Origin of the sequence: Pseudomonas sp. LG1E9 (genome assembly GCF_003290225.1) — a bacterium.
Lineage (GTDB): Bacteria > Pseudomonadota > Gammaproteobacteria > Pseudomonadales > Pseudomonadaceae > Aquipseudomonas > Aquipseudomonas cyclaminis.
The window spans coordinates 4,283,875-4,514,560 of the sequence record NZ_CP029983.1 but is presented as its reverse complement, the minus strand read 5'-3'; the positions used below and the strand labels follow the sequence as shown (position 1 = coordinate 4,514,560).

Sequence of the window (230,686 nt, the reverse complement as noted above, 5' to 3'; positions counted from 1 at the left end):
CCTGGCCGAGGCACTGGAGCACACGCCGCAAGCGCCTTTACGTGACGTGCAGGTGCTGCCCGCCCGCGAAGTGCAGACACTGCTGCTGGACTTCAACGCCACTGCCACCGACTACCCTGAAACCCTCACCGTCCAGGCGCTGTTCGAAGCCCACGCGCGGCACATTCCCCACGCGGTGGCGGTGCAGGCCGGTGAGCTGCAACTGACTTATCGCGAACTCAACGAGCGCGCCAACCGCCTGGCCTTCCACCTGCGCGAGCGTGGCGTGCAGCCAGATTCGCGCGTGGCGCTGTGCGTCGAGCGCGGCCTGGACCTGGTAGTGGGGTTGCTCGCGATCCTCAAGGCTGGCGGCGCCTATGTGCCGCTGGACCCCGGCTACCCACGCGAACGTCTGGCCTACATGCTTCAGGACAGCCAACCGGTGGCGCTGCTGGTGCACGCGGCCACTCGCGACTTGCCCGGTGAAGTCGCCATCCCGGTGATCGATTTTGACCACTGCGCCTGGAGCCACGCGCCGGACGGCAACCCCTCGGTGCCAGGGCTGAGCGTCGCGAACCTGGCCTACGTGATGTACACCTCCGGCTCCACCGGCACGCCCAAGGGCGTGATGATCGAACATCGTGGCCTGGGCAACCTGATGCACTGGGGCTCGCAGTTGTGCCCCAATGCCGAGGGCGGCGCGCTGTTGCAACGGGCGCCGTTCAGCTTTGACGGCTCGGTCTGGGAGTTGTTCTGGCCGCTGGCCAATGGCATGCGCCTGGTTCTGGCGCGGCCCGATGGTCATCGCGAGCCGGCTTACCTGGCGCAGGTGATTCGCGAGCAACAGATCACCGTGATCAAATTCGTACCGGCAATGTTGCAGCAGTTCCTTGAACTGGAAGAGTCCGCGCTGTGCACCAGCCTCACCGATGTGCTGTGCGGCGGCGGCGAACTCACCGAAGCCCTGGCCCGTGGCGTGCAGGCGCGTTTGCCCAAGGTGCGCCTGCATAACGTCTACGGCCCCACCGAAGCCACGGTGGACAGCAGCGCCTGGACCCTGGAACCCGGCGCACCGGTCCCGGCGCTGCAATTGCCCATCGGCCGGGCGATCAACAATACGCGCCTGTATGTGCTGGACGAACACGACGCGCCGGTGCCCATGGGCCTCAGCGGCCAGTTGCATATCGGCGGCGTCGGCGTGGCCCGTGGGTATCTGGGGTTGGAGCAGATGACGGCCGAACGCTTTATCGACAGCCCGTTTGTGCCGGGGGATCGGCTGTACCGCACCGGCGACCTGGTGCGCTACCAGCCGGACGGCAACCTGGAATTCCTTGGGCGTAACGACTTTCAGGTCAAGCTGCGCGGCGTGCGTCTGGAACTGGGCGAAATCGAATCGTGCCTGCTGGCGCATCCAGCGTTGCGTGAGGTGGCGGTGCTGATTCGCGATGAGCGACTGGTCGCTTACTTCACCCTGCGCGGACCGGCGCCGAGCCTGGAAGACTTGCGCGTTCATGTACTGCAGCAGTTACCGGAATACATGGTACCGGCGGCCTTCGTGGCGCTTGAAGAACTCCCCCTCAACCCCGCCGGCAAACTCGACCGCAAGGCGTTGCCAGAACCGGGTTTGGAAGCGGTGCTCAGCCGCGCCTATGAAGCGCCCCAGGGCGAAGTGGAAACCCTGATGGCCGGCATCTGGGCGCAGGTGCTCAAGCTGGAACGGGTAGGGCGCCACGACCACTTCTTCGAACTGGGCGGGCACTCGCTGCTGGCGGTGAACCTGGTCGCGCGCCTGCGCAAGGCCGGGCTGGAGGTGGATGCGCGCAGCCTGTTCAGTCAGCCGACGCTGGCGCAACTGGCCGCCAGGACCGTGGCGCAGGTGCAGCGGGTGGAGATGGCGCAGACGGCGATTCCGCAGCTTGATCGGCGGCGGCGGATATGAAAGGCAATCAATGTGGGTTTGCAAACTCCCGCAATGATCGCCCGCTTCTCATCCACTCCTGATTTATTCGCTACGGGGTTGTAAATCATCCTTTTAGTACCTTTTTCGACGATAAAGCACGAGCGAGCCAGGCGTTAAGGACTGGTATGGACGACTGATAAGAATATATAGGCCGTTTGTCGGATATTTTTGTTGGTTTCCTCGGTAAAGCTCTGAATCTTTAAACCCCCTTCGGGGGTAGGAAAGATTTTTAGTGCGAATCTGTGGTTCGTAAGTTGTTAATTCTATAAGTGTTCACATCTTCCCATCCTTGGTTGGTTGGAGGCCGACGTTGCTCGCAAGTATTTAACTTCTGAAATTAGTGAGTGAAACTTCCTAAATGCAGTAGTTAATTTTCCTACGCGGAATTTTTTATCTTTTGGGCTTTTCTCCATGCGTGTACTAGATTGTTTTTGTCACTTTTCGGGAAGTGGTTGAGAACAACTTGTGTGAAAGGAGAGATGAAGTGATGGCAAAATTTTTGAGGAGTCTACGTCGCATTGGTATATGTGTGATTGTCGATGCTGGTTTCCCGGATGGATAGAATGGTCCCGTTTCCCTGAGGTGTGTAATGAATCGCTACTCATTCGTTAAGCCTGTGTTGCTGGCGTCACTATTCGTCAAAGAACAATTAAAAGAGCCCGTTGCGCTGTTTTGGTCGGTGTTGTCTCCGGTGGTTACTTACTATTTAATAACTTATTCGAGAGGGGCGAATAACGACGCGCCCAATGACTATTTGTCCAGTGCCTCGTGGTTCTATTCCTTCGTCGCTTCAAGTGTTGCCTTGTTTGGATTGGCGTTTTATATCGTTGGTCGCAGGGAAAGTGGGTTTTTGAGGTCTTTTGTCTATACGGATGATAATAAAGTTATTTTTCTTTTTGGGCATTATTTAGCCTATTCTATAATATCGCTTGTATATTGTTGTGTTTTTTATTTGCTGACCCGCAGCTATAATGGTGCGGTCGAGATAGAGGAGCTTCTTGGCATCCTTGGACGGTTCTATATTTGTTTTTTATTGTTTTCGATACCGGCTCTCTTATTGACTCTTGTCCCCTTGGGTTTTCAAAATTCAAGCACTGTTTTTTCCATTGCGTCGCTTACAATGTTAGCGCTTGGGATCGTCAGCATTGGGACGTCCAGCCCTGTTCTCGAAAGAGTAAGCTTTATTAATCCTATGTGGTGGGCAAACCATATTATGTTGGTAGGTGTCGCTGAGTGCTGGTTCATAGCGTTGCTTATTGGTGTTTCGTTTTTTGTTACGCTTTGGATTGTGTTTCGGTTTTTAACTATTAACCCTGTATGGAGTCGTTATTGATGAAGCGGCTTGTTGTGAATTCGCTTGAGGTCAGGTGTGCGCGGAAAACTTTGTTTGAAGATGCCACGCTGACCGTTGAGGCTGGGTCAATATGCGGGTTGTTAGGTGCTAACGGGTCTGGTAAGACAACGTTCTTTGATGTGGTGTGTGGGTTGAAAAAAATCGAAGCGGGTGAAATCGTTCGGTCTTTTTCGAAGTTACTTTACTTGTCACAAGTGATTAGTACGCCACCTGTGTTTCGTATGTTTGATGTTTTCAGGATGGCAATGCTTTTTTGCTCTGACAGTAAGCTTGATAAACAACATGCGCTGGAGAAAATTGAGAAGTGGAGTCCTGGGATAGCAGATCGGTATTGCGAAATATGGACAAAAAAATCATCTCTGTGCAGTTATGGGGAAAAACGCTGGTTTTTTACGTTGTCTCTTCTTAGCGCCAACGCTGATCTGGTTATCTTGGATGAGCCTACCGCGGGTGTTGATCCTGAGTTTCGTCATCATATTTGGAAGTGTCTGGAGGGCGCCGCCGAGGAAGGAGTCGCCGTACTGGTCTCGTCGCATAATGTCGATGAGATCGTTGCTCACTGCGATGATTTCTACATGGTCAGTCAGCGGCGGTTCAATCGTTTCACTGATGCCCAAGGTTTTATGCGGGCGTACGGCGCTAATAGTCTGGACGAGGCTTTTATTTATGCAGCGAGTCTACGTCTGTAGCAGGCAACTGCGGATACAGAATCAGCTGCAAATACCCCTTGGAATAACGCTTACCCCCAAGCGGCAACTGCCCGGCCTCGCGCATTTCGCTGGTGCTGTCGACCCGCATCAGCACGCCCACCGAGCCGTGCTGGCGCGCCTCGGCGAGCCAGGCCTGTACTTGATCCAGATCGACTTTACGTTGGCCTGCATCGGCGAACTGCAAGCCGTAGCGCAGTTCGCCTTCGGTGCCATACAGCGCCACATCGGTGCGTTGCAGGCGCCAGGCCAGGGCGCTGGCGCTGCCCAGTTCATTGCTCAGCAGGGCGTGGGTGTGTTGCAACGCGTCCAGATGTTCCAGCACGAACTGGTCGGGCATTTCGTTATCGGCGATCTGCGCCGGCATGCTCGCGGGCAGCAGGATCACCAGCACGCCGATGCCCACGGCCGGCAGCGCCCATAGCGTGAGCGGGCGCACGGCTTGCAGCAGGTTGGTGAGGATCCACACCAGTAACACGATGAAGGCCAGGGACAGGCTGAACATCTCGGCGAGGCTGTTGCCGTACAGCGGCCGGGCGATTTGCAGGTAGAGCAGGCCGAGCATGGCCGCCATGCCGATCACCAGGTTGAGCAGACCATTGAGCCTGAGCGCGCGTGGGTGGCCGTTGCGCAGCAGGTCGCTCAAGGTGTGTCCCATCAGCAATGCCAGGGGCAACAGGCACGGCATGATGTAGGTCGGCAGCTTGCCGTTGCTCAGGCTGAAAAAGCCCAGGGGCAGCAGCAGCCACAAGGCCAGGAAACCGATAGCCGGCTGGCGTATTTGCTGCCAGGCCTGGCGCAGGGTGTTGGGAAGCAGGCCGGCCCAGGGCAGGCACGACACGGCGATGATCGGCAGGAAGAACCACCAGGGCCGCACGTGTTGCGCGTTGTCGGCGCTGAAGCGGCGAATGTGTTCGTTCCAGAAAAAGAAGCGCCAGAAGTCCGGTTCCTGGCTATGGATCGCCAGGACCCAAGGCAGGCACACCAGCACCGCCACACTTACGGCCAAGGGGCCATAACGCAACAGCTCGCCAAGGCGCCGTTGCCAGAGCATATAGGGCACGGCAATCAATACGGGCAGCGCCCACGCCAGGAAACCCTTGGTCATGAAGCCCATGGCACAGGCAAATCCCAACACCGCCCAGGCCGTCAGGCGTCCACGCAGGTTGCTGCAGTCGAGGGCAAACCACAGCGCAACCAGGCTCAGGTTGACCCAGAGGGTGAATTGCGGATCCAGATTGGAATATCCCGCTTGCCCCGCCACCAAGCCAAAACTCAGGTAAAGCAGGGCACAGGCGACGCTTTTACGCGGGTCGTTCCACAGGCGGCGAGCGATCAGGTAGGCCAGCATCACGCTCAAGCCGCTGGCCAGGGCTGAGGCGATGCGTACGCCGAACAGGTTCTGGCCGAACACGGCTTGGCCCAACGCGATCAGCCAATAACCTGCGGCGGGTTTTTCGAAATAGCGCACGCCCATGAAGTGCGGCGCCACCCAGTTACCGGACTGCAGCATTTCCTGGCTGATCTGGGCGTAGCGGGTCTCATCCGGGATCCACATGCCGTGCAGGCCCAGGGGCAACAGATAGAACGCGGCGAAGGCGAGCAACAACAGATACAGGGGATTCAAACGGGTCATGAAAACGTCGCTCCTTGACGTTTAAAGCCAGGGTTCTTAAGTAATGAGGTCATCGTGCAAACAGTCACAGCGGTCACTAAGTAACGGGAGAGAGTCATGGGGGGCTTAATTAAAAGGCGCAACTAAACATGCCAGAACAGGGCTGTCTTTTTGCTGAACATAGGCAATCACATCAGAGATGTTTGAGTGCAGCCGACCAGTCCGGATTGTTCATGATGCCCAGGGTCTTGAATTTACCGTTCGGCAACACTTGTACGAACAGGGCGCTGCCATACTCGGGGAATGCTGCGCGGGGGAAGCCCTGGGATTTTTCGAAGTCGGCGATGCAGCCGCTGTGCGTCACGAATACCAGGTTGCGCCCCGGCTGCTTGTGGCTGAGCAATTCCTCACCCATGGCTGCGCCGCAGACGGCTTGCTGTCCGGAGGTCAGCTCGTTTTTACCGAACATGAAGCGCAAGGTCTGGGCGGTACGAATGGCCGGGCTGGCGAGCACGTCGCTGCCGTCCATGCCCAACCATTTAAAGGCGCTGCCGAGTTTTTCCGCCTGTTGGCTGCCGTTGATTGTCAGGCCTTCGACCGGCCCCAGGCACGGGTTGGTCGAGCGGTCGCAGCGCTCTTCATGACGCACCAGCACGATCACGTCGCCGTCGCGCCACAGCGGCATGACCTGGGAGGTCAGCAGGCGGTTGCCCACGCCGAGATCCCGTGGCGAAGCCGGCCAGAGCAGGCTGCAAGCGAGCAGCGCAGTGATCACGGCAATGCCAAGCCACAGACGTTGCAGGCGCTTGAAAAAAGCCCGGGGCGAGCGCGGTTTGGTCAGGGTAATGTCTACCACTTCATTCACCTTGGACACTGTTGGCAATGTTGTATTAATTAGGCGCAACTTGTTGGCGAATAGCCGCAGTGAAGCAGGAGGCTGTCACAGGGCTGCTGTCTTTTCGCTGAACATGCGGCGGTTAAAAGTTGTCAGGCGTGGCCACTGATCAAGTGGCCGACGCGTGGCGCATAACCGGCAATTTAGAGGGCTGCGAGTGGGCAACCGGTGAAATCCATGTGAAAAATTTGCGTGGCCCAATGGCGCAGCCGTTATTCTCGATGGCCGCCCATCAATCGAGTGCTCCCATGTTGCAGGTGCAAGGTGTCTTCAAAAGCTACACGACTCCTCAAGGCCCATTGGCGGTGCTGGCCGGTGTGGATTTGCACCTGGCCCCACGCAGCAGCCTGGCGTTGATGGGCGAGTCGGGCAGCGGCAAGAGCACCTTGTTGCATCTGGTGGCGGGGCTTGATCGGCTGGATCGCGGCAGTATCCAGGTGGGTGAGCAGCGTCTCGACCAGATGAGCGAGCCGCAACTGGCCCACTGGCGGCGCACTGAAATCGGCCTGGTGTTCCAGCAGTTCAACCTCATCGGCAGTTTGCGCGTTGACGACAACCTGGCGTTCCAGGCCCGCCTGGCGGGGCGCTTTGATCCGCGCTGGCAGGCGCAGTTGGTCGAACGCCTGGGCCTGGGCGACTTGCTCAAGCGCTATCCGGAACAGCTCTCGGGCGGCCAGCAACAGCGGGTCGCGGTAGGTCGGGCCTTGGCGTCACGGCCGGGTTTGCTGTTGGCTGACGAACCCACCGGCAACCTCGACGAAGCCACCAGCGACGAGGTGCTGCAACTGCTGCTGGACCTGTTGCGTGACAGCCCCACCAGCCTGTTGATGGTCACGCACAGCCCACGCATCGCAGCGCGGCTGGACCAGCAGGTGGTGTTGCATCACGGCCGCGTCCTGCCGGCGGATGCGCGCTGACATGGCGGTGTTTTATTGGACACTGCGCGCGTTGCTCAGCCATTGGCGGCGCCATCCGGTGCAGTTCTTCAGCGTGCTTACCGGCTTGTGGCTGGCCACCGCACTCCTGACCGGCGTGCAGGCCCTCAATACTCAGGCGCGCGACAGTTATGCCCGCGCCAGCCAGTTGATCGGCGGCGAACCCCAGGCCAGCCTCAGTGCGCCGGACGCGGCCAGTTTTCCGCAAGCGCTGTTCGCCCAATTGCGCCGCGCCGGTTGGCCGGTGTCGCCGGTGGTGCAGGGGCGTTTGCAGCTCAAGGGGCATGAGGACATGCGCCTGCAATTGATGGGCATTGATCCGCTGTCGTTGCCCGGCAGCGGTGCGGTAGCGGGGCAGCGCTTGAGCCAGGCGCAGATGCTTGCCTTCTTTGAACCGCCGGGGCGGACCTGGATCGCGCCGCAAACCTTGCAGGCCCTGGGGCTGCTCGAAGGGCAGCAACCCCTGGCGCAGAACGGGCAACGCCTGCCGCCCCTGCAAGCGCAGCCGGACATGGCGCCCGGCCTGTTACTCACCGATATCGGCTTTGCTCAACCCCTGCTGGAAATGCCTGGGCAACTCTCGCGACTGCTGTTGGACAAGGCCTTCGCCGCCGGGCATCCCACGCCACCCGCCGGGCTGCAACTCAGGCAGGGCGAGGACAACAACCTGGCGCGCCTTACCGAAAGCTTTCACTTGAACCTGGATGCGCTGGGCTTCCTGTCCTTTGTGGTGGGGCTGTTTATCGTGCACGCGGCCATCGGCCTGGCCCTGGAGCAACGACGCGCACTGTTGCGCACCTTGCGTGCCTGCGGGGTCAGTGCGCATTTGTTGATCCTCGGGCTTGCGGTGGAGTTGGGCGCGTTGTCGCTGCTGGGCGGTGTGCTGGGCGTTGCCAGCGGCTACCTGCTGGCCAGCCTGCTGCTGCCGGATGTGGCTGTCAGCCTGAGGGGGTTATATGGCGCCGAAGTACCGGGACAGTTAAGCCTGAGCCCGTGGTGGTGGTTGGCGGGGCTCGGCTTGAGCCTGTTGGGCGCCTTGCTTGCCGGCGCCAGCAGCGTGTGGCGGGCGGCGCGCCTGCCGTTGCTGGCGCTGGCCAACGCCCAGGCCTGGCACGAAGCCCATGGCCGTTGGTTACGGCGCCAGGGCTGGGTCGCAGCAACCGCGTTGCTGATCGCGCTGTTGGCGCTTTGGCTGGGCGACAGCCTGGCGTCTGGTTTTATATTGATGGCGGCGTTACTGCTCGGCGCCGCCCTGGGCTTGCCGGTGCTGCTCAACGGGCTGCTCAAGGCCGTGCTGGGGCGCAGCCGTTCGGTACTGGGCCAATGGTTTCTCGCCGATTGTCGCCAACAATTGCCGGCCTTGAGCCTGGCGTTGATGGCGTTGCTGCTGGCCCTGGCCGCGAACATCGGCGCGGGCTCCATGACGTCAGGCTTTCGCCACACCTTCAATCATTGGCTGGAGCAACGCCTGACGGCCGAGCTGTACCTCAACCCACAAACCCCGGCCCAGGCGGATCAGCTCAGCACCTGGCTGGCGCACCAATCGCTGGTACAGAGGGTGTTGCCGACCTGGCAGGTCGCGGTGCAAGTGCAGGGTTGGCCGGCGGATGTGTTCGGGGTGGTCGATGATCCGACCTATCGTCAGCATTGGCCGTTGTTGGAGGCTGTCGCTGAGCCCTGGGACCAACTGCTGGGTGACGACACGTTGATGCTCAGCGAGCAGTTGGCGCGCAGGTTGTCAGTCAGGCTCGGGGATTCGATCAATATCCCCACGCCGCAAGGTGCATGGTCGCCCAAGGTGGTGGGGATCTACGCCGATTACGGTAATCCCAAGGGGCATATCCTGGTCAATTCCGCGCACCTGCTGGCGCACTGGCCGACCCTCTCGCCGGCGCGTTTCAACCTGCGCGTCGCGCCGCCCGATGTGGCGCCACTGGTGCGCGAAGTGCAGCGCGAATTTGCCCTGGACGACAGCCGTATCGTCGATCAACAGCAACTCAAGGGCTGGTCAAGCCAGGTGTTCGAACGCACCTTCGCCGCGACCGCCGCCCTCAACAGCCTGACCCTGGGCGTGGCCGGCGTGGCGCTGTTCATCAGCCTGCTGACCCAGAGCCAGAGCCGCCTCGGCCAACTCGCTCCGCTGTGGGCGCTGGGCGTGACACGGCGACAATTGATGCTGCTGAACCTGGGCCAGACCTGGCTGCTGGCGGTGCTCACCCTGATGCTGGCGTTGCCGCTGGGGGTGCTGCTGGCGTGGTGCCTGGACGCGGTGATCAACGTGCAGGCCTTTGGCTGGCGGCTACCGTTGCAGGTGTTCCCGTGGCAGCTCGCACAATTACTCGGGCTGGCGATGCTGGCCACATTGTTAGCATCGGCCTGGCCGCTGTGGCAGTTGTACCGCAGCCGCCCGGCGGATTTGCTTCGGACCTTTGCCCATGAAGATTAAGGCGTTGATCTGCGCGTTATGGCTGCTGGCGGCCTGTGACAAAGTCCCCGCACCCCAGGAGAGCTTCGCAGGCCTGGGCAGCGATGCAGCGGACTTTGCCCAAGTGGTGCCCGGCAAGGCGTTCAGCTTTCCCGAGGACCACGGCCCCCATGACGGCTTTCGCATCGAGTGGTGGTACGTTACCGCCAACCTCAAGGATGCCGAGGGCAATGTGTTCGGCGTGCAATGGACGCTGTTTCGCAACGCGTTGAAAGCCGGGCCGACCCAGGCCGGCTGGCAGGATTCGACGGTGTGGCTCGGCCATGCCGCCGTCACCTCTGCCAACCGCCATTACGCCGCCGAACGTCTAGCCCGTGGCGGCGTTGGCCAGGCCGGTGCCCAGGCCGCGCCGTTCACTGCGTGGATCGACGATTGGAACTTTGCCAGCCGTCCTGGCACAGTCGGTGCATTGGCGGATATGCAACTCAAGGCCAGCGATGCGCACTTCGCCTACGACCTGCGCCTCACCGCCAGTCGGCCGCTGGTGTTGCAAGGCGACAACGGCTACAGCCGCAAATCCGACCAGGGCCAGGCGTCGTATTACTACAGTCAGCCGTTCTTCACTGCCGAAGGCAGTGTGCGCATTGACGGCAACACCTATCAAGTCACCGGCCCGGCCTGGCTCGACCGCGAATGGAGCAGCCAACCCCTGAGCGCCAACCAGACCGGTTGGGACTGGTTCTCCCTGCACCTGGACCGGGGCGCGCAACTGATGCTGTTTCGCGTACGCCAGAAGGACGGCGGCGGTTATCTCACCGGCACCTGGATCGACGCCCAGGGACGTACCGAGACGTTGCACAACGCCGATATCCAACTCGCCCCGCTGGAAAGCACGGCCATTGATGGGCGCAATATTCCTACGCGCTGGTCGCTGAAAATTCCTCGCAAACAGCTGGATATCACCACCGAAGCCGTCAACCCGAATGCCTGGATGAACCTGGGGATTCCGTATTGGGAAGGGCCGGTGCGGTTTGAGGGCGGGGTGGGGTATCTGGAGATGACGGGGTATTAAGGCGGATTCGAGGTCACACATTGGATCTCCATGCTTCAGATAGAGCTCAGGCTGCCCGTCCTTCACTCCGGCGCCAACGCCAGTTGCAACGGCAAGCGCGCCATGCTCGTGCTCTTCAACGAGCCCAGGTACAACCAGTCGCCATACTCCCGCGCGGTGGTAATCGGTGAGTAGTTGCCTGCGCTGCCATCCTGCAAATTGGCGATCACCTTGCCGCAGGTATCCAACCCCAGCACAAAGGCTTTGCGCTCGATGGGCTTGGGCACGACCATCAGTGCACGCACCATCACTTTGCGCAGCAGCGGGTAGCCGGCAAAGCTGTCCAGCAATGGATTGCGCGGTGAATAGAGCGCCACCCAGAAGCGGTCCTGGCCGTTGAAACTCAGGTTGTCCGGCAGGCCTGGCAGGTTGTCGATAAACAGGTCGTGGCTGCCGGCGCGTTCGCCTTTGAGCCAGTAGCGGCTGATGCGATAGGCGCCGGTTTCATTCACCAGTACGTAGCGTTCGTCCGGGCCCAGGGCGACGCCGTTGGCAAATTGCAGTTGGTCGAGCAACACCTCGGTGCGGCCATTGCTGAAGTCGTAACGCAGCAGCCGACCATCACCGCCATGCTCGATCACGGCTTCGCCATCCTGGCCATACCCCCAGCGGCTCGATGCGTCGCTGAAATAGGCATAGCGGCCACTGGCGTCCACGATGACGTCATCGGTAAAACCGAAGGGCACGCCATCGGCGCCGGTGCTCAGGGAGGTGAGTTGGCGGTTGGCATCCAGTGCGAGCAGACCCTTCACGCCATCGGCAATGATCAAGCGCCCATCCGGGTGCAGCGCCAGCCCCAGCGGGCGTCCGCCCGTATTGGCGAGTACCTCAAGGTTGCGGCTGTCGGGGGAGGTGCGGATGATGCGCCCATCCTGCAGGCCGCTGATGAGAAAACCCTGGGCATCCAACAGCAACGCCTCCGGCCCGGCGATGTCCTGGGCGCCGATTTTCTGCACGCCCTTGAGGCGTTGGTTCTCGGCGAAAGGGCCTTCTTTCATCGATGGCGCGTTGGGCGGCGCCCAGTTCACCGGTTGTACCTTGGTCGGCATCAGCAGCAAAAAGGCGACCACCGCCAGCAGCAACACAAACAGCAGATGGCGCAGTTTTTTTGGACGGGTACTCATGACGATTCCTGATTGTCGTTGGGGCTCATAGCGTTTTTGGGTGGTGACTGAGCTTAGCCCGGCTTCAGGATCGCGCTAGTTCACTGCCCGTTTCACATCAGTGGATCCCAGCGTTGTGACCAGTCACCTTCGGCCTTGACCACATCGCGCAGTAACGCCAATGCCTGCTGCAACACCGCCGAATCCCGCGCCCTTGAATACACCAGGAAGGTCGGGAAGCTGAACTCCGGCGCCTTGGACACACGCTGCATCACACCGCTGTCCAAGTAGCTTTGCACTACCCGCGTGCGGAAATAGCCAGCGCCGCCATTTTCGAGGATGTACTGCAAGGCCAACGGCCCCAGGTTGAAGCTCACCGCAGCCCGGGCCTTGTCGGGCAGGGCGGCGTCGTGTTGCTGGCGAAAGCCCGGCCCCCAGTCGATGTAGACGTACGGCGCCGGCTTGCTGACCAATTGCACCAGGATCAGTTTTTCTTCCAGTACCTGTTCCACCTGCAACCCCGGCCAGTATTGCGGCTGGAACACCAGCGCCGCGTCGAGCACGCCCAGTTCCAGCTGGCGCAACAGGTAGTCGCCTTCACGCACTTCGGTGCGCAGCGCGTGGCCGGGAATGTGTTCGCGCAGCGCCTTGGCCCACCCGAGCATCAACGGGTTGCACAGGCTGACCTCACCGCCGATGTGCAGCACATTGCGATAGCCATCGGGCAACGGCAGGTCACGCCGCGCGGCTTCCCAGGTTTGCAGCAACTGGTTGGCATACACCACGAAGGCCTCGCCGTCGGCGGTCAGGCGTGCGCCGGCGCGGTTGCGGATAAACAGCGTACTGCCCAGTTGGCTTTCCAGGCTTTTGACCCGTGCGGTGATGGCGGTCTGGGTGACGTGAAGTTTCTCAGCGGCCGCCGCCAGGCTGCCGCAACGGGTGATTTCGAGAAAGGTGCGTGCCAGTTCGATGTCCATGAAGACCCCTGGGGATGAATGGGGGCATTGTAGAACTGATCACGCAGAAGCGGGGATTGGCAGGCGACTCCATCGGCGCGCTACTCCCAACCGTCTGGGTCGAGACAGCGAGTTGACCGTGGCGGCTGTCTGCCATACGCCAGGAAGTCGCCCACCCAGCGGTTGATGCAGCCGCCGGCGTCCGGTCTTGCGGGATCCTTGAGGCGCAGTTGTTCGACCTGGGATGCAGCTGTCGTGCTGTGTTCAGCGTTGAGCAGCACCATGCGTGCGACACGCTCTGGATACAGCGCACTGTAACGGCTGCCCAACCGCGTGCCATCGGCGTTACCCAGATAGAGCAGTTGTGCGTCCCCCAGTTGGGCACGTACGAACTCCATGTCCCGTGCGGCGTGTTCTACGCCGTTCTGTTGGCTGAGGTCACGAGGGCTGAGCTCGATGACGTCATAACGGTTGACCAGCTTGCGATACGCTTGTGTGGCATAGGATTCCCAGCGGGTGGCCAGGTGAATCACGAAGGTGCTCTGGTTGTTGGGCGCGGTATCGCCGGCCTGGGTGAACACCACTCCCTCGCGGCTCAACGGCTCGCGGGCGCCGACGCGGGTCAGGTGCAGGCGCAGGGTGCCTTGCCGAGGCGCGGCGTAGTTGCGCGGTACGGTCACGACGCCGCACTGGGTGCGTGACACCACGTTGGGGTCCAGCCGTTCGAGGGCGGGGAGGGGGCAGTCCAGCAGCCAATCGATGGCGGTGGGTTGGATCAGTGATGCGGTATGGCCAATGTTTACCATCAAGCACAGACAGCCACACGCGAGGTGTTTTGCAATCGTCATCAAGAGGTCCTGGGCAGCCGTGTGATAACGGCTTTTTTACCAAGGACCTTGGTTCGAGGAATGTAGGGCAAGAACGTGGATTGCGTAGGAAACTGGAGTTTTGTTTATCGGATATCGGTTTTCCAACCGCCACCCAGTGCCTTGTACAACGCAATGCTGGCCTGCAGGCGCGCCAGGCGCAGTTGCACGTTCAGGTCCTGGGCAGCGTACAGCGTGCGTTGGGTTTCGAGCACCGTGAGCAAGTCCTCGGCGCCGGCCTGATAGCGGCTTTCGGCGATCTGGAAGGCAGCCTGGGCCTGCTGCAATTCATCCGTTTGCCAATGACGCTGCTGGTCCAGCCGCGTGATGCTGCTGAGGGTTTTTTCCACATCGGCAAAACCGTTGATGATCGCACCGCGGTAGGCGTACAGCAGCTCATCCTGGCGTGCTCGGGCCTTGTCGCGCTCGGCGCTTAAACGGCCGTTGTTGAAGATCGGCCCCACCAGGCCGGCCGTCAGCGTGTAGTAGGGGCTGCGCAGGATGTCCACGGCCTTGTAGGCGTCGGAGCCCAGTGTGGCGCCGAGGGTCAGGGCTGGCAGCATGGCCGCTCGGGCCACGGTGACATTCGCCTGCGCGGCTGCCAGCTCGGCCTCGGCCTTGGCAATATCGGGTCGGCGGCTGAGCAACTGGCTGGGCATGCCGGCGTCGATGGTTGGCCACGTCATGGCCTGGAAGGGCTCTGCACCCAGGTCCAGGTTTTGCACCGGCTGGCCGAGAAGCGCCGCGAGGGTGATCTGGGCGTCTTCGGCCAGTTGCTGAATCAAGGGCAATTGGCGCCGCTGGCTGGCGACCAGGCTTTTCTGTTGGGCCAGTTCCAGCGCCGTGGCGGAGCCGGCGTCGTAGCGGGTCTGCACCAGGTCGAGCACGTTGCGGGCATTGGCCAGGTTCAGCTCGGCGATCTGCTGGCGCTGGCGCGCGGCCAGGGTTTGCGCGTAGCGGTTGGCCACGTTGCTGAGCAAGGTCAGTTCCACGGTGGCCTGGTCGAATTCGCTGGCCCGCAGCCCTTGCAGCGCGCTGTCGCGGGCGGCAGCACGTCCACCCCAGAAGTCCACTTCGTAACTGGCCGCCAGGCTGGCGCCGAAATTGTCCACCGCGTCATCGCTCGGCGAAGCGTCCAGGTCCGGCCCGCCCTGGCCGTGCAGCAATTTCTGATGGCTGGTGGTGAGGTCGAACTTCACCTCGGGCAACAGCGGCGCCCCGGCGATCACCGCGCTGGCCTGGGCCTGGCGCACGCGGGCCATGGAGGCGGCCACGTCGACGCTGTCACGCCGGGCCTGCTCGACCAGCCGGTTCAACTGCGGGCTGCCGAATAGCGTCCACCAGCGCTGGTTGGTGGCCTGGGCCGCGTCGCGCTCGGCGAATTGCCAGGCGGCCGGTGGCGCAATGCCGCTGTCCACCGAGGGCGGATCGCCGGCGCAGGCATTGAGCAGCAGGCACAGGCTGAGCAGGGACAGCTGCGAGGGGATGGATCGTTTATTCACTGGTCAATGCCTTAACCGGATCGAGCCGGGCAGCTTTACGGGCCGGCATAAAGCCGAATACGACGCCGGTGACCAGCGCGCAACCAAATGCGCCCAGCACCGCCACCAGGGAAAATTGCACCGCCACCTTGGCCAGCACCAATACGCCGCCCACCAGCAGCGCCAGGGCAATGCCGCACAGGCCGCCGACCACCGAAAGCATCACCGCCTCGGTCAGGAACTGGCGCAGGATGTCGCGTTGGCGTGCACCGGTGGCCATGCGGATGCCGATTTCACGGGTGCGCTCGCGCACGGTCATCAGCATGATGTTCATCACGCCGATGCCGCCCACCAGCAAGGAAATCGCCGCAATCGAGCCAAGCATCAGCGACAGGGTGTTCTGGGTCCGGGCCTCGGCCTGGATCATTGCGGCGTTGTTGGTCAACTCGTAGTCGTGTGTGCCGTTGTGCAGCTTCTGCATCAGTTGGTCGATGGCCACTTCGGCGTCGTGGACCCTTCCCGCGTCGGCGGCGGCGATCACCACGTATTCGGGGTCGTAGCTGCCAAACAAACGCACGCTGGCGGCGGTGTAGGGGATGGCGATGCGGTCGTCACTGTCCTTGTCGCCGGAGGCGGCGCCTTTTTCCGCCAGCACGCCGATCACCTGGAACGGTACGTTCTCGATCAAGATGTATTGCCCGATCGGATTGACCTGGCCCTTGAACAGCTTTTCGCGGATACGGTGGCCGATCACGGCGACCGTGGCCCCGCTGCGCTCGTCGGCGGTGGTGAAATAACTGCCCTCGACCACCGGCCAGTTGAAAATGTCCGGAAAATTGGTGTCGTTGCCGCCCACATACGCCATGTAATCGACGTTGCCATAGCGCACACCCGCCTTGCTGCCATTGACCGGCATGATGCGCTTGACCTGCGGCAGCGCGGCCAGTGCCTGGACGTCATTGAGGGTGACCACGCCCAGTGGCGCGCGTGGGTTGGGCGACGCGCCGCTCAGATAGAGAATGTTGGAACCGAACGCGCCCATCTGCGCCATGACCTGGCGCTTGCTGCCTTCGCCGACGGCGAGCATCACCACCACGGATGCCACGCCGATGATGATCCCCAGCAAGGTCAGTGCGGTGCGGAAACGGTTTATCCACATCACGCGCCAGGCGGCTTGCACAGCGTCCAGCACTTCGGCTCTCCACGCGCCGTTATGCTCGGCGCCGTCGATCAGGCGTTGACGCAGGTCCACGGCTTGCAGGGCGCCGTTGGCGGCGGGCGGGGCGGTAGCATTGTCGTCGGCCGAGTCGCTGATGATCAGGCCATCACGGATCTCGATGATGCGGTTGGCCCGTGCTGCGACTTCGCGGTCGTGGGTGATCAGGATCACCACGTGGCCCTGGCTGGCCAGCTCGTCCAGCAGGGTCATCACCTCGGCGCCGCTATGGCTGTCGAGGGCGCCAGTAGGTTCGTCGGCGAGAATGATGTGGCCGCCGTTCATCAGCGCGCGGGCGATGGACACCCGCTGCTGCTGGCCGCCGGACAGTTGATGGGGACGGTTGCCGGTACGCTCGGCCAGGCCCAGGCGGGTCAGCAGCGCGTTGGCTCGGGCGTGGCGCTCGGCCGCGCTGATACCGGCGTAGATCGCCGGCATCTCGACGTTCTCCTGGGCCGAACCCGAGGGGATCAAGTGATAGCCCTGAAACACAAAACCAAAGGCTTCGCGGCGCAGCCAGGCCAGTTCGTCACTGTCCAGGTGAGCGACGTTTTCCCCGGCGAACAGGTAGTCCCCCACCGTGGGGCGATCGAGGCAGCCGAGGATGTTCATCAGCGTGGACTTGCCGGAGCCGGAAGCGCCGACGATGGCGACGAATTCCCCGGCATGGATCGACAGGTCGATGCCGCGCAACACGTCCACCTGCGGGCTGTCGCCACCGCCGTAGGACTTGCGGATGTTCTTGAGTTCGATCAGGGGCGTGGTCACCTCAACCCCCACTGCCAGCAGCCGGGCCGATCAACAGGTGGTCGCCTTCGCTCAGGCCGCCGAGCACCTGGACCCGCAGACGATCACTGATGCCCAGTTGCACCTCGCGTTCCTCGATGCGGCCGTTCTCCATCACCACGCGGGCGATCTGCTTATCGGCGTTGCTGGTGCCCAGCAGGGCGGCAACCGGCGCGGTGAGGGCGTCCTTGACCTGTCCTGCGACAAAAAACACCTGGGTGGTCATTTCGGCCATCAAGGCGTTGTCGCCGTTGTCCACATCCAGCAGTACGGTGTACAGCACCACGCGGCCGGTGCCGCTTTTGCTGGAGCTGTTGGGGCTGCCGCTGCCCTGGGTTTCATTGAGCGGTTTGGGCGGGATCGGCAGGATCTGCCGCACGGTGCTGGCCCAGCGGCGGTTGCCGCCGCTCAGTGTGGTGAAGTAAGCCGTCATGCCGGGTTTGACGTGGCCGATGTCGGCCTCCGAGACTTCGGCCCACACGGTCATCGGCGACAACTTGGCGATGCGCAGGATCAACGGCGTCTGCTGCTGGGCATTGAGGGTCTGGCCGACCCGTGCGTCGACGGCGACCACGGTGCCGGTCATCGGCGCGTAGATGCGTGTATAGCCCAGCTCCGCCTCATCACTGCGCAGGCTGGCCTGGGCCTGGAGGATCTGCGCCTGGAACATATCGACACGGGCCTGGGTGGCGCTCAGTTCGGCCTTGGCGGTTTGCACATCTTCCTCGCGGGTGGCGTTGCCCGCGACCAGGCGCTGCTGGCGCTGGTACTTCTGGCGCGCCAGTTCGTGCAGGGCCTTCTGTTCCTGCAACTGCGCCTTGAGGTTTTCGATGGCGTAGCGGCTGGCATCGAGCTTGGCTTTTTGCGTCGAGGGATCGATCTCTACCAGCAATTGGCCTTCCTGCACCTGATCGCCGGCTTCAACGTGGATCTTGCGGATTTGCCCGGACGCCTGGGCGCCCACGTCCACGTAACGACGCGGCTGCAAGGTGCCCAGGGCCGTCACGCTGTTTTCGATATTGCCGCGGGTCACGGTGACGGTGGTCAGGGTGTCACGGCCGGGCGGCAGGACCTGCCAGGCGGCGACGGCGATGACGGGAATCAGGCACGCCACAACTAGCAGGGCGCGTCGGGCAGGTCGAGGGCGTTTCATGCTTAGGTTCCAGCCAGGAAAGTTCGGAGCGCAGTTGCGCAGAGCTGACAGTTAAACGAGAGAAACACGTGGGGATTTAGGCTGTTACACACCGTGAAACACGTCTGCCGGGTAAAAAAAACGACCGATGGCGCAAGACTTGTTTAAAAGTAGATGAGAATTACTATAAATTGCACGCACCCAAACTGCCATTACGCAGTGGGTTGTCATTTTTCAGGTACTCAAGGAACGGATATCGCCCTTCTGCGGCGGTCGGGAGTCATGTTGGAAAACTACTATCGCGAGCTGGTGTGTTTCCTCAACGCCAAGCTGGGCAACCGTCAGGTGGCCGAAGATGTGGTGCATGACGCTTACGTTCGGGTACTGGAACGATCTAGCGCCGTCCCCATCGACCAGCCCCGCGCGTTTTTGTACCGCACCGCGCTGAACCTGGTGATCGACGGCCATCGGCGCAATGTGCTGCGCCAGTACGAACCGCTGGAAATACTCGACAGCGAAGAACGCTTTTCCCCCGGTTCCCCCCACGCCAGCCACGACCAGGACCAGCGCCTGGAGCTGCTTGAGCGTGCCCTGGCCGAGTTGCCGAAAGCCTGTCGCGACAGCTTCCTGCTGCGCAAGCTCGACGGCATGACCCACCTGCAGATTGCCGAGCGCCTGGGTATTTCCCGCGCCCTTGTGGAAAAACATATCGTCAACGCCATGAAGCACTGCCGGGTGCGGATGCGCGAGTGGGAAGCACACTGATCGCTGATCAGTTAAATTTTATTTCACTGTCCTCGTTTCCTATCAACACATGACCTGTTGTACAGGTCTTGAAGGTATTCCTGCCCCATCGCCAAGGGGCTTATCCAGAGGACACTGGAATGACACAGGCAATTGCTTCGCCCGCGGTTCACGACCTTATCGGTATCGGTTTTGGCCCATCGAACCTGGCGCTGGCCATCGCCCTGCAGGAACGAGAGAAAACCCAGGGCAAACTGGACGCGCTGTTTCTCGACAAACAGGCCGACTACCGCTGGCACGGCAATACCCTGGTAACCCAGAGCGAACTGCAGATTTCGTTCCTCAAGGACCTGGTGACCCTGCGCAACCCCACCAGCCCTTACTCCTTCGTCAATTACCTGAAGGCCCACGACCGCCTGGTCGACTTCATCAACCTGGGTACCTTTTACCCGTGCCGCATGGAGTACAACGACTACCTGCGCTGGGTCGCGGCGCAGTTCCAGGGCCAGGGCCGTTATGGCGAGGAAGTGCTCGCGATCGAACCGATCCTGCATCAGCAGCAGGTTGAAGCACTGCGCGTGATTTCCCGCGACGCCCACGGCGAGCAGCATGTGCGCACCACGCGCTCGGTCGTGGTCAGCGCCGGTGGTACGCCACGGGTGCCGGAGGCGTTCAAGGGGCTCAGGGACGACCATCGCGTATTCCATCACTCCCAGTACCTGGCACGCATGGCGCAACAACCCTGTGTGGACAGCAAGGCGATGCGCATCGCGATCATCGGCGGTGGCCAGAGCGCGGCCGAAGCCTTTATCGACCTCAATGACAGCTACCCGTCGGTGCAGGTCGACATGATCCTGCGCGGTTCGGCGCTCAAGCCCGCCGATGACAGCCCGTTCGTCAACGAGGTGTTCTCGCCGGCCTTTACCGACCTGGTGTTCCAACAAGTGGGGGCCGAGCGCGAGCGTCTTGTCGCCGAGTACCAGAACACCAATTACTCGGTGGTGGACCTGGACCTGATCGAGCGTATCTACGGAATTCTCTACCGCCAGAAAGTCTCCGGCATCGCGCGTCACGCCTTCCGCACCATGACCGTGGTGGAAAAAGCGCTGGCCGGTCCGCTGGGTATCGAATTGACCCTGCGCAACTCTGCCACCGGTGACATCACCGTCAATCATTACGACGCCGTGGTGCTGGCCACCGGCTACGAGCGCCAGATGCACCGCGAACTGCTGGCACCTCTGGAAGCGTATATGGGCGATTTCGAAGTGGCCCGCGACTACCGCATCGTCACCGACGAGCGCTGCAAGGCTGGTATCTATATCCAGGGCTTCAGCCAGGCCAGCCATGGTTTGAGCGACACCTTGCTGTCGATTCTGCCGATTCGTGCCGATGAAATTGCCGCATCGTTGTACGAAAACGACCGCAGCCGAGGCAAGGGGCGTTCGGTGAAGGACCTGCTGCTGGCCACTGCCAGCTGACAGGCTGCACTTGTGACCCGGAGGGTTGCCTGATACTGTACAAAAAACCAGTATCGGTAGCCCTCCATGCAGTTGATCGAAAAACTCAGCATCCTCGCCGACGCCGCCAAGTACGACGCTTCGTGCGCCAGCAGTGGCGCGCCCAAGCGCAGTTCGGAGGGCAAGGCGGGGCTGGGCTCCACTGATGGCATGGGCATCTGCCACAGCTATACGCCCGACGGCCGCTGCGTGTCGCTGCTCAAGGTGCTGCTCACCAACTTCTGTCTCTACGACTGCCAATACTGCGTCAATCGCCGCTCCAGCGACGTGCCCCGCGCGCGTTTCAGCCCGGAGGAGGTGGTCACCCTGACCCTGGACTTCTACAAGCGCAATTGCGTCAGCGGGCTGTTCCTCAGCTCCGGCATCATCCGTTCGTCCGACTACACCATGGAGCAACTGGTGCGGGTGGCGAAACTGCTGCGTGAAGAGCATGACTTTCGCGGCTATATCCACCTCAAGACCATCCCCGACGCCGACCCGGCGCTTATCGCCGAGGCCGGGCGCTATGCCGACCGGCTGAGCGTGAACATCGAACTGCCCACCGAGGCCAGCCTGAACACCCTGGCGCCGGAAAAACAGATCGTCACGATCAAGCAGGCCATGCAGACCATCTACACCGGCGAGCAGACGGTGCTCAACGAACCCCGCGCCCCGCGTTTCGCCCCGGCCGGGCAGAGCACGCAGATGATCGTCGGCGCCGACGACACCGATGACAGCACCATCCTTCACGGCGCCGAGGCGCTGTATGGCAACTTCAAGCTGCGCCGTGTGTATTACTCGGCGTTCAGCCCCATCCCCAACAGCCCGAAAAGCGTGCCCCTCGCCGCGCCGCCCTTGATGCGCGAGCACCGTTTGTACCAGGCGGATTTCCTGCTGCGCAGCTACGGCTTCAGTGCCAATGAATTATTTGAAGGCCCCGGCCATCTGGCGCTGGATATCGACCCCAAGCTGGCCTGGGCCCTGGAGCATCGCGAGGTGTTTCCCCTCGACCTCAATCGCGCCGAACCGACCCTGATCGCACGCATCCCCGGCATCGGCCTGCGCACCACGCAACGCCTGGTGGACCTGCGCCGTGAACGCAAGATCCGCTTCGAAGACCTGGCGCGCATGCGCTGTGTGCTGGCCAAGGCCAAGCCGTTTTTCATCACCAGCGACTACCACCCGCAGCAAGCCGACAGCACCAGCGTGCTGCTGCGCGAACAACTGCGTGACCGCCCGCAACCGCAACAGATGGGGTTGTGGGGATGATCAGCCTGGAATGCGACAACCTGTTCAGCACCTGGCGCGAGCAAGCCCGCTGGCTGCTCAGCCATCAGGTCGACCCCAGCCAGGTGAGCTGGGGCGAGGCCGAAGTGGCGGACCTGTTCGCCACTGACGAAGCTATCCCTGAAGGTCTCGGCCCTTACCAGGCGCGCATTCCCAAGGCGCTGATCGAGCTGCTGGAGTCGGCGGCCTGCTATCACGGAGACCAGCGCTGGAGCCTGCTGTATGAAGTGCTATGGCGCGTCAGCCATGGCGACCGCACGGCGATGCTGGCGGGGGACAAGCTGGGCAGCGAATTGCAGCGGCGTATCAAGCAGGTCAGCCGTGAAGCCCACCACCTGCATGCGTTTGTGCGGTTCATTGCGTTGCCTGCAGAGGCGGGCCCCGAGTTGCCGGAATATGTGGCCTGGCATGAGCCGGCCCACGACATTTTGAAATCGGCCAGCCAGCACTTTGTCGGGCGTATGGGGCGACATCGGTGGATGATCGCCACCCCGCTGGATGGGGTGTATTACGACGGTGAACAGCTGATTCATCAGCGCGAGTGCCCCGAGGCATGGCAGCAGTTGGCGCAGAATGTCGAAGACCCGCACAGCGCTATGTGGCTGACCTACTACAGCCACATTTTCAATCCGGCGCGGTTGAACCCCAAGGTGATGGAAGGGCACTTGCCGAGTCGGTTCTGGAAGAACTTGCCCGAGGGCAAGTTGATACCGGGGTTGATCAGCGAGGCGCGTACGGGCAAACAGAAGGATGGGCAGGCGAAGTTGGTTGGCACTAAGCCGGGAAAACGGATTTCGAGCAGGCACGGTTGAAAGTGGGGAATGGGTATCTACACAATTTCCAGTGGATGCTGAATCTATGGCAAATGGGCTGTTGTGGTGAGCGGGACAAGCCCGCTCACCACAGAGTTATGTATCAGCCTTTAAAGAGTTGTGTAGATACCCATGGCCATCGGGGGAAGCCCCCTCCCACATGGGACCTCGGGTATTTGGGGGAGTGGGGTCAGGTCAGTTCGGTCGCGGTGTTTTTAACCACCGCCAACTCCGGGTGCGCCACCAACTTATCGATGTGCAACTCATCATTGTTCAACCAGGTCTCCGTCAGCACCCGGTAATGCTCCATGTCCCGGCAACGCATGCGCAGGCTGTAGTCAAACGGCCCGCTGATCAATTGGCATTCGAACACCTGGGGACAGGCCTTGACGCAGGCTTCGAAGGCCTTTTGCGCCGAGCGCCCGCTTTGGTTGGACAAGGCCACCAGCACCAGCAACGACAGCCCTGGCGAGACCATCTGCACATCGATGATCGCCCCATACCCACGGATCACCCCGCGGCGCTCCAGCTTGCGCACTCGCTCCAGGCAGGGTCTGGGGGTGAGGTGCACCAGTGACGAGAGCTTTTCGTAGGTGATGCGCCCCTGATGGCGCAGCACTTCGATGATTGCTTCGTCGATGCGGTCCAGCGCGGGGGAGGTATGGGGTCCGTTGGCCTTGGTATCCATGGGTTTCACTTCAAACGATTGGAAAGAAATTGCTGCAAGCGCTCGCTCTTGGGGTGATCGAGGATCTCGGCGCCGCCGTGTTCCTCGACCCGGCCCTGGTGCAGGAACAGCACTTGGTTGGACACCTGGCGGGCAAAGCCCATCTCGTGGGTGACCATCAGCATGGTACGACCTTCCTCGGCCAACGTCTGTATGACTTTGAGGACTTCTCCTACGAGCTCAGGGTCGAGTGCGGACGTTGGCTCATCGAACAGAATGATTTCCGGCTCCATCGCCAACGCCCGCGCAATCGCCACGCGCTGTTGCTGGCCACCGGACAGGAACGCCGGGTATTGATCCGCGACGCGGCCGGGCAGACCGACCTTGTCCAGGTACATCCGTGCGCGCTTTTCTGCTTCAGCCGCACTGACGCCCAACACCCGGCGGGGCGCCATGGTGATGTTTTCCAGCACGGTCATGTGGCTCCACAGGTTGAAGTGCTGGAACACCATGGCCAGGCGCGTGCGCAGGTTTTGCAATTGCGCTTGATGCGGCGCACGGGTGCCGGCGCGGCCTTGCTGCATTTCGATGCTGATGCCGTCCAGGGTGATCACCCCGGCGTCGGGCTGTTCCAGAAAGTTGATGCAACGCAGCATCGTACTTTTGCCGGAACCACTGGCGCCAATCAGGCTGATTACATCGCCTTGGCGGGCGTTGAGCGAAACCCCTTTGAGCACTTCGTGCTCGCCGTAGCGTTTATGAATGCCTTCAACTTGCAGCTTGATCGCAGCGGTTGCGGTGTTGGCAGTGGGTTCGTCAACAGGATAAGTGGCCAGGGCCTGCGCGGACTGATTCATGGGTTAGCCTCGGGTAGGAACAAGAAAACGCATCCAGCGACGTTCGGCCAGTCGAAACAGGCCCACCAGTGCAAAGGACAGCAACATGTACAGCAGGGCGGCGATGCCGAAGGCCTGGAACGTCAGGAACGTCTCGGCATTGGCGTCGCGGGCCACTTTGAGGATATCGGCGACGGTGGCGGTGAACGCCAGCGACGTGGCGTGCAGCATCAGGATCATTTCATTGCTGTAGGCCGGCAACGCACGGCGCAACGCGGCAGGCACCACCACAAACAGGTTCAAGCGCCAGCCGTGCAGGCCATAGGCGCGGGCGGCTTCGATCTCGCCGTGGGGGATATTGCGGATGGCTCCGGCAAAAATTTCCACGGTGTAGGCGCAGGTGTTCAGCACAAATGCCAGCAAGGTGCAGTTCAGCGCGTTGCGGAAAAACTGATTGAGCAGTGCGTTGTCCTGTACCACGTCCAGGCTGTACAGCCCGGTGTAGCAAATCAGCAGTTGGATATACAGCGGCGTGCCGCGAAACAGGTAGGTGTAGACCTCCACCGGCCAGCGCAGCCAGAAGTGCTCCGAGACCCGAGCCAAAGCCAGGGGAATCGACAGAACGAAACCCACCACCACCGAAATGATGAACAGCCAAAGCGTCATGGCCACGCCGGACAAGCCCGCGCCATCACTGAACAAGTAGGCCAGGCCGTATTGCTGGAACAGTTCGATCATCGCGCCATCCCCTTGATGCCGAGGTTGTAGCGCCGTTCGAGGCGCTTGAAGATGCGGTTGGAGAGGGTGGTGATCACCAGGTAGACCAGGCCGGCGAGGATCAGGAAGTACAGCGGCTCATTGGTGGTCTTGCCAGCGTTTTGCGCGGCCTTGACCAGGTCCGACAGGCCGATGATCGACACCAGCGCCGTGGACTTGAGCAGCACCAGCCAGTTATTGCCCAGGCCCGGCAGTGCGAAGCGCATCAACTGCGGGAAGAGCACCAGGTGAAACCGCTGCCAGCGGCTCAGGCCATAGGCAGTAGCGGCTTCCAGTTGGCCGACCGGCACACTGAGGATCGCGCCACGGAAGTTTTCGGTGAAATACGCGCCGTAGATAAACCCAAGGGTAATTACCCCGGCGGTAAACGGGTCGATTTCAAAATAGGCCCAGCCAAAGCTTTCGGTCAGGTCGTTGAGCCACAGTTGCAGGCTGTAGAAAATCAGCAGGATCAGCACCAGGTCCGGCACGCTGCGGATCAGCGTGGTGTACAGCGTGGCCGGCACCCGCAGCCAGTTGGCGCGGGACAGCTTGGCACCGGCGGCGAGCAGACCGAGGGTGAGGCTCAGGGCCAGCGCGAGGAACGCCAGTTTGAGCGTCATCCAGGCACCCTGGGCCAGCATGGGGCCGTAGCCTTGCAGGTTGAGGAGGTCGTTCATGGGGAGAAATCTCTAAAGGCGCAGATATTCCCCTGCGGGCCCGGCTTGTGGGGGAGGGGGCAAGCCCCCTCCCACATGAGTCCTCTACCACAGGGGGCTCGGCGTTGGCTTACTCGTGGTAGATGTCTTGATCGCCGAAGTATTTTTTCTGGATCTGCGCGTAGGTGCCATCGGCCTGGACGGCGGCGATGCCCTTGTTGATCAGCGCGCGCAATTCCTGGTCGTTCTTGCGCAGGCCCATGGCAATGTCCAGCGGCAAGGTCGGGTCCTTGAAGGCCGGGCCGGTCTTGAAGTCGGCGCCTTCGGGCTTGGACAGGAAGTTGAGCTGGGCTTCGAGTTTGTCGGTCAGGGTGGCGTCGAGGCGACCGTTTTGCAGGTCGGCGTAGTTCTGTTCCTGGGACTGGTAGGCCTTGACCTGTGCCCCGAGCCTGGCCAGGTGCGCACGGGCATAGGCTTCCTGCAACGAGCCTTGCAACACGCCGACCTGCTTGCCTTTCAACGATTCGGGTGTGTCGCCGAAGTCGGCGCTTTTACGGGTGATCACCGACGTGGGGCTGAGGAACAGCCGGTCGCTGAAATCGATGACTTTCTCACGGGCCGGGGTCACGGCCATGGACGACATGATGGCGTCGAACTTGCGTGCGCGCAGGGCCGGGATCATGCCGTCGAATTCGTTGTGCACCCACGTGCATTTCACGTCGAGCTTGGCGCAGATGGCGTTGCCCAATTCGATATCAAAACCTTGCAGGCTGCCGTCAGCGGCCACAGATTCGAAGGGCGGGTATTCGGGGAACACGCCGAAGCGGATTTCTTTCCAATCCTGGGCGTGGGCGGCGGTGGCGCACAGTGGCAACAGCAACGCAGCGAACAGTGATCGCAATGGAGTCATGGTGTAGTCCCTATATTTTGTAATTGATGTCAGGGCAGTAAAAAAGAGGTGCAGCTGCATTCATTCGGTGACTCTCTGGTCGGGCTCAGAATGCTTCATGGTGGTGCGTTTTTTGTGTCGTTTACCCGGTGCGCAAAGCGCAAATTGCGCTGTAAAAAAGCGCAATGCAGCGGAATCGGCTGTCGGACCCGCTGAATCGGCTTTTCAACGCTGTAAATAGGGCCTGCCCTAGGCGCAAAGCGGCAGGCCAGAGCGGTCTCAGGCGCGCTTTTTGTGCTGTGCGCGTGGCTGTTGGGCCAGGCGCGCAAAGAGGTCTTTCGGGTCGGCGAGGTCCGGCACCAATTCCAATTCGCTGCCCACATCCAGCGCCTTGGCCACGTCCAGCACATAGCGCAGGGCCGAGTAGTCTTCGATGGCAAAGCCCACCGAGTCGAACAGCGTGATCTGGCGCGCGTTCTCGCGGCCCGGTTGCTGGCCGTTGATCACCTGCCAGAGTTCGGTCACCGGCGAATCTTCCGGCATGTGCTGGATCTCACCTTCGATACGGCTTTGCGGCTCGTACTCGACGATCACCCGGGCGCGCTCGACGATACGGCGGTCCAGTTCGGTCTTGCCTGGGCAGTCGCCGCCCACGGCATTGAGGTGCATGCCCGGCTCGATCATCTCGTCCGTGAGGATGGTCGCGTAGGCCTTGTCGGCGGTCACGGTGGTGACGATGTCCGCACCTTTGACCGCTTCGGCCACGCTGCCGGCCAGAATCACCTTGATCGCCGGGAAGGCCTTGAGGTTGGCTGCCAGCTTGGCAGTGGCCTTGGCGTCGATATCGAACAGACGGATTTCGTTGATGCCGAGCATGGCGTGAAAGGCCAGGGCCTGGAATTCACTTTGCGAGCCGTTGCCGATCAGCGCCATGCTGCGGCTGTTGTCGCGCGCCAGGTAGCGTGCGACCAGCGCCGAGGTGGCGGCAGTGCGGATGGCGGTGGTCAGGGTCATTTCTGCCAGCAGCACCGGCTTGCCGGTGTCCACATCGCCCAACGCTCCGAACGCCATGACGGTGAGCATCCCCGCCAGGGTGTTCTTCGGGTGGCCGTTGACGTATTTGAAGGCGTACAGCGACGCGTCGGACACCGGCATCAGCTCGATCACACCGTCCGGCGAGTGGTTGGCCAGGCGTGCGCATTTTTCGAAATCCTGCCAGCGCAGGTAGTCGGCGCGGATGTATTCGGCCATCTCGGTGATGCAGGTTTGCAGGCCTTTTTGCGAGACCAGGTAGCTGAGGTCGTTGACGTCGATATAGCGGGTCATGGCAAGACTCCTTATTGAAATGAGGGGTGGGCAGGCAGGTGCACTTCCGCCAGCATGCAGCGGGCGCTGCCGCCGCCGATGCGTTCGATGTTGTCGATGTTCACCACCACCGGTCGGGTATGGCGTTCCACATGCTGGCGCTGGGCCGGTTGCAACGCGCCCCAGGCACTGGCGGACATCACCAGCAGCGGCTGGCCATCGCGGTCGTGGACTTCGAGCATGTTGCCGGCGAAGGCTTCCAGCTGGTCAAAATCAAGGGCAAGGATGTCCTTGCCGGTGTCGTGCAGGGAGCGCTCCAGGGTCAGGCGTTCGCCTTCGTCGGGCAGGGCTTGCAGGCACACCACCGAGAGGTCGCGGCCCACGCTCATCATCACGTTGCTGTGGTAGATCGGCGCGTGGTGGCGGTCCACCGCGTGGAATACGCAGAGCTGGTAGTCGAGGCGCGCGGCGAATTCGCGCAGCGCATCGTGGTGGGTACGCCCGGAATGGCATGCATAACTGATGCGGTGCTGGCGGTCGAGCACCATGCTGCCGGTGCCTTCAAGGAAGATGTTGTGTTGTTCGAGGTGGCTGAGGTCGATGGTGTTCTTGACCGCAAAACGTTGTTCCAGTACTTGCAGCACGCCCTTGTTGCGCTCCAATCGACGGTTCTGGCCTTCCATCGGGTACAGCACCAGACTGCCGTCGGCATGGCTGCTCCACCAGTTGTTGGGAAAGATCGAGTCGGGGGTATGGGGCGCCGGGGTGTCCTGCACCACCAGTACTTCCACGCCGTGCTGGCGCAGGGTATCGACATAGCCGTCGAACTCTTCCAGCGCTTTCTGCTGTGCGCTGAGTGGGTCCAGGGGCTGGCGTTGGAAGCGGTTGTTGATCGCGGTGTCCGGGTTGAAGGCAAAGCGCGCCGGGCGAATCATCAGGACGGTGTTGGTGGTTTGCATGGGGGCACGAATCCATGGGGTTGGGCAGTGGGGCTATTTTGTGCGCTGTGGCAGAGGAATCCCGGCTGAAACCAAGGAGCGCCTCAGCCGGGAAAGCTGAAAAGTGGGGTATGGCAGCCGAACCGGCTGTAGGGGTGAAATGCGCTTGAAGTGTGGGAGGGGGCTTGCCCCCGATGGCGGTGGCTCAGCCAGAAAATCCATATCTGAAGGATTGCTTTCGGGGGCAAGTCGAATCGTCGCACCGCCCCTCCCACATTGGTATTGTGGTGTCTGTTCCAGCGTCGTCAGCCAGGAGGAATCATGTCCACCGTCGTTCGTCTCGCCCAAGCCACCGATGCCGAAGGCATCAGCCAAGTCATCCTGGCGGCCCTGCGCAGCAGCAATGCGCAGGATTACCCCGCGGATGTGATTGCCCGTGTGGCGAGCAACTTCACGCCGGACGCAGTGCTGGCGTTGCTCAAGCGCCGTATCGTGCTGGTGGCGATCCAGGATCAGAGCGTGGTCGCCACGGCGGCGCTTGACGCCAATGTGGTGCGCTCAGTGTTCGTCAACCCGAGCTTGCAGGGGCAGGGCATCGGCCGGTTGCTGATGATGGAAATCGAGCTGCGCGCCCGTGAAACCGGGGTGACGGTGTTGAGTGTGCCGTCTTCGCTGACCGCCGAGCCGTTCTACACCAAGCTGGGGTTTCACACAGTGCGCGACGTTTACCATGGCAACGAGCGCACGCTGGTGATGGAAAAGACGCTGTCATCACGCTATCCCATCGGGCCGTATCGCGACCGCTCGCACCGTGCGCAAGTGATTGAGTTATGGCAGGAGGCGTTTGGCTATGACACCGCGCATAACCTGCCGAGCCTGGCGATCGATAAAAAGCTGGCCGTCAATGACGGGTTGTTCTTTGTGGCGACGGATAAAAAAGCGGTGATCGGGACCATCCTTGCCGGTTACGACGGCCATCGCGGCTGGCTGTATTCGGTTGCGGTGCACGCGGACTATCGGCGTCATGGCCTGGGCGCGTCGCTGGTGCGGCATGCGGAGCAGGCGTTGACGGTGCTGGGCTGCATGAAGATCAACCTGCAGATCACCAGTGGCAACGAGGCGGTGGCGGGGTTTTACGAGGCGCTGGGGTATGGGGTGGAGCCGAGGATCAGCATGGGCAAGAAGATTGCTGGGAATATCCCTCAATCTTGAAAATACTGGAGATCAAAATGTGGGAGGGGGCTTGCCCCTCCCACACTTTTTTGCGGTGTTGCTGGGTCAGACCTTGACGATCCAACCCGCTGGCGCTTCAACGTCGCCGGTCTGCACGCCGGTCAGCTCTTTGTAGAGCTTCTGGGTGATCGGGCCGACTTCGGTTTCGCTGTGGAACACATGCAGGTTGCCGTTGTACTGGATGCCGCCGATCGGCGAGATCACCGCCGCAGTACCGCAGGCGCCGGCTTCCTTGAAGTCGGCCAGTTTGTCGATGAACACTTCGCCTTCAACCACTTCCAGGCCCAGGCGGGTCTGGGCCAGTTCGATCAGCGACAGGCGGGTGATGCCTGGCAGCACCGAAGGCGACTTCGGCGTGATGAACTTGTTGTCGTGGGTGATCCCGAAAAAGTTGGCCGAGCCGACTTCTTCGATCTTCGAGTGGGTCATCGGGTCCAGGTAGATCGCGTCGGCGAAGCCGGATTTTTTCGCTTCCGAGCCCGGCATCAGGCTGGCTGCGTAGTTGCCGCCGACTTTCGCAGCACCGGTGCCCTGTGGGGCGGCGCGGTCGAACGTGGAGATCTGGAAGTTGTGTGGCACCAGGCCGCCCTTGAAGTAGGCGCCGACCGGGATGCAGAACACCGAGAAGATGAACTCCGGCGCGGTCCGCACGCCGATGTTGTCACCGGTGCCGATCACGAACGGGCGCAGGTACAGCGCGCCGCCGCTGCCGTACGGCGGGATGAACCGCTCGTTGGCCTTGACCACTTGTTTGCAGGCATCGATGAACACGTCGGTCGGCACATGCGGCATCAGCAGACGGGCGCAACTGCGCTGCATGCGTGCGGCGTTCTGGTCCGGGCGGAACAGGTTGATCGAGCCGTCCTTGCAGCGGTAGGCCTTGAGGCCTTCAAAGCACTGCTGGCCATAGTGCAGGGCGGTGGAGCCCTCGCTGATGTGCAGCACGTTGTCGTCGGTCAGGGTGCCGGCTTGCCACTCGCCATCCTTGAAGGTCTGGAGGTAGCGTTTGTCGGTCTTGATGTAGTCAAAACCCAGCTTGTCCCAATTGATGCTTTCGTTACCCATGACACCCTCTATCTTTGGTCAAGTCGGTTTTTTTCTGAATGGGCGCAACAATACTTCATTCTTGGCTTGTGTGGGAGCCACGGGGTGGATGCCTTCAGGCTCTGTGTTGGCTGATCCACCGCTATCGGGGGCTTGCCCCCGATGGCCTCGCCACGGTTTTACAGATGCAACGCGTGACCCAATGCCCTCAATGCAGCTTCCTGCACCGCTTCGCCCAAGGTCGGATGGGCATGGATGGTGCCCGCCACATCCTCCAGGCGTGAACCCATTTCCAGGCTCAGGCCAAACGCGGTGGACAGTTCCGATACACCCACGCCCACGGCTTGCCAGCCGACGATCAGATGATTGTCACGCCGCGCCACCACCCGCACGAAGCCGGCTTTCGACTCCAGGGTCATGGCCCGGCCATTGGCCGCAAACGGGAAACTCGACACGATGCAGTCCAGGCCCGCCGCCTTGGCGTCGTCCGGGGTCTTGCCGACCACCACCAGTTCCGGGTCGGTAAAGCACACCGCCGGGATCGCTGCCGGGTTGAATTCGCGGGGTTGACCGCTGATCAGTTCGGCAACCATTTCGCCCTGGGCCATGGCGCGGTGGGCCAGCATCGGCTCGCCGCTCAGGTCGCCGATGGCGTACACATTGCGCATGCTGGTCTGGCAACGGCTGTCGATCTGGATCGCCGCGCCGTTCATCGCCAGGTTCAGCGCTTCAAGGTTCCAGCCCTGGGTGTTGGGTTTGCGCCCCACTGCTACCAGGACCTGATCAGTCTCCAGGGTCAATGTATCGCCGTTGGGGTCACGCACCTGCAGGCAGTTGTCGGCGAACCCGGTGACGCTGTGCTTGAGGTACAGCTTGACCCCCAGTTGCTTGAGGGATTCGCTGACCGGCTGCGTCAGTTCGGCGTCGTAGGCCGGCAGGATGCGATCCTGGGCCTCGACCACACTGACCTCGGCGCCCAGCTTGCGATAGGCAATCCCCAGCTCCAGGCCGATGTACCCGCCGCCCACCACAATCAGGCGCTTGGGCACACGGGTTGGCGCCAGGGCTTCGGTGGACGAAATGATCGGCCCGCCGATCGGCAGCATCGGCAAGTTGACGCTGGTCGAACCGGTGGCCAGCAGCAAGTGTTCGCAGTGGATGCGCTGATCGCCGACGTCGACGGTCTTGCCGTCCACCACCTTGGCCCAGCCGTGGATCACCTGCACTTTGTGTTTTTTCAGCAGTGCCGCGACGCCGGTGGTCAGGCGGTCGACGATGCCGTCTTTCCATTCCACGCTTTTGCGGATGTTGAGGGTCGGTACGTCCACATCGATGCCCAGGAGCGAGCCCTGGCTGTGATGCACGGTTTGCTGGAACTGCTCGGCCACGTGGATCAAGGCCTTGGACGGAATGCAGCCGATATTCAGGCAGGTGCCGCCCAGCGCCTGGCCTTCCACCAGGATGGTCGGGATGCCCAACTGGCCGGCGCGAATCGCTGCCACATACCCGCCAGGCCCGCCGCCGATGATCAGCAAAGTGGTATTCAAGGTCATGACTTACTCCAGGAACAGGCTGGCGGGTTGTTCGAGCAGGCCGCGAATGGCCTGGATGAATTGCGCCGCGTCCATGCCGTCGACCACGCGGTGATCGAACGAGCTGGAGAGGTTCATCATCTTGCGCACCACGATCTGGCCCTTGATCACCATGGGCCGTTCGACGATGCGGTTGACCCCAACGATGGCCACTTCCGGCAAATTCAGCACCGGCGTGCTGACGATGCCGCCGAGGGCACCCAGGCTGGTCAAGGTGATGGTCGAACCCGACAGCTCATCGCGACTGGCCTTGCCATTGCGTGCGGCCGTGGCCAGGCGCGCGATTTCCTCCGCGTTGCCCCACAGGCTGCGGGCTTCGGCGTGACGCACCACTGGCACCATCAAGCCCACGTCGCTTTGGGTGGCGACGCCCACATGCACCGCACCAAGGCGGGTGATGATCTGGGCTTCGTCGTCATAACGCGCATTGATCTGCGGGAAATCGCGCAACGCCACGACCATGGCCCGCACGATAAACGGCAGCAGGGTCAGCTTGCCGCGTGTGGCGCCGTGTTTCTCATTGAGGTGCACACGCAACTCGTCCAGTGCGGTGACGTCGATCTCTTCGACGTAGCTGAAATGCGCGGCGCGGCGGGTGGCGTCCTGCATGCGCTGGGCGATCTTGCGGCGCATGCCGATCACCGGGATCTGCTCTTCGGTAGTGCGTTCGGCGTAGGGGTTGGCGGCTGTCGAGGACGGTGTCGCGCCTTGCTGAAGGTAAGCGTCGAGGTCTTCATGCAAGACCCGGCCAGCGGGCCCGGAACCTTGCACCAGACGCAACTGGATACCGGCATCCAACGCATGCTTGCGCACGGCAGGGGAGGCCAGCGGGCGTTCATGGGTTTCGCGGGCCACCGGCGCCGCTGCGGGCTGGGTCGCGGGTTTGGCCTCAACCACCGGCGCGGGCCGGGCTTCGACCACAGGCGCAGCCTTCACCGGCTCAGCCGCGACCGGCGCGTCCTTGGTGTTACCGGCGCCTTCGACTTCGATGCTGATCAGGATACTGCCCACGGCCATGACTTCACCCGGCTCGCCGCCGAGGGAAAGCACTTTGCCGTGCACCGGCGAGGGAATGTCCACCATCGCCTTGTCGGTCATGACATCCGCCAGCACCTGGTCTTCGACGACCATGTCGCCGACCTTCACATGCCATACCGACAATTCAACTTCTGCGATGCCTTCGCCAATGTCCGGCATCTTGATAACGTGCGTGCCCATTCAGACCTCCATGACCCGTTTCAACGCCGCGCCCACTCGGGTCGGCCCTGGGAAATACGCCCATTCCTGCGCGTGCGGGTAGGGAGTGTCCCAACCGGTGACGCGTTCAATCGGCGCTTCCAGGTGGTGGAAGCAATGCTCTTGCACCAGCGCTACCAACTCGGCGCCAAAACCGCAGGTGCGGGTGGCTTCGTGCACCACCACGCAACGGCCGGTTTTTTTCACCGACTTGACGATGGTTTCCAGGTCCAGCGGCCACAGGCTGCGCAGGTCGATGACTTCGGCGTCGATGCCGGTTTCTTCAGCGGCAACCTGCGACACATACACCGTGGTGCCATAGGTCAGCACGGTAACGGCCGAGCCCGGACGCACGATGGCTGCCACGTCCAGCGGCACGGTGTAGTAACCGTCGGGAACCTGTGCTTGCGGGTGCTTCGACCACGGCGTGACAGGACGGTCGTGATGGCCATCGAACGGGCCGTTGTACAGGCGCTTGGGCTCAAGGAAGATCACCGGGTCATCGTTCTCGATGGAGGCAATCAGCAGGCCTTTGGCGTCGTAGGGGTTGGACGGCATCACCGTGCGCAGGCCGCAAACTTGCGTGAACACCGCTTCGATACTCTGGCTGTGGGTCTGGCCGCCGTAGATGCCACCCCCGCAGGGCATGCGCATGGTCAGGGGGGCGGTGAACTGGCCCGCCGAGCGATACCGCAGGCGCGCGGCTTCGGAGATGATCTGGTCGGTGGCGGGGTACACATAGTCGGCAAACTGGATTTCAGCGACCGGGCGCAGACCATAGGCACCCATGCCCACGGCCACGCCGATAATGCCGCTTTCCGAGATCGGCGCGTCGAATACCCGCGAGCTTCCGTACTTACCCTGCAACCCTTCGGTGCAACGGAACACGCCGCCGAAGTAACCGACGTCCTGGCCGAACACCACCACGTTGTCGTCACGCTCAAGCATCACATCCATGGCCGAGCGCAGGGCCTGGATCATGGTCATGGTGGTCGTGGTCATGGCGGTTTCCAATTCGATGCTGTTGTTGTGATCGTTCATGTCAGATCCCCAACTCTTGACGCTGGCGCTTCAAGTGCTCCGGCATCTCTTTATAGACGTCTTCGAACATGGTCGCGGCGCTCGGAATCTGGCCGCCGGCAAGGGTGCCGTACTGTTCGGCTTCTTTCTGCGCCTTGACCACTTCGGACTCAAGCTCGGCACTGACCGCCGCGTGCTCTTCTTCGGACCACTGGCCAATCTTGATCAGGTGCTGCTTGAGACGGGCAATCGGATCGCCCAACGGAAAGTGGCTCCAATCGTCGGCTGGGCGGTATTTGGACGGATCATCCGAGGTGGAGTGCGGACCGGCGCGGTAGGTGACCCACTCGATCAGGCTCGGCCCCAGGTTGCGCCGCGCACGTTCGGCGGCCCAGGCCGAGGCGGCGTACACCGCGATAAAGTCGTTGCCGTCCACGCGCAGGGAGGCGATGCCGCAGCCTACGCCGCGTCCGGCGAAGGTGGTGGCTTCACCGCCGGCAATGGCCTGGAAGGTGGAGATGGCCCATTGGTTGTTTACGACGTTAAGGATGACCGGCGCACGGTACACGTGGGCGAAGGTGAGGGCGGTATGGAAGTCCGATTCAGCGGTGGCGCCATCGCCGATCCAGGCGGACGCGATCTTGGTATCGCCCTTGATCGCCGAGGCCATGCCCCAGCCCACACCCTGTACGAACTGGGTGGCAAGGTTGCCGGAAATGGTGAAGAAGCCCGCATCCTTGACCGAATACATGATCGGCAACTGGCGGCCCTTGAGCGGATCGCGCTCGTTGGACAGCAACTGGCAGATCAGGTCCACCAGTGGCACTTCGCGGGCCATCAGGATGCTTTGCTGGCGGTAGGTAGGGAAGCACATGTCGTCGATGTTCAAGGCCAGGGCCTGGGCACTGCCGATGGCTTCCTCGCCAAGGCTCTGCATGTAGAACGACATTTTTTTCTGACGCTGGGCGACCACCATGCGGTTGTCGAAGATGCGCGTCTTGAGCATGGCGCGCATGCCTTTGCGCATGATTTCCACACTGACACCTTCGGCCCATGGCCCCAGGGCCTGGCCCTGGTCGTCGAGCACGCGGATCAGGCCCTTGGCCAGGTCGGCGGTGTCGGCGGGTTCTACGTCGATGGCGGGTTTGCGCACCAGGCCTGCGTCGGTCAGGCGCAGGTAGGTGAAGTCGGTCTTGCAGCCTGGTCGGCCCGAGGGTTCAGGGACGTGCAGGCGCAGTGGTTCATACTGCTGGGTCATGGCTTCTACGCTCGATCTTGTGAATTTCTTGTAGTGGGCGCGCTAGCTGACAGTCAGTCTTCGGGTAGAAGAAATCTTGTCCTACAACAATCATAGGCGGGGCGTAGAAGAATATTTATCTGTGTTTCGTTGCGCTCAGGATCATTTGCGGATAAAAAAACTGCATAAACATAATAAACAGGTGATTTTGTCTCATGCGCAAACTGGACCGTACCGACATCGGCATTCTCAATGCCCTGCAGGAGAATGCCCGCATCACCAACGCCGACCTGGCCCGCTCGGTCAACCTGTCGCCCACACCGTGTTTCAACCGGGTCAAAGCGATGGAAGAGTTGGGGTTGATTCGTGAGCAGGTCACGCTGCTCGACGCCGACCTGCTGGGGCTGCACGTCAACGTGTTTATCCACGTCAGCCTGGAAAAGCAGAATGAACTGGCGTTGCAGCAGTTCGAAGGCGCGATCTCGGACCGCCCCGAAGTGATGGAGTGCTACCTGATGGCCGGCGACCCGGACTATCTGATCCGGGTGCTGGTGCCGACGATTCAGTCGCTGGAGCGCTTCATGATGGACTTTTTGACCAAAGTGCCGGGGGTGGCGAATATCCGGTCGAGTTTTGCGTTGAAGCAGGTGCGCTACAAAACCGCGCTGCCCTTGCCCGCCAATGGCATCAGCCTGGGCGGGTAGGGCTATGACGCGCTAGTGGCGTCGGCTGTTTCGGTCGCCGTCCATTTTTCGTAGCAATAGGATTTCTGGTCGGCATAACCCGATGCTGTTTCGCCTGGGGTGCTGATTTCACGCTCCAACAACCAGTGGCATTGGAGCTCGGCCCGGGTAATGCCCACATAGGCAAGACGCAAGGCCTCGTCGGCCTGGGCTCTGTCATAGGCCATGGACTTGCCGTCCCCCAGGCCCGCCAGGTTGTACAGCTGATTGCGCTTGGATTTGGTCGGCTTGTAAAAGGTATCGCCGATGACGAATACGGTTTGCGCCTGCAGCCCCTTGGACTTGTGAAACGTCATCAACTTGACGTTTCGATCGTGTTTTCTGGCATCACGCAATAACCCACCCAGGGCCCGCCGGTAAGCGGTCACCACCGTGCCAACCCGGAATACCATCAGAATGCTGTGCCCGTCTTCGTAGGCCTTCTGGACAAGTTCCAGAATCGTTTCGTCGGGCTGACTGATCTTGGTCTTGGCCTTCACGTAATGCAGGTAGACCGGCGACACGCGGTCAATCACCTTGGCATTCGCGGCGACACCGTGCTTGGCTTTGTCATTGGACGTTGAGCGCACCACCTGTTCTGCCGCATCAATGATTGCCTGATGGGAGCGGTAGTTGTTCTGCATGTACAGCGTTTGTCGTGTGTGGCTGAGAAAGTGCTGGTGAAAGTCCATCAGGTACTGGGGCGAGCTGCCACGCCAGCCGTAAATGCTCTGCCAATCGTCACCGACCGCCATCAGCGAATTGCCGATACCGGCCTGGCCCTGGTTGCGGCGCCGAATCTCCTTACAGCACTGGCGAATCCAGGAAATGTTCAACCCGGAGACATCCTGGAACTCGTCGATCATCAGGTGACGCATACCGTCCAGCTCGGCGGTGGGGATTTGTTTGATGGCCTCGGGGTTGCGTTCACCAAAGAGGGCGAATGCTTGATTGAACGTGATCAGCGGCTTGGGGGACATGCCTTGAAGGTGCGTATGGAAGGCTCGCCAAAAACCCTTGAGTGCCAGGTAGAACGATTCACGTGCGTCGCCTGGAACGAAGGTCATCTTGCCGATCGCATTGTCGACATCCAGCCCCAGGTTTTCGATGTAATTGCCTTCCGAGAAAAATACCTGGATCAGGTTGGTTTCCTTCAGCGTGGTACCAGGCAAGTCGTATTCGAATTGCGGGGCGCTGATGACCATGTGCTCGGCGTTGTCCATCAGTGTCTTCGCTGCTGTCACATGATTGAGCAGTACGAAGTTTTTCTTGTAACAGTCACTGATGATTGCCTGCCTGGCCCAGCTCTCACGCTTGAGGTTGACGCGGGCGCCTTCGCGAAAGGGGATATCGTCCTGGGTTACACCGGTATCCGGCCAGCCGAGAATCAGTGCTGCGTCATATTCCTCCAGATAGCCGTTGACGATGTAGGGCTGGCCTTCCAGGGTAATGATCTGGCGCTCGCCCAAGCCTGCAATCGGCCACAGTCCGAGATCCGTCCAGGCCTTTTCGATGGCGTCACACACGGCCAGGTCCCGCTCGGAAGTGGCCTTGAGCGTGTGGGCGCGGTTTTTGCGCATTTTGTCCGTCATCGGCATCGGCGGTGCAAACGCTACCGATTTATACAGGGCCAGGATGTGCTTTTTGAACTCGGCGTCGTGCTTGTAAAGGTCATTGAACACCTTGTAGAGCACGGCCAACTGTTCGGTGTTGAGGGTGGACGAAAACGGGTTGTCGAGCTCCTCGTCATCGTCTTTCATGTCGGGGCCTAAAAAGTCAAAATAACCAAGGGGGCCGCCGGTAAAGGCCTTCATGAAACCGAATACTTTGCTGTGGAACGTGCGCACCAGGCTTTTGATTTGGTCTTCGCTGAGCGGGATGCCCCAATGTCCAAAAATCTTGACGATTTTTTTCATCAGGTCTTTTTTCGATTCAGTCGTGAACGTGGTGACTTGAAGATGATTGAGGGGGATACCCAGATGAACGTGTTTGAGCACGACCCGCAACGCCAGCGTCGTCGACTTGCCGGAACCAGCGCCGGCAATTACCGAAGTACAGGTGTTTTCGGCGAAGATCATTGCCCATTGTTCCGCGCTCGGTTGCTCGTGTTCGGGTAAATACATGGCCACTTCGGCGCGCATTTTTTGCTTGATGGCCTCGGTGACCGGCAGTAGTTCGTCATCGAACAGGCAGTGATCTTCGCCCGGCAAGGGGGCGACGCTGCGCAGGTCGTTGAACTCAAGCACGGCGCGCCCCGCCGCGTAGCCATCGTCATAACCGCTGAGCTTTCCTTCTTCGATACCGCGCTTTCTACCTTGCTTGATTCCCACGGACTTCCCCTTGAGAAACGAAGGGGCATTGATCGCGCCCAGCGCATCGAGTGACAGGGACAAGAGAGAGGCCAGCAGGCGTGGGATTACAGAAAGGTGTTGATTCAGGCTGGACGCGGACTCTTCGCCAGGTTCAGGGGAGGGCGGTTGGTTGCTCATAGTGTCCTTGCCAAAAAAATCCTGACGTCGAAGAGCGTCTTCGACGAAAACCGGGTAGTAACAGGCCGCAAAAGCGCACAGGGCCTGGGTGGAAAATATCTATTTCCGAATACTACACGGTGCTGGCTTTTTGGCTAAGCCGCGATTGGCCGCCACTGTTTCGGCGCCCGTATCGATGCAGGCTCGACAAGGGCAGGGTTTTACAGTTGATTGAGCGGGATTTTCAAATACACAACGCCGTTGTTTTCCGCCGGCGGCATATTCCCCGCCCGCACATTCACCTGGATCGCTGGCAGCAGTAACGTCGGCATGCCCAACCCGGCATCGCGCTGGGTGCGCATTGCCACAAATGCCGCCTCATCCACCCCGTCATGCACATGGATATTTCCCGCGCGCTGCTCGGCCACGGTGGTCAGGCACTTGGCCTCGCGTCCTTCAGGCGGGTAGTCATGGCATACGTACAGCTGGGTGTGCGGCGGGAAGGCCAGCAACTTGCGCATCGACGCATACAACTGCCGCGCATCGCCGCCGGGGAAGTCGCAGCGGGCGGTGCCCACATCGGGCATGAACAGCGTGTCGCCTACCAGGATCAATTGATCCTCGATCAGGTAAGCCATATCCGCCGGGGTGTGGCCGGGCACGTGCAGGGCCTGGGCCTTCAAGCCGCCAATATGGAAAACCTCATCCGGCGCAAACAGGTGATCGAACTGCGAGCCATCGACGCGAAATTCCGGTTCCAGGTTGAACAGATTCTTGAACACGTCCTGCACCTTGCTGATCGACTGGCCGATGGCGATCTTGCCGCCCAGCGTGCGGCGCAGGTACGGCGCAGCCGACAGGTGGTCGGCGTGGGCGTGGGTTTCCAGCAGCCACTGCACTTGCAGGCGGTGTTCGCCCACGAAGGCGATGACTTTGTCGGCCTGGCGTGTGTCCGTGCGCCCGGAGGCCGGGTCGTAGTTGAGCACCGAGTCGACGATGGCACAGGGGCCGCCGTCCGCTGCATAGACGACGTAGGTGTAGGTCGACGACGCCTCGTCCAGAAAGGATTGAATCAACGCTGACATGGCGACGGTCCTTGAGGGTGGATTGCGGCTTACATTCAAGATGTTTTCCACATAGGCTTGCGAGCTTAAGGGAAAAAAACGGTCAGAGGCAAAGCTTCGACCCATCATTGGGCGTGACGCCATACGGCAACGACCCTTGTGTGCATTGACAAAAAAAGGCAACAGACCATGACCGAACAACACTGGGGCCCAACCATCAGTGGCGATATCGTTGTCATCGGCGGCGGCTCGGCAGGCATTGGCCTGCTGGCCAGCCTGCTCAAGCGCGACCCCGACCTGAACATCACCCTTATCGAACCCAGCGACCACCATTGCTACCAGCCGGCCTGGACCCTGGTGGGCGGCGGCGCCTATGACCTGGAGAAGACCCGTCGCCCGCTGGCCGACGTGCTGCCCAATGGCGTCACCTGGATACAGGCCGCGGTCAGCGAAGTCCTGCCGGACGAGCAGACGTTGGTGCTCGACAGCGGCCAGCGTGTGAGTTGGCAGACTCTCATCGTCTGTCCCGGCCTGCGCCTGGCCTGGGAGAGCATCGAGGGCCTGCAGGACACCCTCGGCCAGCACGGTGTCACGTCCAACTACAGCTACGAACACGCCGCCTATACCTGGCAGTTGGTGCAGCAACTCAAGGGCGGCAAGGCGATCTTCACCCAGCCGGCCATGCCGATCAAATGCGCCGGCGCGCCGCAGAAGGCCATGTACTTGTCGTGCGATCACTGGCTCAGGCAGGGCCATCTCAAGCACATCGAGGTGGAATTCAACCTGGCCGGCGCGGCGTTGTTCGGGGTGGCAACTTTTGTACCGCCGTTGATGAAATACGTAGAGAAATACGACGCCCGCCTGGCGTTCAATTCCAACCTGGTGAAGGTCGATGGCCCGGCGCGCAAGGCCTGGTTTGCCGTGAAGGACACTGAGGGCAATACGACGGTTGAAGAGAAATCCTTCGACCTGCTGCACGTCGTGCCGCCGCAAGTCGCGCCGGACTTCATCCGCCAAAGCCCGCTGGCCGATGCCGCCGGCTGGTGTGAAGTGCACCCCAACACTCTGCAACACCTGCACTACCCGCACATCTTCGGCCTGGGCGATGTATGCGGCACCCCCAACGCCAAGACCGCCGCTGCCGTGCGCAAGCAGATCGTGGTGGTTGCCGAAAACCTGCTGGCCCTGCGCAAACAGGCGCCGATGCCGCTCAAGTACGATGGCTACGGCTCGTGCCCGCTGACGGTGGAGAAGGGCAAGGTGGTGCTCGCCGAGTTCGGCTACGGCGGCACGTTGCTGCCGACCTTCGGCCTCGACCCGACCAAGGCGCGTCGGTCGATGTGGTTCCTCAAGGCCACGCTGCTGCCGTGGTTCTACTGGAACGGCATGCTCAAGGGCCGTGAATGGCTGACCCGTCTGAGCAAGGTGGACTGAATGCTGCTGGCCAGTGTGTTGGGTGTGTTGATGGGCCTGGTCATGGGCCTGACCGGCGCGGGTGGTGGCATCCTCGGGGTGCCGGCGCTGGTGCTGGGCTTGGGTTTGACCATGACTCAGGCCGCGCCGGTGTCGTTGCTTGCGGTGGGCGCGGCGGCGGCCGTCGGTGCGATTGATGGTTTGCGCCACGGCCTGGTGCGTTACCGCGCCGCGCTGCTGATCGCCTTGCTCGGCGCGCTGTTTTCACCCTTGGGGGTGTTTCTCGCGCACCAGATGACGGAGCCGGTGCTGATGGCGCTGTTCAGTGGGTTGATGGTGCTGGTGGCCTGGCGCATGTTGCAGCGCGAAAAGGTCGAGGCCGGGCCGAGTGACCATGGCGCCGCTTCTTGGGGACAGAAGAACTGCATGCTCAATCAGCAGACCGGGCGCCTGGCCTGGACCGCCAAATGCAGCGCCACCCTGGCCGCGCTGGGTGCCGTGACCGGTGCGGTGTCCGGTTTGCTCGGCGTGGGCGGCGGCTTTCTGATCGTGCCGGCGTTCAAGCAACTCACCGACGTGCAGATGCGCGGCATCGTCGCCACGTCGTTGATGGTCATCAGCCTGATCTCGCTGATCGGCGTGGCCGGCGCGTTGCATGCCGGGGTGCGCATCGAGCCGGTGGGCTGGGTGTTTATCGGTGCCAGCATCGTCGGCATGCTGGTCGGCCGGCGCTTGTGTTCGGTGATTCCTGCGCGCACCTTGCAGGTGGGGTTTGCCAGCCTGTGTGTGGTGGTTGCAGCGGGAATGCTTTTCAACGCTTTACGCTGAACTTGAAATGCAATCCCACATTCAGATCTCCACAGAGTAGATAGGTTTACCCCGCTTTTGATCTGCTTTTGATCTGGCTCTTACATCCTTGACCACCACCACCGAAGCCCCCAACCACCCCCCAAGATGGCAAGATGAACCCCACTCAGGTTTACTACTCTGAGTACTGGTTTCACCCGCCGACCCCGTCGGCCCATCTAGGTCATCGAATGGACAAATACACCCCCCACACCTGGGAACCCCACGAGCGCCCGAGCCTGCCCGGTTCGCCGTCGACGCCGTGGCACCCCACGCACAAGCGCTGGCTGTATGCGCTGGTCGGTGTGCTGGTCGCCATCACCGGTGGCCTGGGTAACGCCCTGGTCATCGCCAACCTGCAATACCTGCAAGGCGCGCTCGGTGCGACCACGGCGGAAATGGCCTGGCTGCCCGCCGCCTATGTGATGACCAACGTGTGCATGAACCTGCTGCTGGTGAAGTTCCGCCAGCAGTTCGGCCTGCGGGTGTTCACCGAAGTGTTCCTGGTGTTGTACGCGCTGGTGACCTTTGGCCATTTGTTCGTCAATGACCTCAGCTCGGCCATCGCGGTACGCGCAGCCCACGGGATGGTGGGCGCGGCGCTGAGTTCGTTGGGTTTGTACTACATGATCCAGGCGTTCCCGGCCAAGTGGCGGCTCAAAGCCCTGGTGCTGGGCCTGGGTACGGCGCAGTTGGCGTTGCCGCTGGCGCGGTTGTTCTCCGAAGACTTGCTGCAAATCGCCGAATGGCGCGGCTTGTACCTGTTTGAATTGGGCATGGCGCTGATCTGCCTGGGCTGTGTATTCCTGCTCAAGTTGCCGCCCGGCGACCGTTTCAAAACTTTCGAAAAACTCGACTTCCTGACCTTTGGCATCCTCGCCACCGGCGTGGCCTTGCTCTGTGCGGTGCTGTCGCTGGGGCGTATCGACTGGTGGCTGGAAGCGCCGTGGATCGGCGTCGCCTCGGCCTGTTCCCTGGTGTTGATCATGGCCGGCCTGGCCATCGAGCATAACCGCGCCAACCCGATGCTGATGACCCGCTGGCTGGGCAGCGGCACCATGATCCGGCTGGCCTTGGCGGTGATCCTGATTCGCATGGTGCTGTCCGAGCAGTCCACCGGTGCGGTGGGCTTTATGCAGATGCTCAATATGAGTTACCAGCAGATGCACACCCTGTATGTCGTGATGCTGGCCGGCGCGATCAGCGGGCTGGTGGTCAGCGCGTTGACCATCAACCCGGCGCACCTGCTGATGCCGCTGGTGATTTCCCTGGCGCTGATGGCCGTGGGCTCGGTGATGGACAGTTTCTCCAGCAACCTGACCCGGCCCCAGAACCTGTATGTCAGCCAGTTCCTGCTGGGCTTTGGCGGCACGTTTTTCCTGGGGCCGACCATGGTGCTGGGCACCAAGAACGTACTGACCAACCCACGCAACCTGGTGAGTTTTTCGGTGATGTTCGGTATTTGCCAGAACCTCGGCGGCCTGATTGGCGCGGCGCTGCTGGGCACGTTCCAAATCGTGCGCGAGAAGTTCCACTCCAGCATGATTGTCGAACACCTGACCTTGCTTGACCCGCGTGTGGCCGCGCGGGTGCAGAGCGGTGGTTCGGCCTACGGTGGCATTGTCGCCGACCCGGAACTGCGCAACCTCATGGGCATTCGCAGCCTGGCCACGGCGGCGACGCGCGAAGCGAATGTCATGGCCTACAACGATGTCTTCATGCTGATCGCGATCATCGCGATCCTGACCATGCTCTGGATCTTTATCCGCAGTCTGTGGCTGATGAGTACCACTCAAGCAGCCCCTCCCGTTCAACCCAGCGGCGCACCTTCATGACCGAACCATCAACGACCACCACCACCGCCATCGCCTCCACCCCGGAAGGCAGCACGCCGCCCGGCGCCGTACCCACCGAGCTGCGGCCACTGCGGGTGCGCATCCTGTCGTCCCTGGGGTTTGCCGCGATTGCCATCGTCGGCGTGTTGATCGTGCTCTACGCCTGGCAATTGCCGCCGTTCAGCAGCGCGGTGGAAACCACTGAAAACGCCCTGGTACGCGGCCAGGTGACGATCATCGGCCCGCAACTCAGCGGCTATGTGTTCGAAGTGCCGGTGCAGGACTTCCAGTACGTCAAGGCTGGCGACCTGTTGGTGCGCCTGGATGATCGTATCTACAAACAGCGCCTGGACCAGGCCCTGGCGCAACTGGCGGTGCAGAAAGCCGCGCTGGCCAATGTGGTGCAGCAGCGCAACAGTGCCGAAGCGACCATCAAGTTGCGCCAGGCTGCGCTGGTGGATAGCCAGGCCCAGGCGCGTAAAAGCACGGCGGATCTGCGACGCAACGAGGAGCTGATCAGCGACGGTTCGGTGTCCCGGCGCGAGCTGGACGTGACCCGTGCGGCCAATGCACAGACGGTTGCCGCCGTCGCCCAAGCCCAGGCCAGCCTGGAAATCGCGCGCCAGGATTTGCAGACGGTGATCGTCAATCGCGGTTCTTTGGAGGCGGCGGTGGCGAGTGCCGATGCGGCGGTCGAACTGGCGCGGATCGACCTCTCCAACACACGCATTACGGCGCCCCGCGACGGCCAGTTGGGCCAGATTGGCGTACGTCTGGGGGCCTACGTCAACTCCGGCGCGCAACTGATGGCCCTGGTGCCGAAACAGCTGTGGGTGATCGCCAATATGAAAGAAACCCAGATGGACAACGTGCAGGTCGGCCAACCGGTGACCTTCACCGTGGATGCGCTGAACCACCGCAGGTTTCACGGCACGGTGCAGCATATTTCCCCGGCGACAGGGTCGGAGTTCAGCCTGTTGCAGGCGGACAACGCGACGGGCAACTTTGTGAAGATTGCCCAGCGGGTGCCGGTGAGGATTACCGTGGACCCGGATCAGGCCGAGAGTGAGCGGCTGCGGCCTGGGTTGTCGGTTGTCGTGAGTATCGATACGGCTGGGCGTCTGAAAAACTCTCCACCCTGACATCACTGACACAACACCAATCAAAACTGTGGGAGGGGGCTGTCAGGCCGCCATCGGGGGCAAGCCCCCTCCCACATTTTGAATGTATTTCAGGTTGAAATTGAGTTGGACCGACTGATTGTGTTCCAGCAGTTTCAGGCCCGGTCGCCCCGGCAGGTGATGAGCATTCACCGGGTGACTCACCGGTTCAATGCAAAAGAACCCCAACCCCGGCGGGCAATACAGCAGGAAGTAATCGGCGCCGGTGGCCTGGCATACCAGCGTATAGCCCAGCTCTGGCTGTTCAATTCGGCAGTGCCCGTCCCACTGGCAAAAGCCGTTGTCCACGAGACTTTCAGGCAACTCGTTCAATACCCGAAAATCCCACTCGGGCGGCACCGCCGCCAAGCCTGTCGGCAACTTTGTGCCGTCACTCAACCACACCTGCGCCGCCGAAGCCTGCAACCGTGTGTGAGGCCGGCGCGGGAAGTAGGGATGCAGCCCAAGCCCATGCCACGCCGCTTTTTCGGCCAGATGGGTCACGCGCAATGCGATGCTCAGTTCGCCGTTGCTCAACCGGATCCGCTGCTCGGCGCGGTAGGCGAACGGCGTTTCACACCGCAGCTCCAACACCACTTCCTGCGCCGTTTGACTGACGACGTGCCACGGCTGCTGCCAGGCCGAGCCGTGAATCGGAAAGGGATCGCTCGGGCTGTTGGGCGTCAGGGCCAGCCAGCCGTCGGGGGTCTCGAACCCTCCATTGGCAATGCGGTTGGACCAAGGCACCAACGGGTAACACCCCAGCTTTCCAGGCAGCTCGCTGCGCGGGTCGTTAGGCCGCAACAGCGGATGCCCGCTGGCGCGCACGGTCCAGTTGACGAGGCTGCCGCCCACGGCCGGGTCAAGGCTGAGGTGGGTCAGGTCATCTTCAAGCTCAATCATTACAGCACCACGCTCGGCAGCCACAGCGACAACGCCGGGATGTAAGTGACGGCGATCAGCACCAGGAACAGCACCGCATAAAACGGCAGCAGCGCCTTCACGGTTTTCTCGATCGTGGTCTTGCCCACTGCCGCGCCGACAAACAGCACCGCGCCCACCGGCGGGGTGATCAGGCCGATGCCCAGGTTCACCAGCATGATCATGCCGAAGTGCACAGGGTCGACGCCGATATTGAGCACCACCGGCAACAGGATCGGCGTGAGGATCAGGATCAGTGGCGCCATGTCCATCACCGTGCCGAGCAACAGCAGCATGGCGTTGATGCACATCAGGATCACATAGCGGTTGTCCGACAGGGTCAGGAACAGCGTGGTGATTTTCGCCGGGATCTGCATCAGGGTCATGATGTAGCCGAAGCTGGCGGCGAAGGCGATCAGGATCATCACGATGGAAATCGTGCGCACCGTGCGGTGCATCAGCTTGGGCAGTTCATTCCACTTGTAGTCGCGGTAGATGAACATGGTCACGAAGAATGCCCACAGCACCGCAATCGCGGCGGACTCGGTGGCCGTGAAGATGCCCGACAGGATGCCGCCGAGGATGATCACCATGGCCATCATGCCCCAGAGCGCTTCGCCGGCGATCTTCAGCGCTTGCTTCAACGGGATGACTTCGCCTTTGGGGTAGTTGCGTTTCTTCGCGAAAATCAGGCACAGCACCATCAGGCACGCGCTCATCATCAGCCCCGGCACCACGCCGGCCATGAACAGCGAGGCGATGGACACGGTGCCGCCTGCCGCCAGGGAGTAGAGCACCGAGTTGTGGCTGGGCGGGGTGAGCAAGGCCTGCACCGAGCCGCTGACGGTCACCGCCGTGGCAAATTCCCGTGGGTAGCCACGGCGTTCCATTTCCGGAATCAGCACCGAGCCCACCGAGGCGGTGTCCGCCACCGACGAACCGGAGATCGCGCCGAAAAATGTTGAGGCCATGATGTTGACCAAGGACAGGCCGCCGCGCACAAAGCCCACCAGCACCCCGGCAAACGCCACCAGCCGGCGCGACATGCCGCCCTCGGCCATGATCGCCCCCGCCAGCACAAAGAACGGAATGGCCATCAGCGAAAACTTGTTCACGCCGCCGGCCACCTGAATCATCAGGGCCTGGAACGGGATGTCGATCCACCACGCGCCAATCAGCGCCGACAAGCCCAGGGCGTAGGCCACCGGCATGCCGATCAGGATCAAGGCGATAAAGCTGCCCAGCAGAATCAATGCGTCCATATCAGGCAGCCCCTTCGCTTTCTTCAACCAGGTCAAAACGCACCACGCGCCGGTTGCTCTGGTCACCGAGCAGGAGTTTTTCCAGCACAAAAACCAGGGTCAGCACGCCACCGATGGGGATCGGCATATAGGTGATGCCCACGCGCAGGGTGGGGATGGCGCTCATGAACTGGTTCCAGGTGGACAGGCACAGCTTGGTGCCCCAAATGGTCATGAACAGGCAGATGGTCGCCATCAGCAGTTGCGAAAAAATGCCGACGATTCGGCGTTGGGTGGGCGGCAGGCGGTCAGTGACCATCGCCACCGACATGTGCGCACCGGCACGGTAACTGGCGGCCGCGCCGATAAAAGTGAACACCAGCATCAACAGGATGGCGGTGGGCTCCGGCCAGCTTGAGCCGGTGCCAAGGATGTAGCGGGCGAAGATGCCCCAAGGGATGATCAGTGCGACCCCGAGGACCGCGAGGCCGGCGACCCAGATGCAGGTCATGTAGATGCGGTCGTTGATGCGCAGCAGCAGATTCTTCATGGCGTTCACCGTAACCGGGCGCGTCGATGCCGACCACGCCAGGCCTTGTCAGGGAGGAGGGCGTTACTGAACGGCGTCGATACGCTTGATGATGTCGGCGTACGGCGCGCCGTACTTGGCACGTACCTCTGCGGTGGCGTCATAGAAGGGCTTTTTGTCGACGGTGATGAACTCGACACCGGCCTTCTTGAGTTTTTCCTCACTGCTGGCGGACTTGGCGTCCCACAGCACGCGCTCATCGGCCTGGGCGGCCTTGGCGGCTTTTTTCACCATGTCCTGCTGGGCGGGGGTGAGTTTGTTCCAGGTGATTTTCGACATCACGATGGGCTCGGGCAGGATCAGGTGTTCGGTGAGGGTGTAGTACTTGGCGTTCTGGAAGTGGTTGTGCTCAAGCATGGTCGGCGGGTTGTTCTCCGCGCCGTCGATGACCCCGGTCTGCAAGGCGCTGAAGATCTCGCCGGTGTCCATGGCAATGCCATTGGCGCCCATGGCGTTGAACGCGTCGATGAATAACGGGTTGCCCTGCACGCGGATTTTCATGCCCTTGAGGTCTTCGATCTTGCGCACGGGTTTCTTGGTGTAGAGGTTGCGCGTGCCGCCGTCCATCCAGGCCAGGGCCATCAGGCCGAACTCGGAGTCGGTGATCTTCGCGAGGATCTCATCGCCGATCTCGCCGTCGATGACCTTGCGCATATGCGCCTGGTCACGGAACACGAACGGCAGGTTGAACACGTTCACGTCCGGCACCACCGGCCCGACGATGCCGAGGCTGACGCGGGTCATCTGCACGGCGCCGACCTGGGCCTGTTCGACCACTTCTTTCTCGGAGCCCAGCACGCCGCCGGGGAAATATTTGAAGGTCAGTTCGCCGTTGCTTTCCTTGGTCAGGGCCTTGCCCATGTTCTCTTCGGCGACCACGGTGGGGTAGCCGGCGGGGTGGATGTCGGCGAATTTGATTTCCAGCGCGTGGGCGGCGCTGCTGAGGGTGAACACTGCGGCGGCGAGCAAGGTGCGTTTGAAGTCCATGGGGGTCACTCCTGTCTTGTTATTTTATTGTTGTATTCAAGGCACAGCGATGCAGCTAGAGGGTGAAGCTGGGCTCCGGCAAACCGGTGACGCCGGGGTTGAGGGCGAACACACCGCCGGCCATCGACTGTTCACTTTGATCATCACGGATCGAGGTAACGAACAACGTGTCCAGGCGACTGCCGCCGAAGGCGCACATGGTGGGTTTTTTCACCGGAACGCTTAGGGAGCGATCCAGGCGACCGTCCGGGGTGAAGCGGTGGATCAAGCCGGCGTCGTTGGCGCAGATCCAGTAGCAGCCATCTGCGTCCACCGCTGCGCCGTCCGGGCGGCCGAGGTGGTTGTGCATGTCCACAAACACGCGGCGATTGGACGGCGTGCCGGTGTCGATGTCGTAGTCGAAGGCCCAGATCTGTTGCACCAGCGGGTGCGAGTCCGAGGCGTACATCGTGCGGCCGTCGGGGCTGAAGGCCAGGCCGTTGAGGGTGATAAACCCATCCAATTGAGCATGAGGCGCTGAGCCTGACGCGTAGCGGTAGAGGATGCCCTCGGCCGCATTCAGGCCCATGTTCAACACCATGCTGCCGGCCCAGAAGCGGCCCTGGCGGTCACAGCGGCCGTCGTTGAGGCGCATGTCCGGGCGCGGGTGTTCGACACTGGCCAGAGACGTGGTGTCGAGGCTGCCGTCATTGTGTGCGGTAAGTTGGAAAAAGCCGGTTTCCATGCCCGCGACCCAATTGCCCGCCGTGGTGCGGGCGATACAGGCGAGCATCTGCGGGGCTTTCCACGCCGCGACATGGCCGCTGCTGGCGCTCCAGCGCTGCAGGCCGCCGTTGGGAATGTCCACCCAGTACAGCGCGTTTTCTTCAGGCACCCACACCGGGCATTCGCCCACGGCATTGCGGGCGTCGACGATCAAATCAGCAGTCATGGCAACTCATTCCCTTGGGTTGATGTGAACTCAGTCACCGAACGGCCCGGCCGCGCAGAACGCGCCGCCCTGATAGACCTTGGCCGGGTCATCGGCAGCCACGGGCGGCTGGGCTTCGACCTGGGCGCGGAACACTTCGGACGTGTCCTTGGGCGCAAACCCCAGGTGCGCGGCGTGGCGGTTGTCCCACCAGGTGCCCTGGTTATCCGACATGCCGTAGACCACGGTGTGGCCGACGTTCGGCGTGTACAGCGCGCGTTCGAGCAGTTGGGTGAGGTCGTCGAAGCTAAGCCAGGTGTGCATCATCCGGCGGTTCTGCGGCTCCGGGAACGACGAGCCGATGCGGATGCTCACAGTCTCGATGCCATAGCGGTCGAAGTAGAAACTGGCCATGTCTTCGCCGTAGGATTTGGACAGGCCGTAGTAGCTGTCCGGGCGGCGTGGCGAGTGGGCGTCGATGGTTTCGGTCTGTTTGTAGAAACCGATCACGTGGTTGGAGCTGGCAAAGATCACACGTTTGACGCCATGGCGACGGGCGGCTTCGTAGATATGAAAGGTGCCACTGATGTTGGCACCGAGGATCTCTTCAAAAGGACGCTCTACCGAGACTCCGCCGAAGTGCAGGATGGCGTCGACGCCTTCCACCAAGTGATGCACGGCTTGTTTGTCGGCGAGGTCGCAGGGCTGGACTTCTTCCGAAGCATCGGCAGCCGGGGCCATGGCCGCGATATCGGACAGGCGCAGGACATGTGCGTAGGGGCGCAGGCGCTCGCGCAGGACTTTGCCAAGGCCGCCGGCGGCGCCGGTGAGGAGCAGGCGGTTGAAAGGAGCGTGGGTGGTCGTGGTCATGGGGATTCCAGATTTTTTGTTGTAGGTTGTCGTATGACTATGTCGAAGTATTGTTAGGGAGTCCCCAGGTTGTCAACGTTCTTGCGGACAGAGCGCGGAGTAAAATGTGGGAGAGGGCTTGCCCTCGATGAGGGCATGCCAGTGAGTGCATCTGTTAGTGACCCACCGCCATCAGGAGCGAACCCCCTCCCACCGGGGATTTCCTGGGGCTGGGAGGCTGTGTTCTACAACAGCGAGATTGGATAGCTGATAAAGATCCGGTTCTCATCAAACTCGTTGGTGCTGAAATCCCGACGCATGGTCGAGTTGCGCCACTTCACGTTGAGGTTCTTCAGCGCGCCGCTCTGCACGGTGTAGGCCAGCTCCGACTCGCGTCCCCACTCCTTGCCGTCGGTGATCGCGCCGGTGTGTACGTTGCTGCCGCTGATATAGCGGTTCATCAGGGTCAGCCCCGGCACGCCGAGCGCCACGAAGTTGAAGTCATGGCGCACCTGCCAGGATTTCTCCTTGGCGTTGTCATAGCTGGCGTTGTAACTGTCGTTGGCCAGGGTGCCGCCGCTGGTGCCGTTGACGCGCATCCATACGCTGTCGCCGGTGAGTTTTTGCAGGCCCACATAGAAGGTGTTGCCGCCGTATTTGGCCGAAAGCAGGGCGAAGGTGGTCTTGTTGTCGAGGTCGCCGGCCAGGGCGCTGCCGTCTTCCTTGCCGCTGAAAAAGCCGAGGTTGGCGCCCAGGGTCCAGTCGCCTACAGGCTGGCTGTGCGTGAGGTTGACGTAGCGTTGCTGGTAGATATCGCTCAGTTCGGCGTACCACAGGCCGACCTGGGTGCGCTTGTCATTGAAGCTGTATTCGCCGCCGCCGAAGTTGAAGCGGTCGGAGGTGAACGCCGCTTTGCCGTTCATGAACATGTCTTCCATGCTCGCGTCGTTGCGCGGGCTGTTGCCACGGAACTGGCCGCCGTAAAGGGTCAGGCCGGCGATCTCGTTGGACGTCACTTGGCCGCCGCGAAAGGTCTGGGGCAGGGAGCGCCCGTCGTCGGAACGCAGGATCGGCAGCACCGGCATCCATTCGCCGACCTTCAACTCGGTCTTCGACAGCCGGGTTTTCAACGCCACACCCAGGCGCCCGAAATTATCCGCAGGGCGACCGTCATCATGGATCGGCAACAACTGCGTGCCACCGGTGCCTTTACCGCCGTCGAGCTTCTGGGAATAGAGGCCCAACACATCAAGACCGAAGCCCACGGTGCCTTGGGTAAAGCCCGACTTGGCATCGAGAATGAAACTCTGCGTCCACTCTTCGGCCTTGCCCTGAGCGTTCGCCGGGTTGGTGAAGTTACGGTTGAAATAGGCGTTGCGCAGGTTGAGCGTGGCCTTGGCGTCGTCGACAAACCCTTCGGCCTGGACAGTGAGTGGGAGGGTGAAGGCCAGGCTGCCGAGTCCGATAAGACCGAGACGCGCAGACGAATTGCGGGCGAATTGACTCACAGTGATGCTCCCTTTCTGTTTGTTGTTTTTATTATTTGTTATACGTCGTCGTACAACATTGGAGCGGATATTTGCGGGGATTTCCCGAGGTGTCAAGGGGAAGTTATACGATGACAACGAGGGTGCCGACCTAAAGCGGGCAGAGTCAATGTCGTTTCAGCCAGCCAGCAGCATCGGCGGCAAGGTGCCCAGGAGTGAAACGGCGGCCACTGCGCAAACACCCAGCAGCCATTCCAGCATCACGCTGGCCCTCAAGCTGCCCAGCCGTTGTTCGCAGCTATCAAGGCGTAAGCGGTTCAGCAACGCCAGCGCCAACATCCCCAGCACCAGCATCACCTTGATCAACAGAATCAGGGCAAAACCACTGAACAACGGCGTGGGCCACAACTGCCCGGTCAGGACGCGCACATTGATCAGGCCGGTCACCAGCAAGCCCGCGACCAGGCCGTAACCCACGCCACTGAAACGACGCAGGACGGGCGCCAACTCAAAACGCTGTGATTGCCTGAGGATCAAGACCAGCAGCAACAGCCCGCCCAACCACGCGCCCACACACATCAGATGGACCACCTGGTTGAGGATCAACAACTGCCCGCTCAGCCCATCGAGCATGGCGCCATGGCCGACCGGGGCCAGGGTTATCAGCAACAGCGTGATCAGCGGCAGGCGAGGGGCCCTCCACGGGATCATCAGGCTGATGATCAGTAAGCCGTTCACGATCAGATGCCAGGTCCACACCTGGCCAAAAAAGGTCTTGCCCAGCACCAACTGCACCGTCGACGGTTGCAGCGCCGCCGACCATGAGCCCGCCATGCTGACAGTAATCAACAGTAACCAGATCGCCCCCGACGCGAGGGCCGTCCATGCCAGCCCACGGGTTATGCGCAGCAATTGCCGGTCCAGCACCGGCTGCGGTTCAGCGCCGAGGAGCCAGGGCCTGAACGCGCAGGCCCCGAACATCAGCAACACGACGATGAAATGCACAAAGCGGCACAGCACCAGCAGGGTCGCCATGGATTACTGGCCAACCTTGAAGCTGTATTCGCCGTTGCTCTTGTGGGTGTCGACCGACACGGCATTCCACACCACTTTGTAGTTGCCGGCCGCGAGTGGTGCGGCCGGGGTGACCACCAGGACTTTCTTGTCGGTGCCTTCGGTGTCCAGGCCCTTGATCGCGATTTCGGTACCGTCCTTGCTCAGGGACACCTTGGTGAAGGTCGCCTCGATGCCTTCGCTGAAGGTCAGGCGCAGATCGGCGGGGGCTGTCACCGTGCTGTCTGCCGCCGGCGTGGAGCTTTTGAGGTGAGCATGGGCGAACGCCGCCGAGGCGCCCAGCAGGGATGCGAGCAGGGCGACGGTGGTGAGGGTTTTCTTGATCAACATTGTTCAATACCAATCAATGGGTAGGAGCGGGCAGTGTACGAAGTTTCGGCTTGGCCTGTCGCCCCGATCTAGAGCGGGTGGTAGTCTTTGGCGTATGTCTTTGTCAGGGAGCCCTTATGGGCAATCACAAGATCGGAATTCGTAGGGCCAACGTCGAAAAAATCCTGCTGGCGGCGGAGAAAGTCTTCGCCGAGAAAGGCTACGGCAGCACCGCCATGGCCGACATCGCCGAAGAAGCGCAACTGCCGCGCTCGAACCTGCATTACTACTTCACCACCAAAAGCGAGCTGTACAGCGCCGTGCTGTTCGACCTGCTGGACGTGTGGAAACAGGATGCCCTGAGCTTCGAAACCTTCGATGACCCACGGGTGGTGCTCAGCAGCTACATCCGCGCCAAGATGCAGCGCTCACGCACACGGCCGTATGGCTCCAAGGTCTGGGCCAACGAAATCATCCACGGCGCGCCGACACTCGGTGAGGCGCTGGACGAAAGCCTGTACGACTGGGCCAAGATGAAGGAAGCGAAAATTCGTCAATGGGTGGAAGACAAACGCATCCTGCCGGTGGAGCCGTCGAGCCTGCTGTACATGATCTGGGCTTCGACCCAGCACTATGCCGACTTTGACCATCAGGTGAAGATTCTGAATGATCACCAGCCGTTGTCGGACCTGCAGTTTGAGAAAGCGATCCAGACCGTGACGGGTGTGATTTTGCGCGGGATTGGGTTGGAGCCTTGAGTCTTGTGGTGAGGCTGATGGCCCTATCGGGGCATAGGTATCTACACAACTTTCCGTGGATGCTGAATCTATGGCAAACGGGCTGTTGTGGTGAGCGGGCTTGTCCCGCGCTGGGCTGCGCAGCAGCCCAGCGCGGGACAAGCCCGCTCACCACAGAGTTATGTATAAGCCTTTGAGAGTTGTGTAGATACCTATGCCTATCGGGGGCAAGCCCCCTCCCACATGTGACCGCATTTAGCCAATTGTGTGGGAGGGGGCTTGCCCCCGATAGCGATCTAAAGGACTACACAGCCTCCCTGTAGGGATTCCTCGGATCCTGGGTCCAATTCAAAAACGGCTTGCCCGTGTCGATGGGCACCATCTCAATGCAGTCCGCCACCGGGCAGGTGATCTGGCACAGGTTGCAGCCCACGCACTCATCATCGATCACCTCGTATGCATGCGTACCATCCGCCTGCTTCAAGCTGGCGATGGCCTGGTGTGACGTATCCTCACAGGCAATATGGCAACGCCCGCACCCAATACACGCGGCCTGGTCGATCTTGGCGATCACCTGGTAGTTGATGTCCAGGTACTTCCAGTCCGTGGTATTGCCCACAGCCCGCCCGGAAAAGTCCTGCAAGCTGGTATAGCCCTGGCTGTCCATCCACCGCGACAGCCCGTCCTTCATCTCTTCAACGATACGAAACCCGTGCAGCATCGCCGCCGTACACACTTGCACCGCGCCGCAACCGAGGGCGACGAATTCTGCCGCATCGCGCCAGTTGCCAATGCCGCCAATGCCGCAGATCGGCAGGCCTTGCGTCTGCGGGTCGCGGGCGATTTCCGCAACCATGTTCAGGGCAATCGGCTTGACCGCCGAGCCGCAGTAGCCGCCGTGGGTACTTTGCGTACCGACGACGGGCAGGGCGACCATGCGCTCCAGGTCCACGCTGGTGATGGAATTGATGGTGTTGATCAGCGACACCGCATCCGCCCCACCGCGATACGCCGCCCGCGCCGCCACCCGGATGTCGGTGATGTTTGGCGTGAGCTTGACGATCACCGGCAGTGAGCAGTAGGTCTTGCACCAGCGCGTCACCTGTTCCACATATTCCGGCACCTGGCCTACTGCTGCGCCCATGCCGCGCTCGGGCATGCCGTGGGGGCAACCGAAGTTCAGTTCGATACCGTCACAGCCAGTGGCTTCCACCAGCGGCAGGATGTTTTTCCAGGACTCTTCGACACACGGCACCATCAGCGACACGATCAACGCGCGGTCGGGCCAGTCCTTTTTCACCTGGGTGATTTCCCGCAGGTTGATCTCCAGGGAGCGGTCGGTGATCAGCTCGATATTGTTGATGCCCAGCACTTCACGGTTGGCACCGTAGTGCGCCGAGTAACGTGACGACACGTTGACCGCCGCCGGGTCTTCACCCAGGGTTTTCCACACCACGCCGCCCCAGCCTGCCTCGAAGGCGCGGACCACGTTGTAGGCCTTGTCGGTGGGCGGCGCGGAGGCCAGCCAGAACGGGTTGGGGGCTTTGATACCGGCGAAGACAATCGAGAGATCGGCCATTACGCGGCCTCCACAGTCAGCATGAGTTGGGCGTGCATGGCTTCGGCGGCCAGCTTGCCGTGTTGCACCGCTTGTACGGTGAGGTCCTGGCCGAGGCTCACGCAATCACCTCCCGCATACACGCCGGGAATGCTGGTGCGCAGCTGTTCGTCGACAAAGATTCGCTCGCCCACGCGATGCAGTTGCTGGGCCAGTGGATCGTGTAACGCTGCGCCGTCAAACCCTTGCCCGATGGCCTTGAAGATCGCATCGGCAGCCAGTTCGAAGCTCTCGCCGGTGGGGTGCAGGCGGCCGTTTTCCATGTGTGTGCGCTGGAAGCGCATCCCGCGTACATGGCCCTGATCATCGAGCAGCACTTCTTCAGGCTGGGCCCAGGTCAACAGGCGCACCTGATTGGCTTTGGCGATGTCCTGTTCATGGTGCGTGGCGCCCATGTCCGCCAGGCCGCGACGGTAGACGAGGTTGACATCGCGGGCGCCGAGGCGGGCCATTTGCACGGCCATGTCGATCGCAGTATTGCCGGCGCCGAGCACGATGCAGCGGTCGGCCAGTGGCAGTTGGGTCAGGTCATCGGCCTGGCGCAGTTCGCGGATGTAGTCGGTGGCGGCGAGCAGGCCGGGGGCGTCTTCGTGGGGCAGCCCCAACTGTTTGCTGGCGGCGAGACCCAGGCCGAGGAATACCGAGTCGAATTGCTGGTGCAGTTCGCTCAAGCTGAGGTTATCGCCCAGGCGCTGGCCGTGGCGGATCTCGATGCCGCCGATCTGCAGGAGGAAATCCAGTTCCTTCTGGGCAAAGTCATCCACCAGTTTGTATTTGGCGATCCCGTACTCATTCAGGCCGCCGGCTTTTTCGCGGGCTTCGAAAATCACCACGTCATGGCCATGCAAAGCGGCGCGATGGGCGCAGGCCAGGCCGGCCGGGCCGGCGCCCACCACGGCGATGCGCTTGCCGGTCGTCGCGGCGCGCTGGAAGGGGTGTTCGCTGAAGTGCGCATTGTCGATGGCGTAGCGTTGCAGCAGGCCGATCAGCACGGGCGCGCATTCTTCGCTGTTGTTGCGCACGCAGGCTTGCTGGCACAGGATTTCCGTCGGGCAGACCCGTGCGCAGCTGCCACCGAGGATGTTGGCCGAGAGGATTTTCTGCGCCGCGCCTTGGACGTTTTCGGTGTGGATGTTGCGGATGAACGACGGAATATCGATGTCGCTGGGGCACGCGTTCACGCAGGGCGCGTCGTAGCAGTACAGGCAGCGCGAGGCTTCCAGTTGGGCCTGGCGGGCGTTCAGGGGCGGTGCCAGGTCGGTGAAGTGGCTGGCGAGGGTTGCGCCATCCTCATGGGGATGGGGGAGGTGGGTCAGGGTCTGGATCACGGTGGTGGCCTCACGGTTATTGAGGTGCTGCCTCTGATGGGCATTGTTTTTTTGTTGCCTGTGCTGGCCTCATCGGGGGCAAGCCCCCTCCCACATTTGACCGCGTTTTTCCAATTGGAATGAGATCAGTGTGGGAGGGGGCTTGCCCCCGATAGCGGTCTCAGCGCTTCACAGCAACCGGCCTGGCATGCTCAGCCCGCTTGCTCAACTGCTCGAACACCGACGGATACGCCGGCCGTTCCACATAGCGCCCGGCACCGCGCTCGGCGCGCAGGTCGCCATCGGCCCAGACCAGTTTGCCCTGGCTGATGGTATGGCTCGGCACGCCGCGCACGGTTTTGCCTTCGAAGATGTTGAAGTCGACGTTCTGGTGGTGGGTCTTGGCGGAAATGGTCCGCGTGCCCTCGGGATCCCACAGCACCAGATCGGCATCGGCACCCACACGGATGGCGCCTTTGCGCGGGTACAGGTTGAAGATCTTCGCGGTGTTGGTGGAGGTCAGCGCAACGAATTCCTGCATCGACAGGCGCCCGGTATTGACGCCTTCGTGCCATAGCAGCGCCATGCGGTCTTCGATACCGGCGGTGCCATTGGGAATCTTGCTGAAATCGTCTCGGCCCGCGGCTTTCTGCTCGGCGCAGAAGCAGCAGTGGTCGGTGGCGGTGGTGTGCAGGTTGCCGGATTGCAGGCCATGCCACAGCGCTTCCTGATGCCCGCGTGGGCGGAACGGCGGGCTCATCACATAGCCAGCGGCGGTTTGCCAGTCGGGGTGCTGGTAGACACTGTCGTCCAGCAACAGGTGGCCGGCCAGCACTTCGCCGTACACCGCCTGGCCTTTGCCACGGGCATAGGTGATTTCATCCAGCGCTTCCTGGGTGGAAACGTGCACCAGATACAGTGGCGTGCCAATGGTTTCGGCGATGCGGATCGCGCGGCTGGCCGCTTCGCCTTCCACCTGGGAGGGGCGCGACAGTGGGTGCGCTTCCGGCCCGGTGATGCCCTGGGCCATCAACTTGCGTTGCAGGTGATACACCAACTCGCCGTTTTCCGCATGCACGGTGGGCACTGCGCCTAGCTCAAGGCAGCGTTCGAAGCTGGCGACCAGGGTATCGTCGGCCGCCATAATCGCGTTCTTGTACGCCATGAAATGCTTGAAGCTGTTGATGCCGTGATGGCTGACCAGCTCGGCCATTTCCTCACGCACCTGTTCGCTCCACCAGGTGATCGCCACGTGAAAACCGTAGTCTGACGCCGATTTTTCGGCCCAGCCGCGCCACTGGTGAAACGCTTCCATCAAGGACTGCTGCGGGTTGGGAATCACAAAATCAATGATGGACGTGGTGCCGCCGGCCAGACCCGCTGCTGTGCCACTGAAGAAGTCTTCACTGGCCACGGTGCCCATGAAGGGCAATTGCATGTGGGTATGGGGGTCGATGCCGCCGGGCATCAAGTATTGGCCGCTGCCATCAAGTATCTCGGTGCCGGCGGGAATCTCCAGATCCGTGCCAACGGCGCGAATCAGACCGCCTGCGCACAACACATCGGCGCGGTAACTTTCATCATGGGTAATAACGGTGGCGCCACGGATCAACAGCGACATGTCGAGTTCCTCAAAGGCTTGACCGGCTTGTGCCAGTTCTAAGTGTTGTAATGCTGTCGCCGAGCGGTGGTTAATTCCTGTCATCGGTGACAGGAATAGAAACTAGCCCGAGTTTTTCGATTGGGCAAGAATATTTTTTATAAGCTTATTCATTTTATATGTAATTGATTTATAAGGATAAAAAATCAATATCACCAAAATGTCGCGGGCTCTCACCATTTTGACGCACTTGACAGGTTCTCAATATGAGCAACATTTCTTATTGCAAATCAGACGCTTGAGATATGCCTCTTGACGGGCCACGGAAATAAAAATAATTGTGTTGCACCAGATTGAGTCCTGACAGTTCGGGCAACTTCCACGTTATCCAGCCTGAGTCGCGTGGCAAGTACCCTAGGTTCAATCGGAAAGCTGATTAACATCAGTCAGTTATATAAGCGGTAAGGGTATGGCGGCGGTTTTCGGCACGGTTATTGAGTGCAGGAACGGCTGGCCGGGCCCGTGATGTCATGTTGTTTACGAGGTACTCCGGCCACCTGCATCAACCCTGCAGGTGAGCAACAATAATTCGAAAAAACCGTGGAGCGGCCATGCAACAGAACAGATCGCAAGTTATTGAGCGCAACGGCCTGTACGAACTCGACGCCGGCCCCGACGTCCTCGACAGCCCTCGCTACAACCACGACATGGCACCTACCCAGGTGCACGAACGCACTTGGAACAAGTGGCACATCACCGCGCTGTGGGTCGGCATGTCGATCTGCGTGCCCACGTATACATTGGGCGGCGTGCTGACTGCTTACTTTGGATTATCAGTGGGCGAGGCGCTGGTCGCGATTCTGCTGGCCAATATCGTGGTGCTGATCCCGCTGACCCTTAACGCCTTCCCCGGCACCAAGTACGGCATTCCGTTCCCGGTGTTGTTGCGCTCGTCCTTTGGCATCCTCGGCTCCAACGTGCCGTGCTTGATTCGAGCGCTGGTGGCCTGTGGTTGGTTTGGTATCCAGACGATGTTTGGCGGGCTGGCGATTCACCTGTTCCTGGGCTCGATTTTCGAGGGGTGGAAGTCCCTCGGCGGTACCGGTGAAGTGATTGGCTTCATGATCTTCTGGTGCCTGAACTTGTGGGTGGTGTTGCGCGGCGCGGAGTCCATCAAGCGCCTGGAGACCTTGTCCGCACCGCTGCTGGTGGCGGTGGGGGTTGGCCTGCTGGTCTGGGCCATGCCGAATGTGTCGATCAGCGAATTGATGGCGATCCCGCCCAAGCGCCCGGAAGGGGCGAGCCTCACCGGTTATTTCATGGCGGGCCTTACCGCGATGGTCGGCTTTTGGGCCACCTTGTCGCTGAACATTCCCGATTTCAGCCGCTACGCCAAAAGCCAGAAGGACCAGATCCTCGGGCAGATTTTCGGCCTGCCGCTGACCATGTTGCTGTTCGCCGCCCTCGGCGTGATCATGACCGCCGCGTCGGTGAAACTGGTGGGCGTCAGCGTGTCCGACCCGGTGACCCTGATCGGGCATATCCAGAGCCCGGTCTGGGTCGCTATCGCCATGGCGCTGATCATCATCGCGACCTTGTCCACCAACACGGCGGCGAACATCGTCTCGCCGACCAATGACTTCCAGAACATCGCGCCCAAGCTGATCAACCGCACCACGGCGGTGATCCTCACCGGGTTCGTGGGGCTGCTGCTGATGGCCCATGAACTCCTGAAAAAGCTTGGGCTGATCGTCTCCGACGTGAGCTTGGAAACGGTCTATTCCAACTGGTTGCTGGGCTATTCCAGCCTGCTCGGCCCCATCGCCGGGATCATGGTGGTGGACTACTTCATCACCCGCAAACAGCAGCTTGACCTGGCGGGGCTGTACCGCGACGACGTGTACCCGGCATGGAACTGGAGCGGCTTTGTCGCCTTTGGCGTGCCGGTGGTGCTGACCTTGCTGTCGTTGGGCAGTGACGCGTTCAGCTGGTTCTACAGCTATGGCTGGTTTACCGGTTCGGCGTTGGGCGGGGTGTTGTATTACGGCCTCAATGCCCGGCGTGGAGCCAACCCGGTCGTTGTCAATTCATAAGAAATACAAGCCTGAGGAGATCCCCATGAACGCTGCCCTCGACGTTCTGCAATCGACCCACCTGCATATCAACCGCGACCGCTTGTGGCAGTCGCTGATGGACCTGGCCAAGCTCGGCGCCACCCCCAAGGGCGGCGTGTGTCGCCTGGCCCTTACCGACCTCGATCGCAAGGCCCGCGATCTGTTTGTGCAATGGTGCGTAGACGCCGGTTGCACGGTGACCGTCGACGGCATCGGCAATATCTTCGCGCGCCGCCCTGGCCGTAATCCCGACCTGCCGCCGGTGATGACCGGCAGCCATATCGACACCCAGCCCACGGGCGGCAAATTCGACGGTTGCTTTGGCGTGTTGGCCGGCGTGGAAGTGCTGCGCACCCTCAATGACCTGAACGTGGAAACCGAAGCACCGCTGGAAGTGGTGGTGTGGACCAACGAGGAAGGCTCGCGCTTCCCGCCGTGCATGATGGGCTCCGGCGTGTTTGCCGAGAAATTTACCCTCGCCGAAACCCTCGCCAAGGTCGATGCACAGGGCGTCAGCGTGGGTGATGCGCTGAATGCGATTGGCTATGCGGGCACCCGGCCCGAAAGTGGGCACAAGGTCGGTGCGTATTTCGAGGCGCATATCGAACAAGGGCCGATTCTGGAGGATGAGAAGAAAACCATCGGCGTGGTCCTTGGCGCCCTCGGGCAAAAATGGTTTGACCTGAAACTGCGCGGCGTTGAGGCGCATGCCGGGCCGACACCGATGCACCTGCGCAAGGATGCGCTGGTGGGCGCAGCAGCGGTGGTGGCGGCGGTGAATGCGGCGGCGCTGGGGCATCAGCCCCATGCGTGCGGGACCGTGGGTTGCCTGCAAGCGTACCCGGGATCGCGCAACGTGATTCCTGGCGAAGTGCGCATGACCCTGGACTTCCGTCACCTGGAACCCGCGCGGTTGGATTCGATGATTGCCGAGGTGCGCAAGGTGATTGATGACACCTGCGCCAAGCATGGCCTGAGCTTTGAAATGGAGCCCACCGCAGATTTCCCACCGCTGTATTTCGACAAAGGCTGCGTTGACGCCGTGCGCGATGCGGCGAACGGGCTGGGTTTGTCTAACATGGACATCGTCAGCGGGGCAGGGCACGACGCGATCTTCGTCGCAGAACTGGGCCCGGCGGGGATGATTTTTGTGCCGTGCGAGGGGGGTATCAGCCATAACGAAATCGAGAATGCCGCACCGGATGATTTGGCGGCGGGGTGTGCGGTGTTGTTGCGTGCGATGGTGGCCGCTTCTGCTGCAATCGCCAGCGGCAAGCTAGCGGCCTGAAATGCGGGAAAGAATGTGGGAGCGTGCGGGGCGACAAAGTAAGCCTAGATTGTAGGAAAAAAAATGGCTCTGGTGATCACGTGCAAGGCGCGTCCTACTCTGTTGTACGAAGTTTCTGTTGCTGCGTTGTGTGCTCTACAGCTTGCTCTTCCAGTGTTAGTTTCCGCCGGGAAAATTTACTGCAAAGGAAGCATGTAATGCCAAATCCAATGCCGCCACCCGGTGTATCGCTCAATGAAAATATGGCCACGGCCTTTCATAAAAAGAATGTGCTGAAGGCTGGGTCAGCATTTATGTACTCTTGGTTTTATACTCAAGTCCGAAATCGTGGCCCTTGGGATTACAAACAGATTTCCAGAGAATATGAAGCGTTTGGGAACTTTCATTATGGCGCTGTTGGGATAGCTGCCGGTTTCAGCGAAGAAGTGCTTTTGCGAGCCGCGGGCCTTGCCCAGAATAGGGCAGGCTCGGGCAAGCCTGAGTTTGGTAAATGGTGGGCAGACGCTCCATTCGGTGACGATCCAATCGACCAATATTGGATCAAGGAAGGAATCAGGTATGCCCGGTTCAGGAACTACTAAAAGATCGCTGTATTCAGTTGTTACGACAATCCTGCTGCTGCTTTGCCTGGTTTACATCGGCGGCAGCTGGCTGCTTTCGGCGGGCCGACCGCAACTGACTGAAGTGGTGCTCAGAGCGCCTCTGAACGCTGATGCATCGATCTACGGCGTCAAGGATGACCGTGGTGGCGCAACGGTTCCGTTCAGTTATCGATACTACGTTTACCGAACTTTAGCCAGCGACCGTGAAGTGTTGTCCGCGCTCAAAGAGGCGACTCCGTTTCTAATTACTCGTGACGCATCGGCCAAGGTTGTCACTCAGGGCAGCGAGATTATTGTCTCGGTCACGGGGGAGGTATCTGACTACCACAGCAGTACCTTGTATCGACATGCCGATGGCCGTGACTTCACTCCAGTCAGCGTTTTCCTCAATAGTCGGCCATAAACTTGATGATCTTGGCGGACAGTCCGAAAGGGCTTGCTCGCGATAGGGCGACTCGATCTCGAACCTATACCCAGATCGCATCCCACAATGGATAGTCGCCAATCTTCTCTACCAATCCCGCCCGCAATGGATTGGCTACCACATACCGGGCCATCTTCACCAAATCATCGTCCTTGCGCAGTGCTCGGTCGTGAAAGCTGCCTTGCCAAAGCCGGCCCTTGCGGCCGCTTGCGCCGTTGACGGACCGCGTGCTTTTGGATTTCACCTGCCGCATCAGATCCGCCAGCGAGCCTTTGCGTAGTTCGATGAGCCAATGAAAGTGGTCCGGCATGATCACCCATGCAAGGGACTTCGCCAGCCCTTGGTACTGCGCGAGGCGGAACTGCCAGACCACCAGGCGACCGAGGTGGAAGTCGTTGAATATCGGGATGCGTTCTTGGGTGTTGGTGGTGATGAGGTAGATGCGGTCTGGTTCGCTGAAGCGACCGATGCGCAGGCGGTGTGAAGCGGGTAGGTCAGGCATTCCTTGGCCTCTCTTTTGGGGTGTTTCAAGAGGCTAGGTTGGAGGACAAGGGATTGGTCGGCAGGCTTTTGGCAGGATGTGTCTGGAAGGCCGCAATTGGGGGCAAGCCCCCTCCCACATTGGATCTGCGGTGTTCATACAATGTGTGTCTGGCGCAGGACAGTGTGGGAGGGGGCTTGCCCCCGATTGCGGTATTTGACCCACCGCCGTCGGGGCCAGCTCTCCGTCACCTTTGCCAACCGCCGCCGAGTGCGGTCAAAAGCCCCACACTCGCCTGCAACTGCCGCGTCTGCACCGCCTGTAACGTCCTCTGCGCCTGCAACGCCGCTGTCTGCGCCGTCACCACATCCAGGTAACTCACCGCGCCGGCCTGATAGCTGTTCATTGCCAGCGCCTGGGTGTGCTGCGCCGCATCCGCTGCCGCTTGCTCATCCTGGGCCTCCTGCTGCAAATCTCGCAGTTGCGCCAGGTTGTCTTCCACCTCGCGTATGGCCTTCAACACCTGGCTGCGGTATTGCGCCGACGCCTCTTCAAACTCGGCTTTGGCCTGGCGTTCATTGGCGCTCAAGCGTCCGCCGTCGAAGATCGGCACATTCATCAGCGGCCCCAACGCCCAATAGCGATTGCCAGCGGACAGCAGGTTGCCAACGCCTTGAGTCTGCCCGCCAATCAAGCCGGTCAAACTGAAGTCCGGGTACCAGGCGGCCTTAGCCACGCCGATGTTGGCGTTGGCGGCAAATACTCGACGCTCTGCCGCTGCAATATCCGGGCGCCGTTGCAACAACTGGCTCGGCAGTTGTGATGGAGTCTGCGGTAGAGCGATCAACTGCCGGCTGGGCGGCAGTGAAAAATCACTCGCCGGCACGCCCACCAGTTCTGCGATGGCATGCTCGGTAAGGTTACGTTGCCCCTGTACTTCATCCCGCTGCGCCTTGGCCTCGGCCAGTTGGTTCTGCGCACGGGTCAGGTCCAGTTCCGACGCGATCTGGCCTGCGTAACGACTGCGCGTCAGTTGCAGCGCTTGGCTGTAATCCTCCAGCGAGTTATTGAGAATCCGGTCCTGTGCATCCAGCCCATTGAGCTGCACATACAGGGTCGCCAGTTGATGTTGCAGGCTCAGCTGCGCCACGGCCAGATCATCACCGGACGCTTGCACCTGGGCATCGCCCGCCGCGACCTGATTGCGGATTTTGCCCCACAGGTCCAGGTCGTAGCTCAGGGAAACCCCAGCGGTGTTGCTGTTGTACACCGAAGGCTGCGTCGTGCCCCGCAGCGGTCGCGAGTCCGATTGGCGTTGGCGCAACGGCTGCGCACTGGCGGTGATCTGCGGGAACAGTCCGGCGTGCAGTTGGCTGGCATAGGCCTGGGCTGCATCGAAGTGCGCCAAGGCCGCCGCGAGGTCCGGGTTGGCCGTGAGCAGTTGCTGTTGCAGGTTATCCAGTTGCGCGTCGTGGTAAAGCGCCCACCCTTGTGGCACCCGTTGATCGGCCGGTTGCGCGCTGTGCCATGGGCCATCGCGGGTCTGCTCGCGATACCCCGCGGGCAGGTCGATTGACGGCACTTTGTAGGTGGGCGCCATCGAGCAGCCTTGCAACGCCACTAGCACCAGTGCCGCCAGCGGTTTAAGCCTTGGGCGCATGGGCACCTCCAGCCGCTTCGGCCAATTGCACGGTGTCGCCTTCGCGCAGGGCGTCTGGCGGATTGTCGACTATGCGGTCGGCAGGTTTCAGGCCCTGGTCGATCACCAGGCGTTCGCCCAGGTCGAGGCCAATGTGGATGGTTTGCAGGTGCACATGGTTCTGTCCATCCAGTAGCGCGACTTGGGTGCCTTGGGCGCGGAAGATCAGCGCGCTGGCCGGGATACTGACGCCATGGGTGTCGGCCGGAATCGGCAGCGTGGCTTCGGCGTAATCACCGGGCAGCAGCTGGTCGTCGGGGTTGTCCACCACGAACTGCGCGAGCAGGGTGCCGGAGCGGCGATCGATGGCGGTGGAGTCGCCAATCAGCCGCGCCTTGAAGTGCTCGCCAGGGTGTTCGGGCACGGTGAGCCGCGCTTCCAGGCCGGGGTGGATCACTGCCGCGTAGTTCTGCGGCACGGGGACGTAAAGGCGCAACTGGTGCGTATCGGCGATGTTGAATAACTCCGGATCACTGTCGCTGTCGGCCTTGATCAACTGGCCGATATCGGTGTTGCGCGCAGTGATGGTGCCGGCGAACGGCGCGCGAATGGTCTTGTAGCTTTCCAGCGCTGACAGGCGTGCGTAGTCGGCAGCAGCGGCTTGGACATTGGCGTTGGCGGCCGCGGCGTTGGAGGTTTTTTCATCGGCTTCCTGGCGCGACACGGAGTGGCTCGCCAGCAGGTTTTGCCAGCGCGTCGCGGTGGTCGCCGCGAGGCGTGCGTTGGCCTGTTCCTGCACCAGGCGTGCGTGGGTTTGCGCCAGCTGTTGATCGAGGTCCGGGCTGTCGATTTCGCCGAGAATTTGTCCGGCTTTGACTTGGCTGCCGATGTCCGCCTTCCAGTCCTTGAGGTAACCGCTGACCCGCGCATGAATCGGCGCTTTGCTCCACGCCTCCAGGTGCGCAGGCAGGCGCAAGGTATCACCGGCCACGTTCTGTTGGGGTTGGAACACCATCACTTGGGGCATGGCGGCGGTCTCGGTCCAGGCGGTCACCGATTGCTCGTGTAGCGTGCGGGCATGCAGGCCGTTGGCGACCAACAGGGCGGCCAGGGTCAGGCCGCCGACACCCATGAGCATCAGGCGCTTGCGCGAGGGTTTGTGATCAGGCGACATGTGGGGTTTCTCCTGCAACTGCGCGAGTAGGGTGACGCCCGTGGACAAGGCTGAAGACCACGGGAACAAACAACAGGGTGGCGACTGTGGCGAAGATCAAGCCACCGATCACCGCTCGACCCAGCGGCGCGTTTTGCTCCTCGGACAGCGCCAGGGGCAACATGCCGATGATCATCGCCAGGGCCGTCATGCACACCGGGCGAAAGCGTGTGTAGCCGGCCTCGAGTGCGGCTTTCAACGCATCGCCATGTTCGGCCAGGCGCTCACGGCAGAAACTCACCACCAGGATCGAGTTGGCGGTGGCCACGCCCATGCACAGGATCGCGCCGGTCAAGGCGGGCACCGACAGCGAGGTGCCACTGAGGAACAGCATCCACACAATCCCCGCCAATGCTGCCGGCAACGCGGTGATGATCACGAACGGGTCGGCCCAGGATTGGAAATTGACGACGATCAGCAGATAGATCAGCACCACCGCACCGAGCAGGCCGAAGCTCAGGCCGCTGAAGGCTTCATGCAGCGCGTCGATCTGCCCGTGCAGGCTGATCGACGCGCCCTTGGGGCGCAGGGCCGCGGTGTCATCCAGCACCTTTTGCACGTCGCGGGCCACACCACCGAGGTCGCGGCCTTGCACGTTGGCGTACAGGTCCAGGGTCGGTTCGATGTTGTAGTGGGTCACCACCGCCGAGCTTTGCACGCGAGAAATGGTAGCCACGCCGCCAAGGATTTGTGATTGGCCGTCGGCGCCGGTCACTGGCAAGGCTTCCAGCGACGGCAGGCTGTCGAGGCGATATTGCGGGGTGGCGGCGACGATGGAGTACGACACGCCGTTGGCCGGATTGAGCCAGAAGGTCGGCGCGGTTTGCGAGCTGCCGGCCAGCGACGCGACCATGCTGTTGGTCACGTCGCGCTCGGTAATGCCCAGGCCGTTGGCGCGCAGGCGGTCGACATTCACTTGCAGCGACGGGTAGCCGGTGGATTGCTGGATACGCAGGTCGGCAATGCCCGGCACATGTTGCAGGCGGCGCTCAAGCTCTATGGCATACGCACGGTTTTTGGCATCGTTGCGCCCGGAGATTTTCACGTCCAGCGGGGCAGGTGCGCCGAAGTTGAGGATCTGGCTGCTGATGTCGGCGGGCAGGAAGGCGAAGTGGCTGCCGGGGAAGCTTTGCGGCAGCGCTTCACGCAGTTTTTTCACGTAGTCGGCGGTGGGCGCGTGGTGTTGTTTAAGGCTGACCTGGATGTCGCCATCCTGGGGGCCGATGGTGCCGCTGCTGCTGTAGGCCATGTCGATGCCGCTGAGCGGGATGCCGATGTTGTCGACGATGGTGTCCAGTTCTGCGACCGGGATTACTTCGCGGATCCGCGCTTCTATGCGGTCGAAGGCGGCGGCACTTTCCTCGATGCGCGTGCCCAGCGGCAGGCGCATGTGAAGGGCGAGAGCGCCGGCGTCGGTGGCCGGGAAGAAGTCCTGGCCCAGGCTTGGCAGCAGCAGGAACGACGCCAGCACGCAGGCCAGGAAGCCGATGATAAAGCGCTTGCGATGACCCAGTGCCAGGGTCAACAGGCCGTGGTAAGTGTCGCGGGTATTCGAGAAATGGCGCTCGAAACCCTGCTGGAAATTCAGCACTGCTTGCAGCGCGCGATGTCGTGGTTGGGTGTGCTGCTCGCCCTCATGGTGATTGATGAAGTCGTCTTCCGGATGATGCCCGGCACCTTGCTCCGGCGTGTGTGGCTTGAGCAGGAACATCGCCAGCGTCGGCACCAAGGTGCGCGAGAGGACGAAGGAACTGGCCATGGCAAAAATCACCGCCAGGGCCATCGGCCGGAACAGGTAACCGGCGATGCCCTGCAGCATGAACATCGGCACGAACACGATGCAGATGCACAGCAGCGACACAAACGCCGGGCCGACAATTTGCGCGGCGCCGTCGAGGATCGCGGTCTTCACCGCCTTGCCTTGTTCCAGATGCCAGTTGATGTTCTCGATGGTCACCGTGGCGTCATCCACCAGAATCCCCACCGCCAGCGCGAGACCGCCGAGGGTCATGACGTTGAGGGTTTGCCCGCTGACAGCCAGCAGCGCGATTGCCGAGAGCACTGCCAGGGGAATCGAGGCGGCAATGATCAGGGTCGAGCGCCAGCTGCCGAGGAACAGCAGGATCATTGCACTGGTCAGCAGTGCGGCGATGATGCCTTCCTGGGCCACGCTGCCCACCGATTGTTTGACGAATACCGAGGCGTCGCCCAACAGGGACGTCTTGAGCGACGGTGGCAGCGTCTCATTGATGCGCGGCAGCATTCCACGGATACCGTCGATGATCGACAGGGTGGAGATGCTGCCGTTCTTCAGCGCCGGCATCAGCACGGCGCGATGGCCGTCGACACGCACGATGTTGGTCTGCGGGGGCGAACCGTCGCGCACGTGGGCGACCTGGCCGATGGTGATCAACGCGCCGTCGACGGTCTTGATCGGCAGGTCGTTGAGTTCATCGATGGCCTTGGGGCTGTTGTTGAGCAGGATCGTGTATTCGTTGGGGCCGAGCTTGGCGGTGCCCACCGGGATGATCTGGTTCTGCAGGGCCAGGGCATTGCCCACGTCCTGCGCCGACAGGCCTTTGGCCGCCAGCGCCTGCGGGTCAAGGTCGAGGGTAATCTGCCGCTGCTTGCCACCCATCGGCGTGGGCATCGCCAGGCCGGGCAGGGCGCTTAACGGCAGGCGAATGTTGTTCTGCACCAGGTCGCGGATCCTGGCTTCCGACAGGCTCGGGCTGGAAAAGGCCATTTGCAGGATCGGCACCGTGGATGCGCTGTAGTTGAGGATCAGCGGCGGCGTGATACCCGGCGGCATCTGCTTGAGTACGGTTTGTGACACGGCGGTCACTTGGGCATTGGCGGTGCGAATATCGACGCCGGGTTGGAAGAATATTTTCACGATGCCCATGCCTGGCAGGGATTGCGATTCGATATGTTCGATGTCGTTGACGGTGGTGCTCAGGGAGCGTTCGTAGGTGTAGATCACCCGGCCGGCCATGGCGTCCGGCGACAGGCCGTTGTACTGCCAGACCACGGCGACCACAGGGATACCGATATCGGGGAACACGTCCGTGGGGGTACGCAGGGCCGCCATCGGCCCGATGATGCAGATGAATATGGCCAACACGATAAACGTGTAGGGCTTGTGCAGTGCGGTCTTTACCAGCCCGAGCATGCGTGAACCTCCGAGGGAGCAGGATTGCAAACCCCGGCAGTCTTGCCCGACCCACCTAACACGCACCTTTCAGCCAGGTGAAGGAACATTTAGGTACGGGCTGAAGATCGTTTCATATGGATTCATTTGTTCTACACAGGGCTGCTGGCCAAGCTTGTCACCCATCGGACACATCGTCTTTTTTGGAGCCCTGCCATGTCACTTAAACCACTGTTGTTGATCCCTGCTCTAGGTGCCGTATTGCTGTTGTCGGCGTGCGCCGGCCCGATCCCCAAGGCGGACCCGAGCGAGGCCTGGATTGGTCTGAGGGAGGAGGCGCCAAATGATTTGCTGGCCGAGCGCGTGGACGGCAAGCGCGTGGATGACGGGCGCTATTTCGAAGTGACGCCGGGTGATCATCGTCTGGACGTGACGCTTTACGAAGAGGAGCCGGGCGACGACAACCAGCGGGACTGCCAGGGCCGGGTCGAGTACCAGGGCTTCAAGGCGGGTGAACACTACACGCTGGTGGAGTCGAGCCTGGGCACGACCGTGCGCGCATCCTTGAAGGATGGTCACGGCAAGGAAGTCGCGGCGACTCAGGACTTCAATTGCATGCCTGGCTAGGCGTGGTGTATCGCAGCCTTCAGCGGCTTGGCCGGTTTGACGTGGGGATGATGGTGCCGACGGCTAATGCGTAACACCCCCCACAACATGGCGCCGGCTACCGCCAGCCAACCGCAGATCAACATCACAATCGTTGTTGCAAGGCTCATTCAGGCCTCCTTTTACCCCGCAGGGGGCACACACAGTCTTCTCAATGGACAGTCTAGCTACCCGGCGGTTGCCTGCTATTGACCAATGGTCGTGTTCGTCCAACTTGTTTGCTCTATCCCAGGCGCCAGACCCCGGTTTTGGGCTATACCCGCGTGGCGTGGCGCCCTATGATCAGGACCCTTACCGGCAGTTGATCAAGAGAGTACAAAATTGCGGTTACGGTCGAACGTTAAATCATCCCTGTTGCTGGCCTGCGCCATGGGCCTTGCGGCCTGTTCCGGGCATCCGTCGAAACTGCCGGGCTTGCCGGAGCGCGTCGAACTCAATGGTGTGCCGACCTTTCGCAGCGAGGCTTATCAGAGCGGACCTACGGCATTAGCCAGCATGCTGTCGCAACAAGGCATTGTCATGACACCGGGCTTGCTGGATAAACCACTGCGGTTACCGGGCGGCGAAGCGGACCTGGAGCGCAACATGCAGGTGCTGGCCCGTGAGTACGGGCTGATGGTGTATCCGCTGGATGCCAGGCTGACGGCCGTACTGGCGCAGGTGGCGGCGGGTTATCCGGTGATGGCGCGCGTCGGCGGCGGGCTTTGGTCGGATGCTCACTATGTGGTCGTGGTGGGCTTCAATCAGCAGAAAAGCACGGTGCTGCTGCGCTCGGGCATGGACCGGCGCTTGTTGATGAGCTTCAGCGACTTTGAATCGAAGTGGGCAAGCGCGGGGCACTGGGCGATCCTCACCCAGCGTCCGAGCCAGTTGCCGGCGAATGTGGATACCCAGCGCTGGCGCGACGCGGCGAATGCCACGGCCCAGGCCGGGCAGGAACGGGCGGCGGCGCAGGCGCTTAAAGTGTTGTCAGAAAGAAAGTAAAAAAAACGGCGCTCGATGCGCCGTTTTTTTATGCGCGGGTTATCGACGCACTTCTGCGGCGTTCGGGCGGTTCTTCAGATTCTTGTCGGCCTTGTAGCGCAACGCCACGTCCGGCACCGAGCCGCCTTTGCCGGTCTCGACCCAGCTGCGAATACGGCTGGCATCGGCGAAGTGGGTGAATTTGCCGAACGCATCCAGGATCACCAGCGACACCGGGCGATTGCCCATGCTGGTCACCAGCACCAGGCAATGGCCAGCCTGGTTGGTGAAGCCGGTCTTGGTCAGCTTGATGTCCCAGTTGGCGCGGTTGATCAGGTGGTCAGTGTTGGAGAAACCCAAGGTGTAGTTGGGCTTGCGGAACGCAACGGTCTTTTCCTTGGTGGTGCTCAACTGGCTGAGCAGCGGGTAGTGGCGTGCGGCAGCCAGCAGCTTGCTGAGGTCGCGGGCGGTGGACACGTTGTGGATCGACAGGCCAGTGGGCTCAACATAGTGAGTGCTGGTCATGCCCAGCGCCTTGGCCTTGGCGTTCATCGCCGCGATAAACGCCGGGTAGCCGCCCGGATAATGGTGGGCCAGGCTGGCGGCGGCGCGGTTTTCCGAGGACATCAGGGCGATCAGCAGCATTTCCTTGCGCGGCATTTCGCTGCCGATTTTTACGCGGGAGAACACGCCTTTCATTTCTGGCGTGTCCTTGATGTTGATGTCGATGTACTCGTCCATGTTCTGCTTGGCTTCAAGCACGATCAGGCCGGTCATCAACTTGCTTACCGACGCAATTGGCACCACTACATCGGGGTTGCTGGCATAGATGACTTTATTGGTTTGCAGGTCGACCAGCATGGCGCTGCCGGACGCGATCTGCAGTTTGGACGGATCGCGCGGTGCCTGGGTGGATTCGGCGGCGTGCGCAAAGGTGCCTGTGAAAGCAAAAAATAGGCTGACGATAGAAAGACGAATTTTCACGCGGATGAACTCGCTAAAAAGTAGGAAATACCGTTGAGTAACGGTTTTTTTGATAAATGCCGTTACATTTTAGGAGTATGGACGATGGACTGTCGAATGTTCTTCTAAAACCAGACGAAAGTGCTTAAAAACTAAGAAAAAACAGGTTTTTTTCGGGCAATAAAAAGCCCTGCGATAAGGCAGGGCTTTTTCAGTACGCCTGGTTATTAACCGTGCAGGGTTTCTGCGGCGTACAGGGTATTTTCCAGCAGGCAGGCACGGGTCATCGGGCCAACGCCGCCGGGCACCGGGGTGATCCAGCCGGCGCGGGGCAGGGCAGTTTCATACACCACGTCGCCTACCAGCTTGCCGTCTTCCTGGCGGTTGATGCCCACGTCGATAACAATCGCGCCTTCCTTGATCCACTCACCCTTGACCAGGCCCGGCTTGCCGGCGGCCACGACGACCAGGTCAGCGCGACCAACGTGGCCGGCCAGATCCTTGGTGAAGCGGTGGGTCACGGTCACGGTGCAGCCGGCCAGCAGCAATTCCATGGCCATTGGGCGGCCGACGATGTTGGAGGCGCCCACGACCACGGCGTCCAGGCCATAGAGGTCGACACCGGTGCTTTCCAGCAGGGTCATGATGCCTTTTGGTGTGCACGGGCGCAGCAGCGGGATGCGCTGGGCCAGGCGACCGACGTTATAAGGGTGGAAACCGTCGACGTCTTTGTCCGGGCGGATGCGCTCCAGCAACTTGGACGCGTCCAGGTGCTCGGGCAGTGGCAGTTGCAGGAGGATGCCGTCGATCGCCGGGTTGTCGTTGAGGCCATCGATCAGGTCGGTGAGCGCCTCTTGGGTGGTGGCGGCAGGCAGGTCGTAGGCCTTGGATATAAAGCCGACCTCTTCGCAGTCTTTACGCTTGTGCGAGACATAAACCTGAGAGGCAGGATCGCTGCCGACCAGGATCACCGCGAGGCCCGGTGTGCGCAGGCCTTGCTGGCTGCGCTCGGTGACTCGTTTGGCGATCTGCTGGCGCAGGCTGGCGGCGATTGATTTGCCGTCGATAAGTTGTGCAGTCATTACGCGTGATTAACCATCGAGAGGGGGAGGAAAAGTGCGCGCATTCTCGCACGCCACGGCGCGAGGGCAAAGGCGCTTGGTCTGCAAATTGGCCTAACCCCTTAAATAAAATGAATTTTTTTCAAAAAAGATTTGACGGGTTTCCAGGCCCTCTATACTATTCGTCGCACTTGTCGGGCACAGCCTAGCACTGGTTAAGAAGGTCGAGCAGAATTGTTGTACTGCGAGGCTGGAAGCACTTAGTTTGTAATCCTCCAAGAGTACAGATTAATAAGGCGCCCGTAGCTCAGCTGGATAGAGCATCCGCCTTCTAAGCGGATGGTCGCAGGTTCGAGTCCTGCCGGGTGCGCCATTAGGCAGCTTTGGCACAAGTAGCGTTATATGGTGGGCGTAGCTCAGTTGGTAGAGCACGGGATTGTGACTCCCGTTGTCGAGGGTTCGATCCCCTTCGTCCACCCCATATTTTGAAAAGGCGCCAGATTAATCGTCTGGCGCCTTTGCTTTAAGAGCTTCAAGCGCGGATGTGGTGGAATTGGTAGACACACTGGATTTAGGTTCCAGCGCCGCGAGGCGTAAGAGTTCGAGTCTCTTCATCCGCACCAATTAAAGCTTTGCCAGGCCGTCAGGCGAGGTAGGGTTCAACAAAGAAGATGTTCGAGTTCTTTGTTAATGCAATATGGTGGGCGTAGCTCAGTTGGTAGAGCACGGGATTGTGACTCCCGTTGTCGAGGGTTCGATCCCCTTCGTCCACCCCATATTTGAAAAGGCGCCAGATTAATCATCTGGCGCTTTTTTTGCATCCGAAAAAGCTGGGGCTCGTTTCTGCGGGCATTTGCGGGCATTGAGCCGCGTGAGGATTCTCGGATTCCGGGTGTCAAGAAAAAAACAAGCATTCTCAATGCCTTGGCGTTAGAATCGTTGCCGGTTTTGAACGTGTAGAACTGATGCTCGGCTATATAGAGGTCAGCACCGCTATTAAATAGCGATAACGGCGCAGTACCTGAAAAAGGGCTGTGCCGTTTTTGTTTGAGCGTTTCGAGTTTCCAGGGCAGGGCGCTTCGTCGTATTTGTGTTTCGCGATGCTGCGGCCGGCCTGTCGGTCTTGCTTGCAAGGTCGACGGTCAGGGTTTGTTTGCGCACCCTTCTATATATAGAAGGGCTGGCGCAGAGCCCTGGCTTGATGAGCTGTATTTGCTAATGGGCGCAGGTGCATGCGTGCACTTGAACCTACAAATGGCCTGCTGTTTTTTTACCCGTTTCCAGTAGGGTGACTTCTTGAGTTTGACCCTCTAGAATGCATGCCCTTGATTCTGGGGTCGGAAACGGCCGGCTAACGTCTGTGCAACGAGGAATATTCATGCAAGTTTCTGTTGAAAATACTACTGCTATTGAGCGCCGCCTGAGCATCACCGTGCCGGCAGAGCGTATCGAAACTGCGGTCAACAAGCGTCTGCAGCAGACTGCCCAAAAGGCCAAAATCGCTGGTTTCCGTCCGGGCAAAGTGCCAATGAGCGAAATCAAGCGCCGTTTTGGTGCCGATGCGCGTCAGGAAGCGGTAGGTGACGTGATCCAGGCTTCCTTCTATGAGGCCGTTGTTGAGCACAAGCTGAACCCGGCTGGTTCGCCTTCGATCGAGCCTAAGTCCCTGGAAGCTGGCAAGGACCTGGAATACGTTGCCGTATTCGAAGTGTTCCCAGAGTTCGAAGTGGCCGGCTTTGACGGTATCGAAATCGAGCGCCTGAGCGCCGAAGTAGCTGATTCCGACCTGGACAACATGCTGGAAATCCTGCGCAAGCAGAACACCCGTTTCGAAGTGGCCGATCGTGCCGCCCAGAACGAAGACCAACTGAACATCGATTTTGTTGGCAAGGTTGACGGCGAAGTATTCGCTGGCGGCTCCGCCAAGGGCACTCAGCTGGTGCTGGGTTCCAACCGCATGATTCCTGGTTTCGAGGACGGCCTGGTTGGCGCCAAAGCCGGCGAAGAGCGTGTTCTGAGCCTGGCTTTCCCTGCTGACTACCAGAACCTGGACCTGGCTGGCAAAGCTGTCGAGTTCACCGTGACTGTCAACAGCGTTTCCGAGCCTAAGCTGCCCGAGCTGAACGAAGAGTTCTTTGCTCAGTTCGGTATCAAGGAAGCCACTCTCGAAGGTTTCCGCACCGAAGTTCGCAAGAACATGGAGCGCGAGCTGCGTCAGGCGATCAAGTCCAAGGTCAAGAACCAGGTCATGGACGGTCTGCTGGCCGCCAATCCGATCGAAGTGCCTAAGGCTCTGCTGTCCAACGAAGTGGATCGCCTGCGCGTTCAAGCGGTTCAGCAGTTTGGTGGCAACATCAAGCCTGACCAACTGCCGGCCGAGCTGTTCGAAGAACAAGCCAAGCGTCGCGTTGTGCTGGGTCTGGTCGTGGCCGAAGTGGTCAAGCAGTTCGACCTCAAGCCTGACGAAGACCGCGTTCGCGAAATGATCCAGGAAATGGCTTCGGCCTACCAGGAGCCTGAGCAGGTTGTGGCTTGGTACTACAAGAACGACCAGCAACTGAACGAAGTACGTTCGGTTGTGCTGGAAGAACAAGTTGTGGATACTGTTCTGCAGAAGGCTAAGGTGACCGATAAAGCGGTCTCTTACGAAGAAGCAGTCAAGCCGGCGGAAGCAGCACAAGCCGACTGATTGTCCAACTCGTTGGAAATTCAACCATAAGCCAGCCTCGCGCTGGCTTATGCGTTTTCAAGACATGACTATTTGGGAGTAACTGCAGAGCATGTTCCGTAATTCCTATATTCAGCAGAACTCTGATATCCAGGCCGCAGGCGGCCTGGTCCCGATGGTTGTCGAGCAGTCCGCTCGTGGCGAACGCGCCTACGACATCTACTCGCGCCTGCTCAAGGAGCGAGTGATCTTTCTGGTGGGCCCGGTAGAGGACTACATGGCCAACCTGATCTGTGCGCAGCTGCTGTTCCTTGAAGCGGAAAACCCGGACAAGGACATCCATCTCTACATCAACTCGCCGGGCGGTTCGGTAACAGCAGGCATGTCGATCTACGACACCATGCAGTTCATCAAGCCGAATGTCTCGACGACCTGCATTGGCCAGGCCTGCAGCATGGGCGCGTTCCTGCTGACGGCGGGTGCCGAGGGCAAGCGTTACTGCCTGCCGAACTCGCGTGTGATGATTCACCAGCCACTGGGCGGCTTCCAGGGCCAGGCGTCGGACATCGAAATCCATGCCAAGGAAATCCTCTTCATCCGCGAGCGTCTCAACACGCTGATGGCCAAGCACAGCGGGCATACCCTCGAAGAAATCGAGCGCGACACCAACCGCGACAACTTCATGAGCGCCGAAGCCGCACGTGCATACGGGTTGATCGACGCAGTGATCGAAAAGCGCCCCGCTTAATATAAGCCGCTCAAAATAGGGCTGGTCGGCGTGTCCGATCATCGGCGGGCTTGAAAAAGCCCGCATAAGCCTTCATCTTGTGTTGCAAGCCTATCGGATTTGGATCGAACGAATGACTGACACCCGCAACGGCGAGGACAACGGCAAGCTGCTCTATTGCTCCTTCTGTGGCAAAAGCCAGCATGAAGTACGCAAGTTGATTGCCGGCCCCTCGGTCTTTATCTGCGACGAGTGCGTCGACCTGTGCAATGACATCATCCGTGAGGAGGTGCAGGAAGCCCAGGCCGAAAGCAGCGCGCATAAATTGCCTTCGCCTAAAGAAATCAGCGGCATCCTTGATCAATACGTGATTGGTCAAGAGCGTGCAAAGAAGGTTCTGGCCGTAGCGGTGTACAACCACTACAAGCGTCTGAACCAGCGTGACAAGAAAGGCGACGAAGTCGAACTCGGCAAGAGCAACATCTTGCTGATCGGTCCTACAGGCTCAGGTAAAACCCTGCTTGCAGAAACCCTCGCTCGTCTGTTGAATGTTCCGTTCACCATCGCCGACGCCACCACCCTCACCGAGGCTGGCTACGTGGGTGAGGACGTTGAGAACATCATTCAGAAACTGCTGCAGAAGTGCGACTACGACGTAGAGAAAGCCCAGATGGGTATTGTCTACATCGACGAAATCGACAAGATCTCGCGCAAGTCTGACAACCCGTCGATCACTCGGGATGTTTCCGGTGAAGGCGTGCAGCAGGCCCTGTTGAAACTGATCGAAGGCACGGTAGCTTCCGTACCGCCACAAGGCGGCCGCAAGCACCCGCAGCAGGAATTCCTTCAGGTAGATACGCGCAACATCCTGTTTATCTGTGGCGGTGCATTCTCCGGGCTGGAAAAAGTTATCCAGCAACGTTCTACCCGGGGCGGTATCGGTTTCAGTGCAGAAGTGCGCAGCAAGGAAGAAGGCAAGAAGGTGGGCGAGTCCCTGCGTGAAGTCGAGCCTGACGATCTGGTCAAGTTCGGTCTGATCCCCGAATTCGTTGGCCGTTTGCCTGTCCTGGCCACGTTGGACGAGTTGGATGAGGCTGCTCTGATTCAGATCCTCACTGAGCCGAAAAACGCCCTGACCAAGCAATATGCCAAGCTGTTTGAGATGGAAGGTGTGGACCTTGAGTTCCGTACTGACGCACTCAAGTCGGTAGCCAAGCGAGCGCTGGAGCGCAAGACCGGTGCACGTGGTCTGCGTTCTATCCTTGAAGGCGTGTTGCTCGACACCATGTATGAAATCCCCTCGCAGTCCGAGGTGAGTAAAGTGGTGATCGACGAAAGCGTTATAGAAGGTAAGTCCAAGCCACTGTATATCTACGAAAACAGTGAGCCGACTGCCAAGGCTGCGCCAGACGCGTAAGCGTTTCGCAGTTTCGGTACAAACAAGGGGCCCCTAGGGCCCCTTTGTTTTTTGCGCGAGTTTTTATCCTGACGCGTTTACTGCGTTTAACTGCTGGCAATAAGCTTGTTTTTTTTGCATGCAGCCCCCATCTTGGTTTCAAGCTTATTTTTGAACTGTCATAGAGGCGAAATCATGAAGACAACCATTGAATTGCCTCTCCTGCCGTTGCGTGATGTCGTCGTCTATCCGCACATGGTTATCCCGCTGTTCGTGGGGCGCGAGAAGTCTATCGAAGCCCTTGAGGCAGCGATGACGGGCGACAAGCAGATCCTGCTGTTGGCCCAGAGAAATCCTGCTGATGATGATCCAGGCGAAGACGCCCTGTATCGCGTCGGTACCATTGCCACTGTTCTGCAACTGCTGAAACTGCCTGATGGCACCGTCAAGGTGCTGGTGGAAGGCGAGCAACGTGGGGCGGTGGAGCGTTTCATGGAGGTGGATGGTCACCTGCGCGCCGAAGTGGCGCTGATCGACGAAGTCGAAGCCCCTGAGCGCGAATCCGAGGTTTTTGTACGCAGCCTGCTCTCGCAGTTCGAGCAGTATGTGCAGTTGGGCAAGAAAGTCCCGGCTGAAGTCCTGTCTTCCCTCAACAGCATTGATGAGCCAAGCCGCCTGGTCGACACCATGGCCGCGCACATGGCGCTGAAGATCGAGCAGAAGCAAGACATCCTCGAAATCATCGAGCTGTCGGCCCGTGTTGAACACGTGCTGGCGTTGCTGGATGCGGAGATCGACCTGTTGCAGGTTGAAAAGCGCATCCGTGGTCGTGTGAAGAAGCAAATGGAGCGCAGCCAGCGCGAGTACTACCTGAATGAGCAGATGAAGGCCATTCAGAAAGAGCTCGGCGACAGCGAGGATGGCCACAACGAAATCGAAGAGCTGAAAAAGCGCATCGATGCCGCCGGGCTGCCGAAAGACGCCCTGACCAAGGCCAATGCCGAGCTGAACAAGCTCAAGCAGATGTCGCCGATGTCCGCTGAAGCCACTGTGGTGCGTTCGTACATTGACTGGCTGGTGCAGGTGCCGTGGAAGGCTCAGACCAAGGTGCGTCTGGACCTGACCCGTGCCGAAGAAATTCTCGACGCCGATCACTATGGCCTCGAAGAAGTCAAAGAACGGATCCTCGAATACCTCGCCGTGCAAAAGCGTGTGAAGAAAATTCGTGGTCCGGTGTTGTGCCTGGTTGGTCCTCCTGGGGTCGGTAAAACCTCCCTGGCCGAGTCGATTGCCAGTGCCACCAACCGCAAATTCGTACGCATGGCCCTCGGCGGTGTGCGTGACGAGGCGGAAATCCGTGGTCATCGCCGGACTTACATCGGTTCGATGCCAGGAAGATTGATTCAAAAGATGACAAAAGTGGGAGTGCGCAACCCGCTGTTCCTGCTCGATGAAATCGACAAAATGGGCAGCGACATGCGTGGCGATCCGGCATCGGCGTTGCTGGAAGTGCTCGACCCTGAACAAAATCACAACTTCAACGACCATTACCTGGAAGTCGACTACGACTTGTCCGACGTAATGTTCCTGTGCACCTCCAATTCCATGAACATTCCACCGGCCTTGCTGGACCGGATGGAGGTGATTCGTCTGCCGGGCTACACCGAAGACGAGAAGATCAATATCGCGGTCAAATACCTCGCGCCCAAGCAGATTTCGGCCAATGGCCTGAAGAAGGGCGAGATCGAATTTGACATCGAAGCGATCCGCGACATCGTGCGTTACTACACCCGCGAGGCCGGTGTACGGGGCCTTGAGCGCCAGATCGCGAAGATTTGCCGCAAGGCGGTCAAAGAGCACGCGCTGGAAAAACGCTTCTCGGTGAAGGTCGTGGCCGACTCCCTGGAGCACTTCCTGGGCGTCAAGAAATTCCGCTACGGCCTGGCCGAGCAGCAGGATCAGGTAGGGCAGGTGACTGGCCTGGCGTGGACCCAGGTGGGCGGCGAGTTGCTGACCATCGAAGCCGCGGTGATTCCGGGTAAAGGCCAATTGATCAAGACCGGTTCCCTGGGTGACGTGATGGTCGAATCCATCACCGCCGCGCAGACCGTGGTGCGCAGCCGCGCCAGGAGCCTGGGGATTCCCCTGGACTTCCACGAGAAGCACGACACCCACATCCACATGCCGGAAGGGGCGACGCCTAAAGACGGCCCTAGCGCTGGCGTAGGCATGTGCACGGCGCTGGTGTCGGCATTGACCGGCATTCCGGTGCGTGCCGATGTGGCCATGACGGGGGAAATCACCCTGCGTGGTCAAGTATTGGCGATCGGTGGTCTGAAAGAGAAATTGCTTGCCGCACATCGGGGTGGTATCAAGACCGTGATCATTCCTGAAGAGAATGTTCGCGACTTGAAGGAAATTCCTGACAACATCAAGCAGGATCTTCAGATTAAACCGGTTAAATGGATTGACGAGGTCCTGCAAATTGCGCTGCAATACGCGCCGGAGCCCTTGCCGGATGTGGCCCCGGAGATAGTTGCCAAGGACGAAAAACGAGAGTCTGATTCCAAGGAAAGAATTAGCACGCATTAATGTGAATAAGCCTGGTGGCTTCCTTGACAGCTTTTTAGAGCCCTTGTTATAAAGCGGCTCTTAAGTGTCTGTAGGCCATTCAGCACTGATTTTTGCTGTTTACCAAAAAACTTAGAATCATACTCAATAGATATATAAGGGGACTTAGAGTGAACAAGTCGGAACTGATTGATGCTATCGCTGCATCCGCTGATATCCCGAAAGCTGCTGCTGGCCGTGCGCTGGATGCAGTAATCGAATCCGTCACTGGCGCTCTGAAGGCCGGCGACTCCGTGGTACTGGTAGGCTTCGGTACTTTCTCTGTGACTGACCGCCCAGCTCGCACTGGCCGCAACCCACAGACTGGCAAAGCACTGGAAATCGCTGCTGCCAAGAAACCAGGTTTCAAAGCCGGTAAAGCCCTGAAAGAAGCCGTCAACTAAGCTTCGATCAAGCCTTTGCTACCCGGGTCGGACGCAGGTCTGGCCTGGCAGCGGAGCGGCAGCTGACCCACCTATCCATTGGGTCGCCACGCCGGGGGTGCAGGTTCAACCCCCCGTCCGCTCCGCCAGTTACGAGAAGGCGCATCCTCGGATGCGCCTTTCTTCTATCCGGACTCTACCCACGCTCCACGGTTGCCAATTTTTGAAGTTCGACCGTTTCTGGGGGACGCATGCTGCAAAATATCAGGGACAATTCACAAGGCTGGATTGCCAAGACCATTATCGGGATCATCGTCGCATTGATGGCGTTCACCGGTATCGAGGCCATTTTCCAGGCTTCGGGTAATAACAAGCAGGACGTGGCCAAGGTCAACGGTGAAGAAATCACCCAGACCGAGCTGAGCCAGGCCGTCGACATGCAACGTCGCCAGCTGATGCAACAGTTGGGCAAGGATTTCGATGCTTCGCTGCTGGACGAAAAACTGCTGCGCGAAGCGGCCCTCAAAGGCCTGATCGATCGCAAGCTGCTGCTGCAAGGCGCCGCCGATTCCAAATTCGGTTTCTCTGAAGCTGCATTGGACCAAGTGATCCTGCAAACGCCGGAATTCCAGGTCGACGGCAAGTTCAGCGCCGAACGCTTTGACCAGGTGATCCGTCAGTTGGGCTACAGCCGTCTGCAGTTCCGTCAGATGATGACCCAGGAAATGCTGATCGGCCAGGTTCGCGCAGGCATTGCCGGCAGCGGTTTCGTCACCGATGCCGAAGTGCTCGCATTCGCCCGTCTGGAAAAACAGACCCGCGATTTCGCCACCGTCAACATCAAGGCCAACCCTGCGGCGGTGAAACTCACCGACGACGAGGTCAAGGCTTACTACGACCAGCACGCCAAAGAGTTCATGACCCCGGACCAGGTGGTCATCGACTATCTGGAATTGAAGAAGTCTTCCTTCTTCGACCAGGTCAACGTCAAGGACGATGAGCTGCAGGCTGCCTACGAGAAGGAAACCGCCAACCTCGCTGAACAGCGTCGTGCCGCGCACATCCTGATTGAAGTCAATGACAAGGTCACCGAGGCGCAAGCCAAGGCCAAGATCGAAGACATCCAGGCGCGCCTGGCCAAGGGTGAGAAGTTCGAAGCCCTGGCCAAGGAGTTCTCCCAGGACCCAGGTTCGGCCAACAATGGCGGTGACCTCGGCTTTGCCGGCCCTGGCGTTTATGACCCGGACTTCGAAACCGCGCTGTACGGCTTGAAGCAAGACCAGGTGTCGGCGCCAGTGCGCACTACCTTCGGTTTGCATCTGATCAAGTTGCTGGGCGTTGAGGCGCCTGAAGTGCCATCGTTCGCCAGCCTGAAAGACAAGCTGACCCGCGAGCTCAAGGCACAGCAGGTTGAACAGCGTTTTGTCGAAGCGACCAAGCAATTGGAAGATGCGGCATTCGAAGCGTCGGACCTGGCTCAACCTGCCTCCGACCTGAAGCTGACCGTGCACACCTCCGCGCCGTTTGGCCGTGAAGGTGGCGAAGGTGTTGCGGCCAACCGTGCCGTGGTCACCGCAGCGTTCAGCCCGGAAGTGCTGGATGAAGGTGCCAACAGCACCGCCATTGAGCTGGACCCGGAAACCATCATCGTGCTGCGTGCCAAAGAGCACCGCAAACCGGCGCAACTGCCGCTGGAAAGCGTTGCCGCGGCAATCCGCACCCAGATGGCCAAGGAGCGCGCCAGCGCGGCTGCCAAGACTCACGCTGACGAGCTGATCGCCAGCCTGCGTGATGGCAAGACGCCGCTGAACCAACCGGTTGACGGCCAGGCGTGGAAAGTCACTGAAGCGGCTAGCCGCAGTGCGGAAGCGATTGATCCTGCCGTGCTGCAAGCCCTGTTCCGCATGCCTAAGCCTGCGGCCAAGGACAAGCCGACCTTCACCACCGTGACCCTGGCTGACGGTAGCCTGGCGATCGTGCGCTTGAACGGTGTGAATGAAGCTGCAGCCCCATCGGACGAAGAAAAGGCGCAATACCGCCAATACCTCGCTTCCCGTGTCGGCCAGCAAGACTTCGCGGCGTACCGCAAGCAGTTGGAAACCCAGGCTGACATCAAGAAGTTCTGATGGCGGTTTGAATAAAAAACCCCCGGCCTGAAAAGACCGGGGGTTTTTTATGTCCACTGTTTTATCGGTGCTTGGCCACGGCCAGGAGCATCAATCCCACCACCGCCCACGGGAACGCACTGACGCCCCAGCGCTGCAGCAGGAGTCCGCCTATCAGGCCGCCGCCAGCAATTCCCAGGTTCCACACGGTCACCAGCATCGACTGCGCGGCATCCGCCGATTCCCCTGCTGATTTGGCCAGCGCTGTTTGCAGCAAAGCCGGCAGACCGCCGAACGCGAGGCCCCATAACGCGACAGCGATGTAGACCGCCACCGGCACGTCGATCCAGAACACCAGCGCCAAGCCGATCAGGCCAAACAATGCGCAACTGATCAGCAGCAGTGTGCGCAGCCACCGGTCAATCAATACCCCGGTCAGCCAGATGCTCAGCAGCGCGGCGAGGCCAAACACCAGCAGCACCCGGTCGATGTCGGTGGCAAGTGCGGCGGGCACCAGCAATGGGGCGATGTAGGTATAGAGAATGTTGTGGGCCAAGACGTAGGTAAAGGTCACCCACAACACAGGGCGGATGCCGGGCAATGCAAGTACTTGGCGTAATCCCAGGCGCTTGCCCGTCGGTTGACCCGCGAAGTCGGGCAGTTGCCAGCGAGCCCATATCAGCAGCACCAGCGTGAGGCCGGTCATGATCGCAAAGCTCAGTCGCCAGCCAACGGCCGCACCGAGCCAGGTTCCCGCTGGCACGCCCAGGGACAAGGCCAGTGGTGCGCCGAGCATTGCCACGGCGATTGCCCGGCCTTGCAAATGCGGCGCGACCATTCTGCTGGCGTAACCCGCCAGTAGCGCCCAAAGCAGCCCGGCAAACACCCCGGCAAAAAAACGCGCCACCAGCGTCAGCCCATAGTGGCTGGAGAAGGCCGTTACGCTGTTGACCAAGGCAAAGCCGCCGATGGCGATCAGCAGCAGCGGGCGTCTGCGCCAACCTCGGGTCAGCAGCGTGAGTGGGATGGCTGCCAATAACGATCCAAGGGCGTAGAGGGTGACCAGTTGGCCAACCAGTGCTGGCGACACGCCGAGACCTTCGCCCATCTGCGGTAGCAGCCCGGCGGGCATGGCTTCGGTGAGGATGGTGATGAATCCCGCCGAGGCCAGGGCCAGCAGGCCGCCCAAAGGCAGGGATTCGTGTCGGGCTGTGGCGGCGGCATCAGCCAGTGAAGCGTTAGAGCTCATAGCGCTGTTTCCATGCGAAAGGGCAAGCCAGCAGAGTAGGGGGCTGTGACCGATGGAAAAACAGGCTAAGGTTCCGAACTTATCGGACGTGGATGTCCGTAATCAGCTGAGGCAGGATCATGGACAGTTTGGGCAGCCTGTCGGTATTTGTGCAGGTGGCAGAGACCCGCAGCTTTACCGTCGCCGGACGGGTATTGGGTGTGTCGTCTTCGGCCGTGGGCAAAAGCATTGCGCGGATGGAAGAGCGTCTGGGTGTGCGGCTGTTTCATCGCAGTACACGCAGCATCACCCTGACGGGAGAGGGCGCGCTGTTCCTTGAGCGTTCACGGCGGATTCTGGCCGAAGTCGAAGCGGCGGAGCGCGAGTTGACCGAAGCCAGTGCGACGCCTCGGGGCAAGTTGCGCATCAGCGTGCCACAAGTGCGCGGCCTGCTGATGCCGGTGCTCAGTGACTTCATGCGTGCGTACCCGGATATCGAGCTGGATGTGGATTTTTCTGACCGCATGGTGGACGTGATCGAGGAAGGGTTCGATGCGGTAATTCGTACCGGCAAGCCGGAAGATTCGCGCTTGATGGCCCGTCATCTGGGGCATTACCAACTGGTGCTGGTGGGCACGCCGGCGTACTTCGTGCAGCACGGCACGCCGCAACAACCCGAGCATTTAAATGGACACGCCTGCCTGCGTCACAAGTTCTGCGCCACCGGTAAGCTGGAACCCTGGCCGTTGCGCCTGGAGCCCGGTGCTGGCGAACTGACGTTGCGCACTTCGCTGGCCAGCACCACTATCGAGTCGCTCAACCATGTGGTCCACGAAGGGCTGGGGATTGCTTGCCTGCCTGACTACATGGTCAACCAGGCGGTGCGCGAGGGACGACTGCAACGGGTGCTGGATGATTATCTGGAGCACCGTGGCAGTTTCTGGATGTTGTGGCCATCAAGTCGCCATGCTTCGGCCAAGTTGCGCGTGTTTATAGATCATATGTGCGCAGGGCTTTTTCCTACAGTCGCCATGCTGTAGCCCTGTGACGTTTTACCGACAGGAATGTGCGCGCCAAGGCCTCGTTCTGTTGCACAATACCGCCCGGACTGTTTTCTTCAGGATTATCGATGTCGACATCATTTCACTTGCGTAGCCTCGGGCTGGCGCTGGTGTTGGCGGGCGCCGCGGGCTGCTCGTCACCCAAACCCGCTATTTATGAACATGAGAGTTTCGACGACTCCGGCACGTTTTCCAGGGATTACCCGGTCAGTGATGCCGCGGCGTGCGAAGCGGCGCGGCGTGCCTTGCTGAGCCAGGGCTACATCATCACCAGCAGCGATCCCAAGGTCGTCGTCGGTAACAAAAGCTTCCAGCAGACCGGCGAAACCCATCTGCAGATCAGCTTCAACGTGGTGTGTGCCGATGATGGCAAAGGCACCAACCATTCGACGATGTTCGCCAACGCCCTGCAGGACCGTTACGCGCTGAAGAAGGTCAACAACTCCGCGAGCCTGGGTGTGGGCGTACTGGGATCGGTGTCGATGCCGATCGGCTCCACCGATGACTCGATGGTCAAGGTGGCCAGTGAGACGGTGTCCGCGCCGAAGTTCTACGAGCGTTACTTTGCGCTGGTGGACGTGTTCCTGCCCCAGGAAGTGAAGAAGGCCGAGCATATTCCCGAGCAGCCCAAGGCTGACCTGGGTGTGCCGGAGCCCAAAGCGGCACCGCTGGTCGAGAAGGTCGAGGTGCCAAAGGAAGAGCCTGCTGCGTCGGAACCGGTGGCACCACCGGCAGAGCCTGCGCCCATTGCGCCGCAGGAAGAGCCGGCACCGACGCCAACGCCAGCACCGACCCATCCGGACCTGCCGGCACCGACCGAAGCCATTCCGCCCCTGCCGACGCCTGCGCAGTAGATCAGACTGCTACGGGGTCGGCCTTGTCGACGTTGATCCCGTAGCGCTTGATCGCCTCACTGACTTTATCGCGACCGATCACGTTGTCATCGGCCAGTGCCTTCAAGGCTGCCAGCGCGACGAAATACCGGTCCACCTCAAAAAACTCCCGTAGTGTTTCCCGGGTGTCCGATTGCCCGAAACCATCGGTGCCCAACGCGATAAAGCGCCGCCCCGGCACGAACGGACGAATCTGATCGGCGAACAGTTTCATGTAGTCCGTCGCCACCACCACTGGTCCCGTTTGCCCGGCCAGGCATTGCTCGGCATAACTCACGCGCGGCTCACTTTCCGGGTGCAGCAGGTTCCAGCGTTCGGCCGCATGCCCGTCACGGCGCAACTCGGTGAGGCTGGTCACACTCCACACATCGCTGTGCACGCCGAAGTCGTTGGCCAGCAGTTCAGCGGCGGCGATCACTTCTCGCAGGATCGAGCCACTGCCCATCAGTTGTACCTGTGCCTGAGGGCTGGCGCTGAGCAGGTACATGCCCTTGAGAATGCCGCTTTCCACGCCCTCGGGCATCGCCGGGTGCTGGTAGTTTTCGTTGAGCAGGGTGATGTAGTAGTAAATGTCTTCCTGCTCGACGTACATGCGCCGCATGCCCTCGCGAATAATTACCGCCAGTTCGTAGGCAAAGGTCGGGTCATAGGAGATGCAGCACGGAATCACCGACGAGAGGATATGGCTATGTCCGTCGTCATGCTGCAAGCCTTCGCCCATCAGCGTGGTGCGTCCGGCGGTGGCGCCCAGCAGGAAACCGCGTGCCCGTGCATCGCCTGCTGCCCAGGCCAGGTCGCCGACGCGCTGGAAACCGAACATCGAATAGAAGATATAGAACGGCACGGTCATCAGGCCGTGGTTGCTGTAGGACGTACTGGCCGCGATCCACGAGGAAATCGCGCCGGACTCATTCAGGCCTTCCTGCATGATCTGTCCGTCCTTGCTCTCCTTGTAATAGCTCAACTGGCCGGAGTCCTGCGGGGTGTAGAGCTGGCCGACGGCGGAGTGGATGCCGATCTGACGGAACAGGCTTTCCATGCCGAAGGTGCGCGACTCGTCGGGCACGATAGGCACGATCAGCTTGCCCAGGTGTGGGTCCTTGAGCAGGGTGCCGAGGATGCGCACGAAGGCCATGGTGGTGGAAATCGCGCGCTCACCAGTGTCCTTGAGTTGAGTGGCGAAGGCGCTCAGCTCGGGGATCTGCAACGATTCGACCGCAGTGTGGCGCGCGGGTACATACCCACCCAGGGCCTGGCGCCGTGCGGCGAAGTAGCGGGCTTCTTCGCTGTCGGCAGGGGGCTTGAGGTACGGGATATCAGCAAGTTGCTCGTCCGGCACTTCCAGGCCGAAGCGGTCGCGGAAGGCTTTGACGGCATCGGCGCCCATCTTCTTCAACTGATGGTTGATGTTCTGGCCTTCGCCGGCTTCGCCCATGCCAAAGCCCTTTACCGTTTTTGCCAGGATCACCGTGGGTTGGCCACTGTGACGCACGGCGGCGGCATAGGCGTTGTAGACCTTGTCCGGGTCATGGCCGCCCCGTGAGAGTTTCCAGATATCGTCATCGGACAGGTCCGCAACCAGTGCCAGCAACTCCGGGTATTTGCCGAAAAAGTGTTCGCGCACGTAGGCGCCGTTCTGGGATTTGTAGTTCTGATAGTCACCGTCCACGCATTCCATCATGCGTTGGCGCAACAGACCGCTTGTGTCCTTTTCCAGCAATGCATCCCAGCCGCCGCCCCAGATCACTTTGATCACATTCCAGCCGGCGGCGCGGTACAGGCTTTCGAACTCCTGGATTACCTTGGCATTGCCGCGTACCGGGCCATCCAGGCGTTGCAGGTTGCAGTTGACCACGAAGATCAGGTTGTCGAGCTTCTCGCGGCCGGCCAGGGAGATAGCAGCCAGGGATTCCGGTTGGTCCATCTCGCCATCACCGAGAAATGCCCACACCTTGCGGCCCTGGTGTTGCTTGAGGTCACGAAACTCCAGGTAGCGCATAAAGCGCGCCTGATAGGCCGCCGTAATCGGCCCGAGCCCCATGGAAACAGTGGGAAATTGCCAGAAGTCTGGCATCAGGCGTGGGTGTGGGTAGGACGAAATACCTTCGCCACCGGCTTCGCGGCGGAAGTTGTCCAGCTGTGCTTCGCTGATGCGGCCTTCGAGGTAGGCGCGGCCGTAGATGCCCGGCGACGAGTGTCCCTGAATGTACACCAGGTCGCCGTCGAAGCTGTCGGTGCGGCCACGGAAGAAGTGGTCGAAACCGACGTCATACAGCACAGCGGCTGACGCATAAGTAGCAATATGCCCACCTACCCCGGAGTGTTTGCCTGCGCGCAGCACCATGGCCATGGCGTTCCAACGGATAAACGCATTGGTGCGGCGTTCGATGGCCAGGTTGCCGGGGTAGGGCAACTGGCGATCCACCGCGATGGTATTGACGTAAGGCGTGGTCACCCGCCCGTAGAAGTCGCCATGCCGCGCTACGTCGAAGTCCAGCAGCTGATCGATCAGGTAATGGGCACGCGGGCGGCCTTCGGCGGACAGCACCGACTCGATGGACTCCAGCCACTCGCGGGTTTCCTGTGGATCTGCGTCGCGTCCGACTGCGTTATTCGGGGTCATGTGAGGCTCCAGGATAGGCGGATTTCAAGTGGCGGGCTCCTTGTGGGAGCGCCGCCAAAAGTGGTTGCAATTGCAACTACATGGGCGAATTTAGCGCGGCATGAGCTACTATTGCAACCTTCTTGAAATCCACCGGATGGTGTTGCATGTCGTCGAAAGAGCCCGATGTATGGTTCCGTTTTGTCAGGGCCCACAGGACGGTCATCCGTGAAATCGAGCGCCGGCTGGCCGCAGCGGACCTGCCGCCGTATGCCTGGTATGACGCCTTGTGGGGCCTGGAAAGCGGCCCCGATGGCACCCGCCGCATGCACGAACTGGCCGATGTGCTCGCTATTGAGCGCTATAACCTCACGCGCCTGGTAGACCGCCTGGAAAAGGACGGCCTGGTGGTGCGTTCGCGCTCCGACGGCGATGGCCGCGCGGCATTTGCGTCGATCACCGATGCCGGCCGAGCGTTGCGCAAAAAAATGTGGAAGATCTACGAAAGTACGGTGGACGAATTGTTCCTGTCGCAGATCGAACCGGAGCAGCGCCAGGGGTTTGCAGATGCATTGGAGCGCGCCGCTGGAATGGCGATGGAGGCGGGTGTTCAAACCCGTGGCCGAGGTAAGTCCGAAACGTAATGCAGATCCAGTGTGGGAGGGGGCTTGCCCCCGATGGCAATCGCGCCTCAACACCTCAGTGCTAAATCCGAATAACGCTGCTACGTTTAATCCTGGAGTGCAGGAACGTCATGACGTCGACATTTTTTCGTCATGACGGCACTTTAGGCTGGCTGTGCAGGTCATTTACTGGCAGCCGCTTTTAATTCAAGACAAGGAGCCCACTATGGACGATTACCAGGAAGAACTGCTTGAGTACCACGCGATTGAGCTGGACCCGCTGGAACCAGCAGACGACGCAACAGAGCTGTAAGACCGACGTCAGGCGGAATGCCGCTGACTGCGGCGAAATTCCCCTGGGGTCTGGTTGTTCCACCGCCTGAAGGCCCGCTGGAACGCTTGGGCTGAGGCAAAACCGAGCAAGTAGGCGATCTCGCCGAACGCCAGTTCCGTATCGCGAATGTAGGTCATGGCCAGGTCGCGGCGGGTATCGTTGAGAATCGCCCGGAACTGAGTGCCTTCTTCGGCCAGTTTTCGGCGCAGTGTCCAGGTTGGCAGCTTCAAGCGTGCCGCCACTTCTTCCAGGTCGGGTTCCCGACCGCCATTGAGCATCGGCCCGAGCAACCGCGTAATGCGCTCGCGCAGGCTGCGGGTGCGGGTCAACTGCTCCAATTCCCTTTCACACAGTTGCAGTAGCAGTTGCCAGGTACTCGGGCAATGCTGGGGGTTGCGCAGGCTCAGGGTCGATTGACTCAGGCGCACTTGGTTGGCTTCGGCGCCGAAGTGCACCGGGCTCGCGCCCAATTGGCTGTACTGCTCGCTGTAGTCGGGGGCGTCAAACTCGATCTCGATGCGTTGCGCCTGCAGCGGTTGTTGAGCCAGGCTGGCGAGTTGATGCAGCCAGCTGGAAATGATCGAGTCCACCACAAAGCGGTTGTAGGCGTTGTAGGGGCTGATGGAATAAAAACGCAGCCAGGCGCCTTCGGCATCCTCGTGAAAACTCGATTGCCCGCGATAGTTGGCGCCATACAGCGGCTCAAAGCGTGTCAGTGTGCGGGCGGCTTCGCGGACGTTGGGCGCCTGGGCGGCGGTGACGCCGGCCAGGCCCGCCTGGCTCATGCGGCTGAGTTGACCCATGCGCAAACCCAATCCAGGGTTGCCGGTCAGTTGGATGGCCGCATGGCCCAGGCGCATATAACGTGGGATCGACAAGCGCGCGCCGGCTTCGGCGAGGCGCGCCGGGTCGAGGCCGTATTGCAGCAATAGCGGCTGCGGATCCAGGCCGTGGCTGTGGATCGCATCGGCCAGGGTATGTACGAAGCCTACCGACAGATCCCCCAGGCGCACCGGCTTCACCGCGTTACAGCCAGATATTCAGCAAGCGCGCGCCACGGGCGTCGCCGTCGGCGCTGATCTGCCCGTTGTGGCTGAGGAAGCTTTGCCCGGCAGTGCCCAGGTCCCAGAACTGCCCGCGCAGGAATACGCTCATGCCGGCGCTGGCCTGGCTGATCGGTTGCTGGCTGATCAAGGTCAGGCGGCGCCACGCTTCGCCTTCGCTGAGTTCCTCGGGCTTGAGGCTGATTTCCTGGGGTGTGGAGACACTTTTAAAACCGCGCCATGGACGTTCCCAGGTGTCGCGGCCGAGCACAAAGGCTGGCACCGCGATCAGCTGCGCGCCTTGTTCGTTAAGCTTGCGGTAGTTGTCCGGGTACCAACTGTCACTGCCCACCAGCACGCCGAGGCGCCCGGCTGGGGTGTCGACCACGCTGATGACATTTTCATCACCGGGCTCGATAAAGCCGCGCTCGTCGTAGATCGGGTAGAGCTGGCGTTGCAGATCGCCGACGGGCAAGCCATCCGCTGCAAACACCACGCTGGCGTTGTACAGCGCACCATGGCCGACCTGGAGTTGCCCCTGGCTCACACTCGGGTTGGGCAGGGCGATGGAGCCGGCCACCACCGTGACCCCGAACTCCTTGGCCAGGCCGCCGAACAGCACCTGGTAGTCACGCGCCATGGCCGGGGCTTTCATGCGCAGGTAGGCGTCGTTGGTGCGGTCATCGCCGGTGGCGCTGATCCAGGCTCGCAGGAACTGCAGCGGATTGCTGATCGACAGCCAATGCATCGCGTCCTTCACATGCAGCGCCTGGTACACCTCGTTTTTCTCGCCAGTGAGCATCAGCCAGGTGCCGATGTGTTCAGGTAACACCACGATGGTCTTGTCGTTGATCAGGCCTTGGTCACGGGCGTTTTGCAGGTAGGCCGCGAGCTTCAGGTGCAGGCGTTCCAGGCTCTGGTAGTCGGCGGGGAACAGCTCCGGCTGGATGCCCAGCAGGTTGCCGCGATCGGCAGGCTGGCCTTCGTTGACGGCGACGGTGCTGCGCAGGTCCGACAGGTAATGCGCCACGGGGCGCTCCTGGGTCCAGACCAGATAGGCGGCGATGGCGGCAACCAGGGCCAGGGTGACGGTAAAAGCTAGAAGTTTACGCATGGGGGAACAGACAACAGACCGGGTGCAGGGTTCGCTGACTAGGGTAGGGCCCCTGCAGAGACTTGCCAAGGGGCGCTGTGCATTTGGATCAATAAGTTGTGAGTTTCGGTCATTGAGCGGTAGGGGATGGCCTCTTAGTCTGTGGGACATAAATCGATGGCAGGCCATTCGAGCCTTCCACGTCCCGTGATGATCCGTTGTGGAGCTGTACCATGACCGCTGCTGCCTACCCGCACCTGCTGGCCCCGTTGGACCTGGGTTTTACCACGCTGCGCAACCGTACCCTGATGGGCTCGATGCACACCGGCCTGGAAGAAAAACCCGGTGGTTTCGAACGCATGGCCGCTTATTTTGCCGAGCGCGCCCGTGGCGGCGTGGGCCTGATGGTCACCGGCGGGATTGGCCCGAATGATGAAGGCGGCGTGTACGCTGGTGCGGCCAAGCTGACCACCGACGAAGAAGCACAAAAGCACAAGATCGTCACCCACGCGGTGCACGAGGCGGGCGGCAAGATCTGCATGCAGATCCTCCACGCCGGGCGTTATGCCTACAGCCCCAAGCAGGTCGCGCCCAGCGCGATCCAGGCGCCGATCAACCCGTTCAAACCCAAGGAGTTGGACGAAGAGGGCATCGAAAAGCAGATCCAGGATTTTGTCACCTGCTCGCTGCTGGCTCAGGTCGCCGAGTACGACGGCGTGGAAATCATGGGCTCCGAAGGTTATTTCATTAACCAGTTCCTCGCCGCCCACACCAACCACCGCACCGATCGTTGGGGTGGCAGCTACGAAAACCGCATGCGCCTCGCCGTGGAAATCGTGCGCCGTGTTCGCGAAGCGGTCGGCCCGAAGTTCATCATCATCTTCCGTTTGTCGATGCTCGACCTGGTGGAAGGCGGCAGCACCTGGGAAGAAATCGTGCAGTTGGCCAAGGCCATCGAGCAGGCCGGTGCGACCCTTATCAATACCGGGATCGGCTGGCATGAAGCGCGTATCCCGACCATCGCCACCAAAGTGCCACGCGGTGCGTTCAGCAAAGTCACGGCCAAGTTGCGCGGTGCGGTGCAGATCCCGTTGATCACCACCAACCGCATCAACACCCCGGAAATCGCCGAGCAGATCCTCGCCGAAGGCGATGCGGACATGGTCTCGATGGCGCGGCCGTTCCTTGCCGACCCGGAGTTCGTCAACAAAGCCGCCGCCGGCCGCGCCGATGAAATCAACACCTGCATCGGCTGCAACCAGGCCTGCCTGGACCACACCTTCGGCGGCAAGCTGACCACCTGCCTGGTCAACCCCCGCGCGTGCTATGAGACGGAGCTCAATTACCTGCCGGTCAAGCAGATCAAGAAGATTGCGGTGGTCGGCGCCGGCCCGGCGGGTCTGGCTGCGGCCACGGTGGCGGCTGAGCGCGGTCACCAGGTGACGCTGTTCGATTCGGCCAGCGAGATCGGCGGCCAGTTCAACATCGCCAAGCGTGTGCCGGGCAAGGAAGAGTTCTTCGAAACCCTGCGCTACTTCAAGCGCAAGCTGCAGACTACCCACGTTGAGCTGTGCCTCAACACCCGTGTGGATGTGGCGCAACTGGCGGCTGGCGGCTACGACGAGATCATCCTCGCCACCGGCATCGCACCGCGTACCCCGGCGATTCCCGGCGTGGACAATGCCAAGGTGCTGAGCTACCTGGACGTGATACTCGAACGCAAGCCAGTGGGCAAGCGCGTCGCGGTGATCGGCGCCGGCGGTATTGGTTTTGACGTATCCGAATTCCTCGTCCACCAGGGCGTGTCCACCAGCCTGGATCGCGAAGCGTTCTGGAAGGAGTGGGGCATCGACACTCAACTGCAAGCCCGTGGCGGCGTGGCCGGGATCAAACCCGAGCGGCATGCGCCGGCGCGTGAGGTATTCCTGCTGCAACGCAAGGCCTCCAAGGTCGGCGACGGCCTGGGCAAAACCACCGGTTGGATTCACCGCACCGGCTTGAAGAACAAGCAGGTACAGATGCTCAACAGTGTCGAGTACCTGAAGATCGACGATGACGGGCTGCATATCCGCATCGGCGCCGAAGGTGAGCCAAAGCTGTTAGCGGTGGACAACATCGTCATCTGCGCCGGCCAGGACCCGTTGCGCGAATTGCACGACGGCCTCGTCGCTGCCGGCCAGAACGTGCACCTGATCGGCGGTGCTGACGTGGCGGCCGAGCTGGATGCCAAGCGTGCCATCAACCAGGGCTCGCGCCTCGCCGCCGAGCTGTAAAACCCCGAGCGGGGCGGTGTTAGACTACCGCCCCGTTTTTCATACAGTTCCCGTCCGATGGGCCCCTTCGATTGGCTTCCCTATGCACCCCTTGAACCTTTGGCGCTGGATTGGCTGAACGGCGTCGAGTTGGCCGTGCTGCGCCTGGACCGCATCGACCCGCTGATCAGCGGCAACAAGTGGTTCAAGCTCACCGAACACCTGGCCCAGGCGCAACGGGCCGGGGCCAGCGGCGTTATCAGCCTCGGCGGTGCCTACTCCAACCATCTGCACGCACTGGCGGCGGCGGGCAAGCGTTTTGGCTTTGCCACCGTCGGCCTGCTGCGCGGCCATCCGCAAGACACGCCTACCGTCCAGGATTTGCAGGCGTTCGGTATGCAGCTGCATTGGCTCGGTTACGGTGGTTATCGCGCGCGCAATGAACCGGGTTTCTGGTTGCCTTGGCGTGAGCAATATCCCCAGCTGTATCCCGTGCCGGAAGGCGGCGGCGGTTTGGCCGGCGCAATGGGCTGCGGGGTGCTGGTCGAGCAGGCCCGTGCGCAATTGAGCAAGCTGGGCTGGGCCGATTACGACGGGTGGTGGCTGGCAGCGGGCACCGGCACCACGCTGGCGGGTTTGGTGCTGGCAGAGGCGGGCGCCCATCCGGTGTACGGCGCACTGGCCGTGCCGGATGGTCATGGTGTGGCGCAAAACGTGAGTGCCCTGGTGGCGGGCGGCTATCACTTGCTGGACGCCAGCCGGGGCGGCTTTGCCAAGGTCGACCCGTTGTTGCTCGACTTTATCGAGGCCACGCAACAAGCCTGCGGCGTGCCGCTGGAACCGCTCTACACCGGCAAGGCACTACTGGCCTTGAAACAGCAGATCGAGGCCGGCCACATCGCGCCCGGCACTCGCCTGATCTTCGTGCACACCGGCGGCCTGCAAGGCCGGCGAGGGTTTACAGACTAGCGCGCTTACCCGGCATCATCCGCAGCGCCGTGTTATCGCGCATCACATAATGATGAAAGATCCCCGCCACGGCATGCAGCCCGATCAGCCAGTAGCCGATCTTGCCGAACAGCACGTGCCAGCTTTCAATCTCTTTGGCCAGGGCCTTGTTCTCGCCAATCAGCGGCGGCAATTCCATGCCATAGAACATCACCGAATGCCCCTCCGCGCTGACGATCAGCCAGCCCGCAATCGGCATGCCGATCATCAGGGCGTACAGCGCGGCGTGCATCAGGGTGGCCAGCAGGCGTTGCCATTGCGGCGGTGCCGGTAGGATCTTCGGCGCTACCCCCAGGCTGCGCGCAAACAGGCGCAGCCACACCAGCACAAACACCGTGAGACCGAACATAAAGTGCATCTCGACGATCAGCGTGCGGGCGCCGCTGCCTTTGGGGAACTGGCCGCGTAACTCTATGCAGGCGTAGACCACCGCCAGCAGCACCACCATCAACCAGTGCAGCGCAATCGACATAGTGCTGTAGCGCGTATCGGAATTTTTCCACGGCATCGCTGGGTTCCTCGTTCATCAGGGCAAGCCTCCGTTCTTTGGCGACGGAGTCCTTTTACTCTATGCCTGTTTTGAACGATTTGCCCTACGCGAATGCCGTTGTGTTGACCTCTATCAGTGGCTTTGCGGCATTTCACCGCGTGCCAGGCGCTGGTTGATATCGGCGATCACTGCCGGCAGGTCGGTGATGGTGTCGATCAGGTAATGCGGGCGCGAGCCTTCGAACATCGCTTCGATGCGCGTGCGTTCGCTGGCCAGGGTGGTGGCATCCAGGGCTTGGAACTGTTCATGGGTCAGGCCCAGGGCGTTGCCGGAGCAGGTCAGCGCGACGGTCCACATCCCGGCGCGACGCCCTTCAAGGATGCCGGGCACGGTGTCGTCGACCTTCACGCACGCTGCTACATCGTCAATCCCCAGTGCAATCACGTTGGCCAGGGCCTGGGCTGGCCAAGGGCGGCCGTTGGGCACTTCGTCGGTGGCGACGACATGGTCGGCGACGTAGCCATTGGTGGCAGCCAGGGCGACGACCTTGTCCATTACCTGCTTGGGATAGCCGGAGCAGGAGCCGATCCTGATGCTTTGCTTGCGCAGTTGCGCAAGGGTGTCGAGGGCGCCAGGAATCAGCGCCGAGTGTTCGGCGATCTTCTCGATCTGCAACGGCATGAAGCGTTGGTAGATGGCGGTGACGTCGTCGTCAGTGGGCGTACGGCCGAACGCCTTGTGGTAACGCTCGGCAACTTGCGGCTGGTCGCAGAGGGTGCGGATGTGGTCCCACTTGCCCATGCCCATCGGGCCGCGGGCCTCTTCGATAGAGACTTGCACGTCGAACTCGGCAAAGGCCTCGACAAAAATCTGGGTTGGCGCGAAGGAGCCGAAGTCGACCACGGTGCCGGCCCAATCGAGGATCACGGCCTGGAGGGTGTTGGGGTTTTGATAGTTCATGCGGGCGCTCCAATGGATGTAAGGGTGATGCCCATGGCCTGCAAAGCCTCAGCGATTGCACTGACGGCGGCGCCCATGTCGGCGGCGTCGACGTGACCGATGCAGCCGACGCGGAAGGTCTCCACCTGGGTCAATTTGCCGGGGTACAAGATGAAGCCCTTGGCCTTGACCCGTTCGTAGAAGTCCTTGAACTGGTAGTGCGGGTCTTGCGGGGCGTGGAAGGTGACGATGATCGGCGCCTGGATGGCAGCCGGCAGGAAGCTGCGCAGACCGAGCTTGGCCATGCCGTCCAGCAGCGCCTGGCAGTTGTCGGTGTAGCGTTGGTTTCGAGCAGGCAGGCCGCCTTCTTCCTGATACTGCAGCAGCGCCTCGTGCAGGGCGGCGACCACGTGGGTCGGCGGGGTGAAGCGCCATTGGCCGGTCTTGACCCTGTAGCTGTGCTGGTCGAACAGGTCCATCGCCAGGGAATGGCAGTTGCCTTGGGCGGCGGCCAGTGCCTGCTTCTCGGCGAAGACAAAACCCATGCCGGGCACGCCTTCCAGGCATTTGCCCGAGGCGGCGATCAAGGCTTCAAACGGCACGTCGCGAGCATCAATGGGCAATGCGCCGAAGGAACTCATGGCGTCGATGATCAGGCGTTTGCCGTGGTTTTTGACGACCTGGGCGATCTCCGGTAATGGATTGAGAATGCCCGTGCTGGTTTCGCAGTGGATCAAGGCGACGTGGGTGATGCCCTTGTCGGCTTGGAGCAAACGGTCCACATCGGCGGCAGTGGTGGGTTCATTTTCAGCGGTTTCAAAGGTGCTGAAGTCGCGGCCCAGCACTTCGCAGATCTTCGCCAGGCGCTTGCCGTAGGCGCCGTTGATCAGCACCAGTACCTTGCCGTTGCGTGGAACCAGGGTGCCGATGGCCGCTTCGACGGCAAACGTTCCGCTGCCTTGCAAAGGCACGCAGTGATGGCTGTCCGCGCCGTTGAGGATTGCCAGCAGTCGCGTGCAGACGCTGGCGGTGAGTTGGTTGAAACGGTCATCCCATGAACCCCAGTCCACGAGCATTGCCTGACGGGTGCGGCTGGATGTGGTCAGGGGGCCAGGGGTCAGCAGGATCGGCGCGGCAGTGTTCATCGCAAGTTCTCGCAAGGCATCGGGGTGTGAAGCTACGGGGCCTAAATTGCAGTTTGGCTTGTTATCAATCAAATTGTTTGTTGTTATGCGAGCTATCAGTGAGGCCGATAACCATGAACCTGTTTCAATTGCGCGCATTCGATGCGGTAGCCCGCGAAGGCAGCTTTACCCGAGCTGCGGCGCGGCTGTTTATCAGCCAGCCGGCGGTGACCGGGCATATCAAGGCGCTGGAGGAGTACTACCAGATTCCCCTGTTGCGCCGTACGGCACGGCGGGTGGAATTGACCGAGGAGGGCGCACGCCTGGCGGCGATCACCCGGGCGATCTTCGGCCTGGTGGACGAAGCGCAGGCGCTGTTGGAGGCCAATCGGCAATTGCTCACCGGCCGCCTGGAAGTGGCGGCGGACGGTCCGCACCTGGTCATGCCGATGATCGCCAGCCTGCGTGCGCGCTACCCCGGCATCACGGTCAACCTGCGCCTGGGCAATGCCCAGGAAACCCTCGCGGCCTTGCTGTCCGAGCATGCGGATGTGGCGGTGCTGACTGAAGTGGAACCGCGCAATGGCGTGCATTTGCAACCTTTGAGCGAGTCACGCATTTGCGCGCTGGTGCCGGCCGGGCATCCGTGGGCGACGCAGGCCGAGGGCATTGCGCTCAAGCAATTGCACGAAGTGATCATGGTGCTGCGTGAGCCCAACTCCATCACCCGTCGTACCTTCGACGATGCGTGCCTGGCTGCCGAGGTTCAGCCCAAGGTGTTGCTGGAACTGGACAGCCGCGAGGCGGTAACCGAGGCCGTCGCCGCCGAGTTGGGTGTGGGCGTGGTGTCGTCGATGGAGGTCAGCCAGGACCCGCGGGTGCGCGCGGTGCCGATCCAGGGCGACGGGTTGCTGAACCGGCACATGCTCGGCTGCATGGAGCGACGCCGGTCGTTGCGTTTGATTCAGGCGTTTTTCGAGTTGGCGCCCTGAGGGTTTTTTGGTGGAACGATGCGTTCTCGCGCTATAAACTCTGCCCCCAAAGCGCCGGCCAGTAGACGTCTCGGCGCTATGGATATCAGAGAGTGAGTCATGGGCGCACAGTGGAAAGTCAAACATAAAGAAGCGGCATCCAATGCCAAGGGCAAGATCTTCGGCAAGCTGGTGAAAGAAATCACCATCGCCGCCCGCAACGGCGCCGACACCGCGACCAACGCTCACTTGCGTCTGGTGGTGGAGCAGGCCAAGAAGGCCTCGATGCCCAAGGAAACCCTGGACCGCGCGATCAAGAAGGGCGCCGGTCTGCTCGGTGAAACCGTGCAATACCACCGCGTGACCTACGAGGGGTTTGCCCCGCACCAGGTGCCGTTGATCGTCGAGTGCGTGACCGACAACATCAACCGCACCGTGGCGGAAATCCGCGTGGCGTTCCGCAAGGGCCAACTGGGTGCTTCGGGCTCGGTCGCCTGGGACTTCAACCATGTCGGCCTGATCGAAGCCTCCCCGGATACCCCGGACGCCGATCCGGAAATGGCCGCGATTGAAGCCGGTGCCCAGGACTTTGAAGACGGCGAAGAAGAGGGCACCACCCTGTTCATCACCGAAACCACCGACCTGGACGCGGTACAGAAAGCGTTGCCGGAGCAGGGTTTCACCGTGCTGTCGGCCAAGCTGGGCTACATCGCGAAAAACCCGGTGAGCGGGTTGAGCGATGAGCAGATGGCTGAGGTCGAGGCGTTCCTGGAAGGCCTGGACAACCATGATGACGTGCAGGATATGTTCGTCGGCCTGGCTGGCTGATTGGACTTATCGCTGGACAACTGTGGGAGGGGGCAAACCCCCTCCCTCAATGTTCAGGGGTGCTGGCTGGCTGTCAGCAAGGCCTCGATTTCTTCGAAGTTCGGTCGCGCCAACACATCCGGCTGACAGCATCTTCTTTGCAGTTCCAACAGTTCACCGCTTGCCCCACCCTCAACCCGCTCCAACAACTCTCCCAGCAACACCCCGAACGCCCGCACTTCAATTCGCTGCAACGCCCGTGTCTCCAAGGTATCGGCCTTGGCATGGAACGACGCCGCGCCAAAATCCCCGAGCAGACAATCCCCTGCGTCATTCCACAGAATATTGTGGCCGTACAAGTCGCCATGGGTGATGCCGTGCCGGTGTAAATGTGCCGCCACCGAGGCGATGCCCCGTGCCATGCGCAAGGCCACATCGGCACTGAAACGAGCGGTTGGTGCGTAGATGTCGCGAGTGCACGACGCCAGGCTCGGCAGGGCGGCGAGGTTGCGGTAGCTGGGCTCGATCAGGTCCATCACCAGGGCGGCCTGTTCGTCCGGGTGGTCGACCACGCGGCCCTCGATCTTGATCAGGTTGGGGTGCAGGCCGGCGGCAATGCAGGCCTGCATTTCGTGCAGCGGCGAGCCGTCGCTGGTGATGGTGCCTTTGTAGAGTTTGACGGCAACCGGCTTGGCTTGTGCTTTCCACAGGGCCTTGCGGATCACCCCCGAGGCGCCTTCGCCCAGCACTTCGCCCAATTCCAGGTCTGTCCACGCAATAGCCGGTGTTGCGACGTCTGCCGTCACCTCCACGGCCATTTCCACGGGGTTACCGGCATAGGCCAGCCAGGTCAGGCTTGGCAGGGCTAACAACCATTGCGGCAGGCGGGTCAGGCAGTTGGACGCGATGCGAAGCAATTCGAGGTTGTGACAATTGGCCAGGCTTTCCGGCAGGGCCGCGAGCTGGTTGCCGGCCAGCATCAGTTTTTGCAGCAGTGGACGCTCGCCCAATGCGTCAGGCAATTGGCTGATGCGGTTGTCGGTGAGGATCAGCCAGCGCAGCAACGGCGGCAGAGCGGCGGCAGGCACGTGGCTGATCTGGTTGGCCTTGAAGCCGATCATGCTCAACTTTGCGCATTGGCCCAGGCATTCCGGCAGTTCGGTAAAGGCGTTGTCCGAGCAGAACAGCACACGTAGGTGTGGCAGGCGGTGGAGGTCGTCGGGTAGGCAGCTCAGGGCGTTACCGCTGAGGTTGAGAACTTCCAGGGAGTCGGCCAGCCCGAAGATTTCTTCAGGGAATTCGGTGAGCCCGCAGGACAGGTCCAGGCGCGTAATGCCGGCCAACTGGCCGGCCTTGAGTTGGGCGAGGGTATTCATAAACGGCGCGGTCACTCGGTAAAGGGGCGTGAATGGCGCTCATGATACCGGGTCGTGGATGGGTTGCGGGCTGGCTTGTTGCAGTTGGTTCAGGCGGCTGGCGGTGCGCGCCAGGTCGATGGCCTGGCCGCTCATCGCCTGCTGCAGCGTGTGTTCGCCGATCAGGATCAGGTGCTTGTCCTTGTCGTAGAGCACGTCCACCAGGTTGATAAACCGTTGCTGCACGGCGATCGGGCACTCGGCCAGGTGCGGCAGGCCGTCGATGATCCAGTGATCGAAATCCTCGCACAGCAGCAGGTAGTCCATCACGGCGGTCAGCTGTTCACAGAGGTCGCTGAAGGTGAAGGTGATGGTGCGGGCGTGATGCTGGCGGCAGATGAGTTGTCGGTTGCCCACTGTCAGGTGCTGCGCCGGGCCATCGGTGGCAGGCAGGCCGAGCGCAATTCGCTGGGCCGATGTGCCCGGCCACACGTACCGACCGGTGGTAAAACGCTGCACGGCATGGGCCTGGGGCAGGCTGCGAAAATCCTGGGGCGAGCTGACTTCCAGCACTTCCATGCGTGTGGCGATCAAGTCGATCACCGGCTTGAACCGTTCGTGGTACAGCGGGTTGGGCAACAGCCCTTCGGGCGCATAGTTGGAGGTGACCAGCACCAGCACGCCCCTTTGGAACAGCGCCTTGAACAGCCGCGTGATGAGCATCGCATCGCCGATATCGTGCACATGGAACTCGTCGAAACACAGCACGCGACAGCCATCGAGCAGTTCATCCAGGGTCACGCCCAGCGCATCGTCGGCCTGCTGGTGGGTGAACATGCCTCGGTGCAACCGGGCGAAGAATTCATGAAAGTGCACGCGCTGCTTCTCGGTTATGGGCAGCGCCTGGAAGAAACCGTCCAGCAGCCAGCTTTTGCCGCGACCTACCGGACCGTGCAGGTACAGGCTGCGGGTGGGTTGGCCGGCGAGCAGGTGCCGGGTTGCGCGGGCCATGGCGGCGATTGCCTGGGCCTGGCCGGCGCTGAGGGTGTAGCCCTGTTGCCGGGCTTTGGTGTCAAAGAACGTCTGGATGGGCGAGTCGTCGTGGCCATCGGTGGGTTTACCGAGCAAACGACGGATCAAGGCAAGCACGGCCAATGGAAGTCACTCTGTGTGTCGAAGTCGCTTACTTTAGGGCGCTCGCCGCGATTTGACCAATGCACAAGGGCGCGGCCAGCCATCTCGAAAAGGCATGGAATGCAGGAAATCCTGTCCAGACTGGCAGATTCTTCCTCAGTGACTACCCTTCTACACAGCAGTCACCCCTGTATAAGGATTTGGGGCAGTGAAGGGACGAGCAGTATTGACAGTGATGGGCGCAATGCTCTGCAGCACGGTTTACGCAGCGCAACTGCAAGTGATGGTGCGCATCGACGTGCAGCGCGGCTGCCAGTTGGTGGGCACCACCCGCAGCGCTGGCATCGAGCAACTGGGCGTGTTGGATTTCGGCAGCGGCCCGCGTCTGGATGACCCGGCCGGGCCCTTGAGTGCGGCGCTGATCAGCCAGCGCCAGCCGCGCCTGGAATGCAACCCCGACACCCCGTACCAGATGCGCGTCGATGGCGGCCTGAACGGCGGCACCGGCGAAGTGCGTTACCTGAGCACGGGCATCCCCTCCGGCAGGCCCATTCCTTATCGCATTTATGCCGACGCCGCGCGGCGCATCCCCTTGCCGGTGAATGTGCCGCTGAGCGGCCGTGTGCCGGACTCCGGTTCCGTCGACCTGCCACTGTATGGTCGGATCGAACCGCTAAAAGACATCCCCGCGGTCGGTCGTTACACCGACCTGCTCAAGGTCACGGTCACATGGTGAGCCGGGGCTGGACCCTGGTGGCCATGGGTGGCTTGTTGCTGCTGGCCGAAGATGCCCGCGCGGCGGTGGCCAGCGGGTTTATCCAGGCGCGCATGGTGATCACCGCCAGTTGCGAAGTGAGCAAGGGTAACGAAATCGCCCCGGTCAGCCCGACGGGCGGCACGGCCATGCTGGACTTCGGCAGCCAGGGGCCGACGTGGAGCAATCCCTTGGCGGCGGGTGTTTCGGACGGCAGTAATGCGCCGCTGACCGTCTCGTGCAACCCGACGGTCGCCAGTTTCACCGTGACCATCGACGGCGGCACCAATGCCGTCGGCACCACCCGGCGCCTGAGCAACGGCCGCCAGACCATCCCTTATCAACTGATGGCCGACCCGCTGGGGCGTATCCCTTACACCATCGGCCAGCAACGCAGTTTTGTAGCCACCAACGGCACGCAAATGACCATCCCGGTGTGGGGCGCCGTGGTGGCCAATACCACGGCCCTCCCGGCAGGAACCTATACCGACACTTTGACGGTGACATTGGACTGGTAAATCAAAAGGATGACGATCATGCATGCACGTGTATCTCGACTCGGCGTTTGCGCACTGGGTCTGGCGATGGCCTCCAGCCTGAATGCGGCCACCACGGTGACCGGCCAGATCACCTCCAGCCTGACACTGATTGCCAGTTGCCAGGTCAACGGTTCCGGAGCGGCCACCGGCCTCAACTTCGGTAGCCTGAACTTCGGTACCACCAACAGCCTTTTCACCAATGCCGACGCCCAATTGCTCGGCGGCACCGGCACCGGGGGCGCGCTGTCGATCCTGTGTTCCAGCGGCACCACGCCAGCGGTGAAGGTGCGTGCCGGTGCGAATGATGGTGCGTCTGACGGGGGCACCCGTGCGCTGGCCGACGGCGCGGGCAACTTCGTGCCGTACGACTTCTACACCGACAGCGGCCACTCGGCGCTGCTGGCGATTGACGGCGTGATCACCCTCGCCACCAGCACCGGCGTGGCGCAAACCGTGAACCTCTATGGTCGTGCGGTGGGCAAGGCCGGGCTGCCGGCGGGCACGTACTCGGACACCGTGGCTGTTGAACTGACGTTCTGATGCGCTGGCTTTGCGCCTTGCTGGCCTGTGGGCTGGCGGTGCCGCTGCCGTTGTCGGCGGTGACCAGCCAGAACTTTCAGGTGAGCGCGACGATTACGCCGGGCTGTTTGATCGTTGGCGGCAGCGCCAATTACGGCGCACTGAATTACGGCAGTTACTCGGCCCTGGCCACCAGCACCGTGACTGCCGCGCTGACCGGCGGTGTGACCCTGCAATGCACGCCGGGGGTGGCGTTGAGCATGAGCGTCGACGGCGGCCTGCATAACAGCAGCGGGCGCAACTTGCAGCTCAACAGCGGCAGTGCGCGGGTGGCGTACCAGCTGTTTCGGGACGCGGCGTTCAGCCAGAGCCTGGGGGTCAGTCAAAGCGTCAGCGTGACTTACAGCGATGCAAACACCATCAGCCTGCCGATCTATGGGCGGGTGGTATTACCGGGCAATCAGCCTGGGGGGACGTACAGCGACACGTTGCAGGTGCAACTGACGTGGTAGGGCTTATCGGTATAAGGAGTGGTTTTATGCGTTCACCTTCCCGGCGGCTGTGGGCCGTGGGCATGGCCCTGGGGGCGTTGTGCACGGCGGGGTTGGCGCAGGCCGCCAGCTCGGTGCTGATCTGGCCCATCGACCCGGTGCTGGAAGCGGATCAACAGGCCAGCGCGCTGTGGCTGGAGAACCGCGGCACGGAAACCGCGAGCCTGCAGATTCGCGTATTTGCCTGGAGCCAGAGCGGCTTCGACGAGCAGTACCAGAACCAGCGCGATGTGATCGGCAGCCCGCCGGTGGCCAGGATCGAGCCGGGGCAGAAGCAACTGGTGCGCCTGACCCGCACGCGTGAAGTGCCGCCGGGCCAGGAGCTGGCCTATCGCATCATCATTGATGAAATCCCCTCGCCGTTGCAGGTGCCCACGCCGCCGGAAGGCAAGAACACGGCCGCCGCCATTCGCTTCCAGATGCGCTACTCGGTGCCGTTGTTCGCCTACGGCGCGGGGCTGTGGAGCAAAGAGGACGCCACGCGTCAGCGCGATCCGGCAGGCGCGGGCAAGCCGGACCTGAGTTGGCACAAGGTCACGGTGGCGGGGCGCAACTACATCGAGGTGCGAAACCAGGGCGCCGTGCATGCGCGGCTGACCGATGCGTCGTTCAAACAGAGCGGGCAGCCCCGGCCGCTGGTGGAGGGGTTATTGGGGTATGTGCTGCCCGGCGCGACCATGCGCTGGCCGGTTCCGGATGCGGTGTCGGCTGATCAGCCGTTGCAGGTTCGCGTCAACGGTGCAGCGCAGTTGGAGACCCTTGCGCCGAAGCGTTGAGGGTGGTGTAGCGGGGCTGGGAAGCTCCGGGTGTTAAGCGGATGGAGATGTCCATTGAAGGACACAACGCCATGGTGAGTCGTGGTCGGGCTCGTCATCTATGGCTGTCGGTGGTGGTCAGCAGGCTGTGGGGCGCGGCAGTGGCGGGCGACCTGCCGCCGCCGCCGAGCAGTATGGAGGCTGTCGCCGATGCACAGCTGTTTCTGGAGTTGGTGGTCAACCAGATGGACACCGGCCGCGTCGTTGCCGTCGACCAGCGCGCCGGGCAGCTATATGTGCCGGCGGGCGCGCTGCAGGACGTGGGCATGAAGCTGCCCGGTGAACTCAGCGGCAGCGTGGCGCTGGACGCAATCCCCGGTCTGCACAGCGATTACGACAGCAACGGCCAGCGCCTGCTGATCGACGTGCCGCCGTCGTGGCTGCAGGAGCAGTTCATCGGTAACCGCAACACCTATCCGCGCACCCAGGCCATGAGCAGCTTTGGCGCCTTGCTCAACTACGATCTGTATTTCAACGACACCGATGAAGGCGGCAGCTACCTCGCGGCCTGGAACGAAGTGCGGCTGTTCGACAACTGGGGCACGTTGTCCAACACCGGGCAGGTCCGCCAGACCCTGGCCGACGGTATCAACGACAGTACCCTCAACAATGGCTACCGGCGTTACGACACCACCTGGCGCTTCTCTGATGATGAACGGATGCTCACCTATGAAGCGGGCGATGTAATCAGCGGTTCGCTGCCCTGGAGCAGCTCGGTGCGTTTGGGCGGGGTGCAGTTTTCGCGCGACTTTGCGGTGCGCCCCGACCTAGTCACTTATCCATTGCCGCAATTTGCCGGTGAGGCGGCGGTGCCGTCGTCGGTGGATTTGTTCATCAACGGCTACAAATCCGAAAGCGCGCTGCTGCAACCTGGCCCTTACACCCTGACCAACGTCCCATTTATCAACGGCGCGGGTGAAGCGGTGGTGGTGACCACCGATGCCTTGGGTCGCCAGGTGTCGACCACGGTGCCGTTCTACGTCACCAGCACGTTGCTGCAACAAGGCTTGACGGATTTTTCGGTGGCGGCCGGGACGTTGCGCCGCGACTACACCGTGCGGGATTTTTCCTATGGGCCAGGAGTGACCAGCGCGACGTTGCGTTACGGCTATTCCGACAACCTGACCCTGGAAAGCCACGCCGAAGCGTCCAGTGACCTGACCCTCGGCGGGCTGGGTGGCAACGTGCGACTGGGCCACTTCGGCGTGCTCAACACGGCCCTCAGCCAGAGCCAGTTCGAAGGCCGCAACGGCCAGCAACTGAGCCTGGGTTATCAGTACAACAGCAGCCATTACAGCCTGTCCTATCAACGGGTCGAACGGCGCGCCGACTACGCCGACCTGACGCTGGTCGACACGCCCTACGCGAGTTTGAGCAAGCGCAGTGAACAGGTGACCTTGAGCCTTAATCTTGAGCGTTTCGGCAGCCTGGGCCTGGGCTATTTCGACGTGCAGGCCGCAGACGACTCGCGCACGCGGCTGCTCAACCTGAGCTGGAGCAAACCGTTGTGGCGCAACACCAGCTTCTACCTGTCGGCCAACCGCGAGATCGGCGACAGCAACTGGGCCATGCAGGCGCAACTGGTCATCCCGTTCGACCTCAACGGCAGCCTCGCGCTGAGCACCGAGCGTGGTAAGGACGGCACTGGCCGCCAGCGGGTCAACTACAGCAGCGCCGTGCCCAGCCAAGGTGGGTTCGGCTATAACCTGGGCTATGCCCAGGGCGACGCACCCAGCTATCGACAGGCTGACTTGACCTGGCGCTTGCAGTCGGTGCAACTGCAGGCCGGCGTGTATGGCAGCAGCGATGCCGAGACTCGGTGGGCGGATGCCAGCGGTTCGTTGGTGTGGATGGGCGGCGACACCTTTGCCGCCAACCGCATCAATGATGCGTTTGTGGTGGTGAGTACGCAGGGCTTTGCCGGGATTCCGGTGCGTTACGAGAACCAACTGGTGGGCGAGACCGACCGCAAAGGGCATTTGCTGGTGCCCTGGAGCAGTGCGTATTACCGGGGCAAGTATGAAATCGACCCACTGAACCTGCCGCTCAATGTGCAGAGCCCCAACGTGGAACAACGGGTCTCGGTGCGCCGTGGCGCGGGTTATCTGCTGGAATTCCCGCTGCGCCGCGTGCTGGCGGCGAGCGTCACGCTAGTGGACAGCCAGCACCAGGAATTGCCCCTGGGCAGCCTGGTGGTGCATGAGCAAAGCGGCCAGCAGGCGGTGGTGGGCTGGGATGGTTTGGTGTACCTGGAAAACCTGTCGGCCCATAACACCTTGCAGGTGACGCTGGGGCTAGGACGTACCTGCCAGGCGACCTTCGATGTGGACGAGCAACAACAAGGCGTGCCGCTGGTCGGGCCGTTGGTGTGCCAGTGAGGGGCAAGGCATGCCTGCTGCTCGGGCTGCTGTTGTCAGGCCCGGCGATGGCGGCGTGCTCGGTGGTCACCAGCGCGCCGGCCAGTTTCGGCTCGATCAGTTCGATGACCGTGCGCACGGCCGCGCAAACCAGTTCGACCACCAACGCCGGGTTGCGCTGCACATCGGCGCTGATTTCGCTGCTGGTGCCGTCGGACCACTTCTACGCCACCATCACCTCGACCCAGAGCGGCATGGTCGGGCCGACCGGTGACGTGATCGGCTACACAATCTACGGCAACAACAGCAGCAGCTATCCGATCACCCGGGGCACGCAGTTCGATTTTGGTGGCGCCGGGGGGATTGCCCAGGTGTTGGGGTTGATCGCGGGGCCCGGGGCGAAAACCGTGCCGCTGTACCTGAGCAGCATCACCGGCAGCAACGTGGCGGCGGGCCTGTATACCGAGACGTTGAACATTGCCTGGAACTGGAACTATTGCTCGGGCATCGGCCTTGGCGGGATCTGCCTGGGGCGTGATATCGGCAATGCCGTCGCGACCCTGACAGTCAGCATGACCGTCACCAACGACTGCCAGATCACCGCGCCCAATATCAGCTTTGGCAGCGCCCCGGTGGTCAGTGGGTTCACGGCCGTAACGGGGCAGACTATCAATATCGCCTGCACCAAAGGCAGCGCCTACACCGTGGGCCTGAGCGATGGCCAGAACCCGCTGAGTGTGGGCGGGCGACGGCGCATGAACTCGGGCAGCAACTACCTGGCCTACGACATTTTCAAAAGCGCCGGCACCACCCGCTGGGGCAGTGTCGGCGCGGCGCGGCGGGCCAGCTCCACGGCCGAGGTCAACCCCGGTAATGGCTTGGGCACTGGCAGCCAGGTATTCAACTACAACGCAAAGATCTACACCGACCAGACCACGCCCCCCGCCGGCACCTACCTCGACAACGTGGTGCTGGACGTCGGTTTCTAGAACGGCTGCATGGACGGCGGCGGCTGATCCGTGGGGCTGACCACCGCATAGTTGTAGCCGCCGCCAGACCAGTATTGCGCCTGCAACCCATCCGCCGAGCGCTGGCCACGGGGCAGGAAACCGTTGTTCGGGCCCGGTGGGCGAATGTAGAAACTGATGCGCCGACCGTGCGGGTCTTCGTACAGCACCATGGCGGCGGCGCCTTGCTCGGTGGTGAGCAACCGGCCGCTGACCGGCTTGAAACCTGACTGGCTCAAGTCCGGCAGGCGATGGGCCTGGTTGAAGTAGCGGTCGAGCCAGGCCTGCATGGTGCCACTGTCCTGGCCGTTGTAGTCGGCGGGCATGATGCCTTCCTGGGCAAACAGACGGAACGCTTGCATCGCGTCGGCCATCGGCAACATCGACGTTTGCGTGGCTTCGCGGGCGTGCCAGCCGCCGAGGCCGCCAAGGCTCACGGCAATCAGCAACACCGCCGCCGTGGCGAAGTGACGGCGCGATTGCTGTTTGATGCGCTGGCGGATCAGCGCCGGGTCCAGCGCCGGGTTGGCCGGCTGTTGCAAGGCGCCGCTGAGTGACGCGCGCAGCAATTGCGCGTCGTGCTGCCAGGCCTGTACCTGGGCCGCGACCTCGGGGTGAGCGGCCAGATAGGTGTCGAGTACACGGCGATCGCTCTCCAGGAGTTGGTGATCGACGTAGGCATGCAGGTCGCGTTCGCTGGGGGGCAGGCTGATCATTTGAGTATCCGCAGGGAAGGGCTGGCAATTTCGCCATCGCTGAGTTGGCGCAAGGCTTGGCGTGCGCGGGACAAGCGCGACATCACGGTGCCCATGGGCACGTCGAGGATGTCGGCGACTTCCTTGTAGCTCAAGCCTTCTACCGACACCCATAACAGCAGGGCGCGCTGTTCGGTGTTGAGCTGATCGAAGGCTTGCAGGGTCGACTGGGCGATCACCGTACGCTCCACCGATGGCTGTGCATCGTCGCGGCCGGTAAAAAATTCCAGCATGCGTGCATAGCGGCGGGTGCGGCGGTGGGCGTCGAGGAACTGCCGGTAGAGGATCGAGAACAGCCACGCGCGCAGGTCGCCCTCGATGCGCTTGTCGGCCCAACGGTTGATTGCCCGCTCCAGGGTGGCCTGCACCAGGTCGTCGGCGCTGCTGGCGTTACGGGTCAGGGACACGGCAAAGCGCCGCAGCCTGGGGATGAGTTCACGTAACGGTTCGTCGAGTTCATGCATGGGTATCTGGCTGGTCACTACGCTGGGACTAGAGAGACGTCCGGCGGTAAGGGTTATTCCAGGCGGCGAAAAATAAATCCACGGCCTGGGAATAGAGCCGGTTGGCATTCGTCTCAATGCTCCGACCTTATGTTTCAACCCCCTAAGGCCTCTGGCCCTGGAGTCTGTTCATGGTAGATCACTCATCACCGCCTCGTCCCGCGCTGAGTACGGCGAGCCTGATTGCGCGCCTCGCCGGCATTGGTGCCGTGGTCGCGGTCGTTGCCGGGGCCTTTGCCTACGTCAACGGCACGCTCGACCCACAGCGGCTGCGGCCGAAAACCTTGGTCAATGCCTTGGAAACCAATAACGGCGTACACCCTGGTTTTCGCCGTAACCATGCCAAGGGCGTATGCGTGGCCGGTTACTTCGAGAGCACTCCCGAGGCGCGTGCGTACTCCAGTGCCCAAGTGTTCAGCGAGGCCAAGACGCCGCTGGTCGGGCGGTTTGCCTTGCCGAGTGGCAATCCTTATGCGCCGGACAGCAGTGTGCCGATCCGCAGCTTCGCTGTGCAATTCAGCCAGGCCAATGGCCAGCAATGGCGCACCGGCATGAACAGCATGCCGGTGTTCCCGGTGGGCACGCCCGAGGCGTTCTACCAGATGCTCAAGGCCGGCGCGCCTGACCCGGCCACCGGCAAGCCGAACCCGGCGAACATGCCGGCATTTTTTGCCTCTCATCCCGAAACGGCGGCGTTTTTGGCGTGGGTCAAGACCGCGAAACCATCGGCCAGCTATGCCACCGAAACCTACAACGGCATCAACGCGTTTTACCTGGTGAGCGCTGATGGCACGCGCCAGGCCGTGCGCTGGGGCGTAGTGCCGCAGAGCCAGGACGCGGCGGGGGATGCAGCGCCGGCCGCTGCTGACTTTCTTGAGAAAGACCTGGTGCAGCGCCTGGCGTCAGGGCCGTTGCGTTGGCAGTTGAACATGACCCTGGCCAACCCCGGCGACCCGCTCGACGACGCGAGCAAGACCTGGACCGGCGAGCACAAGGTGTTGAACGCCGGCACCCTGGTGCTGCAAAGCAGCCAACCACAGGCCGACGGTGACTGCCGCGACATCAACTTCGACCCGTTGATTCTGCCCAGTGGCATCGAAGCCTCCAATGACCCACTGCTGGCCGCCCGTTCGGCGGCGTATGCCAGTTCATACCTGCGCCGTGCCGGTGAAGTCAGCCCGTTGCACAGTGCCCCTCAGGAGTCGAAACCATGAATGCCCAGCCTCGGTTTTTTGCGCCCTTGGCACGCCTGCTGCACTGGTTGATGGCCCTGCTGGTCATCGCCATGTTGTTTATCGGCGCAGGCCTGGCGGCGTCGGTGTCAGAGCGGCATGAGTGGTTGATCCACCTGCACAAGCCGCTGGGGATTGCGATCCTGGCGTTGGTGATCGTGCGTCTGGCGGTGCGCTTTTCCACCCGTCAGCCGCCATTGCCGTCTGACTTGCCGCTGTGGCAAGTGCTGGCGGCCAAGGCATCGCATCTGGTGTTGTACGCATTGATGCTGGTGTTGCCGCTGCTCGGCTGGGCGATGATCTCGGCGGCGGGCGACCCGGTGATGCTCAGCAGTTCGGTGCAACTGCCGGCGCTGGTCGGGGCCAATGCGCCGTTGTTTGCGCTGCTGCGCAAGGCTCATGGGTTCCTGGCCTACCTGCTGTTTTTGACGGTGCTGGTCCACCTGGCGGCGGCGTTGTTCCACGGGCTGATTCGACGGGACGGCGTGTTGCAGAGCATGACCGGCACCAAGGACTGATGCCGGTTGGGCAGGATGGTCAGCGCAGGGCCGTGACCATATCGGCCACCGTACTCAGCACATCCTTGCCCAGTTGCTTGGAGCGCTCACCCGACCAACCGGTTTTCGGGTTGGGGCTGTCGTCGTTGTCCTTGAAGGGCATTTCCAGGGTCAGGGACAGGCAGTCGTACTTCTCGCCGACGGCATTACAGGCCAGGGTCATATTGGCTTCGCCCGGCAAGTCTCGGGTGTAGCCGTGGGCGGTCTGGAAGTCGCGGGTCAGTCCACTCAAGTGCTCGCGGAAGTGCTTTTCCAGCGCTTCGATGCGCGACGTATAGCCGGGGTTGCCTTCGCAGGCGGCGGTGAACACGTAGGGGATTTCTTCGTCGCCGTGGATATCGAGGAACAGGTCGACACCGTAGTGTTCCATCTGGTGCTGCACAAACAACACTTCCGGGCTTCTGTCTTGGCTGGCGCTTTGCCAGGCACGGTTGAGGTCCTGGCCCATGGCGTTGGTGCGCAAGTGCCCGTGGAAGGCGCCGTCGGGGTTCATGTTCGGCACCAGGTACAGGTCGGCAGCGGCCAGGAGTTTTTTCATCTCGGCATCGCCGTCCTGTTGCAGGCGCTCGATGATGCCTTCCATAAACCATTCGGCCATGTGTTCGCCGGGGTGCTGCTGGGCGATGATCCAGACGTTGCGACGGTCTTCGCCACCTTTGCCGCGCCGCAACAGCTGAATATCGCGGCCTTCGACGCTTTTACCGGTGGCCAGCAGTTGAGTGCCTGCGTATTTCAGCGCCTGATCGATCAGCCAATCATGGCGTGCGCGGCTGTAGGGTTCGAAGTAGGCAATCCAGGCGTGTTTCTCGCGGGTTTCGAGGCTGATGTGCAGGATCTCGCCGTCAAAGCGCGTGGGGACTCGGAACCAGTTGGTGTGGTCATAGGACGCTACAGCGTTGTAACCGCTCCAGGCATGACTATACGAGGAGCCTCCCGCGTTGCTCAGGCGAAACGTGTGGGTGTGGCCCACGTGCATGCCTTCGGCCTTGAAGTGGAACCATTGGAAATGATGGCTCTGCGTGTCGGGTTTGATTGCCAGCAGTAACTGATAGGCATCGCTGGCGTCGAGCACCTGGATATTGCCACTGTCGAAGTCGGTGCTGATCTTGATGGAGGTCAAGGCCACGGTCATAGTCTGGCTGCCTGAATATGAGTGTTGTGGCAGCTATATTACACAGGAGTCCGGTAAAGCCTGGATGCAAAATTGTTGCAGGGAGGAGGGGGGCGTCGTCCATGACGCAGCCGCAGGTTAGAATCTATGAGATTGATTCTCAAGCGCTATTTCGCAGAGATGTGAACCAGAGCGCCCGACTGACTTTCTTTCGGCGATGGTCTTTTGCTACCATGCGCGCCATCAAGCAACACACAGTCTTCATTAGCCTGAAGCCATGCCAGGGAAACTGGCAAAAAAAAGACCCGGCCAAAGAGCCGGGTCAAAAACCGTGATTAGCCTGATGAGGAGATATTCCAAGAGTCCGACCTAAGGTCCCTTGGTCTATCGACTGATCTCGCGATCAGCTGGGTCCAATAATAATCATTATCATTTGCAAGTCAAATGTTTTTATCCATGGGATAGAAATATTTTTCTTACGCGCCTGTTATCCGTTCGCCCGGGCTTCTGGCCTTTGCAACGATCGCTCCACCATCGCCTTCGCCATATCAATCAAATACACCACTGAAAACGCCAGTTCGCGCTGATTGCCCTGGTGGTTGCTCGCCGATTCATAGGCGGTGGCAGCAGCGCTGCGCAACAGGTCTGAGGCGTGCACCAGGGCTTCTTCGTGGCTGATGCCTGGCTTGATGTCGAAAAAACGCTCTTGCGGGGCTGGTGCCGACATATTTTCTTTCAAGTAAAAGTCCAGCGCACGCTGGGCTGCACCGCTGCTGCGCAGGTTGTACACGTCATCATTTTCAGGTGTTTCGGGCAGTAGATACGGGCTCGTCGTCATAAGGGGCGATACTCTGTGTGGGGGGCGAAAACCTTATGCCTGATGATAGTACTTATCGTATTCATGTCGTTTTATGGATTACTACAAACTGTTTATTGCCCTGGAAAATACCTGCCGTATTGTCTGGCGCCATGGATAACTGGATCGCGTTGGTCAAGGCCAACATGAAAGACCGCAAGGTCACACAGAGTGAGCTGGCTGAACGCTTGGGCATGTCCCAGGGCGGTGTGGGCCATTGGCTCAGCAAGCGCCGGGTGCCGAGCCTGGCGGATATGAACCGGGTCCTGGAAGAACTGGGGCTGGGCGACTTGGAAGTGGTGCAGGAGGTGCGTGAAAAAACCGACGACGCGCTGATCCCGGCTAAACAGTACAACCCGTATTTTCGTTACCCGGTCGGCGAGTGGAGGGGCCTGTGCGAAGTCCGCGAAGAGCGCCCCGCTTATGGCGCCGTGCGCTTCGAATTGACGGACTACCACGCCCACGGCAACGCCTTCTGGCTCCCTGTGACGGGGGACGCCATGACCGCGCTCAGTGGCCTGAGCATCGCCGCCGGCATGCTGATCCTGGTGGACCCAGCCATCGCTGCCGAACCCGGCAAACTGGTGGTTGCCCAATGGGCCGACAGCCCACAGGCAACTTTTCGCCAGTTGATGGAAGAAAGCGGCGAACTCTATCTGGTGCCGCTCAACCCGACCTATCCGAAACGGCTGTTCACCGACGATTGCCACATCCTGGGTGTGGTCGTACAGGCCACGGCGAAGTTCTAATCGGCGGCGTCGAGCTCCACCAGCACGCAACCTTCGGCAACCATTTCGCCTTCCAGGCAGAACAGCGCCTTGACCACTCCCGCCTGGGGCGCGCGGATGCTGTGTTCCATTTTCATCGCTTCGAGCACCACCAGTTGTGTGCCGGCCTCAACCGCCTGGCCAACGTCTACCAGCACCCGCACGATGCTGCCGTTCATCGGCGCCGTGAGGCCGCCCTGGTGAGACGGGTTCGCCTCCACAGCGGCAATCGGGTCGAACAGGCTCACGCCATGCATCTCGCCATCCCAACGCAAGAACACGCTGCCCTCGCGGCGTACTGCCAGGTGCGAGCGACGCACGCCTTGATGTTCGATCAGCAGGTGTTCCCCACGCAGTTGCGGAGCCTCTTCACCCAATGTCACCCGGCGATCCTGCTCGTTGCAGCGCAAATGCAGCGAAATTTCGGCGGGCAGGCCTGCACGAAATCCACGGCTGTCAGCCCAAGGCCCTTCACCCGCCGGCAAGCTCTGAATGAAGGCCGCACCCGCCGCCTGCCAGAATTCGTCGCTCAACTCACCAGGCACCGGCAGTAATTGATCCTGATAACGCGGAATAAAGCCGGTATCCAGCTCGGCTGCGGCAAATGCCGGATGGCCAATGATGCGCCGCAGGAAAGCCAGGTTAGTCTTCAGCCCACCCACGGCAAATTCATCAAGCATGCTCAGCAAGCGCAGACGTGCCTGCTCACGGTCCTCGCCCCAGGCAATCAGCTTGCCGAGCATCGGGTCATAGAATGGCGACACACGGTCCCCTTGCTCGACGCCGCTGTCCACCCGGCGTCCCGGGCCTGACGCAGATTCGCGGTAGAGCGCCAGGTGCCCGGTGGCAGGCAGAAAATCATTGGCCGGGTCTTCGGCATACAAGCGCACTTCAATTGCATGGCCGATCAGCGGCACCTGTTCCTGAGTGATCGGCAGCGCCTCGCCCTGAGCCACACGAATCTGCCAGGCCACCAGGTCGAGGCCGGTAATGGCCTCGGTTACCGGGTGTTCCACCTGCAGCCGCGTGTTCATCTCCATAAAGAAGAACTCGCCGCGCGCATCCAGCAAAAACTCCACGGTACCGGCGCCCACGTAGCCAATGGCCTGTGCCGCACGCACGGCAGCTTCGCCCATGGCCCTGCGCTGTTCAGCGCTCAGCCCCGGTGCTGGCGCTTCCTCGACGACTTTTTGGTGCCGACGCTGGATCGAGCAATCTCGCTCATTGAGGTACAGGCAATGCCCTTGCTGATCGGCAAAAACCTGGATCTCCACATGGCGCGGCTTGAGCAGGTATTTCTCCACCAGCATCTGGCCGTTGCCAAACGACGACAGCGCTTCACGCTGGGCCGACGCCAGGGCTTCGGCGAGTTGGTCAACGTGCTCAACCACCTTCATGCCCTTGCCACCACCGCCCGCCGTGGCTTTGAGCAGCACCGGGTAGCCAATACGTTCACAGGCGGCGCGGAAGGTCTCCAGGTCCTGGGCTTCGCCGTGATAACCCGGCACCAATGGCACACCCGCGGTTTCCATCAGTGCCTTGGCGGCGGATTTGCTACCCATGGCGTCGATGGCCGAGGCGGGCGGGCCGAGGAAGATCAGGCCGGCGGCTTCGATCGCTCGGGCGAAACCGGCGTTTTCCGACAAAAAGCCATAACCCGGATGAATCGCCTGGGCGCCGCTGGCGAGGGCGGCGGCGATGATCTTGTCGGTTTGCAGGTAACTTTCCGTGGCCTTGCTGCCGCCCAGGTCGACGCGGATATCCGCCTCGCGACTGTGCCGTGCATCGCGGTCGATGGCGCTGTGCACGGCCACCGTGGTCAGGCCCATGGCTTTGGCGGTGCGCATCACCCGGCAGGCGATTTCGCCCCGGTTGGCCACCAGCAGCGTCGTCAGAGTGCTCATGGGCGCGGCTCCTGGGATTGCCAGCTCGGTGATCTTTTTTGCAGGAACGCCCTCAACCCTTCCTGGCCCTCGGCGCTGACGCGAATCCGTGCGATGGCATTTTCGCAGTAGCGGCGCAGCGCCGGGGTGAGGGCGCCGTTGCCCACTTCACGCAGCAGGTCTTTGCTGGCGCGCATCGCCGCCGGGCTGTTTTGCAACAGGTTGGCGATCCACTGCTCCACCTGGGTATCCAGCTCACCGGCAGGGTAGCTTTCCGCCAGCAGACCGATCTCCCGCGCACGTTGGCCAGCAAAGCGCTCGGCCGTCAGGGCATAGCGCCGCGCCGCACGTTCGCCAATGGCCTGCACTACAAACGGGCTGATCACCGCCGGTGCCAGGCCAATGCGCACTTCCGACAGGCAGAACTGCGCATCGTCGGCGCCTATCGCCATGTCGCAGCAACTGATCAAGCCCAGCGCACCCCCGTAGGCCGCGCCTTGCACCACCGCCAGGGTCGGGATTTTCAGCTTGGCCAGGTTGTACATCAGCTCGGCGAGTTCGCGGGCGTCGTCCAGGTTGGTGTGGTAATCCAGCTCGGCCGACTGCTGCATCCAGGCCAGATCCGCACCGGCGCTGAAGTGCTTGCCGCGTCCGCGCAGCACCAGAAAGCGCAGGGCTGGGTCGCTTTGCACGTGGTCGAGGGCAATGATCAGTTCGCGGATCATTTCGGCGTTGAACGCATTGTTCTTGGCTTCACGACTGAGCCAGAGCGTGGCAAAACCACGGCTGTCGGTGATCAGTTCGAGGGTATTGAAATCGCTCATGGGGTACAGCTCCAATTACATGCGGAACACGCCGAAGCGGCTCGGCTCGATAGGGGCGTTCAAGGAGGCGGACAGCGCAAGGGCCAGTACCTCGCGGGTCTGCTGCGGGTCGATGACCCCGTCGTCCCACAGGCGGGCGCTGGAGTAGTAGGGATGGCCCTGGGTTTCGTATTGATCGAGGATCGGCTGCTTGATCGCGGCCTCTTCCTCAGCGCTGAACGCATTGCCCGCACGCTCGGCCTGCTCGCGCTTGACCTGCACCAGCACGCCCGCAGCCTGCTCGGCGCCCATCACGCCGATGCGCGCATTCGGCCACATCCACAAAAAGCGCGGGTCATAAGCGCGGCCGCACATACCGTAGTTACCGGCGCCGAAGCTGCCACCGATGATCACGGTGAACTTCGGCACCTTGGCACAGGCCACGGCAGTGACCAGCTTGGCGCCGTGCTTGGCGATACCGCCGGCTTCGTATTTCTGGCCAACCATAAACCCGGTGATGTTCTGCAAAAACAGCAGTGGAATCCCGCGCTGGCAAGCCAGCTCGATAAAGTGCGCGCCTTTTTGCGCGGCTTCGGCGAACAAAATCCCGTTGTTCGCCAGAATGGCAATCGGGTAGCCGTGCAAGTGCGCAAAACCGCAGACCAGCGTGGTGCCGAACAGCGCCTTGAATTCATCGAACACCGAACCGTCCATCAGCCGCGCAATCACTTCGCGCACATCGAACGGCTGCTTGGCATCGGCCGGGATCACGCCGTACAGCTCATCGGCGCTGTACAACGGGGCTACCGGTGCGCGCTGCACCAACTGGCCCTGCTTGCGCCAATTGAGGTTGGCCACACTGCGGCGGGCCAGGGCCAGGGCGTGTTCGTCGCTGTCGGCGTAGTGGTCGGCCACGCCGGAGATTTTGCAGTGCACATCGGCACCGCCCAGGTCTTCGGCGCTGACCACTTCACCCGTGGCCGCCTTCACCAGCGGCGGGCCGGCGAGGAAGATGGTGGCCTGCTGACGCACCATGATCGCCTCATCGGCCATGGCCGGTACGTAGGCGCCACCGGCGGTGCACGAGCCCATCACCACGGCGATCTGCGGGATGCCTTGGGCACTCATGTTGGCCTGGTTGAAGAAGATCCGCCCGAAGTGCTCGCGGTCGGGAAACACTTCGTCCTGACGCGGCAGGTTGGCGCCGCCCGAGTCCACCAGGTAGATGCACGGCAGGCGATTCTGCTCGGCGATGGTCTGGGCACGCAGGTGTTTTTTTACCGTCAGCGGATAATAGGAACCGCCTTTCACCGTGGCATCGTTGGCGACGATCATGCATTCGACACCTTCCACGCGGCCGATCCCGGCAATCACCCCGGCCGCCGGCACGTCTTCGCCATACACCTGATGAGCGGCCAATTGGCTGAGTTCAAGGAACGGCGAACCTGGATCGAGCAGGCGATTGATGCGCTCGCGGGGCAGCAGTTTGCCGCGTGAGGTGTGCCGCTCCTGTGCCTTGGCGCCGCCACCTTGTTGCACATGGGCGAGCAGGGTGTGCAGGGCGTCGACCTGTTGGCGCATCGCTGCGCTGTTGGCGGCAAATTCCGCCGAGCGGGGGTTGAGTAGGGTATGCAGGGTGGCCATGGGCACGCTCCTTCAGCGGGTTTCGTTGAAGAGTTCGCGACCGATCAGCATCCGTCGAATCTCACTGGTGCCGGCGCCGATTTCGTACAGCTTGGCGTCACGCAGCAGACGCCCGGCAGGGAATTCATTGATGTAGCCATTGCCGCCGAGAATCTGGATCGCGTCCAGGGCCATTTGCGTGGCGCGTTCGGCGCTGTAGAGGATCACCCCGGCGGCGTCCTTGCGCGTGGTCTCGCCACGCTCGCAGGCCTGGGCCACCGCGTAGAGGTAGGCGCGGCTGGCGTTGAGTTGGGTGTACATGTCGGCGACCTTGCCCTGGATCAGCTGGAATTCGCCGATGCTCTGGCCGAACTGCTTGCGGTCGTGGATGTAGGGCACGATCAGGTCCATGCAGGCCTGCATGATCCCGGTAGGGCCGCCGGACAGCACCACACGCTCGTAGTCGAGGCCGCTCATCAGTACTTTTACGCCGCCGTTGAGCACGCCGAGGATATTTTCTTCGGGCACTTCGACGTCATCGAAAAACAGCTCGCAGGTGTTAGAGCCGCGCATGCCCAGCTTGTCGAACTTGCTGCTGCGGCTGAAGCCTTTCCAGTCCCGCTCGACGATAAACGCGGTGATGCCGTGGGGACCTTTTTCCAGGTCGGTCTTGGCATAGATCACGTAGGTGCTGGCGTCGGGACCGTTGGTGATCCAGGTCTTGCTGCCGTTGAGCACGTAGTGGTCGCCGTGTTTGTCGGCACGCAGTTTCATCGAGACTACATCGGAGCCGGCGTTCGGTTCGCTCATGGCCAGGGCGCCGACATGTTCGCCGCTGATCAGTTGCGGCAGGTACTTGAGTTTCTGTGCGTGATTGCCGTTGCGGTTGATCTGGTTCACACACAGGTTGGAGTGGGCGCCGTAGGACAACGCCACCGACGCCGAGCCACGGCTGATCTCTTCCATGGTCACCACGTGGGCCAGGTAACCCAGGCCAGCACCGCCGTATTCTTCCGCGACGGTGATGCCCAGCAGGCCCATGTCACCGAACTTGCGCCACAGGTCGGCGGGGAACAGGTTGTCACTGTCGATCTGAGCCGCGCGGGGCGCGATCTCCTTGGCCACGAAGGACTGCACCTGGTCGCGCAGCATGTCGATGGTTTCACCGAGGGCGAAGTTCAGGGACGGGTAACTCATGGACAGGCACCTTAATGTGAGCTTTGTTGTTGTGTAGATGGCGCGCCAGGGAAGGGCGCTCACCTTTACGTTAACGTAAGCTTGCGTTGCGGTGCTGTCAATCGTCGTTTACGTATACGTCAACCTAAAAAAACAACAGGGGTGAGTCAGCCAGATAAGAAACTGCAGAAAGCACAAAGGGAACCCGAAGGTTCCCTTTAATTTGTCGTTACGTGCTCTTTTTTTATTATTGAGGGGCGGTCTATTGTTGTTTTTGGCAACCGTTACCCTTTACCGCTGTTTTTTTGCGACCCCCATTCAGGGTCAAGAGCAAACGTATTTTTTTGAGCGCTGATCTGCTTCTTCGCACGCGATCCAACCAGTGGGTAGCTACCTGAGGTAGTTTTATTTTTCTCTAACCGGTTGCGGGTTTCGGCACGCCGTACCCTGCAAAGCACATCTTCTCCAAAAAAATCTGTTAGCTGCGTCTCTGCCGTGTTGTTTTTGTTATGTCAGAGTCGTTTCGTCTTATTTTTATTAGGTTTGGCGCTTTTTATTCTTGTTATGCCATAGAGATAGCAGAAGCCGTGCCAACTTTAAAAATCCCTTTAAAATCAATGCTTTGATTTTTTCGTGGGAAATGTCTGGCGGTGAACACTACAAAATATGTTCCCGTGTTACTCGATGTGTAGGCGTGCGGTAACACATTGTCACGGCTACGCTACTCAACCGGCTGACCGCGCCTTGGCCACCCGTGAACCGGTTGGGCGACCCACTACGTTGCTGATTTGCAGCCCCGCACGAATCAAGGCCTCCAGGTCGATACCGGTGTCGATCCCCAGCCCGTCGAGCAGGTACACCACATCCTCGGTGGCGACGTTACCGCTGGCGCCCTTGGCGTAAGGGCACCCGCCGAGGCCCGCGATAGAGCTGTCGAACACGCTGATCCCTTCCAGCAGGCTGGCGTAGAGGTTCGCAACTGCCTGGCCGTAGGTGTCGTGGAAGTGGCCCGCCAACCTGTCCCTTGGCACCTTGGCACCCACCACCTCGAACAACCGCCGCGTGGCGCCTGCTGTGCCGGTGCCGATGGTGTCGCCCAAGGACACTTCATAGCAGCCCATCTCGTACAACTCCCGCGCCACCGCCGCCACCTGTTCCGGGGCGACCGTGCCTTCGTACGGGCAGTCCAGCACGCAGGACACATAACCACGCACACTCACGCCATGCAGCTTGGCCGCCGTCATGATTGGGGCAAACCGCTCCAGGCTTTCACTGATGGAGCAGTTGATGTTGCGCTGGGAAAACGCCTCGGACGCCGCCGCAAACACCGCGACTTCCTTCACGCCAGCCGCCAGCGCGTCTTCAAAGCCGCGCAGGTTGGGGGTCAGCGCGCCGTACGTCACACCGGGTTTGCGCTGGATCTGGGCGAAGACCTCGGCAGAGCCGGCCATCTGCGGCACCCACTTGGGCGAAACAAAACTGCCGACCTCGATATAACTCAAGCCAGCGGCGCCGAGCGCGTCGACCAACTGCACCTTGTCGGCCACGCTGATGGGCTGGGCTTCGTTCTGCAAACCGTCGCGCGGGCCGACTTCGACCAGCCGCACGTGTGAAGGGAGAGACATGACAGTTAACTCCTGATCAATGGCCAACCTGGCTCATGGTGTCTGCCAGGGCCTGTGTGCAGCGCTCTTCGGCGGTGTCCAGTTCGAGTTTCATCTGTTCGATATCCAGCAACTGTTGCTCAAGCTGCTCACGGCGCTCGGCGATTTTGGACAGCATGCTGTTGAGCTGGATGTGATTGCCGCTGGTGGGGTCGTAGAGTTCGATCAGTTCGCGGCATTCGGCCAGGGAAAAACCGATGCGTTTGCCACGCAGGATCAGCTTGAGGCTGACTTTGTCCCGCGCCGAGTAAATGCGCTCCTGGCCCCGGCGTTCCGGGGCCAGCAGGCCTTGTTCTTCGTAGAACCGAATGGCGCGGGTGGTGATGTCCAGCTCGCGGGCGAGGTCGGAGATGCTGTAGGTGGTGCTCATGGCGGCGCTCAATAAAGTCTTGGCGCTAAGCTACTGTCAGGTTGACGTAAGCGTCAAGCAAATCGCCACCCATCCTCAAGCTTGCTTGCCATCCAACTTCTTCTCATGAGCCGTCACCTGTTGGCACAACTCGATCATCTGCTCACGCATCCAGCGGTTGGCGGGGTCCTGATCGGTGCTTTCGTGCCAATACAGGTGGGTTTCCACCGGCGGTACGTCATTGACTGGCAGGTTGACCCAGTGCAACTCATGGCGCCTGGCGAAGCGCTCGGGCACGGTCATCACCATGTCGGTCTGTTGCAGCACTTGGGAGGCCATCAGGTAATGCTGGGAGCGCAGCGCGATCTTGCGTTGCAGGCCCATCTTGCCCAAGGCCAGGTCGACATGGCCCAGGCCGTTGCGTCGGCTGGAGATGTGGATATGGGTCAGCCCCAGGTAATCATCGAGGGTCAGCTTGTCCTTGCCCGCCATCGGATGGCCCTTGCGCATGGCGCACACGTAGCGATCTTCCATCAGCTTCACGTGGCGCACTTGCGGGTCGGTGTTGAGCGGCGCGTCCACGGCAAAGTCCAGGCGCCCGGCGGCCAGTTCCTTGGTGGTCTCGCGGCGTTTGGACAAGAAACTCTCGATGACGACGGTGGGCGCAAGGCGCCGCAGGCGTTGGAACAGCAGCGGCAGAATCACCGCCTCGGTGAGGTCGGTCATGCTGATGCGGTAAGTCTTGGCGGCCTGCTGCGGGTTGAAAATCCGGCTTTCCTGCACCGACACCCGCAGCAACGACAGCGCATTGCGCACCGGGCCAATGATGTTCTGGGCCATCGGCGTGGGTACCATGCCCTGGGCGGTGCGCACAAACAGCGGGTCGTTGAAGGTCTCGCGCAGTCGGGCCAGGGCGTTGGACACGGCCGGCTGGGTAATGCCCACGATCTGCCCGGCGCGGGTCAGGTTGGCTTCGGTGTAGATCGCGTCGAAGACAATAAAGAGGTTGAGGTCGACCTTGCTCAGATTCATTTCGTTGCGCTCTTATTGTTAGGTGTTCATACGCCGATCATATATCGGTGATGAATGTTAATACACGCCGAGAATAGGCTAGGTAAATTATCAACGCTGTTCTAGCATCGATTGCATGACCTAAACAACCTCTCAAAGAAGGGAGCTGCTCATGGATTTCGCCTATTCGCCCAAGGTTCAGGAACTGCGTGAACGCGTCACTGCGTTTATGGATGCTTACGTTTACCCGGCTGAGCCGGTGTTCGAACGCCAGGTCAGCGAAGGTGACCGCTGGCAGCCCACCGCCATCATGGAAGAGCTGAAAGCCAAGGCTAAGGCCGAAGGCCTGTGGAACCTGTTCCTGCCCGAATCCGAACTGGGCGCCGGCCTGACCAACCTCGAATACGCGCCGCTCGCCGAAATCATGGGCCGCTCGCTGCTGGGCCCGGAGCCGTTCAATTGCTCGGCGCCGGACACCGGCAATATGGAAGTGCTGGTGCGCTACGCCAACGAAGAGCAGAAGCAACGCTGGCTCGAACCGCTGCTGCGCGGCGAGATCCGCTCGGCCTTCGCCATGACCGAACCGGATGTCGCCTCCTCGGACGCCACCAACATGGCCGCCCGCGCCGAACGCCAGGGCGACGAGTGGGTGATCAACGGCAAGAAGTGGTGGACCTCCGGCGCCTGCGACCCGCGCTGCAAGATCCTGATCTTCATGGGCCTGAGCAACCCCGACGCGCCGCGTCACCAGCAGCACTCGATGATCCTGGTACCGGTGGACACCCCCGGCGTGAAAATCGTGCGTCCGCTGCCGGTGTTCGGCTACGACGACGCGCCACACGGCCATGCCGAAGTGCTGTTCGACAACGTACGTGTGCCGTATGAAAACGTATTGCTGGGTGAAGGGCGTGGCTTTGAAATCGCCCAGGGTCGCCTTGGCCCAGGCCGCATCCACCACTGCATGCGCTCCATCGGCATGGCCGAGCGTGCGCTGGAATTGATGTGCAAACGCGCGGTCAGTCGTACCGCGTTCGGCAAGCCGCTGGCCCGTTTGGGCGGCAATATCGACAAGATCGCCGACTCACGCATGGAGATCGACATGGCGCGCCTGCTGACCCTGAAAGCGGCGTACATGATGGACACTGCGGGCAACAAAGTGGCGAAAAGCGAGATCGCCCAGATCAAGGTAGTGGCGCCAAACGTGGCGTTGAAGGTGATCGACCGCGCGATCCAGATCCATGGTGGTGCTGGGGTGTCCAATGACTTCCCACTGGCGTACATGTATGCCATGCAACGCACCCTGCGCCTGGCCGACGGCCCGGATGAAGTACACCGCGCGGCGATCGGCAAGTTTGAGATCGGCAAATATGTGCCTAAAGAACTGATGCGCAGCGGGCAGTAATTGTGGTGAGCGGGCTTGCCGCGCGCAAGCCCGCTCACCACAACAGCCCGCTCACCACAGGGTTTCAATAGACCCAAACCTCCACCCGCCGATTCTTGATCCGCCCCTCATCCGCCGTATTCGCCGCCACCGGCATCTGCGCGCCAAACCCACGGATATCGCGCAACACCACGCCGTTCCTGACCAACTCTCGTCGCACCGCCATCGCCCGCAGTTTCGACAGTAGCGCCGCCCGCTGCGGGTCATTCTTGGCGTCGCCAAACCCCACCAGTGTCACCTGCTTGTCCAGCTTGTCGTGGCCCTTGAGATACGCCACCACCCGCTGCACATCCTGGCGCGCCTTGTTATCCAGGCTGGCGCTGCCTTCTTCGAAACGAAAATTGACCGTCAAACGCTGGGCATCCCGGGCGATGGCTTGATAGTCATCGGGCATGGTCGGGCGCGGTTCCACGGCCATGGCCTGCACCTGCTGCGCGATAAACCCGCTGGCGGCCACAATCGCCTGGCCTTTGCTGCTCTGGGCAAAGTCCACCAACGCCTTGGCCCACGGGTTATGGCCCGAGGGCGGCAGGTAAAAGAACAAGCGGCGTGACAGCGGGTAATCCTCAGTGGCGATCAGGCTGTTGAGCGGCAACATCGGTTGCGAGTCGCCATCCACAATCGCCACCGCCTTGGACTGACGCACGTAGGGCAGGCCAATAAAGCCAATGCCTTGGGGATCCTGGCTCACCGCGTCGGACAACTGCTCGCTGGACTCGAAACGCTGGGCCGAAGAGGCGAGGGGCTTGCCGCGCAGGCGTAGGACCAATTCCTTGAACGTGTCGTAGGTGCCGGACTGGTCATCGCGGGCGTAGATGTGAATCGCGCCGCCGATGCCACCCAGCGCCTCCCAGGTGCTGATTTCACCGTTGAAAATCTGCGCCAGTTGCGTGGTGTTCAACGTGTTCAGCGGGTTTTGCGGGTTGAGGATGATGGCGAGGCCGTCGATGGCGATCACCTGTTCGGCTTCGGCGCTTTTCAGGTCGCCGAGAGGCTCAAGGTCCACCAGTTCGCTGTCCTTGATGGGGCGGGAGGAAGCGGCCAGGTCGGCGCTGGTTTTCTTCAACGCGGCAAAACCGGTGCTGGAGCCGTGGGCCGCGACGTCGATGGTCACGGTCTTGCCCTGGCGCGTCTTGCCGATCACACGTTGTTCGTTGGCGCCTTCGGCGGGTTCGATGTGCACGCCCTGCAACCCTTGATATTCCATCAGACCCTTGGCCAGCGCCGGTGCCAGCGCCGCGCCAATGGTGTTGGAACCCTGGATGCGCAAGGCATGCCCTTGGTCGGGCACGGGGAGGGGAGCAGCCACAGCAGGGAGGGAAAGCACGCAACACAACAGGAACAGAACGCGCAGCGTCATGCCGGCACCTTCTCAAGCCAAAGGGAGTGCCGCGAGATTAAGACAGGCAGGTTGCATAAATATGACTGACGCGCCGCGGAGCAAAATGTGGGAGGGGGCTTGCCCCCGATGGCGGTGTGCCAGACAGCTTATCTGTCACTGATACACCGCTATCGGGAGCAAGCCCCCTCCCACATTTGGATTATTATTCGCCTTAGGATCTGCTCAGTTCCAACCAGATCGGCGCATGGTCCGACGGCTTTTCCAGCCCGCGCAGATCGTAGTCCACGCCCGCATCCTTGACCCGTGGCAGCAAGCCGTTGGAGGCCATGATCACGTCAATGCGCAGGCCGCGCTTGGGCTCATCTTCAAAGCCACGGCTGCGGTAGTCGAACCAGCTGAAGCGGTCGGTCACGTCCGGGTTGAGGTGACGGAAGCTGTCCACCAGGCCCCAGTTTTTCAGGCGGGCCATCCACTCGCGTTCTTCGGGCAGGAAGCTGCACTTGCCGGTTTTCAGCCAGCGTTTGGCGTTGTCGGCGCCGATGCCGATGTCGCAGTCTTGCGGGGAGATATTCACGTCGCCCATCACCACCAGTGCCTGGTCGTTGCTGAACTGGCTTTCCAGCAGCTGTTGCAGGTCTTCGTAGAAGCGTTGCTTGGCGGGGAACTTGGTCGGGTGGTCGCGGCTTTCGCCCTGTGGGAAATAGCCGTTCATGATGGTCACCGGGATGCCATTTTCATCGGCGAAGGTGCCCCAGATAAAACGGCGCTGGGCGTCTTCCTCGTCGCTGGCAAAACCTTTGTGAAGGCTCAACGCCGGCTGACGCGAGAGCAGGGCCACACCGTAGTGACCTTTCTGCCCGTGGTAATACACGTGATAGCCAAGGGCCTTTACTTCGGCCAGGGGAAACTGGTCGTCGTGGACTTTGGTTTCCTGCAGGCCGATCACATCGGGTTGGTGTTTTTCAATCAGCGCCGCCAGCTGATGGGGGCGGGCGCGCAGCCCGTTGATATTGAAGGAGACGATTTTCATGGTCGGCAGTCCAGTCTTGGCAAAAGGGCGATGCTAGCCGACAAGTCGGACGGGGGCCAGCGTGGCGGTAGGGCAGATGCACTGCTAATGTCTGGGAACGACTGGTGCTGCGTAGGTTCGTACCCATAAGAACGCCATCTATTGAATGGCGCCCAGGGAGATTGACTGTATGACTGACACTGCCATTGGCGAAATTCGCCTGCTCAACAGCGGCTATTCGCGCGAAGCCCGTTCCCTGCTGTACCAGGCCTATCGGCATGAGCCGACGTTTGCCTACATCTTCGAAGCTGAACGCCCAGGTTATGAGCAGCGTGTGCGTGCCACTGTACGTGAGCTGGTCAAGCAGCATTTTTTCCAGAAGCTTCCGGCGATTGGTTTGTTTGTGAATGATCGGCTGATCGGCATCGCCCTGATTGCACCGCCGCAACGGCGCCTGGGCATCACCGAGAGCTGGGCCTGGCAACTGCGCATGTGGCTGAGCACCGGCGTGCGCGGTACGCGGCGTTACCTGGATTACCATCACGCGGTGCTGGCGTGCCTGCCGAGCGAGTCGGTGCATGTGCTGCCGCTGTTGGGTATTCACCCGCAATTCCAGGGCAAACACTACGGCGAACAGTTACTGGAAGCGGTGCACAACTGGTGCGCCGAAGACCCGCATTCGTCCGGTGTGGTGCTGGATACGGGCAACTCGCGCTACCTGGATTTCTATAAACGCCAGGGGTACGAGGAAATCGGCGAGGTCGCTGTAGGCCCGATCCTGGAGCATGTGTTTTTTCACCCCAATCCTCAGGCGTTACATGCTGCAACGGCTTAGGCAAGAATTTTTCAGAATTATCCGGGTTATAAGATGCTCCCCAGCTCGTGTAGCATCCGCGCCTATGAAGTTTCCAGGAAGATTTACCCGTGGTTTGATCCTGCTGCTCACCAGTTGCAGCGCCTTGGCGCAAAGCGAATTGGATGTGCGGGTCAAACCCTCAAACGACGCGTTGAAAGCCAACATCGAAGGCTACATCGGCGGGGTGGGCGATCGTGACGAAGAGGCCTTGCTGCGGTTCAGCCGTGGCGCCGAGGAGCAGGCGCGCAAAGCGGCGCAGGCCTTAGGCTTCTATCAGCCACAGATCGACAGCGAAGTGAAGGGCGGCAAGAACCCGCGCCTGATCCTCAGCATCGACCCCGGCGAACCGGTGCATTTGCGCAACGTGACCATTCGGGTCGACGGCGAGGCGGCGAACCTCAAGTCGTTTCGCGTGCCAGCCAGCGACGACCTCATCTCAGGCGCCGTGCTCAATCACGGCCACTACGAAGACGCCAAGCGTCTGATCCAGAACCAGGCCTCGCGCTACGGCTTCTTCAGTGGGCGCTTTATCAGCCAGAAACTCGCGGTGGACCCCCAAGCCGGCGTCGCCGATATCGAACTCATCTATGACAGCGGCCCGCGCTACAGCATGGGCAAGGTCAGCTTTGCCGGCGACACGCCGTTTGATGACGAACTGCTGCAACGCATGGTGCCGTTTAAAAGCGGTGACCCCTACGATTCCGAACTGATCGCCGAACTCAACCAGAACCTGCAAGCCAGCGGCTTTTTCGAAGGCGTGCGCGTGGACGCCAGCCCCACCGCCTCAACCAATGACGTGATCCCGGTGGCCGTCAATCTGGACACCCGAAAACCGCGCACCATGGGCCTGGGCCTGGGCTACTCCACTGACGTCGGCCCGCGCGGCAAGGCCAACTGGACCCGTCACTGGGTCAACCCTCAGGGCCATAGTTATGGTTGGGAGGCCGAACTGTCGGCCCCGCGCCAGAACGTCGGCCTGTGGTACGACATTCCGCTGGACCCACCGCTCACCGACAAACTGCGCTTCGCCGGTGGCTACCAGAATGAAGAACTGGCCAACACCGACACCCTGAGTAAATTGCTCACCGTCGGCCCGGAATGGCACAGCAAGTTGCCCAGCGGCTGGACCCGGGTGATATCCCTCAAATACCAGCGCGAAGAATATCGCCTGGGCGACGACTCCGGTCTCAGTAACCTGCTGATGCCGGGCATCAGTTATTCCTACCTGCGCAGCGACAACCGCATCGACCCCCACAATGGCTATCGCCTGCAATTCGACACCAAGGTCGCCAAAGAAGGCCTGGGCTCCGACACCAACTTGCTCTACGGCACGGCCATGGTCAAAGGCCTGACCACCCTGTGGGACAACCACCGTTTCCTGGCGCGGGCGCAAGTGGGCGGCAGTGCCACCAATGGCTACAAGTCGGTGCCGCCTTCGCTGCGCTTCTTTGCCGGTGGCGATCAGAGCGTGCGTGGTTACGAGTACCAGACCCTGTCGCCGGAGAATGACCAGGGTGATCGCATCGGTGGCCGCTACATGGTGGCGTTGAGCGCCGAGTATCAATATTCCATCGCCGAAAAATGGCGGATCGCGACTTTCATCGACCAGGGCAACTCGTTCAACTCCCTGGAACTGCCGAGCCTGAAAACCGGCGTCGGCGTCGGCATCCGCTGGGTATCGCCGGTCGGTCCGATCCGCCTCGACCTGGCTCATGCCCTGGAAGATCCGGGCGGCGTTCGTTTGCACTTTTCCATGGGGCCTGAGCTGTGATGCGTGGTTTGAAAATAGCGGGGCTGGCCGTGGTGGCAGTCCTTGCCGTGCTGTTGCTGGCACTCTGGGCGGTACTGGGCAGCCAAGCGGGCAGCCGCTGGGCCTTGGGCCTGGTGCCGGGTTTGAGCGTGGAGAATTTCCAGGGTCGCCTGGGCGGCCAATGGAGCGCCGATCATCTGCTCTGGCAGCAAGATAGCAGCCGCGTGGAACTCAAGGCAGCCACGTTTGATTGGTCCCCCGCCTGCCTGCTGCGCATGACCTTATGCATTGACCAGTTGGATGTGGATCAAATCAGCCTGCAATTTCCACCCAGCACCGAAGACAGCAGCGGCCCGGTTGCACTGCCTGATCTGACGTTGCCGGTTGCCCTGCAGTTGGGCGACGTTCGCATCGCCAGCCTGGTGTTCAACGGCAGCGAAGAACTCAAAGGCCTGCAACTGGCGGCGCACTGGACCGCCGCAGGCATGCAGATCGACTCCGTGCACCTGCAACGCGACGACCTGGTGCTGGACCTGTCCGGCCTGCTGCAACCCACCGGTGACTGGCCGTTGACCGCCAGCGGTAACCTCAGCCTGCCTTATGCGCCCGGCGGCGCGCCCTGGAGCGTTGCCCTCAAGGTCGAAGGCGACCTGCTCAAGACCCTCAAGCTCGACGCCGATAGCAGCGGCTACCTGCCGGCCAAGCTCAAGGGCGAACTGCAACCCCTGGCGGAAAACCTTCCGGCCCGGTTGCACATCACCGCTGACGGCTTCAAGCCTAGCGCCGATTTGCCCGACACCCTGCAACTCAATCAACTGGACCTCACCGCCAACGGTGATCTGAAAAGCGGCTACCAACTGCAGGGCAAGGCCGTGCTGCCGGCGGAAAAAGGCCCGGTGGACTTGCTGCTGCAAGGCAGGGTCGACGCCAAGGGCGCGCAGATCGCCGGCCTGGACCTGAATGCCGGTGACAAGCAAAGCCTCAAGCTCAGTGCCAACCTGGACTGGCAACAAGGCTTCAGCGCCGACGCCAGGCTCGACTGGCTCGACTTTCCCTGGCATCGCCTCTACCCCGTGATCGACGAACCCCAGGTTACGGTGCGTACGTTCAACGGCGAGATTTCCTATAAAGACGGCAACTACCTGGGCAACCTCAAGGCCGACCTCGACGGTCCGGCGGGCAAGTTCAACGTGGTCACGCCGTTCAGTGGCGACCTCAAGCAAGTCTTCCTGCCCGAGCTGAAACTGACCGCCGGCCAAGGCAAGGCCGAAGGCCACCTCAACCTGCAGTTTGCCGATGGCATTGCCTGGGATACTGCGCTGGACCTGTCGGCGCTCAATCCGGCGTACTGGGTCGGTGAACTGCCGGGCACGTTGGCCGGGCCGCTGCGCAGCAAGGGCGAGTTCAAGAACGAGCAACTCAAGCTCACTGCCGACCTTGACCTCAAGGGCCGCCTGCGTGGCCAAACCGCCGTGCTGGCGGCCAAGGCCGAAGGTGCAGGGGAACAATGGACCCTGGCCAACCTGGATATCCGCCTGGGTGACAACCGCATCAACGGCAGCGGCAGCCTGCAACAACGCCTGGCCGGGCAGATCGACATCAAGCTGGCGCGCCTGGCCCAGCTGTGGCCGCAATTGCGCGGGCAGATCAATGGCCGTCTTGACGTTGCCGGTAGCCTGAACGCGCCCCAGGGCAAGCTGGACCTCAAGGGCCAGCAATTGGCGTTTGCCGACAACCGCCTGCAAAACCTCAGCCTCGCGGCCACCCTCAATAACGCCCAACGCGCCAGGATCGACCTCAAGGGCAGCGGCATTCAAAGCGGCGACACCCAGGTCGGTACCCTGACCGCCAGTGCCCAAGGTGATATCAAGCAGCAAAAAGTCCAGATGGACCTGACCGGTCCCTTGCTCAAGCTGGCCCTGGCCCTGGACGGTAATCTCGACAAAGGCAACTGGCGCGGGCGTCTGGCCAGCGGTGATGTCCAGGCGGGTGGGCAGGACTGGAAGCTGCAAGCTCCGGCGAAAATCGACTACCTGGCCGACGGCAGGCTGACCTTCGCCGCGCACTGCTGGGTCTCCGGTGCTGCCAGCCTGTGTGGTGAAGACCAGCGCCTGATGCCCGAGCCCAAGCTGCGTTACCACCTCAAGCAATTCCCCCTCGACAGCCTCGCGGCGTTTTTGCCCAAGGACTTCGCCTGGCAGGGCAAGCTCAATGCCGATGTGCAACTCGACCTGCCCAACAGCGGCCCCAAAGGCGTGGTGTCGGTGGATGCCAGCGGCGGCACCTTGCGCGTCAAGGACAAGGACCAGTGGCTGGATTTCCCTTACGACACCCTCAAGCTGGAAACCACGCTCAATCCCAAGCGCATCGACACCCAGCTGAACTTCCGTGGCGGCAAGCTCGGTGAATTGCTGTTGCAGGCGCAGATCAACCCGCTGCCGAAGAACAAGCCGATCACCGGCAATTTCAGCCTCACCGGGCTGGACCTCGCGGTGGCGCGGCCGTTTGTGCCGATGGTGGAAACCCTCAACGGCAAGCTCAACGGCAACGGGCGCATCTCCGGTGGCCTGCTGGCACCGCAGATCAACGGCAATGTGAACCTGATCGGCGGTGAAGTCTCCGGTCCGGAACTGCCCATCAGCCTCGAAGGCCTGAATGTGCAGGCGCTGATCGCCGGTGAAAGCGTGCAGCTCAACGGCGGCTGGCGCAGTGGCAAGGCCGGGCAGGGCAGCCTCAAGGGGCAGATAGACTGGGGTCAGGCCCTGGCCGTGGACCTCAGCCTGCAAGGCTCGCAATTGCCGGTCACGGTCGAGCCCTACGCCGCCCTGGAAGTGGCGCCGGACCTGAAGATCACCCTGAAGGACGACAAACTGGCGATCGCCGGCAAGGTGCAGATCCCGCGTGGTGACATCACCGTGCGCGAACTGCCGCCGTCGACGGTCAAGGTCTCGGACGACACCGTCATCGTCGGCAGCCAGACCGAGGAGGGCAAACCGGCGATGGCCATGGCCATGGATATCGACGTGGCAGTGGGCGAAGACCAGCTCAACTTCTCGGGTTTCGGCCTCACCGCCAAGGTGCAGGGCCATGTGCATATCGGCGACAACATGGACACCCGTGGCGAGCTGTGGCTCAACGATGGCCGCTACCGCGCCTACGGCCAGAGGCTCGATGTACGCCGGGCGCGGTTGCTGTTCGCCGGCCCGCTGGACCAGCCGTACCTGGACATCGAAGCGATCCGCAAGACCGACGATGTGGTGGCCGGTATCCGTCTCAGTGGCAGCGCGGAACAACCCACCACGCAAATCTTCTCGGAACCGGCCATGAGCCAGGAACAGGCGCTGTCCTACCTGGTGCTGGGGCGCCCGCTGAGTACCACCGGCGAAGACAACAACATGCTTGCCCAAGCGGCGCTGGGCCTGGGTTTGATGGGCAGTGCGGGGGTGACCTCGGACATCGCCACCAAGTTGGGCATCCGGGACTTCGACCTCGATACCCAGGGCAGCGGCAATAACACCGCCGTGGTAGCCAGCGGCAAGATCACCGAGAAACTCAGCCTGCGTTATGGCGTGGGGGTGTTCGAACCGGCCAGTACCATTGCCTTGCGCTACCTGTTGAGCAAGAAGGTCTACCTGGAAGTGGCCAGTGGTGTGGCCAGCTCGTTGGATATCTTCTACAAACGCGATTTCTGAGCCGTACTCGGTAAAAAATGTGGGAGGGGGGGGTTGCCCCACTCCCACATTGGACTGCATTTCTACCCGCCTTCCTGAACAAATACCAAGCAAGCTAATTATTCCATTTGACATTCGCTGCCTAAGCAGTAACATCTCGTCACACATTCACTGCCTAGGCAGTAATAAGGTGACTTCCAATGCCTCACTTCACCCCGGACAACTTCCATAACTGCCACCTCGGCCTGTTGCTCGGCCGCGCCGCGATCCTCAAGGACCGCATCATCGACACCCATATGGAACCCCACGGCATCACCGCCGCGCAGTTCAAGGTGTTGATCATCATGGCCCAGTTCGGCGTCGACACCCCGGCGGAGCTGTGCCGCCACCTGTCGCTGGACAGCGGCTCGATGACCCGCATGCTCGACCGGCTGGAGCAAAAAGACCTGCTCAGCCGCAAGCGCTCGGACCTCGACCGCCGCCAAGTGCAGTTGGTGCTCACGCAGGACGGCCAGCGACTGGCGGACATGCTGCCGCACATCGGCGCCCAGGCGCTGAACCAACTGGCGGGCGCACTGGAGCCGGGCGAGTTGGAAACCCTGGAAAAGATCCTCAAGAAAATTCTGATAGCGGCGGGTGATCCCATCACTATCCTGCGGGTAGGTAATAAATGAATACACGTGCCTTATGCCTGGTGCTCGTGGCCATGAGCATGGCCGGTTGCGCCAACTACAGCGGCCTTGACACCCAGGGCCAGCGCCTCGACGCCAACACGCTGCAGACCGGTCAATCCCTGAGCGGCGTGTCCTTGTCGAACGCGGCCTGGCCGCGCGCCGATTGGTGGAAAAGCCTCGGCGACCCACAGCTCGACGGCCTGATCCGTGAAGCCCTGCAAAACAGCCCTGACATGCAAGTCGCCAGCGCCCGCGCCCACCAGGCCGAAGCGGCCGCGTACGCCGCGAACGCCGCGCGCATGCCGACCCTGGACGCCAGCGCCGGTGTGACCCGTTCGCGCCTGGCCAGGGATCAAGACCCGCTGGGGCAGGGCGATGCCTATTCCACCGTGCGCAACATCGGCGCCAGCTTTAATTACACCTTCGACCTCTGGGGCGGCCAGCGCGCCGCCTGGGAAGCCGCGTTGGGCCAGGCCCGCGCCGCGCAAGTCGACCAGCAGGCCGCGCGCCTGACCCTGGCCGCCGATGTAGCCAAGGCCTACAGCGATTTGGGCCAGGCGCATATCGTGCGTGACCTGGCAACCGACGACCTCAAGCGCACCCGGCAAATGCTCGACCTGAGCAAGCGCCGCCTGGACTCGGGCATCGACAGCCACTATCAGTACCAGCAGACCGAAAGCCTGGAAGCCAGCGCCCAGTCGCAACTGATCGACGCGGAAAAACAACTGCAGAGCGCCAAGATCGCCCTGGCGGTATTGCTCGGCAAAGGCCCGGATCGCGGCAATGAACTGGCGCGCCCCACGGTGTTGAAGCCGGCCGCCGTCGCCGTGCCGTCGGTGCTGCCTGCCGAACTGCTGGGCCGCCGCCCGGACCTGATCGCCGCACGTTGGCGGGTCGAGGCCGCGAGCAAGGACATCGCCGCCAGCAAGACGCGCTTCTACCCCAACCTCAACCTGAGCGCGAGCGCCGGGGCCGAGTCATTACTGGGGGATGCGATGTTTGGCTCACCAAGCCGCTTCTTCAATATCGCCCCCACGATCTCGTTGCCGATCTTCGATGGCGGCCGCCTGCGCGCCGACCTCGATGCCCGCGATGCCGACTACGACTTGGCCGTGGCGCAGTACAACAAAACCCTGGTGCAAGCCCTGGGCGATATTGGCAACACCCTGTCGCAACTGCGCGAAACCGGCCGGCAGATCCAGGCCCAGCAACACGCCACGGACATTGCCCAGCAGTCCTACGACACCGTGGTCCAGCGTTACGGCTCCGGGATCGGTAACTACCTGGACGTGCTCAGCATCGAGCAGCAGTTGCTGCAGGCCCAGCGTCAGCTGGCGACCCTGAATGCCGGGCAAATCGCTTTGTCGATCCAATTGATGCAGGCCCTGGGCGGCGGCTACAGCGCCGACAACGTGGCATCGACCACCCCAGCCACTCGCACGGAATAATTTGAGGTATTTGTCATGGCCACTGCCGAAAACAGCAACGCAACCGAACAACCCCAAGACAACAACCCGCGCAAACGCAAAGTCATGCTGGTCGGCCTCGCGCTGATCGTCATCCTCAGCGTCGTTGGCGTATGGGCCTGGCACGAATTCTACGGGCGCTTCAACGAGAGCACCGACGACGCCTATGTGAACGGCAACGTGGTGGAAATCACCCCGCTGGTCACCGGCACTGTGGTGAGCATCGGCGCCGACGATGGCGACCTGGTCCACGAAGGCCAGGTGCTGGTCAACTTCGACCCGAATGACGCCGCGGTCGGCCTGCAAAGTGCCCAGGCCAATCTGGCGCGTACCGTGCGCCAGGTGCGTGGCTTGTACAGCAACGTCGATGGCATGAAAGCCCAGGTCAATGCGCAGAAAGCCGACGTGCAGACCGCCCAGGACAACTACAACCGGCGTAAAACCCTGGCCCAGGGCGGGGCGATTTCCCTTGAGGAACTGTCCCACGCCCGTGACAGCCTGACCGCCGCCAAGAACGCCCTGACCAACCTTGAGCAGCAACTCAAAACCACCAACGCCTTGGTGGATGACACGGTCATCTCGTCCCATCCGGACGTGCAAGCCGCCGCCGCGCAACTGCGCCAGGCCTACCTGACCAATGCGCGCAGCACCCTGATCGCGCCGGTCACCGGCTATGTGGCCAAGCGCTCCGTGCAACTGGGCCAGCGTGTGCAGCCGGGTACTGCGTTAATGGCAGTGATCCCGCTGAACGAACTGTGGATCGACGCCAACTTCAAGGAAACCCAACTGCGCGACATGCGTATTGGCCAGCCGGTGGACATCGAGTCGGATATCTACGGCAGCGACGTGAAATACAGCGGCACCATCGACAGCCTTGGCGCCGGCACCGGCAGCGCGTTCGCCCTGTTGCCGGCGCAGAACGCCACCGGCAACTGGATCAAGATCGTGCAGCGGGTTCCGGTGCGCATCCATATCAATGCCGAAGAGTTGGCCAAGCACCCACTGCGTGTGGGCTTGAGCACCGTGGTGAATGTGGACCTGCACGACCAGAGCGGCCCGGTGCTGGCGCAACAGCCGCCGCAAAAGGCCTCGTTTACCACCAAAGTGTACGACCGCCAATTGGCCGAAGCCGATGCCATGATCACCCAATTGATCCATGACAACAGCCTCGCCGCGCCCAAGGCTGTGCAACGCTGATGAGCAATAACGCCTCCTTCACGCCGCCCAGCCTGTTGATGGCCACTATTGGCCTGTCGCTGGCGACCTTCATGCAGGTGCTCGACACCACCATCGCCAACGTGGCGTTGCCGACCATTTCCGGCAACCTGGGCGTGAGTTCGGAGCAGGGCACCTGGGTGATCACCTCGTTTGCGGTGAGCAACGCCATCGCCTTGCCGCTCACCGGTTGGTTGAGCCGTCGGTTTGGCGAGGTGAAGCTGTTTCTGTGGGCGACCATCCTGTTTGTGCTGGCTTCGTTCCTGTGCGGGATTTCCACGTCGATGCCCGAGCTGATCGGCTTTCGGGTGCTGCAAGGCCTGGTGGCCGGGCCGTTGTATCCGATGACCCAGACCCTGTTGATTGCGGTCTACCCCCCGGCGAGGCGCGGCATGGCCCTGGCGTTATTGGCGATGGTCACGGTGGTCGCACCGATTGCCGGGCCGATCCTGGGCGGCTGGATCACCGACAGCTACAGCTGGCCGTGGATCTTCTTTATCAACGTTCCCATCGGCATCTTTGCGGTGATGGTGGTGCGTGCGCAGTTGAAGAAACGCCCTGTGGTCACCAGTCATCAACCGATGGATTACGTCGGGTTGTTGAGCTTGATCGTGGGGGTCGGCGCCTTGCAGATCATCCTCGACAAGGGCAATGACCTGGATTGGTTCGAGTCCAACTTCATCATCATCGGTGCGGCGATTTCGGTGATTGCCCTGGCGGTGTTCATCATCTGGGAAATGACCGACAAGCACCCGGTGGTCAACCTGCGGCTGTTTGCCTACCGCAACTTTCGCATCGGCACCATCGTGTTGATCCTCGGTTATGCGGGCTTCTTCGGCATCAACCTGATCCTGCCGCAATGGCTGCAAACCCAGATGGGCTACACCGCCACCTGGGCGGGCCTGGCGGTGGCGCCGATCGGGATCCTGCCGGTGCTGATGTCGCCGTTCGTGGGCAAGTACGCGCACAAGTTCGACCTGCGCCTGCTGGCGGGCCTGGCGTTCCTGGCGATTGGCTTGAGCTGCTTCATGCGCGCCGGCTTCACCAATGAAGTGGACTTCACCCACATCGCCCTGGTGCAGTTGTTCATGGGCATTGGTGTGGCGCTGTTCTTCATGCCGACCTTGAGCATTTTGATGTCCGACCTGCCACCGCACCAGATCGCCGACGGCGCGGGCCTGGCGACCTTCTTGCGCACGTTGGGCGGCAGCTTTGCGGCGTCGCTGACCACCTGGATCTGGATCCGCCGGGCGGACCAGCACCATGCGTACATGAGCGAGAACATGACCACCTATGATGCGGCCACGCGCAACGCGCTGGATGCGTTGGGTGGGGCAGGGCACAAGGCCTATGCGCAACTGGACCAGATTCTCACCAGCCAGGCGTACATGATGTCCACCGTGGATTACTTCACGTTGCTGGGGTGGATGTTCATGGCGCTGATGTTGCTGGTGTGGCTGGCGAAGCCGCCGTTTACGGCGAAGGCGGGGCCGGCTGCTTCGGGTCACTGATCCTGAGAATGTACGGAGATCCAAATGTGGGAGGGGGCTTGCCCCTCCCACAGTTGATTTGTGTTGTCAGGTATTAAGCGCCAGGCAACGCCAGCTGCGGATTGACGAAGTCAAACGCCGCCAACGCAAACCCTTGCTCATCCACCTGCAACGCCCAGCCCTGCTTGTCCCAATCCCCCAGCACAATGCGCTTGGCCGCCTGTTCGCCAATCTGCAGCTTGTGGATCGCCGGGCGGTGGGTGTGGCCGTGGACCAGGGTACGCACGCCGAACTGCTGCATTACTTGCGGCACTTCCTCGGGGGTGACATCGACAATGTCGTTGGCCTTCATGCGTGTTTGCGCACGGCTTTCACTGCGCAGCTTGCGCGCCAGCTTGTGGCGGGTACGCAGGGGCAAGTGGCGCAGGATAAACAGCACAATCGGGTTACGCAGGATGCGCCGCAGCTTCATATAGCCAAGGTCGCGGGTACAGAGGCTGTCGCCGTGCATCAACAGCACGGGCTCGCCGTAGAGCTGCACGACACTCGGGTCCTTGAGCAAGGTAGCGCCTGCCGCTTTACAGAACGCCTTGCCGATCAGGAAATCGCGGTTGCCATGCATGATGAAAATCGGGGTGCCGCTGTCGCTCAGCTCGCGTAGAGCCTCGCAGATGGAACGCTGGAAGGGGGTCATGCCATCGTCGCCAATCCAGGCTTCGAAGAAGTCCCCCAGAATGTACAACGCCTGGGCGCCACGGGCGCGGCCGTGGAGCAGATCCAGAAACGCCCGGGTGATGTCCGGGCGTTCCTCTTCCAGATGCAAGTCTGAAATCAGCAATATCACGCTTCGATGATCTCGGCTTTCTCGACGATCACGTCTTCGGCTGGAACGTCTTGGTGACCGGCTTTGGAGGTGGTCGATACGCCTTTGATCTTGTCGACAACGTCGGTGCCTGCGGTGACTTTACCGAACACGGCGTAGCCCCAACCCTGCACGTTCTTGCCGCTGTGGTTCAGGAAGGCGTTGTCGGCCACGTTGATGAAGAACTGCGCGGAGGCCGAATGCGGCTCCATGGTACGGGCCATGGCGACGGTGTACTTGTCGTTGGAAAGGCCGTTATCCGCTTCGTTCTGGATGCTTGGGCGCTTGTCTTTCTTTTCTTTCATGCCAGGCTCGAAACCGCCGCCCTGGACCATGAAGTTGCCGATGACACGGTGGAAAACGGTGTTGTCGTAGTGGCCGGCCTTCACGTATTCGATGAAGTTGGCGACGGTGATCGGCGCTTTTTCGGCGTTCAGCTCGATGACGATCTCGCCGTGGTTGGTGGTCAGTTTGACTTGAGTCATGTTCACTACTCTTTCAGGAAATTCGTGGGTTTGAGCGCCTGGGCGCCTTACCGGTTTGGCGAAACTGCGGCCAAGGCGCGCAGTTTAGCGTGCCCGGCGGGAATTTCGAGGTGGTTTTTTACCGCCTGTGCAATAAATCCAGCAGTTTTTGAGCGCACTCTGTCAGCAGCTTGACAGCATCAGCTATGATACGGCCTTTGTTTTATCTGGCCCCAACCGGCCACGAACCTGTCTGTTCAAGGATCCTATGAGCAAGCCCACTGTCGACCCTACCTCGAATTCCAAGGCTGGACCTGCCGTCCCGGTCAATTTCCTGCGCCCGATCATCCAGGCGGACCTGGATTCGGGCAAGCACACGCAGATCGTCACCCGTTTCCCGCCAGAGCCCAACGGCTACCTGCACATCGGTCACGCCAAGTCGATCTGTGTGAACTTCGGCCTGGCCCAGGAGTTCGGTGGCGTCACGCACCTGCGTTTCGACGACACCAACCCGGCCAAGGAAGACCAGGAATACATCGACGCCATTGAAAGCGACATCAAGTGGCTGGGCTTCGAATGGTCCGGTGAAGTGCGCTACGCCTCTAAGTATTTCGACCAGTTGTTCGACTGGGCCGTCGAGCTGATCAAGGCCGGCAAGGCCTACGTCGACGACCTGAGCCCGGAGCAGGCCAAGGAATACCGTGGCACCCTGACCGAGCCGGGCAAGAACAGCCCGTTCCGCGACCGTTCGGTGGAAGAGAACCTCGACTGGTTCAACCGCATGCGCGCCGGTGAGTTCGCCGACGGCGCCCGCGTGCTGCGCGCCAAGATCGACATGGCCTCGCCGAACATGAACCTGCGCGACCCGATCATGTACCGCATCCGCCATGCCCACCACCACCAGACCGGTGACAAGTGGTGCATCTACCCCAACTACGACTTCACCCACGGCCAGTCGGATGCCATCGAAGGCATCACCCACTCCATCTGCACCCTGGAGTTCGAAAGCCATCGTCCGCTGTACGAGTGGTTCCTCGACAGCCTGCCGGTACCGGCGCACCCGCGTCAGTACGAATTCAGCCGCCTGAACCTGAACTACACCATCACCAGCAAGCGCAAGCTCAAACAACTGGTCGATGAGAAGCACGTGTTTGGTTGGGATGACCCGCGCATGTCGACCCTGTCGGGCTTCCGCCGTCGCGGTTACACCCCGGCGTCGATCCGCAATTTCTGCGACATGGTCGGCACCAACCGTTCCGACGGCGTGGTCGACTTCGGCATGCTCGAATTCAGCATCCGCCAGGATCTGGACGCGAACGCCCCGCGCGCCATGTGCGTACTGCGTCCGTTGAAAGTCGTGATCACCAACTACCCGGAAGGCCAGGTCGAGAACCTCGAACTGCCGCGTCATCCGCAAAAAGAAGAACTTGGCGTGCGCAAGCTGCCGTTCGCCCGTGAAATCTACATCGACCGCGATGACTTCATGGAAGAGCCGCCAAAAGGCTACAAGCGCCTGGAGCCGAATGGCGAAGTGCGCCTGCGCGGCAGCTATGTGATTCGTGCCGACGAAGCGATCAAGGACGCCGACGGCAACATCGTCGAATTGCGCTGCTCCTACGATCCGGACACCCTGGGCAAGAACCCTGAAGGCCGCAAGGTCAAGGGCGTGGTTCACTGGGTGCCGGCCGCGGCCAGCATCGAGTGCGAAGTGCGCCTGTACGATCGTCTGTTCCGCTCGGCCAACCCTGAGAAGGCCGAAGACAGCGCGAGTTTCCTCGACAACATCAACCCTGACTCCCTGCAAGTACTCACTGGTTGTCGTGCCGAGCCATCGCTTGGCGACGCACAGCCGGAAGACCGTTTCCAGTTCGAGCGCGAAGGTTACTTCTGCGCGGATATCAAGGACTCGAAACCAGGTCATCCGGTATTCAACCGTACCGTGACCTTGCGTGATTCGTGGGGCCAGTGATTCTGTTTAAGGAACTGTCGTGCTAACGATCTACAACACACTCAGCAAGACCAAAGAAGTCTTCAAGCCGCTCGATGGCAACAAGGTGCGCATGTACGTGTGCGGCATGACCGTGTACGACTACTGCCACATCGGCCATGGCCGCAGCATGGTTGCCTTCGACCTGGTGACCCGCTGGTTGCGTTTCAGCGGCTATGACTTGACGTATGTGCGCAACATCACCGACATCGACGACAAGATCATCAACCGCGCCAACGAAAACGGCGAGTCGTTCGACGCGCTGACCGAGCGCATGATCGCCGCGATGCACGAGGATGAGGCGCGCCTCAACATCCTCAAGCCGGACATGGAGCCACGTGCCACGGACCACATCCCTGGCATGCACGCGATGATCCAGACCCTGATCGACAAGGGTTACGCCTACGCCCCAGGCAACGGCGACGTGTACTACCGCGTCGCCAAATTCATGGGCTACGGCAAGCTGTCGCGTAAGAAGATCGAAGACCTGCGCATCGGCGCGCGCATCGAAGTCGACGAAGCCAAGCAGGATCCCCTCGACTTCGTGCTGTGGAAAGCCACCAAGCCCGGCGAGCCGAGCTGGGAATCGCCATGGGGCGCCGGGCGTCCGGGCTGGCACATCGAATGCTCGGTGATGTCCACCTGCTGCCTGGGCGACACTTTCGACATTCATGGCGGCGGCAGCGACCTTGAGTTCCCGCACCACGAAAACGAAATCGCCCAAAGCGAGGCCGCGACCGGCAAGACCTACGCCAACGCCTGGATGCACTGCGGCATGATCCGCATCAATGGCGAGAAGATGTCCAAGTCCTTGAACAACTTCTTCACCATCCGCGACGTGCTGGAAAAGTACCATCCGGAAGTGGTGCGTTACCTGCTGGTGTCCAGCCACTACCGCAGCGCCATCAACTACTCGGAAGACAACCTCAAGGACGCCAAGGGCGCTCTGGAGCGGTTCTACCACGCGCTGAAAGGTCTGCCAGTGGTTGCGCCTGCCGGTGGCGAAGCCTTCGTGGCACGCTTCACTGAAGTCATGAACGACGACTTCGGCACCCCCGAAGCCTGCGCCGTGTTGTTCGAAATGGTGCGCGAGATCAACCGCCTGCGCGAGAGTGATCTCGACGCAGCGGCGGGCCTGGCGGCACGCTTGAAAGAGCTGGCCAGCGTGCTGGGCGTGTTGCAGATGGAAGCCGATGACTTCCTGCAAGCCGGCGCCGAAGGGCGTGTGGATGCGGCGCAAGTGGAGGCGCTGATCCAGGCGCGTCTGGCTGCTCGTGCTGGTAAAGACTGGGCGGAATCCGACCGTATCCGCGACCAACTGACCGCGATGGGTGTGGTGTTGGAAGATGGGAAGGGTGGGACTACTTGGCGGTTGGCTGATCAGATTTGATCGTTGATTGCTGAATGAAAAACGCCCCGACTGGCTCGGGGCGTTTTTTTGTCTGTAATCAGGCATGTGACTTTGAACAACGGTCCTACTCACCAATAATCAAATTCCCTCCAACAAACGGCACTGGTTTTTCGGAAGGATTCAGATAGTGGTTAATTGCTTGATCAGCAGCAGTGTGAAACGCGGTTAAATCAGACGGCGGGTTGGAACTGTCTTTAATCATGACAAAGCGCCTAGAGTATTGGAGTCACCAGCCATCACTGCAAAACGATATTTGGGAGGCAACTGTATGCAGAGGTCGCAGGCTGGGACTCTAGGCACTCGGCATACCCGAAGGGTGGCGAGCCACCAGCCCCGGGGCGCTTACTGAAAACTGGCGTCGATTCTTTCGACCCTTAATTTTATGAATTCTTCGTTTAGCTCAGGGTGATCATAATGTATGCCTTCGTCTTTGAGTAATGTGAAAGTAAGAAAATTATCATCGTGTAGAATTCCATAAAGGAAATAGGCGTAACCACAGTCAATCTTCTCGGTTAAAAGAACGCGTGGTTCAATCTTCGCAATCTCATAGTCTTCAGGAATATTTAATGTCAATTCTACATTATAGGTCCTGCCTACTTCGATGTCGTATGGGCAGTAACTGATAAGGCAATTTACAAGTGTCCCTTCAATAAGCAGTGTAACGTCTTCCTCTACGTGCTCATTGAGCGAAACTACTTGGGCTTTTTTATAGTTATTTGCTGTAAGGTCTGATGATTTTTTCAGTGGGGTCGCCATTTATCATCCTCCAGAAATCTTTCCCGCTTTTGGTATGTAACGTAGTAATGTGGCCATCTGTATTTGTTCCAGCGAATGCGAATTTGGCTTGACCACTTCTATTTGTTCCTATCAATAAGACATATCCAGTCGTTGGTGTGTTTTTGTACGAATAGTGTACGGGTATTCCGTTGCTCACTACGTGCCGTGCGGCGAGTAGATACTCCTTACTGCTCTCGGCGCCGAATTGAGAACCATGCTTCTCATAATGTTCGTCTAATTTTTGCTTGCTGGCAAACTCCGCGGGCCCTGTCGTAGATGGCCTGTGGGGTTCGCCTGTATTTACTTTAGCTTTGTCTACCGGGTCTTCAACTACCCATTGCGGTTTGCACCCAGCGTCTCCTGGGCAATTGCTCAACCCTAATGGATCAACCCACCCCGTAGGGTTAGGCACGTACTGGTACGCGTTGATCCCCCCCGCCAACTTCACCGGGTCCGGCGTCAGATAGCGCCCGATATCCGGATTGTAGTAGCGATGGCGGTTGTAGTGCAGCCCGCTCTCCTGATCAAAGTACTGACCCTGGAAGCGCAGCGGGTTGTCGATTTTACCTTTGTCGAGGCGACTGATCTGGCCGTAGGCGCGGTAGTGCGCGGACCAGACGATTTCGCCGTCTGGGTCGGTGAGTTCCTGTGGCGTGCCGAGGTGGTCGAGTTGGTAGTGGTAGGGCTGGGTGTCGGTTGGACCGAATCCTTCCAGTAGTGCCAACGGGCGGAAGCTGTCGGGTTCGTAAAGGTAGCTGCGGTGGCGATCTGCATGGTGTTCGGCGATCAGCTTGTCGCCTTGCCAGAAAAACTCCGTGGTTAAACCGTCGACAGTCTTGCTGATACGCCGTCCAAACGGATCGTAGCGGTAGCTGGCGGTTTGCCCGTTGGGTTGTGTAACGCCGATCAGGCGGTGCTGGCAGTCATAGCGGTATTCGGTGACCAGTTGGTGGCCTTTGCCTCTGCGTTCACCGATCAGGTTGCCGAAGGCGTCGTAGTCGTAATGCCGGTCGCCCTGGATCATCAGGCGGTTGCCGGCGACGATGTCGGGGCCGGGGCGGTCTTGCATGAGCAGGTTGCCCGCCGGGTTGTGGCCGAAGCGTTCCTGCAGGTCTTGGGAGTGGTCGGCGCGGGTTAGGCGATTCAGCGGGTCGTAGTGGTAGTGGTGTTCGCCTTTGCGGGTGTCGTTGAGGCGGGTGAGGTTGCCGGATTTGTCGTAGTCGTAGTGGCGTTGGAGCAGGTGGTGTTCTTGCTGTGTTACGGCATGGGCGTGCAGGCGCTGTTGGTCGTCGTAGTGGTAGTGGCTGAGCAGTTGGCCTTGTTGGCGCTGGTGTTCCTGGCCTGCTTTGAATAGATGCGATGTTAGGGTTTTACCGTTAAGTTCGATGGTGGCGAGATGACCGCCTTTGGCGTGGTTGAACGCCACACGGTTGTTATCCGGCAGGCGCAGGTGTTGAAGCTGGCCGCAGGCGTCATAGCCATAGCGCAAGGTGCCCCAGCCTTGGTGCTCGGCGGTGAGGCGGTTTTGCGTGTCGTACTCGTAGGCCAGCGCCCAGTGGCCGTCGTCGACGCTGAGGAGATTGCCTTGGCGGTCGTAGGCGTAATCGATTTTGTTGCCGTCGGGCAGGGTTTTTCTTACGAGACGGCCGGCGTGGTCGCGCTCGTAACGAGTCACTAGCTGACTGCCGTCATCGCCGTGTTCAGTTTTTTCCTGCAGGTTGCCGTTGAGGTCATACGCGTAGGCCGTGCGTTGCCCATCAAAACCAACTTCCTGCTGGATCAGGCCGTTGGCGTGGTAAGCCAGCCGGTAGATTTCGCCAACTTCGTTTTCAATCTCGGTCAGCAGTAATCGCACGTTGTCGTAGCGGTACTTGACCTGGCTGCCGTCGGCATTGATACGGCGGCTGATCAGGTGCAGGCCGTCGGCATATTCGTAGCGGGTGACGTGGCCCAGTTCATCGCGTTCGGCGGTGATTTTGCCGTAGGGGTTGTAGCTGTATTCCCTGCACGCGCCGCCGGGCAGTGCGAGGCGAGTCAGCCGACCGACTGCATCCCACTGGTATTGGGTCAGCGCGCCTTGTTCATCCTCGCGGGCAATCTGGCGGCCCAGATCGTCGTAGCGATAGCGCTTGATTCCGCCGTTGGGTAGTTGTTCCTCAATGAGCTGGCCGCGTTCATTCCAGACCAGGCGATGACAGCTGTGGTCCGGATACCAAACTCCCGTCAGCTGCCCGTATTTGTTGTAGCTGTAGTCTGTGGAAGTACCGTCAGGGTCGGTCTTGCGAATGACATCGCCTTGGTCATTGCGCTCATATTTCCAAACCGCCTCACCACGTCTTACAACCCGTACGAAGCCATTGTCATGCTCGTAGGACGTTGGTTCGTCGTCCCCCGGAAACAACGCAACCAGGCGTCCGGCCTCGTCGTACTGATACGCCGTCACCGCGCCCAGCGGGTCCTGCTCAACCGTCAGCCGACCCTTGTCATCGTAGGATTTGAAATGCTCGGCACCGTCCGGATCAATGCGCTGCACCAGCCGTGCGCGGTCATCGTGGACGTACACTTCCTGGCTGCCATCGGCGTTGTGAACGACAACGCTGCCGTCATCCCCCCAGGCATAGCGCGTATCCATCTGCGAAAAACTGGCCCAATGCCGGACACATCGCGCCGCTTTGCCAGACCGTTCCCACGCCCAAAAGAAACTCGCCCCACCGGCCAGGCCGCGCTCAAGAATCACGTGCTGGTCGTCGTAGCGATAAACCTCGCTTTCACCGACGGCATTGGTCGCTGAGACCAGTCGGCCTATGTCGTCGTAGACGTAGGAAACAACGCTGTGCTCTGTGATCCAGACGTAAGGCTCATGTCCCTTAGCCCGCTGAACCTGGTAGTCCACCGCCACAATGCGGCCCGACTCGTAACGCAAAAACAGCGCACAACCGGCACCGTTATCCAGCCGCTCAATGCGCCCTAAAACGTCCCGACTAATCCGCAGCCGGTTGTCATACGCATCACTGATTGAAACCAGCACCCCATCGCGAAAGTGATAAAACCGCGACTCTTGAGCCAACACCAACTCATCCGGAAAATCCCCCAGATAAATCGCCGCTTCAGCCAGGCTATTGGTGATTGCAGGTCGAGCAACTGTCGGCAGTGGAAACTCAGTCGAGCGGTTTTCATGATCCGTCCACACCACCGAATCACCTGACACAACAAGCCGATGCGCCAGCGAATGACTCCAGCCAAACCCCAGCCCGACATCCACCTCCACCGCACTGGTGCGATACAACCGTGTCCACTCAAACGGCAAAATTCCGTCCAACGTGCCATCGGTGAGGGTCAGCAATTCCTCCCCAGTGACCATCGACACCGGACACCCGTTAGTCACGGTCTTATCCGAAGCCGCAGCAGCATCCCCCTTCGGATTCGTCGCCACGGCAGGCGCGTCGTCGACATGTTCCTGGCGAACCAACAGCGTCCGCTGAGTCTTGTTACGAACCGCCGGCACCGCGTTTGAAACCAGACTCTCCCCAGCCTTCAACTGCGCAGCCGGTACCACCTTGATCGGCGTTGCCGCACTGCCCAGCAACAAAGGCTTGAGCGCCTCCGAGTGCGCGTCCAACTTCGGCCCCACGAGGTGATCGGCCAGCAACTCCAACAACGCCCGCGCCCGTTTGGATTTGATGGCGCTCAGCGTCTGCGCACCCAGGCGTAGCGTCACACCCGTCCCGGCCGTCGCCCACATCAGCAGCAGGTTGATCAGCACTTCACCGGTGATCTCGCCCAGTAATTCATACATCTCCGGCGGTGGCAGCAGGCGTATCCAACTGACGATCGCCGAGACATAAATGAACAACAGCGGCTCATCGCTAAGCACCAACAAACCCTTGGCAATCGCGTCGCTACCCAGCTTCAGCAGTTCATCAAGCTCAGCCTGAGAGAGGTACGCCAACAACTTCTGGCTGTTGGCCTTGATATCCGCCAACAGGTCGTACAGCTGGGAAATGTTGTCCCACAGGTTGTAGAGCGCCTTGGCCATCCCGGTGGAAAACGCCACGCCCTGCATCGCGCTGCGTTGCAAAGAGCTGGCGTTGGCAAAGTCCTTCCATTGGGGTTTGAAAGTCGCCGTCCACTCCTCCCGCAGCCGACCCTCTAGCCCCGCAATCACCGACTGATAAGACGCATACAGCGCCTTGACGTGATCCTGGGAAACAGTGGGGTAGAAGGTGATTTGGTACGGCTGATTGCGATCACACTCGGTGATTTCGAGGATGCCGCCGGGGCCGATGGTCCGATGCAGCGGCGCGCCCATCGGGCTGCCATCCGCCGCAATGGCTTGGAGCATCACTGGCGTATTGCCGATAGGCACGAAGCGGGTGCTTTCGAACATATGCACCAGGGTCAGCGAGCCCTGGGCACTGCACATGGCGACGGTTTTACTGGGTGTCTTGGACGAAACCGGCGTGACCAGCTCTACCTCGTCTCCCACCTTGAAGACCTGTTCCACCTCCAGTGCCGAACCGCTCCAGAAGCTTTCGGCCCAGCTATCAAAGGTGTTCAGGCAATTACGGAAGTCACCGAAGACGCGCTCACTATCCGGTGCCTTGGGATCCATGGGGGCCAGGACGAAGCTGGCGATGACGGGAATCAAGAGACAGCCCCGGCAGGCAGGGCCGTAACGAAAAAAACCATCTGCAATCCTTCGCACTGTGTGATCAGGCGAAGGACTTTGCAGAGGTTTTCAGGGAGAAGCTGTAGAGCTTATCCGGCGCTTATGTGGGAGGTTTCGGTAAATCGCGAGACTGCCAAAAACTGGGATTTGACTCCCGCCCGATCCTGTTTTTAGATGTTCGCCACACCCAAACCCACGACAAAAACGGCAGCGACTCAAATGGATTGTATTTTCTGCAGCATTGTCCGCAAAACCTCCCCAGCCCATATTCTGTGGGAGGACGAACATCACATGGCGTTCCTGTCGATTTTCCCCAATACCCCAGGCTTCAGCGTGGTCATCCCCAAGCAGCATTACGGCAGTTATGCCTTTGCGCAGTCGGATGAGGTGCTGGCTGATCTGATCGTGGCCACCAAGAAAACCGCCTTGCTGATCGACCGGGCGTTTCCCGATGTGGCGCGTACGGGGATGATGCTGGAAGGGTATGGGGTTGATCATCTGCATGCGAAGTTGTTTCCCATGCATGGGACTGGGCAGGACAGTGCGTTCAAGCCGTTGAGCTCGAAAGTGGATAAGTTTTTTGAGGCTTATGAAGGCTATATCTCGTCCCACGATCACGTGCGGGCGGATGATGCCGAACTGGCAGAACTGGCCGAGCGAATCAGATCTTTCGCCTAGTACAGTTCCCAATGTGGGAGGGGGCAAGCCCCCTCCCACATTTGGATTGTGTTCTCTTCAGCGCTCAGCGACGGCTGCTGACTTCTGCCGGCACGTCATCCCCAGCCATACGCTTGCGAAACAGCGCCGTACGCGCCAGCAGCAACGTAGTCACCGGCACGGTGATCGCCAACAAGATCGGGATCAGCCAGCCGTGCAACACCGGCGCGGACTTGAGTGCCGAAAAGTAGATAATCGACGCCAGTGCCACGCACCATGCGCCCAATGTGGAGGCGAGTGCCGGTGGGTGCATGCGCTGGAAGAAGTCCTTCATGCGCAGCAGCCCAACGGCGCCAATCAGCGCAAACACACTGCTTAATACCAGCAGCACAGCCACGACGATTTCCATCCATAACGGCATCATTCAATCACCTCCCCACGCAGCAGGAATTTGGCCAGGGCAAACGCGCCGACGAAGCCGAACAGTGCGATCAGCAGCGCCGCTTCAAAGTAGGTGTCACTGGCATACCGAATGCCCAGCACCAGCATCATCAGCATCGCCAGGATGTACAGGTAGTCCAGCGCCAGGACCCGGTCCTGGGCCGATGGGCCTTTGAACAGGCGGATCAGGGTCAGCACCATGGCCAGGGAGAACAGGAACAGGCTGAACAGGATCGCATTGGAGAGCAGGGCGCTCATTCGAAGATCTCCATCAATGGCCGTTCGTAGGCGCTTTTGAAATGTTCGATGAAGGCCGCTTCGTCATCCAGGTCGAAGACGTGCAGCAGCAGGATGCTGCGGTCCAGGGCCAGTTCCGACCAGATGGTGCCGGGCACCACGGTGGTGATCATCGACAGGGCGGCAAGGCCGTTGGCGTCACGCAGGTCCAGGGGGATCTTGATGAAGCGCGAACGCGGTGGGCGTGAGCCGCACGTCAGCACGCCCCAGGCCACTTGCAGGTTGGAGACGATCACATCGCGGCCCACCAGGAAGAACAGGCGGATGATCACACCGGGGCGGCGGATGCGGATCGGCAGCGGACGCAACGGCGCCATCAGCAGCGGGGCAAGCACCCCCAGCGCAGCACCCAGCAGCAGATGACCAGGGCTGACGGACAGGTTCAGCACCAGCCACAGCACCCACAATGCCAGGGACAACCACGGGGCAGGAAACAGGCGCTTCATGGTTGCATCTCCAGGGCGGCCGCTTTGGCTTCAGGGCTGGGCACTGGGCGCGTGGCCATGACCGCCATCACGTAGGCTTCCGGGTTGTTCAGGCTGACAGCGGTGGCCTGGGTGTAGCGCATCAGCGGCTCGGCCTTGAAGGTCAGCAGGATGCTCAGGCCCAGCAGGAAGAAGATCGGCACGCACTCATAGCGACGCAGCAAGGGCGATGGGCGTTCTTCCGGTGTCCAGAAACGCTGGATACCCAGGCGGGCGAACGCGATCAGCGAGGCCAGGCCGGACAGGATCAGCAAGGCCATCAGGCCCCACGCTGCAGGTCGGATCGGGCCTTCCAGGCCGCTGCCCAGGCCAAGTGGATTGACCAGCGCACTCAACAAACTGAGCTTGCCGATAAACCCGGACAGCGGCGGCATGCCGATGATCAGCAGGGCGCAGGCGACAAAGCTCAAGCCCAGGAACGCCATGGTCCACGGAATCACTTGGCCAACCACGGCCTTTTGCTCGTCATCGAGGTTCACACCGGGACGCGGATGCAGGGATTCCATGGCTTTGGGCAACGCATCGATTTCTTCATCCAGCGGCAGGTCATTGGCCGAACGCGAACGCTCGATCAATTCGGCCAGCAGGAACAGCGCACTCAAGGCCAGTGTGGAGCTGACCAGATAAAACAGCGCGCCTGCGGTCAGGCTCGGCTGGGCAAACCCGACCGCCGACAGCAGGATCCCGGCTGACACCAGGATACTCAGGCTGGCCATACGTTCCAGGCGTTGCGCCGCCACCATCGCCAGCGCCGCGCAGACGATAGTCGCCATGCCGCCGTACACCAGCCAGTCGCCACCAAACAGCGCCGAAGCGCCGGCCTGGCCGGAGAACAGCAGCGTCCACAGGCGCAGCACGGTGTACACGCCAACCTTGGTCATGATCGCAAACATCGCCGCCACCGGCGCGCTGGCCGAGGAATAGGCGGGCGCCAGCCAGAAGTTGAGCGGCCACATGCCGGCTTTGGCCAAAAACGCTGTCGCCAGGATTGCCGCACCGGCATGCAGCAGGCCGCGGTCTGCCTCCGGTACCAGCGGGATTTTCAGCGCCAGGTCAGCGAAGTTCAGCGTGCCGGTCACCCCGTAGATCATCGCCGCGCCAATCAGGAACAGCGACGACGCCAGCAGGTTGATTGCGATGTAATGCAGCCCCGCCGACACCCGCGCGCGGCCGGAACCGTGCAGCATCAAACCGTAGGACGCCGCCAGCAGCACCTCGAAGAACACGAACAGGTTGAACAGGTCGGCGGTCAGGAACGCGCCGTACAACCCCATCATCTGCACCTGGAACAACGCATGGAAACTGGTGCCCGCACGGTCCCAGCGGGCCATGGCGAACAGCAGCGCGCTCACGCCGATAATCCCGGTGAGCACCAGCATCAGCGCCGACAGTTGGTCCACCACCAGCACAATGCCGAATGGCACCTGCCAATTGCCCGGCAGGTACACGCCAATCGAACCGGGGCCGCCTTTTTGCGTCCAGTACAGCAGCAACACGGCGACGCCCAGGCCGATCACGCTGGAGAACAGGTTGATCCTGGCTTTGAGCGGGCGGCGCTTCTCGCCGAGCATCAGCATCAGCCCGGCGGTCAGCAGCGGCAGCAGGATTGGCGCGACGATCAGTTGATTGACCCAATTCATTCCTTGGGCTCCCGGCCGTCCACATGGTCCGTGCCGGTCAGGCCACGGGAGGCCAGCAGCACCACCAGGAACAAGGCGGTCATGGCAAAGCTGATCACGATGGCCGTCAGCACCAGGGCCTGTGGCAGCGGGTCGGTGTAGTTGAGCAGGTCTTGCGGCACGCCGTCCTTGATGATCGGCTCTTTGCCGATAAACAGGCTGCCCATGCTGAAAATGAACAGATTGACCCCGTACGACAACAGGCACAGGCCCATCACCACCTGGAACGTCCGTGGCCGCAGGATCAACCAGACGCCGGAGGCCGCCAGGACCCCAATGGCAATTGCGATGACTTCTTCCATCAGGCGGCTCCTTCTGTGGCGGCAACGGCTTTGGCCTGGTTGCTCGGTTTGTGCGCGCGCACCGACTGGTGACCGAGGGCGGTGAGCATCAGCAAGGTCGAGCCCACGACCATGGCGTACACGCCGACGTCAAAGAACAACGCACTGGCGACATGGATATCGCCCAACAGCGGCAGGCTGAAATGCCAGGTGTGAGTGGTGAGGAACGGGTAGCCGACAAACAGCGCGCCGAGCCCGGTGAGCGTGGCGGACAGCAGGCCAAAGCCCATCCAGCGCATCGGCCGCAGGCTCATCTGCGCCTCGACCCACTGTGTACCGGCGACCATGTATTGCAGGATAAACGCCACCGACATCACTAGCCCGGCGACAAACCCGCCGCCCGGTTGGTTGTGGCCGCGCATGAACAGGTAGAACGACACCACCAGCGCAATCGGCAGCAGCAGGCGCACCAGCACCGCCGGCACCATCATGAAGCCCAGGGCGGTGTCGCTGGCCTGGCGCGGGTTGACCAGGTCGGTGGCCACGTCCGGCGCCAGTTGGCGCTGTTGCGCAGGCAGTTGCATGCTTTCCTTGGACGGGCGGAAGCGGCGCAGCAGGGCGTACACCGTCAGCGCCACGGCGCCGAGCACGGTGATTTCGCCAAGGGTGTCGAAGCCACGGAAGTCCACCAACATGACGTTCACCACATTGCTGCCGCCGCCTTCGGGCAGGGCGCGGCTAAGGTAGAAGGAGGAAATATCGTTGGGCGTCTGGCGGGTCAGCATCGCATAGGACAGCAGCGCCATGCCGCCGCCCACTGCGGTGGACAGCAGGAAGTCACGCAGGCGGCGAATGCGCGCCTTGCGCAGCGAGCTTGGCAGTGGCGAGACTTCCTCGATCCGCCGTGGCAGCCAGCGCAGGCCAAGCAGGATCAGCACCGTCGTCACGACCTCGACCACCAGTTGCGTCAGCGCCAGGTCCGGTGCCGAGAACCATACAAACGTCACGCAAGTGACCATGCCGCACACGCTGACCATGGTCAGGGCCGCCAGCCTGTGGTACTTGGCTTGCCAGGCGGCGCCCAGGGCACAGGCAATCGCCAGCAGCCACAGGGTGACGAAGACGATGGAACCCGGAATTTTCGGGCGGTCGCCCCAACTGAGGCCACTGTTGAGCATCGGGATCATGGCGCCGATCACCGCGACGATCACCAACAGGAACAACTGGGTTTGCAGGCGCTTGGTGCTGATGCGTTTTTCGATTTTGCGCACGCCACGCATCATCACCACCAGGCAGCGCTCGAAGCCGCGCTTGCCATTGAAGTAGCCCACCAGCGGCGGGTACTTGAAGCGCCCGCGTTTAAGTTGTTTGCGCAACATCAGGTAGAGCAGCACGCCGCCGGTCATGGCCACCAGGCTCATGATCATCGGCGCGTTCCAGCCGTGCCAGATGGCCAGGCTGTACTCGGGCAGCACACCGCCGACCACCGGCAGTGCGGCAGCCGCAAGGATCGAGCCGACCACCTGGGCCGGGAAAATCCCCACCAGCAGGCAGGTGAACACCAGCAACTCGACCGGGGCACGCATCCAGCGTGGCGGTTCGTGGGGCGTGTGCGGCAGGTCGGTGGCGGGCGGGCCGAAGAACACATCGACGGTAAAGCGCAGCGCATAGGCCACGCTGAAAGTGCCGGCGATGGTCGCGATCACCGGCAGCGCTATTTCCACCCATTTTGTCGCCGAGATAAACACCGTTTCGGCGAAGAACATCTCTTTGGACAGGAAGCCATTGAGCAACGGCACGCCGGCCATGGACGCACTGGCCACCATCGCCAGGGTCGCGGTGAACGGGATCAGCCGCACCAGGCCGCTGAGCTTGCGGATATCCCGCGTGCCGCTTTCGTGGTCGATGATGCCCGCCGCCATGAACAGCGAGGCCTTGAAGGTGGCGTGGTTGAGGATATGGAACACTGCGGCGACGGCGGCCAGCGGGCTGTTGAGCCCCAGCAGCAAGGTGATGAGCCCGAGGTGGCTGATGGTGGAGTAGGCCAACAGGCCCTTGAGGTCGTTCTGGAACATGGCGCAGTAAGCGCCTAGGAGGAGGGTGAGGGCGCCGGCACCGCCGACGATCCAGAACCATTCTTCGCTGCCCGACAGCGCCGGCCACAGGCGGGCCAGCAGGAACACGCCGGCCTTCACCATCGTCGCCGAATGCAGATAGGCCGACACCGGCGTCGGTGCGGCCATGGCGTGGGGCAGCCAGAAGTGGAACGGGAACTGCGCGCTTTTGCTCAGTGCGCCGATCAGCACCAGGGCCAGCATCACCGGGTACAGCGCATGTGCGCGGATCTGATCGCCCGCCGCCAGTACCCGGTCCAGGTCATAGCTGCCGACGATATGCCCCAGCAGCATCACCCCGGCCAGCAGGCACAAGCCGCCCGCGCCGGTGACCATCAGCGCCATGTAGGCGCCGCGTCGGGCATCGGCGCGGTGGTGCCAATAGCCGATCAACAGGAACGAGAACAGGCTGGTCAGTTCCCAGAAGAACACGATCTGGACCAGGTTGCCGGAAATCACCAGCCCGAGCATGGCGCCCATAAAAGCCAGGAAAAACGCGAAGAAGCGCGGCACCGGGTCATCCGGCGACATGTAGTAGCGCGCATACAACGCCACCAGCGAACCGATGCCGAGCACCAGCATCGAGAACAGCCAGGCAAACCCATCCATACGCAAGACGAAGTTCAGGCCGAGGCTGGGCAACCACATGAATTCTTCGCGGATCACGCCACCGTGGGCGATCTGGGGGTAGAGCAGGGCGACTTGAAGAGTGCCGACCAGGGCCACAAGGCCGGCCAACAGGGATTCGGTGTTACGTGCATTGTGCGGCAGCAAGGCCGCCAGACAGCTGCCAATGAATGGCAGAAGCAGTAGAACTATCAGGGACATAGGCTTCTAATCTGCGGGAGTTTGGGATGCATCATACGTGCCGCTTTGTTGATCACCAAACGGCAAGATGTGGCAGGATCCTACAAGATAGGTCGAATATTCCCATTTGGCAGTGTTTCCGACCCTAGCCCTGTTGCTCCTGTTCCCTCGTATCCTGCAGCTCGATGGCTTTTTGCCCTTTTGTCTTCATCTCACTCACAATCACCGCCACCACAATCAACGCCGCCCCCAGCATCGCAATCGGCGGGAAGCGCTCGCCGGCAATCCGCCCGACCACCCCAGCCCACACCGGCTCACCGGCATAGATCAACGTGGCCCGCGTCGGTGAAACGCTCTGTTGCGCCCAGTTCATCGCGACCTGGATCACCGCGCTGGTCAAGCCCAGGCCCACCGCACTGAACAGCAGCAACCACGAGAACCCCGGCAGCGCCTCACCCATCGGCACCACCATCAGGAACGACAGCAGTGACGCCGTGGCCAGTTGCACCACCGTCACCCGGCGTACATCCACTTGACCTGCAAATGCGCTGATCAGGATGATTTCTGCTGCAATCGCAATGGCACCAATCAACGTAGCGATTTCACCGGGGCTGAAATTCAACGAAGCCCCCGCTGGCCCGGTCAACAACATCAACCCGGCAAATGCGAGCATGATGCCAATGCTCGGCATCAACCCAGGACGACGGCCCAGGACCAACCATTGCAACAACGGCACGAACGGCACATACAGCGCGGTGATAAACGCCGACTGGCTGCTCAGGATCGTTTGCAGGCCGATGGTCTGCAAGCCGTAGCCAAACATGATCGCCACACCGATAAACACCCCGGCCTTCAATTCAAACAGGGTCAGGTCGCGCAAGGTGCGCAGCGAGAAGAAGCCCACCACAATGGCCGCCGCCGCAAAGCGCAGGCCCACGAAAAACATCGGGCCGCTCACCGTCATGGCGTGCTGTACCAGCAAAAAGGTGCCGCCCCAGATCATGGTGATAAACACCAGGATGCATTCGGCTTTGCTGAAACGGTTGAAACGCGAAGGGGTTTTGGCGGTGGTCATGGCAGCTCGGTCTTGCACAGGGAAAGGCACGGACCGCACAATGCGCCGCACGCTGGGCAGTATACTGCGCACACCCACCCATTGAGCAATATAGTGCACAAAGAAAATCCACAACGGGCTTCGGTCCTGCAGCACGTCAGCCAGAACGTTCGTCGCCTGCGCCACGCCGCCGACCTGAGCCAGACCGCGCTCTCGGAAAAGTCCGGGGTCAGCCGGCGAATGCTGGTGGCCATCGAGGCCGGGGAGAAGAACGTCAGCCTGTCGACCCTCGACCGTGTGGCCGAAGCGTTGGACGTGGCGTTCAGCGACCTGATCCAGGCGCCGGACGTACGCGATCACAGCCGCATCAACGAACTGGCCTGGGCCGGTGAAATTGCCGGAAGCAAAGCGGTGTTGCTCGCCAAGGCCACGGCTCGCCGCGAGGTTGAGCTGTGGGAGTGGCGCCTTGAACCCGGCGACCGCTATTGCCCGGACCCCGACCTGGAAGGCTGGAGCGAGCAACTGTTTGTGTTCGAGGGCAACCTGACGCTGGTGATCGGCGACCAGGAAAATACCATCGGCGCCGGCGAGTTCTTCATGTTCGCCAGCCACCAGCACCACGTTTATCGCAATGACGGTGACGTGGCCGTGCGCTTTGTGCGCAACGTGGTGATCTAACTGTCTGCCTGGCAACAGTGGATGCACACTTTGCTGGTTTGCAACCGCGCTCAACCCCTGCTTTTCGCGGCAAACTACTGATTTTACTGACGATTAAATTCAGGCACGACTCCTGCAATCACTCCGATATTCCCTCGGAGCCTGGAGTCGGCCCATGTCAGCCCACCCTCAACAACCTGCCCATATCATCCGCTCGGACGCGGAGGCCATCGAGGTCGCCACGCGCCTGGCCGAGCGTTTTGCCGTCGACGCCAGCGTGCGTGACCGCGACCGCCGCTTACCGGTAGCCGAACTCGACGAATTCTCGGCCAGCGGCTTGTGGGGCATCACCGTTCCCAAGGCCTACGGCGGCGCTGGTGTGTCCTATGTGACGGTGGCTGAAGTGATCAAGTTGATCTCCGCCGCCGACCCGTCATTGGGGCAAATCCCGCAGAACCACCTGGGTGTGGTGGACATCCTGCTGCAAACCGCCACCGAGGAACAAAAGCTTCATTACTTCGGCAAGGTGCTGGCGGGTTATCGCTTCGGCAATGCCTTTTCCGAGGCCAAGAGCAAAAACGCCGGCACCTTCGACACCCAGATCCGCTTTCATGGCGACACCGCGCAAATCAACGGCGAGAAGTTCTACTGCACCGGCGCGTTGTTCGCCCATATCGTGCCCACCGTCGGTAATAACGAAAAAGGCCAGGCGTTTATTGGCCTCGTCGAACGCGACGCGCCAGGCCTTACCGTGATCGACAACTGGGACGGCTTCGGCCAACGCACCACCGCCAGCGGCGGCGTGACCCTCGATGGCGTGACCGTGCCCCTGAGCGCGGTGATCCCCGCCCACCTGGCGTTCGACCAGCCCACGGCCGACGGCCCGATTTCGCAGATCATCCAGGCGGCGGTCGACACCGGCATTGCCCTCGGCGCCCTCGAACAGGCCAAGATCTATGCCCGTCAATCGCGACCGTGGATCGACAGCCAGCAGGATCACGGCTGGCAGGACCCGTTCACCATCGCCGCCATTGGCGATCTGGAATGGCGCGTGCACGGCACCGAAGCGATCCTCGCCAAGGCCGGTATTGCCGTGGACCAAGCCCTCGCTGAACCGAATGAAGACACCGTCGCCAACGCCTCGCTGATCGTCGCCCAGGCCAAGGTGCTGTCCGCCGAAACGGCGTTGCTCGCCAGCAGCAAACTCTTCGAACTGGCCGGCACCCGCTCCGTCACCGCCAAGCACAACCTCGACCGCTTCTGGCGCAACGCACGCACCCACACATTGCACGACCCGGCCCGCTGGAAATACCACCTGATCGGCAACTTCGTGCTCAACGGCGTGAAGCCTGCGCGCCACGCCTGGAACTGAGGAACCTGACCCATGACTGCCTTGAATCTCGCACGCCAACTGCTGGACAGCACTCGCCGCCATGTCGAAAAAAGCGACGACCCCTACGTGATCAGCCGCTTCGGCGACTTGCAGATCCGCGTCGACGTGGCCGCTGCCTTGCTTGAACGCGCCGACACCCACCCCAGCCCGGTCGCCGCCACCGAGGCGCAGATCGCCGCCGCCGAAGCACTGATTGCCGCCAGCAACGCCGAATTCGAACTGACCGGTCAACGCACTGCACTGCCGTCGACCGTCGATGACCCGCTGCGCTGGAAATACCAAGTCGTCGGCAACTACCACCTCAACGGAGTGCTGTGATGGCCCGTGAAATTCGTTTGAACGCCTTCGACATGAACTGTGTCGGCCACCAATCTCCCGGCCTGTGGGCGCACCCGCGTGACCGTTCGTGGCAGTACAAGGACCTGGAATACTGGACCGACCTGGCGAAAATCCTCGAACGCGGCAAGTTCGACGGGCTGTTTATCGCCGATGTGCTGGGCATCTACGACGTGTACAACGGCAACGGCGACGCGGCGATTCGCCAGGCCACCCAAGTGCCGGTCAACGACCCGTTGTCGCTGATCGCACCAATGGCGTTGGTCACCGAGCACCTGGGGTTTGGTCTGACCGCTTCGTTGTCCTTCGAGCATCCGTATCCGTTCGCCCGTCGTCTGTCGACGCTTGATCACCTGACCAAGGGCCGCATCGGCTGGAACATCGTCACCTCGTACCTGGAAAGCGGCGCCAAGAACCTCGGCCAGAAAGCCCAGACCGAACACGACGCGCGCTACGACTACGCCGAGGAATACCTGCAGGTTTGCTACAAACTCTGGGAAGGCAGTTGGGAAGAGGACGCGGTCCTGCGTGACCGCGAACGGCGGGTTTTCAGCGACCCGAGCAAAATCCACGAGATCCGCCACGTCGGCAAACACTTCCAGGTGCCCGGCATTCACCTGTGCGAGCCATCGCCGCAGCGCACGCCGGTGCTGTACCAGGCTGGCGCGTCCAGCCGTGGCAAGCAGTTCGCCGCCGAGCAGGCCGAATGTGTGTTCGTCGCTGCGCCGTCCAAGGTGCTGCTGAAAAAGACCGTGGCCGACATCCGCCGTCGTGCCGCCGAGGCTGGGCGTGATCCGAAGAAAATCCTGATCTTCAACTTGCAGACGGTGATCGTCGACGAAACCGACGCCAAGGCTAAAGCCAAGTTTGACGAGTACAAATCCTACGTCAGCTACGAAGGCGCCATGGCGCTGATCTCCGGCTGGACCGGCATCGACTTCAGCCAGTTCAAACCGGACGAACCGCTCAAACACGTGCACACCAATGCGATTCAATCGGCGGTGGAAGCGTTTTCCACGGCGGACCCGAACAAGGTCTGGACGCCCAACGAGCTGGCCGATTGGGTCGGTATCGGCGGCTTTGGCCCACTGTTCGTCGGCGGCCCGGAGACCGTGGCGGACCTGTTGCAAGAGTGGGTCGAAGAGACTGATGTGGACGGCTTCAACCTGGCCTATGCGCTGACCCATGAAACCTTTGTCGACGCCGTGGAATGGCTTGTTCCCGAGTTGCAGAAGCGTGGCGTGTACAAGACCGAATACGCCCAGGGCACGTTGCGTGAGAAGTTGTTTGGCGACGGCGCGCGACTGGGCGCCAACCATCCAGGTACCAGCTACCGCGATCTAACGACCTTGCACAGTTCCAAATATTCCAGCCAGCGGACCACCGCACGCCCACCTCCCCAATAGGAGCAATCCCCTATGAGCGTGCACGAACCAAAGGCCTCTCTGGAGCAACTGCGCCACTGGTCGCAACTCACGCCGTTGCACATCGCCCTGCGCCACAAGCGCCAGGGGCAGTGGTATGCCTGGCGCTGGATCGACACCTTGCGCGACGTCGAGCGGCTGGCCGATGGTTTGCGCCAGCAAGGTTTCAGCGACCAGTCACGCCTGGTGCTCAGCGGCGCCTTTGAGCCGAACCTGTTGCTGCTGGCGTTGGCGGCCCAGTCCGTCGGCGCACACGTGCTGACGCTGGCCGATAACCTTGAGCCGCAGGCACTGGAACAACACCTGTGGCGCATCCATCCCAGTCACGCCTACGTTCAAGGTCGCCAGTGCGATTGGGCGTTCACCCAGCGCTTGGATTTCGCCCAGTTACTCGGCCCCGTGGACCCGGCGCAACACCTGCAGCGCTGGTGGCAACCCACCGGCGAAACCGCGTTGTGGAGCGAGGAGGGTACCCACTGGCAGGGCGGCCTGGACGTCCTGCTGGAGCAATGGCTGAGCAGCGGCCACGGCCTGGCATTTCCGGAAAGCCTGGCCTCGGCGCAGCGTGATCGCGGCGAAGTCGCGCCCACCGGCCTGCTGCTGTCACCCGCGCGGTTACAGCACTTGGCCGATGAGATCGAAAGCCGTCTGGCCCCCCACGGCACCTGGCGTCGACGCCTGTGCGACTGGGCCATCGCCCACCCCCAAAGCGGCCTGCGCCGGCTGCTGAAAAACCGCGTGCGCAAACTGCTGGGCTTCCAGCGCCTGGCCTTTATCTGGCAGCCCCTCAAATCCACGGCCGAGCCGGTGTGGCTGGCCGAGTTCAAACGGGATATCGCATGAGTGACGCTATTCTCCAGGTGCGCGATATCTCGCTGTCATTCAAAGGGGTCAAGGCCATCAACGCCTTGTCTTTCGAGGTGCGGCGCGGCGAGATCTGCGCGTTGATCGGCCCTAACGGCGCCGGTAAAAGTTCGTTGCTCAACGTGCTCAATGGCGTGTATCGCTTTGACGCGGGCGAGATCGTTTTCGAGGCGCAACACTTCCACCGCATCGACCCGTTGGGGGCCGCACGCCGTGGCATTGGCCGGACGTTCCAGAACAACGCGCTGTTCAAGAAAATGAGCGTGCTCGACAACCTCCTCACCGGCCTGTCGCGGCATATGCGCAGCAGTGTTATCGAGCAGGCCCTCGGCTTGCCCCGTGCGCGACGTGAAGCCGAAGCCTTTCGCCTGCGTGGCCAAGGCATCCTTGAGTTTCTGGAGCTGCAAGCCCACCGCGATGTGCTGGTGGGCAACTTGTCCTACGGCCTGCAAAAGCGTGTGGAGCTGGGCCGCGCATTGATTGCCGGGCCCAGCCTATTGCTGCTCGACGAACCCATGGCTGGCATGAACGCCGAAGAGAAACAGGACATGGCGCGCTTCGTCGCTGACGTGAACCGCGACCTCGGCACTACCGTGGTGTTGATCGAACACGACATGGGCGTGGTGATGGGCCTGTCCGACCATGTGGTGGTGCTCGACTACGGGCGCAAAGTCGGCGACGGCACGCCGGCACAGGTGCAGGCCAATCCCGAAGTGATCGCCGCCTACCTGGGAGCCGTGCACTGATGACCTTCTTCTTCGAAACCCTGCTCGGCGGCCTGCTCGCCGGCACCCTGTATTCCCTGGTCGCCATCGGCTTTGTGCTGATCTACAAAGCCAGCGGCGTGTTCAACTTTGCCCAGGGTGCGATGCTGCTGTTTGCCGCGTTGACCTTCGTCAGCCTGCACGACCAGGGCGTGCCGTTTGCCCTGGCGCTGCTGCTGACGGTGATCGTGATGATCGTCGGCGCGTTGCTTATCGAGCGCCTGGTATTGCGGCCACTGGTGAACCGTTCGCAGATCACCCTGTTCATGGCCACTTTGGGCCTGTCGTTCATTATCGAAGGCCTGGCCCAAGGCTTGATGGGCGCGCAAGTGCGTGCCCTGGACCTGGGCATCGACGACGTGCCGCTGTTTGTTGGCCCGCTGATGCTCAGCCAGTTCGACCTGATCGCCGCCGCGGCTGCCGTGGTGCTGGTGACGGTGCTCGCGCTGCTGTTCAACAAAACCCGCATCGGCGTGTCCCTGCGCGCCGTGGCGGATGACACCACGGCGGCGCTGTCCATCGGCATCAACCTCAACCGCATCTGGCAGATCGTCTGGGCGGTGGCTGGCATTGTCGGGCTGGTGGCCGGTTTGTTGTGGGGCTCACGCCAGGGGGTGCAGTTTTCGCTGTCGCTGGTGGTGCTCAAGGCTTTGCCCGTGTTGATCATCGGCGGCTTTACCTCGATTGGCGGCGCGATTGTCGGCGGGCTGATCGTCGGCGCGGCGGAGAACCTTGCCGAGGTGTATATCGGCCCGCTGATCGGCGGCGGCATCACGCCGTGGTTCGCCTATGCCCTGGCCCTGGCCTTCCTGTATATCCGTCCCGCCGGCCTGTTCGGCGAGCGCGCCATTGAGCGAGTCTGAAACCATGTCGATCCCTGTTGCTCAACAAACCGCGCCGTTATTGCTGGTCCCGCGACGAGTGCCTTGGGGCCTTTTCGGTCTGCTGGGGTTGGCTTTTGTGGGGGTGCCGCTGTGGGGCAATGACTATTGGCTCAATGCGATCCTGATCCCGTTTCTGGTGCTGTCGCTGGCCGGGTTGGGCCTGAACCTGCTGACCGGCTATACGGGGCAAACCTCGGTCGGCGCGGCGGGGTTCATGGCGGTCGGCGCCTTTGCGACCTACGGCTTCCTGCTGCGCCTGCCGGAGCTGGGGTTGCCGGTGGCGTTGCTCGGCGGTGGGATTATCAGCGCCTTGGTCGGCCTGGTGTTCGGGTTGCCCAGCTCGCGGATCAAAGGCTTCTACCTGATGGTCACCACATTGGCCGCGCAGTTTTTCCTGGAGTGGCTGTTCGTCAAGTTTCCCTGGTTCTACAACTACGGCTCGTCCGGGACCATCTCGGCGCCCAGGCTTGCGCTGTTGGGCCATGACCTCAACACGCCGCTCGGTCGTTACTGGCTGACGCTGGTCACGGTGCTGCTGTTGACCTGGGCCGCGGTGAACCTGGTGCGCAGCCAGGTGGGGCGCAACTGGATGGCGATCCGCGACATGGACACCGCCGCCGCCGTGGTCGGCATCCCGGTGGTGCGTTACAAGCGCCTGGCGTTTGCGGTCAGCTCGTTTTACCTGGGCATTGCCGGTGCGTTGTGGGCGTTCGCCTACCTGGGCACGGCCAGCGCCAGCAGCTTCGATATCAACCGTTCATTCCAGATCCTGTTCATCATCATTATCGGCGGCATGGGCAGCATCGCCGGCAACTTCGTCGGCGCGGCGTTCATCAGTTTGCTGCCGATCTTTCTCAGCCATGCCGGGCAGGCGTTGTTCGGCGGTTCGGTGGACGCGGGGCAGTTGCAGAACCTGCAGAAAATCATCTTTGGCGTATTGATCATCGTGTTCCTGATCAAGGAACCCGAGGGCTTGATTCGCCTGTTGCACAACCTTCGCGACCGGCTGCGCCAGTGGCCGCTACGTTTCTGACCTATAGAAGAGAATCTCCATGCGTGCATCCTTGAAACGATCCCTGGTCAGTGCGGCCTTTGCGTTGGCGGCGTTGTCCGCTGCCGCCCCCCAGGCGATGGCCTCGGCCGACCAGCAATTCTTCCCCCTGGCGACTTACCGCGTGGGCGCCTATGCGTCCAGCGGCGTGCAAGTGTGGGCCGGGATGATCGACTACCTGCGCTATATCAACGAGGTCGAAGGCGGCATCAATGGCGTGAAACTGGTATGGCAGGAATGCGAGACCGAGTGGACGGCCGAGAAGGGCATCGAGTGCTACGAGCGCTTCAAGAATGGCCTGGACGGCGCGCCGGTCGCGGTGTACCAGCCCAACGGCGCGCCGGCCGCCTATGCGCTCAGCGAAAGGGCGGAGGTGGACAAGATCCCGTTGATCACCCTCGGTTACGGTCGCACCGAAGCCACTGACGGCACGGTATTCCCCTACAACTTCCCGGTGATGCTGACCTTCTACAGCGAGGCGTCGACGCTGGTGAACTACATCGCCCAGCGCGAAGGCGGCTTCGACAAACTCAAGGGCAAGAAGATTGCCACGATCTACCACGACTCGGCCTACGGTCGTGAAACCCTCGGCCCGCTGAAGTTATTGGCCGAGAAATACGGCTTTGAAAATATCCAGATCCCGGTGGCCGATCCGGGCAACGAACAATCGGCGCAATGGCGCCAGGTGCGCCAGGCCAACCCGGACTGGGTGTTCCTGCGCACCTGGGGCGTGTCGACGCCGGTGGCGGTCAAGACCGCCGCGCGTTTCGGCTTCCCGGTGGACCATATCATCGGCGATATCTGGGCCAGTTCCAGCGAAGACGTGTTGCCCGCCGGTGCGGCCGCCAAAGGCTACCTGGCGCTGACGCCTTACCCGGCGGGTGCCGATTTCGAGATCCACAAGCGCCTCAAGCAATCGATCCTCGACAAGGGCAACAGCGACCTCAAGGACCTGAAGAACTTCGGCAGCGTCTACTACAACTCGGGCCTGGTGAACGCCGCCGTGGCGGTAGAAGCGATCCGCACCGCCCAGGCCAGGTTCGGCAAGCGTCCACTCAACGGTGAAGAAGGCCGTTGGGGGCTGGAGCATCTGAATATCGACGACGCCCGCCTCAAGGCCATGGGTTACCTGGGCCTGATGCAGAACCTCAAACTGTCGTGCAGCGACCACGAAGGCGGCGGTTCGGCGCGGGTGCAGCAATGGGACGGCGCCAACTGGACGCTGGTCAGCGACTGGATCGCCGCTGACCGTGCGCTGTTGCGCCCGCTCATCGATGAAAAATCCGCCGCGTTCGCCAAGGAAAAAGGCCTGACGCCACGCACCTGCACCGGGGATGAATAAGCCATGAGCCAGCCCGCTGCTGAATCCGCCAGCCCGTCACTGCTGACGGTCGATGATATTGAAGTGATCTACGACGGCGCGATCCTGGCGGTGGCCGGGGTCTCGCTGAACGTGCCGAAGGGCGCGATTGTGGCCTTGCTCGGCGCCAATGGTGCCGGCAAGAGCACCACCCTCAAGGCCATCTCGGGTCTGGTGCGGGCCGAGCGCGCCGAGGTCAGCCGAGGCGTGATCGCGTACGCCGGCCAGGACCTGGCAGGTGTCGACCCCAGCCAGCGCGTGCGCCAGGGCATGGTGCATGTGCTGGAAGGGCGCCATGTGTTCGGCCAACTGACCGTGGAGGACAATCTGCGCAGCGGCGGCTTTGTGCGGCGCCTGAGCCGCAAGGACATGGAGCACGACCTAGAGCGCATCTACGCCTGGTTCCCCCGGCTCAAGACCAAGCGCCACACCCGCGCCGGGCTCACCTCGGGCGGCGAGCAGCAGATGGTCGCCATCGGCCGGGCGTTGATGACCCGTCCTACTTTGGTACTGCTCGACGAGCCCTCCATGGGTTTGGCGCCTATGATCGTGCAGGAGATTTTCGCGATCATCGCGCAGCTCAACCGCGAGCAGCAGGTGAGCTTCCTGATCGCCGAGCAGAACATCAATGTCGCGCTGACCTATGCGTCCCACGGCTACGTGCTGGATACTGGCCGCGTGGCCTTGAGCGGCAGCGCCGCCGAACTGCTGGCGCGGGGCGACTTGCATGATATTTATCTGGGTAAACAGTAAGGGCGAACCTGCATGAGTGAATCCATCCGCAACGCTGATGTACTGATCATCGGCGGCGGCCTGAGTGGGACGATGCTGGCGGTGCAACTGCTGCGTCTAGGTGGCCGGCGGCGCATCCTGGTGATCGAGCCGCGCGCCGAACTGGGACGTGGCGAGGCCTACAGTGCTGTGGAGCTGGGCCACACCCTCAACGGCAACGCGGCGCGCATGAGTGTCGACCCGGACAATGCCGATGACCTGACGCAATGGCTCACCGACTACATCGGCGCGGGCGGCTGGCCGGAGTCGGACCAGCAGCACGTGCCCATCAGCGAACTGTTTCCGCCACGGGGGATTTTCGGCGTGTATGCGCAGCAGCGGTTGGCCGAGGCCAAGGCGCTGTCCGCGTCCACGGTGGAGCATGTGCGCGCTGAAGTGGTCGACCTGCAAGTGGACGCGGGTTCAACCCTGCTGACCCTCGATAACGGCCGCCAACTGCGCGGCGCGTTTGCCGTGTTGGCCACCGGTATGTTCCCGGCGGCGCGCACGCCCCAAACCGAATCCAGCGGCGTGAACGCGGCGGCGGTAGACCCCTGGGATGTGCAGGCCATGACCCAGCTCGACCCGCTGTCGACGGTGCTGATCATCGGCTCCGGCCTGACCATGGTCGATGCGGTGGTGTCCCTGGAACAGGCCGGGCATCGCGGGCCCATCGAGATTTTTTCACGCCACGGCCTGCTGCCCCATGTGCGCCGGCAACCGCCGGTTTGGGAGGATTTCCTGGCCGCTGATCACGGCCTGCGCAGCCCTCGGCAGTTGCTGCATGAGGTGCGGCGGCAATGTCGGATCGCGCAGGCGCAGGGCATCGATTGGCAAGCGCCGCTGGACACCGTGCGTGCCCATATCGGCCGGTTGTGGAGCCAGGCCAGCGAGCGCGAGAAGCGTCAGTTTGTGCGGCATGTACGGCCATGGTGGGAGAGCCATCACCACCGCTCGCCGCCGTTGAGTGCGCAGTTGGTGGCGCGGCTGCATGAGGAAGGACGGTTGCGGATCAGGGCCGCGTCGTTCAAGGGCTTGGCGCCTGCGCACGAGGGCGTGACGATTCGTTTGCGTCATCGTGGCGAACAGGTGCTGACCCAGGTCTCGGGTGCTGCGTTGATCAACTCCAGCGGCATCGAATACGACTGGCGCCGCGTGGCCCGGCCGTTGCCGCAACAGTTGCTCAAGCGCGGGTTGATCCAGCCTGGGCCGTTGGCGCTCGGGATTGCGGCGGACAAGTCCGGCGCCGTGCTGGATGCCCAGGGGCAGGTCAGCCAGCGATTGTTTGCCATGGGCCCACCGTTGCGCGGGATGTGGTGGGAGAGCACGGCGGTAACGGATGTGGCGCTTCAGGCTAAAGCCCTGGCCGAAAAATTGACCAATATCTAAATGTGGGAAGGGGCTTGCCCCCTCCCAGATTTGAACCATCAATTATTGTGAGAGCTTCACAAGACCGGGTTTCAGGCCGAACACCTCAACCCCTTGCGCCGTCGCTTGCCCGGTCGTGACCTTGACTCGCTCCACCGGTTTGTCCATCGCCTCCCGATACTCCACTTCACCGCCTACGACCGCCTGCGCGGGCACCACAATCGCCTGCTCGTTGTTGTAGGTGACGATGGTCAACCGCGCACTCATGCCCAGACGCACCCGCTGCAACTGTTGCGGGGTCAGCTTGGGGATCGACAAGGTCACTGGAAACTGCGCGCTGCCCTGGCTGTCACTGGCCATCGCCAAGCCGCTGACCACGCTGACCGAGCCGGTCAGCCGCTCGCCATCAAACCCGTCGCCCATAACTTCCACCGCCTGGCCCTGATGCAATTGGTTGATGTCCAACTCCGAGACCTTGGCGACAATCTTCAGCCGTTCGATATTCGCCAGGCCAAACAGCACCTGGCCCTGGCTGACTTTGCTCCCGGCCTGGATTGGGGCGTTGGTGTTGCTGCCGCCTTGGGGCGTGTTGTTGCCGGGCGCGGGCACCACGATGCCGGAGAACGGCGCCTTGACCTCCCGGCCGTCGAGCAACGTGCGCAGGGCCTCGTATTTCACCGTAGCGTTGGTCAGTTCCATGTCGGCGATCTGGCGGTATTCACCCTTGCCCTGGTCGAGGGCCTGTTGCAGTTCGCTGCGGGCGGAGGCGAGGTCCAGTTGTTGCTGTTGGGCCTGTTGCTTGAGGTCGTCCAGCTCGTTGCGCGGGATGATGCCGCGCTTGAACAGGTTGTCGCTTTCGGTGAGTTTGCGCTGGGTGTTGCCGGCGGTCATCTCGGTGGTGCGCAGGCTGCGGCGGGCGCGGCTGACGGCGGGGCTGCTGTCCCAGTCCTGCATCTCTTGCACGGTGCGTCGGGCCTTGAGCTGGGCGGAGAGTGCGTCGCGTAATTGCACTTCGAGGGTGGCCGGGTCCATGCGCAGCAGCACTTGACCCGCCTCGACCCGTTGGCCTGGCTCCACCAGGTTGGCCTGCACGTTACCGTCGAACGGCGCGGTGAGGGTGAGGGTGGTGTCAGGCTCGATCTTGCCCACCAGGCCGATCTGGTGCACCAGCGGGTCGGGTTTCACGGCCAGCCATTGCTCGGCGGTACTGGCGGGATCGGACGCAGGGCTGCGCAGGGCCAGCCCGGCACCGACCAGCAACAAGATCACCACAGCGCCCAGCAGGCGTTTTCGATTAGTAGTCATTGAGGGCGATTTCCCAGCTTTCCAGCGTCATGCCCAGGGTCAGGTCGAGCTGTGTCTGGGCGTTCAAATAAGCGATCAATGCGTTGAGCTGCGCGTTTTCGGCGTTGCGCAGGTCGGTCTCGAAACTCAGCACCTGGAAGTTGGTGGAGCGCCCGGCGCTGAGTTTTTCCCGTTCGATCTCGATCTTGCGGCGTGACAGCTCCACCGCACGTTGGGAGATTTCATACTGACGCCAGCGGGTGCCGAGGTCGCGCACCACGTCGTTGACGCTGCGTTCCAGCTCCTGGCGGGCGTCGGTGATACGGATGGCCTGATCCTCCACATTCACCCGTGCACGCACTTCGGCCTGGCGCGTGCTGATGTCGCCGATGGGGATTTGCACCTGCACCCCGGCGTAGCTATCCCACGTGCGGTTGTTGCTGCTGCCGGCGTCGTTATTGTAGTTGTCGCGGATCTGATTCGCGCCGGCCACCAGATCCACCTGCCAGCGCCCGGAGTCCTTGGCGATCACCAGGTTGAGGTCGGCTTGCTGGCTGCCGAGCAGGGCGGCGAGGTATTCCGGTTGCTGGGTTTGCGCCAGGGTGAAGGCCTGGCGCTTGTCGATCTGCATGGGCTTGGCCTCCAGGGCTTCGGTGGCGCGAATCGGCGTGGACAGGTCCAGGGCCAGCAGGCGCAGGAGCGCCAGGCGATTGCTGTCCAGTTGGTTCTGCGCTTCTTCCACGCCCAGTTGCTGGGTGGCGATGTCGGCCTCGGTCTGCACAATCTCGAACTCGGCCATGCGCCCGGCACTGATCAAGGCCTTGTTTACTTCGAGCAACGTATCGGAGCGCTTGAGGGCTTCCTGCACGATCAGCAGTTGCTCCTGGGCGCGCAGCAATTCGCGGTAGGTGGCGATGATCTGGCTGATGGTCTGTGCCACGGTGGCCTTGAGGTTGAGGCGGTTGGCCTGTTCCGACAGCCGCGACAGGCGCAGCGGCGCGGTCGTGGCGTCCCAGCCGGCGCCGCGCATCAGCGGCTGGATGATCGCCAGGTCCAGGCCGTCGCTGCGGTAGCGGCCGGCGCGGTCGGCGTTGTTCAGCTGTTGAGTCCAGGCCATGCTCAGGCGCGTACCGTACTCGCCGAGCAGGCTGCTGGACGGTGCGAGGTTGGCGTTGCGTGCACTGTCCTGGGAGCCACGGGTGCCGCGGTAATAGCTGTTGAGGGTGAGCTTGGGGTTGAACACGTCTTCGGCCACCCGCAGATCGAACTTCTGCGCGACGCGTTGCAGGTAGGCACTGCGGATTGCCGGGTTCTTGCGCAGGCCCAGGTACACTGCGTCGCCCAGGGTCAGGGTAGTGACCTGGGCGTTCAGCGACACGCTGCGGCTGCTGCTGGGGGCCGAGGGGCGGATGACCACGTCGGCCGCCACGCCGGGCAGGCTGATCAGCGCCAGCAGCCAGAGCCATTTACTCATCACGCAGGGCCTCCACCGGTTGCAATCGCGAGGCCGAGACCGCCGGATAGATGCCAAAGAACAAACCCACCAGCAACGTGCTGCCCACGCCGAGGGGCAGGGCGGCAGCCGCCAGTGCGAATTCCCAGCCCGACAGCCAGGCGTAGAGCCAGGCGGCGCTCATGCCCAGCACTGCGCCGCACAGCGCGCCGACGGCGGTAAGGGTCACGGCTTCGAGCAGGAACAGGTTGCGGATATCCCGCTGGCGAGCGCCCAGGGCCATGCGAATGCCGATCTCGCGGCGCCGCTCCGAGACGTTCATCAGCATCACGTTCATCACCCCCACGCCACCGCCCACCAGGGAAATCGCACCGAGCGCCAGCAGCAGGTAGGCGAAGGTGCGGCTTTGCCGGGTCATGCCATCGATCATCTGCTGGGGTACCTGGATGTCGACAGAATGCTCGGTAAGTTGGGTTTGCAAGGCACTGGCGGCCTCTTTGGCGATGCGCTCCATGTCCTGGCCGGGCGCGGCGCGGATGATCACGTTGCCGATCTGCGGCATGGCGTAGATGCGGCGCATGCCTTCGGCGGGGATGAACAACGACTCGTTGGCCTGCACTGGCATCAGCATCGCCCTGGGCTGGTTGTGCAGGATGCCGACGATCAGGAACAGGTAGTCGTTGATGCGCACGCGGTCGCCCAGCCGCAGCGGATCGCCCGGCGCCCCCAGGGCCTGGGCGACCTGGTTGCCGATCACGCCATAGGTTTCGTTGGCATCGAAGCCCGACAGGAAACGCCCCTGCTGCAGTTGCAGGCGCATCGTCTGAGGAATGTCCGGCGTGCTGCCGACAAAGTTGGCGTTGACGCTGCGGCCATGGAACACGATGGGCCCGCTGAACAGGCTGAGTGCGCCGATATGCGCGATGCCCGGCACAGCCGCGCGCACTGCTTGCAGGTCGAGTTGGGTGTGCATCGGCACATTGCTGCTGCCTTTGGGCGGGAACTGCACCACCAGGGTGTCGGTGCCCATGTCCTTGAAAATCAGCGCGGCATCCACCGCCGCGTTGTGGCCGATATTGATCAGCGCCACCACCGATGAACTGCCGATAACAATGCCCAGCAGCGCCAGAACCGAGCGCTTGCCCAGGGTGCGCAGGCTGATGAAGGCTTCATGCAGCAGTTGGCTGAGGCTCTGTTCGACCCGCAGGCTCATGGGCGACCGACCTCGTGCACCACGCCGTTGCGCACCAGGATCTTGCGCTCCAGGCGTTCGGCGATCTGCGCGTCGTGGGTGACGATGATCAGCGTGACCTGCTGCTCGCGATTCAGGGCCAGCAGCAGGTCCATGATGTCCTGGGCGGTGCTGCTGTCGAGGTTGCCGGTGGGTTCGTCGGCCAGGATCACCGAGGGTTTGCCCACTAAGGCTCGGGCGATGGCCACGCGTTGGCGCTGGCCGCCGGAGAGGTCGGCGGGGCGATGGTGGGCGCGGTCGGCCAGGCCTACCTGTTCGAGCATGCGCTGGGCCTGCTCCACCGATTCATGGCGCGACACACCGCGATAGCTCAGGGGCAGGGCAACGTTGTCCAGGGCGCTGAGGCGCGGCAGCAGGTTGAAGCTCTGGAAGACAAAACCGATCTGCTGGTTGCGGATCGCCGCCAGTTCGTCCGGGGTGGCGCTCAAAATATCGTGGCCGGCAAAGTGGTACTGGCCGCTGTTGGGCAGGTCCAGCAGGCCAAGGATATTGAGCAGGGTGCTCTTGCCGGAACCGGAGGCGCCGAGGATGCCGCAGCTGTCACCGCGGGAGATCGACAGGCACACGTCATTGAGAATGGACAGCTTTTGCCCGGCCAACTGATAACGTTTGCCGATGCCTTGCAGGGAGATCAAGCCTGGGTGCGCGGGGGTCTGTGTCATCATGACTACGCCTGCAGTCTCGACGCCGCCGGCATGCCCCTGTAAATCCTTGTAACAAGTTCGGGAGCTGCCTGGTATGCGTCACGGACTGGTTTTATTTCTTGTTTTTAAAATATTGTTTGAATACTAACCGTGTTCCCAGTGCTTCGCCAGCCATGGATGTAGAGCGGTTTTACCCTTTGAAACGATTTAACCCGTCGGTGTGAGGAGCTGCCAAAATACCCCTGGCTGGCCGCAAAATGCCCGCTGGCAAAGGCTTTGGATGGTATGGCGGTGTGTCACTACTTGCTTTCGAACGGCCGCCCCGGTATAAAAAATCAAATTATTTTTTAAAACAATATTTCCGCCGTGGAACCCTTTATGGTCGCGAAGAAACTCAGCGCTCCAAACATTACCAAGACTCGATTGCTGGATGCGACAGAGGCGCTCTTTATTAAGTACGGTTATGACGCGGTGTTGTTACGGCAGATTACCGAGCGTGCCCAGGTGAACCTGGCTGCCGTGAACTACCACTTCGGGGACAAGGACTCCCTGATGAAGACCCTGCTGATGCAACGCCTGGAGCCGCTCAACGAGCAGCGCCTGGAGCTATTGGCACGTTGTGAAGCCGAAGCCGATGGCCCCCTCGATTGCGACACCTTGCTCGGTGTGCTCTTCGCTCCGGCCATGGGCCTGGAGCGCAGCGACCCGGCCAGTGCCAGTGGGGAAGGGCGTTCGTTCATTCGTTTCCTGGGCCGGGTGTACAGCGACACCTCACCGTTTATCCAGGAATACCTCAAGGTGCATTACCAGCCGGTGTTCCAACGCTTTTTCGAAGCCTTCGCCCTGGCCTTGCCGGATTTGCCGCGCAACGAACTGGGTGTGCGCCTGCAATTTGCCCTCAAGGCGATCTCCGGGGTGATGGCCGGCACCGAGCTGCGGCTGCTGATGAACTCCATGAGCCTGGGCCGCCCGGCCACCGACGCTGAGGTGATGGCCAAGCTGATCACCCTGGTCTCGGCCGCCATTCGCGTGCCGCAACAAAGCCCCGAGGCGCAAACCGCGTTGGCGAAGGTGCTGGATACCCAGCGGGCCATTCGTGAACAGGCAAGTGCCCCCGCCCTGAAAGCCTCGCGTTGACCACCCGGATAACTCCAGGCAAAAAAAAGCCCGCTGGGGCGGCGGGCTTGATATGCAGCATTTGTAACGGATGAGGCTTCACACTACGTTTGGGGATGTGAATAAAACGTGAAAAAAATGTAAGTGAAAGTGTGAAGTAATTGATTTGCATAAACGGAACGCTGTGTAAAGCGGCCCAGACGTTTTTCTCTGCAACGCATCCGCCATTTGACGTTTAGAGCCGTTCAGCCTGCCCGTACGCCTGCCGGGGTCCGCACCGCGTGACAACCGTTCGTCGCTACTGTCAATGTTGACAGCTATTCAGCCCAACCCGCCGGGTGTCTGATTTCCTTGTCCCGCGCCCCTTGGCGCTATTGCCGCAAGGAATTCAGCCATGCCTGATGAGCCAGCTGTCATTGAGCCTTCCCCCGCCGAGGGTTCTGTCCCATTTGACCACGCCCTTGTGGTTTACCCGTCCAACAGCAACCGCGCCGTGGACCTGGAGCCCCCTCCTTATGTGGCCAACCCGGTCATTTCTGTGATCAACGCCGATCGAGGATTGGGCATCCGCCACATCGAGAACAGCCTGATCGTAACCTTTGAGCGCTGGGTGACGTTAAATGTGGGCGATGTGTTCGAGTTTTACATGGGCGGTTCCCCATTCGAGCTGGCCTGGGCTGAAGTGCGGCCAGGCGAAGAAAATCGGCCACGGTATCAATTGGCGATCCTCCGCAAGCTGGTGCCTCTGGGCTTTGTTTCGTCCTGCTATGGGCGGGTGGTGCGTGTGGGCAGCGGTACGGAAAGTACCTCGGTGCCGCAAACCTGGTTGATCAAGGACACAAGGCCTGGCGGCGTCGATCAGGACCCAGGCTTGCCTTATCACTCCGCACTCAAACTGCACTTGCCCCTCGACCTGCAACGGCCGGGCAGCGTGCTGGACCCTGATCGCGCAGCCCTGGGAGTCGTGCTCACCATTGATCGTTACCCTGAAATACGCATACGCGACACCATTGAGCTTTATTGGAACGGCCATTTGGTGACGTTGCAGTTGGACGCCGATCACATTTCCGGGGCCAGGCCTATTGAAGTGCGGGTGGAGCCGGAAATCATTAACCGGCCCCACGGCAGTGGCTTACTGACGATCCGTTTTCGGGTCCGCGATGAAGTGCTGAATTTTTCCGGCGAAATTCAGCAATGGTCGCAAGTGGTGCATCTGGAAAGTGATCTTGATCCCGACTTGCTCGAACGGCCGTACTTCCTGGTGGACCAAGTAGATATTACCGATGTCAATTTCGATACCCAAGGTGAGGGCCGCTTTGAAGTAGAAGTGTATGTCCCCAGGCAGCTGCCCAACGGCTCCACCACACCGGCAGGTACCCAAATTCTCGTTACGTTAAGCGGCATCCGGGCTGACGGCTCTGAGCATATTGTGCATTTACCCGCCTTCACGGCACGTATAGGCCGCTCTTCCTACGCCCATGTGGAAAACAGCATCCTCAAGGCGCTGATCAATGGCTCCATGCAAATCTCCTACGAGTTGCAATTTCCACTGGGTACCGTGCTTGGCACATCGCGCCGCCTGACGGTCACCATTTTTGGCACGGTTTCCACCATGCCGCCGGTCGACGTGGTGGAAGATGACGCCGGCTTGATCGACCCCTCGATTGATTACATCACTGTCGAGTTTCCAGAGTACACGCCCTACGACCGCAACTACTCCGTCACCCTGCGCATGGAAGCCATGCGTACCGGTGGCGGCGTGGAGTTCTATGAGCAAACCTTGCTGGCCGGTGCCCCACCGCCACCGACGCGCTTTCGGATTGTGCCGCGCAGTGAATTCCTGCGCTTTGTGGGGTTGGGCGATGTGAAGATTTTTTATCGCGTGGACGACGGCCTGGTCGGCGTGCTGGGCGGCAGTGGTGCGCTGACGGTCCGCGAGTCCGAGCACTTGATCGTGCACTTTGGCGAGCGGGTGGCCGAACTGCCGGAGCCGCAGTTGGACCGCGTCGATGAGCACGGCAACCTTGATCCGGACGATGTGATTGGCCAGGCCATCGTGACACTGCCCTATGTCCGCACCTTCCCGGGTGACACATTTATCTGGCGCTGGGTGGGCACGGGGGATAACGGCAGTACCGGGGATGACATCCTCCTCAATGGCAGCAGCGCGGGCCGGCCAGTGGTGTTTGGGGTCGACAAGGTGTTTGTCGACAACAACCGCAATGGCGAGATCCGTCTGAGCTACACCTTGATCCCGGCAAGTGGCGGGGCCCTGCGTTCTAAAATCCTCATCGTGAGCGTTGGCCAAGCCTTGGGGAATTTGCTGCGACCCGAAGTGCTTGAAGCCTCCCGCAACCCCGATCAACTGACGCCCGAAGCCGTCACACAGGGTGCGACCATTCAGGTCAAGTTCCCGCAAATGCTGCCCACCGACCGCATCCGTGCCGTATGGGCGGGCATTCCCGGCATCGGCAGCCACAGTGAAACCAAGGACGGCAACAGCCAAAAAACCCTGAACTTCACCGTCCCCGCCGACGTGGTGGGTGCCAACATCGCGCCCTTTGGCCGACAGATCAGCGTGCAATACTTCCTGCTGCGGGGTACCCGCGAAATACCGTCGTTGATCCTCGACCTGTTGCTGCTCACCCTCAACACCTTGCCGATCCCGACCATCGAAGGCGTGGGGGATGTGCCGATACTCAACCTGTCACGACTGACCGGCAACGAGCGCACCATGATCAACACCTGGCATTTCATCCACCGCAACCAGCGCATGTGGATGCACTACACCGGGACCTATGCCGACCCGGAAGGGACTTACTTCGAGGCCACGTACACCAACAACCTGGTAACCGCCGACGGCGAGGTTAACGGCATCATGCCGCCGGCGCCCGTGGATGAACTGCGAAAGCTGAAGGATGGGTCAGACCTGCTCATCCAGTTCTGGGTCAGTTTTGATCGGGGCTCAGAAATAGGTAACGCGGTATTGTTCCGCGAACGGCGTCACATCGTGCAAGCGCTTCCCAGCGAACTGCCGGCGCCCAGGTTCCACAACCTTCCGGGTGCGAGCCTAAGCATCTACCCACTTCAGTACGAGCACTTTGCTTTTGTGGCAGTGGCTTACGAGGGCATGAACAGTACGCACTTTATCGAACTGCAATGGATCTATCCCGATTGCACCATGGAGCCGATCTCTGGGAAGTCCGGATTGGACGGCGGGCGCGTGGACTTCCCGATCAGCGCAAGGATCATTGCCAACAGCGTCGGTAAAACGATCACCTTGCGTTACGTGGCGACTATCAGAACTGGCACGGTGACTTCTAACAGCCAAGAACTGACGGTGGAGATGATCCGGCCTGAAGATTTACCGCCACCACTGATCAACGGACTGCCGGACGGCGGCGTTCTGGACCTGGCGGCCTTTACCGGCCCAGGTAAAGCCAGTGTCAGTAAATGGCCGTTGAGCTTTATCAACCAAAGGGTATGGCTGACCTGCAGCAGTCCCGGCGTGAACGACTTGAAGGTGCTTGAGAGTTACCCGATCAATTCAGGGGAAGCGGCGGCGGGGCTGGTGAATAAGGATGTGGCGCGCGCTTGGTTATCGACCGTGCGGAACAATGGCTCGATTACCGTCAGTTGTGAAGTGACGTTGGATGGCAGTACGGAAAGGGGGGGGCAACCTTTTCCACTGATGACCTATACAGTCGCCTATCCACCACCTTTGCAAATAGACCAATCGACGATGGTTTTGAATGGCCGCGCGATTATTGTGTCTGGCTGGACAAAGAGGGGAGAGTATCCCGGTAACACGCAAGGCCGGAACGCAACCGGAGGGGTACCTCCTTATACCTATCAGTCCAGGAACCCAGCGGTGGCATCGGTCACGCCAACGGGATCTGTGTCCGGGATGAGCAATGGCAGTACGATTATCGACGTCACTGACCGAAATGGCGCCCTCGTGTCTTACTCAGTGAATGTCAGCAATGTATGGCTTCTACGTGAAAATCGTAACAGTATGAACTGGGCAGGTGCAGTTAACTGGCGAAAATCACTGGCCGGTGCTCAGGGCATTTATTTTGACGATGGAGTCCGCTTTATGGGAACAGCCTACGGCTGGCCACTTCCGGTACCTTATGATTCGTTCTATTGGTTAGGCGTAGAGGAAGGGTGTGACCCTCTGACAGGCGTGATTTGGGACTCTTTAAAGTTTCCCGATGGTGCCAGGTGTATCAATAGAAATACATCCACCTGGGCTTGGTGCTTACAACCCTCATAACTGCTGTGAAAACAGGGGAGTGGACTCATTTAATCGTTAAGTCTACTCCCCTTGATTTCGGTTTCAGATTTTCCACTGCTCCGAGCTTTTAAGAAGCCCCTCACGCATCGTGTCGATGTTGGCGGCTAATTGCAGCGTCAACAACCGATAACCATCTAAACCAATACGTACCGGCGTTTCGAGCAGGTTACGGTCGGGCGTTACACTGCCTGATCGCTCCAACCGCTCCGTCACCCCCGACCTCAACGCCCGCGCCATCCCCACCAACTGCACCCCAATCTGCCGATGCTCGGCCTTGAGCATCACCTGCATCCGCGCCATCGCCTGTTCATCGCGAGGGTCGGGCCGGGTATTGCCGAGAATCTCCAGCGTGCTGATGCACAGGCGCAAGTGCCGTTGGATCGCGTCCAGCTCGGTCATGGAAATGCGCACTTCCTTGGACACCGACGGCATCAGCGAGCGCAATTGCACCATCGCCGCGTTCAGGCGGTTGAGCAGTTTGAGGTGTTCGTCGTCGGTGACCGACTGGCCGTTGATGATCCGGCTGTAAATCGCCGCACAATCACGCAAGGCGCTGGCCAGGTTGTAGCGCCACGAGTACACGGCGTACAGCGGCAGGGCGAAGGAAAACGCCAGGGCCAGCACGATGCCGATCAGGATATCCACGGTGCGCCACAACCCGTCGGACAGCGGATTGTCTCCGTGGCCGGCGACGATAAATACCGTGATCGCCGACAGCAGCGCGATGTAGCCGCCCTTGCCGATGGCGTGATAGGAGAAGAATCCGCACACCACCGACATCAACAAATAGGTCAGCAGTGGCTGGCCGAAGTAGGCCTGTTGCACCACCAGCAGCAGGCCGACGCTGGCGCCGATCAAGGTGCCGTAGGCGCGCTCCACGGCTTTCTTGCCGATATTGCCGTGGTGCTGCAAGCCACCGATCACGATCAGCATGGTCACCGAGGCCCATTCGCCATGGGGCAGGTTGATGCCGGTGGTCAGCAGGATCGTCGCCAGCAGGCCGATGGACACACGCACGGCGTGGATCAGCTTGGCGTGGCGATAGCGCCGGTACGGATCAAGCAGCGGGCGCAACAGGCGCCGAGCGAAGAGTGGCAGATTCATCAGTATTAAAGGGGCCTCGGTTCAGGAGATGTACACAATCCAAATGTGGGAGGGGGCTTGCCCCCGATGGCGGTGGATCAGTACCGCATGTGTTGGCTGGCCCACCGCTATCGGGAGCAAGCCCCCTCCCACACAGTGAGTCGTGCAGATGTTAGAAGATGTAATCGGTGGTCAGGAAACTCGAATCGCGGTTGCGCAGGATGTCGCTGACCAGCGCCTTGTTGCTCTCCTGGAACTTGGTGGCCACCAAGGTGCGGATCGAGAACACGCGCAAGGCGTCATGCACTGACAACGTGCCCTCGGCCGAGTTCTTGCGCCCGTTGAAGGGGAAGGTGTCCGGCCCGCGCTGGCATTGGGCGTTGATATTGATCCGGCCAACCTGGTTGGCAAAGGTGTCCACCAGGCGCCCGACGGCCACGGCGTTGGTGCCGAAAATACTCAATTGCTGGCCGAAGTCCGAGTCGAGCACGTACTCGATCACCGTCTCCAGGTCGCGGTAGGGCACGATTGGCACCACCGGGCCGAACTGTTCTTCGTGGTACACGCGCATCTGCGGGTTCACCGGGTACAGCACCGCCGGGTAGAAGAAGGACCCACGGCTGGTGCCACCGTTGGCATTCACCACCTGGGCGCCATGCTGTTGCGCATCGGCCACCAGTTCGTTGAGGTAATCCACCTTGCCCACTTCCGGCAGCGGCGTCAGCGACACGCCGTCTTCCCACGGCATGCCGGGTTTGAGGGTCGCCAGTTTGGCGTTGAATTTCTCGATAAAGCGCTCGACGACATCCTCATGCACAAACAGGATTTTCAACGCGGTGCAGCGCTGGCCGTTGAAAGACAACGAGCCGGTGAGCGCCTCGCTGACGGCATTGTCCAGGTCGACCTCGGGCAGCACGATGCCGGGGTTTTTCGCGTCCAGGCCCAGGGCGGCGCGCAAGCGGTGCGGCTTGGGGTGCAGTTTTTTAAGGTCGCTGGCGGCCTTGTTGGTGCCGATGAACGCAAAGATATCGATCTTGCCACTGGCCATCAGCGCGCTGACGGTCTCGCGGCCACTGCCGTAGATCACGTTGATCACCCCGGCCGGGAAGCTGTCGCGAAACGCCTCCAGCAGTGGGCGGATCAGCAGCACGCCGAGCTTGGCCGGCTTGAACACCACGGTGTTGCCCATGATCAGCGCCGGGATCAGCGTGGTGAAGGTCTCGTTGAGCGGGTAGTTGTAGGGGCCCATGCACAGCGCCACGCCCAGCGGCACACGGCGGATTTGCCCGAGCGTGTCCTGTTCCAGCTCGAAGCGGCTGCTGCGACGGTCCAGCTCCTTGAGGGCATTGATGGTGTCGGTGATGTAGTCGCAGGTACGGTCGAATTCTTTCTGCGAGTCCTTGAGGTTCTTGCCGATTTCCCACATCAGTAGCGTGACTACGGCATCGCGTTGTTCACGCATGCGGCGCAAAAACGCTTCGACATGCTGGATACGGTCCGCCACGCGCATGGTTGGCCATTCGCCCTGGCCCCGGTCGTAGGCGCGCACGGCGGCATCGAGGGCGGTGAGGGCGGTCTCGGCGTCCAGCAGCGGCGTGCTGCCGATCACCACGCGGCGCTCGCCCAACTGTACCGGGCTCTGCACCTGGGCCAGCGGGCCGCTCCATACCTGCAACTGGCCATCGACCAGGTAATCACGCTGTTCAATGGGCGCTTCGAGCCGGAATTGCTCGGGAATGTCGGCCACGGACGTGGGGAAAAGTTGGGCGAGCAGGTTGCTGGTGGTCATGTCGCTACCCCTGGAATAGTTGCAAAACATGACTAGAGAGTCACCCAACAGAGGGCTCTATGGCAAGGCTTGTGCGCTTTGCAGTACGCACCGCGCCTTGCGCCGGGTAAACTGCGCGCCTTTATTGAAGGAGTTCACATGAGTCAGTACCAGCCGGGCATTCTTGCCGCACCGGTGCCTTTGCAGGCACGCCATCTGTTTTTTGCCGTGGATACCCTGGCAGCCGTGCCTGCTGCGCTGGACGCGTTGGTGCAGTTGACCGATTCGGCGGCAGTGGTCGGGTTTGGCGAGCCGCTGGTAAATGCACTGGGTGCGACGGTTGACGGCTTGCGCAGCTTTCCAACCGTGAGCGCGCCGGGCGCGCACAATCCGTCCACCCAGCAGGCACTGTGGGTATGGCTGCACGGCGTGGATCGCGGTGAACTGCTGTTGCGCAGTCGCGCTTTTGAGAAGGCCCTGGCCCCGGCGTTCAGCCTGGCGCAATCAACCGAAGGCTTTCGCTACAAGACCGGCTTCGACCTCACCGACTACGAAGACGGCACCGAAAACCCTCACGACGACGCCGCCGTTGAAGCCGCCTTGACCGACAGCGGCGCCAGCTTCGCCGCGATCCAGCAATGGCAGCACGACCTCGACGGCTTCGCCGCCTTGCCTGCCCAGGAGCGCGACCACATCATCGGCCGCCGCCATGGCGACAACGAAGAGCTGGAAGACGCCCCCGAATCCGCCCACACCAAACGCACTGCCCAGGAAAGCTTCACCCCGGAAGCCTTCGTGGTGCGCCGCTCGATGCCATGGGCCGAGAACGGCCAGGCCGGGTTGATGTTCCTCGCGTTCGGCCACTCGTTCGATGCATTCGAAGCACAACTGCGCCGCATGAGCGGGTTGGAAGACGGGATTGTCGACGGGTTGTACCGCATCAGTACGCCGTTGACCGGTGGTTACTACTGGTGCCCGCCGGTTATTGGGGGGCGACTGGACCTGAGCGCGCTGGCGAACATGAAATTGTCGTCAGGCAACTGATCCACGGCTGAAATAAACCAGCGCTGCCCTTAATCTGGAAGCCTTACTAACCGCGTGGATCGCCCATGTCTTCTGCCGCCGATGGCCTGCCCCTCAATAAACGCCTGCCGGCCGTAATCGCGATCTCCCTGGGGATCGGCATGGCGACCCTGGACACGGCCATCGTCAACACGGCATTGCCTACCCTGGCCGAGGGAATCGGCACCGATTCGGCCTCGGTGATCTGGGTGGTCAATGCCTACCAGCTGGCGATTATTGCCACGGTGCTGCCATTTGCGTCGCTGAGCGACGTGCTTGGGCATCGCCGCGTGTACCTGGGCGGGTTGCTGCTGTTTATCGTCTCGTCGCTGTTTTGCGGGTTGGCCGGTTCGTTGGAAACCCTCACCGCGGCGCGGGTGGTGCAAGGGTTGGGGGCAGCGGCGATCATGAGCGTGAACACGGCGTTGCTGCGGCATATCTACCCGTCGAAAATGCTCGGGCGCGGCCTCGGTTACAACTCGTTGGTGGTGGGGTTGGCGTTTACCTTGGGGCCGACTGCCGCGTCGGCGATCCTGTCGGTGGCGACGTGGCATTGGCTGTACCTGATCAATGTGCCGCTGGGGTTGTTGGCCCTGGCACTTGGCGTGCGTTCATTGCCGACGCTGCCCATGACCGGGCACGCGTTCGACCGACTGGCGGCCGTGTTATGTGCAGGTTTGTTCGCTTTGTTGGTGTTGGGCCTGGGCACGGCGGTGCACGGTGCCCAAGCCGCACTGACCTTGGGCTTGATTGCCGTGGCGCTGTTGTGCGGCGGGTTATTGCTGCGTCGCCAGGCCGGTCATCCGGCGCCGATGCTGGCCCTGGATCTGTTCAAGCGGCCGGTGTTTGCCTTGTCTTCTGTCACTGCGATCTGCGCTTTCAGTGCCCAGGGCCTGGCCTTTGTGTCGCTGCCGTTTCTGCTGCAGGCAGTACTCGGCCATAGCCAGGTGGAAACCGGTTTCCTGATGACGCCGTGGCCGGCCGTGGTGGCGGTGATGGCGCTGGTTGCCGGGCGCCTGGCCGACCGTGTGTCCCTGGGCCTGCTGTGCGGCATCGGCCTGTTGATGTTGAGCTTGGGGATGGCCGCGTTGGCGACCTTGGGCAGCGGCGCGTCGGCCTTCGATATCGGTTGGCGCATGGCGTTATGCGGTGCCGGGTTTGGCTTTTTCCAATCGCCTAATCTCAAGGCCTTGATGACCAGTGCACCGCTGGCGCGCAGTGGCGGGGCCAGCGGCATCGTGGCGATTTCACGCTTGCTGGGGCAGACGCTGGGCGCGTCGCTGGTGGCGTTGTGTTTCCATCTGTCACAGGCCGGCGGTCCGCACGCGGCGTTGTGGCTGGGCTGTGCCTTTGCGCTGGTAGGCAGTGTGGCCAGTGGTTTGCGTTTGCTGCCTTATGGGAAAAAGACGTAACGGGGCGTTGTAAAACGCGGTTCAGAGAGGCTACCTTGGCGAGCTGAATATTTCGGGATGTTTCAGGTTTATGTCCAGCCAGGCTCAACGCACTGCCGACACCACCTCCCGCCGCGCCGCGTTGACCCTGGCGTTGTGCCTGCCCAGCGACGTGTTGCTCTACCTGTTGCTGCCCATGGAATCCCAGGCCTTCGGCATCACCCTGGCCCAAGCCGGCGTGTTGCTGGCGGCCAACCGTCTGGTGCGGATTTTCGGCTACCGGCATGTGCTGAATTTCTATGCGCGCAACGGTGATCGCCTGACCTGCATGATCGCCGCCGGTGCCGCTACGCTGTGTGCCTTGGGCAACTCGGTGCTGTCCGGCTTCGCTGCGTTGCTCGGACTGCGGCTGGTGTGGGGCTTGTGTTTTGCCGCGTTGAACCTGTCGACCCAAGTATTGGCCACCGCTGAGCCGGAGGGTGCCGCACGTCGCGCCGGGCGCTCGCGGGCCTTGATCGCCTGGGGGCCAATGCTGGCGTTGCCGCTCGGTGGGTGGCTGACGCTGTGGGCCGGGCCGCGTCCGATCTTTGTGATACTCGCCGGTTGCTGCCTGGCAGGCCTGTGGATGGCGCGTGGTTTGCCCAGCGCCGGGCATGATTTGCACAGCACACCGGGGCGGCGCTTCAAGTGGCCGGACAGTGTGGCGCTGTGGTCGTTTATCGAGGGCGTGGCGCTGGATGGGCTGTTTATCTTTGGCCTGTCGATCCAGGCCCAGAAAATCCTCGGCGGCGACGCGGTGTTGATTGCTGGCGGCTTGATGGCCCTGCGCTATGTCTCGGAGATGCTTCTGAGCCCCCTGGGCGGTCGTGCGGCGCAGCGGTTCGGCGCCACCTCGATGTTGCTGCTGTTTTCGTTTCTGAGTGCCTTGGCCTTGAGCGCTTTCGGCAGTTACTGGGTGATTATCGGTGCGGCGGCGGTGCTGGTGCTGCGTGCGTTGCAACTGCCCTTGGTGACCACCTTGGTCGCCGAGCGCAACCCCGGTTCGATGCGGGTCTCGGCGCTGGCGTCGAATGCGGTCTGGCGCGACATCGGTGCGGGCCTGGGGCCGCTGCTGGCGGGTTTGCTTTTGCCGGTGGCCTCGGCGCCGCTGGTGTTTGGCGTGGCCGGGGCGGCGATTGCGGTGAGTGCGCTGTTCTGCTGGCGGGGCAGATGACTCAAGTGTTTTTGAAACCGTCCAGCCACGCCGGGTCGAAACGGGTCTGTTCGGTGTCGATTCCCAGCGCTCGCATCTTGGCTTGATGTGCATCCATTTCGCCGACCAGTTGCGCCTGGGCGCTGGAGTCGGCGTCCAGGGCATGCATCTGCGTCAGCCCCAGGTGGTAGAAACGCAGCACTTTCATGGCCGTCGGATCATTGGCCTGCACGTGTTCGGTGACCTTGTGCATCACATTGGTCACGCGCATCAGATTGCGCTTGAGCTGCCAGCCATACACCGCCGCAGCCAACCAGGACTGGGTCCAGAACGGGCCACGCACCAGGGCGACGGTGATCAGCACGCCAGCGAACACACCGCCGACATTGAAGCGAAAGTTATCGCCGCCGGCCTCGCCGAACAGCATCACTGCCAGGCTCGACAGCACCATGGCCAGGGTCAGGAACACCACGGCCACAATCAGCGTGCTGCGGCGGGTCTGTTGGCGGTAGACAGCGGGGTCGCAGGGTTTGAGCTCGAACATCCGGGTCAGGTCTCCAGGGCGGGAAGGGTGGGGCATCTTCTCATGGTCAGCGGTCAGCGGTGGGGCAATCAAGTTGAACCATGATCTGTGGCAGTTTCTCTAAATCGGTGAAGTCCCTCTGAGGTGAACGACCATGCCCGAATACAAGCAACCACCGCCCGGTACACCCGACCCTGACCGCACACCCGGTGAAGAAGAGCGCGACAACGATGCCTTGCGCCCCAATGATCCGAAAGAACGTGACGATCATGATGATGTGGAGCGCGTCGAAGAAGACCTAGAAAACCTCCACGACAAAGCTCGCCCGCTATAACAGGAGACCATGATGAACAAGCACTCGGATGGGCCCCCCTCCAACGAACACGCCAGCGGCAAGGATGAGCTGGGATTTGATCCAGACTCGCCGGATGTGGCTGACCCGCAGGTCGATCCGGTAGGTCCGGCCATCGCCCCGCTGGATAAAAAGGACAAGGACGAAGCGAAAAAAAAGCCGCCCTACGATCCGTTGGGCGACTTGAAGAAATAGCAGCGTTATCGGTAATCAGGCCCCGCCATCGAGCGGGGCCTTCGTTTATTTGGGTGGTGTCCAGCTGACATCAGTGATGCCGTACTTTTCAGCCCAGGGCCGGGTGGTTTTTTTCACCTGCTCGTGGCCAACGCGGCCGATACGGCTGACATGGGCAATGTCAGCATCGACCGCAGCCCAGTGCCAGGCTTCGGCGTTGTTCATCACCCCGGCGCGTACGACAAAGGACTTCGCTTGACCGTGCAGTTGGTAGTGGATGGTGTAGATTTTTGCGGTACTCATGTTGCCTCCCTGTCTTGTTATAAATGGAGGCTGAAGCGTTCAGAAAGGTTCATTCAAAATGACAACCTGCACACTGGCGCGGCATAGTGGCGCACTCTTCGTGTGCCCAAGGACTGTGCCATGCTCCGCCTGAACCATAGCCATCTGTACCTGCAACGCCTGGGTTACGATTCGCCGCCGCCGCCTACCCTGCAAACCCTCCAGGATCTGCAACTGCGACATGTGTGCACCTTCGCGTTTGAAAGCCTGTCGACCCTGCTGCACTTGCCGGTGCCGATAGACTTGCCGAGTGTCGAGCACAAAGTCCTGTTCGATGGGCGCGGCGGGTATTGCTATGAACTGAACCAGATGTTCCTGGCGCTGTTGCAGGAACTGGGCTTTGACGCGCGCGGCATTACCGGGCGGGTGGTTATGGGCGGGCTGCCGCAGGCGCGCACCGCACGCACCCACCGCCTGAGCCTGGTCACCCTGGACGGCGTGCGCTACATCACCGACGTCGGCTTTGGCGGCATGGTGCCCAGCAGCCCGTTGCTGTTGGACACGCAAGCCGTGCAGGCCACGGCCCATGAGCCGTATCGCCTGACACTCAATGAGCAGGAGGGCAGCTACACCTTATGGGCCCAGGTTGCAGGGGAGTGGCGTGGCTTGTATGTGTTCGACCTGCAAGTGCAGGCGGTCATCGATTACGAAATCGGCAACTGGTACGTCTCGACCCATCCGGGTTCGCCGTTCCTGGGCCAATTGAAAGTCGCACGGCTGGCAGCGGGCGAACGCCACACCTTGAACAACGCCCACTATGCGATTCACTACCTGGATCGACCGAGTGCCAAGCGCGTGATCCGCAGCAGCGAGGAGCTCCTGGACGTGCTGGGCACTGCCTTCGGGATTCGCGTGCCGGTTCACCCTCAGCTTGATTCAACCCTTGATGGCTTGGTAACGGCTGCACGCCAGGAGTCTTGACCTAGAGCCATCGCTGAACCGTTTTACCTCCAGGTGGGGGCAAATTTTTTCGAACCTTTGCTGCCAATTCGGGCTCAAAGCGCTGCCTGAATAATTTGCCCACCAGACAAGGAGATGTAAACGATGTCCAAACTATTCGGAAACTTCCTCAAAAATTCCTCACTGCTGGCGCTGGTCGCCGCTCCAGCCGTGGTGTTCGCCGCACCGTCCACTGACCCGATTTCTACCTTCGGGCTCCTGGGTAGCTACAACGACTTCAAGCTTGAGGGCGGTAGCCAAAGTGATAAAGACCACATGCCGGAGGCGGGCCTGTTCTACAACTTCGGTAACAAGCTCACGGCCGAATCGGGCTTTATTTACCAGGCCGGTATCGAAGCCAAGTACGGCAAGAAGAGCGACAACAAGCTCAAGGAAGGCCAGGCTGACCTCGACCTCGGCTGGCGTGCCGCGCTGGATGCACGCAACTTTGTCGACGTGATCGTGGGCGGCGGCTACAGCTGGACCCGTTACGAGCTGGACTCCAACGACAACGACCTGGAGCTCACCAACAAATCGCCATTCGCCAAGGCCGCCTTGGGTTACAACCATCAGTTCGACGACATGACCCTGCGCGTCGAAGCCGGTGCCCGCCGGACCCTCGATGGCCGCACCCGGATCAAGGTCGACGGCTTTGGCAGCGACACTGTGGACCTCAAGGACCGCACCAACCCGTATGCCGAAGTCAGCCTGCTGATGAACCAGAAGGGCGATCTGCCAGTGATGGCCGGGCTGTATTACACGCGCACCGAGTACAAGCTGGATGCCGACTCGGAAGTTGCCGATAACACTCGGCTCAAGCGGGATGAATACGGGGTCAAGGTAGGTATTGCGTTCTAAGGTAGTGCGTTTGAAAAAAAACGCCCCGATGTGGTTTCGGGGCGTTTTTTTTTGCCTGAGCGGTATCAGCTCAAGGCCGCCAGTTGCGCTACGGTTTCCGGGAAGCGCGCTACCAGGCGGATCAAGGTGGTGGCCTGTGCATTGGGCTTGGCCCGCCCTTGTTCCCAGTTTTCCAGCGTACGGGTATTGGTGCGCAGGTACAGGGCGAACACCGACCGTGAAAGGTTCAGTTGCTGGCGCACGGCGATGACTTCTTCGGCGGTCAGCGGCGCCAGTTTGTTGAGATGGACCTTGTGGGTACGCAGGGTGACTTTGCCCTGGCGTTCGTCCGCAAGCGCGTCGAAGCCTTCGACCAGTTCGGAAAAGATTTCACGTTTCATGATGTGTTCTCGCTTTGATTTCCCTGTCCAGCATCTGTTTTAGGGCTTTCTTGTGTTGTGGTGTCAGGTCGTCCTGTTCGTGTTTGCCGTACAGCGTGAATAACCAGAACTGCGTACCTCCCGACCACCAGTAGTAGATGACCCGCAGGCCACCGCGCCTGCCTTTGTTTCGCCGCTCATCAACGAAGCGGACCTTTCGCAGCCCACCTGTTCCTTCAATCACGTCGCCCGCTTGTGGATTCTTCATTAACTCCTGTTGAAAACCGTGGAAAAGCTCGTCGCTTAGATAGTCCTTGCGATGACGCTCGAAGGCTGGCAGTTCGATAAATAGAGCATCCATGTTCTGTACGTAGCCTGCGTATATTTTGGTGGCCCACTCGCTATGGGTCAAGTGACCCTGTTGTGGGAGTTTTCCTAAAACGCGACCACCATACGATTGCTTTTTATGGAGGGATGCCAGACGAGGAACTGGATAAGGAAGGAAATTTCTGTGAGTGGAGGAGGGTAAAGAACGCGTTTCCCGGAATGCAAAAACGGCGCCCGAAGGCGCCGTTTTGTTTACTGCATCAGCTATTCGATCAAACACCCAGTACCGCGTGCTGCACCAGGGTGAGCAGCGGTTGTGGGTACACGCCCAGGAAGAACGCGAGCAGGGCGATGGCCAGCAGCATCACGCCGCCTGCCTTCTGTTCCCAATGCAGCTCGGCATCCACACGACGCAGGTTGGGCTCGATCAGGTACAGGGTGACCATCACGCGCAGGTAGTAGAACACGCCGATGGCGCTACCCAGGACCAGGGATGCAACCAACCACCACTCGTGGGCTTCAACACCGGTGGCGACGATGTAGAACTTGCCGATAAAGCCCGCAGTCAGCGGGATCCCGGCGAGGGACAGCATCATCACGGTCAGTACGGCGGTCAGGTACGGACGGCGCCAGAACAGGCCGCGGTATTCGTACAGGGCGTCCGCGTCCCGGCCTTTGTAGGGCGACGACATCAAGGTGATAACGCCGAATGCACCGAGGCTGGTGATCACGTAGGTGACCAGGTACACGCCGATGGCTTCCACGGCCAGGCCTTTGCTCGCCACCAGGGCGATCAGCAGGTAGCCGAAGTGGGCGATGGACGAGTAACCCAGCAGACGCTTGAGGTTGTTCTGGGTCAGGGCCAGCAGGTTACCGAACAGGATCGACGCAATGGCGATCACGGTCAGCACGTTGCTCAGCACGCCGGTGTTGGCGGCAGGCGAGATCTGGAACAGACGCACCATCACCGCAAACACAGCGACCTTGGACGCCGTGGCCAGGAACGCAGCCACCGGCGCCGGGGCGCCTTCGTACACGTCCGGGGTCCACAGGTGGAACGGCACCAGGGACAGCTTGAACGCCAGGCCGATCAGCATCATCGCCAGGCCCAATTGGGCAATCGGCGCAGGGCTGTTGGTGGCGGCCAGGGCGTGGCCGATCCCGGTGAAGCTCAGGCTGCCGGCTTCGGCGTAGAGCAACGCCATACCGAACAACAGGAACGCGGAACCGGCGGCCGACAGCACCATGTACTTGATGCCGGCTTCCAGGGAACGCTTGTTGAAGAAGGCATAGGCCACCAGGCCGTAGGTCGGGATCGACAGCAGTTCCAGGCCGATGAACAGGCCCGCCAGGTGCTGTGCGCTGACCAGCACGATACCGCCGGCCGCAGCCAGCAGGATCAGCAGGTACAGCTCTTCGCGGTTGCCAGGGTAGCCGGTGCCGCCTTCGCCGAGATAGGCGTGGGCGAGGGTGACGCAGGCCAGGGTCGCGACCAGGATCAGCGCGATGTACAGCAGTGCGAAGTCATCGACCATCATCAATGGCGTGACCGCCAGTGGCGCGACCTTGAGGGCCGGGATGATCGACAGCAGGGCCAGGTTCAACCCGGCGCAGGACAGCAGGAACGTTTGCGAATGATTGCGGCGCCAGGCGATTGCCAGCATCACCGCCACAACGGTGAGGCTGGTAATCAGCAGCGGCGCAAGCGCGATAAAGTGTTGGATCGTGAATTCCATAGCGCTCTTACCGGGCCGAAGCGAGTTGAGAGAAGGCGGTGCCGAACCACTGCTGCACGCCATGCATCGTTGCGGCAGAAGTGTCCAGGAACGGTTGCGGGTACACGCCGATGTAGATCAGCAGTACCGCCAGGCCGAGCACCATGATCAGTTCGCGCGCATCCATCCCTTGCAGGACAGTGTCGGACTTGGCCGGGCCGAAGTAGGCGCGGTGGATCATGATCAGCGAGTAGACCGAACCGAATACCAGGCCGGAGGTGGCAATCGCACTGATCCACGGCGTTTGCACGAAGGCACCCATCAGGATCAGGAACTCGCCGATGAAGTTACCGGTACCCGGCAAGCCCAGGGACGCGGCAGCGAAGAACAGGCTGATCGCCGGCAGGTACGCAATGCGCGACCACACGCCACCCATTTCACGCATGTCACGGGTGTGCAGGCGCTCGTACAGCTGACCACTCAGGATAAAGAGTGCAGCGGCCGAAACACCGTGGGCCAGCATCTGGATCACCGCGCCTTGCAGCGCCAGTTGGCTGCCGGAGTAGATGCCGATCAGTACGAAACCCATGTGGGAAACGGACGAGAAGGCAATCAGACGCTTGATGTCGGTTTGCGCGAAGGCCAGGAACGCACCGTAGAAGATCCCGATCAGACCCAGGGTCATGGCAATCGGCGCGAATTCGGCCGAGGCATTCGGGAACAACGGCAAGGCGAAACGCAGCAGGCCGTAGGCAGCAGTTTTCAGCAGGATACCGGCCAGGTCCACGGAGCCGGCAGTTGGCGCCTGGGCGTGGGCGTCAGGCAGCCAGGAGTGGAACGGCACCACCGGCAGCTTCACCGCGAACGCGATGAAGAAGCCCAGCATCAGGATGTACTCGGTGGTCAGGGACATCTTGGTTTTCAACAGGTCGGCGTAGTTGAAGGTAATCACGCCCGTGCTGTTGAAGTTGACCAGTACCAGACCCAGGATCGCCACCAACATGATCAGGCCGGAAGCCTGGGTGAAGATGAAGAACTTGGTCGCCGCGTAGATCCGGGTTTTCTTGCCGTCCGAAGAACTGTGACCCCAGAGCGCGATGAGGAAGTACATCGGCACCAGCATCATTTCCCAGAAGAAGAAGAACATGAACAGGTCCAGCGCCAGGAACACGCCGACAACGCCGCCCAGGATCCACATCAGGTTCAGGTGGAAGAAGCCCACGTGACGCTGGATCTCTTTCCAGGAGCAGAGTACCGAGAGGATACCCAGCAGGCCGGTCAGCAGGATCATCAACAGCGACAGGCCGTCGAGGGCCAGGTGCACGTTGATGCCGAAGCGCTGGATCCATACGTGCTTGAATTCAAGCGCGAAAGTTGGATCGACACCCGGTGCCGGAGCAAATGAATAGTCACCGTGGGCCCACAGCCAGAGGCCGAGCGCGAGTTCCAGGGACATGGTCAGCAACGCGATCCAGCGGGGGAGGGTGGCGCCGAAGCGTTCACCCATCCAGCAGAGCAGGCCGCCGATAAAGGGGATCAGGATTAGCCAGGGCAGAATCATGACAGGCTCGTTTCCTTTCGCAGGTTTGCAAAGTTCGCAATGTACGCAATGTGCATGGACATAGTCAGACCGCCACGACAACGATGGCGCCGATCACCAGCACGGCACCGACCGCCATGGACGCGGCGTACCAGCGCAGTTGGCCGGTCTCGCTGCGGCTCAGGGCGGTGTGACCGGCCTTGGCGGCGCGCGGGATCAGACCGATAGTCTGGTCGAGCGGGTCTTTGCGCAGTACATGGCTGATGGCCAGGTAAGGCTTGACGAACAGTTTGTCGTAGATCCAGTCGAAGCCCCAGGCAGCGAACCACCAGGCCGACAGGAAGCGGCCGATGCCGCTATTGGCCACGGCGGTCACGAAACGACGCTTGCCGAGGAACAACAGGGCGGCCAGCAGGATACCCGCGATGGCGATGGCACCCGAGGCGATTTCCAGGCTGTGCTTGGCGGCGCCACCGGCATGGCCGGCGCTTTCCGGCAGTACACCGGCCAATGGTGGGGTGATCAGGGCGCCGATGAAGGTCGACAGCACGATCAGTACCGACAGTGGCAACCAGTGGGAGATGCCGTGGCCTGCGTGCGCTTCGGTCTTGGCTTCACCGTGGAACGTGATGAAGATCAGGCGGAACGTGTACAGCGAGGTCATGAACGCACCCACCAGGCCTGCGTACAGCAGGTTCTGGTTACCGCTGGCAAAGGCTTCCCAGAGGATTTCGTCCTTCGAATAGAAACCGGCGGTCACCAGCGGCAGGGCGGCCAGGGCGGCACCACCAACGATGAAGCTGGCGTAGGCCAACGGCAGTTTCTTCCACAGGCCGCCCATCTTGAAGATGTTCTGCTCGTGGTGGCAGGCCACGATCACCGCACCGGAGGCCAGGAACAGCAGGGCCTTGAAGAAGGCGTGGGTCATCAGGTGGAAGATCGCCGCGTCCCAGGCGCCGACGCCCAGGGCCAGGAACATGTAGCCGATCTGGCTCATGGTCGAGTAGGCGAGGATACGCTTGATGTCGGTCTGCACCAGCGCGGCAAAGCCGGCCAGTACCAGGGTCACGCCGCCGACTACGCCCACCAGGTGCAGGATGTCCGGCGCCAGGGTGAACAGGCCGTGGGTACGGGCGATCAGGTAGACACCGGCGGTTACCATGGTTGCCGCGTGGATCAGTGCGGAAACAGGGGTAGGACCGGCCATCGCATCCGCCAGCCAGGTTTGCAGTGGCAGTTGCGCGGATTTGCCGACAGCGCCGCCCAGCAGCATCAGGGTCGCCAGGGTGATCCAGAAGTCGCCGACCTGGAATTTCTGCGGCGCCAGCACCAGCAGTTCCTGGATGTTCAGCGTGCCCACCTGTTGGAACAGGATGAACAGGCCGATGGCCATGAACACGTCGCCGATCCGGGTAACGATGAATGCCTTGAGTGCCGCGTTACCGTTGTTGCGGTTGCTGTAGTAGAAACCGATCAACAGGTAGGAGCACAGGCCCACGCCTTCCCAGCCGAAGTACAGGAACAACAGGTTATCGCCGAGCACCAGGAACAGCATGCTGGCGATAAACAGGTTGGTGTACGAGAAGAAGCGCGAGTAGCCCGCTTCGCCGCGCATGTACCAGGACGCGAACAGGTGGATCAGGAAGCCGACACCCACCACCACGCCGAGCATGGTGATCGACAGGCCATCGACGTAGAGGGCGAAGTTGGGCTTGAAGCCCTCCACCGACATCCACTGCCAAAGCACCAGGGTGTAATGGCCGCCTTCCGGTGGCGCGACGTTGAATTGCCAGATCACGTAGGCGGTCACGATGGCCGACAGGCCAATGGAACCCACGCCGATCAAGGCCGAGAGGTTTTCCGACCAGCGTCCACGGGAGAACGACAGCAGCAGGAAACCGATCAGGGGAAATACGAAAGTCAGAAAGATCATGTTCATCCGCGCATCTCACTGGCAGCGTCGATATCAAGCGTGTGGAAGCGACGATACAGTTGCAGCAGGATCGCCAGGCCAATACTGGCTTCGGCGGCTGCCAGGCTGATCACCAGGATGAACATGACTTGTCCATCCGGCTGGCCCCAACGTGCGCCCGCCACGATAAATGCCAGTGCAGCGGCGTTCATCATGATTTCCAGGCTCATCAACACGAACAGAATGTTACGGCGAACCATCAGGCCGACCAGGCCAAGGCAGAACAGGATGCCGGCGACCGCCAGACCATGCTCCAAAGGGATAGCAGGCATCGTCATTGCTCCTTGGCTTCGTTGCGGCCCAAGTGGAAGGCGGTGATGGCTGCCGCGAGCAGCAGCATCGAAGCCAGTTCGACCACCAGCAGGTACGGGCCGAACAGGCTGATGCCCACGGCTTTCGCGTCTACGGTGGTGTGGCCGATGGCCTGGCCGCTCTGGTGCGCGAACAGCACATACAGCAGTTCACCCAGCAGCAGGGCTGCGAGGACAACCGGGCCGAGCCAGATGCCGGGCTTGAGCCAGACACGTTCCTGGGCGACCGAAGCCGGACCCAGGTTGAGCATCATCACCACAAACACGAACAGCACCATGATGGCGCCGGCGTAGGCGATCACTTCCAGGACACCGGCGAACGGTGCGCCGAGGCTGAAGAAGGTCATGGCCACGGCAATCAGCGAAATGATCAGGTAGAGCAGGGCGTGCACGGGGTTGGTGTTGGTGATCACGCGAAGCGTGGACACCACTGCAATACCCGACGCGAAATAGAAAGCGAATTCCATCTTTCTTCCTTAAGGCAGCAAGCTCTTCACGTTGATCGGCTCGGCTTCGTTTTGTGCGGCGCCTTTCGGCTTCCCGGCAACGGCCATACCTGCAACACGATAGAAGTTGTAATCAGGGTTTTTACCGGGACCAGAGATCAGCAGATCTTCTTTCTCGTACACCAGGTCCTGACGTTTGAACTCGGCCATCTCGAAATCCGGGGTCAGCTGGATCGCGGTGGTCGGGCAAGCTTCCTCGCAGAGGCCGCAGAAAATGCAGCGCGAGAAGTTGATGCGGAAGAAGTCCGGGTACCAGCGACCGTCTTCGGTTTCAGCTTTCTGCAGGGAGATGCAACCCACCGGGCACGCTACGGCGCACAGGTTGCAGGCTACGCAACGCTCTTCGCCGTCGGGGTCGCGGGTCAGTACGATGCGGCCGCGATAGCGCGGCGGCAGGTACACCGCTTCTTCGGGGTATTGCAGGGTGTCGCGTTTGCGAAAGCCGTGACCGAACACCATCACCAGGCTTCGCAACTGGGTACCGGTACCCTTAACGATGTCGCCAATATATTTGAACATGGGTCAAATCCTCACTGAACCGCGGCAGCTGGCGTGTTCAACAACACGACGGCAGCCGTCACCAGCAAATTGATCAGGGTCAGCGGCAGGCAGAATCTCCAGCTGAAATCCATCACCTGGTCATAACGCGGGCGCGGAATCGAGGCGCGCAGCAGGATGAACAGCATGATGAAGAACGCGGTCTTCAGGAAGAACCAGAAGAAGGCCAACTGCGGCAGGATGCCAAACGGACCGTGCCAGCCGCCGAAGAACAGCGTCACCAGCAGGGCCGAGATCAAGATGATGCCGATGTACTCACCAACGAAGAACATGCCCCACTTCATACCGGCATATTCAATGTGGTAACCGTCGGCCAGTTCCTGTTCCGCTTCCGGCTGGTCGAACGGGTGACGGTGAGTCACGGCCACGCCAGCGATGAAGAAGGTGCAGAAGCCGAAGAACTGCGGAATGATGAACCACAGGTTCTGCGCCTGGTACTCGACGATGTCGCGCATGTTGAACGAGCCAACCTGCACCACGATGCCCATCAGTGCCAACCCCATGAACACTTCATAGGATACGGTTTGCGCCGAAGCACGCAAGCTGCCCAGCAGGGCGAACTTGTTGTTGCTCGACCAACCGGCGAACAGCACCGCGTAGACCGACAGGCCGGCCATGGCGAAGAAGAACAGCAAGCCGATGTTCAAGTCCGCCACGCCCCAGGTCGGGGTGATCGGGATGATCGCGAAGGCGATCAGCAAGGCGCTCATGGCCACGACCGGTGCCAGGGTGAAGATCACCTTGTCGGCAAACGGCGGGGTCCAGTCTTCCTTGAAGAACATTTTCAGCATGTCGGCGGCAATCTGGAACATGCCGAATGGGCCAACGCGGTTCGGACCGTAACGGTCCTGCCACCAGCCCAGCAGGCGACGTTCGACGAAGCTGAGCAGGGCGCCCGCCACGACCACGGCCAACAGGATCACGATGGCCTTGACCACCGAAATGATCACGTCAATTACTTCCGGCGTGAACCAAGTCATTGCGCTGCCTCCTGCAGACCGTCAACGGTTTTGCCGAAGATCGCAGGCGGAATGCCGGCGAGGCCTTTAGGCAGTGCAACCAGGCCAGCCCCCAACTCCTCATTGATGCGCAGCGGCAGACGCAGGGTCTGGCCGGCCACGGTCACGCTGAGCAGGGCGCCGTCGTTGACGCCGAGGCGGTCGGCTTCGGACTTGGCCACCGAGACGTAGGCTTGCGGAATGCGGCTTTGCACCGGCGCGGCCTTGGAAGAGTTCTCTTCGCTGCCGAACAGGTGGAAGAACGGCACAACCTGCCAGGTGCCCTGGGCCGGGTTGAACGGACGCGGTACGCCAGCGAACCAATTCAGCGAATCACCGGTGCTTTCGATCAGGCGGGTGCCCGGGTCGCCAGCGCGGATGTGACCACCGACTTCGTCCTGGAACTTGTTCCATGCTTGCGGCGAGTTCCAGCCCGGCGACCAGGCGAACGGCACCTGTTGACGGGGCTCGACCGAACCCGAGTAACCTTCCATGGAGAAGGCGAACGCGGTGTCGTTGTCTTGCGGCGTACGCGGTTCGTGCACGCTGATGTCGGCGCGCATGGCGGTACGACCGGAGTAACGCAGCGGTTCACGGGCCAGTTTCATGCCCTTGATGCGGAACGCGGCGGACGGCGCAGCGTCGACAATCCGTGCCAACTGCGGTGCGCTGGAAGCGACGGCGGCGGTCACGTGGTCGAGCTGGGTCCAGTCGATCGGCTGGTTCAGCAGGGTCGCGCGCAGGGCATGCAGCCAGCGCCAGCCTTCGTGAACCAGGATGCTGGCGTCCATGTATTTCGGATCGAACACCTGGAAGAAGCGCTGGGCACGGCCTTCCTGGCTGACCAGGGTGCCGTCACCTTCGGCGAAGCTCGCCGCTGGCAGTACCAGCTGAGCGCGGTCGCTGGTGGCGGTCTTCTGGTGGTCGGCCACGATCAGCACTTTGGCGGCGTTCAGCGCAGCGTCAACCTTGGCGGCATCGGTGCGGGTATACAGGTCGTTTTCCAGCACCACGATGGCGTCGGCGTTGCCGTCGATCACTGCTTGCAGCGCAGCGTCCACGGACTCGCCACCGAGCATGGCAAGGCCGAGGCTGTTGGCTTCCGGCACCACCAGGCTGATGGAGCCGTTCTTGTCGCGCAGCTTCAAGGCCTTGGCGATGTTGGCAGCGGCTTCGATCAGCGCTTTGGAACCCAATGAGGTGCCGGCAATGATCAACGGGCGCTTGGCGGCGAGCAGGGCGTCGGCGATGCGCTGGGCCAGTTCAACGGCTTCAGCGTCCAGGCCTTCGACGGCAGGCGCGCTGGCGTCGAGGGCGTGGGCGACGGCGAAGCCGATACGGGCCAGGTCGTCGGGCGCTGCGTGGACGCATTCTTCGGCGATGTCGTCGAGCTTGGTTTCAGCGATGCTGGCGATAAACAGCGGGTTCAGTGCGTGCTGGCCGATGTTTTTCACGGCGGCGTCGAGCCACGGCTGTACGCGCATGGCGTCGGCCATCTCTTCAGCCTTGCCCTTGACCGACTGACGCAGGGACAGGGCCACGCGGGCGGCGGTCTGGGTCAGGTCTTCACCGAGCACGAAGATCGCATCGTGGTCTTCGATGTCACGCATGTTTGGCACAGGCAGCGGGCTGTCGTTCAGCACTTGCAGGACCAGGCGGATGCGTTCCAGCTCACCGGCTTCGATGCCGCTGTAGAAGTGTTCGGCACCCACCAGCTCGCGCAACGCGTAGTTGCTTTCGAGGCTGGCGCGGGGCGAACCGATACCGACGATATTGCGGCCGCGCAGCAGGTCGGCGGCTTTATCCAGCGCCTCGTCCAGGCTCAGCTTGGCGCCATCGGCCAGCAGCGGTTGGCGCGGGCGATCCTTGCGGTTGACGTAGCCGTAGCCGAAACGGCCACGGTCGCACAGAAAGTACTGGTTGACCGAACCGTTGAAGCGGTTTTCGATGCGACGCAGTTCACCGTAGCGCTCTCCGGGCGAGATGTTGCAACCGCTGGAGCAGCCATGGCAGATGCTCGGCGCGAATTGCATGTCCCACTTGCGGTTGTAGCGCTCGGAGTGGGTCTTGTCGGTGAACACACCGGTCGGGCAGACCTCGGTGAGGTTGCCGGAGAACTCGCTTTCGAGCACGCCGTCTTCAACGCGACCGAAGTACACGTTGTCGTGGGCGCCGAAGACGCCCAGGTCGGTGCCGCCTGCGTAGTCTTTATAGAAACGCACGCAGCGGTAGCAGGCGATGCAGCGGTTCATTTCGTGGGAAATGAACGGGCCGAGGTCCTGGTTCTGGTGGGTACGCTTGGTGAAGCGATAACGGCGCTCGTTGTGGCCGGTCATCACCGTCATGTCTTGCAGGTGGCAGTGACCGCCTTCCTCACAGACTGGGCAGTCGTGGGGGTGGTTGGTCATCAGCCACTCGACGACACTGGCGCGGAACGCCTTGGATTCTTCATCTTCGATGGAGATCCAGGTGTTGTCGGTGGCTGGGGTCATGCAGGACATGACGATGCGACCACGGGTGTCGTTCTCGTCGGTGTATTGCTTGACCGCACACTGGCGACAGGCACCGACGCTACCGAGCGCGGGGTGCCAGCAGAAATACGGGATGTCGAGGCCTAGTGAGAGACATGCCTGTAACAGGTTGTCTGCCCCATCGACTTCGAGCGCTTTGCCGTCTACGTGGATAGTGGCCATGGTTCAAAGTTCTTCGTTGGCCCGTTGTCAGCGGGCGTGGCTAATGGAATCTTGTTATTCATGTGCATCTACACAGCCTTCAAGGCGTCAGCACATGAGAAGGCGAAGGGCACGGACCCTTCGCCTTTTAAAGCGTTACGCGCCGACTACGATCGGCCTTGCCAGAGGCGGGACGGCGGCGCTGGTAGGCGCGATGCCGGCTTCGAACTCCGAGCGGAAGTATTTGATTGCGCTGCCCAATGGCTCCACGGCGCCCGGTGCGTGAGCACAGAAGGTCTTGCCAGGGCCGAGGAAACCGACCAGGCCCAGCAGGGTTTCGATGTCACCCTCGCGGCCTTCGCCATTTTCCAACGCCATCAGCAATTTCACGCTCCACGGCAGGCCGTCGCGGCACGGGGTGCAGAAGCCGCAGGATTCACGGGCAAAGAACTGCTCCATGTTGCGCAGCAGCGAGACCATGTTCACGGTGTTGTCCACCGCCATCGCCAGGCCAGTACCCATCCGGGTGCCGACCTTGCCGATGCCGCCGGCATACATCTGTGCGTCGAGGTGCTCGGGGAGCAGGAAACCGGTACCGGCGCCGCCTGGCTGCCAGGCTTTCAGGGTATAGCCGTCGCGCATGCCGCCGGCGTAGTCCTCGAACAGCTCGCGGGCGGTCACGCCGAACGGCAGCTCCCACAGGCCAGGGTTCTTGACCTTGCCGGAGAAGCCCATGAGCTTGGTGCCCATGTCTTCGCTGCCTTCACGGGCCAACGATTTGTACCAGTCCACACCGTCGGCGATGATCGCCGGCACGTTGCACAGGGTCTCGACGTTGTTCACGCAGGTCGGCTTGCCCCACACGCCCACGGCGGCAGGGAAGGGCGGCTTGGAGCGCGGGTTGGCGCGGCGGCCTTCGAGGGAGTTGATCAGCGCGGTTTCTTCACCGCAGATATAACGTCCGGCGCCGGTGTGCACGAACAGTTCGAAGTCAAAACCGGAACCGAGGATGTTCTTGCCCAACAGGCCGGCAGCCTTGGCTTCTGCCACGGCACGGTTGAGGTGCTTGGCGGCGGTGGTGTATTCGCCACGCAGGAAGATATAGCCCCGGTAAGTCTTGAGTGCACGGGCGCTGATCAGCATGCCTTCGATCAGCAGATGGGGCAGTTGCTCCATCAGCATGCGGTCTTTCCAGGTGTTCGGCTCCATTTCATCCGCGTTGCACAGCAGGTAGCGGATGTTGATGGATTCGTCCTTGGGCATCAGGCCCCACTTCACGCCCGTGGGGAAGCCTGCACCGCCGCGGCCCTTGAGGCCGGCGTCTTTCACGGTCTGGACGATGTCGTCCTGGGCCATGTCGGCGAAGGCTTTGCGCGCGGCGGCGTAACCGTTCTTGGCCTGGTACTCGTCGAGCCAGACCGGCTCGGCGTCGTCACGCAGGCGCCAGGTCAGCGGATGGGTCTCGGGCGAACGCTTGATCAGGTTGGCCGGGCCGAAAGATGTAAGGGTCATGGGTAGCCCTCCAGCAATTGGGTCACGCCGGATGCTTGCACGTCACCGAATGTGTCGTCGTCGATCATCAACGCCGGCGCCTTGTCGCAGTTGCCCAGGCAGCACACCGGCAGCAGCGTGAAGCGGCCGTCGGCGGTGGTCTGGCCGAGGCCGATGCCCAGCTTGCCCTGGATCGCGTCGACCACCGATTCGTGGCCGCCGATGTAGCACACCATGCTGTCGCATACGCGAATGATGTGGCGGCCCACCGGCTGACGGAAGATCTGGCTGTAGAACGTTGCCACCCCTTCAACGTCGCTGGCGGGGATGCCGAGGATCTCGCCGATGGCGTAGAGGGCGCCGTCCGGCACCCAGCCACGTTCCTTCTGGACGATCTTCAAGGCTTCGATCGACGCCGCGCGCGGGTCTTCGTAGTGATGCAGCTCGTGCTCGATGGCCGAGCGCTCGGTTTCACTCAAGGTGAAACGGTCTGTCTGGATAAGCGTGCTGTTCATGCTTAGCGGTCCACGTCGGCCATAACGAAATCGATACTACCCAGGTACGCAATCAAGTCCGCGACCATCTCGCCTTTGATCACCGAAGGGATCTGCTGCAAGTGCGGGAAGCTTGGCGTACGAATCCGGGTGCGGTAGCTCATGGTGCCGCCATCGCTCGTCAGGTAATAACTGTTGATACCCTTGGTCGCTTCGATCATCTGGAAGGATTCGTTGGCCGGCATCACCGGGCCCCACGAAACCTGCAGAAAGTGCGTGATCAGGGTTTCGATGTGTTGCAGCGTGCGCTCTTTCGGCGGCGGCGTGGTCAGCGGGTGATCCGCCTTGTACGGGCCGGCTGGCATGTTGCGCATGCACTGCTCGATGATCTTCAGGCTCTGGCGCATTTCTTCGACGCGCACGATGCAACGGTCGTAGGCATCGCCATTGGCTGCCAGCGGGACTTCGAACTCGAAGTTCTCGTAGCCCGAGTACGGGCGGGCTTTACGCAGGTCGAAATCGCAGCCGGTCGAGCGCAGGCCCGCACCGGTGACGCCCCATTCCAGGGCCTCTTTGGTGTTGTAGGCGGCGACGCCGATGGTACGGCCCTTGAGGATGCTGTTGTCGAGCGCGGCTTTCTGGTATTCGTCCAGACGCTTGGGCATCCAGTCGATGAACTCCTTGACCAGGCGCTCCCAGCCGTTCGGCAGGTCATGCGCAACACCGCCGATGCGGTACCAGGCCGGGTGCAGGCGGAAACCGGTGATGGCTTCGATGACCTTGTAGGCGCGCTGACGGTCGGTGAAGGTGAAGAACACCGGGGTCATGGCGCCGACGTCCTGGATATAGGTACCCAGGAACAGCAGGTGGCTGGTGATCCGGAAGAACTCGGCCATCATGATGCGGATGGTGTCGACGCGGTCTGGCACTTTGATGCCGGCGAGCTTCTCGACCGAGAGCACGTACGGCAGGTTGTTCATCACGCCGCCGAGGTAGTCGATACGGTCGGTGTACGGGATGAAACTGTGCCACGACTGGCGCTCGGCCATCTTCTCGGCACCACGGTGGTGGTAGCCGATGTCCGGTACACAGTCGACGATCTCTTCGCCGTCCAGTTGCAGGATGATACGGAAGGCACCGTGAGCCGAAGGGTGGTTCGGGCCCAGGTTGAGGAACATGTAGTCCTCGTTGGTGCCGGAGCGCTTCATGCCCCAGTCTTCCGGACGGAAGCGCGCCGCTTCTTCTTCAAGCTGTTGCTTGGCGAGGTTGAGGCTGAACGGGTCGAATTCGGTGGCGCGGGCAGGGAAGTCCTTGCGCAGCGGGTGACCTTCCCAGGTCGGCGGCATCATGATGCGCGTCAGGTGCGGGTGACCCGGGAAGTCGATACCGAACATGTCCCAGACTTCACGCTCGTACCAGCTGGCGTTCGGCCAGATGCCGGTCACGGTCGGGACGCTCAGGTCGCTCTCGGAGAGGGCAACCTTGATCATCACGTCGCTGTTACGTTCCAGCGACATCAGGTGGTAGAACACGGTGAAATCGGCACCGCTCGGCAGCCCTTGACGCTTGGTGCGCAGACGCTCGTCCACGCCATGCAGGTCATAGAGCATGACGTACGGCTTGGGCAGGTTGCGCAGGAAGGTCAGGACCTCGACGAGCTTGGCGCGCGCCACCCACAGCACCGGCATACCGGTGCGTGTGGCCTGGGCGGTGAAGGCGTCAGGGCCAAAACGGTTATTGAGTTCGACGACCACATCCTGGTCGTCTGCCTTATAAGGCGGGATATACAGAGCACTGCCTGTAGTCATGGTTTTTTATCGCTTTCGGTCAACGTAAAGAATGAGGCCAGGTTTTCGTTCTATAAAAGAAGCGGGCTGGGTCAGACTTCGTCGGGGCTGCGCAGGTTGGTGACTGCGATTCGCTGTTCGCGGCGCTGTTCCTTTTGCGAAGGCATCTCGGCGCGGTATACGCCTTGATCGCCGACGACCCAGGAAAGCGGGCGACGCTCCTTGCCAATCGATTCCTGCAACAGCATCAAGCCTTGCAGGAATGCTTCAGGGCGAGGCGGGCAGCCAGGCACGTAGACGTCCACGGGCAGGAACTTGTCCACCCCCTGAACCACGGAGTAGATGTCGTACATGCCACCGGAGTTGGCGCACGAACCCATGGAGATAACCCACTTAGGTTCGAGCATTTGCTCGTAGAGACGCTGAATGATCGGCGCCATCTTGATGAAGCAGGTTCCGGCAATAACCATGAAATCCGCCTGGCGCGGTGATGCCCGGATAACTTCGGCGCCAAAGCGTGCGATGTCGTGGGGCGCCGTGAAGGCGGTGGTCATTTCCACGTAGCAGCACGAAAGGCCGAAGTTGTACGGCCACAGGGAATTTTTACGTCCCCAGTTGACCGCGCCACTCAGCACGTCTTCCAGCTTGCCCATGTAGATGTTTTTGTGGACTTGGTCTTCTAACGGATCGGAGACGGTTTCCCGTTCGCCGATGGGGTATTGATCGTTAGGAGCATCCGGGTCGATCCTGGTGAGATTGTATTGCATCGCCAAAGCCTCATTGTTTCAGCTTCGCTTGCCGCTTACGACGAGCTTCCGGAGCCCAATCAAGGGCGCCCACTCGAAATAGGTAGACAAGGCCTGCCAACAGAATTGCTATGAAAACGAGAGCTTCGACGAATCCGGTCCAGCCGCTTTCGCGGACGGACACAGACCAGGCAAAGAGAAAAAGGGCTTCGATATCGAAGATCACGAACAGCATCGCGACCAGATAGAATTTGGCTGAGAGCCGCAGGCGGGCGCCACCTGTAGGTAGCATGCCCGACTCGAACGGTTCGTTTTTGCTGCGGCCCCAGGCTTTTGACCCGAGGAGGCTGGAGACGCCGAGCATGAAGGCGCAAAGGCCTACAACACCGAGGAGGAAAATGGCAAAGCCCCAGTTGTGGGCTATGAGTCCTGTCGCTTCGGTCATGCTGGAAATCCTTAACAGAGAGCAAAGGTCTCTGAGCTCGAAAAAGTAATGATGCAGTGACGATATGTCGCAGCGCAGTCAATCGCGGTGATTTTATGGCTAAACACCGGGCAAGTAAAATTCCTATGGCGAAATTATTCGATGGAATAAGGACATAGTGCACCTTTGTGGGGCTGTAGCCCTTGCGGGGCGGGCATTAGCGGGCATTTGTACAATTAAGTTTTGTTTGTTGGGCAACGAAGTTTTTATCGTCCAAATGATAATGAATATTGTTTGCGTGAGGTTTAAGCGAATGTTTCTCGTGTGGCGGGGGAAGTTGGTGTTACTTGCTTGATTGCTGCTTAGTTGTGGGTGTGCATCTTTTAACCGCTTTTGCGGATTTGCATACCGCTCTGGATCAATGTTTTGCGCAAAATCTTCAGGCAGACCACATTGCCCCCTCCCACATTTTGAGTTTTGTCGTGTCAGACGGTTTTTCCGTAGGCAAAAAAAAGCCCCGAACCAGTCGGGGCGTGATTGCTGTGCGGCACTGCGGTTAGGTCTTCCTTGGGGCCGCCGTGGCCGTGTACGCGGTGCTTAGTGGAACTGCTCTTCTTCGGTCGAGCCGGTCAGCGCGGTCACGGACGAGGTGCCGCCCTGGATCACGGTGGTCATGTCGTCGAAGTAGCCGGTGCCGACTTCCTGCTGGTGCGCCACAAAGGTATAGCCCTTGGAGGCGTCAGCAAATTCCTGCTCCTGCAGTTTCACGTAGGCGGTCATGTCGTTGCGGGCGTAGTCGTGCGCCAGGTTGAACATGCTGTGCCACATGTTGTGAATGCCAGCCAGGGTGATGAACTGGTGCTTGTAGCCCATGGCGGACAGTTCGCGCTGGAACTTGGCGATGGTCGCGTCGTCCAGGTTCTTCTTCCAGTTGAAGGAAGGCGAGCAGTTGTAGGACAGCAGTTGGTCCGGGTATTCCTTTTTGATCGCTTCGGCAAAGCGACGGGCTTCGTCCAGGTCCGGCTTGGCGGTTTCGCACCAGATCAGGTCGGCATACGGCGCATAGGCCAGGCCGCGGGCGATGGCTTGGTCGAGGCCGGCGCGTACTTTATAGAAGCCTTCCTGGGTGCGCTCGCCGGTCACGAACGGCTGGTCGTACGGGTCGCAGTCCGAGGTCAGCAAGTCAGCGGCGTTGGCGTCGGTACGGGCCAGGATGATGGTCGGCGTGCCGGCAACGTCAGCGGCCAAACGGGCAGCGGTCAGCTTCTGTACGGCTTCCTGGGTCGGAACCAGTACCTTGCCGCCCATGTGGCCACATTTCTTCACAGAGGCCAGTTGGTCTTCGAAGTGAACACCAGCGGCGCCGGCTTCGATCATGCTCTTCATCAGCTCGTAAGCGTTCAGTACGCCGCCGAAACCGGCTTCGGCGTCAGCCACGATTGGCGCGAAGTAGTCGATGTAGCCTTCGTCGCCCGGACCTTTGCCGGCTTTCCACTGGATCTGGTCGGCACGACGGAACGAGTTGTTGATGCGCTTGACCACGGTCGGTACGGAGTCAACTGGATACAGCGATTGGTCGGGGTACATGGATTCAGCGGAGTTGTTGTCCGCTGCCACTTGCCAGCCGGACAGGTAGATCGCCTGGATACCGGCTTTTACCTGTTGGACTGCCTGGCCGCCAGTAAGGGCGCCCATGCAGTTGACGAAATCTTTGTCGGGACGGAAGGAAGGCTTGGCACCTTGGGTGACCAGGTTCCACAGCTTCTCGGCGCCGAGTTTTGCAAAGGTGTGCTCAGGTTGAACCGAGCCACGCAGGCGGACGACGTCAGCAGCGGAATAAGCGCGGGTCACGCCTTTCCAGCGTGGGTTTTCAGCCCAATCTTTTTCAAGGGCTGCAATTTGCTGTTCGCGTGTCAGTGCCATGGGGAAAAACCTCGTCGCATAGGTCTAGGTGGAAAGATCCATTTGCCAGCCGCGCAATCGTTGCGGGGTATGGCTGCTCGCTGACCAGAAGCATAGGCGGTCAAGTCAGGTCTGACGGGGCAGGCGACGGGATGAACGATGATCGAGAGGGGGCAGGTAAAGGCTGGCCGAGAACAGTCTTCGGGCGTCGTGGGCCCTTGGGCATTCTGCAGCGTGTTGCCGGGTTACCTGGTTAGCTTCCGTCCCTCGGGACAACTTCGTTCCAGTCGCAACCTCGTCAAACACGCCTTGTGGGCGGTACAGACACGAATCGGCTCAGGTGGGTAACTTGGAGCGACGATCCGAAGGCCCTTGCCAGGGCCCCTGATTAGCGGGAGCGAGGCCATCATGCCCATGCTTTTTTGGATCGTCAAATGTTTTGTAGTGCTTTTTTCAGAGCACTACATCTTTAGTCTTATACGACTCATCAGTCAGTTTTTGGTGCTTCAGTTCAGGGTGTCGACCTTGACCCGCAAAGTCAGGTCATCGCGGCCCTGAGTAGAGTAGCTGCGGGTTGTAGAGGAATTGTCTGCCTGGGTCTGGCGGTTGATGCCCGCCAGGGGAATCCACTCACCCAGCCGGCCACTGATGGTTGTGTCGGTGCTTTGCACGTTCACTACATCGGGACGTTCCTGGCTCATCCGGTCACGGTTGGTACTGATTGCCAGGTGAACGGTCTCGCCGGTGACGCTGGCGGTCACATAGAAGCCCTGGGTCACGTTGCGGTACTGGGTCTGGTTTTGCGGGCGGCCATAAGCATCAGGTTGTGTGGTGGTCAGTGGCACGCTTTGGCCAACCTGAATCAGAGCGGGCACGCCTTCGCTGGCCTGGATCTGCTGGATGCCACCGTCACGGCTGGCGGTGCCATAGCTGATGATGCGGGTCTGGTTGCTAGCGGTGTTTTGCTGGTTGCTTTCGTTGGTGTCCACAGTAATCAGCAGGCGTTTGGCAGGCGTGTCGAGCTGGGCGAGCAGGGCGCGCAGAGCTTCGATCTTGCCGGGGGCGGCGTTAACAATAAGCTGGTTGCCGTAGGCGCTGACAGTGCCGTCCTTGCCGATAAAGTTCTGCGCCACCGGCAGCAGGTCGGCGCTGGTGCGGTTGCTCAGGTTGACGACTTCGGTGTCGGCCATGGCTGAGACGCTGGCGGTCAGGAGGAGGGCGGTGAGCAGGGTGCGTAGGGACATGTCCGTTATCTCTGCGAGGCGTTTAGGCTTGGATAGTGCCAGTTTGTCGGCCTGGCGGGGCGCAAGTTGAATCGTAGACGGCAAAATGCCCTGGCATGGCAGGGCATCTTGGGGTGTTGCTGAGATGGTCATCGGGGGCAAGCCCCCTCCCACACTTGACCGCATTCCAGGGGATGTACTCGGTCAAAATGTGGGAGGGGGCTTGCCCCCGATGGCAGCGACGCGGTCTTGAGTCAGCCCCCGCGAACCATATCGACATGCGGAATCCCGACTTCGAGGAATTCATCACTGACGATCTTGAAGCCAAGCCGCTCATAGAACGGCGCTGCGTACACCTGGGCACTCAGGAATTGCTTGGTCTGCCGGCGTTCCTCGGCCACGCCGATCACCGCTTCCATCAGCTTGTCGCCGACCTTCAGCCCGCGCCAATCCTTGAGCACCGACACACGCCCAATTTCGCCACTGGGCAGCAGGCGAGCGGTGCCAATGGGAAAGTCGCCTTCAAACGCCAGGAAATGCACCGCATCAGCGTCGTCCGCGTCCCACTCCAGCTCGGGCGGAACCGATTGTTCAGCGATAAATACCGCTTCACGAATGCGCCGAATCTCAGCGATATCCTTATGCCAGTCCGCGACACTTACGTGAATCTTATTCATCGGCAAATCCCAGGCTGCCCTGCTTGACCAGTTCGCACAGCAGGTCGCGACCGTCTTCGTCGGCGAGCCACTCGCCCAGGTTTTCGCTGTGCAGCGCATCGGCGGAGCACACCAGTTTCAGCAGCTCGCGCAGTTTGCCGGGCAGGTAACGGCTCTGGCCGCTGGCGAATAGCAGCACGTCATCGTCCACTTCGGACCACGCCATGCGTGCGCTTGGGTTGCGTACCAGGATGGCGCCGTCTTGCAGGGTGCTGATGAAGTCGTCTTCACCCAGCTCTTCGCCGGCAACCAGTTCCGGGTAGCGCGGTTCGGTCATGAACTGGCCGAACCAGGTCAGCAGCATGCGCTCGTCACTCATGTGCTCGGCCAGCAGGCTCTTGAGGCGGTCGAGGGCGTCGCTCTGGATCTGATGCGGGTCGCTGACCGGCTGGGCGTCTGCGTCGGTGTAGCGCTCTTCGTCGGTCAGGTACTGGGCGAGGAAGTCGGTGAAGTGGGTCAGCACTTCAGCGGCGCTCGGAGCACGGAAGCCGACCGAGTAGGTCATGCAGTCATCTTCGGCGATGCCGAAGTGCGCCAGGCGAGGCGGCAAGTAGAGCATGTCGCCCGGTTCCAGCACCCATTCGGCGGTTTCTTCGAATTCAGCGAGGATACGCAGGTCGGCGTGTTGCAGCAGCGGGCTTTCGGAGCTGCACATCTGGCCGATCTTCCAGTTGCGCTTGCCCTGGGCTTGCAGCAGGAACACGTCGTAGTTGTCGAAGTGCGGACCAACGCTGCCGCCCGGTGCGGCGAAGCTGATCATCACATCGTCGATGCGCCAGCTCGGCAGGAAGCGGAACTGCTCCAGCAGCTCGGCCACTTCAGGCACGAACTGGTCGACCGCCTGCACCAGCAGGGTCCACTCGCGCTCAGGCAGGCTGGCGAAGGCGTCTTCGGCGAACGGGCCGCGACGCAGTTCCCATGGGCGCTCGCCGTGTTCGATCACCAGGCGCGATTCGACTTCTTCTTCCAGGGCCAGGCCGGCGAGTTCGTCGGCGTCGATCGGGCTTTCGAAATCAGGGATGGCCTGGCGGATCAACAGCGGTTTTTTCTGCCAGTAATCGCGCAGGAATTCCCGTGCCGTGATGCCGCCCAGAAGTTGAAGAGGGATGTCAGGATTCATGTGTAACCTATTGAAAAAAAGCACTTTTAAGACAGGAATAAAAACGCCCGGCGCGGCCGGGCGTCTCAAGGGTCTTGCGATGATCAGATGCGCTTGGCTTGCTCTACAGCGTTGCCGATGTAGTTGGCCGGGGTGAGCAGTTTCAGCTCGGCCTTGGCGGCGGCTGGCATGTCCAGGCCGTCGATGAAAGTTTGCAGTGCGTCGGAGGTGATGCCCTTGCCGCGGGTCAACTCTTTCAGCTTCTCGTACGGGTTTTCGATGTTGTAACGACGCATCACGGTCTGGATCGGCTCGGCCAGGACTTCCCAGCAGGCGTCCAGGTCAGCGGCGATTTTCTGCGCGTTGAGCTCCAGCTTGCTGATGCCTTTGAGGCTGGCTTCGTATGCGATCACGCTGTGAGCAAAGCCCACGCCAAGGTTGCGCAGTACGGTGGAGTCGGTCAGGTCGCGCTGCCAGCGGGAGATCGGCAACTTGCTGGCCAGGTGCTGGAACAGGGCGTTGGCGATGCCGAGGTTGCCTTCGGAGTTTTCGAAGTCGATCGGGTTGACCTTGTGCGGCATGGTCGACGAACCGATTTCACCGGCGATGGTGCGCTGCTTGAAGTAGCCCAGGGAAATGTAGCCCCAGATATCGCGATCGAAGTCGATCAGGATGGTGTTGAAGCGCGCAATCGCGTCGAACAGCTCGGCGATGTAGTCGTGCGGTTCGATCTGCGTGGTGTACGGGTTGAAGCCCAGGCCCAGCTCGTCTTCGATGAAGGCGCGGGCGTTGGCTTCCCAGTCGATCTCAGGGTAGGCCGACAGGTGGGCGTTGTAGTTGCCCACGGCGCCGTTGATCTTGCCCAGCAGCGGTACGGCGGCGACCTGAGCGATCTGGCGCTCCAGGCGATACACCACGTTGGCCAGTTCTTTGCCCAAGGTGGTCGGCGATGCCGGTTGACCGTGGGTGCGCGACAGCATCGGCACGTCGGCGAAACGGATGGCCAGTTCGCGGATGGCTTCGGCAGTCTGGCGCATCAGCGGCAGCATCACGTCATCGCGGCCTTCGCGCAGCATCAGAGCGTGGGACAGGTTGTTGATGTCCTCGCTGGTGCAGGCAAAGTGGATGAACTCGCTGACCTGGGCCAGTTCCGGCAGCTTCGCCGCCTGCTCTTTGAGCAGGTATTCGATGGCTTTTACGTCGTGGTTGGTGGTGCGCTCGATCTCTTTCACACGCTCGGCGTGCTCCAGGGAGAAGTTTTCCGCCAGGGTGTTCAGTACAGCGTTGGCCTCGGCGGAAAACGCCGGCACTTCGCTGATGGCGGGGTGAGCGGCCAGGCGCTGGAGCCAGCGCACTTCAACCAGTACACGAGCACGGATCAGGCCGTATTCGCTGAAAATAGGGCGCAGGGCCTGGGTTTTGCCGGCGTAGCGGCCGTCAACAGGGGAAACCGCAGTGAGCGAAGAGAGCTGCATGGGGTGTTCTCGGACAGTCGGGCAACGAAATGGGGCGCGTATCATACATGAAAAAATCCGCCGGTCCGTCGCCAACTGACCGGCGTATTACGCGTAACGGCTTGAAAATAGCCTGTTGCTGCGACTTATTCGTTGCGCATCAACGGGTAAAGCTCTTTGAGCAATTTGCGTCGGCTGATCACCAGCTGCCAGCGATGACCGCCCAACTGGCGCCACAACCGCGCCGAACGAATACCGGCCAGGAGCAGGGCGCGGATTTTCGAGGCGTTGTTCGGTTGCTGCAGGTTGCGCATGTCGCCATGGACCTGGATCCGCTGGCGCAAGGTGCTCAAGGTGTCCTGGTACAAAGCGCCGCAGGCGGCGATCACGTTTTCGTGGGCTGGGCCGAAGTGTTCTACCTGGGACTGGATCTGTGGCAGGCGCTTGCCGATGATTTCCAGCATGTCGTCGCGCTTGGCCAGTTGACGCTCCAGGCCGAGCATCGACAGGGCGTAGCGCAGCGGTTCGCGCTGCAAGGTGCTCGGGTCGCGCTCCAAGGCGCCGATCAGCGCGCGGTAACCTTCGCGCAGCGCCAGGTCGTCGCCGCCGTAGACTTCCAGGGTGTCCTTGGGGTCGCGGATCAGCAGGCTGCCGAGCATGCAGGTCAGGCCGGCTTCGGTGACCTGGCCGGTCTTGGCGATCTTGTCCACCAGCACGGCGGAGAGAAATACCCCGCCGAGTGCCGTCAATTGCTCCTGGGTCGGGCTCATGCCGGCTTGCTCCAGGCTTGCGCGACTTCAATCACGCCACCGCCCAGGCAGACTTCGCCGTCATAGAACACCACGGACTGGCCAGGGGTGACCGCACGTTGCGGGTCATCAAAGGTCGCACGGTAACCGGTAGTGGTTTTTTCCAGGGTGCACGGTTGGTCGCTCTGGCGGTAACGCACTTTGGCGGTCAGGCGGCGCGGCGTGCTCAGGTCGATCGGGTTGACCCAATAGATATCAGAAGCCAGCAGCGCGCCAGAGAACAGCAGAGGGTGTTCGTTGCCCTGGCCGACGATCAGCACGTTGTTTTCCAGGTCCTTGACCAGCACGTACCACGGCTCTTCACCGGCGTCTTTCAAACCGCCGATGCCCAGGCCCTGGCGTTGGCCGATGGTGTGGTACATCAGGCCGTGGTGGCGACCGATCACTTCGCCTTCGGTGGTTTTGATTTCGCCTGGTTGTGCCGGCAGGTATTGCTTGAGGAAGTCGCTGAAACGGCGCTCGCCGATAAAGCAGATCCCGGTGGAATCTTTCTTCTTGGCGGTTGCCAGTCCGTGTTTTTCGGCGATCTTGCGCACTTCGGGCTTTTCCAGCTCGCCGACCGGGAACAGGGTCTTGGCGATCTGTTCGCCGCCGACAGCGTGCAGGAAGTAGCTCTGGTCCTTGTTCGGGTCCAGGCCCTTGAGCAGTTCGGTGCGCCCATCGATATCGCGACGACGCACGTAGTGGCCGGTTGCAATGAGGTCTGCGCCGAGGATCATGGCGTAATCAAGGAACGCCTTGAACTTGATTTCGCGGTTGCACAGGATGTCCGGGTTCGGCGTGCGCCCAGCCTTGTATTCGGCCAGGAAGTGCTCGAACACGTTGTCCCAGTACTCGGCGGCGAAGTTGGCGGTGTGCAGCTTGATACCGATCTTGTCGCACACGGCCTGGGCGTCCGCCAGGTCGTCCATGGCGGTGCAATACTCCGTTCCATCGTCTTCTTCCCAGTTCTTCATGAACAGGCCTTCCACCTCATAACCCTGCTCCATGAGCAGAACGGCGGAAACGGAAGAATCCACGCCGCCGGACATGCCGACGATGACGCGCTTCTTTTGTGTGTCAGAAGGGGCTGGATCACGCATAGGGTTTCAACGGGTGTCTTGAAAAAGGACGCGATTCTAGCAGGCCTCGGCCCGCAAGGCTAAAGAGAAGGGCGGATCAATTCCAGGCTGTGGCGCTGACCGGCCAGATAATCATCGATACAACGGATGATCAGCTCGCTGCGCCAGTCCTCGCGCACGGCCATCAGCTCCTCTCGTGTCAGCCAGCGGGCGCGGAGGATGCCTTCGTCGAGTTGATAGTCCGAGTGGTGTTTCAGGGCTTTGGCGATAAAGCAGACTCTTTGATAGGTCACGCCATTGCTGGGGGCGGTGTACAGGTAGATGCCGACGATGCCCGTGGCTTCCACGTCCCAGCCGGTTTCTTCGAGGGTTTCGCGCACGGCGGCCTCGGTCAGGGTCTCGTCCGGATCGAGGTGCCCGGCGGGCTGGTTGAGCACCGCGCGGCCGCCCTTGAGTTCTTCGACCATCAGGAAGCGGCCGTTGTCTTCGACGATGGTGGCGACGGTGATGTGGGGGTGCCAGGTCATATGTGGGTCTCGAATGCAGGTCGTTGTTCAGGTAGCCTGCATGATACGCCCGACATTCCTGTGTTGCTCAGAACGAAGCGCTGGCTTGCGCTTGTGGTGAAAATTTCAGTATCACCTCGCTGTTCGGGTCGGGCTGCCATTCCTTTACATCATACGGGGAATTTTCGTTGCGAATGATGCACTTCCATTCCACCTTCTCATCGAGTTGGACGCCCGAAAACCGGACTTGCCCGGTCCATTTCGGATAGTCAGTGGGCGTAGTGGCGAGCAACACAGCCTTTTCCGTTTTCCATTCCCCGATATCCCGGTGTGAACCGACTACATAGACGCTATAACCAGGCTTCGTGTTGCCGTTCAGGCATGTAAAGCTCGCGCTGAGGAAATACGTGATCTGAACGTTTTGGCCGGCGTTCGCGAAGGGTAGCAACGTAAGGACGAAGGCGCCCAGCGGCAATAGGCAGTAGGTGCGGAACATTTGAAGTCCTCCCATGTTTGGCTCAGTAGCCACGGGAGAATAATGGTGTTCAGAGGGAGGGAGAGTCACCTGTTAGAGTTGACAGTTCATTAGATTCTTTCGCAATTGCTCCATTTGCGTGAAGGCTCGAAAACACAAACCCCGGCACATGGCCGGGGTTTGTGATGTCACCTTACAACCTTACTTCAACTTGGCAATCGCCGCATTGAGGGTGTTGCTTGGGCGCATGGCCTTGCTGGTCAGCTCTGGGTTCGGCGCGTAGTAGCCGCCGATGTCCACTGGCTTGCCCTGTACGGCGTTGAGCTCGGCAACGATGGTTGCTTCGTTGTCAGCCAGGGTTTTTGCCAGTTCGCCGAACTGCGCTTGCAGTGCAGTGTCTTCGGTCTGGGCGGCCAGGGCTTGAGCCCAGTACAGCGCCAGGTAGAAGTGGCTGCCGCGGTTGTCGATGTTGCCGACTTTGCGCGATGGCGACTTGTTGTTGTCGAGGAACTGGCCGGTGGCCTGGTCCAGGGTCTTGGACAGTACCAGGGCTTTCGGGTTGTTGTAGGTGACACCCAAATGCTCAAGGGATGCGGCCAGGGCCAGGAACTCGCCCAGGGAATCCCAGCGCAGGAAGTTCTCTTCAACTAGTTGCTGCACGTGCTTTGGCGCCGAACCGCCGGCGCCGGTTTCGAACAGGCCACCGCCGTTCATCAGCGGCACGATCGACAGCATCTTGGCGCTGGTGCCCAGTTCCATGATCGGGAACAGGTCGGTCAGGTAGTCGCGCAGTACGTTACCGGTTACCGAGATGGTGTCCAGGCCCTTGCGGGTACGCTCCAGGGTGAACTTCATCGCGTCGACCGGCGCCATGATGCGGATGTCCAGGCCTTCGGTGTTGTGGTCTTTCAGGTAAGCCTGAACTTTCTCGACCACGACGCCGTCATGCGCACGCTTGGGGTCCAGCCAGAAAATGGCCGGGGTATCGCTGGCGCGGGCACGGTTGACGGCCAGCTTGACCCAGTCCTGGATCGGCGCGTCTTTGGTCTGGCACATGCGGAAGATGTCGCCGGCTTCGACGGTCTGTTCCATCAGCAGGTTGCCCTTGCTGTCGGTGATGCGGACTACGCCATCAGCCTTGATCTGGAAGGTCTTGTCGTGGGAGCCGTACTCTTCGGCTTTCTTGGCCATCAGGCCAACGTTTGGCACGCTGCCCATGGTGGTCGGATCGAAAGCGCCATTGGCCTTGCAGTCTTCGATGACGGCTTGGTAGATGGTGGCGTAGCAGCGATCCGGGATCACAGCCTTGGTGTCGTGCAGCTGGCCGTCGGTGCCCCACATCTTGCCGGAGTCACGGATCATGGCCGGCATCGAGGCGTCGACGATGACGTCGCTTGGCACGTGCAGGTTGGTAATGCCTTTGTCGGAGTTGACCATCGCCAGGGAGGGGCGAGCGGCATAGACCGCCTGGATATCAGCTTCGATCTGTGCCTGCTGGTCAGCCGGCAGGGCCTTGATGCGGGCGTACAGGTCGCCGATGCCGTTGTTCAGGTTGAAGCCGATCTGCTCCAGCACGGTGGCGTGCTTGGCCAGGGCATCTTTATAGAACTCGGCAACGATCTGGCCGAACATGATCGGGTCGGAGACCTTCATCATGGTGGCTTTGAGGTGAACCGACAGCAGTACGCCTTGTTTTTTGGCGTCTTCGATTTCGGCGGCGATGAACGTGCGCAATGCGTTCTTGCTCAGCACGGCGCTGTCGAGGATCTCGCCAGTCTGTGCGGTGGTCTTTTCTTTCAGGACGGTGGTGGTGCCGTCCTTGCCGACCAGCTCAATTTTGACAGCATCAGCGGCTTCGATCTGTACGGCTTTTTCGCTGCCGTAGAAGTCGCCGTTGCTCATGTGGGCGATGTGCGATTTCGAGTCCGCAGCCCAGGCGCCCATTTTGTGCGGGTGCTTGCGTGCATAGTTCTTGACCGACAGCGGTGCGCGGCGGTCGGAGTTGCCTTCGCGCAGTACCGGGTTCACGGCGCTGCCCTTGACCTTGTCGTAACGTGCACGGGTTTCTTTTTCCGCGTCGGTGGTTACGGTTTCCGGGTAGTCCGGCAGGGCGTAGCCCTGGGCCTGCAGTTCCTTGATCGCCGCTTGCAGCTGCGGGGTCGAGGCGCTGATGTTGGGCAGCTTGATGATGTTGGCTTCAGGGGTCACGGCCAGGTCGCCCAGTTCGGCGAGGTGGTCCGGTACGGCCTTGGTGCCCAGTTGCTCGGGGAAGCTTGCCAGGATGCGCGCGGCGAGGGAGATGTCGCGGGTTTCCACGGCAATATCAGCGGAAGCGGTGAAGGCCTCTACGATAGGCAGCAGTGAATAGGTGGCGAGGGCAGGGGCTTCGTCGGTGAAGGTGTAGATGATCTTCGAGCGGGTGGGCATATTCGGATTAACTCTCTTCTTTGCTGAAAGCGTGCGCAGAAACTCGAGATGCGCCGGGTGGAGCGCGTTCGTTCAAAGTCATCCATGAGCGAAATGTCGAGGTTTCTTCGCGGTGATGTTGGGTTGCATCAGTCGAGCGTCAAGCGGGTGGACTATTGTAATAGTCCGGCTTTGTAGCTGAAGGCACCTATTCTAGAGCGGTCAGCCGTCGTGACTCTTGGGTCAGCGGCGGCATTATACATAGGTCGCTATGCTTACGCCGAGCCTTCATACAAAAGGTGAGTCGTCCATTGGTCTAAAGGTCGCAGGTACCGGGGTGCGCCTAAAGTCGCACGATGTGCTCAAGATTGGCGCTTTTCCCTTTGCTTTCAGGCTTGTAGGCGACAATTTATGCTGTTTTCGATGCAAATGAGCATGGCGCGAGGTTTCAGTCGCCATTTATCTGGAGTAGGCTCGAACGCAGCCAGATGTTCAATCCATAGATGGAGTTCAGCATGGGATACAAGAAGATTCAGGTTCCGGCAGTCGGCGACAAAATCACCGTCAATGCAGACCATTCTCTCAATGTTCCTGACCAACCGATCATCCCTTACATCGAAGGTGACGGTATTGGCGTCGACATCAGCCCGGTGATGATCAAGGTGGTCGACGCAGCTGTTGAAAAGGCCTACGGCGGCAAGCGCAAGATCTCGTGGATGGAGGTGTACGCCGGCGAAAAGGCGACTCAAGTCTACGACCAGGACACCTGGCTGCCCCAGGAAACCCTGGATGCGGTCAAGGATTATGTGGTGTCCATCAAGGGGCCGCTGACCACGCCGGTCGGGGGTGGCATCCGTTCGCTGAACGTGGCCCTGCGTCAGCAACTCGACCTTTATGTCTGCCTGCGCCCGGTGCGCTGGTTCGAAGGTGTGCCGAGCCCGGTCAAGAAGCCTGGCGACGTGGACATGACGATCTTCCGCGAAAACTCCGAAGACATTTACGCTGGCATCGAGTGGAAAGCCGGTTCGCCGGAAGCCATCAAGGTGATCAAGTTCCTCAAGGAGGAAATGGGTGTCACCAAGATCCGTTTCGACCAGGATTGCGGGATCGGCGTCAAGCCGGTGTCCAAGGAAGGCACCAAGCGCCTGGCACGCAAGGCCTTGCAGTATGTAGTGGATAACGACCGCGAATCGCTGACCATCGTGCACAAAGGCAACATCATGAAGTTCACCGAAGGGGCCTTCAAGGAGTGGGCCTACGAAGTGGCGGCCGAAGAGTTCGGTGCGACGCTGCTCGACGGTGGGCCTTGGATGCAATTCAAGAACCCGAAGACCGGCAGGAATGTGGTGGTCAAGGACGCCATTGCCGACGCCATGCTGCAACAGATCCTGCTGCGTCCCGCCGAGTACGACGTGATCGCCACTCTTAACCTGAACGGTGACTACCTGTCCGACGCCCTGGCGGCGGAAGTGGGCGGTATCGGCATTGCGCCGGGGGCTAACCTGTCTGACACCGTTGCCATGTTCGAGGCGACCCATGGTACGGCGCCCAAGTATGCAGGCAAGGATCAGGTCAACCCTGGCTCGTTGATTCTGTCGGCAGAAATGATGCTGCGCCATATGGGTTGGACCGAGGCGGCTGACCTGATCATCAAGGGCACCAACGGCGCGATTGCGGCCAAGACCGTGACCTATGACTTCGAACGTTTGATGGAGGGGGCGAAGCTGGTTTCGTCGTCGGGCTTTGGTGATGCATTGATTTCGCATATGTAAAAGCAGGTGAATAAAAACGGCCACCCCAGCGTGATTGGGGTGGCCGTTTTTTATCGCAAGCTGCACATTTTGTTGGCGGATATCAGGCCAGTTGTTTCTTCTCGTGAGCATGCGCTGGTGCGGTTTTTTCCGGTGTTACAGTTATATTGACAGCATGCAACCCTTTCGGTCCTTGAATGATTTCAAAGGTTACCGGTTGGCCCGCCTTCAGCGTTTTGTACCCGTCCATGCTGATCGCTGAAAAATGAGCAAAAAGGTCCTCGGTTTTCCCTTCCTCATTCACAAAGCCATATCCTTTGGCATTGTTGAACCACTTGACCTTGCCACTGATCTTGACGCCAGACATACCCATTTCCCTCTGCACCAGACTCCATCACTGGAGTATCATCCAGTTTATCCGTCCTAACCCGAATAAATTAAGGTTGACTGCGCGGACCTTTTTTACCCACTGTGGGTTCTATTGGTTGTAACACCGATTTGCCGATAGTCAAGGCGACCAGTCGGTCAGAGTTGAAATTCTGACAGCTCGCCCCCACCACTGTATTTGAACCACTGACGAACCTTTCTTTCCATGCATGCAATCAGCCAGATTCGACTAACATTCAATCAGGATCGACCGGATCACGAACACGATGACGACGGTTCTGCAGGCATTGCTGTTCAGGAGGCCAAGCCTGCTTTACAGGCGCCGCCGATGTACAAGGTGGTTTTGTTCAATGATGACTACACACCGATGGATTTCGTGGTCGAAGTACTCGAGGTGTTTTTTAACCTGAACCGCGAGTTGGCGACCAAGGTAATGCTGGCCGTTCACACAGAAGGACGGGCAGTATGTGGAGTGTTTACCCGTGACATCGCCGAGACAAAGGCCATGCAGGTCAACCAGTACGCCAGGGAAAGCCAGCATCCGCTACTCTGTGAAATCGAGAAGGACGGTTAACGCCGACCACTTGGGTATGAGGTGAAGCTATGTTAAACCGCGAGCTCGAAGTCACCCTCAATCTTGCCTTCAAGGAGGCTCGTTCGAAGCGTCATGAATTCATGACTGTCGAACACCTTTTGCTGGCACTTTTGGATAACGAAGCTGCCGCCACCGTTTTGCGTGCGTGCGGCGCCAACCTCGACAAACTCAAGCATGACCTGCAGGAGTTTATCGACTCCACCACGCCACTGATCCCCGTGCATGACGAGGACCGCGAAACCCAGCCAACCCTGGGCTTCCAGCGGGTATTGCAGCGTGCTGTTTTCCACGTACAGAGCTCCGGTAAGCGTGAAGTCACAGGCGCCAATGTGCTTGTGGCGATCTTCAGCGAACAGGAAAGCCAGGCAGTGTTCCTGCTCAAGCAGCAGAGCGTTGCCCGTATTGATGTCGTCAACTACATCGCCCACGGTATCTCCAAGGTGCCTGGGCACGGCGATCATTCCGAGGGTGAGCAGGATATGCAGGACGACGAGGGCGGTGAGTCTTCTTCTTCAAGCAACCCGCTGGATGCCTATGCCAGCAACCTCAACGAGTTGGCGCGCCAGGGGCGGATCGATCCGCTGGTGGGGCGTGAGCTTGAGGTCGAGCGTGTAGCGCAGATCCTCGCGCGTCGTCGCAAGAACAACCCGCTGCTGGTAGGCGAGGCGGGCGTGGGCAAGACCGCGATTGCCGAAGGCCTGGCCAAGCGCATCGTGGACAACCAGGTGCCGGACCTGTTGGCCAACAGTGTCGTCTACTCCCTTGATCTGGGCGCGTTGCTCGCCGGGACCAAGTACCGTGGCGATTTCGAGAAGCGCTTCAAGGCGCTGCTCGGCGAGCTGAAAAAACGCCCGCAGGCGATCCTGTTCATCGACGAGATCCACACCATCATTGGTGCGGGTGCGGCTTCCGGTGGGGTGATGGATGCGTCCAACCTGCTCAAGCCGTTACTGTCGTCGGGTGACATCCGCTGCATCGGTTCCACCACTTTCCAGGAATTTCGTGGCATCTTCGAGAAGGACCGCGCCCTTGCCCGTCGCTTCCAGAAGGTCGACGTCTCCGAGCCGTCGGTTGAAGACACCATCAGCATCCTGCGCGGGCTCAAGGGGCGTTTTGAAGCGCACCATGGTATCGAGTACACCGATGAGGCGCTGCGCGCAGCTGCGGAGCTGGCATCACGCTACATCAATGATCGGCACATGCCGGACAAAGCCATCGACGTGATCGACGAGGCGGGGGCCTATCAGCGCCTGCAACCGGTCGAGAAACGTGTGAAGCGCATCGACGTGCCTCAGGTCGAGGACATCGTGGCGAAGATTGCGCGGATTCCGCCAAAACACGTCAACAGCTCCGACAAGGAGCTGCTGCGTAATCTGGAGCGCGACCTCAAGCTCACGGTGTTCGGCCAGGATGCAGCCATCGACGCGCTGTCCACCGCGATCAAGCTGTCGCGTGCGGGCCTCAAGTCGCCGGACAAGCCAGTCGGCTCGTTCCTGTTTGCCGGGCCTACCGGTGTCGGCAAGACCGAAGCGGCGCGGCAGTTGGCCAAGGCCATGGGTATCGAGCTGGTGCGGTTCGACATGTCCGAGTACATGGAGCGTCACACCGTGTCGCGCCTGATCGGCGCGCCTCCGGGCTATGTTGGCTTCGATCAGGGCGGTCTGTTGACCGAAGCAATCACCAAGCAGCCACATTGCGTATTGCTGCTCGATGAAATCGAGAAGGCCCACCCGGAAGTCTTCAACCTGCTGTTGCAGGTGATGGATCACGGGACCCTGACTGACAACAACGGACGCAAGGCGGACTTCCGCAACGTGATCGTGATCATGACCACCAACGCCGGTGCTGAAACGGCCGCGCGGGCTTCGATCGGCTTCACGCATCAGGATCACTCTTCTGACGCGATGGAAGTGATCAAGAAAAGCTTCACGCCGGAGTTCCGCAACCGCCTGGACACCATTATCCAGTTTGGTCGCCTTAGTCATGAGGTTATCAAGAGTGTGGTGGACAAGTTCCTCACCGAGCTACAGGCGCAGTTGGAAGACAAGCGCGTGCAGCTGGATGTCACGGAAGCGGCGCGCAGTTGGATCGCCGAGGGTGGCTACGACGCAGCAATGGGCGCTCGCCCAATGGCGCGTCTGATCCAGGACAAGATCAAGCGGCCGCTCGCTGAAGAGATCCTGTTTGGCGAACTCTCGGACCATGGTGGCGTGGTGCATATTGACCTGAAGGACGGCGAGCTGACCTTCGAGTTCGAAACCACGGCAGAAATGGCCTGATCGATAACCGCAGGCGCCAATGTGGGAGGGGGCTTGCCCCCGATAGCAGTGCTTCAGTCGCTACACGAGTGACTGGTACGCCGCTATCGGGGGCAAGCCCCCTCCCACATTGTTTTGTGGTGCTAGATAAATGGCGCACACACAAAAACGCCCGGCATAACCGGGCGTTTTGTATTGACTTGCTTAGCGAGCGCGGTAAGTGATGCGCCCTTTGCTCAAGTCATAGGGCGTCAGCTCGACGCGCACTTTGTCACCGGTAAGAATACGAATGTAGTTCTTGCGCATCTTGCCGGAGATATGCGCGGTTACGACGTGCCCATTTTCCAACTCCACACGAAACATGGTGTTGGGCAGGGTGTCGACGACAGTGCCTTCCATTTCGAAGCTGTCTTCTTTCGACATGCAGTAAAGCCCTCGGTATCCAGTGAATGGCCCGGTGCAACTGCGCCAGGCAAAAGCGGCGTGCATTGTGCCCGAAAAAGGGTGTTTAAGCCAAGGGGTTCTAGTTAAGCGTGACCCATCTTTGATTAATCAGCAGTTCTATGGGCCGATATTGGGTCTTGTAGCTCATCTTTTTGCAGTTCTTGATCCAGTATCCGAGGTAAACCGCCTCCAGTTCCAGGCGCAGTGCTTCGCCGATTTGCCAGAGGATCGCAAAGCGCCCCAGGCTGCGGCGCTCTTCGGTCGGCTCGTAGAAGGTGTAGACCGCCGACAGGCCGTTAGGCAGCAAATCCGTCACGGCGACGGCCAGCAGGCGACCGTCCGCACGAAATTCATAGAAGCGTGAAAAAGGCAGGTCGCGCACCAGAAACGTGGAGAACTGGTCGCGGCTTGGTGGGAACATATCGCCATCGGCGTGGCGTTGCTCGATATAGCGCTGGTAAAGGTCGAAGTATTCTTCGGTAAACCGAGGCTTGCTCGATGTCACCACCAAGTCGACATTGCGCTTGAGGATGCGCTTCTGGTTGCGGTCCGGCAGAAACTGCGCCACAGGGAGGCGCGCCGGCACGCAGGCATTGCAGTTCTGGCAATGGGGTCGGTACAGATGGTCGCCGCTACGCCGAAAGCCCATTTCCGAAAGATCCGCATACACATGCACGTCCATCGGTTGGCTGGGGTCGAGGAACAGTGTGGTGGCCTGCTCGTCTGGCAGATAGCTGCAAGAGTGGGCTTGAGTGGCATAAAACTTCAAACGCGCCAACTCGGTCATGATCAACCCTCGGGATAAGCTTTGAAATAAGTGTAAGCCAGGTGCGCGGATGTCGCCTAAGAAACCCACGGCCCGGTGTTGGGTTGGTCCAGGTGGTCGCGTAGAAAACCGGCGAACTCACTGCGAGGAATGGCGCGGGCACCCAGGCTGTGCAGGTGATCGTTGGGCATCTGGCAGTCGATCAGCACAAAGCCCCAGGCCTGTAATTGTCGCGTCAGTGTAGCGAAGCCAAATTTAGAGGCATTGTCGGCGCGGCTGAACATGGATTCGCCAAAAAACAGCTGGCCCATCGCCAGGCCATACAGGCCGCCCACCAGCACGCCTGCATCCCATACCTCTACCGAGTGCGCATGGCCGCGCTTGTGCAGCTCCAGGTAGGCGTTCTGGATGCCTTCGGTGATCCAGGTGCCATCGGCGTAGGCGCGCGGCGCAGCGCAGGCCTGGATGACGGCGGCGAAGTCCTGGTCGAATGTCACGGTGTAGCGCTGCTGGCGTAACAGCTTGCCCAGGCTGCGGGATACGTGGAGTTCATCAGGGAAGATCACCGTGCGCGGGTCTGGCGACCACCAAAGGATCGGTTGACCTTCCGAAAACCAAGGGAAGCAGCCGTGGCGGTAGGCCTTGACCAGTCGCTCCGCCGATAGATCGCCGCCGGCGGCAAGCAGGCCATTGGGTTCGCGCATGGCTTTGGCCAGCGGTGGAAAGGTCAGGGTGTCGCGTTGCAACCAGGTCAGCATGGCATCCAGGCTTATGGAAGGGGAGGGGAGTGGCAGGTATGACACCCGCCTCGGCAGTGCTGATTATTGTCGACGCAGCGCCATCGGGCCAGCTTGAATCCGCCATTGCTGCGTATTAGCGTGAGCGGGTGTTTCTGCAACTCTATGCCGGGGGTGTGGTCGTATTCGGGGCCGGCCAATACAGGCCATTTGCCAAGCTTGCCTGGATTGGTAAAAACAGCTCATAAGCCTTTGTCAGCAAAGACAATGCATGCTCAAATTGCACATGTTGTGACACACAATTGGCTATGCTGGCTGAAGAAAGCCAAGTGGCGTGGCATCAGGCACACAAACCCGTACAATGCGGCCATTGTGGCGTTATCGTCATTTCATTGCGCAATCGCCCGACGTTAAACGTAGATTCAACGACGTTCGTTTATTTTCAGCTGCTCGGATTGGGCAGTAGTTGCAGTCATTCAACAGATGGACGCGCTAAAGGCGCAGGAAAAGACCCGTTTTGAAGAAATCCGCCGCAACACCTAAAGCAGCAGTCGTGCCGGCTTGGCGCCAGCACCTGCACTATCGACTCAAGGAAGGTGCGCTGATCGCGATCGGCGCGCTGTGCCTGTTCCTGATGATGGCCTTGCTCACCTATGGCAAGGACGATCCGGGCTGGAGCCACAACAGCAAGATCGACGACGTGCAGAACTTCGGTGGTCCGGTGGGTTCCTACAGCGCCGATATCCTGTTCATGGTGCTGGGTTACTTCGCTTACATCTTCCCGTTGCTGCTGGCGATCAAGACCTGGCAGATCTTCCGCCAGCGTCACGAGCCGTGGCAATGGAGTGGCTGGCTGTTCTCCTGGCGCCTGATCGGCCTGGTGTTCCTGGTGCTCTCCGGGGCGGCGCTGGCCCATATTCATTTCCACGCGCCTACCGGTTTGCCGGCGGGCGCGGGTGGGGCGCTGGGCGAAAGCCTTGGCGACCTGGCACGCAAGACCCTGAATATCCAGGGCAGCACCCTGATGTTCATTGCGCTGTTCCTGTTCGGCCTCACGGTATTCACCGACCTCTCGTGGTTCAAGGTGATGGATGTGACGGGCAAGATCACCCTCGACCTGCTCGAATTGTTCCAAGGCGCCGCCAACCGTTGGTGGTCCGCCCGTGTCGATCGCAAGCGCATGGTGGCCCAGTTGCGCGAGGTGGATACCCGCATCAATGAGGTCGTGGCCCCGAGCACACCGGACCGCCGCGAACAGGCCAAGGTCAAGGAGCGCCTTATCGAGCGCGAACAGGCCCTGAGCAAGCACATGTCCGACCGCGAGAAGCAGGTGCCACCGGTGATTGCGCCGGCGCCGCCCAAGGCTCCCGAGCCAAGCCATCGCGTGCAGAAAGAGAAACAGGCGCCGTTGTTCATCGACAGCGCCGTGGAAGGCACCTTGCCGCCGATCTCGATTCTCGACCCGGCCGAAAAGAAACAACTCAACTATTCACCGGAATCCCTGGCGGCCGTCGGCCACCTGCTGGAAATCAAGCTCAAGGAATTCGGCGTCGAAGTCTCGGTGGACTCGATCCACCCTGGCCCGGTAATTACCCGTTACGAAATCCAGCCGGCCGCCGGTGTAAAAGTCAGCCGCATTTCCAACCTGGCCAAGGACTTGGCCCGCTCCCTGGCCGTGACCAGCGTGCGCGTGGTGGAGGTGATCCCCGGCAAGACCACCGTGGGTATCGAGATTCCCAACGAAGACCGCCAGATCGTGCGTTTCTCCGAAGTGCTGTCGACGCCGGAATACGACAACTTCAAATCGCCGGTCACCCTGGCCCTGGGCCATGACATCGGCGGCAAGCCGGTCATCACTGACCTGGCGAAAATGCCTCACCTGCTGGTTGCTGGTACCACCGGTTCCGGTAAGTCGGTGGGGGTGAACGCGATGATCCTGTCGATCCTGTTCAAGTCCGGCCCGGAAGACGCCAAGCTGATCATGATCGACCCGAAGATGCTCGAACTGTCGATCTACGAAGGCATTCCGCACCTGCTGTGCCCGGTGGTCACCGACATGAAGGACGCCGCCAACGCCCTGCGCTGGAGCGTTGCCGAGATGGAGCGCCGCTACAAGCTAATGGCGAAGATGGGCGTGCGTAACCTGTCGGGCTTCAACGCGAAGGTCAAGGAAGCCCAGGACGCCGGCACGCCGCTGACCGATCCGCTGTACAAGCGCGAAAGCATCCACGACGAAGCACCGCTGCTGAGCAAGCTGCCGACCATCGTGGTGGTGGTCGACGAATTTGCCGACATGATGATGATCGTCGGCAAGAAGGTTGAAGAGCTGATCGCCCGTATCGCCCAGAAAGCGCGAGCGGCCGGTATCCACTTGATCCTTGCTACCCAGCGGCCGTCGGTGGACGTGATCACCGGCCTGATCAAGGCCAACATCCCGACGCGCATGGCGTTCCAGGTGTCGAGCAAGATCGACTCGCGGACCATCATTGACCAGGGCGGCGCCGAACAACTGTTGGGCCACGGTGACATGCTCTACATGCCGCCGGGCACCAGCCTGCCGATCCGTGTGCACGGCGCTTTCGTGTCCGACGATGAAGTGCACCGCGTGGTGGAAGCCTGGAAGCTGCGCGGCGCGCCTGAATACAACGATGACATCCTTGCCGGCGTTGAAGAAGCTGGCAGCGGTTTCGACGGTGGCAGCAGCGGTGGCGACGATGATGCCGAGACCGACGCGCTGTACGACGAAGCCGTGGCATTTGTGCTGGAAAGCCGCCGGGCCTCGATTTCTGCGGTACAGCGCAAGCTGAAGATCGGCTACAACCGCGCCGCCCGCATGATCGAAGCCATGGAAAACGCCGGCGTCGTCACCGCAATGAACACCAACGGCTCGCGTGAAATCATTGCCCCTGGGCAGATGCGCGACTGACTCCGTGCCGCGTGGCAGCACGCGGCGCGCCCTGACTACTCAATGAGGACTCCCATGCGCTTTATCCGCATGCTGTTGTTGCCGGCACTGGCCCTGACCGCTGTTTCGGCTCACGCTGACCCGGCCTCCGTCGCCAGCCTGAAGAACCTGTTGGACAAATCCCAGACCCTGACCGCACGTTTTTCCCAACTGACCCTGGATGCCGGCGGTACTCGCTTGCAGGAAACGGCAGGGGAAATGGCCGTGCAGCGCCCGGGGCTGTTCTACTGGCACACCGAAGGCAAGGCCGAGCAGACCATCGTCTCGGACGGCCAGAAAGTTACGCTGTGGGACCCGGACCTGGAGCAGGCGACCATCAAGAAGCTCGACCCACGCCTGAACCAGACGCCGGCGCTGTTGCTGTCGGGCGACGTGTCGAAGATCAACGACAGCTTCGATATCACCTCCAAGCAAACCAGCAACGTGATCGAATTCACCCTCAAGCCCAAATCCAAGGACACGCTGTTTGACACGCTGTCCCTGTCGTTCGGCAATGGCGTGATCAACAACATGCGCCTGATCGACAGCGTCGGCCAGCGCACCGATATCCTGTTCTCCGGGGTCAAGGCCAACCAGCCGGTGCCGGCTTCCAAGTTCAAGTTCGACATCCCCAAGGGTGCCGACGTAATCCAGGAATAAACCAGAGGTTTCAAACGCTGCCCATGGACCTGTTTCGAAGTGACCCGATTGCCCAACCCTTGGCCGCACGCTTGCGTTCGACCAACCTGGATGAGTACGTCGGTCAGGAACACCTGCTCGCTCGCGGCAAGCCATTGCGCGAAGCCCTGGAGCAGGGCGCACTGCACTCGATGATTTTCTGGGGGCCACCGGGCGTGGGTAAAACCACCCTGGCGCGGCTGCTGGCGAAAGTCTCGGATGCACACTTCGAAACGGTGTCTGCGGTGCTGGCCGGGGTCAAGGAAATCCGCCAGGCGGTGGACGTCGCCAAGCAGCAGGCCGGGCAATACGGCAAGCGCACCATCCTGTTTGTCGACGAAGTGCATCGCTTCAACAAGTCGCAGCAGGATGCCTTCCTGCCCTACGTTGAAGACGGCACGCTGATCTTTATTGGCGCCACCACCGAAAACCCCTCGTTCGAACTGAACAACGCGTTGCTGTCGCGGGCTCGCGTGTATGTGCTCAAGAGCCTCGACGAGGCGGCGATGCAAAAGCTGCTGCACCGCGCCTTGAGTGAAGACAAGGGCCTGGGCAAGCGCCAGCTGAGTGTCAGCGAAGAAGGCTTCAAGATTCTGCTCACCGCTGCCGATGGCGACGGTCGCCGTTTTCTCAACCTGCTGGAGAACGCATCCGACCTTGCCGAAGACGGCAGCGAGATTGGCGTCGACCTGCTGCAAAGCCTGCTCGGCGACACGCGCCGGCGCTTCGACAAGGGCGGCGAAGCTTTCTACGACCAGATCTCGGCGCTGCACAAATCCGTGCGCGGCTCCAACCCGGACGGCGCGTTGTACTGGTTTGCGCGCATGATCGACGGCGGTTGCGATCCGTTGTACCTGGCGCGCCGCGTGGTGCGCATGGCCAGCGAAGACATCGGCAACGCCGATCCGCGCGCACTGAGCCTGTGCCTCGCCGCCTGGGACGTGCAGGAGCGCCTCGGCAGCCCGGAAGGCGAGTTGGCGGTGGCCCAGGCCATCACCTACCTGGCCTGCGCGCCGAAAAGCAACGCGGTGTACATGGGCTTCAAGTCGGCGCTGCGTGCCGCGGCCGAATACGGCTCCCTCGAAGTGCCGTTGCACTTGCGCAATGCGCCGACCAAATTGATGAAACAGCTCGGCTACGGCGACGAATATCGCTATGCCCACGATGAGCCGGATGCCTATGCCGCCGGTGAAGACTACTTCCCCGATGAGCTTGAGCCGTTGCCGCTCTACCAGCCGGTGCCCCGTGGCCTTGAGCTGAAGATCGGCGAGAAGCTCAATCATCTGGCCGCACTCGATCGTTTAAGTCCCAAGCAGCGGAGAAAATCATGATTCCCTTGGTGGTCGCCGTCTCGGCGGGCGGTATCGCGGGTACACTGCTGCGCTTTGCGACGGCTAATTGGATCAGCGCGAATTGGCCCAAGCACTTCTATACCGCGACGCTGGCCGTTAATATCGTGGGCTGCCTGTTGATCGGCGTTTTATACGGCCTGTTCCTGGTGCGTCCCGAAGTACCGATTGAGGTGCGCGCCGGGCTGATGGTTGGCTTTCTTGGCGGCCTGACGACCTTTTCATCCTTTTCACTGGATACCGTACGCCTGCTGGAAAGCGGGCAAATGCCGCTGGCGATTGGCTACGCTGCCATCAGTGTATTCGGCGGGCTGCTCGCGACCTGGGCTGGCCTGTCCTTGACCAAACTTTGATAAACGAGAGACCGACATGCTCGATTCCAAACTGTTACGTAGCAACCTTCAGGACGTAGCGGACCGCCTGGCATCCCGTGGCTTTGCCTTGGATGTTGCGCGCATCGAAGCGCTGGAAGAACAGCGCAAGACCGTCCAGACCCGCACCGAAGCACTGCAGGCTGAGCGTAATGCGCGTTCCAAATCCATCGGTCAGGCCAAGCAGCGCGGCGAAGACATCGCGCCGCTGATGGCGGACGTCGAGCGCATGGGCACCGAGCTGTCCGACGGCAAGGTCGAGCTGGAGGGCATTCAGTCCGAGCTGGATTCGATCCTGCTGGGCATCCCCAACATTCCGCATGAATCTGTGCCAGTGGGTGAAGACGAAGACGGCAACGTCGAAGTCCGCCGCTGGGGCACGCCCAAAGCCTTTGACTTCGAGATCAAGGACCACGTTGCCCTGGGCGAATTGACCGGTGGCCTGGATTTCGAAACCGCCGCCAAGATGTCCGGCGCGCGCTTTGCGTTGCTGCGCGGACCGATCGCGCGCATGCACCGTGCCCTGGCGCAGTTCATGATCAACCTGCACACCGGCGAGCACGGCTACGAAGAGGCCTACACCCCTTATCTGGTGCAAGGTCCGGCGCTGATGGGTACCAGCCAGTTGCCGAAGTTCGAAGAAGACCTGTTCAAGATCAGCCGCGACGGCGAAGCCGACCTGTACCTGATCCCGACCGCCGAAGTGTCGCTGACCAATATCGTCGCTGGCGAGATCCTCGACGCCAAGCAACTGCCACTCAAGTTCGTGGCCCACAGCCCGTGCTTTCGCAGTGAAGCCGGCGCATCGGGGCGTGACACCCGTGGCATGATCCGCCAGCACCAGTTCGACAAGGTCGAGATGGTGCAAGTGGTCGAGCCGTCGACCTCCATGGAAGCCCTGGAAGGCCTGACCGCCAACGCCGAGCGCGTGCTGCAACTGCTGGAGCTGCCGTACCGCGTGCTGGCTCTGTGCACGGGCGACATGGGGTTCAGCGCCGTGAAGACCTACGATCTGGAAGTGTGGGTGCCGAGCCAGGACAAGTACCGCGAGATTTCGTCGTGCTCCAACTGCGGTGATTTCCAGGCCCGTCGCATGCAGGCGCGTTTCCGTAACCCGGAAACCGGCAAGCCGGAACTGGTGCACACCCTCAATGGTTCGGGCCTGGCCGTAGGCCGTACCCTGGTGGCGGTGTTGGAAAACTACCAGCAGGCTGACGGTTCGATCCGTGTGCCTGAAGTGCTCAAGCCGTACATGGCCGGCGTTGAGGTCATCGGCTAAATGGAATTTCTGCCGCTGTTTCATAACCTGCGCGGCAGCCGTGTATTGGTCGTTGGTGGCGGGGAAATTGCCTTGCGCAAGTCCCGGCTGCTGGCCGACGCCGGCGCAGTGCTGCGGGTGGTTGCTCCTCAGATCGAAGACCAGTTGCGTGAATTGGTGCTGGGCAGTGGCGGGGAACTGAACGTGCGTGGTTATCAGGAGCCCGACCTTGATGGTTGCACCCTGATCATCGCCGCGACGGACGACGAGCCACTCAATGCGCAAGTATCCAGTGATGCCAAGCGTCGCTGTGTACCGGTCAACGTGGTGGACGCGCCGGCCTTGTGCAGCGTGATCTTCCCGGCGATTGTCGACCGCTCGCCGTTGGTGATTGCGGTGTCCAGCGGCGGCGATGCGCCGGTGCTGGCACGCTTGATCCGCGCCAAGCTGGAAACCTGGATTCCATCGACTTATGGTCAATTGGCCGGGTTGGCGGCGCGTTTTCGTGCCCAGGTCAAAGGTTTGTACCCGGATGTGCAGCAACGTCGGGCGTTCTGGGAAGAAGTGTTCCAGGGCCCGATTGCCGACCGTCAGTTGGCCGGGCAGGGCGATGAGGCTGAGCGTTTATTGATTGAAAAGGTCAACGGTGCACCGCCGTACGCGCCGGGTGAGGTTTACCTGGTGGGCGCAGGCCCAGGCGATCCTGACCTGTTGACCTTCCGTGCGCTGCGTCTGATGCAGCAAGCCGATGTGGTGCTGTACGACCGCCTGGTCGCCCCGGCGATTCTTGAGCTGTGCCGTCGTGATGCCGAGCGGGTGTATGTCGGCAAGCGTCGCGCCGACCATGCCGTGCCGCAGGACCAGATCAACCAGCAATTGGTGGATCTGGCCAAGCAAGGCAAGCGCGTGCTGCGCCTCAAGGGTGGCGATCCGTTCATCTTTGGGCGTGGTGGCGAAGAAATCGAGGAATTGGCGGCCCATGGCATCCCGTTCCAGGTAGTGCCAGGGATTACAGCGGCCAGTGGCTGCGCGGCGTATGCCGGGATTCCGCTGACCCATCGCGATTACGCGCAATCGGTGCGCTTTATCACCGGGCACCTGAAAAACGGTACGTCGGATCTGCCCTGGCAGGATCTGGTGGGGCCGTCGCAGACGCTGGTGTTCTACATGGGCCTGATTGGCTTGCCGATCATCTGCGAGCAACTGATCAAGCACGGTCGCGCCGCTGATACACCGGCAGCGTTGATCCAGCAGGGCACCACCTCGAACCAGCGTGTGTTCACCGGTACCCTGGCCGACTTGCCACGCATGGTGGCGGAGCATGAAGTGCATGCGCCGACATTGGTGATCGTGGGTGAGGTGGTGGTGTTGCGCGAGAAGCTCAAGTGGTTTGAAGGCGCCCAGTCTCAGGTGTGAGCCCTGAAAGCATCGGGGGCAAGTCCCCTCCCACATTAAAATGCATTCCAAATGTGGGAGGGGGCTTGCCCCCGATGAGTCCCTCAGACACAACCATCTCCTGGATCAGCTCAAAACCCCTGAACCATTCAAGCGCCGACGATCATGCTCGGCATCAAACCTCTGCAACGGCCCTTTCGGCACAATCCCCGTCGGATTGATCGTCCGATGGCTCGCATAGTAGTGCCCCTTGATGTGCTCGAAATCCACCGTCTCGGCCACCCCAGGCCACTGATACAACTCCCGCAGCCAGTTCGACAGGTTTGGATAATCCGCAATCCGCCGCAGATTGCATTTGAAGTGGCTGTAGTACACCGCATCAAAACGAATCAGCGTGGTAAACAGCCGCACGTCTGCCTCGGTCAGGTATTCACCGGCCAGGTAGCGATGGTCGCTCAGGTGCTGCTCCAGGTCATCCAGTTCGGCAAACACATCATCAAACGCGCTTGCATACGCCTGCTGCGACGTGGCAAAGCCTGCGCGATACACACCGTTGTTCACCGCCGGGTAAATGCGTTCGTTCAGCGCGTCGATGGTTGTGCGCAGTGACTCGGGATAGAAGTCCAGGGTGTTGCCCGTCAACCCGTTGAACGCGCTGTTGAACATGCGGATGATCTCCGCCGACTCATTGCTGACGATGCGTTGGAGCTGCTTGTCCCACAACACCGGCACGGTGACGCGGCCGGTGTAGTCGGCCGTATCGGCGGTGTAGCGCTGGTGCATGAATTCAAAATTATCCAGCGCGTCGCCAGTGGAGCCGTGGGCCTTGTCGAAGGTCCAGCCGTTTTCCAGCATCAGCCAGCTGACCACGGACACATCGATGAGGCTTTCGAGGCCTTTGAGCTTGCGCAGGATAAGGGTGCGGTGAGCCCATGGGCAGGCCAGGGACACATAGAGGTGATACCGACCGGCCTCGGCCCTGAAGCCGCCATCGCCGCTCGGGCCAGGCTGGCCGTCGGCCGTCACCCAGTGGCGGCGCTGCGCCTGTT

General features: G+C 61.1%; 199 protein-coding genes and 4 tRNA genes (2 of these 203 running past the window's edge). 90 read left to right on the top strand and 113 right to left on the bottom strand.

Annotated features, from left to right (window positions below; translation table 11 throughout):
- The 3 genes from DNK50_RS20495 to DNK50_RS20485 all read left to right on the top strand — a co-directional run.
- Window positions 1-1,918, top strand: the 3' end of a protein-coding gene (locus DNK50_RS20495; protein WP_112196047.1) for a non-ribosomal peptide synthetase. The gene continues 4,346 nt to the left of window position 1, outside the view; only the last 1,918 of its 6,264 coding nucleotides appear in the window; the start codon falls outside the window, past its left edge; the stop codon is at window positions 1,916-1,918.
- A 610-nt stretch (window positions 1,919-2,528) separates the two neighbouring features.
- Window positions 2,529-3,272 (top strand): ABC transporter permease, encoded by a 744-nt coding sequence (locus DNK50_RS20490; protein WP_112196046.1) that lies wholly within the window; start codon window positions 2,529-2,531, stop codon window positions 3,270-3,272.
- Window positions 3,272-3,982 carry an AAA family ATPase gene (locus DNK50_RS20485; protein ID WP_112196045.1) on the top strand — a complete coding sequence of 237 codons (711 nt, stop codon included), beginning with the start codon at window positions 3,272-3,274 and terminating at the stop codon, window positions 3,980-3,982. Before DNK50_RS20490 ends, DNK50_RS20485 begins: the two co-directional genes overlap by 1 nt.
- Here DNK50_RS20485 and arnT read toward each other — a convergent pair.
- Window positions 3,954-5,636 (bottom strand): lipid IV(A) 4-amino-4-deoxy-L-arabinosyltransferase, encoded by a 1,683-nt coding sequence (gene arnT, locus DNK50_RS20480; RefSeq protein ID WP_112196044.1) that lies wholly within the window; start codon window positions 5,634-5,636, stop codon window positions 3,954-3,956. The two genes, DNK50_RS20485 and arnT, sit on opposite strands and share 29 nt — an antisense overlap.
- A 172-nt stretch (window positions 5,637-5,808) precedes the next feature.
- Window positions 5,809-6,489, bottom strand: coding sequence for a histidine phosphatase family protein (locus tag DNK50_RS20475; RefSeq protein WP_112196043.1), 681 nt, complete (start codon window positions 6,487-6,489; stop codon window positions 5,809-5,811).
- 269 nt (window positions 6,490-6,758) lie between these two features.
- Between DNK50_RS20475 and DNK50_RS20470 the strand changes: the two genes are divergently transcribed.
- From DNK50_RS20470 to DNK50_RS20460, 3 genes are read left to right on the top strand one after another with little or no spacing between them, the layout of a single operon-like run.
- The gene (locus DNK50_RS20470; protein ID WP_099586589.1) at window positions 6,759-7,427 is read left to right on the top strand and encodes an ABC transporter ATP-binding protein; all 669 of its coding nucleotides are present in this window, start codon (window positions 6,759-6,761) and stop codon (window positions 7,425-7,427) included.
- A 1-nt stretch (window position 7,428) separates the two neighbouring features.
- Window positions 7,429-9,891, top strand: coding sequence for an FtsX-like permease family protein (locus DNK50_RS20465; RefSeq protein ID WP_112196976.1), 2,463 nt, complete (start codon window positions 7,429-7,431; stop codon window positions 9,889-9,891).
- Window positions 9,881-10,942: a lipocalin-like domain-containing protein gene (locus DNK50_RS20460; RefSeq protein ID WP_112196042.1), complete on the top strand. Its 1,062-nt coding sequence runs from the start codon at window positions 9,881-9,883 to the stop codon at window positions 10,940-10,942. Before DNK50_RS20465 ends, DNK50_RS20460 begins: the two co-directional genes overlap by 11 nt.
- Window positions 10,943-11,004: 62 nt before the next feature.
- Here DNK50_RS20460 and DNK50_RS20455 read toward each other — a convergent pair whose 3' ends face one another.
- The 6 genes from DNK50_RS20455 to DNK50_RS20430 all read right to left on the bottom strand — a co-directional run bounded on the left by DNK50_RS20455 (window position 11,005) and on the right by DNK50_RS20430 (window position 18,542).
- Window positions 11,005-12,105: an SMP-30/gluconolactonase/LRE family protein gene (locus DNK50_RS20455; protein ID WP_112196041.1), complete on the bottom strand. Its 1,101-nt coding sequence runs from the start codon at window positions 12,103-12,105 to the stop codon at window positions 11,005-11,007.
- 92 nt (window positions 12,106-12,197) lie between these two features.
- Window positions 12,198-13,061: a LysR family transcriptional regulator gene (locus DNK50_RS20450; protein WP_099586592.1), complete on the bottom strand. Its 864-nt coding sequence runs from the start codon at window positions 13,059-13,061 to the stop codon at window positions 12,198-12,200.
- 80 nt (window positions 13,062-13,141) lie between these two features.
- Complete coding sequence (locus DNK50_RS20445; protein ID WP_112196040.1) at window positions 13,142-13,888, bottom strand: alpha/beta fold hydrolase; 747 nt, start codon at window positions 13,886-13,888, stop codon at window positions 13,142-13,144.
- 104 nt (window positions 13,889-13,992) lie between these two features.
- Window positions 13,993-15,408 (bottom strand): efflux transporter outer membrane subunit, encoded by a 1,416-nt coding sequence (locus DNK50_RS20440; protein ID WP_112196039.1) that lies wholly within the window; start codon window positions 15,406-15,408, stop codon window positions 13,993-13,995.
- Window positions 15,401-17,371 (bottom strand): MacB family efflux pump subunit, encoded by a 1,971-nt coding sequence (locus DNK50_RS20435; protein WP_112196975.1) that lies wholly within the window; start codon window positions 17,369-17,371, stop codon window positions 15,401-15,403. The genes DNK50_RS20440 and DNK50_RS20435 overlap by 8 nt, the downstream gene beginning before the upstream one ends.
- A gap of 1 nt (window position 17,372) precedes the next feature.
- A complete protein-coding gene (locus DNK50_RS20430; protein WP_099586595.1) occupies window positions 17,373-18,542 on the bottom strand; it encodes an efflux RND transporter periplasmic adaptor subunit in 1,170 nt (389 codons plus the stop codon).
- A 261-nt stretch (window positions 18,543-18,803) separates the two neighbouring features.
- On the opposite strand from DNK50_RS20430, the gene DNK50_RS20425 reads away from it, so the two are divergent.
- From DNK50_RS20425 to DNK50_RS20410, 4 genes are all read left to right on the top strand, one after another.
- Window positions 18,804-19,286 carry a sigma-70 family RNA polymerase sigma factor gene (locus tag DNK50_RS20425; RefSeq protein WP_099586596.1) on the top strand — a complete coding sequence of 161 codons (483 nt, stop codon included), beginning with the start codon at window positions 18,804-18,806 and terminating at the stop codon, window positions 19,284-19,286.
- Window positions 19,287-19,405: 119 nt separating this feature from the next.
- Entirely contained in the window at window positions 19,406-20,743 is a 1,338-nt protein-coding gene (locus tag DNK50_RS20420) for a lysine N(6)-hydroxylase/L-ornithine N(5)-oxygenase family protein (protein WP_099586597.1), read from the top strand.
- A 66-nt stretch (window positions 20,744-20,809) separates the two neighbouring features.
- Window positions 20,810-22,030, top strand: a complete 1,221-nt coding sequence (locus DNK50_RS20415) for a putative DNA modification/repair radical SAM protein (RefSeq protein WP_099586598.1) — start codon at window positions 20,810-20,812, stop codon at window positions 22,028-22,030.
- Complete coding sequence (locus DNK50_RS20410; RefSeq protein ID WP_112196038.1) at window positions 22,027-22,860, top strand: TIGR03915 family putative DNA repair protein; 834 nt, start codon at window positions 22,027-22,029, stop codon at window positions 22,858-22,860. The genes DNK50_RS20415 and DNK50_RS20410 overlap by 4 nt, the downstream gene beginning before the upstream one ends.
- Before the next feature lie 190 nt (window positions 22,861-23,050).
- Here DNK50_RS20410 and DNK50_RS20405 read toward each other — a convergent pair whose 3' ends face one another.
- The 7 genes from DNK50_RS20405 to ctlX form a co-directional block, all read right to left on the bottom strand.
- On the bottom strand, window positions 23,051-23,548 hold the full coding sequence (locus DNK50_RS20405; RefSeq protein ID WP_099586600.1) for an Lrp/AsnC family transcriptional regulator: 498 nt from the start codon (window positions 23,546-23,548) through the stop codon (window positions 23,051-23,053).
- 5 nt (window positions 23,549-23,553) lie between these two features.
- Entirely contained in the window at window positions 23,554-24,384 is an 831-nt protein-coding gene (locus DNK50_RS20400; protein WP_256595321.1) for an ABC transporter ATP-binding protein, read from the bottom strand.
- Between the two features lie 3 nt (window positions 24,385-24,387).
- Window positions 24,388-25,101, bottom strand: a complete 714-nt coding sequence (locus DNK50_RS20395) for an ABC transporter permease (protein WP_099586601.1) — start codon at window positions 25,099-25,101, stop codon at window positions 24,388-24,390.
- Window positions 25,098-25,799, bottom strand: coding sequence for an ABC transporter permease (locus tag DNK50_RS20390; RefSeq protein WP_112196037.1), 702 nt, complete (start codon window positions 25,797-25,799; stop codon window positions 25,098-25,100). Before DNK50_RS20390 ends, DNK50_RS20395 begins: the two co-directional genes overlap by 4 nt.
- A 109-nt stretch (window positions 25,800-25,908) precedes the next feature.
- Window positions 25,909-26,688: an ABC transporter substrate-binding protein gene (locus DNK50_RS20385; protein ID WP_112196036.1), complete on the bottom strand. Its 780-nt coding sequence runs from the start codon at window positions 26,686-26,688 to the stop codon at window positions 25,909-25,911.
- A 258-nt stretch (window positions 26,689-26,946) separates the two neighbouring features.
- Window positions 26,947-27,993, bottom strand: coding sequence for an ornithine cyclodeaminase (locus DNK50_RS20380; RefSeq protein ID WP_099586604.1), 1,047 nt, complete (start codon window positions 27,991-27,993; stop codon window positions 26,947-26,949).
- 11 nt (window positions 27,994-28,004) lie between these two features.
- Window positions 28,005-28,931 (bottom strand): citrulline utilization hydrolase CtlX, encoded by a 927-nt coding sequence (gene ctlX / locus DNK50_RS20375; RefSeq protein WP_112196035.1) that lies wholly within the window; start codon window positions 28,929-28,931, stop codon window positions 28,005-28,007.
- A gap of 300 nt (window positions 28,932-29,231) precedes the next feature.
- Between ctlX and DNK50_RS20370 the strand changes: the two genes are divergently transcribed.
- Window positions 29,232-30,122: a GNAT family acetyltransferase gene (locus tag DNK50_RS20370; RefSeq protein WP_099586606.1), complete on the top strand. Its 891-nt coding sequence runs from the start codon at window positions 29,232-29,234 to the stop codon at window positions 30,120-30,122.
- A 66-nt stretch (window positions 30,123-30,188) separates the two neighbouring features.
- On the opposite strand, the gene DNK50_RS20365 is transcribed toward DNK50_RS20370, so the two are convergent.
- From DNK50_RS20365 to DNK50_RS20345, 5 genes are all read right to left on the bottom strand, one after another.
- Window positions 30,189-31,208, bottom strand: a complete 1,020-nt coding sequence (locus tag DNK50_RS20365; protein WP_099586607.1) for a branched-chain amino acid aminotransferase — start codon at window positions 31,206-31,208, stop codon at window positions 30,189-30,191.
- Window positions 31,209-31,366: 158 nt separating this feature from the next.
- Window positions 31,367-32,740 (bottom strand): dihydrolipoyl dehydrogenase, encoded by a 1,374-nt coding sequence (gene lpdA, locus DNK50_RS20360; RefSeq protein WP_112196034.1) that lies wholly within the window; start codon window positions 32,738-32,740, stop codon window positions 31,367-31,369.
- Window positions 32,741-32,743: 3 nt separating this feature from the next.
- Window positions 32,744-33,997, bottom strand: coding sequence for a dihydrolipoamide acetyltransferase family protein (locus DNK50_RS20355; protein WP_112196033.1), 1,254 nt, complete (start codon window positions 33,995-33,997; stop codon window positions 32,744-32,746).
- Complete coding sequence (locus tag DNK50_RS20350) at window positions 33,998-35,056, bottom strand: alpha-ketoacid dehydrogenase subunit beta (RefSeq protein ID WP_099586610.1); 1,059 nt, start codon at window positions 35,054-35,056, stop codon at window positions 33,998-34,000.
- Window position 35,057: 1 nt separating this feature from the next.
- Complete coding sequence (locus DNK50_RS20345; protein WP_112196032.1) at window positions 35,058-36,293, bottom strand: 3-methyl-2-oxobutanoate dehydrogenase (2-methylpropanoyl-transferring) subunit alpha; 1,236 nt, start codon at window positions 36,291-36,293, stop codon at window positions 35,058-35,060.
- A gap of 194 nt (window positions 36,294-36,487) precedes the next feature.
- Here DNK50_RS20345 and bkdR point away from each other — a divergent pair, with 194 nt between their 5' ends.
- A complete protein-coding gene (bkdR, locus tag DNK50_RS20340) occupies window positions 36,488-36,976 on the top strand; it encodes a Bkd operon transcriptional regulator BkdR (RefSeq protein ID WP_099586612.1) in 489 nt (162 codons plus the stop codon).
- A gap of 2 nt (window positions 36,977-36,978) precedes the next feature.
- Here the strand turns inward: bkdR and DNK50_RS20335 are convergent, their stop codons facing one another.
- Both DNK50_RS20335 and DNK50_RS20330 read right to left on the bottom strand, forming a co-directional pair.
- Entirely contained in the window at window positions 36,979-39,483 is a 2,505-nt protein-coding gene (locus DNK50_RS20335) for a UvrD-helicase domain-containing protein (RefSeq protein WP_112196031.1), read from the bottom strand.
- 200 nt (window positions 39,484-39,683) lie between these two features.
- On the bottom strand, window positions 39,684-40,547 hold the full coding sequence (locus DNK50_RS20330) for an MBL fold metallo-hydrolase (RefSeq protein ID WP_099586614.1): 864 nt from the start codon (window positions 40,545-40,547) through the stop codon (window positions 39,684-39,686).
- 168 nt (window positions 40,548-40,715) lie between these two features.
- Here DNK50_RS20330 and DNK50_RS20325 point away from each other — a divergent pair, with 168 nt between their 5' ends.
- From DNK50_RS20325 to DNK50_RS20310, 4 genes are all read left to right on the top strand, one after another.
- Window positions 40,716-41,960: an FAD/NAD(P)-binding oxidoreductase gene (locus DNK50_RS20325; protein ID WP_112196030.1), complete on the top strand. Its 1,245-nt coding sequence runs from the start codon at window positions 40,716-40,718 to the stop codon at window positions 41,958-41,960.
- Complete coding sequence (locus DNK50_RS20320; RefSeq protein WP_112196029.1) at window positions 41,961-42,767, top strand: sulfite exporter TauE/SafE family protein; 807 nt, start codon at window positions 41,961-41,963, stop codon at window positions 42,765-42,767.
- A 209-nt stretch (window positions 42,768-42,976) separates the two neighbouring features.
- On the top strand, window positions 42,977-44,620 hold the full coding sequence (locus tag DNK50_RS20315; protein ID WP_112196028.1) for an MFS transporter: 1,644 nt from the start codon (window positions 42,977-42,979) through the stop codon (window positions 44,618-44,620).
- Window positions 44,617-45,762, top strand: coding sequence for an HlyD family secretion protein (locus DNK50_RS20310; protein ID WP_099586618.1), 1,146 nt, complete (start codon window positions 44,617-44,619; stop codon window positions 45,760-45,762). The genes DNK50_RS20315 and DNK50_RS20310 overlap by 4 nt, the downstream gene beginning before the upstream one ends.
- Before the next feature lie 42 nt (window positions 45,763-45,804).
- On the opposite strand, the gene DNK50_RS20305 is transcribed toward DNK50_RS20310, so the two are convergent.
- The 9 genes from DNK50_RS20305 to copC form a co-directional block, all read right to left on the bottom strand.
- Window positions 45,805-46,683 (bottom strand): aldose 1-epimerase, encoded by an 879-nt coding sequence (locus tag DNK50_RS20305; protein ID WP_112196027.1) that lies wholly within the window; start codon window positions 46,681-46,683, stop codon window positions 45,805-45,807.
- On the bottom strand, window positions 46,683-47,963 hold the full coding sequence (locus DNK50_RS20300) for a TRAP transporter large permease (protein WP_112196026.1): 1,281 nt from the start codon (window positions 47,961-47,963) through the stop codon (window positions 46,683-46,685). Before DNK50_RS20300 ends, DNK50_RS20305 begins: the two co-directional genes overlap by 1 nt.
- A 1-nt stretch (window position 47,964) precedes the next feature.
- Window positions 47,965-48,492 carry a TRAP transporter small permease gene (locus DNK50_RS20295; protein WP_099586621.1) on the bottom strand — a complete coding sequence of 176 codons (528 nt, stop codon included), beginning with the start codon at window positions 48,490-48,492 and terminating at the stop codon, window positions 47,965-47,967.
- Window positions 48,493-48,555: 63 nt separating this feature from the next.
- Entirely contained in the window at window positions 48,556-49,518 is a 963-nt protein-coding gene (locus DNK50_RS20290; protein WP_112196025.1) for a TRAP transporter substrate-binding protein, read from the bottom strand.
- Window positions 49,519-49,573: 55 nt separating this feature from the next.
- A complete protein-coding gene (locus DNK50_RS20285) occupies window positions 49,574-50,449 on the bottom strand; it encodes an SMP-30/gluconolactonase/LRE family protein (RefSeq protein WP_112196024.1) in 876 nt (291 codons plus the stop codon).
- 30 nt (window positions 50,450-50,479) lie between these two features.
- Window positions 50,480-51,298, bottom strand: coding sequence for an NAD(P)-dependent oxidoreductase (locus tag DNK50_RS20280; RefSeq protein WP_099586624.1), 819 nt, complete (start codon window positions 51,296-51,298; stop codon window positions 50,480-50,482).
- 224 nt (window positions 51,299-51,522) lie between these two features.
- Window positions 51,523-52,785, bottom strand: coding sequence for an OprD family porin (locus DNK50_RS20275; RefSeq protein ID WP_099586625.1), 1,263 nt, complete (start codon window positions 52,783-52,785; stop codon window positions 51,523-51,525).
- A 156-nt stretch (window positions 52,786-52,941) separates the two neighbouring features.
- Window positions 52,942-53,799 (bottom strand): copper homeostasis membrane protein CopD, encoded by an 858-nt coding sequence (copD, locus tag DNK50_RS20270; protein WP_112196023.1) that lies wholly within the window; start codon window positions 53,797-53,799, stop codon window positions 52,942-52,944.
- A 3-nt stretch (window positions 53,800-53,802) separates the two neighbouring features.
- The gene (gene copC / locus DNK50_RS20265; RefSeq protein ID WP_099586627.1) at window positions 53,803-54,168 is read right to left on the bottom strand and encodes a copper homeostasis periplasmic binding protein CopC; all 366 of its coding nucleotides are present in this window, start codon (window positions 54,166-54,168) and stop codon (window positions 53,803-53,805) included.
- A gap of 116 nt (window positions 54,169-54,284) precedes the next feature.
- On the opposite strand from copC, the gene DNK50_RS20260 reads away from it, so the two are divergent.
- The gene (locus DNK50_RS20260; RefSeq protein ID WP_099586628.1) at window positions 54,285-54,905 is read left to right on the top strand and encodes a TetR/AcrR family transcriptional regulator; all 621 of its coding nucleotides are present in this window, start codon (window positions 54,285-54,287) and stop codon (window positions 54,903-54,905) included.
- A gap of 283 nt (window positions 54,906-55,188) precedes the next feature.
- Here the strand turns inward: DNK50_RS20260 and preA are convergent, their stop codons facing one another.
- The 3 genes from preA to hydA all read right to left on the bottom strand — a co-directional run bounded on the left by preA (window position 55,189) and on the right by hydA (window position 59,430).
- Entirely contained in the window at window positions 55,189-56,463 is a 1,275-nt protein-coding gene (gene preA, locus DNK50_RS20255) for an NAD-dependent dihydropyrimidine dehydrogenase subunit PreA (RefSeq protein WP_099586629.1), read from the bottom strand.
- A complete protein-coding gene (locus DNK50_RS20250) occupies window positions 56,463-57,830 on the bottom strand; it encodes an NAD(P)-dependent oxidoreductase (protein ID WP_112196022.1) in 1,368 nt (455 codons plus the stop codon). Before DNK50_RS20250 ends, preA begins: the two co-directional genes overlap by 1 nt.
- Before the next feature lie 160 nt (window positions 57,831-57,990).
- Window positions 57,991-59,430, bottom strand: coding sequence for a dihydropyrimidinase (gene hydA / locus DNK50_RS20245; protein WP_099586631.1), 1,440 nt, complete (start codon window positions 59,428-59,430; stop codon window positions 57,991-57,993).
- A 590-nt stretch (window positions 59,431-60,020) separates the two neighbouring features.
- Here hydA and DNK50_RS20240 point away from each other — a divergent pair.
- From DNK50_RS20240 to DNK50_RS20225, 4 genes are all read left to right on the top strand, one after another.
- Window positions 60,021-61,502, top strand: coding sequence for an NCS1 family nucleobase:cation symporter-1 (locus DNK50_RS20240; RefSeq protein ID WP_112196021.1), 1,482 nt, complete (start codon window positions 60,021-60,023; stop codon window positions 61,500-61,502).
- 25 nt (window positions 61,503-61,527) lie between these two features.
- The gene (locus DNK50_RS20235) at window positions 61,528-62,811 is read left to right on the top strand and encodes a Zn-dependent hydrolase (RefSeq protein WP_112196020.1); all 1,284 of its coding nucleotides are present in this window, start codon (window positions 61,528-61,530) and stop codon (window positions 62,809-62,811) included.
- A 197-nt stretch (window positions 62,812-63,008) separates the two neighbouring features.
- Window positions 63,009-63,392, top strand: a complete 384-nt coding sequence (locus DNK50_RS20230; protein WP_244653864.1) for a polymorphic toxin type 44 domain-containing protein — start codon at window positions 63,009-63,011, stop codon at window positions 63,390-63,392.
- On the top strand, window positions 63,370-63,816 hold the full coding sequence (locus DNK50_RS20225; RefSeq protein ID WP_099586634.1) for a hypothetical protein: 447 nt from the start codon (window positions 63,370-63,372) through the stop codon (window positions 63,814-63,816). The genes DNK50_RS20230 and DNK50_RS20225 overlap by 23 nt, the downstream gene beginning before the upstream one ends.
- A 64-nt stretch (window positions 63,817-63,880) precedes the next feature.
- Here DNK50_RS20225 and DNK50_RS20220 read toward each other — a convergent pair whose 3' ends face one another.
- The 4 genes from DNK50_RS20220 to DNK50_RS20205 all read right to left on the bottom strand — a co-directional run bounded on the left by DNK50_RS20220 (window position 63,881) and on the right by DNK50_RS20205 (window position 70,342).
- Entirely contained in the window at window positions 63,881-64,339 is a 459-nt protein-coding gene (locus DNK50_RS20220; protein WP_112196019.1) for a transposase, read from the bottom strand.
- A gap of 226 nt (window positions 64,340-64,565) precedes the next feature.
- Window positions 64,566-65,978: an efflux transporter outer membrane subunit gene (locus tag DNK50_RS20215; protein WP_112196018.1), complete on the bottom strand. Its 1,413-nt coding sequence runs from the start codon at window positions 65,976-65,978 to the stop codon at window positions 64,566-64,568.
- Window positions 65,962-67,131 (bottom strand): efflux RND transporter periplasmic adaptor subunit, encoded by a 1,170-nt coding sequence (locus DNK50_RS20210; protein ID WP_112196017.1) that lies wholly within the window; start codon window positions 67,129-67,131, stop codon window positions 65,962-65,964. Before DNK50_RS20210 ends, DNK50_RS20215 begins: the two co-directional genes overlap by 17 nt.
- The gene (locus DNK50_RS20205; protein WP_112196016.1) at window positions 67,121-70,342 is read right to left on the bottom strand and encodes an efflux RND transporter permease subunit; all 3,222 of its coding nucleotides are present in this window, start codon (window positions 70,340-70,342) and stop codon (window positions 67,121-67,123) included. The genes DNK50_RS20210 and DNK50_RS20205 overlap by 11 nt, the downstream gene beginning before the upstream one ends.
- A 195-nt stretch (window positions 70,343-70,537) precedes the next feature.
- Between DNK50_RS20205 and DNK50_RS20200 the strand changes: the two genes are divergently transcribed.
- Window positions 70,538-70,948, top strand: a complete 411-nt coding sequence (locus DNK50_RS20200; protein ID WP_099586639.1) for a hypothetical protein — start codon at window positions 70,538-70,540, stop codon at window positions 70,946-70,948.
- On the opposite strand, the gene DNK50_RS28965 is transcribed toward DNK50_RS20200, so the two are convergent.
- Entirely contained in the window at window positions 70,945-71,097 is a 153-nt protein-coding gene (locus DNK50_RS28965; protein ID WP_177411551.1) for a hypothetical protein, read from the bottom strand. The genes DNK50_RS20200 and DNK50_RS28965 overlap by 4 nt on opposite strands.
- Window positions 71,098-71,308: 211 nt before the next feature.
- Here DNK50_RS28965 and DNK50_RS20195 point away from each other — a divergent pair, with 211 nt between their 5' ends.
- Window positions 71,309-71,971: a C39 family peptidase gene (locus DNK50_RS20195; protein ID WP_112196015.1), complete on the top strand. Its 663-nt coding sequence runs from the start codon at window positions 71,309-71,311 to the stop codon at window positions 71,969-71,971.
- A 39-nt stretch (window positions 71,972-72,010) separates the two neighbouring features.
- On the opposite strand, the gene pbpG is transcribed toward DNK50_RS20195, so the two are convergent.
- Together pbpG and folD are read right to left on the bottom strand one after the other, a co-directional pair.
- Complete coding sequence (gene pbpG, locus DNK50_RS20190) at window positions 72,011-72,934, bottom strand: D-alanyl-D-alanine endopeptidase (RefSeq protein WP_099586641.1); 924 nt, start codon at window positions 72,932-72,934, stop codon at window positions 72,011-72,013.
- A gap of 206 nt (window positions 72,935-73,140) precedes the next feature.
- The gene (gene folD, locus DNK50_RS20185) at window positions 73,141-73,995 is read right to left on the bottom strand and encodes a bifunctional methylenetetrahydrofolate dehydrogenase/methenyltetrahydrofolate cyclohydrolase FolD (protein ID WP_095184382.1); all 855 of its coding nucleotides are present in this window, start codon (window positions 73,993-73,995) and stop codon (window positions 73,141-73,143) included.
- Window positions 73,996-74,270: 275 nt separating this feature from the next.
- On the opposite strand from folD, the gene DNK50_RS20180 reads away from it, so the two are divergent.
- The 10 genes from DNK50_RS20180 (at window position 74,271) to DNK50_RS20135 (ending at window position 83,884) form a co-directional block, all read left to right on the top strand.
- Window positions 74,271-74,347, top strand: a tRNA-Arg gene (locus DNK50_RS20180).
- A gap of 32 nt (window positions 74,348-74,379) precedes the next feature.
- Window positions 74,380-74,455, top strand: a tRNA-His gene (locus tag DNK50_RS20175).
- A gap of 57 nt (window positions 74,456-74,512) precedes the next feature.
- Window positions 74,513-74,597 (top strand) — tRNA-Leu (locus DNK50_RS20170).
- A 77-nt stretch (window positions 74,598-74,674) separates the two neighbouring features.
- Window positions 74,675-74,750: transfer RNA gene (locus DNK50_RS20165), tRNA-His, on the top strand.
- A gap of 602 nt (window positions 74,751-75,352) precedes the next feature.
- The gene (tig, locus tag DNK50_RS20160; RefSeq protein ID WP_099586642.1) at window positions 75,353-76,663 is read left to right on the top strand and encodes a trigger factor; all 1,311 of its coding nucleotides are present in this window, start codon (window positions 75,353-75,355) and stop codon (window positions 76,661-76,663) included.
- 91 nt (window positions 76,664-76,754) lie between these two features.
- Complete coding sequence (clpP, locus tag DNK50_RS20155) at window positions 76,755-77,390, top strand: ATP-dependent Clp endopeptidase proteolytic subunit ClpP (protein ID WP_083357884.1); 636 nt, start codon at window positions 76,755-76,757, stop codon at window positions 77,388-77,390.
- Window positions 77,391-77,502: 112 nt separating this feature from the next.
- Window positions 77,503-78,786, top strand: coding sequence for an ATP-dependent Clp protease ATP-binding subunit ClpX (clpX, locus tag DNK50_RS20150; RefSeq protein WP_003238279.1), 1,284 nt, complete (start codon window positions 77,503-77,505; stop codon window positions 78,784-78,786).
- Between the two features lie 174 nt (window positions 78,787-78,960).
- Window positions 78,961-81,357: an endopeptidase La gene (lon, locus tag DNK50_RS20145; RefSeq protein WP_099586643.1), complete on the top strand. Its 2,397-nt coding sequence runs from the start codon at window positions 78,961-78,963 to the stop codon at window positions 81,355-81,357.
- Window positions 81,358-81,506: 149 nt separating this feature from the next.
- Entirely contained in the window at window positions 81,507-81,779 is a 273-nt protein-coding gene (locus DNK50_RS20140; RefSeq protein WP_099586644.1) for an HU family DNA-binding protein, read from the top strand.
- Between the two features lie 230 nt (window positions 81,780-82,009).
- On the top strand, window positions 82,010-83,884 hold the full coding sequence (locus DNK50_RS20135) for a SurA N-terminal domain-containing protein (protein ID WP_112196014.1): 1,875 nt from the start codon (window positions 82,010-82,012) through the stop codon (window positions 83,882-83,884).
- Window positions 83,885-83,945: 61 nt separating this feature from the next.
- Here DNK50_RS20135 and DNK50_RS20130 read toward each other — a convergent pair whose 3' ends face one another.
- Complete coding sequence (locus tag DNK50_RS20130) at window positions 83,946-85,112, bottom strand: MFS transporter (RefSeq protein WP_112196013.1); 1,167 nt, start codon at window positions 85,110-85,112, stop codon at window positions 83,946-83,948.
- A gap of 119 nt (window positions 85,113-85,231) precedes the next feature.
- Here DNK50_RS20130 and DNK50_RS20125 point away from each other — a divergent pair, with 119 nt between their 5' ends.
- Together DNK50_RS20125 and DNK50_RS20120 are read left to right on the top strand one after the other, a co-directional pair.
- Window positions 85,232-86,131 (top strand): LysR substrate-binding domain-containing protein, encoded by a 900-nt coding sequence (locus tag DNK50_RS20125; RefSeq protein WP_112196012.1) that lies wholly within the window; start codon window positions 85,232-85,234, stop codon window positions 86,129-86,131.
- Window positions 86,132-86,220: 89 nt separating this feature from the next.
- Window positions 86,221-87,006, top strand: a complete 786-nt coding sequence (locus DNK50_RS20120) for a DUF2242 domain-containing protein (RefSeq protein WP_112196011.1) — start codon at window positions 86,221-86,223, stop codon at window positions 87,004-87,006.
- 1 nt (window position 87,007) lies between these two features.
- On the opposite strand, the gene aceE is transcribed toward DNK50_RS20120, so the two are convergent.
- Window positions 87,008-89,668: a pyruvate dehydrogenase (acetyl-transferring), homodimeric type gene (gene aceE, locus DNK50_RS20115; protein WP_112196010.1), complete on the bottom strand. Its 2,661-nt coding sequence runs from the start codon at window positions 89,666-89,668 to the stop codon at window positions 87,008-87,010.
- Window positions 89,669-89,814: 146 nt separating this feature from the next.
- Here aceE and DNK50_RS20110 point away from each other — a divergent pair, with 146 nt between their 5' ends.
- Complete coding sequence (locus DNK50_RS20110) at window positions 89,815-90,291, top strand: MarR family winged helix-turn-helix transcriptional regulator (protein WP_099586650.1); 477 nt, start codon at window positions 89,815-89,817, stop codon at window positions 90,289-90,291.
- A 300-nt stretch (window positions 90,292-90,591) separates the two neighbouring features.
- Here DNK50_RS20110 and DNK50_RS20105 read toward each other — a convergent pair whose 3' ends face one another.
- Together DNK50_RS20105 and DNK50_RS20100 are read right to left on the bottom strand one after the other, a co-directional pair.
- Window positions 90,592-91,626 carry an AraC family transcriptional regulator gene (locus DNK50_RS20105; RefSeq protein ID WP_112196009.1) on the bottom strand — a complete coding sequence of 345 codons (1,035 nt, stop codon included), beginning with the start codon at window positions 91,624-91,626 and terminating at the stop codon, window positions 90,592-90,594.
- A 4-nt stretch (window positions 91,627-91,630) separates the two neighbouring features.
- The gene (locus tag DNK50_RS20100; RefSeq protein WP_112196008.1) at window positions 91,631-92,761 is read right to left on the bottom strand and encodes a carbon-nitrogen hydrolase family protein; all 1,131 of its coding nucleotides are present in this window, start codon (window positions 92,759-92,761) and stop codon (window positions 91,631-91,633) included.
- 212 nt (window positions 92,762-92,973) lie between these two features.
- On the opposite strand from DNK50_RS20100, the gene DNK50_RS20095 reads away from it, so the two are divergent.
- A complete protein-coding gene (locus DNK50_RS20095; RefSeq protein ID WP_112196007.1) occupies window positions 92,974-95,013 on the top strand; it encodes an NADPH-dependent 2,4-dienoyl-CoA reductase in 2,040 nt (679 codons plus the stop codon).
- Between the two features lie 57 nt (window positions 95,014-95,070).
- Window positions 95,071-95,961 (top strand): 1-aminocyclopropane-1-carboxylate deaminase/D-cysteine desulfhydrase, encoded by an 891-nt coding sequence (locus DNK50_RS20090; RefSeq protein WP_112196006.1) that lies wholly within the window; start codon window positions 95,071-95,073, stop codon window positions 95,959-95,961.
- Here the strand turns inward: DNK50_RS20090 and DNK50_RS20085 are convergent.
- From DNK50_RS20085 to DNK50_RS20075, 3 genes are all read right to left on the bottom strand, one after another.
- A complete protein-coding gene (locus tag DNK50_RS20085; protein WP_112196005.1) occupies window positions 95,951-96,508 on the bottom strand; it encodes a cytochrome b in 558 nt (185 codons plus the stop codon). The two genes, DNK50_RS20090 and DNK50_RS20085, sit on opposite strands and share 11 nt — an antisense overlap.
- Before the next feature lie 114 nt (window positions 96,509-96,622).
- Window positions 96,623-97,450 (bottom strand): phosphonoacetaldehyde hydrolase, encoded by an 828-nt coding sequence (gene phnX, locus DNK50_RS20080; protein WP_112196004.1) that lies wholly within the window; start codon window positions 97,448-97,450, stop codon window positions 96,623-96,625.
- A complete protein-coding gene (locus tag DNK50_RS20075; protein WP_112196003.1) occupies window positions 97,447-98,574 on the bottom strand; it encodes a 2-aminoethylphosphonate--pyruvate transaminase in 1,128 nt (375 codons plus the stop codon). Before DNK50_RS20075 ends, phnX begins: the two co-directional genes overlap by 4 nt.
- Window positions 98,575-98,687: 113 nt before the next feature.
- Here DNK50_RS20075 and DNK50_RS20070 point away from each other — a divergent pair, with 113 nt between their 5' ends.
- Together DNK50_RS20070 and DNK50_RS20065 are read left to right on the top strand one after the other, a co-directional pair.
- Entirely contained in the window at window positions 98,688-99,545 is an 858-nt protein-coding gene (locus DNK50_RS20070; protein ID WP_112196002.1) for a LysR substrate-binding domain-containing protein, read from the top strand.
- Between the two features lie 99 nt (window positions 99,546-99,644).
- Window positions 99,645-100,352, top strand: coding sequence for a YebC/PmpR family DNA-binding transcriptional regulator (locus tag DNK50_RS20065; protein ID WP_099586659.1), 708 nt, complete (start codon window positions 99,645-99,647; stop codon window positions 100,350-100,352).
- A gap of 53 nt (window positions 100,353-100,405) precedes the next feature.
- On the opposite strand, the gene DNK50_RS20060 is transcribed toward DNK50_RS20065, so the two are convergent.
- On the bottom strand, window positions 100,406-101,707 hold the full coding sequence (locus tag DNK50_RS20060; protein WP_112196972.1) for a protein kinase: 1,302 nt from the start codon (window positions 101,705-101,707) through the stop codon (window positions 100,406-100,408).
- A gap of 39 nt (window positions 101,708-101,746) precedes the next feature.
- On the bottom strand, window positions 101,747-102,841 hold the full coding sequence (zapE, locus tag DNK50_RS20055; protein ID WP_112196001.1) for a cell division protein ZapE: 1,095 nt from the start codon (window positions 102,839-102,841) through the stop codon (window positions 101,747-101,749).
- Window positions 102,842-103,064: 223 nt separating this feature from the next.
- On the opposite strand from zapE, the gene DNK50_RS20050 reads away from it, so the two are divergent.
- The 7 genes from DNK50_RS20050 (at window position 103,065) to DNK50_RS20020 (ending at window position 109,344) form a co-directional block, all read left to right on the top strand.
- Window positions 103,065-103,556: a spore coat U domain-containing protein gene (locus DNK50_RS20050; RefSeq protein ID WP_177411620.1), complete on the top strand. Its 492-nt coding sequence runs from the start codon at window positions 103,065-103,067 to the stop codon at window positions 103,554-103,556.
- The gene (locus DNK50_RS20045) at window positions 103,550-104,092 is read left to right on the top strand and encodes a spore coat U domain-containing protein (protein WP_099586662.1); all 543 of its coding nucleotides are present in this window, start codon (window positions 103,550-103,552) and stop codon (window positions 104,090-104,092) included. The genes DNK50_RS20050 and DNK50_RS20045 overlap by 7 nt, the downstream gene beginning before the upstream one ends.
- Before the next feature lie 18 nt (window positions 104,093-104,110).
- Window positions 104,111-104,653 (top strand): spore coat protein U domain-containing protein, encoded by a 543-nt coding sequence (locus DNK50_RS20040; protein WP_099586663.1) that lies wholly within the window; start codon window positions 104,111-104,113, stop codon window positions 104,651-104,653.
- Complete coding sequence (locus DNK50_RS20035) at window positions 104,653-105,144, top strand: spore coat U domain-containing protein (protein WP_112195999.1); 492 nt, start codon at window positions 104,653-104,655, stop codon at window positions 105,142-105,144. Before DNK50_RS20040 ends, DNK50_RS20035 begins: the two co-directional genes overlap by 1 nt.
- 26 nt (window positions 105,145-105,170) lie before the next feature.
- Window positions 105,171-105,959, top strand: coding sequence for a molecular chaperone (locus tag DNK50_RS20030; protein ID WP_112195998.1), 789 nt, complete (start codon window positions 105,171-105,173; stop codon window positions 105,957-105,959).
- Between the two features lie 71 nt (window positions 105,960-106,030).
- On the top strand, window positions 106,031-108,376 hold the full coding sequence (locus DNK50_RS20025; RefSeq protein ID WP_112195997.1) for a fimbria/pilus outer membrane usher protein: 2,346 nt from the start codon (window positions 106,031-106,033) through the stop codon (window positions 108,374-108,376).
- 47 nt (window positions 108,377-108,423) lie between these two features.
- Window positions 108,424-109,344 carry a spore coat U domain-containing protein gene (locus DNK50_RS20020; RefSeq protein ID WP_112196971.1) on the top strand — a complete coding sequence of 307 codons (921 nt, stop codon included), beginning with the start codon at window positions 108,424-108,426 and terminating at the stop codon, window positions 109,342-109,344.
- On the opposite strand, the gene DNK50_RS20015 is transcribed toward DNK50_RS20020, so the two are convergent.
- Both DNK50_RS20015 and DNK50_RS20010 read right to left on the bottom strand, forming a co-directional pair.
- Window positions 109,341-110,078: an anti-sigma factor gene (locus DNK50_RS20015; RefSeq protein WP_099586667.1), complete on the bottom strand. Its 738-nt coding sequence runs from the start codon at window positions 110,076-110,078 to the stop codon at window positions 109,341-109,343. The two genes, DNK50_RS20020 and DNK50_RS20015, sit on opposite strands and share 4 nt — an antisense overlap.
- On the bottom strand, window positions 110,075-110,581 hold the full coding sequence (locus DNK50_RS20010; RefSeq protein WP_099586668.1) for a sigma-70 family RNA polymerase sigma factor: 507 nt from the start codon (window positions 110,579-110,581) through the stop codon (window positions 110,075-110,077). Before DNK50_RS20010 ends, DNK50_RS20015 begins: the two co-directional genes overlap by 4 nt.
- A gap of 170 nt (window positions 110,582-110,751) precedes the next feature.
- On the opposite strand from DNK50_RS20010, the gene DNK50_RS20005 reads away from it, so the two are divergent.
- Both DNK50_RS20005 and DNK50_RS20000 read left to right on the top strand, forming a co-directional pair.
- Entirely contained in the window at window positions 110,752-111,834 is a 1,083-nt protein-coding gene (locus tag DNK50_RS20005) for a catalase family peroxidase (RefSeq protein WP_112195996.1), read from the top strand.
- The gene (locus DNK50_RS20000; RefSeq protein WP_099586673.1) at window positions 111,831-112,370 is read left to right on the top strand and encodes a cytochrome b; all 540 of its coding nucleotides are present in this window, start codon (window positions 111,831-111,833) and stop codon (window positions 112,368-112,370) included. The genes DNK50_RS20005 and DNK50_RS20000 overlap by 4 nt, the downstream gene beginning before the upstream one ends.
- 19 nt (window positions 112,371-112,389) lie before the next feature.
- On the opposite strand, the gene DNK50_RS19995 is transcribed toward DNK50_RS20000, so the two are convergent.
- Window positions 112,390-113,541 (bottom strand): M14-type cytosolic carboxypeptidase, encoded by a 1,152-nt coding sequence (locus DNK50_RS19995; protein WP_112195995.1) that lies wholly within the window; start codon window positions 113,539-113,541, stop codon window positions 112,390-112,392.
- A gap of 466 nt (window positions 113,542-114,007) precedes the next feature.
- Window positions 114,008-114,358 carry a DUF6124 family protein gene (locus DNK50_RS19985; protein WP_112195994.1) on the bottom strand — a complete coding sequence of 117 codons (351 nt, stop codon included), beginning with the start codon at window positions 114,356-114,358 and terminating at the stop codon, window positions 114,008-114,010.
- 131 nt (window positions 114,359-114,489) lie between these two features.
- Between DNK50_RS19985 and DNK50_RS19980 the strand changes: the two genes are divergently transcribed.
- Window positions 114,490-115,125 carry a LexA family transcriptional regulator gene (locus tag DNK50_RS19980; protein ID WP_112195993.1) on the top strand — a complete coding sequence of 212 codons (636 nt, stop codon included), beginning with the start codon at window positions 114,490-114,492 and terminating at the stop codon, window positions 115,123-115,125.
- Here DNK50_RS19980 and DNK50_RS19975 read toward each other — a convergent pair.
- The 7 genes from DNK50_RS19975 to DNK50_RS19945 all read right to left on the bottom strand — a co-directional run bounded on the left by DNK50_RS19975 (window position 115,122) and on the right by DNK50_RS19945 (window position 123,673).
- The gene (locus DNK50_RS19975) at window positions 115,122-117,047 is read right to left on the bottom strand and encodes an acetyl/propionyl/methylcrotonyl-CoA carboxylase subunit alpha (protein ID WP_112195992.1); all 1,926 of its coding nucleotides are present in this window, start codon (window positions 117,045-117,047) and stop codon (window positions 115,122-115,124) included. The two genes, DNK50_RS19980 and DNK50_RS19975, sit on opposite strands and share 4 nt — an antisense overlap.
- Window positions 117,044-117,850, bottom strand: coding sequence for a gamma-carboxygeranoyl-CoA hydratase (locus tag DNK50_RS19970; protein ID WP_099586679.1), 807 nt, complete (start codon window positions 117,848-117,850; stop codon window positions 117,044-117,046). The genes DNK50_RS19975 and DNK50_RS19970 overlap by 4 nt, the downstream gene beginning before the upstream one ends.
- A 15-nt stretch (window positions 117,851-117,865) precedes the next feature.
- Entirely contained in the window at window positions 117,866-119,473 is a 1,608-nt protein-coding gene (locus DNK50_RS19965; RefSeq protein ID WP_112195991.1) for a carboxyl transferase domain-containing protein, read from the bottom strand.
- A 12-nt stretch (window positions 119,474-119,485) separates the two neighbouring features.
- Window positions 119,486-120,649 carry an isovaleryl-CoA dehydrogenase gene (locus DNK50_RS19960; RefSeq protein ID WP_099586681.1) on the bottom strand — a complete coding sequence of 388 codons (1,164 nt, stop codon included), beginning with the start codon at window positions 120,647-120,649 and terminating at the stop codon, window positions 119,486-119,488.
- 704 nt (window positions 120,650-121,353) lie between these two features.
- Entirely contained in the window at window positions 121,354-122,253 is a 900-nt protein-coding gene (locus DNK50_RS19955) for a hydroxymethylglutaryl-CoA lyase (protein WP_112195990.1), read from the bottom strand.
- A gap of 16 nt (window positions 122,254-122,269) precedes the next feature.
- The gene (locus tag DNK50_RS19950) at window positions 122,270-122,662 is read right to left on the bottom strand and encodes a MerR family DNA-binding transcriptional regulator (RefSeq protein WP_099586683.1); all 393 of its coding nucleotides are present in this window, start codon (window positions 122,660-122,662) and stop codon (window positions 122,270-122,272) included.
- A gap of 75 nt (window positions 122,663-122,737) precedes the next feature.
- A complete protein-coding gene (locus tag DNK50_RS19945; protein ID WP_112195989.1) occupies window positions 122,738-123,673 on the bottom strand; it encodes a LysR family transcriptional regulator in 936 nt (311 codons plus the stop codon).
- 151 nt (window positions 123,674-123,824) lie between these two features.
- Here DNK50_RS19945 and DNK50_RS19940 point away from each other — a divergent pair, with 151 nt between their 5' ends.
- Window positions 123,825-125,054 (top strand): acyl-CoA dehydrogenase, encoded by a 1,230-nt coding sequence (locus tag DNK50_RS19940; protein WP_032889822.1) that lies wholly within the window; start codon window positions 123,825-123,827, stop codon window positions 125,052-125,054.
- Between the two features lie 64 nt (window positions 125,055-125,118).
- Here the strand turns inward: DNK50_RS19940 and DNK50_RS19935 are convergent, their stop codons facing one another.
- Together DNK50_RS19935 and xthA are read right to left on the bottom strand one after the other, a co-directional pair.
- Complete coding sequence (locus DNK50_RS19935) at window positions 125,119-126,453, bottom strand: substrate-binding domain-containing protein (RefSeq protein ID WP_112195988.1); 1,335 nt, start codon at window positions 126,451-126,453, stop codon at window positions 125,119-125,121.
- A gap of 193 nt (window positions 126,454-126,646) precedes the next feature.
- The gene (gene xthA / locus DNK50_RS19930) at window positions 126,647-127,465 is read right to left on the bottom strand and encodes an exodeoxyribonuclease III (protein WP_112195986.1); all 819 of its coding nucleotides are present in this window, start codon (window positions 127,463-127,465) and stop codon (window positions 126,647-126,649) included.
- 169 nt (window positions 127,466-127,634) lie between these two features.
- Between xthA and DNK50_RS19925 the strand changes: the two genes are divergently transcribed.
- The 7 genes from DNK50_RS19925 to DNK50_RS19895 all read left to right on the top strand — a co-directional run bounded on the left by DNK50_RS19925 (window position 127,635) and on the right by DNK50_RS19895 (window position 138,587).
- Window positions 127,635-128,279: an N-acetyltransferase gene (locus DNK50_RS19925; RefSeq protein WP_112195984.1), complete on the top strand. Its 645-nt coding sequence runs from the start codon at window positions 127,635-127,637 to the stop codon at window positions 128,277-128,279.
- 64 nt (window positions 128,280-128,343) lie between these two features.
- Entirely contained in the window at window positions 128,344-130,071 is a 1,728-nt protein-coding gene (locus DNK50_RS19920; protein ID WP_112195982.1) for an autotransporter assembly complex family protein, read from the top strand.
- Entirely contained in the window at window positions 130,071-133,742 is a 3,672-nt protein-coding gene (locus DNK50_RS19915) for a translocation/assembly module TamB domain-containing protein (protein WP_112195980.1), read from the top strand. The genes DNK50_RS19920 and DNK50_RS19915 overlap by 1 nt, the downstream gene beginning before the upstream one ends.
- Window positions 133,743-133,921: 179 nt before the next feature.
- Window positions 133,922-134,395 (top strand): MarR family winged helix-turn-helix transcriptional regulator, encoded by a 474-nt coding sequence (locus tag DNK50_RS19910; protein ID WP_112195978.1) that lies wholly within the window; start codon window positions 133,922-133,924, stop codon window positions 134,393-134,395.
- Window positions 134,392-135,843 carry an efflux transporter outer membrane subunit gene (locus tag DNK50_RS19905; protein WP_112195976.1) on the top strand — a complete coding sequence of 484 codons (1,452 nt, stop codon included), beginning with the start codon at window positions 134,392-134,394 and terminating at the stop codon, window positions 135,841-135,843. Before DNK50_RS19910 ends, DNK50_RS19905 begins: the two co-directional genes overlap by 4 nt.
- Before the next feature lie 15 nt (window positions 135,844-135,858).
- Window positions 135,859-137,058: an efflux RND transporter periplasmic adaptor subunit gene (locus tag DNK50_RS19900; protein WP_112195974.1), complete on the top strand. Its 1,200-nt coding sequence runs from the start codon at window positions 135,859-135,861 to the stop codon at window positions 137,056-137,058.
- Window positions 137,058-138,587 carry a DHA2 family efflux MFS transporter permease subunit gene (locus DNK50_RS19895; RefSeq protein WP_099586693.1) on the top strand — a complete coding sequence of 510 codons (1,530 nt, stop codon included), beginning with the start codon at window positions 137,058-137,060 and terminating at the stop codon, window positions 138,585-138,587. The genes DNK50_RS19900 and DNK50_RS19895 overlap by 1 nt, the downstream gene beginning before the upstream one ends.
- A 73-nt stretch (window positions 138,588-138,660) precedes the next feature.
- Here DNK50_RS19895 and lpxH read toward each other — a convergent pair whose 3' ends face one another.
- Together lpxH and DNK50_RS19885 are read right to left on the bottom strand one after the other, a co-directional pair.
- Window positions 138,661-139,410: a UDP-2,3-diacylglucosamine diphosphatase gene (gene lpxH / locus DNK50_RS19890; RefSeq protein WP_112195972.1), complete on the bottom strand. Its 750-nt coding sequence runs from the start codon at window positions 139,408-139,410 to the stop codon at window positions 138,661-138,663.
- Window positions 139,407-139,913, bottom strand: a complete 507-nt coding sequence (locus DNK50_RS19885; RefSeq protein WP_112195970.1) for a peptidylprolyl isomerase — start codon at window positions 139,911-139,913, stop codon at window positions 139,407-139,409. Before DNK50_RS19885 ends, lpxH begins: the two co-directional genes overlap by 4 nt.
- A gap of 247 nt (window positions 139,914-140,160) precedes the next feature.
- Between DNK50_RS19885 and DNK50_RS19880 the strand changes: the two genes are divergently transcribed.
- Both DNK50_RS19880 and cysS read left to right on the top strand, forming a co-directional pair.
- Window positions 140,161-141,861, top strand: coding sequence for a glutamine--tRNA ligase/YqeY domain fusion protein (locus tag DNK50_RS19880; RefSeq protein WP_112195968.1), 1,701 nt, complete (start codon window positions 140,161-140,163; stop codon window positions 141,859-141,861).
- Between the two features lie 19 nt (window positions 141,862-141,880).
- Window positions 141,881-143,269, top strand: a complete 1,389-nt coding sequence (gene cysS, locus DNK50_RS19875) for a cysteine--tRNA ligase (protein ID WP_112195966.1) — start codon at window positions 141,881-141,883, stop codon at window positions 143,267-143,269.
- An 85-nt stretch (window positions 143,270-143,354) separates the two neighbouring features.
- Here the strand turns inward: cysS and DNK50_RS28835 are convergent, their stop codons facing one another.
- The 3 genes from DNK50_RS28835 to DNK50_RS19865 all read right to left on the bottom strand — a co-directional run bounded on the left by DNK50_RS28835 (window position 143,355) and on the right by DNK50_RS19865 (window position 148,715).
- The gene (locus DNK50_RS28835; RefSeq protein WP_158235067.1) at window positions 143,355-143,492 is read right to left on the bottom strand and encodes a hypothetical protein; all 138 of its coding nucleotides are present in this window, start codon (window positions 143,490-143,492) and stop codon (window positions 143,355-143,357) included.
- Window positions 143,493-143,632: 140 nt separating this feature from the next.
- Complete coding sequence (locus tag DNK50_RS19870; RefSeq protein ID WP_112195964.1) at window positions 143,633-144,046, bottom strand: hypothetical protein; 414 nt, start codon at window positions 144,044-144,046, stop codon at window positions 143,633-143,635.
- Window positions 144,003-148,715 (bottom strand): RHS repeat domain-containing protein, encoded by a 4,713-nt coding sequence (locus DNK50_RS19865; RefSeq protein ID WP_112195962.1) that lies wholly within the window; start codon window positions 148,713-148,715, stop codon window positions 144,003-144,005. Before DNK50_RS19865 ends, DNK50_RS19870 begins: the two co-directional genes overlap by 44 nt.
- A 240-nt stretch (window positions 148,716-148,955) precedes the next feature.
- Between DNK50_RS19865 and DNK50_RS19860 the strand changes: the two genes are divergently transcribed.
- A complete protein-coding gene (locus DNK50_RS19860) occupies window positions 148,956-149,414 on the top strand; it encodes an HIT family protein (protein ID WP_112195960.1) in 459 nt (152 codons plus the stop codon).
- A 64-nt stretch (window positions 149,415-149,478) separates the two neighbouring features.
- Here the strand turns inward: DNK50_RS19860 and DNK50_RS19855 are convergent, their stop codons facing one another.
- The 7 genes from DNK50_RS19855 to DNK50_RS19825 form a co-directional block, all read right to left on the bottom strand.
- Complete coding sequence (locus DNK50_RS19855; RefSeq protein WP_112195958.1) at window positions 149,479-149,817, bottom strand: Na+/H+ antiporter subunit G; 339 nt, start codon at window positions 149,815-149,817, stop codon at window positions 149,479-149,481.
- Complete coding sequence (locus DNK50_RS19850; RefSeq protein WP_112195956.1) at window positions 149,814-150,092, bottom strand: K+/H+ antiporter subunit F; 279 nt, start codon at window positions 150,090-150,092, stop codon at window positions 149,814-149,816. The genes DNK50_RS19855 and DNK50_RS19850 overlap by 4 nt, the downstream gene beginning before the upstream one ends.
- Window positions 150,089-150,577 carry a Na+/H+ antiporter subunit E gene (locus tag DNK50_RS19845; RefSeq protein ID WP_099583262.1) on the bottom strand — a complete coding sequence of 163 codons (489 nt, stop codon included), beginning with the start codon at window positions 150,575-150,577 and terminating at the stop codon, window positions 150,089-150,091. Before DNK50_RS19845 ends, DNK50_RS19850 begins: the two co-directional genes overlap by 4 nt.
- Window positions 150,574-152,256 carry a monovalent cation/H+ antiporter subunit D gene (locus tag DNK50_RS19840; protein ID WP_112195954.1) on the bottom strand — a complete coding sequence of 561 codons (1,683 nt, stop codon included), beginning with the start codon at window positions 152,254-152,256 and terminating at the stop codon, window positions 150,574-150,576. The genes DNK50_RS19845 and DNK50_RS19840 overlap by 4 nt, the downstream gene beginning before the upstream one ends.
- The gene (locus DNK50_RS19835; protein ID WP_003192163.1) at window positions 152,253-152,597 is read right to left on the bottom strand and encodes a Na+/H+ antiporter subunit C; all 345 of its coding nucleotides are present in this window, start codon (window positions 152,595-152,597) and stop codon (window positions 152,253-152,255) included. Before DNK50_RS19835 ends, DNK50_RS19840 begins: the two co-directional genes overlap by 4 nt.
- Entirely contained in the window at window positions 152,597-155,518 is a 2,922-nt protein-coding gene (locus tag DNK50_RS19830; RefSeq protein WP_099583264.1) for a monovalent cation/H+ antiporter subunit A, read from the bottom strand. The genes DNK50_RS19835 and DNK50_RS19830 overlap by 1 nt, the downstream gene beginning before the upstream one ends.
- Before the next feature lie 124 nt (window positions 155,519-155,642).
- The gene (locus DNK50_RS19825) at window positions 155,643-156,572 is read right to left on the bottom strand and encodes a DMT family transporter (RefSeq protein WP_112195952.1); all 930 of its coding nucleotides are present in this window, start codon (window positions 156,570-156,572) and stop codon (window positions 155,643-155,645) included.
- Between the two features lie 93 nt (window positions 156,573-156,665).
- On the opposite strand from DNK50_RS19825, the gene DNK50_RS19820 reads away from it, so the two are divergent.
- The 11 genes from DNK50_RS19820 to DNK50_RS19770 all read left to right on the top strand — a co-directional run bounded on the left by DNK50_RS19820 (window position 156,666) and on the right by DNK50_RS19770 (window position 167,444).
- The gene (locus DNK50_RS19820) at window positions 156,666-157,229 is read left to right on the top strand and encodes a helix-turn-helix domain-containing protein (RefSeq protein ID WP_112195950.1); all 564 of its coding nucleotides are present in this window, start codon (window positions 156,666-156,668) and stop codon (window positions 157,227-157,229) included.
- A 154-nt stretch (window positions 157,230-157,383) separates the two neighbouring features.
- The gene (locus tag DNK50_RS19815; protein WP_112195948.1) at window positions 157,384-158,580 is read left to right on the top strand and encodes an SfnB family sulfur acquisition oxidoreductase; all 1,197 of its coding nucleotides are present in this window, start codon (window positions 157,384-157,386) and stop codon (window positions 158,578-158,580) included.
- 12 nt (window positions 158,581-158,592) lie between these two features.
- Window positions 158,593-158,919 carry an acyl-CoA dehydrogenase gene (locus DNK50_RS19810; protein ID WP_112195946.1) on the top strand — a complete coding sequence of 109 codons (327 nt, stop codon included), beginning with the start codon at window positions 158,593-158,595 and terminating at the stop codon, window positions 158,917-158,919.
- The gene (locus DNK50_RS19805) at window positions 158,919-160,343 is read left to right on the top strand and encodes an LLM class flavin-dependent oxidoreductase (RefSeq protein ID WP_112195944.1); all 1,425 of its coding nucleotides are present in this window, start codon (window positions 158,919-158,921) and stop codon (window positions 160,341-160,343) included. The genes DNK50_RS19810 and DNK50_RS19805 overlap by 1 nt, the downstream gene beginning before the upstream one ends.
- Before the next feature lie 12 nt (window positions 160,344-160,355).
- Window positions 160,356-161,204 (top strand): AMP-binding protein, encoded by an 849-nt coding sequence (locus tag DNK50_RS19800; protein ID WP_112195942.1) that lies wholly within the window; start codon window positions 160,356-160,358, stop codon window positions 161,202-161,204.
- The gene (locus DNK50_RS19795; RefSeq protein WP_112195940.1) at window positions 161,201-161,971 is read left to right on the top strand and encodes an ABC transporter ATP-binding protein; all 771 of its coding nucleotides are present in this window, start codon (window positions 161,201-161,203) and stop codon (window positions 161,969-161,971) included. The genes DNK50_RS19800 and DNK50_RS19795 overlap by 4 nt, the downstream gene beginning before the upstream one ends.
- Window positions 161,971-162,852, top strand: a complete 882-nt coding sequence (locus DNK50_RS19790) for a branched-chain amino acid ABC transporter permease (RefSeq protein WP_112195938.1) — start codon at window positions 161,971-161,973, stop codon at window positions 162,850-162,852. The genes DNK50_RS19795 and DNK50_RS19790 overlap by 1 nt, the downstream gene beginning before the upstream one ends.
- A gap of 4 nt (window positions 162,853-162,856) precedes the next feature.
- Window positions 162,857-163,906, top strand: coding sequence for a branched-chain amino acid ABC transporter permease (locus DNK50_RS19785; protein WP_112195936.1), 1,050 nt, complete (start codon window positions 162,857-162,859; stop codon window positions 163,904-163,906).
- 19 nt (window positions 163,907-163,925) lie between these two features.
- Window positions 163,926-165,266, top strand: a complete 1,341-nt coding sequence (locus DNK50_RS19780) for an ABC transporter substrate-binding protein (protein WP_112195934.1) — start codon at window positions 163,926-163,928, stop codon at window positions 165,264-165,266.
- A 3-nt stretch (window positions 165,267-165,269) separates the two neighbouring features.
- Entirely contained in the window at window positions 165,270-166,037 is a 768-nt protein-coding gene (locus DNK50_RS19775) for an ABC transporter ATP-binding protein (protein ID WP_112195932.1), read from the top strand.
- Window positions 166,038-166,049: 12 nt separating this feature from the next.
- A complete protein-coding gene (locus tag DNK50_RS19770; RefSeq protein ID WP_112195930.1) occupies window positions 166,050-167,444 on the top strand; it encodes an FAD/NAD(P)-binding protein in 1,395 nt (464 codons plus the stop codon).
- A gap of 42 nt (window positions 167,445-167,486) precedes the next feature.
- Here DNK50_RS19770 and DNK50_RS19765 read toward each other — a convergent pair whose 3' ends face one another.
- From DNK50_RS19765 to DNK50_RS19750, 4 genes are read right to left on the bottom strand one after another with little or no spacing between them, the layout of a single operon-like run.
- Entirely contained in the window at window positions 167,487-168,728 is a 1,242-nt protein-coding gene (locus DNK50_RS19765) for an efflux RND transporter periplasmic adaptor subunit (RefSeq protein ID WP_112195928.1), read from the bottom strand.
- On the bottom strand, window positions 168,718-170,181 hold the full coding sequence (locus DNK50_RS19760) for a TolC family protein (protein WP_099583278.1): 1,464 nt from the start codon (window positions 170,179-170,181) through the stop codon (window positions 168,718-168,720). The genes DNK50_RS19765 and DNK50_RS19760 overlap by 11 nt, the downstream gene beginning before the upstream one ends.
- The gene (locus DNK50_RS19755; RefSeq protein ID WP_112195926.1) at window positions 170,174-171,373 is read right to left on the bottom strand and encodes an ABC transporter permease; all 1,200 of its coding nucleotides are present in this window, start codon (window positions 171,371-171,373) and stop codon (window positions 170,174-170,176) included. Before DNK50_RS19755 ends, DNK50_RS19760 begins: the two co-directional genes overlap by 8 nt.
- Window positions 171,370-172,077, bottom strand: coding sequence for an ABC transporter ATP-binding protein (locus DNK50_RS19750; RefSeq protein WP_099583280.1), 708 nt, complete (start codon window positions 172,075-172,077; stop codon window positions 171,370-171,372). The genes DNK50_RS19755 and DNK50_RS19750 overlap by 4 nt, the downstream gene beginning before the upstream one ends.
- A gap of 357 nt (window positions 172,078-172,434) precedes the next feature.
- Between DNK50_RS19750 and DNK50_RS19745 the strand changes: the two genes are divergently transcribed.
- On the top strand, window positions 172,435-173,193 hold the full coding sequence (locus tag DNK50_RS19745) for a TetR/AcrR family transcriptional regulator (RefSeq protein WP_112195924.1): 759 nt from the start codon (window positions 172,435-172,437) through the stop codon (window positions 173,191-173,193).
- A gap of 373 nt (window positions 173,194-173,566) precedes the next feature.
- Window positions 173,567-177,448 (top strand): hypothetical protein, encoded by a 3,882-nt coding sequence (locus tag DNK50_RS19740; protein ID WP_112195922.1) that lies wholly within the window; start codon window positions 173,567-173,569, stop codon window positions 177,446-177,448.
- Between the two features lie 63 nt (window positions 177,449-177,511).
- Here the strand turns inward: DNK50_RS19740 and DNK50_RS19735 are convergent, their stop codons facing one another.
- A complete protein-coding gene (locus DNK50_RS19735; protein ID WP_112195920.1) occupies window positions 177,512-178,573 on the bottom strand; it encodes an FUSC family protein in 1,062 nt (353 codons plus the stop codon).
- 151 nt (window positions 178,574-178,724) lie between these two features.
- The gene (locus DNK50_RS19730; protein ID WP_112195918.1) at window positions 178,725-180,341 is read right to left on the bottom strand and encodes an NADP-dependent glyceraldehyde-3-phosphate dehydrogenase; all 1,617 of its coding nucleotides are present in this window, start codon (window positions 180,339-180,341) and stop codon (window positions 178,725-178,727) included.
- Window positions 180,342-180,479: 138 nt separating this feature from the next.
- Here DNK50_RS19730 and DNK50_RS19725 point away from each other — a divergent pair, with 138 nt between their 5' ends.
- The 3 genes from DNK50_RS19725 to DNK50_RS19715 all read left to right on the top strand — a co-directional run bounded on the left by DNK50_RS19725 (window position 180,480) and on the right by DNK50_RS19715 (window position 183,986).
- On the top strand, window positions 180,480-181,364 hold the full coding sequence (locus tag DNK50_RS19725; RefSeq protein ID WP_112195916.1) for a Dyp-type peroxidase: 885 nt from the start codon (window positions 180,480-180,482) through the stop codon (window positions 181,362-181,364).
- Window positions 181,365-181,429: 65 nt separating this feature from the next.
- A complete protein-coding gene (locus DNK50_RS19720; RefSeq protein WP_112195914.1) occupies window positions 181,430-182,794 on the top strand; it encodes an MFS transporter in 1,365 nt (454 codons plus the stop codon).
- A gap of 70 nt (window positions 182,795-182,864) precedes the next feature.
- Window positions 182,865-183,986, top strand: a complete 1,122-nt coding sequence (locus DNK50_RS19715) for an MFS transporter (protein WP_112195912.1) — start codon at window positions 182,865-182,867, stop codon at window positions 183,984-183,986.
- 1 nt (window position 183,987) lies between these two features.
- On the opposite strand, the gene DNK50_RS19710 is transcribed toward DNK50_RS19715, so the two are convergent.
- A complete protein-coding gene (locus DNK50_RS19710) occupies window positions 183,988-184,509 on the bottom strand; it encodes a DUF3087 family protein (RefSeq protein WP_112195910.1) in 522 nt (173 codons plus the stop codon).
- A 133-nt stretch (window positions 184,510-184,642) separates the two neighbouring features.
- Here DNK50_RS19710 and DNK50_RS19705 point away from each other — a divergent pair, with 133 nt between their 5' ends.
- The gene (locus DNK50_RS19705; RefSeq protein WP_032889724.1) at window positions 184,643-184,822 is read left to right on the top strand and encodes a hypothetical protein; all 180 of its coding nucleotides are present in this window, start codon (window positions 184,643-184,645) and stop codon (window positions 184,820-184,822) included.
- 12 nt (window positions 184,823-184,834) lie between these two features.
- Window positions 184,835-185,035 carry a DUF6021 family protein gene (locus DNK50_RS19700; RefSeq protein ID WP_099587026.1) on the top strand — a complete coding sequence of 67 codons (201 nt, stop codon included), beginning with the start codon at window positions 184,835-184,837 and terminating at the stop codon, window positions 185,033-185,035.
- A gap of 45 nt (window positions 185,036-185,080) precedes the next feature.
- On the opposite strand, the gene DNK50_RS19695 is transcribed toward DNK50_RS19700, so the two are convergent.
- Window positions 185,081-185,317, bottom strand: a complete 237-nt coding sequence (locus tag DNK50_RS19695; protein WP_099587025.1) for a DUF6555 family protein — start codon at window positions 185,315-185,317, stop codon at window positions 185,081-185,083.
- A gap of 120 nt (window positions 185,318-185,437) precedes the next feature.
- Between DNK50_RS19695 and DNK50_RS19690 the strand changes: the two genes are divergently transcribed.
- Window positions 185,438-186,277 (top strand): arylamine N-acetyltransferase, encoded by an 840-nt coding sequence (locus DNK50_RS19690; protein WP_112195908.1) that lies wholly within the window; start codon window positions 185,438-185,440, stop codon window positions 186,275-186,277.
- Between the two features lie 123 nt (window positions 186,278-186,400).
- Window positions 186,401-187,153, top strand: coding sequence for an outer membrane beta-barrel protein (locus DNK50_RS19685; RefSeq protein WP_099587023.1), 753 nt, complete (start codon window positions 186,401-186,403; stop codon window positions 187,151-187,153).
- A 65-nt stretch (window positions 187,154-187,218) separates the two neighbouring features.
- Here DNK50_RS19685 and DNK50_RS19680 read toward each other — a convergent pair whose 3' ends face one another.
- The 25 genes from DNK50_RS19680 to DNK50_RS19560 all read right to left on the bottom strand — a co-directional run bounded on the left by DNK50_RS19680 (window position 187,219) and on the right by DNK50_RS19560 (window position 214,725).
- Window positions 187,219-187,533: a DNA-binding transcriptional regulator gene (locus DNK50_RS19680; protein ID WP_099587022.1), complete on the bottom strand. Its 315-nt coding sequence runs from the start codon at window positions 187,531-187,533 to the stop codon at window positions 187,219-187,221.
- Window positions 187,523-187,873: a toxin gene (locus tag DNK50_RS19675; protein ID WP_112196970.1), complete on the bottom strand. Its 351-nt coding sequence runs from the start codon at window positions 187,871-187,873 to the stop codon at window positions 187,523-187,525. Before DNK50_RS19675 ends, DNK50_RS19680 begins: the two co-directional genes overlap by 11 nt.
- Window positions 187,874-188,111: 238 nt before the next feature.
- Complete coding sequence (nuoN, locus tag DNK50_RS19670) at window positions 188,112-189,575, bottom strand: NADH-quinone oxidoreductase subunit NuoN (protein ID WP_099587021.1); 1,464 nt, start codon at window positions 189,573-189,575, stop codon at window positions 188,112-188,114.
- Window positions 189,576-189,582: 7 nt separating this feature from the next.
- Entirely contained in the window at window positions 189,583-191,115 is a 1,533-nt protein-coding gene (nuoM, locus tag DNK50_RS19665) for an NADH-quinone oxidoreductase subunit M (protein ID WP_003232072.1), read from the bottom strand.
- Between the two features lie 64 nt (window positions 191,116-191,179).
- Window positions 191,180-193,033 (bottom strand): NADH-quinone oxidoreductase subunit L, encoded by a 1,854-nt coding sequence (nuoL, locus tag DNK50_RS19660; RefSeq protein WP_099587020.1) that lies wholly within the window; start codon window positions 193,031-193,033, stop codon window positions 191,180-191,182.
- Window positions 193,030-193,338, bottom strand: coding sequence for an NADH-quinone oxidoreductase subunit NuoK (nuoK, locus tag DNK50_RS19655; protein WP_003174727.1), 309 nt, complete (start codon window positions 193,336-193,338; stop codon window positions 193,030-193,032). The genes nuoL and nuoK overlap by 4 nt, the downstream gene beginning before the upstream one ends.
- 2 nt (window positions 193,339-193,340) lie before the next feature.
- On the bottom strand, window positions 193,341-193,844 hold the full coding sequence (gene nuoJ / locus DNK50_RS19650) for an NADH-quinone oxidoreductase subunit J (protein WP_003174726.1): 504 nt from the start codon (window positions 193,842-193,844) through the stop codon (window positions 193,341-193,343).
- Between the two features lie 9 nt (window positions 193,845-193,853).
- The gene (gene nuoI, locus DNK50_RS19645) at window positions 193,854-194,402 is read right to left on the bottom strand and encodes an NADH-quinone oxidoreductase subunit NuoI (RefSeq protein ID WP_003174725.1); all 549 of its coding nucleotides are present in this window, start codon (window positions 194,400-194,402) and stop codon (window positions 193,854-193,856) included.
- An 11-nt stretch (window positions 194,403-194,413) separates the two neighbouring features.
- A complete protein-coding gene (nuoH, locus tag DNK50_RS19640) occupies window positions 194,414-195,421 on the bottom strand; it encodes an NADH-quinone oxidoreductase subunit NuoH (RefSeq protein ID WP_003174724.1) in 1,008 nt (335 codons plus the stop codon).
- The gene (gene nuoG, locus DNK50_RS19635) at window positions 195,418-198,132 is read right to left on the bottom strand and encodes an NADH-quinone oxidoreductase subunit NuoG (protein ID WP_112195906.1); all 2,715 of its coding nucleotides are present in this window, start codon (window positions 198,130-198,132) and stop codon (window positions 195,418-195,420) included. Before nuoG ends, nuoH begins: the two co-directional genes overlap by 4 nt.
- Before the next feature lie 135 nt (window positions 198,133-198,267).
- Window positions 198,268-199,623, bottom strand: a complete 1,356-nt coding sequence (gene nuoF / locus DNK50_RS19630) for an NADH-quinone oxidoreductase subunit NuoF (protein ID WP_099587018.1) — start codon at window positions 199,621-199,623, stop codon at window positions 198,268-198,270.
- The gene (nuoE, locus tag DNK50_RS19625) at window positions 199,620-200,117 is read right to left on the bottom strand and encodes an NADH-quinone oxidoreductase subunit NuoE (protein WP_099587017.1); all 498 of its coding nucleotides are present in this window, start codon (window positions 200,115-200,117) and stop codon (window positions 199,620-199,622) included. The genes nuoF and nuoE overlap by 4 nt, the downstream gene beginning before the upstream one ends.
- 2 nt (window positions 200,118-200,119) lie before the next feature.
- The gene (nuoC, locus tag DNK50_RS19620) at window positions 200,120-201,904 is read right to left on the bottom strand and encodes an NADH-quinone oxidoreductase subunit C/D (RefSeq protein WP_099587016.1); all 1,785 of its coding nucleotides are present in this window, start codon (window positions 201,902-201,904) and stop codon (window positions 200,120-200,122) included.
- 71 nt (window positions 201,905-201,975) lie between these two features.
- Window positions 201,976-202,650: an NADH-quinone oxidoreductase subunit B family protein gene (locus DNK50_RS19615; RefSeq protein WP_012724951.1), complete on the bottom strand. Its 675-nt coding sequence runs from the start codon at window positions 202,648-202,650 to the stop codon at window positions 201,976-201,978.
- 10 nt (window positions 202,651-202,660) lie between these two features.
- Window positions 202,661-203,074, bottom strand: a complete 414-nt coding sequence (locus DNK50_RS19610) for an NADH-quinone oxidoreductase subunit A (protein WP_015372409.1) — start codon at window positions 203,072-203,074, stop codon at window positions 202,661-202,663.
- Between the two features lie 576 nt (window positions 203,075-203,650).
- A complete protein-coding gene (aceA, locus tag DNK50_RS19605; RefSeq protein ID WP_010458877.1) occupies window positions 203,651-204,976 on the bottom strand; it encodes an isocitrate lyase in 1,326 nt (441 codons plus the stop codon).
- Window positions 204,977-205,461: 485 nt separating this feature from the next.
- Entirely contained in the window at window positions 205,462-206,199 is a 738-nt protein-coding gene (locus tag DNK50_RS19600; protein WP_112195904.1) for a secretin N-terminal domain-containing protein, read from the bottom strand.
- A 233-nt stretch (window positions 206,200-206,432) separates the two neighbouring features.
- Complete coding sequence (locus DNK50_RS19595) at window positions 206,433-206,855, bottom strand: GNAT family N-acetyltransferase (protein ID WP_112195902.1); 423 nt, start codon at window positions 206,853-206,855, stop codon at window positions 206,433-206,435.
- Complete coding sequence (locus DNK50_RS19590; RefSeq protein WP_112195900.1) at window positions 206,848-208,014, bottom strand: cupin domain-containing protein; 1,167 nt, start codon at window positions 208,012-208,014, stop codon at window positions 206,848-206,850. The genes DNK50_RS19595 and DNK50_RS19590 overlap by 8 nt, the downstream gene beginning before the upstream one ends.
- Before the next feature lie 83 nt (window positions 208,015-208,097).
- On the bottom strand, window positions 208,098-209,468 hold the full coding sequence (gene purB, locus DNK50_RS19585; protein ID WP_099587012.1) for an adenylosuccinate lyase: 1,371 nt from the start codon (window positions 209,466-209,468) through the stop codon (window positions 208,098-208,100).
- A gap of 125 nt (window positions 209,469-209,593) precedes the next feature.
- A complete protein-coding gene (hflD, locus tag DNK50_RS19580) occupies window positions 209,594-210,217 on the bottom strand; it encodes a high frequency lysogenization protein HflD (protein WP_099587011.1) in 624 nt (207 codons plus the stop codon).
- Window positions 210,214-211,338 (bottom strand): tRNA 2-thiouridine(34) synthase MnmA, encoded by a 1,125-nt coding sequence (gene mnmA, locus DNK50_RS19575; protein WP_112195898.1) that lies wholly within the window; start codon window positions 211,336-211,338, stop codon window positions 210,214-210,216. Before mnmA ends, hflD begins: the two co-directional genes overlap by 4 nt.
- A gap of 59 nt (window positions 211,339-211,397) precedes the next feature.
- A complete protein-coding gene (locus DNK50_RS19570) occupies window positions 211,398-211,844 on the bottom strand; it encodes an NUDIX hydrolase (RefSeq protein WP_112195896.1) in 447 nt (148 codons plus the stop codon).
- A 67-nt stretch (window positions 211,845-211,911) separates the two neighbouring features.
- Complete coding sequence (locus DNK50_RS19565; protein ID WP_112196969.1) at window positions 211,912-212,319, bottom strand: carbohydrate-binding module family 20 domain-containing protein; 408 nt, start codon at window positions 212,317-212,319, stop codon at window positions 211,912-211,914.
- Window positions 212,320-212,499: 180 nt separating this feature from the next.
- On the bottom strand, window positions 212,500-214,725 hold the full coding sequence (locus DNK50_RS19560) for an NADP-dependent isocitrate dehydrogenase (RefSeq protein WP_112195894.1): 2,226 nt from the start codon (window positions 214,723-214,725) through the stop codon (window positions 212,500-212,502).
- A gap of 494 nt (window positions 214,726-215,219) precedes the next feature.
- On the opposite strand from DNK50_RS19560, the gene icd reads away from it, so the two are divergent.
- Window positions 215,220-216,476, top strand: a complete 1,257-nt coding sequence (gene icd / locus DNK50_RS19555; protein ID WP_099587006.1) for an NADP-dependent isocitrate dehydrogenase — start codon at window positions 215,220-215,222, stop codon at window positions 216,474-216,476.
- Between the two features lie 82 nt (window positions 216,477-216,558).
- On the opposite strand, the gene cspD is transcribed toward icd, so the two are convergent.
- Window positions 216,559-216,822: a cold shock domain-containing protein CspD gene (cspD, locus tag DNK50_RS19550; protein ID WP_099587039.1), complete on the bottom strand. Its 264-nt coding sequence runs from the start codon at window positions 216,820-216,822 to the stop codon at window positions 216,559-216,561.
- Between the two features lie 225 nt (window positions 216,823-217,047).
- Here cspD and clpS point away from each other — a divergent pair, with 225 nt between their 5' ends.
- Window positions 217,048-217,416 (top strand): ATP-dependent Clp protease adapter ClpS, encoded by a 369-nt coding sequence (gene clpS, locus DNK50_RS19545; protein ID WP_010567912.1) that lies wholly within the window; start codon window positions 217,048-217,050, stop codon window positions 217,414-217,416.
- A 29-nt stretch (window positions 217,417-217,445) separates the two neighbouring features.
- Window positions 217,446-219,716 (top strand): ATP-dependent Clp protease ATP-binding subunit ClpA, encoded by a 2,271-nt coding sequence (clpA, locus tag DNK50_RS19540; RefSeq protein WP_078743290.1) that lies wholly within the window; start codon window positions 217,446-217,448, stop codon window positions 219,714-219,716.
- 183 nt (window positions 219,717-219,899) lie between these two features.
- Here clpA and infA read toward each other — a convergent pair whose 3' ends face one another.
- From infA to aat, 3 genes are all read right to left on the bottom strand, one after another.
- Window positions 219,900-220,118, bottom strand: a complete 219-nt coding sequence (gene infA, locus DNK50_RS19535; protein WP_002553999.1) for a translation initiation factor IF-1 — start codon at window positions 220,116-220,118, stop codon at window positions 219,900-219,902.
- Between the two features lie 100 nt (window positions 220,119-220,218).
- Entirely contained in the window at window positions 220,219-220,926 is a 708-nt protein-coding gene (locus DNK50_RS19530; protein WP_099587005.1) for an arginyltransferase, read from the bottom strand.
- 56 nt (window positions 220,927-220,982) lie between these two features.
- Complete coding sequence (gene aat, locus DNK50_RS19525) at window positions 220,983-221,663, bottom strand: leucyl/phenylalanyl-tRNA--protein transferase (protein ID WP_099587004.1); 681 nt, start codon at window positions 221,661-221,663, stop codon at window positions 220,983-220,985.
- 496 nt (window positions 221,664-222,159) lie between these two features.
- On the opposite strand from aat, the gene DNK50_RS19520 reads away from it, so the two are divergent.
- The 6 genes from DNK50_RS19520 to cysG are packed head-to-tail and all read left to right on the top strand — an operon-like array spanning window position 222,160 to window position 229,658.
- The gene (locus DNK50_RS19520) at window positions 222,160-224,568 is read left to right on the top strand and encodes a DNA translocase FtsK (RefSeq protein WP_099587003.1); all 2,409 of its coding nucleotides are present in this window, start codon (window positions 222,160-222,162) and stop codon (window positions 224,566-224,568) included.
- A gap of 54 nt (window positions 224,569-224,622) precedes the next feature.
- Entirely contained in the window at window positions 224,623-225,246 is a 624-nt protein-coding gene (gene lolA, locus DNK50_RS19515; protein WP_112195892.1) for an outer membrane lipoprotein chaperone LolA, read from the top strand.
- Window positions 225,247-225,269: 23 nt separating this feature from the next.
- On the top strand, window positions 225,270-226,595 hold the full coding sequence (locus DNK50_RS19510; protein WP_112195890.1) for a replication-associated recombination protein A: 1,326 nt from the start codon (window positions 225,270-225,272) through the stop codon (window positions 226,593-226,595).
- Entirely contained in the window at window positions 226,592-226,966 is a 375-nt protein-coding gene (gene crcB, locus DNK50_RS19505) for a fluoride efflux transporter CrcB (protein WP_112195888.1), read from the top strand. Before DNK50_RS19510 ends, crcB begins: the two co-directional genes overlap by 4 nt.
- Window positions 226,967-226,982: 16 nt before the next feature.
- Window positions 226,983-228,263: a serine--tRNA ligase gene (serS, locus tag DNK50_RS19500; RefSeq protein ID WP_099586999.1), complete on the top strand. Its 1,281-nt coding sequence runs from the start codon at window positions 226,983-226,985 to the stop codon at window positions 228,261-228,263.
- The gene (gene cysG / locus DNK50_RS19495) at window positions 228,264-229,658 is read left to right on the top strand and encodes a siroheme synthase CysG (RefSeq protein WP_112195886.1); all 1,395 of its coding nucleotides are present in this window, start codon (window positions 228,264-228,266) and stop codon (window positions 229,656-229,658) included. It begins immediately after the preceding gene.
- A gap of 105 nt (window positions 229,659-229,763) precedes the next feature.
- Here the strand turns inward: cysG and DNK50_RS19490 are convergent, their stop codons facing one another.
- Window positions 229,764-230,686, bottom strand: partial view of a glutathione S-transferase family protein gene (locus tag DNK50_RS19490; RefSeq protein WP_112195884.1) — the 3' portion only. It continues 73 nt past the right edge of the window; 923 of the gene's 996 nt are visible here — the last part of the coding sequence; the start codon falls outside the window, past its right edge; its stop codon occupies window positions 229,764-229,766.

Bases quoted from the DNA above. Each gene is read 5' to 3' on its own strand.
- DNK50_RS20490 (WP_112196046.1), top strand. From the start codon at position 2,529: ATGAATCGCTACTCATTCGTTAAGCCTGTGTTGCTGGCGTCACTATTC.
- DNK50_RS20485 (WP_112196045.1), top strand. From the start codon at position 3,272: ATGAAGCGGCTTGTTGTGAATTCGCTTGAGGTCAGGTGTGCGCGGAAA.
- arnT (WP_112196044.1), bottom strand. From the start codon at position 5,636: ATGACCCGTTTGAATCCCCTGTATCTGTTGTTGCTCGCCTTCGCCGCG.
- DNK50_RS20470 (WP_099586589.1), top strand. From the start codon at position 6,759: ATGTTGCAGGTGCAAGGTGTCTTCAAAAGCTACACGACTCCTCAAGGC.
- DNK50_RS20465 (WP_112196976.1), top strand. From the start codon at position 7,429: ATGGCGGTGTTTTATTGGACACTGCGCGCGTTGCTCAGCCATTGGCGG.
- DNK50_RS20460 (WP_112196042.1), top strand. From the start codon at position 9,881: ATGAAGATTAAGGCGTTGATCTGCGCGTTATGGCTGCTGGCGGCCTGT.
- DNK50_RS20455 (WP_112196041.1), bottom strand. From the start codon at position 12,105: ATGAGTACCCGTCCAAAAAAACTGCGCCATCTGCTGTTTGTGTTGCTG.
- DNK50_RS20450 (WP_099586592.1), bottom strand. From the start codon at position 13,061: ATGGACATCGAACTGGCACGCACCTTTCTCGAAATCACCCGTTGCGGC.
- DNK50_RS20445 (WP_112196040.1), bottom strand. From the start codon at position 13,888: ATGACGATTGCAAAACACCTCGCGTGTGGCTGTCTGTGCTTGATGGTA.
- DNK50_RS20430 (WP_099586595.1), bottom strand. From the start codon at position 18,542: ATGAAACGCCCTCGACCTGCCCGACGCGCCCTGCTAGTTGTGGCGTGC.
- DNK50_RS20425 (WP_099586596.1), top strand. From the start codon at position 18,804: ATGTTGGAAAACTACTATCGCGAGCTGGTGTGTTTCCTCAACGCCAAG.
- DNK50_RS20420 (WP_099586597.1), top strand. From the start codon at position 19,406: ATGACACAGGCAATTGCTTCGCCCGCGGTTCACGACCTTATCGGTATC.
- DNK50_RS20415 (WP_099586598.1), top strand. From the start codon at position 20,810: ATGCAGTTGATCGAAAAACTCAGCATCCTCGCCGACGCCGCCAAGTAC.
- DNK50_RS20410 (WP_112196038.1), top strand. From the start codon at position 22,027: ATGATCAGCCTGGAATGCGACAACCTGTTCAGCACCTGGCGCGAGCAA.
- DNK50_RS20405 (WP_099586600.1), bottom strand. From the start codon at position 23,548: ATGGATACCAAGGCCAACGGACCCCATACCTCCCCCGCGCTGGACCGC.
- DNK50_RS20400 (WP_256595321.1), bottom strand. From the start codon at position 24,384: ATGAATCAGTCCGCGCAGGCCCTGGCCACTTATCCTGTTGACGAACCC.
- DNK50_RS20395 (WP_099586601.1), bottom strand. From the start codon at position 25,101: ATGATCGAACTGTTCCAGCAATACGGCCTGGCCTACTTGTTCAGTGAT.
- DNK50_RS20390 (WP_112196037.1), bottom strand. From the start codon at position 25,799: ATGAACGACCTCCTCAACCTGCAAGGCTACGGCCCCATGCTGGCCCAG.
- DNK50_RS20385 (WP_112196036.1), bottom strand. From the start codon at position 26,688: ATGACTCCATTGCGATCACTGTTCGCTGCGTTGCTGTTGCCACTGTGC.
- DNK50_RS20380 (WP_099586604.1), bottom strand. From the start codon at position 27,993: ATGACCCGCTATATCGACGTCAACGACCTCAGCTACCTGGTCTCGCAA.
- ctlX (WP_112196035.1), bottom strand. From the start codon at position 28,931: ATGCAAACCACCAACACCGTCCTGATGATTCGCCCGGCGCGCTTTGCC.
- DNK50_RS20370 (WP_099586606.1), top strand. From the start codon at position 29,232: ATGTCCACCGTCGTTCGTCTCGCCCAAGCCACCGATGCCGAAGGCATC.
- DNK50_RS20365 (WP_099586607.1), bottom strand. From the start codon at position 31,208: ATGGGTAACGAAAGCATCAATTGGGACAAGCTGGGTTTTGACTACATC.
- lpdA (WP_112196034.1), bottom strand. From the start codon at position 32,740: ATGACCTTGAATACCACTTTGCTGATCATCGGCGGCGGGCCTGGCGGG.
- DNK50_RS20355 (WP_112196033.1), bottom strand. From the start codon at position 33,997: ATGGGCACGCACGTTATCAAGATGCCGGACATTGGCGAAGGCATCGCA.
- DNK50_RS20350 (WP_099586610.1), bottom strand. From the start codon at position 35,056: ATGAACGATCACAACAACAGCATCGAATTGGAAACCGCCATGACCACG.
- DNK50_RS20345 (WP_112196032.1), bottom strand. From the start codon at position 36,293: ATGACCCAGCAGTATGAACCACTGCGCCTGCACGTCCCTGAACCCTCG.
- bkdR (WP_099586612.1), top strand. From the start codon at position 36,488: ATGCGCAAACTGGACCGTACCGACATCGGCATTCTCAATGCCCTGCAG.
- DNK50_RS20335 (WP_112196031.1), bottom strand. From the start codon at position 39,483: ATGAGCAACCAACCGCCCTCCCCTGAACCTGGCGAAGAGTCCGCGTCC.
- DNK50_RS20330 (WP_099586614.1), bottom strand. From the start codon at position 40,547: ATGTCAGCGTTGATTCAATCCTTTCTGGACGAGGCGTCGTCGACCTAC.
- DNK50_RS20325 (WP_112196030.1), top strand. From the start codon at position 40,716: ATGACCGAACAACACTGGGGCCCAACCATCAGTGGCGATATCGTTGTC.
- DNK50_RS20320 (WP_112196029.1), top strand. From the start codon at position 41,961: ATGCTGCTGGCCAGTGTGTTGGGTGTGTTGATGGGCCTGGTCATGGGC.
- DNK50_RS20315 (WP_112196028.1), top strand. From the start codon at position 42,977: ATGGACAAATACACCCCCCACACCTGGGAACCCCACGAGCGCCCGAGC.
- DNK50_RS20310 (WP_099586618.1), top strand. From the start codon at position 44,617: ATGACCGAACCATCAACGACCACCACCACCGCCATCGCCTCCACCCCG.
- DNK50_RS20305 (WP_112196027.1), bottom strand. From the start codon at position 46,683: ATGATTGAGCTTGAAGATGACCTGACCCACCTCAGCCTTGACCCGGCC.
- DNK50_RS20300 (WP_112196026.1), bottom strand. From the start codon at position 47,963: ATGGACGCATTGATTCTGCTGGGCAGCTTTATCGCCTTGATCCTGATC.
- DNK50_RS20295 (WP_099586621.1), bottom strand. From the start codon at position 48,492: ATGAAGAATCTGCTGCTGCGCATCAACGACCGCATCTACATGACCTGC.
- DNK50_RS20290 (WP_112196025.1), bottom strand. From the start codon at position 49,518: ATGGACTTCAAACGCACCTTGCTCGCCGCCGCAGTGTTCACCCTCAGC.
- DNK50_RS20285 (WP_112196024.1), bottom strand. From the start codon at position 50,449: ATGACTGCTGATTTGATCGTCGACGCCCGCAATGCCGTGGGCGAATGC.
- DNK50_RS20280 (WP_099586624.1), bottom strand. From the start codon at position 51,298: ATGACCACGACCACCCACGCTCCTTTCAACCGCCTGCTCCTCACCGGC.
- copD (WP_112196023.1), bottom strand. From the start codon at position 53,799: ATGGCGACCCTGCTGGTGCTGTGCCGCTTTGTGCATTTCATCGTCGTG.
- copC (WP_099586627.1), bottom strand. From the start codon at position 54,168: ATGTTGATCAAGAAAACCCTCACCACCGTCGCCCTGCTCGCATCCCTG.
- DNK50_RS20260 (WP_099586628.1), top strand. From the start codon at position 54,285: ATGGGCAATCACAAGATCGGAATTCGTAGGGCCAACGTCGAAAAAATC.
- preA (WP_099586629.1), bottom strand. From the start codon at position 56,463: ATGGCCGATCTCTCGATTGTCTTCGCCGGTATCAAAGCCCCCAACCCG.
- hydA (WP_099586631.1), bottom strand. From the start codon at position 59,430: ATGTCGCTGTTGATCCGTGGCGCCACCGTTATTACCCATGATGAAAGT.
- DNK50_RS20240 (WP_112196021.1), top strand. From the start codon at position 60,021: ATGCAACAGAACAGATCGCAAGTTATTGAGCGCAACGGCCTGTACGAA.
- DNK50_RS20235 (WP_112196020.1), top strand. From the start codon at position 61,528: ATGAACGCTGCCCTCGACGTTCTGCAATCGACCCACCTGCATATCAAC.
- DNK50_RS20230 (WP_244653864.1), top strand. From the start codon at position 63,009: ATGCCAAATCCAATGCCGCCACCCGGTGTATCGCTCAATGAAAATATG.
- DNK50_RS20225 (WP_099586634.1), top strand. From the start codon at position 63,370: ATGCCCGGTTCAGGAACTACTAAAAGATCGCTGTATTCAGTTGTTACG.
- DNK50_RS20220 (WP_112196019.1), bottom strand. From the start codon at position 64,339: ATGCCTGACCTACCCGCTTCACACCGCCTGCGCATCGGTCGCTTCAGC.
- DNK50_RS20215 (WP_112196018.1), bottom strand. From the start codon at position 65,978: ATGCGCCCAAGGCTTAAACCGCTGGCGGCACTGGTGCTAGTGGCGTTG.
- DNK50_RS20210 (WP_112196017.1), bottom strand. From the start codon at position 67,131: ATGTCGCCTGATCACAAACCCTCGCGCAAGCGCCTGATGCTCATGGGT.
- DNK50_RS20205 (WP_112196016.1), bottom strand. From the start codon at position 70,342: ATGCTCGGGCTGGTAAAGACCGCACTGCACAAGCCCTACACGTTTATC.
- DNK50_RS20200 (WP_099586639.1), top strand. From the start codon at position 70,538: ATGTCACTTAAACCACTGTTGTTGATCCCTGCTCTAGGTGCCGTATTG.
- DNK50_RS28965 (WP_177411551.1), bottom strand. From the start codon at position 71,097: ATGAGCCTTGCAACAACGATTGTGATGTTGATCTGCGGTTGGCTGGCG.
- folD (WP_095184382.1), bottom strand. From the start codon at position 73,995: ATGACTGCACAACTTATCGACGGCAAATCAATCGCCGCCAGCCTGCGC.
- tig (WP_099586642.1), top strand. From the start codon at position 75,353: ATGCAAGTTTCTGTTGAAAATACTACTGCTATTGAGCGCCGCCTGAGC.
- clpP (WP_083357884.1), top strand. From the start codon at position 76,755: ATGTTCCGTAATTCCTATATTCAGCAGAACTCTGATATCCAGGCCGCA.
- clpX (WP_003238279.1), top strand. From the start codon at position 77,503: ATGACTGACACCCGCAACGGCGAGGACAACGGCAAGCTGCTCTATTGC.
- lon (WP_099586643.1), top strand. From the start codon at position 78,961: ATGAAGACAACCATTGAATTGCCTCTCCTGCCGTTGCGTGATGTCGTC.
- DNK50_RS20135 (WP_112196014.1), top strand. From the start codon at position 82,010: ATGCTGCAAAATATCAGGGACAATTCACAAGGCTGGATTGCCAAGACC.
- DNK50_RS20130 (WP_112196013.1), bottom strand. From the start codon at position 85,112: ATGAGCTCTAACGCTTCACTGGCTGATGCCGCCGCCACAGCCCGACAC.
- DNK50_RS20125 (WP_112196012.1), top strand. From the start codon at position 85,232: ATGGACAGTTTGGGCAGCCTGTCGGTATTTGTGCAGGTGGCAGAGACC.
- DNK50_RS20120 (WP_112196011.1), top strand. From the start codon at position 86,221: ATGTCGACATCATTTCACTTGCGTAGCCTCGGGCTGGCGCTGGTGTTG.
- aceE (WP_112196010.1), bottom strand. From the start codon at position 89,668: ATGACCCCGAATAACGCAGTCGGACGCGACGCAGATCCACAGGAAACC.
- DNK50_RS20110 (WP_099586650.1), top strand. From the start codon at position 89,815: ATGTCGTCGAAAGAGCCCGATGTATGGTTCCGTTTTGTCAGGGCCCAC.
- DNK50_RS20100 (WP_112196008.1), bottom strand. From the start codon at position 92,761: ATGCGTAAACTTCTAGCTTTTACCGTCACCCTGGCCCTGGTTGCCGCC.
- DNK50_RS20095 (WP_112196007.1), top strand. From the start codon at position 92,974: ATGACCGCTGCTGCCTACCCGCACCTGCTGGCCCCGTTGGACCTGGGT.
- DNK50_RS20090 (WP_112196006.1), top strand. From the start codon at position 95,071: ATGGGCCCCTTCGATTGGCTTCCCTATGCACCCCTTGAACCTTTGGCG.
- DNK50_RS20085 (WP_112196005.1), bottom strand. From the start codon at position 96,508: ATGCCGTGGAAAAATTCCGATACGCGCTACAGCACTATGTCGATTGCG.
- phnX (WP_112196004.1), bottom strand. From the start codon at position 97,450: ATGAACTATCAAAACCCCAACACCCTCCAGGCCGTGATCCTCGATTGG.
- DNK50_RS20075 (WP_112196003.1), bottom strand. From the start codon at position 98,574: ATGAACACTGCCGCGCCGATCCTGCTGACCCCTGGCCCCCTGACCACA.
- DNK50_RS20070 (WP_112196002.1), top strand. From the start codon at position 98,688: ATGAACCTGTTTCAATTGCGCGCATTCGATGCGGTAGCCCGCGAAGGC.
- DNK50_RS20065 (WP_099586659.1), top strand. From the start codon at position 99,645: ATGGGCGCACAGTGGAAAGTCAAACATAAAGAAGCGGCATCCAATGCC.
- DNK50_RS20060 (WP_112196972.1), bottom strand. From the start codon at position 101,707: ATGAATACCCTCGCCCAACTCAAGGCCGGCCAGTTGGCCGGCATTACG.
- DNK50_RS20050 (WP_177411620.1), top strand. From the start codon at position 103,065: ATGCTCTGCAGCACGGTTTACGCAGCGCAACTGCAAGTGATGGTGCGC.
- DNK50_RS20045 (WP_099586662.1), top strand. From the start codon at position 103,550: ATGGTGAGCCGGGGCTGGACCCTGGTGGCCATGGGTGGCTTGTTGCTG.
- DNK50_RS20040 (WP_099586663.1), top strand. From the start codon at position 104,111: ATGCATGCACGTGTATCTCGACTCGGCGTTTGCGCACTGGGTCTGGCG.
- DNK50_RS20035 (WP_112195999.1), top strand. From the start codon at position 104,653: ATGCGCTGGCTTTGCGCCTTGCTGGCCTGTGGGCTGGCGGTGCCGCTG.
- DNK50_RS20030 (WP_112195998.1), top strand. From the start codon at position 105,171: ATGCGTTCACCTTCCCGGCGGCTGTGGGCCGTGGGCATGGCCCTGGGG.
- DNK50_RS20025 (WP_112195997.1), top strand. From the start codon at position 106,031: ATGGTGAGTCGTGGTCGGGCTCGTCATCTATGGCTGTCGGTGGTGGTC.
- DNK50_RS20020 (WP_112196971.1), top strand. From the start codon at position 108,424: ATGGCGGCGTGCTCGGTGGTCACCAGCGCGCCGGCCAGTTTCGGCTCG.
- DNK50_RS20015 (WP_099586667.1), bottom strand. From the start codon at position 110,078: ATGATCAGCCTGCCCCCCAGCGAACGCGACCTGCATGCCTACGTCGAT.
- DNK50_RS20010 (WP_099586668.1), bottom strand. From the start codon at position 110,581: ATGCATGAACTCGACGAACCGTTACGTGAACTCATCCCCAGGCTGCGG.
- DNK50_RS20005 (WP_112195996.1), top strand. From the start codon at position 110,752: ATGGTAGATCACTCATCACCGCCTCGTCCCGCGCTGAGTACGGCGAGC.
- DNK50_RS20000 (WP_099586673.1), top strand. From the start codon at position 111,831: ATGAATGCCCAGCCTCGGTTTTTTGCGCCCTTGGCACGCCTGCTGCAC.
- DNK50_RS19995 (WP_112195995.1), bottom strand. From the start codon at position 113,541: ATGACCGTGGCCTTGACCTCCATCAAGATCAGCACCGACTTCGACAGT.
- DNK50_RS19985 (WP_112195994.1), bottom strand. From the start codon at position 114,358: ATGACGACGAGCCCGTATCTACTGCCCGAAACACCTGAAAATGATGAC.
- DNK50_RS19980 (WP_112195993.1), top strand. From the start codon at position 114,490: ATGGATAACTGGATCGCGTTGGTCAAGGCCAACATGAAAGACCGCAAG.
- DNK50_RS19975 (WP_112195992.1), bottom strand. From the start codon at position 117,047: ATGAGCACTCTGACGACGCTGCTGGTGGCCAACCGGGGCGAAATCGCC.
- DNK50_RS19970 (WP_099586679.1), bottom strand. From the start codon at position 117,850: ATGAGCGATTTCAATACCCTCGAACTGATCACCGACAGCCGTGGTTTT.
- DNK50_RS19965 (WP_112195991.1), bottom strand. From the start codon at position 119,473: ATGGCCACCCTGCATACCCTACTCAACCCCCGCTCGGCGGAATTTGCC.
- DNK50_RS19960 (WP_099586681.1), bottom strand. From the start codon at position 120,649: ATGAGTTACCCGTCCCTGAACTTCGCCCTCGGTGAAACCATCGACATG.
- DNK50_RS19955 (WP_112195990.1), bottom strand. From the start codon at position 122,253: ATGTCTCTCCCTTCACACGTGCGGCTGGTCGAAGTCGGCCCGCGCGAC.
- DNK50_RS19950 (WP_099586683.1), bottom strand. From the start codon at position 122,662: ATGAGCACCACCTACAGCATCTCCGACCTCGCCCGCGAGCTGGACATC.
- DNK50_RS19945 (WP_112195989.1), bottom strand. From the start codon at position 123,673: ATGAATCTGAGCAAGGTCGACCTCAACCTCTTTATTGTCTTCGACGCG.
- DNK50_RS19940 (WP_032889822.1), top strand. From the start codon at position 123,825: ATGGATTTCGCCTATTCGCCCAAGGTTCAGGAACTGCGTGAACGCGTC.
- DNK50_RS19935 (WP_112195988.1), bottom strand. From the start codon at position 126,453: ATGACGCTGCGCGTTCTGTTCCTGTTGTGTTGCGTGCTTTCCCTCCCT.
- xthA (WP_112195986.1), bottom strand. From the start codon at position 127,465: ATGAAAATCGTCTCCTTCAATATCAACGGGCTGCGCGCCCGCCCCCAT.
- DNK50_RS19925 (WP_112195984.1), top strand. From the start codon at position 127,635: ATGACTGACACTGCCATTGGCGAAATTCGCCTGCTCAACAGCGGCTAT.
- DNK50_RS19920 (WP_112195982.1), top strand. From the start codon at position 128,344: ATGAAGTTTCCAGGAAGATTTACCCGTGGTTTGATCCTGCTGCTCACC.
- DNK50_RS19915 (WP_112195980.1), top strand. From the start codon at position 130,071: ATGCGTGGTTTGAAAATAGCGGGGCTGGCCGTGGTGGCAGTCCTTGCC.
- DNK50_RS19910 (WP_112195978.1), top strand. From the start codon at position 133,922: ATGCCTCACTTCACCCCGGACAACTTCCATAACTGCCACCTCGGCCTG.
- DNK50_RS19905 (WP_112195976.1), top strand. From the start codon at position 134,392: ATGAATACACGTGCCTTATGCCTGGTGCTCGTGGCCATGAGCATGGCC.
- DNK50_RS19900 (WP_112195974.1), top strand. From the start codon at position 135,859: ATGGCCACTGCCGAAAACAGCAACGCAACCGAACAACCCCAAGACAAC.
- DNK50_RS19895 (WP_099586693.1), top strand. From the start codon at position 137,058: ATGAGCAATAACGCCTCCTTCACGCCGCCCAGCCTGTTGATGGCCACT.
- DNK50_RS19885 (WP_112195970.1), bottom strand. From the start codon at position 139,913: ATGACTCAAGTCAAACTGACCACCAACCACGGCGAGATCGTCATCGAG.
- DNK50_RS19880 (WP_112195968.1), top strand. From the start codon at position 140,161: ATGAGCAAGCCCACTGTCGACCCTACCTCGAATTCCAAGGCTGGACCT.
- DNK50_RS28835 (WP_158235067.1), bottom strand. From the start codon at position 143,492: ATGATTAAAGACAGTTCCAACCCGCCGTCTGATTTAACCGCGTTTCAC.
- DNK50_RS19870 (WP_112195964.1), bottom strand. From the start codon at position 144,046: ATGGCGACCCCACTGAAAAAATCATCAGACCTTACAGCAAATAACTAT.
- DNK50_RS19860 (WP_112195960.1), top strand. From the start codon at position 148,956: ATGGATTGTATTTTCTGCAGCATTGTCCGCAAAACCTCCCCAGCCCAT.
- DNK50_RS19855 (WP_112195958.1), bottom strand. From the start codon at position 149,817: ATGATGCCGTTATGGATGGAAATCGTCGTGGCTGTGCTGCTGGTATTA.
- DNK50_RS19850 (WP_112195956.1), bottom strand. From the start codon at position 150,092: ATGAGCGCCCTGCTCTCCAATGCGATCCTGTTCAGCCTGTTCCTGTTC.
- DNK50_RS19845 (WP_099583262.1), bottom strand. From the start codon at position 150,577: ATGAAGCGCCTGTTTCCTGCCCCGTGGTTGTCCCTGGCATTGTGGGTG.
- DNK50_RS19840 (WP_112195954.1), bottom strand. From the start codon at position 152,256: ATGAATTGGGTCAATCAACTGATCGTCGCGCCAATCCTGCTGCCGCTG.
- DNK50_RS19835 (WP_003192163.1), bottom strand. From the start codon at position 152,597: ATGGAAGAAGTCATCGCAATTGCCATTGGGGTCCTGGCGGCCTCCGGC.
- DNK50_RS19830 (WP_099583264.1), bottom strand. From the start codon at position 155,518: ATGTCCCTGATAGTTCTACTGCTTCTGCCATTCATTGGCAGCTGTCTG.
- DNK50_RS19825 (WP_112195952.1), bottom strand. From the start codon at position 156,572: ATGACCACCGCCAAAACCCCTTCGCGTTTCAACCGTTTCAGCAAAGCC.
- DNK50_RS19815 (WP_112195948.1), top strand. From the start codon at position 157,384: ATGTCAGCCCACCCTCAACAACCTGCCCATATCATCCGCTCGGACGCG.
- DNK50_RS19810 (WP_112195946.1), top strand. From the start codon at position 158,593: ATGACTGCCTTGAATCTCGCACGCCAACTGCTGGACAGCACTCGCCGC.
- DNK50_RS19805 (WP_112195944.1), top strand. From the start codon at position 158,919: ATGGCCCGTGAAATTCGTTTGAACGCCTTCGACATGAACTGTGTCGGC.
- DNK50_RS19800 (WP_112195942.1), top strand. From the start codon at position 160,356: ATGAGCGTGCACGAACCAAAGGCCTCTCTGGAGCAACTGCGCCACTGG.
- DNK50_RS19795 (WP_112195940.1), top strand. From the start codon at position 161,201: ATGAGTGACGCTATTCTCCAGGTGCGCGATATCTCGCTGTCATTCAAA.
- DNK50_RS19790 (WP_112195938.1), top strand. From the start codon at position 161,971: ATGACCTTCTTCTTCGAAACCCTGCTCGGCGGCCTGCTCGCCGGCACC.
- DNK50_RS19785 (WP_112195936.1), top strand. From the start codon at position 162,857: ATGTCGATCCCTGTTGCTCAACAAACCGCGCCGTTATTGCTGGTCCCG.
- DNK50_RS19780 (WP_112195934.1), top strand. From the start codon at position 163,926: ATGCGTGCATCCTTGAAACGATCCCTGGTCAGTGCGGCCTTTGCGTTG.
- DNK50_RS19775 (WP_112195932.1), top strand. From the start codon at position 165,270: ATGAGCCAGCCCGCTGCTGAATCCGCCAGCCCGTCACTGCTGACGGTC.
- DNK50_RS19770 (WP_112195930.1), top strand. From the start codon at position 166,050: ATGAGTGAATCCATCCGCAACGCTGATGTACTGATCATCGGCGGCGGC.
- DNK50_RS19765 (WP_112195928.1), bottom strand. From the start codon at position 168,728: ATGACTACTAATCGAAAACGCCTGCTGGGCGCTGTGGTGATCTTGTTG.
- DNK50_RS19760 (WP_099583278.1), bottom strand. From the start codon at position 170,181: ATGAGTAAATGGCTCTGGCTGCTGGCGCTGATCAGCCTGCCCGGCGTG.
- DNK50_RS19755 (WP_112195926.1), bottom strand. From the start codon at position 171,373: ATGAGCCTGCGGGTCGAACAGAGCCTCAGCCAACTGCTGCATGAAGCC.
- DNK50_RS19750 (WP_099583280.1), bottom strand. From the start codon at position 172,077: ATGATGACACAGACCCCCGCGCACCCAGGCTTGATCTCCCTGCAAGGC.
- DNK50_RS19745 (WP_112195924.1), top strand. From the start codon at position 172,435: ATGGTCGCGAAGAAACTCAGCGCTCCAAACATTACCAAGACTCGATTG.
- DNK50_RS19740 (WP_112195922.1), top strand. From the start codon at position 173,567: ATGCCTGATGAGCCAGCTGTCATTGAGCCTTCCCCCGCCGAGGGTTCT.
- DNK50_RS19735 (WP_112195920.1), bottom strand. From the start codon at position 178,573: ATGAATCTGCCACTCTTCGCTCGGCGCCTGTTGCGCCCGCTGCTTGAT.
- DNK50_RS19730 (WP_112195918.1), bottom strand. From the start codon at position 180,341: ATGACCACCAGCAACCTGCTCGCCCAACTTTTCCCCACGTCCGTGGCC.
- DNK50_RS19725 (WP_112195916.1), top strand. From the start codon at position 180,480: ATGAGTCAGTACCAGCCGGGCATTCTTGCCGCACCGGTGCCTTTGCAG.
- DNK50_RS19720 (WP_112195914.1), top strand. From the start codon at position 181,430: ATGTCTTCTGCCGCCGATGGCCTGCCCCTCAATAAACGCCTGCCGGCC.
- DNK50_RS19715 (WP_112195912.1), top strand. From the start codon at position 182,865: ATGTCCAGCCAGGCTCAACGCACTGCCGACACCACCTCCCGCCGCGCC.
- DNK50_RS19710 (WP_112195910.1), bottom strand. From the start codon at position 184,509: ATGTTCGAGCTCAAACCCTGCGACCCCGCTGTCTACCGCCAACAGACC.
- DNK50_RS19705 (WP_032889724.1), top strand. From the start codon at position 184,643: ATGCCCGAATACAAGCAACCACCGCCCGGTACACCCGACCCTGACCGC.
- DNK50_RS19700 (WP_099587026.1), top strand. From the start codon at position 184,835: ATGAACAAGCACTCGGATGGGCCCCCCTCCAACGAACACGCCAGCGGC.
- DNK50_RS19695 (WP_099587025.1), bottom strand. From the start codon at position 185,317: ATGAGTACCGCAAAAATCTACACCATCCACTACCAACTGCACGGTCAA.
- DNK50_RS19690 (WP_112195908.1), top strand. From the start codon at position 185,438: ATGCTCCGCCTGAACCATAGCCATCTGTACCTGCAACGCCTGGGTTAC.
- DNK50_RS19685 (WP_099587023.1), top strand. From the start codon at position 186,401: ATGTCCAAACTATTCGGAAACTTCCTCAAAAATTCCTCACTGCTGGCG.
- DNK50_RS19680 (WP_099587022.1), bottom strand. From the start codon at position 187,533: ATGAAACGTGAAATCTTTTCCGAACTGGTCGAAGGCTTCGACGCGCTT.
- DNK50_RS19675 (WP_112196970.1), bottom strand. From the start codon at position 187,873: ATGGATGCTCTATTTATCGAACTGCCAGCCTTCGAGCGTCATCGCAAG.
- nuoN (WP_099587021.1), bottom strand. From the start codon at position 189,575: ATGGAATTCACGATCCAACACTTTATCGCGCTTGCGCCGCTGCTGATT.
- nuoM (WP_003232072.1), bottom strand. From the start codon at position 191,115: ATGATTCTGCCCTGGCTAATCCTGATCCCCTTTATCGGCGGCCTGCTC.
- nuoL (WP_099587020.1), bottom strand. From the start codon at position 193,033: ATGAACATGATCTTTCTGACTTTCGTATTTCCCCTGATCGGTTTCCTG.
- nuoK (WP_003174727.1), bottom strand. From the start codon at position 193,338: ATGCCTGCTATCCCTTTGGAGCATGGTCTGGCGGTCGCCGGCATCCTG.
- nuoJ (WP_003174726.1), bottom strand. From the start codon at position 193,844: ATGGAATTCGCTTTCTATTTCGCGTCGGGTATTGCAGTGGTGTCCACG.
- nuoI (WP_003174725.1), bottom strand. From the start codon at position 194,402: ATGTTCAAATATATTGGCGACATCGTTAAGGGTACCGGTACCCAGTTG.
- nuoH (WP_003174724.1), bottom strand. From the start codon at position 195,421: ATGACTTGGTTCACGCCGGAAGTAATTGACGTGATCATTTCGGTGGTC.
- nuoG (WP_112195906.1), bottom strand. From the start codon at position 198,132: ATGGCCACTATCCACGTAGACGGCAAAGCGCTCGAAGTCGATGGGGCA.
- nuoF (WP_099587018.1), bottom strand. From the start codon at position 199,623: ATGACCCTTACATCTTTCGGCCCGGCCAACCTGATCAAGCGTTCGCCC.
- nuoE (WP_099587017.1), bottom strand. From the start codon at position 200,117: ATGAACAGCACGCTTATCCAGACAGACCGTTTCACCTTGAGTGAAACC.
- nuoC (WP_099587016.1), bottom strand. From the start codon at position 201,904: ATGACTACAGGCAGTGCTCTGTATATCCCGCCTTATAAGGCAGACGAC.
- DNK50_RS19615 (WP_012724951.1), bottom strand. From the start codon at position 202,650: ATGCAATACAATCTCACCAGGATCGACCCGGATGCTCCTAACGATCAA.
- DNK50_RS19610 (WP_015372409.1), bottom strand. From the start codon at position 203,074: ATGACCGAAGCGACAGGACTCATAGCCCACAACTGGGGCTTTGCCATT.
- aceA (WP_010458877.1), bottom strand. From the start codon at position 204,976: ATGGCACTGACACGCGAACAGCAAATTGCAGCCCTTGAAAAAGATTGG.
- DNK50_RS19600 (WP_112195904.1), bottom strand. From the start codon at position 206,199: ATGTCCCTACGCACCCTGCTCACCGCCCTCCTCCTGACCGCCAGCGTC.
- DNK50_RS19595 (WP_112195902.1), bottom strand. From the start codon at position 206,855: ATGAATAAGATTCACGTAAGTGTCGCGGACTGGCATAAGGATATCGCT.
- DNK50_RS19590 (WP_112195900.1), bottom strand. From the start codon at position 208,014: ATGAATCCTGACATCCCTCTTCAACTTCTGGGCGGCATCACGGCACGG.
- purB (WP_099587012.1), bottom strand. From the start codon at position 209,468: ATGCAGCTCTCTTCGCTCACTGCGGTTTCCCCTGTTGACGGCCGCTAC.
- hflD (WP_099587011.1), bottom strand. From the start codon at position 210,217: ATGAGCCCGACCCAGGAGCAATTGACGGCACTCGGCGGGGTATTTCTC.
- mnmA (WP_112195898.1), bottom strand. From the start codon at position 211,338: ATGCGTGATCCAGCCCCTTCTGACACACAAAAGAAGCGCGTCATCGTC.
- DNK50_RS19570 (WP_112195896.1), bottom strand. From the start codon at position 211,844: ATGACCTGGCACCCCCACATCACCGTCGCCACCATCGTCGAAGACAAC.
- DNK50_RS19565 (WP_112196969.1), bottom strand. From the start codon at position 212,319: ATGTTCCGCACCTACTGCCTATTGCCGCTGGGCGCCTTCGTCCTTACG.
- DNK50_RS19560 (WP_112195894.1), bottom strand. From the start codon at position 214,725: ATGCCCACCCGCTCGAAGATCATCTACACCTTCACCGACGAAGCCCCT.
- icd (WP_099587006.1), top strand. From the start codon at position 215,220: ATGGGATACAAGAAGATTCAGGTTCCGGCAGTCGGCGACAAAATCACC.
- cspD (WP_099587039.1), bottom strand. From the start codon at position 216,822: ATGTCTGGCGTCAAGATCAGTGGCAAGGTCAAGTGGTTCAACAATGCC.
- clpS (WP_010567912.1), top strand. From the start codon at position 217,048: ATGCATGCAATCAGCCAGATTCGACTAACATTCAATCAGGATCGACCG.
- clpA (WP_078743290.1), top strand. From the start codon at position 217,446: ATGTTAAACCGCGAGCTCGAAGTCACCCTCAATCTTGCCTTCAAGGAG.
- infA (WP_002553999.1), bottom strand. From the start codon at position 220,118: ATGTCGAAAGAAGACAGCTTCGAAATGGAAGGCACTGTCGTCGACACC.
- DNK50_RS19530 (WP_099587005.1), bottom strand. From the start codon at position 220,926: ATGACCGAGTTGGCGCGTTTGAAGTTTTATGCCACTCAAGCCCACTCT.
- aat (WP_099587004.1), bottom strand. From the start codon at position 221,663: ATGCTGACCTGGTTGCAACGCGACACCCTGACCTTTCCACCGCTGGCC.
- lolA (WP_112195892.1), top strand. From the start codon at position 224,623: ATGCGCTTTATCCGCATGCTGTTGTTGCCGGCACTGGCCCTGACCGCT.
- DNK50_RS19510 (WP_112195890.1), top strand. From the start codon at position 225,270: ATGGACCTGTTTCGAAGTGACCCGATTGCCCAACCCTTGGCCGCACGC.
- crcB (WP_112195888.1), top strand. From the start codon at position 226,592: ATGATTCCCTTGGTGGTCGCCGTCTCGGCGGGCGGTATCGCGGGTACA.
- serS (WP_099586999.1), top strand. From the start codon at position 226,983: ATGCTCGATTCCAAACTGTTACGTAGCAACCTTCAGGACGTAGCGGAC.
- cysG (WP_112195886.1), top strand. From the start codon at position 228,264: ATGGAATTTCTGCCGCTGTTTCATAACCTGCGCGGCAGCCGTGTATTG.